Raw genomic sequence first — 224,514 nt, 5'->3', positions numbered from 1 at the left:
CGGGCCATGAAGGGGATGGCGGCGAGGGTCAGCGGCACGGTGGCCGCCCCGGTGCCGATGGAGGAGCCGGCGATGGTCCGGGTCAGCGGGATGATCGCCACCATCAGGATGATGAACGGCGTCGAACGGGCGGCATTGACCAGCAGGCCGGCCGCCCGGTTGAATACCGGCGCCGCCAGGATGTGGCCGGGCCGGGTCACCAGCAGCAATACGCCCAGCGGCAGGCCGAGCAGGACGGCCAGGCTGGCCGAGAGCCCGACCATGGCCAGGGTTTCGCCCAGGGCTTCAAGCAACAGCTCGATCAGTCTCTGCGACACGGCCGAGAATCTCCGCTTTGAGGTTATGGTGACGCAGGAAGTCCAGCGCCGCCTGCAGGCCGCTTTCCGGCCCGGTGGCGTCCACGGTCAGCGTGCCGTAGGGGGCGTCCTGGATATAGTCGATGTGCCCGTGCAGGATGTTGAACGACACCCCGAAGCGGCGGACCATCTCGGACATGATGGGGGCGTGGGCGGCGGCACCGGTGAAGGTGATGCGCACCACCAGATGCGACGCGGTGAGAGGGGAGAAGCGCAGCCTTGAAGCCAGGGATTCCGGCAGCTCCAGATTCAGCACCTCGCGCACCAGGGCCCGTGTGGTGGGGTGGGCCGGACTGGTGAAGACGTCGAACACCCGGCCCTGTTCCACGACGCGGCCATCGTCAAGCACGGCGACCCGGTCGGCGATCTCCTTGATCACCTGCATCTCGTGGGTGATCAGTACGATGGTCAGGCCGAGCGAGCGGCTGATCTCCTTCAGCAGGGCCAGCACCGACTTGGTGGTTTCGGGGTCCAGCGCCGAGGTGGCCTCGTCGCAGAGCAGCACCGAGGGGCGCGACGCCAAAGCGCGGGCGATGCCCACCCGCTGCTTCTGCCCGCCCGACAGTTGCGCCGGATAGGATTCCGCCTGATCGGAGAGTCCCACCAGTTCCAGCAACTCACTCACCCGCCGTCGTTTGGCGGCGCGGGGCACCTTGGTCAGCTCCAGCGGCAGAGCGACATTGTCGCGCACATTGCGCGACGACAGCAGGTTGAAGTGCTGGAACACCATGCCGATCTCGCGACGCGCGGCGCGCAAGGCGGGATCGTTCAGGGCCGACAGGGCGCGGCCTCCCACGGTGACGCTGCCCCGGCTCGGACGTTCCAGCAGGTTGATGCAGCGGACCAGGGTGCTCTTGCCCGCCCCGGAGCGGCCGATGATGCCGAAGATCTCGCCCTTGGCGACGTCGAGCGATACGCCCCGCAGAACCGGTACCGGCCCGTCGGCGCCGGGGAATTCCTTGTGAAGGTCGTTGATGACGATCACGGCTCGCTCCAATATCCATCAATCTAGTAGAAAAAAGACTAGACTGGAATTTCAGAGGCTGTCAACGTTATATCTCTACGTAATTGGTAGATTTAAGGAGATGGGCATGGCCTGCGATGCCGACCTGCTGAGTCAGATCGGAAATACCCCGCTGATCGAGCTGACCAACCTCGATACGGCGCCCTGCCGTTTGTTCGTGAAGCTGGAGAGCCGCAATCCTTCGGGTTCCATCAAGGACCGCGCCGCCCTGTCCATGGTGCGCGCCGCCGAGCGGGAGGGGCTGCTGCGGCCGGGCGGCCATCTGGTGGAGGCCACCGCCGGCAATACCGGGCTGGCCCTGGCGCTGCTGGCCGCCCATCGCGGCTATCGCCTGACCCTGGTGATCCCCGACAGGGCGGGCCTCGACAAGGTCGCCCATCTGCGTGCCATGGGGGCCGACGTGGTGCTGGCCCGTTCCGATGTTCCCCGCCGCCATCCCGAGCATTACCGGAACGTGGCGGCCCGCGTGGCGACCGAGACCGGCGCCCACTTCATCGACCAGTTCAACAACCCGGCCAACCCCGCGGCGCACGAGGACGGCACCGGTCCGGAATTGTGGGAGCAACTGGGCGGGCAGGTGGACGCGGTGGTGGCCGGGGCCGGTTCGGGTGGCACCATCACCGGGCTCGCCCGTTTCTTCGCCCGCCGTTCGCCGGCCACCGAGATGGTGCTGGCCGATCCGCGCGGCTCGGTGCTGGCCGATTACGTCCGCACCGGACGGGTGGGGGAGGTGGGGTCGTGGCTGGTGGAGGGCATCGGCGGCGATTGCGTCCCGCTGATCAGCGACTTTTCCCGTGTCACCCAGGCCTATTCCATCTCCGACCGGGAAAGCTTCGCCACGGCGCGTCTGGTGCTGAGGACCGAAGGGCTGCTGGTCGGCTCGTCGTCGGGCACCCTGCTGGCCGCCGCCTTGCGCTATTGCCGCGAGCAGACCGAGCCCAAGCGGGTGGCCACCTTGGTCTGCGATTCCGGTAACCGTCATCTGTCGCGCCTGCACGACGAAACCTGGCTGGCCGACCAGGGGCTGTTGCAGCGCAACGAGTACGGCGACCTGCGTGACCTGATCTCGCGGCGCCATGACGAAGGGGCGGCGATCACCGTGCGGCCGGACGATACCCTGTCCACCGCCTACAATCGCATGCGGGTTCACGACGTGTCCCAGGTGCCGGTGGTGGTGGGCGAGGGCTGCATCGGCCTGCTGGACGAATCCGACGTGCTGATCGCCCTGAACGAGGGGAAATTCGGTTTCGACATGCCGGTCCGGGACGCCATGACCCGCAAGATCGAGACCGTGCCGCTGGAAACCGCGCCCGAACGGCTGCTGCCGCTGTTCGATCGCGGCTGGGTGGCCATCGTGGTGGATGGCGAGCGATTCCTGGGGTTGGTCACCCGCATGGATCTGCTCAACCACCTGCGGCGCAAATTGGCGGCTTGACCGGGGCGGAAAGCTGGTCTTTCCTGCCAGTCTATTGATTGGGTGGGGTTATGCTCTCAAGCAAAGCGAAATACGGCCTGAAGGCCATGGTATATCTGGCCCGGCACGAGGGGCAGGGTCCCTGCCTGATCGCCGGGGTGGCCGAGGCCGAGCGTATTCCCAAGAAGTTCCTCGACGCCATCCTGCTGGAGATGAAGAACCAGGGATTGCTGTCGTCCAAGAAGGGCAAGGGCGGCGGCTATGTGCTGGCGCGGCCGGCCGAGCGCATCATGGTCGGCGACATCGTGCGCATCCTGGACGGCCCGCTGGCCCCCATCCCTTGCGTGTCGCGCACCGCCTACCGTCCGTGCGAGGACTGCATCGACGAGACGGCGTGCACGGTGCGCGCCGTCATGCAGGATGTGCGCGACGCCATCGCCGCCATTCTCGACAACACCTCGCTGGCCGACATGCGGATCAGCAAGGTCCGCGCCGAAGCGGTGCTGATGTACGACATCTGAGGCGGATCATGTGGCCCCTATGGCAGGAACAGGCGGCCGGTATCCACCGGAGTCTTGATCAGGCCCCACCTGTACGCCCCCGCCATCCAGCGGGCGGTGACGGCCCGCAGTTCCGCAGTAACGCCCAGGTGCTGCTGGTGGGGGGATGCGATCAGCGGATTTTCGGCCGACACCCGCCTGATCGTGGCGGCATCGACCCGCAGCTTTTCGCCGAACCATTCGGCGGCCTGTTCCGGGCGCGCGCGGATAAATGCCACCGAATCCGCCAGGGCGCCGATCAGTAACCTGATGGCGTCGGAGTGCCTTTCCAGATAGGCGGCGCGGGCCAGGACCACGTAGACATGGGGCCAGCTCCTGATCAGCCGGGCGCCCAAGGCCTGCTGCAGCCGTGGAATCTGGGGCTGGCGGATGACGATGGCGTCGGCATGGCCCTTTTCCAGGGCCACCGGCAATTCGGCGGGCTGGATGTTCAGCAACTCGACCGCGGCCGCCGGGTCTATCCCGGCCTCGGCCAGCGACGCCAGCAGGTCGAGATGGCTGTCGGAACCGAAGGAGACGGCGATCCGCTTGCCCTTGAGATCGGCCAGCCCGGTGACGGGGCTGTCGGGCTTGACCAGAAGACCGTAGCTGGAATGGCCGAGCCCCGAGATGATCACCGCCTGGCCCGGCAGGCGGGCGGCGAAAGTGGCCAATGGCATCAGGCTGGTCACCGCGACGTCCAGCTGTCCGGCGGCGAAAGCCTCCATCATGGGCGGGCCGTTCTGGAAGAAGGTGTACTCCACGTCCAGGCCCCGCACGGAGGCGAGATTGCCTTTTTCCAAAATGGTGACGATCTGGCCGTTCATGCCGGCGGGATAGCCCAGCCGCAGCTTTTCCTGGGCCAGCGCCGGCATGGTGAGAAGCAGCGTGACCGCCAGGGCCAGCAATCGGGTCATGTCATTTCTCCTGCCAGGGGACGAGAAGGCGGCTTTCCGCCAGGGTGAAGGCCCAGGTCATCAGGGCGCCCAGCGTCCCGATGGTGGTCATGCCCACCAGCACATGGGCGGTCTGTAGCGTCAGACGGTTGGACTGGATCATGTAGCCCAGCCCGGATTGGGCTGCGATCAGCTCGGCGGTGACCACCGCCATCCAGCTCTGCCCCAGGCCGATACGCAATCCGGTGACCACCATGGGCAGGGCGGCGGGCAGCCTGACTTCCAGCAACAGCGCCCGATGGCTGGCTCCCAGGCAGCGGGCGGCATCCAGATGGCGGCGGCTCACCGCCAGGCCGCCGGCGAAGGCGTTGAGGAAGATGGGAAAGAAGGCGGCGATGGCGGTGATGAAGAAGCTGGGCGCGTCTCCCAGGCCGAACCACAGGATGGCCAGGGGAATCCAGGCGATGGGCGGGATGGGCCGCAACAGGCTGACCACCGGCAGCAGCGAGCGGCGCAACGGACCCCAGGCCGCCATGGCGAGCGCCAGTGGAACCGCCGCCACCGATGCCAGGGCATAGCCGCCCAGGACCCGCCGCAGGGATGCCCCCAGATCGCGGATGAAGGCGGGGGAGAACGCCACTTCACCCGCGACGCCGGCCACTTCCCATGGGCTGGGCAGCAGGACCGGATTGCCCAGTCCCGCCGCCGCCGCCGCCCACAGGCCGACCAGCAGCCCCAGGCCGCCCAGCGCGGCGCCCAGGTCGCTAGAGAACCGGGCGGCTCGACGTATAGCGGCGCTTGACACCGAACGTCTCCTTCCAGTGTCGCCAGGCGCGGAAACCCTGGACCAGTTCCTCGTGGGGGGTGGCGATGGGGAAGGGGGGCGGCGCCGGATGCTCCGACCATACCCCGGCGCGGCGGCGCGCCTCGCGCTGGTCCACCAGCCAGTCGTTGTAGCTTTCATAAACGATGTGGCCGTCCTCGCTGTCCAGGGTGGCGGCACGGATGCGGGCGTCGTAGTCCCGCCAGCGGCGAATTTCGGCCTCGGTGGGCTGCAACGGCTCGACATCCACCTCGTAGCCGGCCTCGGTCAGCTCCTTGCCGGCCACATGGGCGAAGATGCGCTGGTCGCGGAGCGACAGCAGGGTCTTGTGGATGCCGATATAGCGGTCGCTGACCGGGTGGCCCAGCGGCGCATGGTCGCGCTGGGCGCCGCGCGCCTGGGCGATGGCGGTGGTGTGGAACTCCAGGAAGGCCGGGCTGTACTCGACACCCAGGAAGGCGGCGATGCGCTCCAACTCGGCCTCGGGCTGGCGTACCAGGGTTTCGTAGCGCACATCGAACCACTGGGTGGCGGAGACCCTGGTGCGGGCCGCCGCGATGGTCCGCTGATTGAGCGCCCATATTTCGGCCGCTGCCAGGATATTGGTGGGGCCGAACGAGGATTCCAGGTAATCGGCGCTGGCGTCGCGGCCATCACGGGTGATGACCACGAACTGGGCGTTGGGGAAGTCCTCGAGGATCTGGTCCACGAAGAACAGGTTGTATGGGGTCTTCTCGCCCCAGCGCGGCTTGCCCAGATATTCGGCATAGCGCCCCAGAATGGCGGCGTAGGCCCCGGCGAAGCTGCGCTCGGGCGCGGCTTGTACCAGTTCATCGACGATGACGCGCGGATTGACCGGCAGGTCCCACAGCGGCGTCTTCAGGCCGAAGATCATCTCTTCCACCAGGGTGCGGAAGTTGGCCTTTACGGACAGATCGCCGTAGGTGTGGGCATAGGGCCGGAAGCGGGGATAGAACCACGCCACCTCGGGCACGGCGATATGGGGATGATTGCCGAGCATGGCCATCACCAGGGTGGTGCCCGACCGCTCGGGGCCGATGACGAAGATGGGGGGCTGAGGCAGGGTGACGGACATGATCTTTCTCTCGGTTAACCGGCGAAGCGGCGCAGGCGCTCTTCGTCGCGGATGAGGATTCGGCTGGGGGTGACGTCCACCATGCCCTGTTCGCGGAAGCGTTCCAGGGTGGTGGTGACCCATTGCCGGGTGGAGCCGACCATCTTGGCCAGATCCTCCTGGGTCAGGGTGCGGCTGATGGCGATGCCTTCGGGTACCCTTCGGCCGTCCAGATTGGCCATCAGCAACAGCAACTGGGCGAGGCGTTCGGCGGCCGAGCGGGTGCCCAGCATGTGGATCAGGGCGGAATAGGCCTTGCCCTTGTGGACCAGGGCCTCGACCAGGGCCAGGGTGAGGCGGGGCAGCCGGTCCAGCAACTGGCGCAGCTCACGGCCCCGTACATGCAGGACCTGGGTCGGGCGGATGGCCTGGCCCGACCACATGTGCGGACTGCCGCCGAAGATTTCCGGACCGCCGACGAAATTGCCCGGTGACCAGTAGGCCAGGGTGATCTCGCGTCCCGACGGGCCGGTGTAGTAGCTGCGCACCTGACCGGCCAGGATGATGAAGATGCCGTCGTGGTGGTCGCCCTGGTGGAACACCGTGGCTCCCGCCGCGTGGTGCTGGACCGAGGACACCGCCAGGACCTGGGCGTATTCCTCGTCGGTTAGCCCGGCCAGCAGGTTGGGGCTGAGAGCCGCGCCGTCCTCCTCGTGCAGGTGCAGCGACGGCGCGGGCAAGGCGCGGGCGCCTGGGGCATTGGTGGCCATGGGGTCCTCCTCAGATTCCGGCGCCATCGATGAAATCGAAGGCTCGGCGGCTTTCCTGTCTGATCAGTTTCAGGCATTGGCGCTTGTAGTCGGCGAATTGGGGGGAGGCGAAGACGTCTTCCGGCCGGGGCCGGGGCAGGTCGAGGCGCAGGTCGAGCAGAACCCGCCCCGGCGCGGCGCTCATCACCACCACCCGGTCGGCCAGGAACAGCGCTTCGTCGATATCGTGGGTAACGAACAGCACGGTGTTGCCGGTTTGGCCCCACAGGCGCAGCAGGCTTTCCTGCATGATGGCCCGCGTCTGGGCATCCAGGGCTCCGAACGGCTCGTCCATCAGCAGCACGCTGGGATGGTTGACCAGGGCGCGGGCGATGCCGACCCGCTGCTGCATGCCTCCCGAGAGTGTGGCGGGATAGCGGCCGGCGGACCCGCCCAGACCGACCAGGTCCAGGTATTCCTTGGCCAGTTCCCGGGCCTCGGCGCGGGTCCTGCCCTGCATGCGCGGCCCGAAGGCGACGTTTTCCAGCACGGTCTTCCAGGGAAACAGCGAATGCTGCTGGAACACCATGCCGCGTTCAGGCCCCGGTCTGTCGACCTGGTCGCCGTCCACCGCCACCCGGCCGTGCACCGGCCTCAGGAAGCCCGCCACCGCATTGAGCACCGTCGATTTGCCGCAGCCTGACGGCCCCAGCAGGCAGACGAACTCGCCCGGTTCGATCTCGATGGAGAAATCCTCCACGGCGGGGTGGTCGCCGAAGCTGACCGACAGACGCTGGACGTCCACCCGGCCACGTGTGACGGTCAGGCTGCGGCGGTTGGGCAGGGCGTTCATGCTTGTGCGTCTCCACGGTTGGCGCGGACCTGCAGGACCACTCCGGCGCCCAGCAGGACCAGCCCGGCAATGGTGATCGGGGGGCCGTAGGATTCCACGGCCATGGCGGTGGGAGCCCACAGGCCGAGCATGGCGAGGATCACCACCCAGGAGGGGGTGGAGCAGCATACCGTCCACCCCAGGGTCGCCGAGGTCAGGGCCGAGGCCACGGAACCGGCACCGCTGAGGGCCGCCGCGCCCAAACGGCAGGAGCGGCGGGCCAGATGCCAGTGGATCGCCAGCAGCGTCGCGACGGCGGCGATGGCCGCCAGTTTGTCGGGGACGATGGTCAGGCTCCATTCGGCGATGGTGTAATCCGGCAGGGTGCGGCCGGTCTCGAACAGCGGCTCGTCCAGGGCGATGAGCAGGGCGTCGCGCCACGATGGCGTGCCGGTCAGGATGCCGCGGATGTTCTCGGCCCAGGGATAGAACCGGGCGTAATCGGGCAAGGCCTCGAAGCGCAGCACGGCGCCCGCCAGCAACAGGCCGTAATAGGCCAGGATCAGCAACAGCGCATGGCGAAGGATGCGGGCGGCCATCTCAGCGACCTCCCGCCTGCCATGTCAGCAGCGGGGCGGTCGCCCGGCGGACCAGCCAGGTGGATAATGTTCCCAGCCCGCCGATGGCCAGCATGCCGACGATGATGCGGGGGTACTGGACCAGGCTGTAGGACACCCAGGTGAAGTAGCCGATACCGTACTGGCCGCTGATGATTTCGCCGGCCAGCAGCGAGAACCACGACACCCCCATGCCGATGGCCAAGCCGGTGGCGATGGAGGGCAGGGCGCCGGGCAGCACCACATGGCGGAAGATGTCCACTTCCCGCGCTCCCAGTGATCGGGCGGCCCGGACCAGGATGGCCTGGGTCTGCTCGACGCCGTGGATGGTGTTGAGCACGATGGGAAACAGCGCGCCCAGGAAGGTGATGAACAAGATGCTGGATTCCTCGGTCGGCCACATCAGGATCGCCAGTGGAATCCAGGCCACCGCCGGAATGGGGCGGAGGATCTCGATATAGGGGATCAGGATGTCGCGGGCGATCCGGTAGCGTCCCATGACCAGCCCGGCGGCGATACCAAGGATGGCGGCCAGGACGAAACTGAGGGCCACGCGCTGGACGCTGATCAGCAGGTGGGACCAGATATCCCGGCCGGCAGCCAGATCGACGATTTCGGCGGCGACCCGGACCGGCGAGGGAACATTCTCGAAGGAGAGGCCGAAGGACAGATGGTTGACCGAGCCCAGGTGCCATAACCCGATAGCGGCAAGAATGGCAAGGATGCGGATCGTGGTGCGGCCGGGAGCCACGATGGGCGGGAATTTCGGCATCGTGGCCTCGCTGTCCGTCACGGCTTCGGAGCGGCGGCGGCCAGGGCGTCGGCGTAGGCCAGCACGGTGCCGCCCCGCTGCCTGGCCGCCTGCTCGGCGTCGGCCTTGCGCAGGAAGCTGCCGACGGCGCCGTCCTTGCCCTGGACGTAGAAGGCGACCTTGCCCAGCAGCTTCAGCCCCGTCACCTCGTCATAGACATAGGTGGCGTTGACCTTCTGGCCCGAAGCGGCGAACTCGGCGGCGCTCTTCAGCAGATCGGCGTTGCTGATGAACGATTTGAGGCCGTCGCGGGGGTGCCACAACTCGGGCAGCAACTGGTGCTTGCGACTGGCCGGATCGACCAGGGCCGCCGCCTGGCGGTCGTAGTCCAGGTCCAATTCCTTGAACGCCTGCCGGATGAAGCCGTCATTGATCCAGGCCGTGAAATCCAGGGGCGGAATCTGGCGCTCCTTGGCCAGGATGCCGTGATCGTATTTCAGCGTCTCGACCCACTTGGCCTTGATGGTCGGGTCAAGCGTCAGGTGGCCGCCGCGCGAGAAATACAGGTACTGCACCTCCTTCTCGATGCCGGTCCACTTTTCCAGGGATTCGGCGGCGCGCACCGGGTCCTCCTCGACCCACTTGCCGGCCTCGATCACCGCCTTGAGGAAGGCGACCACCACTTCCGGATATTTCTCGGAGAAATCCTTGCGGACCACCACGCCGTGGAGATAGGGGATGCCGGCCTCGCTGCCGTCGTAGATCTTACGGCCGGTGCCGCGATATTCCATCAGCTCGGACCACGGGCAGAAATCGGCATGGGCGTCGATCTTCTTCTGGGCGATGTTGGCGGCGCCCACCGGCGGGCTCTGGTCCTTCAGCGTGATCTCGTCCGGCTTGATGCCGTTGTCCTGCAACGCCTTCAGCAGGGTTCCCCAGGCGGCGCTGCCCACCGGGGTCGAGATGCTGCGGCCCTTCAACTGCTCGAAGCTGTAGATATCGGATTCCACCGGCACCACGACCGAATTGCCGCTGCCCTTCAGATTGTAACCGGTGCCGGCGATATAGAGGCTGCGCAGGGATTCGGTCTGCTGGAACTTGGCGCCGTTGACGATCAGCGGATAGTCGCCCATCACGCCGAAATCCAGCTTGTTGGCCAGCATCATGTTGGTGATCGGCGGTCCCGACGTGTAGTCGTTCCATGCCAGTTCGTACTGGGCGTCCTTGTACTTGCCGTCCTTGGGCAGGTGCTTTTCCAGCAGCTTCAGTTCCTTGACGATGATGCCGGCCGAATAGGTGTCGGTGCACATGCTCTGGTGCCCGACCCCGATGCGGATGGCTTCCGCCTGGGCCTGATTGGTCAGGGCCAGGATGGCGGTGCCGGTGAGGAGGGCGGTGCGAAGGCTCATATCCCCTGTCTCCTGCGGGAGGAATTGCGTTCCCCCGACGTTGCTCGAAGCTCGGGTGATGAGTCAATCTAAAATCTACAAGATTAATATTCTATGCCAGTAGTTGTCCATCCGCACGATGTGGAATTCCTGGGCAATTAGTTGCTCAACGCCGGCCGGACGCTCGGGCAAGGTGAGGTCAAGACCCGCCCCATTCGAGGAGTGCTCCATGCCACAGACTGAGATCCAGACCCGCCAGATGGAGACCGATATCCTGGTGATCGGCGGCGGCACCGCCGGGCCGCTGGCCGCCATCAAGGCCAAGGAAAAGAACCCGGCGCTTCGGGTGCTGCTGCTGGACAAGGCCAACGTCAAGCGGGCCGGAGCCATCGCCGAAGGCATGGACAGCGTCAATAACGCCGTCATCGAGGGCCACGCCACCCCCGAGCAATACGTCAAGGAAATCACCATCGCCAATGACGGCATCGTCAACCAGAAGACCATCTGGGCCTATGCCACCCGCTCCGAGGCGATGATCCGCGAGCTGGATTCCTGGGGCGTCAAGTTCGAGAAGGACGAGACCGGCGATTACGCGGTCAAGAAGGTGCACCACATGGGCTCCTACGTTCTGCCCATGCCCGAGGGCTATGCCATCAAGAAGGTGATCTTCAAGCAGATCAAGAAGCTGGGCATCGAGGTCAGCAACCGCCTGATCACCACCCGGCTGCTGACCGCGCCCGATGGCCGTATCGCCGGCGCCATGGCGCTGGATTCCCGCTCGGGCGAGTTCGTGGTGATCCGCGCGCGTGCCGTGGTGCTGTGCACCGGGGCGGCGGGGCGGCTGGGCTTGCCGTCCTCGGGCTATCTGTTCGGCACCTATGAGAATCCGTGCAATGCCGGCGACGGCTATTCCATGGCCTATCACGCCGGTGCCGAGTTGTCGGGGCTGGAGTGCTTCCAGATCAATCCGCTGATCAAGGATTACAACGGCCCGGCCTGCGCCTACGTCACCGGCCCGTTCGGCGGCTTCACCGTCAATGCCAAGGGCGAGCGTTTCATCAAGAGCGACTACTGGTCGGGCCAGATGATGCTGGAATTCTGGCGCGAATTGGAAAGCGGCAACGGGCCGGTCTTTCTCAAGCTCGACCATCTGGCCGACGAGACGGTCAGGAAGATCGAAAACGTGCTCCACATCACCGAGCGCCCGACACGCGGTCTGTTCCATCAGGGCCGCCACACCGATTACCGCCGCGATCTGGTGGAGATGCATATCTCGGAGATCGGGCTGTGCGGCGGTCATTCGGCATCCGGCGTCTGGGTGGACGAGAATGCGCGGACCACGGTGCCCGGCCTCTACGCCGCCGGTGATCTGTGCAACGTGGCCCATAACTACATGCTGGGCGCCATGGTGTTCGGCATGATCGCCGGCCAGGACGCGGCGGATTACGTGGTGGGTCTGGAACTGCCGGCTCTGGACGAGGCGCAGGTGGAGACCGAGCGCGAAAGGGTCTTCGCACCGCTGCTGCGCGCCGACGGGCTGGAGCCCGCCCAGGTGGAGTACAAGCTGCGCCGCATGGTCAACGACTACCTGCAGCCGCCCAAGGTGACGCGCAAGATGGAGATCGGCCTTGCCCGCTTCGCCGAGATCCGCGAAGACCTCAAGCGCCTCAAGGCCAACAATCCCCACGAACTGATGCGGGCGCTCGAGATCTACGCCATCGTCGATTGCGCCGAGCTGGCCGCCCACGCCTCGCTCTATCGCACCGAGAGCCGCTGGGGCCTCTATCACTACCGCACCGACCATGAATTCCGGAACGATGCCGAGTGGTTCTGCTTCGTGGAGGTCAGGAAGGGCGCCGACGGCAAGCCGGAGCTCTTCAAGCGCCCCGTCGATCCCTACATCGTGCCGGTCGGCGACGACGAGCGCGACGCCTACAACCAGCTGCGCATCGATACGGCAGCGGAGTGACAGCCATGACCCATCTTACCCAACCCTCCGTCACCATCGACCACGACAAATGCATCGCCGCCAAGGGATGCCGCACCTGCATCGACGTCTGCCCCACCGACATCCTGGCCATCGGCCCGGACGGCAAGGTGCGCATGGCCTATGACGAGTGCTGGTACTGCCTGCCCTGCCAGCACGATTGCCCGACCAAGGCGATCACCGTAGCCATTCCCTACCTGCTGCGCTGAGGCGGTCATGCCCGATAGCGAGATCATCGCCCTGATCGCCGCCCTGGATCAGCCCGATCCGGATATCCGCCGTATCGCGGTGATGCAGGCGGTGGATTGGGTTCATGACCATTCCCACCTGTTCGCCCGCGCGAGCCGCGACGAGGATGCCGGCGTGCGGCTGGAGGCGGTCAAGGCCCTGGAGGGAGATGCGTCCGGCGATGGCGTCAACGCCCTGGTGGACCGCTTGGGGGACGAGGATGCCGAAATCCGGGCGGCGGCGGCGGAATCCCTGGTGGAGATTCTCGATCCCGCCGCCGGGCCGGTGCTCCTGGTCCGCCTCGAGGGAGCGCAGGGGCAGGCGAGGGCGGCCGTCCTTGCCGGTTTGCGCAAGCTGCGGCAGGACGGCGCGCTGGAGCCGGCGCTGGATTGCCTCGGTGATCCCCTGGCCTCGGTACGGCTGGAGGCGGTGCGTGTGCTGGGCTATCTGCGTCATTCCGGCGCCGTGGCGGGTTTGACCGAACGCATCGCCGTGGATGGTGATGCCGAGGTGCGCCGCGCCGCAGTCGGCGCGCTGGGCTTCGCCGATCCGGAAGCGGCGGCTCCCGCCTTGTTGCTGGGGTTGCGTGACGCCGACTGGCAGACGCGGGAAGAGGCGGCGGTAACCCTGGGCAAGCTGCTGCCCGGCATGGCGGTGGGCGGCCTGATCATCGCCCTCGACGACCAGTACTGGCAGGTGCGCCTCAAGGCGGCGGTGGCGCTGGGCAAGCTGAAGGCTCCGGCGGCGGTGCCCGCCCTGATCGGCCAATTGTCCCACGCCATCGGCAATCTGCGGCGCGAGGCGGTCAACGCCCTGGCCGCCATCGGTGATCGCTCGGCGGTGCCCGCCCTGACCGAGGCCCTGAGCGATACCGACGTCGAGGTGCGCAAGTCGGCCCGGCGAGCCCTGGACGCGCTTGCATGAAGGCGGTCGGCGATTTTCTCCACCGTCGCCAGGATGTGGTCCGCCGCCTTCAGTGGAGCATGGCGCTGGTGTATTTCGCCCTGTTGCTGGGGCCTGTCCTGGCACCGGCCAGCGGCCTGGGCCGGGTGGCCGAGGCGGTGTTCTGGGGCGTCTGGTGGCCGGCGGTGATCCTGTCGGTGATGGTGTTCGGCCAGTTCTGGTGCGGCGTGCTGTGCCCGGACGGCACCGTCACCGAATGCGCCAGCCGCCACGGCCATGGCGCCAAGCCCACCGAAGCCCTGCGCTGGGGCTGGTGGCCGCTGCTGGCCTTCGCCATGGTGACCCTGTTCAGCGATGCCCTGGACGCCCATCGCTCGGCCTGGGGCACCCTGGCGGCGGTGGGCACCATGTCGGCTCTGGCCCTGGCTACCGGTCTGTGGTTCGGCAAGGGGCGCCGCGTGTGGTGCCGCTATCTCTGCCCGGCTGGAGCCGTGTTCTCGCTGCTGGCGCGGGCCTCGGCGCTGCATTTCAAGGTGGACCGCGCGGCATGGGATGCGGCGCCCCGCCCGGCCCCCAAGCCGGTGGACTGCCCCTTGCTGCTGGACGTGCGCCGGCTGACCAGCAACGAGAAATGCAATATGTGCGGCCGCTGCTCGGGCCATCGCGGCGCGGTTGAGCTGTCGTGGCGGCCCCCGGGCTCGGAAATCATCACGCTCCGGGACGACGAGGCGCGGCCCTGGGACGCGGTGGGCATCTGCTTTGTGCTGGTGGGTCTGTGCTTCGCCGGCTTTCACTGGACCGGCGAGCCGGCGGCCATCCTGGGGGTGGCGCTGGCGCTGGGATGCGCCGTCGCCGCGTCGCTGGTGCTGGCGGCGGGCCGGGCGGGGTGGAAGCGTTTGGCCTATGCCCTGATCCCCCTGGCCGGGTTCGGGCTGTTCCTGGGGGCGGTCGAGCATTCCCTGGCCCTGCTGGAACGCCTTGATCTGCTGCCCTGGCTGCGTTGGCCGTTTGTGGGGCTGGGCGTGGTCTGGAGCGGACGGCTGGGCTGGAGCCTCGTCGCCGATATCCGCGCCAGGATTGTCTTCGCCATCCTGTCGGTGGGGCTGGCCGCCCTCTATCTGCTTGTCTGACAAAGGAGACGGGCCATGGCCCTGCTGATCACCGACCAGTGCATCAATTGCGACGTCTGCGAACAGGAATGCCCCAACCAGGCCATCACCCAGGGCGACGAGATTTTCGTGATCGATCCCGACCGCTGCACCGAATGCGTCGGCCATTACGACCGGCCTCAATGCATCGAGCACTGCCCGGTGGATTGCATCATCGTCAATCCCGAGCGTGTGGAGGGACCGGATGCGCTATTGGCCAAGTATCGAGGCCTGATGGGACGGCTGTAAGGCTACAAAAGATCAGGGCCGCGATGGAATCCCGCACGAGGCGGGGAGGTGATGTTCCTCCCGCCTTCAAGCGTTCGAACGCGTCCTTGCCGTGGGGGCCAAGGGATACCTGCCAGCGAAGGATGGTGTGTGAAAACGCTGACGACGGAGGTGGGCGTCACATTGCAGTGTTGCGATTGATTATCACTCGCGATAGCATAGCCCGATTACAGCAGGATAGGAGCCGGGCATGAATGTGACCGTGATCTTTGGTTCGGATGCCGGAGCCACCAAGGAGGTGGCTTCCAGGATCGCCAAGAGGATAGGGGCGCGCCTTCTTGACGTTCAAGAGGCGCGGACGGCCGACTACGAGGGCTGCGACCTGCTGATTCTCGGCGGTCCCACCTATGGCATGGGTGAATTGCAGACCGATTGGGACCTTTACATCAATCAGTTGAAAGGCGCCGACCTTCTGTCCCGCAAGGTAGCTTTGTTCGGTACCGGCGACCAGATGACCTATCCGGACAGCTTCGTCGATGCCATGGGCATCCTGTACGACAAGGTGGTGGCCCGAGGGGCCGAGGTGATCGGCTTCACCGATACCGCGGGGTATGATTTTTCGTGCTCCACGGCGTTGAGGGACGGCCGGTTCGTCGGCCTTGCCCTGGATGAGGACACGCAGTCCAACCTGACCAATGGCCGTATCGACGCATGGCTGGAGCAGTTGCGATGAAATCGGCGACCATGGGCGATCTCGTCCACAGGCTCTATGAGTACCGCAAGGGTGTCCGCCAGTTGTTCATGATGACCATGACCGCCCAGGAGGCGACAGAGGTCGCTACGCGGCTGCGGACCGAATCCATCGAACACCACGCCCAGCCGGTCAGCCCGAAGAAGGTCAACGTCTTCTTCGGGCGGAAGGCCTGTGTCCAACTGGTCCGCCACATGGTCACCAAGCCGTTGTGCCGCCTGACGCCCGAGGAGGATTTCATCCTGGGCACGCTTCTGGGCTATGACCGCGAGCAGCAGTGCCTGCGGTTTCTGTCCATGACAAAGGCGGGACGGGGAATGGCCGGCGGACAGGCCGCCAGGGCCTGATCCGGGACGGTGGGAAATCAGCCTTTGACGGTCTGTCTCGCGCCGCGCCGCCGCAGCGCGTTGAGCAGGATGCCGATGGTGGTGCCGTTGTGCAGCACCGAGGTGGCGATGGGCGACAGCAATCCCAGGGCCGCCGCGCCCAGGATGGCGGTGTTGAGGCCGACCGTCGCCCGGTAGTTGGTCTTGATCAGGCCCATCACCGCGTTGGCGGCCTCCTTGGCGTCGGCCACCCGCTCGACCTCGTCCTCCAGCAGGGCGATGTCGGCGGTGAGGCGTGCGATGTCGGCGCCCTTCTGCATGGCGATGCCCACATGGGCTCCCGCCAGGGCGGGGGCGTCATTGATGCCGTCGCCGATGAAGGCGATGCGGGCACCCTGGGCGTTCATCTCCGCGATGATGCGGGCCTTGTCCTCGGGCATCAGTTCGGCGTGGAAGCCGTCGAGACCGAGTGCGGTGGCCAGTTCCTCCGCCCGCTCGCGATGGTCGCCGGTCAGCATCAGGATGCGCCTCGCCCCCAATTCGCGCAGCCGGCGGACCGTGGCGGCGCTGGTCGGACGGATACTGTCCTTGAGGGCGAGCAGACCGAGAAGCTGTCCGCCATAGCCGATGAACAGCAAGGTCTTGCCGTCGCGGTAGAGGTGGTCGATCTCTTCCTTGTGCCCCGAGGTGTCGATGGCCTCGTCTTCCTCGATGAAATGGCGCGACCCCACCACGATCCGCTTGCCGTCCACCACGCTGGCCACGCCGTGGGCGACGATGAACTGCACTTCCTGATGGTCGAAGTGGCGGTTGTGGGTGGCCCGCGCCGCGCTGACCACGGCCATGGCCAGCGGGTGGAAGTAATGTTCCTCCACCGAGGCCGCCAGGCAGATCAGGTCATCGGGGCTGTACTGAGCGTCGAAGGTGACGGCGTCGGTGACCGCCAGCACGCCGGAGGTCAGCGTGCCGGTCTTGTCGAAGATGAAGGTGTCGGCGCTGGCCAGACGCTCCAGCGCCGTGGCGCCCTTGACCAGGATTCCCGCCTTGCCCGCCCCGAACATGGCCGATTTGAAAGCTACCGGCGTGGCCAGCTTCAGGGCGCAGGAATAGTCGGCCTGCAGCACCGAGGCGGCGCGGCGCCAGTCGCCCGACAGCAGGAAGGACCCGCCGGCCAGCTTCAGTACCGTGGGCACCAGCCGGTCGGCCAGCCGCGAGGCCTCCAGTTGCGCCTCGCTCTTGGCGACCAGGGATTGCTCGACGTAATCGGCGATGCGCGCGGCGGCCGTGCTGCTTCCCACCTGCTCGGCGTAGACGGCCAGCCGGCCCTCCTCGACCAGGGTGCCGGACAGCACGGACGAGCCCCGGGTCTTGACCACCGAGATGCTTTCGCCGGTCATGGCCGCCTCGTTGACGGTGGCTTCGCCGCTCAGCACCGTACCGTCCACCGGAATGACCGAACCGGTGGCGATGATCACCGTGTCGCCCACCACCACGGTGGCGGCGGGCTCCAAAATCTCGACTCCATCGCGCAGGACCCAGATCTCGTCACTGGCCGGACGCAGCAGATGCTTCAGCAATTCGTCGGAACGCCGGGCGATGGAATCCTCCATGTACTCGCCGAGCGCCAGCATGAAGGTGGTGGTGTTGGCGGCGGTGTAATCGGACCGGCCAAGCGAAATGGCCACCGCCATGCCTTCCAGCACGTGCGAGGTCACGCCGCTTTCGCGGTAATCGGTCGCCGCGTGGCGCAGCAGCGGCAGCGCACCGGCCAGCGAGACCGGCAGCCGCAGGGGCGGCGGCAGCAGGCCGGTTCCCAGCAGGGTGGCCAGGGCGGCGGCCACCGGCCCGCGGTCACATGGCCGTGACGGCTTGATCCCGGACGGCGGCGCCAGTACGGATACCCCTTCGCGCAGGGTCTCGGCATCGGTGACGTCGGGATCGAAGGTTACGGTCAGCGAACGGGCATGGGCGTTGGCCCGTACCGACGTGACGCCGCAGAGGCTGGTGGTCAGGCGCTCCAATCCGGCGACATCGGCCACCACTCCGCGCGGGAAGCGATAACGCAGCCGAACCCGTCCGGACAGGCGGTGAACGATCTCCACCGCCGCCAGCCAGGGCGTCGCCAGCCGGGGCTCGGCCATCAGCCTTGCTCGGCCGCCAGTTCCGCCTGGATATCGGCGGCCTGTTCCTTCATCTCGGCCAAGCCTCCCGCCAGTTCGGAATAGAGCTTGAGGCCCGAGCGGATCAGCTTGCCGCGCAACGCCTCGTCGGCCAGGACATAGGTGGCGGCGGCGCCGATCAGGGCGCCCACCAGGAACTGCTCGGACGGCTGGCCGGGCAGCAGGCGGGTCAGGCCCCCCAGCATACCCCCCTGGCCCTGCGGGGCCTGGGCGGCGTTCCAGGTGCCGTCATGCTTGCCGTTCTTCGCCTTCTTACGCTTCTTCTTGGCCAAGGGGATTCTCCTGGGTGTGGGGGATCTGCAATGCGGTCTCGGCCGCCACGATGACGGTGGCGCCGGCGATCACGGCCGCCGTGCCGGTGCGGTAGTCGCGGCGTCCGATGGCCTCGGCCGCCTTGGTGCCGGCCGCCAGGGCCGCGCCGCCCTGGAGGCCGTGGCGGAGGATCCTCCGCCAGGGCGGCGAGGCACTTCCGGCGGCACGGTCCTGCAGGGCCGACAGCAGCGCCGTGGCGATGAAGCCGCGCACGAAGACCTCGGTGGTGGAAGCGGCGGCCGCCTTGCCGTCGCGCCGTTTGCGCTTCACGGGGTGGTTCCGCCATCGGCCGCCGGGGCGGCCTTGACCTTGCGGACCGGAGCCTTGCGGGCACGGGCGGGTTTGGCCGCCTTCGCCGCCTTGACGGGTTCGGCGGCGGCGGGGGTCAGCTTGGCCCGCAGACTGGCCGAGGACTTCTCGATGGCGGAGAGGCCTGACACGGTCGCGTCGCGCAGGCTGCTCTGGGCCTGGGCCAGACCCTGGCGAGCCTTGCCGCCAATGTCGTCCAACTGGGCGGCAGCCGGGGGCGTGGCCTTCTTCAGCAGTTTGACGCCGACGATGCCGGCAACCAGTCCCGAGGCGAAGGTAAGCAGAGGATGCATGGCGTTGCCTTTCAATTGGAGGATCAGGTGCGGGCCAGGGACCGCAGCAACCGTTCCGCATGGGGGGATCGCGTTCCGTCGACGATATCCTGCCAGGCGGAGGGGGCGATGAGGGTGGTGTCGTACTCCACCACGCAGGAACGGGCCAAGAGGTTGACGTTGACCGAGCGGATTCCCGAAACCTCGGAGGCGGCATCGATGAAGCGCCGCACCTCGGCCACGGCGTCGCCGGCCTTGCCCTCCAGCTTGAGACGGACCCTGCCGGGAATATGATGGGCAATCCGCGTCTTTCGGGCGAAACGCCAAAGGTCTTCGATGGTGTTCAATGCAAGGTCCCCACTCGCCGACAAGGCGTAATGTTACTGTAATATCTTCTTGCGGTGGTTGGCGAGGTGAACCAGCAGGAAGGCGACATGCAGGGCGCCGAACACCGCATGCAGCTTCTTGCCCACCGACAGGGCAACCAGCGTTCCCCCCAGGGCGGTCAGCATACCGATCTTGGCCGGGCGATTGAGGCTCCACAGGGACAGCCCCCCTTCGGGAAAGGGGGAGGGCGGAAGGTGGGCTTCCTCAACGGCTTGGCCGACGGCGAACAGGGCGGCGACCGTCGCTTCGATCTCGGCGGGTGAGATCCGGGCGGGGTCGTAGCGCAGCACGATGCTGCCGCAGGCCGGCTTGCCCTCGGTCGCCGTCACGCCGTCCCAGCCGGCCAGCAGTGCCGCCACCTCGGCGTTGCGGCCCGGCGGGCGCAAATCGGGATGGCGTACCCTCAGGCGTCCCGGCACATGCGAGACAATGCCCGTTCCGCTCATGCCGGTGTTCTCCTCGTCTGATTGGGTCGCAGGCGTTATTGATGATGCGAATTATTCTCAGTAATCGCGTATTTCATAGGCTACTTGAGTAGGGGCGTCAAGGCCCTCCCGCTGATCATTCCTCCAGCAGGTTGCGCAGCATCCATGCGGTCTTTTCGTGAACTTCCAGACGCCGGGTCAGCAGGTCGGCGGTCGGCTGGTCATTGGCCTTGTTCACGCCAAGGCCGATGTCTTCGACTACATCGAGCGCTTCTATAACCGCCAGACGGCGGCATTCCATCCTGGGGTATCTCGTCCCATGGAGTACGAAATGAAGGCGTCATAAGCTAAACATTCTATCCACCGAACCGGCAGCAGGCCACTTTGGCTCGGCCCGCGATGGGCTTGGGGCGTGTCCGGAGGTAATCCGTATCAGATGGAGTGCAGTGTGGAGTGTGTCTAGCCTAATCAATTTCCAGACAATTCTCGATGTTGTGCTGATGTGCTGACGAATGTTATCGTTACTTGCATAACAGTCTCGCATTCCATGTGATGCATGTTGATGTTTTTCATTCCGATGAGTGGGGCCATGAATAGAAAGCAACGGAGAGCTGGTGCCGCGGGGGCGGTCGGAAGCGTCAGCAATAGCGTCCAGCTCCGCCAAAAATTATTAGAATACACATCTATTCTAACTGATAATAACCTCAATAGAGAGGCTGAGGTTATATGTCGTGGATTATTGCATGCTTCTTCGGATGATTTTGAGGCTACATATAACCTTGCCGTTGCATTGCAGCTTCAGGGGCGGCTTGCGGATGCTGTGCCAATCTATACGGATCTGCTGCGCAGGCATCCCAAACACACGCAATCCTGGGCAAATCTCGGCGCGGCGCAATTGGATTTGGGGCAGCCCGAATCGGGTGCCGAAGCGTGCAGGAAGGCCCTTGCGCTCGATCCCAACTTCGCGATGGCCCACATCAATCTCTCCTGCATCATGACAAGGTTGATGCGAGCGGCGGAGGGCGAATTCCACGGACGGCAGGCCGTGAAGCTGGCTCCCGACAATCCCAACAGTTACTTCTGTCTCGGCGGAAGCCTCAACCTGTTGCACCGGTACGACGAGGCGATCGAGGCGTGCCGTAAGGGAATCGCCCTTAATGCCAACAACGCCAACGCTCATTACACTCTGGGCTACGCATTGCGTGAACTGGGCCGGTTGGAAGAGGCCAAGGAAATGTTTCGCCGGTCCATCGCCATTAGTCCCAATCTGGCATTTGCTCATTATGCCCTTGGACAGACATATCTTTTGGCTGGCCAACTGGCGGAGGGATGGGAAGAGTATGAATGGCGGTGGCAGATTGACGAATACTCGTGGCTGAAAAACGCTCATGGGGAATTTTCCCAGCCGCGGTGGCTGGGCGAGGCCATTGCTGGCCGCACCATCATGGTCTATGCCGAGCAAGGGTTCGGCGATACGATCCAATTCATCCGCTATATCCCGCTGCTCCAGCGGTTGGGGGCAAGGGTGATCTTGGCGGTCCAGCCGGCCCTCAAGTATGTTTGCCGCCTCCTGAAGGACGTCACGGTCATTGGCCTGGATGAGAAATTCCCGCCATTCGACGTTCATTCCCCATTGCTCAGCCTGCCCCGGGTGTTCGGAACCAACCTGGCGAACGTACCGGCCCCCACGCCATATCTGGAGGCCGAGCCGGAATTGGTGGAGCACTGGCGGAATCGATTGGGGCAACATGGCCTTCGCGTCGGGATCATATGGCAGGGGCGTCCTGGAACCGCGACGGATCTGGGACGCTCGCCGCCGCTATCGGCTTTCGAGCCGCTGGCCAACATTGAAGGCGTTCGCCTTATCAGCCTGCAGATCAACCACGGCCAGGAGCAATTGGCCACGCTGCCGGCGGGAATGGTGGTCGAAACCTTGGGGCCTGACTTCGATGCTGGTCCCCAGGCGTTCCGCGATACCTTGGGCGTAATGGCGAATTTGGATCTCGTTATCTCGTCCGATACCGCCATCGCTCATCTCGCCGGGACATTTGGGAAGCCAGTCTGGATGCCGACCAAGCGGATTCCAGATTGGCGCTGGCTGCTCAGTGGCGATCGGTCGCATTGGTATCCCACCATGCGCCTTTATCGCCAGCCGCAGATAGGCGACTGGGGAAGCGTGTTCGCGCGTATCGCTTCGGATCTGGCCAGCCTGGCCGCCCAGAGAGGAGTGGGGCAAGGGATGCCCACGCAGTTGTCGGGGACGGGAGCCGGTGCGGCCGTGGGTCCGTTGGCGAACCTGAGAGGGTGAAGCCATGACCTCTTTCCTCGCTTTTGATTGGGGTGTCTCGCCCTCGTTCGGCTGGGGCGTTTATGGCCTCAATTTGATGCTGCACTGGCCGAAGGTAGCCGGTGGCCCCGCCTCGTGCGCCGGCCAGCTGGATTTGGACGGAATTATGGGGCTCGGGCCGCTTCATTATAGGGCATTGGCAGAAAGCTTGGCCGGTTCGGTTCGTCTCAAGGCGCGGCGTGATGCGAGGCCCAATCAGGATTTCCTGGTGGACGGCATCGCGTTGCATGGGCTGGGCAACCAGTTGGCGGGGCCACCCCAGGGACAGCGGATTGTCGGGCGTCTGACATGCGGCGTCGCCTTTGTCGAGAATACAGATCTGCCGGACGCGACAGACAAGGTGGCCCCTTATGATCTGTGTATCGTCGGCTCCACCTGGAATGGGAAATTGCTGCGCGAGCGGGGTATCTCCAGGGTCGCCACTGTGATTCAAGGTATCGATCCGGCCATTTTTCATCCGGCGCCCCGGGCAGGTTTCCTGGAGGGGCGGTTCGCGGTCTTCAGCGGTGGCAAGTTGGAGCATCGCAAGGGGCAGGACTTAGTCCTTCTGGCGTTCAAGGCCTTTGCCCAGCGCCGCCCGGACGCCATTCTTGTCACCGCCTGGCATTCACCCTGGCCGCAATTGGTCCAGACGTTCAACTGCAATCCGAAGACCGCCCCCGTGCCGCTGGACGGCCAGGGCAAGGTGAACGTCACTCAATGGGCAGTGGATAACGGCCTATCGGCCGACCAGATCATCGACCTGGGCAGCATACCGAACCACCAGATGGCGACGACATTACGTGAAATGGATGTCGGTGTGTTTCCCAGCCGATGCGAGGGCGGCACCAATCTGGTGGCCATGGAATGCCTGGCCTGTGGCATTCCCTCCATCGTATCGGCCAATACCGGGCATCTGGATCTGATCGAAACCGGTGCGCCATTGGCGTTGACCCGTCAAGGTCAAGTCGCTCCGAGCTATTGCGGCACCCAGGATTGGGGCGAAAGCGATGTCGAGGAAATCGTTGAGATGCTCGATCGCGTCTATACCGACCGTTCCGAGGCGCTCTACCGGGGGCGGTTGGCTGCGGAAGCTATGGCGGCATGGAGCTGGCACAAGCAGATTGGTGTTCTTCGCGACGTGTTAGCTCGATAATTCGGAGAATTTGATGATCGCGCAATTGTTTGCCGATTACCTTCGCAAGGCCGCCAAAGGTGGTCTCAGCGTGCCCGACGCGATGACCGCCGCAGCCGAACTGGCTGACGCGGGCGAGCATCATCTGGCGGCGCAGCTCTATCGTACTTGGATCGAGGCCTGCCCGGGTGATCCGTTACTGTTCGCTATCTGTTTTAACCTCGGCATTATCCTGATGCAGGTCAACGATCATCAGGGTGCCCAGGCCGCCTTTCAGCGGGCGATCGAGGCCAATCCCGGCTTCTACCCGTCCTACATCAGCCTTGGCAACAGCTGTGAGGCTGCGGGAGCCAAGAATTTGGCTGTCGAGCACTGGCTGCGGCTATCCGGCGAACTGTCGGTCATAACGCGAGATAATATCGGCCATAAGCTTTCCGCTCTGAAGCAGGTCGGCCGCGTACTGGAAGAGGCCCAGTCCGATGAGGCTGCCGAAACAGTCATGCGGCAAAGCCTGGACGTCGATGCCAACCAGCACGAGATCATCCAGCACTGGGTACACCTGCGTCAGCGCCAGTGTAAATGGCCGTCAGTCGTCGAATTGCCCGGCCTTCCGGTCTCGCGCGTCATGGCCAATATGGCCCCGCTGGCGGCGTGCGGTCATGGTGACGACCCGCTCCTGCAATTGGCGGTCGCCCAGACCTACACATCCACTCTGTTCGGAGCCTCGCCAGTCCTTGGCCCTCCCCCTGAAACCTTGGCTCGTGAAGACGGGGCGCGGTTGAAGATCGGCTACGTTTCTTCGGACATGCGCAACCATGCCGTCGGGTACCTGATGGTCGATCTGCTGGAGCGCCACGATCCGAACAAGGTTGAGGTGTTTATCTATTATTGCGGCATCAATGTCCCCGATGCCACGCAGGCTCGGATAAAGGCGGCGTCCGAGCATTGGCGCGACATAACCCACGTGAATGACCGAGTCGCCTACGATCTGATCCGCCAGGACGGAATTCAGATACTGGTGGATCTCAACGGTCACACCCAGAATAGTCGGACAGCGCTGTTCGCCGCTCGCCCGGCGCCGCTCCAGGTCAACTGGCTGGGCTATCCGGGAACCATGGGCAGCTGGTTCCATGACTACATTATCGGTGACGAGTTCATCATTCCCAAGGGCTTCGAGCGGTTCTATTCCGAGCGGGTCGCCCGTTTGCCCTGCTATCAGCCGAATGACCGTCATCGTCTGGTCAGCCCCGTGGTGCCGACCCGTGCCGAGGAAGGGCTGCCCGAACAAGGTATGGTTTTTTGCTGCTTCAATGGGCAGCATAAATTCAGTGCTGCGGTCTTCGCCCGATGGATGGCGATTCTGTCCCAGGTGAGCGGCAGCGTCCTGTGGCTTCTGAGCGCTCCTGAAAGCGCCATGGGGCGACTCCGGCAAATGGCGGCTGAAAATTTCGGCATCGATCCAAGCCGCCTGATTTTCGGTGGGCGCCGCGACAATGTCTCGCATCTCGCGCGTTACCCGCTGGCCGACCTGTTTCTCGATACGGTGCCCTACGGTGCCCATACCACTACCTCGGACGCACTATGGATGGGGGTTCCTGTTCTGACCTTGCCGGGAAAAGCCTTTGCGGCCCGTGTTTGCGCCAGTCTGGTGACGGCGGCCGGCATGCCGGACATGGTATGCGCCTCGGGCGACGAATATTTTCGCCGGGCCGTGGAAATCGGCAACAATCCGGGACTGGTCGCCGAGCTTAAGGCCCGCGTGCAGGCCAATCGTAACACCTGCACGCTGTTTGACACCGACAACACGGTAATGCGGCTGGAAGAGCTGTTTGATGAGATGTGGAGGGATTATCGATCCAGCGGCCGCCCGCGCCCCAACCTCATCAACGTCGACCCGGTATTCCAGGTGGCGGCGACGGCGACTCCGGAGATGCTTGATGGTATGGGCTTCGAGGCCTATCGGGACTGGTACCGTGAGCAACTGGTCCTGCGTGGTCACTCTGCCGCCTTTCTTGACGAGGGGTGACGCGCGGTCGTGGCGACGTCGGGTGCCTGGAGGGAGTCCCGCCCAACAGGCGTCGTTCGGACGGTAATATTTCAGTTGGGCGGAAACCGGTCGGGGAAATTGGCATGCAGGACTATCGTCGCCTTGACGACTTCTTGGCTCAACTGGCTTCGGACGTCTATCCCGAACCACCGTCGGAGCCGCATCTGTCGATAACCAAGAGTATGGTCGATCGCTTGGCGGAGATCGGCGTGCTGCGGCCCCAGTCACGGGTACTCGATGTCGGCTGCGGCCAGGGCCTCGCCCTTAGGGCAATGGCCGCTCATGGCGTACGCGCCCTTGGCATCACCTTGGGGCCGGACGTAGAGATTTGCCGGGCCAACGGGTTGGACGTCCAGGCCATGGACCAGTCCTTTCTGGAATTCCCCGACGCCAGTTTTGATGTGCTTTGGTGCCGACATGTCCTGGAACACAGCATTTTTCCCCTCTACACCCTACATGAATGGCGCCGGGTGTTGAGGCCGGGGGGATATCTGTACTGCGAGGTCCCCGCACCTGAGACCGCCGCCCAGCATCATACCAACAAAAACCACTACAGCGTTTTCAGCGACACCGTGTGGACCGAGTTATTCACCCGCTCCAAATTGATGGTTGTTTGGAAAGAGAAGGTGAACTTCAGCATACCCTCTGGAACCGATACCTATTTGTTGTATCTTCTCGCTGCAACCGCATGAGTGTCCCCTCCTGGGGTGATCCTTTGCTTGTACGCCTTATGCATCAGCTCGGCGCCGGGGGAGGGGGGGGGCTGCGGTGTTCGGTTCAGATCATCGCGGCTTGGTATAACGGGCTGGCTGACCATATTCTGGTGACGGAAGATGAATAGGAAAAACAGGCGAATTGCTTTAAAGAGTGCGTCAAAAAACGCCGGTGACCATATGAATCTTCTTCAGATGGTCGCTGTAAATTTTAAGGATGGCCGCATTAAGGATGCACTTGAATTATGTCGCCGCGGTGCAACTGAATTCTCAGAAAATTATAGTGTATTATATGACCTGTCATCATTAATAATTCATTTTGGATATTATGCCGAGTCTGTTCCGCTGTTGCGACGCGTTGTCGCCACCAACTCTGACAACGTCGATGCACTGACCAATCTTGCCACGGCACTCAGGGTGTCCGGCCATGTCGGCGAGTCTATCGAGGTACTTCGCCGGAAGATCGCTCTTTCCCCTTCTTCCGTGTCGCAGGTCAACCTGTCGGCCATGCTTTTCGACACCGGCGATATTTGGGGGGCGGTGCAGGCCGCCCAGGTCGGATGCGAGCTGGACCCCGGGAACCACAACGCCTTTTACAACTTGGGCAATGCACTGGTGGAGCTTGGGCGGTTTCAGGAGGCTTTTAACGCCTTTATCAAGGCCATCGAGATCAAGCCGGATTTTGCCGATTCCTATTTCCGGGTGGGCCAACTGCAGTTGCTCAACGGAATCTTCCCCGACGGGTGGCGAAATTATGAGTGGAGGTGGAGACTCAAGGAGTACGAGTGGGGGAAGATATTTGCCGCAAGGCGGTGGGCGGGCGAGAGCCTGTTGGGAAAATCCCTGCTTGTCTTTGCCGAACAGGGGCTTGGAGATACGATTCAATTCTCCCGATTCCTACGGGGAGAACGCTTCCAGGGCTGTAATGTTATTTTCTCCGTTCAAGAGAGAATTCTGCGCTTGATAAGCAGCGTCTGGCCCAATGTCATTCCCATTACGGCTCCGCAACCAGCCTGTGACTATTGCGTCCCCCTGTTGAGTATTCCTGGGATTGTGTGTTCATCGTTCGACGACATCCCTCGGGAGGGGCGCTATATATTTCCAGAGCCTCAATTGATCGAAAAGTGGAAGCAAGTACTTTGCCGGAAGCCGGGATTGCGTGTCGGTATATCCTGGCAGGGGCGGCCCGGTACCGAAATTGACCGTGGCCGGTCGGTGCCTCTCGCGATGTTTTCGGCTCTGAGAGATGTTTCCGGCGTGAGGTTTATCAGCCTGCAGAAATTTGCCGGGGCCGAACAGTTGTGCTCCAACGATGCCTGCGGGTTTATCGAGAAAATCGAGGAAGATTTCGACGTCGGTGCCGATGCATTCATCGATACCGCCGCGATCATGGCCAACCTCGATCTCGTCATTACCACAGATACGGCTATTGCCCATCTGGCCGGCGCGGTTGGGTGCCCCACCTGGATTTTGCTCAAACATATCCCCGATTGGCGGTGGCAACTGGGGAGCAGAGAGACGCTCTGGTATCCGGGCGCCCGGCTTTTCCGACAATCCGCCATGGGGAACTGGGAGGGGGTATTCTCCGATGTTCGCGATCAGATCGGCCGTTTTGTGGCGGAAAAGACGGGAAGCTAGAGTCTGTCTGATGCTGGGAATGAATACCGATATTGAATGTCTGTTTATGCTGTTGCGATAGAAGTGGGTTTGTGTCGATTGAGCGTCGGGCGTTACACCGCATCCCTGCACAACAGGCAAAGAAAATCCGCTGGTGCGGTTGGTCTTTGTTTGTCTGTATTTGTGGTGAGGGTTGAACTTTATTTAGAAGAAATGGTGGGCGATGCAAGGATTGAACTTGCGACCCCTCCCGTGTGAAGGGAGTGCTCTCCCGCTGAGCTAATCGCCCATCTCTTCAGCCGGAAGTTCATCCGGCGGAGCGGTGGTTTCTATCTGATCCGGCCATCGGACGCAAGTCCGAAACGTGCGGGAACCGTGTAGAAACACAAAACAAAAACCTAACCACATCAAGGCACTTGGGACGGATGGCTTTCCCGTGTGAAGGAAGTGCCCTCCCGCTGAGCCAACCGCCCATTTCCATCGCGGCGGAGGCCTTGGATGCGCCCCCGAGGAGGGCCGCTTTATATGGCGCCCGGCCGGACCTGTCAAGCGGGCTTTCGTACCGGCGCGTCGGTTGCCTCCGCAAGTTTGGCCGCTATCACGCGGTCTCGCGGTCGATGACGCGAATGGTCTCCGGCGGCTGGTAGCTCTCCAGCATGGCCAGCAGGGTGGCGGGGTCATGGTGCACCGCCGCCATTTCGCGGTGGCGGGCCTTGACGAAGCCTTCGCCGGCCATGTGGTCGAGAAAGGCGTGCAGCCGCTCGAAATAGCCCGCCACGTCGAGGAAGGCCAGCGGCTTGGTGTGCAGGCCCAACTGGCCCCAGGTCCACACCTCGAACAATTCCTCCAGCGTGCCGACACCGCCGGGCAGGGCGATGAAGGCGTCGGCCAGTTCGGCCATGGTCGCCTTGCGCTCGTGCATGCTGGTCACCACCCTGAGTTCGGTGAGGTTAGGGTGGCCCACCTCCCACTTCAGCATGGATTCGGGAATCACGCCGATCACCTGTCCGCCGGCTTCCAGGGCGGCGTCGGCCACCACGCCCATCAGGCCCACGTTGCCGCCGCCATAGACCAGGGTCAGGCCGCGCTCGGCCAGCAGGCGGCCGAGCTGGGTCGCCGCCTGGGCATAGGCCGGGTTGGCGCCGGAATTGGAACCGCAGAAGACGCAGACCCGCTTCACCTCAGCCTCCCGCCGCCAGGATGCGGCTGAATTCCCGCACCGCCGCCTCGGGGCCCTCGGGATGGCTCCACACGCCGGCCGACACCGCCAGGAAATCAGTGCCCGCCGCCACCAGGGGGCGGCAGTTGTCGACCGTGATACCGCCGATGGCGACGCAGGGAACAGTGAACAGGCCGTGCCACCATTCCAGGATTTCCAGGTCGGCGCGGGTGGGGGCGTCCTTGGTTTCGGTGGGGAAGAAGGCGCCGAACGCCACGTAATCGGCCCCGGCCTCGCCGGCTTCCATGGCGAGGTGGCGGGAATCGTGGCAGGTGACCCCGACGATGCCCTCGGGTCCCACCGCCTGGCGGGCCGCCTTGTAGGAGGCGTCGGTCTGTCCCACGTGCACGCCGTCGCAGCCGGTCTCGAAGGCCAGATCGGGCCGGTCGTTGAGCAGCACCGCCACGCCGCGCCGCTGGGCGGGCGGGCGCAGCACGTCCACCGCGCGGGCCAGGGCGTCGTCGTCCAGGCCCTTGAGGCGGATCTGCAGGCAGGCGACGTCGCCGGCATCCAGGGCGGCTTCCAGGGTCTTGACCCATTCGAAGGGCTTTTCGATGACCGGCGGGGTGATCAGGTAGAGACGGCAGGAATCGGCGGAAATGGCGGGCCTCGCTGGCAAAAGAGGGTTCGTCCGTGAGATTGCACCATGGCATCGCGGCGATTATGGCGCAACTGCCCTGATCTGCCCTGAAAGAATCACAATTGCTCCATTATTCCGCCACGGGATGGGCCGACATTATCCCTACCGAACGCGCCATGACGGCCTTCGGAACGAGATAAAGAAAAGGAAGCCTTCCATGCGCGCCACCCATTTCCTCGCCACCGCCCTGGTTGCCGCCTCGCTGCTCCCCGTGGCTGCTCTGGCCCAGGGCAGCCCCTCCGCCACCACCGCGCCCGCCACCGTTACCGCTCCCGCCGCGACCGGTGCCACCACCCAGGCGACCGGGGCGGCTGCCGCCAAGGTGGAAAAGGGCAAGAGCGACGCCGCCCACGCCAAGAAGGACGCCAAGGATCACGGCAAGAAGGCCGAGCACGCCGTGACCCCCGCCACCCCGGCGAGCCCGGCCGCCAAGTAACGGCCCCCTCATGACGACGGCCCCCTTCCCGTACCGGGAAGGAGGCCGTTGGCGTTTCCGCCGTCAGGACAGGGCGGAGAGCAGACTGTTGGACGTGCCGGCCAATCCGCTCGAGGACGAGGACGCGCTGCTGGGGTTCAGGTAGTTCAGCAGACTGTCCGAGCCGCCGGAGGAACCGGTTCCGCCGCCCAGATAGTCGAGCAGGCTGCCGCCCCGGCCCAGCAGCGATCCCAGCACCGTCACCTGCGAGGAAATGGCGCCCTTGGTGCCCAGATAGGGGCGGATGGCGTCATCCATGCCCTTGGCCGCCTGGGCGACCAGCGACTGCACCGAGGCCGGGTCCTTGGACAAGGCCTGGGCCAGCACCGACTGGTCAATGCTGAGCGTACCGTCCTTCTGAACATCGATGCCGATATCGGCCAGGGTCGAGAGATCGCCGCTGGTGGGATACTTGGCCATGGCGGCGTCGCCGATGCGCTTGAACATGCCGGCGGCCAGATTGGCGTTGGCCGCCAGTTCGCCCTTGTCGCCGGTCATTTTGACGATGGCGCCCTGCAGGCTGTTGAACGACTTCATCATCTTCTGGACGGTGTCGGTCACGGTGGAGCGCGGCACGCTCTGCGGGCCGGTTGCCGTGAAGCCGGTGGTCGTGCCGAAGGCCACCGGCACGTCGGTGTTGGAGGGCCAGGTGAAATCGGAGCCGTCCACGCTGTAAAGGGCGTCGGCGGCCTCGCTGGTCTGGGTCAGCGGCGAGGTGTCGGGCTGGGACGGATCGAAAGCCAGTTCACCGAGACCGGACAGGGAGAAGGCCTTGCCGCTGCCGGTGTCCTTGCCGCTGATCTCCAGCTCGAAGCCGCCGCCCGACTCGACCACCTTGGCGGTCAGTCCCACGCCGGCGTCGTTGATGGACTTGGCGATGTCGTTGAGCGAACCGCCGGCGATGGTGATCTCGGCCGGGTCGCCGGCCGGGGTGAAGGCGCCGGTCTCGGCATCCACCGCCCCCATCTGCACGCTGAGGGTGCCGGTGCCCAGCGATACCGAATCCGGATCGCCGAACAGGGAGGTCACCACGCTTTGGGCCTGGGCGAGCTGGTTGACCTGCACGTCCACCGATCCGGCGCTGCCGGGAGTGGCCGCCTGGGTCGTCGCCGCCTGCAGACCGCTGTCCACCTGGGCGCCCAGGGTGGCGAGCCGGGTATAGCCGAGCATGGCCGATCCGCTTTGCGCCGAGCCCAGGGACAGGGAATAGGCATCGTCGCGGCCCAGGCTGAGTGGGCTGGCCGCCGCGCTGGCGGTGCCGGTGGTGGTGCCGTCGGCCTTCGGGCTGGGTGCGGCGTACTGCTTCAACAGGCCGGCGAGGGCGGTCGGCAGGGCGGAAACAGCGTTGGTGCTCATGGCTCGATGCTCCGGGGCGCTGCGGCGCCCGCTGAAGAGGGAATCCTCGCCAAACACCAAGCAATGGCTATGCCATTTTGCATCTTATTGATATTGCACTGTTTTGTTGTCGAGGCTATGGCCGTACCCGGCAAACTCTGCCGGTCAGGCCGGTGCCGTCAGGTGCCGCCAATGCCTCAACAGCATATCCAGCTTGGCCAGCACCAGCTTGGCCTCGGCGATTTCCAGGTCGAGGAAGGCGTCCACCGAACGCCCGGCCAGCATGGCCCGACGGGCGCCGGAGACCAGCCGGGCACCGGCCGCCAGCCGCAGGCCGCTCAACGACTCGCCCACCATCACCGGCTGGCCGATGTGGCAGGCCAGGGCGGCGAGGCGGCGGTCGCGCTCGCGGGCCTTGGGGGGCAGCAGCGGGGAGACGTCGCGGTTGAGCCAGACGTGGAGGCGCCGCAGGTCGTCCATGCCCAGCGGTGTCCTGGCCTTGGGCGGGGCGGCGGCGAAGGTCAGGATGGTGGCCAGTCCGTCCCACGATCCGGGAACGCCGCGCTCGGGGAGCGGGCAGGGGAGCAGGCTCAGGCGGGGCGAGGCCTGGATGGCGGCGCCGATGGCCGACAGAAAGCGCTCCAGGATGCGCCGGGCCTCGGCCGGGGGCACGGCGTGGAAGGCGGCCATCTCCCACAGCGCCGCCCACCAGCGCATCAGCAGGCCGATATTGGGCCGGCCGCCCATGGGCCGGCACCAGTTTTCCCAGGACTCGGGCCAGCAATGGCGTTCGGTATAGGCGTTGTAACCCTCGGGCAGGGCGGCGAGGCCCAACTGGACCCGTCCGCCGATGGACGGCGGCACCAGCAGCGCACCGGCGAAGGGCGGACCGGTAAAGAACTTCGAGCCGGTGACGATGACCATGAAGCCATGGTCCAGGTAGCGGGCAACGCTTTCCTTGGACAGGCGCAGTTGCGAGGCGTCCACCACCACGTCCAGATGGCCGGCGAAACGCCGGGCCAGGGCGAAGGTGAATTCGACGCCGGGCGCCACCAGTCCGGTCTTGGAGGTGTCGAGCAGATGGAGCAGTACCCGGCGGCCCCTTGCCACCTCGCGCTCCACCAGGGCTTCGGCCGCCCGGTCGATATCTCGCGCCGGCAGGGGATTGCCCGCCCGGTCGCGGAGTTCGAGGACGGCCAGTTCCACCCGGGCGGCGGTGGCGGCATCCACCGGCTGGTCCACCGTGACATGGTGGCCCATGGCGGTGGTGGCGTTGTAATGGCGGCCCGAGGCGGCCGGCAGGACGTTGCTGGCGGTTTCCCTGGGCGCGATGACGATGCCGGTCAGCGGCCGCCGGTCGGCGGCCAGGGCCAGATGCAGGGCATAGAACTCGGCATCGGTGCCCGATGGCGTCAGGATGGCCTCGGTCCCCGCCACCATGCCGCATTGGTGGGGAATCTCTCCCCTTACCTCTTCCATGGCGGCGGCGTATTCGTCGTCCAGCCTGCCGGCCCGTTCGGCCTCGGCCAGGCGGCGGCGCAATGCCTCCACATGGGCGAAGGCGCCGTCCGACACCGAGGTGGCGGTGGTAGAGGCGAAGGTGATGGCCCAGGGACGGGGGCGGGGAGAACAGCCATAGCGGTTGAGGCCGCTGTCCGGGTCGACGAGCAGGCGCTCGTCGCCGCCGGTGGCCAGCAGAATCTCGGTGGGCTGCGCCAGATCCATCAGGCGGCTTTGGCCTGCTTGATCCGCCGCAGCATGTCCTGGAAGGCATGGAAGATGCGGTGCATCTGCGGCGCCTTGTAGGGGAAGATGTCGGGCGGGTCCATGGCGTGGACGATCATGGCGGTGTCGGCCTCGAACACCAGCAATTGTCCGTCCGGAGTCTCGGCGCAATCCATGGCGAAATAGTCGAGGCCGATACGCTCGGTCATGGCGGCGAAGGCGCCGGCGTGGCGGGCGGCGAAGTCCTGGTCGAAGGTGGCGAAGGCATGAGCCTCTTCGGCGCGCTTCTCGGCGCTTTCCCGCATGTCGGCGTTGAGGTAGTGGATCATCCAGTGGCTGGATACCGCCATGTGGCAGACGAAGGGCTTTCCATCGATCATGGCGATGCGGTACTTGCGGAACATGCCGCCGTCGCCGCGATAATCCACGAAGCTGGACAGGTAATAGCCCTCGGCCGGCTGGGCGGCCAGATAGAGGGCGATGGTCGAGGGATCGTCCAATTTGGCCAGCCCCTTGCCGGCATGGGAATCCAGCGGTCGGACGATGATGGGGAAACTGCCGCCGGCGAGCAGGTCGGTCAGCACCACCTCGCCCCGTCCCAGGCGGGCCAGCGTCTCGGGGTCGACGCGGGTGGTGGCCGGGATGCACACTCCCTTCGCCCCGGCCAGCAGGGCGCTGACGCCGTCGCGGGATAATTGCAGCACCTTGCGTGGGTCGTTGAGGACCGGCGGGCACGGCCACAGATCGGCGAAGGCGGCGATCCGCTCGAGAATATCGCGGTTGGGCTCGGATTCCCCGGCGATGACCATGGCCATGTCGTGGCCCGGCACCCGTTCGGGCAGGTCCATGCCCGGCACGATGTAGAGCACGTCCAGGTGGACGTCGGAGCCTTCGATCAGGAACTGGATGGGCACGTTGGACATCAGATTGCCCGGAGCGGCGAAGGCCAGCAGCCTCACCCCGCCCTCGCCCGCCGTGCCGGAGCGGTCACGGTAGACCTGATCCTGGGCCAGGGCGCGCTCCTGGTAGGCCATTCCGGCCTCTTCGTGACCCAACAGGAAATGAATGGTCGACAGGTCGAGCAGGGCGGCGGAATCACTTCCATCGGCCTCGACCCGCTTCAGCAGTTCAATGGCGTGGGGCACCATGTTTTCGCCATGGAAGGCCATGGTCGTCAGCCGGGCCATCCCCATGGATTCGGGGGGCCAAGGCCTGTCCTGTCCTGATGTCACGGCGTTTCCTTGAGCTATGGGAAGTCTCAGACTAGCCCGAAATGGTTAATCATTGCTTCGCTAACACGCTCAGCACCGCGTCAACCATGCGGTCGACGTCAACTTCCCTGGTGCGGTGGTTGACGATGGCGGCACGGATCGCCAGCGTGCCGCCGATCATTGTGGTGGACGGCGCGGCGATTCCCGCCTCGTGCAGGTCGGCGACGATGGATGCGGAATCCGCGCCGGGGTGGTGGAAGCAGACGATATTGAGCGCCACCGGCACCAGCAGTTCCAGGGACGGTTCCGCCTCGACGCGGGCGGCCAGATGGCGGGCCACCCGGCAGCAGCGGGCCATGGCGGCGCCCAGGGCGTCCATGCCGTGGGCCTTCAGCGTCATCCAGGTTTTCAGGGCGCGGAAACCCCGCGATAAATCGGGGCCGTAATCGCAGGGCCAGAGCGAACCGGCGGCCAGCCCTCGGGCTTCTCGCCGCAGATAGGCGGCGGGAGAGGCGAAGGCGGCCCGATGGGTCTCGCCGTCCCGGACCAGAAAATATCCTGCGTCATAAGGCACTTGGCCCCATTTGTGGAAGTCGAAGGCGAGGGAATTCGAGCGCTCGATACCGGACAATTTGGGCGACAACTCGGTTGACATCATGCCCAATGCCCCGAAAGCGCCGTCCACATGGAACCACAGCCCTTCGGCCTCGGCGAGGTCGGCCAGGGCATCCAGGTCGTCGATGGCGCCGACATCAACGGTGCCGGCGCTGCCGATCAGCATGAAGGGGTGTCGGCCGGCGGCACGGTCGGCGCGGATGGCCTCCTTCAGCGCCTCCAGGTCGATCCGGTGGCAGGAATCGGTGGGCAGCAGGCGAAGCGCGTCCGAACCCAGCCCGCTCATCTCGAAGGCCTGGGGAATGCAGCCGTGGGCGGCCCGCGAGGCATAGGCGACCAGCCCTTCGCCGCCACTCAGCCCGGTGCGGCGGGTCTCGCCGCCCAGGGCCCGGGTGCGGGCCACCAGCACCGCCAGGAAATTGGCCATGGAGGTGCCGGTGACGAACAGGCCGCTGGCTTCCTTGGGGTAATGGAACAGATCGCGCATCCAGCGCAGGATCTGGCGCTCCACCTCCATGGGAGCGTGGTCGCGGCCGCCCAGATTGGCATTGAGCCCGCCGGCCAGCATCTCGGCCAGCATGCCCTCCACCGTGCCGCCGCCATGGACCCAGCCCATGAAGCCGGGATGGAGGTTGCCGGGGCCGAACGGTTCGACGAGCTTGCGGAACTCGGCATCGATGGCGGCCAGTGCCTGTCCTGTCCGGGGGGGAGCGGCGTCGAAGGCCGCCCGCACGTCGGCGGGCATGGGGCGCCACACCGGGCGGCCGCGCACGGCACGGATGAAGTCCAGGCTCTCGTCCAGCATACGATGGGCCTGGGCGCGCAGGGCCTCCCAGTCGCCGGTATCCAGGCTGGGATCGAGGGCGTCAACCAGGGCTGTCAGGGTGGCTTCGGGGTGCTCGGCCATCATCATGTGACCGGCGCGCTCCAGCACGATGGCCCGACCCCGCTTCAGGCGCCCGGCCAGGGCGCGGCCGGTTTCGGGCGGCGACATGCGGTCCTGGCCGCCGACGATCACCGCCGCCGGGCAGGCGGTCCGGTCGGCCGCCGCCTCGCCGCCGCCATAGGCGTTGCAGGCGGACAGATCGGTATGCAGGATTCCGGGGGCCGAGGCCGACAGGTTGTCGATGGTTTCGGCGAGCAGGGCGGGGGAGGGCGGTGGCTCCTTGGCGAACCCCCACTTGGCGATCAGGGCGGCGGCGGCGGCGGCGGCGGGGTCGGCCAAGGCCATGTCCAGCAGTGCCTGATTGACCGGCATGGCCGAGGCGGCGCCCAGCAGGACCAGGGCATCCACCCTGGCGGGATGGCGGGCGGCGCAATCCAGCGCCGCCAGGGCGCCCATGGAATGACCGGCCAGGGCGGCCCGCTTCACACCGGCGGCATTCAGGAAATCAGCCAGCCAGTCGGCCAGGGCGCCGATGCTGTCCAGGGCCGGCCCCTCGGAGGTTCCGTGGCCGGGCAGGTCGGGGACCAGCACGCAAAAGCCGTGCGCCGCCATGCCTTCGCCCAGGCCGCTCCATGTCCGATGACTGCCGCCGGCGCCGTGCACCAGCACCAGGGCCGGGTCGCCGTCCTTGCCGAAGGTGGCGGCGAAGACCTGCCTGCCCTGTACCTCGATGTTCATCCGCGATTCCTCCCGACGGTCGAGTCACTTTAGGAAGGCTGGCGAAAGGCGGCAAGGCCGCTATAGTTTGCAGCCAGACCCCAGCGGGAGAAGCCACGTGCGCGCCAGCGACAGCCTGATCGACCATATCTTCGAGACCATGCGGACCATCGCCGTCGTGGGATTCAGCAACAATCCCTCGCGTCCCAGCCATTACGTCGCCGCCTATCTGCAGGGGCACGGCTATCGCATCGTGCCGGTCAATCCGGGGCTGGAGGGGCAGGAAATTCTGGGCGAGACGGTCTACAAGGACCTGGCCTCCATCCCCTTTCCGGTGGACATGGTGGATATCTTCCGGACGTCCGAGGCGGCCGGTGCCGTCACCGACGAAGCCATCGCCATCGGCGCCAAGGTGGTGTGGATGCAGCAGGGCGTCATCAATGAGGAGGCCGCCCGGCGGGCCGAGGCGGCGGGGCTGTCGGTGGTGATGGATCGCTGCTCCAAGATGGAACTGGGCCGGCGGCGGTAGGAGTCAGATATCCGCCGCCGCACTATCCTGGTTGACGATGCGCGACGAGGGGAAGGTGACGGTCACCGTGGTGCCCCGGCCCGGTTCGCTGTCCAGATGCAGCGTGCCGCGGTGGGCGCCGACCAGGGCCTTGGTCAGCGGCAGGCCGAGGCCACTGCCTTCGTATTTGCGCGACAGTCTGGTGTCGGCCTGGACGAAGGGCTCCATCACCCGCTGCAGTTCTTCCGCCGTCATGCCGATGCCGGTGTCGCTCACCGTGATGACGAAGCCGGCCTCGGTCACCCGGGCGCCGATGATCACCGCGCCACCCTCGTCGGTGAATTTCACGGCGTTGGAGCCCAGGTTGAGGATGATCTGGCGTAGCCGCCGCTCGTCGGCCAGCAGCAGCGGCAGGGTGGGGGGCAGGTCCTCGCTCAGGCTGATTCCGGCGTTTTCCGCCCGGCGGGCCAGCAGCCGGATGGCGACGCGGACCAGATCGGGGACATGCACCGCCGTCTCCATCAGGTCGGTCATGCCGGCCTCGGCCTTGGACATATCCAGGATGTCGTTGATGAGTTCCAGCAGATGCTGGCCGCTTTCGTGGATGTCGTCCACATAGGTGCGATAGCTGGCCGGCTCCAGCGGACCGAAGATCTCGTGCTTCATCATCTCGGAAAAGCCGATGATGGCGTTGAGCGGCGTGCGCAGTTCGTGGCTGATATTGGCCAGGAAGGTGTTCTTGGCGCGGTTGCCCCGCTCGGCCTCGTCCTTGGCCTCGCGCAGCGTCTGCTCCACCCGCTTGCGGTCGGTGACGTCGGTGAACGACAGGATCAGCCCGCCGCCCGGCATGGACGAGGAGCGCACCTCCATGATGATGCCGCTGGGGGCGAAATGTTCGAACACCATTTCCGGCCGCTCGCGGATGTTTTCCGCCAGATCGGCGGTCAATTGCGCGCTTTGATAGCCGTGAGGCGTGTCGTTGGCGGCCAGCAGCGCCATGAACAGCGAGATGTCGATGGTTCCCGGCGTGATTTCCGCGTGGGGCAGGCCCAGCATGCGGATGGCCGATTCGTTCAGCGCGATCAGGGCGTCGTCGGCGGCGAACACCGCCACGCCCTGGGGCATGTTGTCGATGATCCCCTGCAATCGGTCGGCCTGATCGCGCAAGCGGTTCTTGCTGTCCAGCAGCGCCAGCTCGTTCTTTTTGCGGTCGCTGATATCGCGGATCACGCCGATGAAGGTGAGCATGTCGCCCTGCTGCATCTCGGCGATGGCCAATTCCATGGGAAAGCTGGTGCCGTCGCGGCGCAAGCCTTCGACTTCGCGGCCGGAGGAGCCGATCTTGCGCATTCCCGTCCGCAGATAGGTCCGGATATAGTCGTCGTGGGCCGATTGATGGGGATCGGGCATCAGCATCTTGACGTTGCGCCCGACCACCTGGTCGGCGGCCCAGCCGAACAGCCGCTCGGCCGCCGGGTTGATGCTCAGCACCGTTCCGGTCTCGTCGATGGTGACGATGCCGTCCACCACCGTGTCCATCACCCCCTTCAGCCACGACACGGTGCCTTCCAGGGAGATCTGCGCCTGCTTGCGCGGCGTGATGTCGCGCAGGATGCGCAACTGCCCGCCGTCCTGGGTGGCATAGGCGCTGACGGTGATCCACTGGCCGTCGCGGAACTTGTCCTCGCTGGCGGTGGCGTCGGTGAGGCCGCCGCCCGACATCTTGCGGACCAGCCATCCCTCGTCCCGGTTCTCGATGCGGGCCAGCTCGGCCATCAGGTCGTCGAAACGGGCCCCCGGCGAGATAGACCCCTTGATGGGGGAGAGCAGTTGGCGATAGCGCTCGTTGCAGGTGATCAGCCGGTTGGCGGAATCGAAAAGGGCGACGCCGTCGCGGCTGTTGCCCAGGGCCTCGACCAGTTGGCGCTGGGCGTCGAGGGTCCCTTCCGTGCTGGCCGCAAGCGGCGGAGAGCGGCGCCGGCCCATGGCGAGCAGCGTTACCGCCGCTCCCACGGCCATACCGGCCAAGGCCGCCTCAACCCCCGCGAACGGCATGTCGTTTCCTACTCGTCGTAGGAGGCGAGGCAGGTGAAGGGGACGTCCAGTTGCTTGAGACGCTGCTTGCCGGGCAAGAAGGCCAGATCGATGATCGTGCCGGCGCCGGTGACGTGGGCGCCGATCTTGCGCAGCAATTCGACCCCCGCCGCCATGGTGCCGCCGGTAGCCAGCAGGTCGTCGAGAATGACCACGCGCTGTCCTTCGGCGATGGCGTCTTCCTGGATTTCGATGGTGTCGGTGCCGTATTCCAACTCGTAATCGTGGCGGATGGTCTTGCCCGGCAGCTTGCCCTTCTTGCGCAGCATGACGAAGCCGCAGCCCAGCTTCAGCGCCAGCGGCGCCGCCACCAGGAAGCCGCGCGACTCGATGCCGGCCAGCACGTCGGGCTGGAATTTGATGATCTCGCGGGCCATGCGGCCCATGGCCACCTGCCAGGCGTCGGGATGGGCCAGCAGGGTGGAGATGTCGTAAAACAGGATGCCCGGCTTGGGGAAGTCGGGAACGCCGCGGATATGGTCCTTGATATTCATGACGGAACTCGATGTTGCGATAGCGCTGATATGGTAGCCCCAGCCTCGGGCCGGGTCAAAGCAACAACTGGGAAAGGGCCTTTTCAACCGCCTCGCGCGGAATGGCCTCCATGGCCTCGCCGCCGAAATCCTGGGCGCGGAGGATCGCGGCCCGGCGGGTCAGCGGTGCGAACTTGTTGGCCGGCGTCGGGCCGAACAGCGAGACCAGCGGAATATCGGCGGCGCCCAGCATGTGGCCGGTGCCGCTGTCGTTGGTCACCGCCGCCGCCAGCCGGCGGCCCAGGGCGATGGTCAGCATGGGAGTAAGCTGTGAGGCCTGCTGCAGCGGCAACAGGGCGTGGGGCAGGGCGGCACGGATGGTGGCGGCCCAGTCCTCGGCCTCGGCCGGACCCAGCAGGAACACCGGCACGGCGTCCCGCAGTCCGGCGGCCAGGGCGATGTAGCGCTCCAGCGGCCAGCACTTCCAGCGGCCACCGGCGCCGGGCGCCAGGCCCACATAGCGCGGGCCGGCGGGCAGCAGGCGCTCGGCCTCCGCCTCGATGGCCGGGTCGCGGGGCAGGGGGAAGTTGGCCTCCACCGGGCACCCCGCCGCCGCCTCGGCCAGTTGCATCAACTGCCCGATCATGGAGGCCGGGCGGGTCCGCTCGCGGGGGCGGATATCGGAGAACAGGTAGCCGGCGGTGGCGGAGATGAAGCGCCGGTGGCGGATGCGCCTGAGGATCAAGGTGGTCAGCCCGCGCCGCTGGGTATCGATGATCAGGTCGAACGAGCGGCCGGAAAGCGGCCTGCTCAGTAATTCCATGGGATGTGAGCCGATATCCGCCTCGTCGATCACTTCATCGAGCAATCCTCGCACCAGGGGACCCAGGGTGTCGGCGAATACCGTGTGACCCTTGCCGGCCACCCAGGTGATACGGGCCTTGGGGAAGGCGGAGCGCAGGGCGCGCACGAAGGGCAGCTTGATCAGCCCGTCGCCGACCGCGTCCAGGCCGACATAGACCAGGATGGACGCCGGGACATGGAGCGGATCAGGCATCGCGGATGAGCGCGCGGTTGCCCTCGACCTCCACACGGCCCTCGGCCAGCAGGCGGAGCGCCTCCGGGTACGCCTTGTGCTCCTGCTCCAGCACGCGGGCGGCAAGGGTGTCCTCGTCGTCTGAGGCCAGAACCGGGACCGCCTTCTGCACCAGGATGGGGCCGTCATCCAGTTCCGGCGTCACCAGATGGACGGTGCAGCCGTGCAGCTTGACCCCGGCCTCGATGGCGCGGCGGTGGGTGTACAGCCCCTTGAACGAGGGCAGCAGGGCGGGATGGATGTTGATCATGCGGCCCCGCCAGCCTTCGGCGAAGGCGGTGGACAGCAGGCGCATGAAGCCGGCCAGACAGACGATCTCGATGCCGGCGGCGCGCAGCGCCTTGTCCATCTCGGCATCAAAGGCCTCGCGCGAGGCGAAGCCCTTGTGCGGAATGGTCAGGGTCGGCACCCCGGCCTTCTCGGCGCGCTCCAGGGCGTAGACCCCTGGCACGTTGGAGATGACCAGACTGATCTCGGCCGGGAAGGAGGGATCGGCGCAGGCATCGAGCAGGGCCTGGAGATTGCTGCCCCGGCCCGAGACCAGGACGCCGACCTTCTTGCGCATGCTCAGACCCACTCGCCCTGGTTCAGCACCTGGGACTGGGCCTCGTCGCCCTTGCGGGCGCGGATGCGGCCGATGCGCACCACGGTCTCGCCGTGCTGCCCTAAGATACGGGCGGCTTCGTCGGCCTTGGCGGCGGCGACCACCACCACCATGCCGATGCCGCAATTGAAGGTGCGCGCCATCTCGTGGGCGGCCACGCCGCCCTCTCTGGCCAGCCACTTGAACACGGGCGGCAGGACCCAGGCGGAGCCGTCGATCTCGGCGACCACGCCCTCGGGCAGGACGCGCGGCACGTTCTCGATCAGGCCGCCGCCGGTGATGTGGGCCAGGGCCTTGATGGTGCCGGCCTTGATGGCGGCGAGGCAGCTCTTGACGTAGATGCGGGTGGGCTCCAGCAGGGCCTCGCCCAGCTTGCGGCCCGGCGCGAAGGGGGCGTCCGAATCATAGGACAGCCCGCCCTTTTCCACGATGCGGCGTACCAGGGAATAGCCGTTGGAATGCACCCCAGAGGAGGCGAGGCCCAGCAGCACGTCGCCCTCGGCCACGTCCTCGACGGGCAGCAGGCGGTCGCGCTCGGCGGCGCCCACCGAGAAGCCGGCCAGATCGTAATCGCCCTCGGAATACATGCCGGGCATCTCGGCGGTCTCGCCGCCCACCAGGGCGCAGCCGGCCTGACGGCAGCCTTCGGCGATGCCGGATACGATGGCGGTGCCCTCGGCCACCTTCAGCTTGCCGGTGGCGAAATAGTCGAGGAAGAACAGCGGCTCGGCGCCCTGGACTACCAGATCGTTGACGCACATGGCCACCAGATCGATGCCCACGGTGTCGTGCTTGCCCGCCTCGATGGCGACGCGCAGCTTGGTGCCGACGCCATCGGTGGAGGAGACCAGGATCGGGTCCTTGAACCCGGCGGCCTTGAGGTCGAACAGCGCGCCGAAACCGCCCAGACCGGCGGCGCCGCCCGAACGGGCGGTGGACTTGGCGAGCGGCTTGATGGCCTCGACCAATGCTTCGCCGGCGTCGATATCGACGCCGGCATCGCGGTAGGTCAGGCCTTGGCTTTTGTCTTGCGCGGGAATGGGCTTCCTCGTGGGCATGGGTGTGGTATGGTCTCGGGCAGAATTGAGTGGGCCAAAATACTTCATCCCGGACGGTTTGCAATGTCTTCTCGCGGTCTCCGGCTTGCCGGGCTGGTCCTCGCCCTTCTGCTGACGTTTTCCGGCGCCGCGCGGGCCGCCGATGCCTTCGCCGTGCATGGCATCGAGGTCGATATCACCGCCCAGGCCGTGGCGGCGGCCAAGGAGCAGGCTATCGCCGAGGCCCAGCGGGTCGGTTTCCGGCGCCTGCTCGAACGCCTGACCATGCCGGCCGATCACGGCCGTCTGCCCCATGCCGAAGCGTTGCAATACGTCCGCGACGTGGCGATCGAGTACGAGCGGTCGTCGGCGGTGCGCTACATCGCCTCGCTGACCGTCCGCTACAATCAGGCGGCGGTGAAGAAGCTGCTGCGCGACGCCAATATCAAGTATGCCGAGCCCCGTCCCCGTCCGGTGGTCATCGTGCCGGTGTTCCGCCCGGTCGGAGCCGGCCGCGCCCTGCTGTGGGATGACCCCAATCCATGGCGGGCGGCATGGCTGGGCCAGGGCAGCGGCGGTCTGGTGCCGCTGGTGGTGCCCACCGGCGATCTGGTCGATGTCCAATCCGTGCCGGTGGAAAAGGCCCTGGCCGGCGATGCCGATGCCCTGGCCGGGCTGGGCTCCCGCTTCCGTACCCCCGACGTGCTGGTGATGACCGCCATGGTCAACGGCGCCGCCAATACGCTCGAGGTGACCGCCACCGGCATGCCCGGCGTGATGAAGCCCTTCGACACCCGCTCTTATCCCATCGGCGAGGCCGGCCTGGACGCCGTGCTGCGCCATGCCGCCGCCGAGGCGGCCCAGACCCTGGACGGCGCCTACAAGCAGCAGAACCTGCTGTCCTTCGACCGGGCGGCGTCCATGGCGGTGATGGTGCAACTGCGCGGGCTGGACGATTGGGTGGCGGTGCGCGAGCGCCTGGGCCGCGTCACCCTGGTGCGCCGCTGGGAGATCGTTTCGCTGTCGCGTGAAGAGGCGGCGCTGATGCTGTACACGGTGGGCGAGCCCGAGCAGGTCAAGTCCACCCTGGCGGCCGCCGGCCTGTCGATGGATTGGAACGACGGATTCTGGGCCATGCGTCTCAAGGGGGTGCCATGAGCATGAGTTCGGGTCAGCGGCTGCGCTTCTGGCTGATCGGCGGCGCGGTCTTCCTGGTACTGCTCTATATGCTGCGCAGCGTGATGCTGCCCTTCGTGGCCGGCATGGCGGTGGCCTATTTCCTCGATCCCCTGGCCGACCGCATGGAGCGGGCCGGGCTGTCGCGCACCCTGGCGACGGCGGTGATCTGCCTGGTGTTCTTCGGCCTGATGGGCCTGGGGCTGACCCTGTTGGCCCCCATGATCCAGGGTCAGGTGGTGACCTTCGTCCACAAGGTGCCCACCTATGCCGAATCCCTGCAACTGCGTGCCACGCCGCTGCTGGAGGAGGTCTACCGCCACCTGTCGCCCGACGATCTGGCCAGACTGCGCTCGTCGGCCGGGGCCTATGCCGGCACGGCGGTGGAATGGGGGCTGGGGGTCGTCAAGGGGGTGCTGTCGGGCGGCATCGCCATGATGAGCATTCTGTCGCTGCTGTTCATCACTCCGGTGGTGACCTTCTATCTGCTGCGCGACTGGGACCACATGGTCGCCAAGGTGGACAACTGGCTGCCCCGCCACCATGCCGAGACCATCCGTTTCGAGTTGAAGGAAATCGACCGCACCATCGCCGGCTTCGTGCGCGGCCAGGCCACGGTGTGCATGGTACTGGCCGTGTTCTACGGCGTCGGGCTGACGCTCACCGGTCTCGACCTCGGCCTGATGATCGGGCTGGGCACCGGGTTGGGGGCCTTCGTCCCCTACGTGGGCATGCTGATCGGCCTGATCGCCAGCATCGGCCTTGCCCTGGCCCAGGGCGGCGAATGGCACCTGCTGGGTGGCGTCGGCGTCGTGTTCCTGGTCGGCAACGTGCTGGAGGGCAATTTCCTGACGCCCAAGCTGGTGGGCGACCGGGTCGGCCTGCATCCGGTGTGGATCATCTTCTCGCTGCTGGCCGGCGGTGCCCTGTTCGGCTTCGTCGGCATCCTGCTGGCGGTGCCCGCCGCTTCGGTGATCGGCGTACTGACCCGCTTCGCCCTGCAGAACTACATGAAAAGTTCCCTGTACGACGGCGTCGGGGACGATTACAGCAAGTCATGAGCGACGCCCAGCTTCCCCTGGCGTTCGGGCACGTGCCCTCGCTGGCCGCTGACGATTTCCTGGTGGCGCCTTGCAACGAGGCGGCCCATGCCTGGGTGTCCGCGCCCGGGCGCTGGCCCGGCCCGGCCAGCATCCTCGTCGGCCCGGCGGGCAGCGGCAAGACCCATTTGGCCCATCTGTTCGCCCATGCCGGCGGTGGCATGCTGATTTCCGCCGCCGAGGTCAGCCCCGAATCCTCGCGTCCCCTGCTGGAATCGGTGCCGGTGCTGGTGGTGGAGGATTGCGACCGGCCGGGAGCCCTGGACGAGGTGGCGCTGTTCCATCTGATCAACCAGGGCCGCGAGCTGGGCCGTATCCTGCTGCTGACCGCCCGCACTCCGCCGGTTGCCTGGGCGGTACGGCTGCCTGACCTGCGCTCGCGGCTGCTGGCCATGCCGGTGGCGTCCATCGGCACTCCCGACGACGCCCTTCTGGCCGCCCTGCTGGTCAAGCTGTTCGATGATCGCCAGTTACGCATCGGCGAGGATGTGGTTCACTTCCTGGTGGGCCGCATGGAGCGCAGCTTCGCCGCCTGCGCCGGTCTGGTGGAGCGTCTGGACCGTGCCGCCCTGGCCGGCCGCCGCTCCGTCACCGTGCCGCTGGCCCGGCGCATTCTGGAGGATGACGACAATGGATCTGGGACTGAAGGGCCGTAGCGCCATCGTCTGCGGCGCCTCCCGGGGCTTGGGCCGCGCCTGTGCCGAATCCCTGGCCCGCGAGGGCGTCAACGTGGTGATGGCGGCGCGCCGCCCCGAGGTGCTGGAGCAGGCCGCCAAGGAAATCCGCGCCAGGACCGGCGCCGCCATCAAGACGGTTCCGGTGGACGTCACCACCCCGGCGGGGCGGGGCGTGCTGCTGTCCATCCTTTCCGATCCCGACATCCTGGTGACCAATGCCGGCGGCCCGCCGCCCGGCGATTTCCGCGACTGGGACCGCGCCCAATGGATCAAGGCGCTGGACGCCAACATGCTGACCCCCATCGAGCTGATCAAGGCCACGGTGGATCAGATGATCGCGCGGAAATTCGGGCGCATCGTCAACATCACCTCGGCGGCGGTGAAGGCCCCCATCGACACCCTGGGCCTGTCCAACGGGGCGCGGGCGGGACTTACCGGCTTTGTCGCCGGGCTGGCGCGCCAGACGGTGCGCCACAACGTCACCATCAACAACCTGCTGCCCGGTCCGTTCGATACCGACCGCCTGCGTGTCACCATGGAGGGACAGGCCAAGGCTCAAGGCATTGGGGTGGACGAGGTGCTGGACAGGCGGCGCCAAGCCAATCCCGCCGGCCGCTTCGGCGATCCGGCCGAGTTCGGCGACGCCTGCGCCTATCTGTGCTCGGCCCAGGCCGGCTTCATCACCGGCCAGAACCTGTTGATCGACGGCGGCGCGTTTCCGGGAACGCTGTAGTCAGTCTTCCTCTGAGCCAAGATCTTTCGGGCGGACAAAGGCCGCCAGCCGGCCGCGCCCCGCCTCCACCTCGCCCCAATGGCCGATGTCCAGATCGATGGCCGCCAGGGCGCCGGTGGGGAACTTGTCCGCCAGGGCGGCCAGTTGGGCCGGGTCGCCGTGATGGTCGACCAGCACTTCGGCCAGGCGGCCGATACCGGGATTGTGGCCGATCATCAGCACCGACTCGATGTGATCGTCCAATCCACGCAGCCGGGTCAGCAGCCGCGCCTTGCTTGCTTCGTACAATTCGGCCTCGATGGTCACCGGCACGCCCTCGAGATGGGGTTCGAGCAATTCCCAGGTGGCCAGGGTGCGCGCCGCCGCCGACACCAGGGCGATGCCCGGCCGGATGCCCTGTTCCTCCATGTATCGCCCCATATGCTTGGCGTCCTTGCGGCCGCGTCCGTTCAGGGGACGGTCGAAATCCTCGGTCGCCGGGCTATCCCAGCTGGATTTGGCGTGACGGAGCAGGAACAGTTTTCTCATTTCGGTAATCGCCTCGGCCATGACAGGGCTTCGCTCAGGATATATAAATGAGAGGGGGCGCACCACGCCTCGTCCAGTGGAGAAACACAGTGACCCATGCGCAGGCCGCCGACCTTCCCGTTATCGATATCGAATCCAAGGATCGCTTCATCAATCGGGAATTGTCGTGGCTGGCCTTCAATGGCCGGGTGATCGAGGAGGCGTTCAATCCGCACCACCCGCTTTTGGAGCGGCTGCGCTTCCTGTCCATTTCGGCGGCCAACCTGGACGAGTTCTACATGGTGCGCGTCGCCGGCCTGAAGGGGCAGGTGGATGCGGGCGTCATGACCACCAGCCAGGACGGGCTGACCCCCGCCCAGCAATTGGCCGCCATCAACTCCGAGGCGGCCCGGCTGCTGGAGGCCCAGAAGAAGTGCTGGCGCGAGCTGAAGGTCGATCTGCGTCAGGCGGGCATCGCGGTCATCGACCGCTCCGAGCTGTCCAAGGCCGACATGAAGTGGCTGGAAGGCCGGTTCATGGAGCATGTCTTCCCGGTGCTGACGCCGCTGGCCATCGACCCGGCCCATCCGTTCCCCTTCCTGCCCAACGGCAGTTCGGCCCTGGTGCTGCACCTCAACAAGCTGGATGACGGCGAGGTGCTGCGCGCCCTGCTGCCGCTGCCCAGCCAGATCGAGCGCTTCACCCGCCTGCCCGGCGACGGCATCCGCTTCCTGCCGCTGGAAGAATTCGTGCTGCTGTTCCTCGACCAGCTTTTCCCCGGCTTCCGCATGGAATCCTTCGGCCATTTCCGGGTGATCCGCGACACCGAGATGGATATCGACGAAGAGGCCGAGGATCTGGTCCGCGTGTTCGAATCGGCGTTGAAGCGCCGCCGTCGCGGCCATGTCATCCGGCTGACCTTCAACATGGGCATCCCCGAGGACCTCAAGACTCTGGCCATCGCCGAGATGCACGCCGACCAGGAGGACGTGTTCGAGATCGACGGCCTGCTGGGTCTGGTGGACACCAAGCGCCTGATCGTCGACGAGCGCCCCGACCTGCTGTTCCCGCCCTACCACGCCCGCTTCCCCGAGCGTATCCGCGATTTCGGCGGCGATTGTTTCGCCGCCATCCGCAAGAAGGACATCGTCGTCCACCACCCGTTCGAAAGCTTCGACGTGGTGGTGCAGTTCATCCGTCAGGCGGCGGCCGATCCGGCGGTGGTGGCCATCAAGCAGACGCTGTACCGCACCAGCGCCGATTCCCCCATCGTCAAGGCGCTGGTCGAGGCGGCCGAGGCCGGCAAGTCGGTCACCGCCATGGTGGAACTGAAGGCCCGCTTCGACGAGGAGGCCAACATTCGCTGGGCCCGCGATCTGGAACGGGCCGGGGCTCAGGTGGTGTTCGGCTTCCTGGAGCTGAAGACCCACGCCAAGATTTCCCTGGTGGTGCGCCGCGAGGGCGGCACCCTGGTGTCCTATGTCCATTTCGGCACCGGCAACTACCACCCCATCACCGCCAAGATCTATACCGACCTGTCGTTCTTCACCTGTGATCCGGCGCTTTGCCGCGACGCGGCCAAGACCTTTAACTTCATGACCGGCTACGCCAAGCCCGACGGCATGGAGAGCCTGGCCATCGCCCCCATCTACCTGCGCAAGAAGGTGCTCTCCCTCATCGACGACGAGATCGCCAATGTGAAGGACGGCAAGCCGGGCGCCATCTGGGCCAAGATGAACTCGCTGGTCTGCCCGCAGTTGATCGACGCGCTGTACCGCGCCTCGCAGGCCGGGGTGAAGATCGATCTGGTGATCCGCGGCATCTGCTGCCTGCGGCCCGGCGTGCCCGGCCTGTCCGACAACATCCGGGTGAAAAGCATCGTCGGGCGCTTCCTCGAGCATTCCCGCGTGATCTGCTTCGGCAATGGTCACCGCCTGCCGTCCCGTCATGCCAAGCTGTTCATCTCCTCGGCCGACTGGATGCCGCGCAACATGGACTGGCGGGTGGAATCCTTCGTACCCATCGAAAATCCCACTGTGCACCGCCAGATTCTCGATCAGATCATGGTGGCCAACCTCAAGGATCAGGCCCAGACCTGGATTTTGCGCCCCGACGGCGTCTATGAGCGCTTCCAGGCCGAGGAGGGGGCGTTCAACGCGCACACCTACTTTATGACCAATCCGTCCCTGTCGGGTCGGGGCAGCGCGGGCGAACGCGGGCGCAAGTCGAAGCACCTGCAACTTGCTTAGCCGGCCATGAAGATCAAGCTGCGCCAGGACCCCATCGGCATCGTCGATATCGGGTCCAATTCCATTCGCCTGTGCGTCTACGATATGGCTCAGCGTGTTCCCGTGCCGCTGTTCAATGAAAAGGCGGTGTGCGGCCTGGGCCAAGGAGTGGGCGGTACCGGACGGCTCAGCCCGGAAGGGGTGGAGGCCGCGCTGGTGGCGGTGGGGCGCTTCGTGACCCTGTGCCGGGCCATGGAGGTGGAACGCCTGGACGTGCTGGCCACGGCGGCGGTGCGCGATGCTGTCGACGGCCCCGATTTCGTGCATGAGATCGAGCGGCGCTTCGACGTGCAGGTCAAGGTGCTGACCGGCGGGCAGGAGGCCAAGATGGCCGCCATGGGCGTGCTGTGCGGCACTCCCGACGCCAACGGCATCGTCGCCGATCTGGGCGGCGGCTCGCTGGAACTAGTCACCGTGCAGGACCAGAATTTCGGCTTGCACGTCACCATGCCGCTGGGCCTGCTGCGCCTGTCCGAGGCCTCGGCCGACGACCGGGCCAAGGCGGCCGACATCGTCGACGGCCACCTGAGGGGCATTGCCTGGCTGGGCGAGGGGAAGGGGCGCAATCTCTACGCGGTCGGCGGGGCGTGGCGGTCCATCGCCCGCATCTGCATCGCCCAGACCCAGCATCCGCTGACCGTGCTGGACAATTTCTCGCTGGATGCCCGCGAGGCATTGTCCATCCTGGAACTGGTGTCGACCCAAAGCCGCAAGTCGCTGGAGAAGGTTCCCGGCATCTCCAAGAAGCGCACCGGCGGCCTGCCCATGGCGGCGCTGATCCTATCCCGGGTGATCCGCGCCATCGGCCCGTCGCGATTGGTATTCTCCATCTACGGCATGCGCGAGGGGCAATTCCTCAAGCGCCTGCCCGACAGGCTGAAGCAGGAAGACCCGCTGCTGTCGGTGTGCCGCCACATGGCGTTGCTGAACTCCCGCTTTCCCGAACACGGCGACGAACTGCTGGCCTGGATGGCGCCGCTGTTTCCGTCGGAGAGCACGCGGGAAAGCCAGTTGCGCCACGCCGCCTGTCTGGTGTCCGATATCTTCTGGAACGAGCACCCCGATTACCGCGCCGAACAGGCCTTCCTGCGCATCCTGCGCCTGCCGTTCATGGGCGTCGGCCACCGCCACCGCGCCGCCATCGCCTTCGCGGTGTTCTGCCGCTATCAGGGCAACGAGGACTCGCCCGAGGTGGCCCGCTTCATCCAACTGCTGGACGAAGGCGCATTCCGCCGCGCCCGGGTGGTGGGCCTCGCCCTGCGTCTCGCCCATACCCTGTCGGGGGGCGCCCCCAATCTGCTGCGCCAGACCCGGCTGTTCGTCGAGGACAGGTATCTGATCCTCGAGGTGCCGGCCGACAATCCGGCCTTCACCCTCGATGGTGACCGCTCCTTCGACCGCCTCGCCAAGATCCTTGAGTGCGAAGCCCTGATTTTCCGGCGGGTGAAGTGACCAAAATTTACATCGATGGCGACGCCTGTCCGGTCAAGGACGAGGTGTTCAAGGTGGCGGGGCGCTATGGCCTGGCCGTCACCGTGGTGGGCAATGCCTGGCTCCGGCTGCCCCAGGACCCGCTGATCACCATGATCGTGGTGCCCGAGGGGCCCGACGCCGCCGACGACCGTATCGCCGAACTGATCGAGGCGGGAGACATCTGCGTCACCAACGACATTCCCTTGGGCTCCCGCTGTCTCGCCAAGCGGGCGCTGGCGCTGCGTCCCAACGGCAAGCCCTTTACCGAGAATTCCATCGGCGACGCCCTGGCGACGCGGGAACTGATGAACACGCTGCGCGAGATCGGCACCATGACCGGCGGCCCGGCGCCTTTCGCCAAGCAGGATCGCTCCCGCTTCCTGTCGGCGCTGGACACCATGGTGCATCAGGCGAAACGGGTTATCCCCTAAGCAGTTCGTTTACCGCCAGGGCCAGATTCATCGCCTCTGTAGAGCGATTGTCCTTCAGCAATGCCTCGGCCAGTCCGGTCTGGGCGTGGGCCCAGATTCCCTGCTGGGCGGCCAGAACGGGGGTGCGCACCGCCTCGCCCTCGAAGGAGCGGCGGCAGGTGCCGGCATCGGCGGAATTGTGGGCGCGGCAGGGCAGGGGGCGGGCGGCGTGGATGCCGCACAGGCCGTCATCCTCCAGCAGCGGGCAGCGGATGCGGGCCGCCCACCATTGCCGCTGGTCCAGGCCGGTACCCTTGGCCGCCGCCTCGCGGGCGCGGGTGGCGATGGCGGCGCGGGCCTCGGACGGCTTGGCGGCGACGGCTTCGGCCACCAGGTCAAGCTCGGCGGCGGTGATGGCGACGATCTGGTGGCAGCACCACGAGCAGCCGGCGGCGCAGGCCTGCTGCTTCAACTGGGCATCCAGGTTCAGCGCCTGACGGGCCTTGTCGAAAAAGGTATCGGTGGCGGCAATGGCGGCGCGAGCGGCGTCGGCCGGGCTCTGTCCCCGGGACAGGGCTTCGGCGGCTGCCGAGGCCGATTGTCGCCGGGCGTCGGAATAGCCGAGCCCGGCCAAATCAGTCGGCCGCCACCGGCTCGGCGGAACAGGCCTCGACCGGCTCGATGGGCACGGTGCGCAACCGGCGGCCATCGGTGCAAAAGCCCAGGCCGAGATGGCCGTGCTTCAGCTTCAGGGCGTCGGCGCCGAACAGTTCGCGCCGCCAGCCGTGCAGGGCCGGGACGTCGGCATCGTCGTCGGCGGCGATGGCGTCGATGTCGGCGGAATTGGCGATCAGCTTGCCGGCCACGCCGTGCTCGTCGCACTTCATCTTGAGCAGCACCTTGAGCAGCTCGACCACGGGGCCAAGGCCCTTGGGCACTTCGACCCGGTCGCTGGGCTTGGGGCAGTCGGCTTCGGGCAGGGCCATGCCGCGCTTGACCGCTTCCAGGACGGCCTGACCCATCTTGCCCTCGACCAGGCCCTTGCCGATACCCCGCGTGCGGCCCAGCTCGTGGGTGTCGACGGGGTGGTGGGCGGCGATCTCGGTCAGGGTCTCGTCCCTGAGGATGCGCTGGCGCGGCAGGTCGCGCTCCTGGGCCTCGCGCTCGCGCCAGGCGGCCAGTTCCTTGAGCACGCCCAGGAAGCGCGGCGAGGTGGAGCGGGGCTTCAACCGGCGCCAGGCGTTCTCGGGGTCGACCCGGTAGGTGCCGGGCTCGGTCAGCAGGGCCATTTCCTCGGCCAGCCATTCGATGCGGCCGTTCTTCTCCAGCTTGCGCACCAGCTTCTCATAGGCGACGCGCAGATGGGTGACGTCGGCCAGGGCGTACTGGACCTGCTTTTCCGACAGCGGCCGCATGGACCAGTCGGTGAAGCGCATTGATTTGTCGATGCGGGCCTTGGCCAGTTGCGAGGCCAGGGTCTCGTAACCCACCGCGTCGCCGAAGCCGCAGACCATGGCGGCGATCTGGGTGTCGAAGATGGGGGTGGGGATGGCGTCGGCCAGATGCAGGAAGATTTCCACGTCCTGGCGGGCGGCGTGGAACACCTTCAGCACGCTGGTATCGGCCATCAGCTCGAACAGCGGGGCCAAGTCCATGCCCGGCGCCAGCGGATCGATGGCGCGCGCTTCGTCGGGTCCGGCCACCTGGACCAGACAGAGCTGGGGCCAGTACGTCTTCTCCCGCATGAATTCGGTGTCGACGGTGACGAACGGGGCGGATTTCAGTCGGCGGCAGAAAGCCGCAAGCGACTCGGTATCAGAGATCATCGGCATGGCTGCCACAGATACACCCTGGCGGCGGTTCCGGCAAGCGCGGGGCTGCCTCAAACCGCCCGCGACGCCGTCCGCTTCCGGTCGAGCGCTTCCCAGGTCATCTGGATCAGGTCGCGCAACTGGTCTCGGCTCATGCCGGAAAGCGTGGTCTCGCGCAGCGGATTGGGGACGGCGATGCGAGCGGCCGGCGACGAATCCGGCCGTCCACGGATGCGGCGGTCGGGGCCGACATAGGACTCGCTCACCACGAAGCAGCGGCGCTTGCGGGTGAGGGCGGTTATCCGCTCGGCCACCTTCACCGGATCGACGGGTTTCTCCAAGATGGCGTCGGCGCCGCAATCCAGCAGGTGGGAAAGGTGCTCGGTCTGGGCCAGCGAGGTCATCAGGACCGTGATGGCGAAGGCGTTCTCGGCCCGGATGCCCCGGCGCATGTCGCGCACCAGGGCGCAGGCCGCCTCCACGTCGCCGTCGGTGTCGACCACCAGCAGGTCGACCGTGCCGGAACGCAGGTGGTCTTCCGCGCCGTCCCCTTCGTCGAGGCACAACAGGTCGCGGCACCCCAGCACCCCAAGGGTGCGGGCGACCACGTCGCGGCTTCTGGAATCGAGATTGCGCAAGAGAGCGCGCATACCTTGGGCGCTATGGGGGGCGTCGTGCGTCATGGCTCACCATCCTGGCAAGATCGGACGGACCTTCTGGCCGCCGGCATCCGATCACGCTCCGATCGGGCTGCCAGGAACGAGTTTGCTCCGGACTCGTAAATATTGGGTTATCCCGCCTTGACAAAATATGGCCCGGGATGCCTTCTTCCCGCTTCGAATTGGCAAGAGCCGCGTTACGAGGGTTTCATGCACGTCTATCGGTCACACACCTGCGGTCAGTTGAAGGCGGCGGATGCCGGCATCCAGGCGCGGCTGTCGGGTTGGGTTCATCGCAAGCGCGATCACGGCAATCTGCTGTTCGTCGACCTGCGCGACCATTACGGTCTGACCCAGTGCGTCATCGACGTGTCCAGCCCGGTGTTCGCCACCCTGGAAAAGGCGCGGCCCGAAAGCGTCATCACCGTCACCGGCAAGGTGGTCAAGCGCTCGGCCGAGACCATCAATCCCCGCCTGCCCACCGGCGAGATCGAGCTTCAGGTCGCCGAGGTGCAGATCCAGTCCATCGCCGACGTTCTGCCCCTGCAGGTGGCCGGCGATCAGGAATATCCCGAGGACATGCGCCTCAAGTACCGCTTCCTCGATCTGCGCCGGGAAGACGTGCACGCCAATATGATGCTGCGCTCGCGCGTCATCGCCCATCTGCGTCAGGCCATGATCAGCCAGGGCTTCACCGAGTTCCAGACGCCGATCCTGACCGCCAGCAGCCCCGAGGGCGCCCGCGACTATCTGGTGCCGTCGCGCCTGCATCCCGGCAAGTTCTACGCCCTGCCCCAGGCGCCGCAGCAGTTCAAGCAGCTCCTCATGGTGGCCGGCTTCGACAAGTACTTCCAGATCGCCCCCTGCTTCCGCGACGAAGCGGGCCGTGCCGACCGCAGCCCGGGCGAGTTCTACCAGCTCGACTTCGAGATGAGCTACGTGACGCAGGACGACGTCTTCGCCGCCATCGAGCCGGTGCTGGAAGGCGTGTTCAAGGAATTCGGCAAGGGCCGCGCCGTCACCCCGGCGCCCTTTCCCCGCATCACCTATGCCGACGCCATGCTGAAATACGGCTCGGACAAGCCGGACCTGCGCAACCCCGTCATCATCGCCGACGTCACCGAGCCGTTCCGCGGCTCCGGCTTCGGCCTGTTCGCCAAGCTGGTGGACAAGGGCAACGTGGTGCGCGCCATCCCGGCGCCCGGCGCCGCCGGCCAGCCGCGTTCGTGGTTCGACAAGCTCAACGAGTGGGCGCGCGAGAACGGTGCCGGTGGCCTGGGCTACATCCAGTTCGCCGCCGACGGTCCCAAGGGCCCCATCGCCAAGAACCTGGAGCCCGCCCGGGTCGAGGCCATCAAGGCCGCCGCCAATCTCAAGGATGGCGACGCGGTGTTCTTCTCCTGCGACAAGGAGTTGCCCGCCGCCAAGTTCGCCGGAGCCGTCCGCACCAAGATCGGCAACGAGCTGGACCTGCTGGAAAAGGACGTCTTCAAGTTCTGCTGGACCGTGGACTTCCCCATGTACGAGCTGAACGAGGAGACCGGTCTGGTCGAGTTCTCGCACAATCCGTTCTCCATGCCCCAGGGCGAGATGGACGCGCTGCTGAATCAGGACCCGCTGACCATCAAGGCCTTCCAGTACGACATCATCTGCAACGGCGTCGAACTGTCGTCGGGCGCCATCCGTAACCATCGCCCCGACATCATGTACAAGGCCTTCGAGATCGCCGGCTATTCCGCCGCCCACGTGGAAGAGCATTTCGGCGGCATGCTCAACGCCTTCAAGTTCGGCGCGCCGCCCCACGGCGGCTCGGCGCCGGGCGTCGACCGCATCGTCATGCTGCTCGCCGACCAGCCCAACATCCGCGAGATCATCCTGTTCCCCATGAACCAGCAGGCCCAGGACCTGCTCATGCAGGCGCCTGCCGAGGTCACCATGGAGCGTCTGCGCGAGTTGCACCTCAAGGTCGACCTGCCCAAGCCGAAGAAGGACGTGAAGGAGGGCTGAGGCCTTCTCTTCGCCGAAAATGGGAAAGGGGGATTCGGCCCCCTTTTTTCATGGATTGCGAAAGGAGGCGGAGCCGCCGCCTCAGGCGCTCAGCTTCACCGGCGTCTGGGACTGCCAGCTGAGTTTGGCCAGGGCGTTTTCGGCGGTGCGGACCTGATCGGCGTCGGGGTTGTACTTGCGCTCGAACTCGACGCGCTGTTCCCAGTGGCCGAGCATGTCCTTGGGCTGATCGGGCTTGGCTTTTTCACCGGTCAGGGCGCCGATGGTTTCGTTGTAGCGGGGGCTGAGCTCGCTGGGGAAGCCGATCATCTGGAACTCGTCCCAGTTCAGCGTGCCTTCCATATAAAGCTCGTGAGTGATGTCAGCGAACTCGCGGGGCGAGACGTTGCGCAGGTCGTAGCGCGGTTCCTCGGGGCGCGGGGGCGGCAGGGCGATCAGGGGTTCCGCGGCCTTTTCCGTCTTGGCGGCCTGATTGTCGACCGCATTGCTCAGGCGTGGTTCCAGGCGCTGCGTCTCGGGGGACGGGCGGTCGGAAAACAGGCGGAGAAGGGTCGATCCGATATTCATGGCGTCTTGATGCAGGGCTGCAAGGTGGTTTCGAGATAGGGTTCCAGTTCGGGGGCGGCCAGCAGCGAGCGGAACTGCTCGGCGGACAGGGTTCCCTCGGCGAACAGTTCGCCCACCAGGGCGGCCACTTCGCCGGCGTCGGGATGGGCCGGCGGATTGGTGGCCGGCATCATCGGCGACAAGCCCAGGCTGGCGGGCGAATAGGAAGAAGGCCGCAACAGGGTCTCCATCCAATCGGGAGCGAATTCGAATGTCATCCGCCAACACCTCCAAAATTCGAACCACGAACCCGATATTAAGGATGCAGGCTTCGTGCCAGGACCGAATGGCGGAAATCCGTCGTCTTGGTGCGGTCCGCTCCGTCCGGTGGGGAAAATGTTGCCGATTGGCCGGGAAATATCTGCCGGGCTCCGTCTGCTCTGGTGGGCGGGCGCCGGCGGTGTATATAATAGGTACGGGGATTCCCGTCGGAGGATTTGATGAAGCGCAGAATTGGGGTGGTGTCGGGGTGCCTCGCCGCCAGTCTGGCGATGTTCGGGGCGGAGGTGGTTCATGCCGCCGATCTCGCCTCCCATCGCGCCACCTACCGTATGGGATTGTCGGCGTCCCGCTCCGGCAGCGGCATGGCCAATGCCAACGGCGCCTGGACCTACGAGTTCATCGATGCCTGTGATGGCTGGATCACCGAATTCCGCCTGGTCATCACCTATGCCTATTCCGAGGGCGGACAGGTGGCGACCACCACCGATTTCCTGGGCTGGGAGTCCAAGGACGGCCTCAACTACCGCTTCCGGGTGCGCCAGTCCCGCGAGGGCCAGGTGACCGAGGAAGTCGAGGGCTCGGCCAAGCTCCGGGGGGCGGGGCAGGGCGGCGTAGCGCACTATACCCGTCCGGAGCCGCGCTCCATCAAGCTGCCCAAGGGGACGCTGTTTCCCACCGCCCACACCATCCGGCTGATCGAGACCGCCAACAAGGGCGGCCGCATCCTGGCGCGGCCGCTGTTCGACGGGCAGGGCGAGGAAGGAGCGCTGGAGACCAGCGCCCAGATCGGCCGCGCCACGATGTCCCAGCCCGCCGCGGTGTCGAGCCCGCTGCTCAACTCGCCGGCCTGGCCCATGCGCATGGCGTTCTTCCCCATCGGCAGCACTGATCCCTTGCCGGAATTCGAGATGTCTCTCAACTATCACGCTAATGGCGTCGCCGAGGACATCGAGCAAATCTTCAAGACCTTCAGCCTGAAGGGCCGACTGGAATCCATCGAGATGCTGCCTCGAACGAAGTGTTAACCATGGCCGCCTAAACTGTCGCGCGAGCGTAACGCGCTCGGGTGTGTCCGGGCCCAGAAGGGGCCTCGCGAAAGGAGAATCCGCTTGACCACGTCCCAGCCCGCCGATTCCGGCGAGGAAATCGTGCGCCTTGGCGCCCTTGCCGCGGATTTTCGCCGGCGCCTGGAATTCGATCCCGGCATCGTCTATCCCGCCCATGCCGAATGCCTTTGGCAGTTGGGCAATCTGCAGATCGCCCAGGGCGATACCGAGGCCGGGCTGCTGGCCATATCGGAATCCGTCGGACTGTATCGGGCCATGGCTCAGGTTCAGCCAGAGGCCTATGCGGTGCAACTGGCATCGCTGCTCAATTCCCAATCCAACCTGCTGGCCGAGGCGTCCTGCCTGGAAGAGGCGAGGGCGGTCGGTGTCGACGCGGTCGAGCATGCGCGCCAGGCCATGGCCTCTCACCCGGACAAGGCCCGTTTCGTCCTGGTCTCATCGCTGATCAATCTGGCCGGGCTCAAGATGCGGGGCGGCGATACCGCCGGCACCGTCGAGGAACTGGCCCAGGCCGTGGAGGTTTTTCGCGATGGCGGCCCGGCGGGGCAGCCGTTCCTCGGCTCCATGGTCGAGGCGCTGCATCGTGCCGCCATGGCCTTCACCGAGGTCGGGTTATGGCCCGAGGCCATCGATACCCGCCGGCTGCTGATCGGCCTGTTCGGCGATGCGCCGCCGGCCGCCGTGGTGCAATTGCTGATTCTGACCCTGCAGCAGGCTTCCGTGGCCCTGGCCGGCGCCGGTCAGGTGGAGACCGCCCTGGCCCATGCCTCCGAGGCCGCCGATCTTGCCCGCATGCTGTTCAAGGCCGATGGCACCGCCCATCGCCTGACCCTGGCCCAGGCCGTCGGGAATCTGGCGGGGCGCAGTCACGATGCCGGCCGCCTCAAGGAAGGGCTGGACCTGTCGCTGGAGGCGGTGGATCTGTTCCACGATGCGGTCAACACCGACCCGGTCCACGCCGTGCCGTCGCTGATCGTCGCCCTGGACAGCATGGCTGCCATCCTGGAAGCGCTCGGCCTGCCCGATCAGGCGGCCACCGTCCGCGAGCAGCGGACGCAACTGCAGGAAACCCTGGATATCATCGCCCCGCGCGGCGAAGCCCGGTAAAGCGGGTCTTCTCCGTCCGCACGCCGCCGTCAACCACGAGCGGCTGCCACGGGATGGGCAATACTGAAGTCGTGGCGTGCTATCGCGCGCTATAGGTCCCGGAAATCCGGCGCGACGTCTGGGTAATGGTTTCGATATCCGAAAAAGCGACGTTGCCGGGCGTCGCTTTCAATCTGCGGCACATTTCCAGCAAGCCGTCGATGGTCTCGGTGGTGTGGCCCAGTTGCTTGGTGACCCGGATCGAGAGTTCGGCCGTTACCTGCTCCAGCTTGGCCATGCTGCGATAGGTGCTTTCGGCGGTCATCTTGCCGTCGCGGGCGCTGACCGTCAGCGCGTTGCACTCCCAGTCCATGGTGGCGGCCAGCCGCTTGATGCGCTCGATGCCGATGGCGACGATGGAATCCTGCTTCAGGCGGTCGTAACGGTCGCGCGGCAGGTTGGTGCCGCGGGCCCGCACCGGATTGGGAACCTGGAACTGGGTGGCCGAGGTGGCGCCGGGACGCGGCGCGGCGCGGCGGTCGGGGCCGATATAATCGTGGGTCACCACGAACGGCTTGCGCCGCTCGACCAGAACCTTGAGGCGGTTCATCAACTGATCGGGAGCAAAGGGGATCAGCAGCAGGTCGTCGGGGCCGCAATCGATCACCGAGCGCACCTTGGGCTCCTCGCGCGACGACAGCAGCATCACCGTCAGGATGAACGGGTCGCGGCCCAGGACCCCCGAGCGCAGCTCGCGCATGATGAAGGTGGAATCGTTGGTCTCGATCTCCTGATTGAGCACCAGGAAATCGTGGTCGCCCTCCTTGCATGCCTGATGGGCGGCGAGAAAGGTCGAGGCTTCGGTGATATCGCGGATGCCGACATTGTTCAGAGCCAGACGAATGCCCTGCCGGATGGGCAGGCTGGGCTCGCAGACCAGCGCCTTGACCTTTGACAGGTCGACGGCGGCCGGAACGGGGGCCAGGGGCATTGCGGGTTCAGCTCGTGACATCTGGCCAAACGGTCTCTGCGAGGATGCTGCGGAAGCGAGAATGTTTTTAATGCAAGGCTTCGTCAAAAAGCAATACGAAGGATAGGTGTTGTGACACAACCTTAGCGATGGTTAGTTCTGTTAACAATCCATTTGCCGTCTGTTGCCAAAGCTTTCACCGGAATGTCTGATTCCGGCTCTGTGTCTTTTCCTCATAAAGAGCATCCAGGGCCTGCCCGTATGTCTCCCTGATTTGGTGGCGGCGAATCTTGAGGGTTGGAGTCAGCATGCCATTGTCTACTTCAAATGGATTGGGAGCGACCATGAACCGCCGAATCTTCTCGACTGGAGAGAGTTGGCGATTCACCCGGTCGATTACCAGGGTCAGCGCCTTGCGCAATTCATCACTGTTCATGATGTTGGTCAAGGATGCCGTCTGGCCGGTGGCCTCGGCCCAGGATTGCACCCATTCCCGATCGGGAACGATCAGGGCGACCAGATGGGGGCGGCGATCGCCATGGACCATGGCCTGGGCGATTTCCGGTTCCAGGGTCAGGAAGCTTTCGATGCGCTGGGGCGCCACGTTGTCACCGCCGGAATTGACGATGATATCCTTCTTGCGGTCGGTGATGCGCAGGCAGCCGTCCGGATCGATCTCGCCGATGTCGCCGGTATGCAACCAGCCGTCGCCGTCGACGGCCTGGGCCGAGGTGTCGGGATCGCGCCAGTAACCCCGCATCACCAGTTCGCCCCGGACCAGGATTTCGCCGTCCCCGGCGATCTTGAGCTCGACGCCCCGCATGGGCGGTCCGACCGTTTCGAGACGGTTGTGGTCGGGACGATTGACGGCGATCACCGGCGCCGCCTCGGTCTGGCCGTAGCCCTGCAGGATGCGTACGCCGAGAGCCATGAAGAACAGGCCCACCTCGTAGGGCAGGGGGGCGCCGCCCGAGACGAAGGCCTTGAGCCGGCCGCCGAAGCGGGCGCGGACCTTGTCGCGCACCAGCCGCTCCAGCACACGGTCGGCGAGGCGGTCGAACGGGCCGAGGCGCTCGCCCTTGATGCGCCGGGTCCCCAGGTCCAGGGCCGCCGCGAACAGGCGCCGCCGCAAGGGACTGACCCGGGTCAGACCCTTGAGGATGCGGGTCCGCATGGTCTCGTAGAGACGGGGAACCGCCGTCATGATGGTGGGCGATACCTCGGCCATGTTGGCGGCCAGATGCTCGATGCCCTCGGCGTAGCGGATCTCGGCGCCGATGGAGATGGGGAAATGAAGGCCGGCCGTATGCTCGTAGGCATGCGACAGCGGCAGGAAGGACAGGAAGACCTCTTGTGCCAGCCCCAGTTCACGCAGCACGTCGGTGGCGCCCATGCAATTGCACAGGATGGCGCCGTGGGACAGCATAACCCCCTTGGGCACGCCGCCGGTGCCCGAGGTGTAGATCAGGCAGGCGGTGTCCTGACGCTTCAGGCCGGCCGCCAGGGCGCGGATTTCAGCCTCGTGCCCTCGCCCCGATTCCAGCACCGCGTCCCATGCGTGGATGTCCACGCCGGGCGATTGGGCCAGGGCCAGGGCCTCCATGGCGATGATGGCGGGAGCATGGTCCGAGCGGGCGGCGGCGGGCAGGACGCGCTCGGCCAACGCCTTGGTGGAGACGATGATCAGCCGGGCGCCGGAATTCTCCAGGATGTGCAGGTGATCGGCCACGGTGTTGGTGGTGTAGGCGGGCACGCAGATGCCGCCGGCCGCCATGATGGCCAGATCGGCCATGGCCCATTCGGGGCGGTTCTCGGCCACCAGCATGACCCGGTCGCCGCTTTCCAGCCCCAGGGCACGCAATCCGGCGGCCAGGGCCAGCACGCGCTCCGCCGTTTCGCTCCACGACAGCGCATGCCAGGAATCCCCGGCCTTGAAGCCCAGGAACGGGCGGGCGTCCAGGCGCTCGGCCTGGGCGAGGAACATGGCCGGCAGGCTGGTCTGCGCGGCGAACTCAACCTCCATGCGTCGAAACTCCCTGTTCGCGCCGTGGCGCCGTCCTTATATTGTGTCGCAACAAGGAGACAGCGCATGACCTTTGTAGCATCGGCCAACGATCTCGGCACCCTCCCAGAGTGGGACCTTTCCGATCTTTATCCCGCGCCGGATTCGCCGGAGCTGGAGGCCGACCTGCGGGCGGCCGATTCGGCGTCCCAGGCCTTCGAGGCCGCCTATGCCGGTAAGCTGGCCGGGCTGGCGGGCGCGGAATTGGGGGCGGCCATCGCCGAGTACGAGCGTATCGGCCAGATCCTCTACCGCGTCATGTCCTTTGCCCAGCTGCTCTATTCGGGCGACGTCTCCGATTCCGAACGCGGCCGCTTTTACCAGGGCATGCAGGAACGGGTCACCGATATTTCCACCCATACCCTGTTCTTCACCCTGGAGATCAACCGGCTGGACGACGCGGTGCTGGCCGAGAAGCTGAAGGCGCCCGAGGCGGCCCATTACGGTCCCTGGCTGCGCGACCTGCGGGTTTTCCGCCCGCACCAGCTTTCCGATGAGGCCGAGAAGATGCTGCACGAGCTGCACGTGGTCGGCACGGCGGCCTGGAACCGGCTGTTCGACGAGACCATGGCCCGTCTGCGCTTTCCCCTGGGCGGCCAGGAGGTGACTTCGGCCGAGGTGCTGAACTGCCTCAGCGACAAGGACGGCGCCAGGCGCAAGGAGGCCGCCAAATCGCTCGGCAAGGTGCTGGGCGACAACGTGCCGCTGTTCGCGCTGATCACCAACACCCTGGCCAAGGAAAAGGAGATCGAGGACAAGTGGCGCGCCTATGCCCGCCCGCAATCCTATCGCAACCTGTCCAATCAGGTGGAGGACGGGGTGGTCGACGCCCTGGTGGCGGCGGTGAAGGGCTGCTTCCCCCAATTGTCGCACCGCTACTACGCGCTGAAGGCCAAGTGGTTCGGCGTCGACAAGATGGATTACTGGGATCGCAACGCCCCGCTGCCCGACGACGACGACCGCAAGTACACCTGGGAACAGGCCCGCGACACGGTGCTGGGCGCCTATGGGGCGTTCTCGCCCGACATGGCGGCGGTGGGCAAGCGCTTCTTCGACAACAACTGGATCGACGCCCCCGTCCGTCCGGGAAAGTCGCCCGGCGCCTTCGCCCATCCGACCGTGCCGTCGGTGCACCCCTATCTGCTGGTCAACTACCTGGGCAAGTCCAGGGACGTGATGACGCTGGCCCACGAACTGGGGCACGGCGTGCATCAGGTGCTGGCCGGCGTGCAGGGCCCCCTGATGTCCGACACGCCGCTGACGCTCGCCGAGACCGCCTCGGTGTTCGGCGAGATGCTGACCTTCCGCGCCATGCTCGAGCGCGAGACCTCGCCCAAGAGCCGCCGCATCATGCTGGCCTCCAAGGTGGAGGACATGATCAACACCGTGGTGCGCCAGGTGGCGTTCTACGAGTTCGAATCCCTGCTGCATGACGAGCGCCGCCGGGGCGAACTGTCGCCCGAGCGCATCGGCGAGTTGTGGATGAGCGTGCAGGCCGACAGCCTGGGCCCGGCCTTCCGCTTCCACGACGAGTACCGGCATTTCTGGACCTACATCCCGCACTTCGTCCATTCGCCGTTCTATGTCTATGCCTATGCCTTCGGCGATTGCCTGGTGAACTCGCTGTATTCGGTCTATGCCAAGGGCGGCATTCCCGATTTCCCGGCCAAGTACCTGGACATGCTGCGGGCCGGCGGCACGCTGCGTCACCAGGACCTGCTGGCCCCCTTCGGCCTGGACGCCGGCGACCCGCAATTCTGGCGCCAGGGCCTGGATGTGGTCATCGGTTTCATCGACGAGCTGGAAGCGATGTAGGACGAGGTGATGGAGACCGGAAACGTCGAGATCGGCCTGTTCCGGAACGTAATAGGCGGGTAGGGGGTGGTCTGCCCCTCCCATGACATATGTCAATAACCAATGGCTTCGCCATGGTTGCATTTCGTATAATGGGCTTTGCTCAAATGGTGTAGGTATACTTCGAGCCTCTCAGTGGAACGGTGATATTTCCATACGGGGGGGGATCGAATGGGTGCGTCTCGTCGCGGGGTCATGGCCGCCGGAATCGGGACGGCGGTGGGGGCGATACTGTTCTCCGCCGCCCAGGCGGGTGGGCCGATCCCCAATTCCGCCGCCGGTAAATTGCGTCTGATCACCTATTCCGTGCCCGGCCGGGTGCCTCGGGTCGGGGTGGTCAAGGGATCGGGCCGGGTGGTCGATCTGGGAACCGCCGCCCGCCGTTGCGGCCTGCGTCTGTTGTTCGATCCGGGCAGCATGGTGTCGCTGATCGCCGCCGGGGAGCGCGGCCTCGCCCAGGCCCGCCGACTGATGCTCGAGGGACCGGATGACGGCCCCATGGTGTCCGAGGTCTGGCTGCAGTCACCCATTTCGGCACCGACCCGTAACATCTACGCGGTGGGGTTCAACTATATCGACCATTATAAGGAAGGTCAGGCCATGCGCGGCTCGTCCGCCGAGGCGCCCGACCGTCCGGTGTTCTTCACCAAGGGGGTGGGGACGGTCAACGGTCCCTACGATCCCATTCCCTACGACGCCTCGGTCTCCACCGCCATCGACTGGGAATGCGAACTGGCGGTGATCATCGGCCGGCGCGGCAAGGCCATCGCCGAGGCGGACGCCATGGCGCACGTCTACGGCTACACGGTGATCAACGACACCTCGGCCCGCGACATCATGCACAAGAAGTCCGGCGGGCAATGGTTCATGGGCAAGAGCCTGGACGGCCACGGCCCCATGGGACCGTGGCTGGTTCCGGCCTCGGACCTGGACTGGCGGGGGCTGCATCTGGAGACCCGGGTCAACGGCGTGGTCAAGCAATCGGCCAGCACCGATCAGATGCGCTTTTCCGTGCCGCGCCTGATCGCCGACCTCTCCCGCGTCCTGACGCTGGAGCCCGGCGACATCATCGCCACCGGCACGCCGTCGGGCATCGGTGGGGCGCGCAATCCGCCGGAATTCCTCAAGCCCGGCGACGTGATGGAAACCGAGGTGGCCGAGATCGGCCTGCTCAGGAACGTGATCGGCGCTTAAGGGGCGGGGATTACCCCGCCATCCGGGCCTCTTCCATCGCGGCCAGTTCGGTGGCCAGGGTTTCAAGCATGGAAACCACGGACACCGAGGCCTTGTTCATGTCGTCGATGGCGGCGAAGGCGGCGTCCAGGTCGCCCGCGGCGGCATGGGTCAGCGCCCGCTTGGCTGCCGCATGGACCTCCTGGTGCGGGGTCACCAGATTGGAATAGGCCGGCTTGCCCGAGATGCTGTGGTCGGTGATGGCGTCGTACCACTTGCCCAGGCGGCAGTTGTGGTGGTCCGGCACGCCGTCGGCCTTCAGTTCGGTGCGGCCCAGCACACCGTCGAGAACCCGGCGCTTGAAGGCGATGTGGTCGTTCTTGGCGATCTCCACCAGCAGGGCGCCCGAGCCCAGCTTGGCATAATTGCCCACCTGGGCGTCCAGATGCTGGCTCATGCGGCCCATGGCCTCCAAGACGTCGCCCAGCAGGTGGTTGTTGGCCTCGGTCAGGCTGACCACCTGGGTGGTGCCGTCGGCCAATCGGCCGGCGGTATGGGATTGCCCCTCCAGCACGTGGGAAATGGTGGTCATGCTGGTCTGCACCGAGCCCACCTGATCGGCGATGCCGTGCAGGCGTTCGCCCAGGGCGCCGACCAGGGAGCGCCCCTCGGTGACGGCTCCGGTGCTCTCGCCGATGGCTCCGACGATGGAGCCCATCTCGTCCTGCAGCCCGACGATGCGCGCCCGGATGTCGATGGTGGCCTTGGCGGTCTGGTTGGCGAGATTCTTGACCTCGCCCGCCACCACGGCGAAGCCCTTGCCGGCCTCGCCGGCGCGGGCCGCCTCGATGGTGGCGTTCAGGGCGAGAAGGTTGGTCTGGCCGGCCACCGTCTCGATGGCGGTGACGATCTCGCCGATCTGGGCCGAGGCCTCGGCCAGGCCCTGGACCTTCCGGCCGGCGGCGTTGACGGCGGCGACGATGCGCTCGAAGGCCGACAGCGCCTCCTGGCTGGCGTTGAGGCCGGTCACCGCCGCCTCGCCGGCCTGACCGGCGCCCTGGGCGGCCTGGGAGGAATCGGCGTTGATGGCCTGGATGGAGGCGCGCATCTCCTCCACCGCCTGGGCCATGCGGCCGACCTCGGTGGTGGACATGTCGATCTCGCGCTTCATGCGCGACAGGGTGATCATCGCCTCGTTGCCCAGCATGGCCGCCTGGACCAGCGAGCGCAGCATGTCGCGCTGCATGAGGAAGCGCTCGTGCTCGGCCTTGCGCTGCGCACCCTGGCGCTCGTGCTCGGCGGCGTCGAGACGCTGGCGGGTTTCGGCCATTTCCCGCAGCACCTCGGCTACCTGACGGAACTCATCGCGGCGATCGGGGCTGAGCCGCATGGCTCCGCCCGATTCTCCGGCCTGCAATCTGTCGACGTCGTGGTGCAGCGCCTGGAAGCCCGACGAGACGCTGCCGGTGATCAGCAGGCCGAGGCCGCCCACCACCGCCAGGATGGCGGCCAGCAGGATGCCGCGCTCCGCCAGTTCGGCCTTGAAGGCGCTGTCGATGTCGTCGATGTAGACGCCCGAGCCGATCAGCCAGCCCCAGGGGGGGAACCCCTTGACGAAGGAAAGCTTTTCGTAGGTTTCAGCCGTGCTGCCGCCGCCTTCCTTTGGCTTGGGCCAATCATAGGTGACATAGCCCTGTCCCGCCCGTTCGACCACGGTGACGAAGGCCCCGAACAGGTTGGCGCCATGCAGGGGTTCGGCTACCTTGCGCGAGGTGCCGGGGCTTATGGTGGTGGCCTTGTTGAACTTGGGATCGTCCAGCACCTTGCCGTCCAACTGCGGCGAGACGGGGTGCATCACCACCTTGGGGACCGGCTTGCCCATGTCGTTGATCCACAGATACTCGGCCTTGTCGTAGCGCATGGCTTTGATCGTGGCCTTGGCGGCGGCCTTGGCGTCATCCTCGCTCATGCGGCCCTGGCGGGCCTCCTCGGCGTAATGCTCCAGCACGCCCGAGGCGGTTTCCACCACGTGGCGCAGCTTGATCTCGCGCGCCGCCACCATCTGGTCCTTGATCTGCACGGAATCGGCGATGAACACCACGGCCAGCCCGGCCAGCGGCAGGCCGCCCAGCAGCCACAGACGGGTGGTGATCCGCAGCCCCGAAAGGGCATCGAGCATTCCCATGACCATTGCCTCCCATGGTGCATCCGGTTCTGGCCGGCGCATCCGTTCGGTGATTTCCATCAGCCTAATATGCGAGAACGGTGGGATACAAGGATTCCGATATCGGTCGGATCAGGGGTCGCCGGCCGCCAGCAGCGGGGCGCAGTGCTCGGCCGCCACTCGGCAGGGCTCGACGGCATTGATCACCGTGGCGGCGGCGAAACTGTCGGTGTAGATGCGCAGCGGCAGCAGGGTCTCCGGGTCGATATGCACGGTGTATTCGGCGCCGGCCCACATCTTTTGGAAGCGCGGCTTGAACCCGGCCACCGGCCGCAGGACCATGGCAAGCTCGATGGCCTCGAATTCCCGGCCGTGGATATCGATCCGTCCGGTGCCCTTGACCGTCACGTCGAAATCATAGGCCCGGCGGCCGTCATAGCCCGCCACGCGGAAACTGGCCGGTCCGCCGGCGCTGACGGCCTGGCGCGCCTTGCGGCCCACCACCGCCACGTTGGTCAGCGGGTCGCGCACGCCCCGCCGGGCCTCTGGCGGCACTGCGGGGGCGGGCTCGTCGTCCTCGGGGGGCGGCGAGAATACCGCCAGCACCTCGTCCAGCACGGTGACCGCCTCGCCGCCGCCATAGAGGACGCGTAGCATCTGCTCCTGATGGCGATTGCGGAAGTGGGTCTGATAATGCTCGGAGCCCAGTTCGCCGGCCCCGGCCTCCTGGCCGCCGCCCTCGGCGGAGAAGCGCAGACGCAGGATCTTGTCGAACAGCCCCACGGTGCGGATGGTCATGCCGGTGCGTACCGACGGACCGCGCTGCTCGCGGGTGACGGCCATGTCGCCGGCATGGAAGCCGCCCCACATGATCTCGTAGCGCCAGCCCGCCGGTTCGGCGCGGGCCGGGGCCGCCGCCAGCCACAGGCCGGCTCCCGCCATCGCCGCCAACGCCCATATGGTCCTGGCCATCATCCCTCCTGTCCCGCCCGGAGAGTGTGGTGGAGCGGGGCCGTATTCTCCTTGATGAAGGTCATGTTGCGGCCCCACCCCAAGGGGTGGCGGTGCCTCCCACCGACCCGCCACCCGGAGGCCATAGGTACCTTTTTCCACCTCGTCCATGGCAGCCAGGTGGTGTAGGTGACAAAGCCATGTTGCGGTGCGGCATGATGGGGCGGGCCTCCGGTGGGCGGTAATCGGATGGAATTCCTTCAAACGACTGATTTTCAAACCAGATCGGGCTTGGCAAACCGCTGGCCAGAGGGCATTGTTTTCCCAAAAATGTAAGGCAAACGCAGTAACAGCGAACAAGGAGAAGCCATGTCTCTGACCATTGGTGTTCCAAGGGAAACGTTCCCCAACGAAAAGCGGGTGGCAACGGTTCCCGATGTCGTCGAGAAGCTGATCAAGCTCGGCTTCTCCGTGGTGGTCGAGACGGGGGCCGGTGCCCTGGCCAATTTCGATGACGAGTCCTATGTGGCGGCTGGGGCGAGCATCGCCAAGAGTGCGGCCGAACTTTGGACCGCCGCCGATATGGTCTTCAAGGTGCGTGCTCCCTCCATGGACGAGGTGGCGCTGATCAAGGAAGGCACCACCCTGATCGGCTTCATCTGGCCCGCCCAGAACCCCGAGCTGATGCAGGCCCTGGCCGCCCGCAAGATCACCGTTCTGGCCATGGACTGCGTGCCGCGCCAGCTCAGCCGCGCCCAGAAGATGGACGCCCTGTCCTCCATGGCCAATATCGCCGGCTACCGCGCCGTGGTCGAGGCCGCCAATCAGTTCGGCCGCTTCTTTACCGGCCAGATCACCGCCGCCGGCAAGGTTCCGCCGGCCAAGGTCTTTGTCGCCGGCGCCGGCGTGGCCGGTCTGGCCGCGCTGGGCACCGCCGTCAGCCTGGGTGCCATCGTGCGCGCCAACGACACCCGCGCCGAGGTGGCCGATCAGGTCAAGTCCATGGGCGCCGAGTTCGTCAAGGTGGATTACGAGGAAGAGGGCTCGGGCGGCGGCGGCTACGCCAAGGTCATGAGCGAGGGCTTCCAGGCCGCCCAGCGCGAGATGTACGCCCAGCAGGCGCGTGAGGTGGACATCATCATCACCACCGCCCTGATTCCGGGCAAGCCGGCTCCCCGGCTGATCACCGCCGAGATGGTGAGTAGCATGCGCGCCGGCAGCGTCATCGTCGACATGGCCGCCGAGCAGGGCGGCAATTGCGAGCTGACCGTGCCGGGCGAGGTCGTGGTGCGCCATGGCGTGACCATCATTGGCTACGCCGACCTGCCGAGCCGCCTGTCCAAGCAGGCCTCGACGCTTTACGCCACCAATCTGCTGCGCCTCACCGAGGAGCTGTGCAAGACCAAGGACGGCGTCATCGATGTCAATATGGGTGACGATGCCATCCGCGGCCTGACCGTCATCAAGGAGGGCGAGATCACCTGGCCGCCGCCGCCTCTGGTGCTGCCGGCGCCGCCCGCCCCCAAGGCCGCCTCCGCCGCCCCCGTGGCGGCCAAGAAGTCCGGCCACGGTCACGGTGCCGGCGAGCCCATGTCCCCGAAGTCCCTGACCATCACCTTCGGCATCGGCGCCCTGGCCTTCTGGTTCGTGGGTGCCAATGCCCCCGAGGCCTTCCTGGGCCACTTCACCGTGTTCGTGCTGGCCTGTTTCGTGGGCTACATGGTGGTCTGGAACGTTACCCCCGCGCTGCATACCCCGCTGATGAGCGTCACCAACGCCATCTCGTCGATCATCGTCATCGGCGCCCTGGTCCAGATTTCCCCGCCGCTGGGCGAGGGAATCTCGCGCCCCGGGTTCTGGATCGGCCTGCTGGCGGTGATCAGCATCATTCTCACTTCGATCAACATGTTCGGTGGCTTCGCGGTCACCAAGCGCATGTTGGCGATGTTCCGCAAGTAAGGGGGGCACCATGTCCGCAAGTCTCGCCACCGTTTCCTATATCGGTGCCACCATCCTGTTCATCCTCAGCCTGGGCGGTCTGTCCAATCCCGAGACCTCGCGTCGCGGCAACGTGCTGGGCATGATCGGCATGGCCTTGGCGGTGATCGCCACCGTGTTCGGTCCCCAGGTCACCTGGGCCGGCGTGCCGTGGATCGTCATCGCCATGGCCATCGGCGGCTCGGTCGGCCTTTACGCCGCCCGCACCGTGCAGATGACCCAGATGCCCGAACTGGTCGCCCTGATGCACTCGCTGGTCGGCCTGGCCGCCTGCCTGGTGGGCTTCGCCAGCTATATCGACACCGCCCACACCTTTGTGGGCGCGGAAAAGACCATCCACGACGTGGAGATCTATATCGGCATCCTGATCGGTGCCGTGACCTTCTCGGGCTCGCTGATCGCCTTCGGCAAGCTGTCGGGCAAGATCGGCGGCAAGCCGCTGCTGCTGCCCGGCCGTCACCTCCTCAATCTGGCCGGCCTGCTGGTGGTGATCTGGGTCGGCAAGGGCTTCCTCAACGCCGAAAGCGTCGGCGGCGGCTTCTTCGCCCTGATCATCATGACCCTGATCGCGCTCGCCTTCGGTGTCCACATGGTGATGGCCATCGGCGGCGCCGACATGCCCGTCGTGGTTTCCATGCTGAACAGCTATTCGGGCTGGGCGGCGGCGGCCACCGGCTTCATGCTGAACAACGACCTGCTGATCGTCACCGGCGCCCTGGTGGGCTCGTCGGGTGCCATCCTGTCGTACATCATGTGCCGGGCCATGAACCGCAACTTCATCAGCGTCATCGCCGGCGGCTTCGGTACCGGCGGCGGCACGGTGGCGGCGGCGTCCGACGGCCAGCCGGCCGGCGAGGTCATCCCGGTCAGCGCCACCGAGACCGCCGAGCTGCTGAAGGAGGCCAAGAGCGTGATCATCGTTCCCGGCTACGGCATGGCGGTGGCCCAGGCCCAGCACACGGTCTACGAAATCACCAAGCACCTGCGCGAGAAGGGCATCAACATCCGCTTCGGCATCCATCCGGTGGCGGGCCGCATGCCCGGCCACATGAACGTGCTGCTGGCCGAGGCCAAGGTGCCCTACGACATCGTCATGGAGATGGACGAGATCAACGACGACTTCCCCGAGACGGATGTCGCCATGGTCATCGGCGCCAACGACATCGTCAATCCGGCGGCGCAGGAGGACCCCAACAGCCCCATCGCCGGCATGCCGGTGCTGGAGGTGTGGAAGGCCAAGACCTCCATCGTCATGAAGCGTTCCATGGCGTCGGGCTATGCCGGCGTCGACAATCCGCTGTTCTACAAGGAGAACAACCGGATGCTGTTCGGCGACGCCAAGAAGATGCTGGACGAGGTGCTGACCGCGCTGAAGGCGTAGGCACCTTCCGTTCCGCGATCAAGGCGGCGGCCTTCCGAGAGGGGGGCCGCCGTTTTGCTTTGGGCATAGGTCTATGGTTTTGAGTTAGAAGAATTCTAAATACATCTTCCATACCCACAGAAAAGTTGTGAGTATGGCTGGGTGTTCGTGCCTCGGGCTCCGCCGGATGGAGAGAGCGGGCAGGAGCGGGGGGAAGTCCCCCGAGGGGCGGCCACGTTCTGACAATCCACATCAGGGGAACCATGCCATGATCAGACGCATGACGCTTTCGCTCGCCCTTTTTCTGGGGGTGCAGGCGCTGCCGGCCCTGGCGGCATCCGAGCCGATCCAGCCCATTCCACCCGCCAAGGTCAAGGATGCCGGGTTGGCCGAACTGGGCAAGAAGCTCTATTTCGACACCCGCCTGTCCAAGTCGGGTTTCATCTCCTGCAATTCCTGCCACAACCTGTCGCTGGGCGGCACCGACAATCTGAAGACCTCCATCGGCCATAACTGGCAGAAGGGGCCGATCAACGCCCCCACCGTGCTGAATTCCAGCATGAACGTCGCCCAGTTCTGGGACGGCCGGGCCAAGGACCTGAAGGCTCAGGCGGGTGGCCCCATCGCCAATCCCGGCGAGATGGCCTTCACCCATGAACTGGCGGTCGAGGTGCTGCAGTCCATTCCCGGCTACGTGGCGGAATTCAAGACGGTGTTCGGCAATGACAAGGTGACCATCGACGAGGTCACCAAGGCCATCGCCGCCTTCGAGGAGACCCTGGTCACTCCCAATTCCCGCTTCGACAAGTGGCTGAAGGGCGACAAGAAGGCGCTTTCCGCGGCCGAACTGGCCGGCTATGCCCTGTTCAAGGATTCCGGCTGCACCGCTTGCCATAACGGCGCGGCGGTGGGCGGCAATTCGTTCCAGAAGATGGGTGTGGTCGAGGCCTATAAGGCCAACAGCCCGGCCGAGGGCCGCGTGGCGGTGACCAAGGACGAGACCGACCGCTTCAACTTCAAGGTTCCGACGCTGCGCAATGTCGAACTGACCTATCCTTACTTCCACGACGGCGAGGCCGCCACCTTGAAGCAGGCCGTGGACACCATGGGCCGCATCCAGCTGGGCCGTCAGTTCACCGACGACGAGAACGGCAAGATCGTCGCCTTCCTCAAGACCCTGACCGGCGATCAGCCCAGCTTCAAGCTGCCGATCCTGCCGCCGTCCTCGGACGCCACGCCCCGTCCGGTACCCTTCGACAAGTAGGCGGAAGGGATCGCGTTGCGAGCGGGCTGCCGCCCGCCTCCGCACGGAAGCGCAGCTTCCGCACCTTCAGTGCTTTATAGCGTGATGCCCAAAATGTGCATCACGCTATAGGTCCCTCGCCGGGCGGGCGCATCCGCGCCCTTGGCCGCGCCCTCAACGGGCGCTGGAGCGGCCCGCCTCATATTTGAGGCGCGCCGCTCTAATCTCATAAAAGCGGGAGGGATGGGGAGGCTGTGCCTCCCCATCGGGGTTTGGGGCGGAAGCACCACAAGGAGGCAACGCGTCTACGCCCTCTCCACGCCCGCCAGGAAGCGCTGGACCGAGGTGTTGAGGCTGTCCGACTGGCGCCCCAGGGCCTGGACGGCGCCCAGCACGTCGGTGGCGGTCTTGCCGGTTTCCCCCGCCTCGCTGGTGACGTCGGTGACGTGGCGCGAGACCTCGCGGGTACCCTCCGCCGCCTCGGAGACGTTGCGGGCGATGTCGCGGGTGGTGGCGTCTTGTTGCTCCACCGCCGTGGCGATGGCCGACGAGACCTGGTTGATGCGCTCGATGATGGCGCCGATACCCTGGATGGCCGAGACCGCCTGATCGGTGGCCGACTGGACGGCGCCCACCTGTTCGGTGATCTGGCTGGTGGCCCTGGCGGTCTGGGTGGCGAGGTTCTTGACCTCGTTGGCGACCACGGCGAAGCCCTTGCCGGCTTCACCGGCACGCGCCGCCTCGATGGTGGCGTTCAAGGCCAGCAGATTGGTCTGGCCGGCGATGTCGCCGATCATGGTGACCACCTCGCCGATATTGCGGGCGGCATCGGCCAGACCGTGCACCAGGGCGTTGGTGCGTTCGGCCTCGGCCACCGCTTCGTGCGACACCTGGGCCGAGGTGGCGACCTGACGGCTGATCTCGTTGATGGAGGCGGCCAGTTCCTCGGCGGCGCCGGCCACCGTTTCCACGTTGATGCTGGCCTCTTCGGCCGCCGCCGCGACGGCCGCCGCGTGGCCTTCCATGCTCTGGGCAGAGGAACCGAGCGAATTGGCGGAATTGTCCAGCAGGCGGGTGGCGTCGCCCACCGCGGCCAGGGCGCCCGACACCTCCTGGCGGAAGGCGGCGGTCAGTTGCTCGATGGCCTGACGGCGCCGCTCCTTGGCCTCCTGCTCGGTGGCCTGTTCGGCGGCCAGTTTCTCGGCGGCGAGATGATTGTTGCGGAACACCTCGACGGCGCGGGCCATCTCGCCTTCCTCGGTCGGCAAGGTCAGCCCCTCGACGGTGATGGAGGTGTCGCCGGTGGCCAGCCGGCTCATGGAACTGGTGATGTGGGCGATGGGGCCGGTGATGCCTTTGGCCAGCACGCCGGCGGCGGCGAAGGTGACGCCCAGCCCGCCGATCACCGCGATGATCTGCGCCCACAGGAACAGTTGGGCGTCCGAACTGGTCTTGGTGGCCCAGGTCACCAGATCGGCGGCGATACGGTCCTCGACCACCTTCATCAGGTCGATGCGCTTGGTGGTCGCCTCGAACCATTTGGGGGCGGGGACGCCTTCGCCGCCGGACAGCGCCTTGGCATGGGCGGCTTCCCGCATGGTATTGACCTCGGCGATCACCGGGTCGCCCATCTTCTCGCGGAAGAAGGCCACCAGCTCGGGCGAGGCGGTGCGGATGAAATGGGCGAACAGCATTTCCTGGTCGGCGATCAGCGACACCAGACGGCGATAGATCAGCGGGTCGAAGGTGCCGGCGAAGCCGGCCGAACCGGTGGCGCGCTCCTGTCCGGCCCGTTCCTTGGCCTCCATGAAGGCGAGATAGGCGCCCACCGCCTCGGCGGCCTTCTTGTCGGGAGTCAGGCGGGCCATCTGGCCCACCATGTCCAACTGCACCTTGATCAGGGCGGTGTAGGCCTGGAACAGGCCGTTGCGGTCCACGGCTCCCGACTCGATGTCGGCCCGCAGCTTGGCGCGTCCGGCCAGGGCGTCGCGGGCCTTGACCAGCGAGGCGGCGAAATCCGGACCCAGGACGGCGGCGTCGCCGCTCTGCTCCTCGAACCGCCTGGCGGCCTCGTCCGACAGCTTGCGCTGGGCCTCCACCCGGTCGCCGAACTGCTTTCGGCCGCTGGCCACATAGAGCGACGAGGAGCCGCGCTCCTTCTGCAGTTCGTGAACGACGGCGCTGACGCCGTTGGCCATGGTGGCCATGCGGATCAGGCCGCTGGTGTCGTTGACCACCAGCCAGCGCAGCACGATGACATAGCCCGAGAAGGCGACGAGGCCGAAGACCGGAAGAAGGAAGGCTAGAAGAATTCGTCGCCCAATCCTAAGATTACGCAGCAATTCCATAGCCCAATTCCCCCTTCTACAGCCCAATCCCATACTTACGGTACTGGCATAGTGCGTCGGGGGCAAGCTGCCATTAGGCAATAGACAAAGACGGAAAAGCGCCACAGCACAAGACCGTGGCGCCAGCGATGGCGACGCTTGAATTTCCAGTCCGGCCGCCCCTGTTCCGGTGCGGCCGAAAGCGAGTCTTTAGAAGCCCTCGCGCTCCAGGCGCTTGCGCTCCAGCTTGCGGGCACGGCGCACGGCTTCGGCCTTTTCACGGGCGCGACGCTCGGACGGCTTTTCGTAGTTCCTGCGAAGCTTCATCTCGCGGAAAACCCCCTCGCGCTGCATCTTCTTCTTGAGCGCCTTCAGGGCCTGATCGACATTGTTGTCACGAACGAGAACTTGCACGTTTCGCCACCGCTCCTCTACGCTTGGAAAACCCTCCCTACGCACGACATTCCTGCCGTCCGGGGAGGAGGGTTGATAGCACAGTGCCGCCCCCTTGTGAAGGGGTTAGGCGAGGTTCTATAACCGGAAAATACATTTGTCCGCCGCCGAGGAGAATTGGAAATGGAATCGCGTCCGCTCAAGGATGCCCTGGTGACCGCCATGCTGCCTCATGCCGCCTTCGACGGCTGGTCGCAGAGCACCCTGGCGGCGGCGGCCGACGACCTGGGGCTGGAGCGGGCGCTGCTGCCCCGCCTGTTCCCCAGGGGCGCCATCGACGCCGTGGCCCATCTGGTGGATCACGCCAACCGGGTCATGGAGGCCGATCTGGCCGAAGCCGGTCTGGACGGCCGTGGCGTGGGGGAGAGGGTGTTCCTGGCGGTGAAGCTGCGGCTGGATCGCTGGAGCGAGCACCGCGAGGCCATTCGCCGGGCCACCTCGCTGCTGGCCCTGCCGCGGAACCTGCCCCTGGCGGCGCGCCTGACCTGGGGCACCGCCGATGCCGTCTGGCTGGCGGTGGGCGACCGGTCTCATGATTTCTCGTGGTATTCCAAGCGCGCCACCCTGGCGGCGGTCTATTCCGCCACCTTGCTGTATTGGCTGGACGACGAGTCGGAAAATTCCGCCGACACCTGGGGCTTCCTGCGGCGCCGTCTGGCCGACGTGCGTTCGCTGCCGCAATTGCGCCAGAAGCTCGAGGGGCTGGTGGGCGGCCGCAAGGCCGCCCTGATGCACCGTTTCAAGGTGCCCCTGCCGCGCGCCTGATCAGGCGACCGTGTCGATCAGGCCGCCCGACAGCAGCTTGTTCAGATAGGACGCCGTGTCCTTGGAATCGGAATCGCCCTCGGTCAGCGACTTGAGGATCTTCTGCAGCTTGTCGGCGCTGGAGCCGCCTTCCGCCTGGCCATAGGACACCGAGGTGGAACTGGAACCGTCGCCATACTTGGTGACGGTGGTCTTGGTGCCGTCGGCCGAGGTGGTGGTGGTGACCGAAACCACTTCGTCGGACGAGCCGCTGGAACTGCCGCCGGCCGCCCCGCCACCGCCGCCACCGCCCGCCGGAGGGGCGCCCGAGGCGCCGCCGCCGCCCGAGGGCGGTCCGGCGTTCTGCAGGCCGGTGGTGAACTGGGTCTGGCTGAGGCCGGAACTGCCGTCGCCGCCGCTGTTCTCGGCGATCTTGTCGTAGAACTTTCCGGCATCTTCCTCGCTGACGTCGTCCGGGCGCCCGGAGACGAATTCGTCACGGGTGACCTTGCCGTCGCCGTCGCTGTCGAGCTTGGAGAACAGTTCCGCCGCGTCGGGGCCCTTTTGGCTGCCACCGGCGCTCTGGCTGCCGCTGGGGCCGCCCGATTGCTGAATCTGGCTCTCGAATTCGTCGAGGGCCTTGACCACGGCATCGGCCTGCTCCTGGGTCAGCGAGCCGGAGGAGACATCCTCCTTCAGCTTGGCCTCGATGGCGGCGCGCACGTCGGTGGGGGAGGGGGGCGTGCCCGACGACGAGGACTGCGACTGGAAGACGGAATCGATTTCCGATCCCACCTGGGACGCCACCTCGGACGACAGGCCGTTCTTTTTCAGGTCGGTCAGCAGCATCGATTGTATGGATGACTGGTTCCCGACGGATGCGATGGACATGGCCGATCTCCTTCTGAGATTAGGGTTCTGTCGGGTTCAACGCGGGGGCGTCGCCGTTCCCTGCGAAAAAAAGTACCCCCATGCCGAAAGGGGTAACCGGCATGGGGGGCGATATCCAATCCGGTGGCGGTTGTCGGTCACGCCGCCAGACTGGTGTTGCCGACGCTGAGCAGGTTGGCCTTCTGGTAGGAACCGATGGCCTTGAGCAGTTCCTGCAGCAGCTGGTCGTTGCTGGAGGACTGGGACGACGAGGTCGTCTGGCTGGCCGCCGTCTGCTCGGCGCCGTCGGGTGGCCCGGCCTTCTTCATGCCCTCGGCCAACTGGTCCTGGCTGAGCCCGGAGGAGGAATCCGCTCCGGCCGCCGAGGCGATCTTGTCGTAGAACGAACCGGCCTGATCCTCGCTGACGTCGTCGGGGCGTCCCGACACGAATTCCGAACGGGTCACCGTCCCGTCGCCGTCGCTGTCCAGGTTCTCGAACATCTTGGACGGGTCGGTGGCGTTGCCGGAACTCGAGGTGGAGGAGGTCTGCGACTGCAGCATGGCGAGCAACTGCTCGAGCAGCTTGTCGTCGGTGGAGGTGCTGTCGGAGGACGAATCCGAGCTTGAGCCGGAGTCCGGCGGCGGCGGCCCCATGGCCTGCAGGCCGCTGGCCAACTGGTCCTGGCTGAGCCCGGAGGAGGAATCCGCCCCGGCCGCCGAGGCGATCTTGTCGTAGAAGGCGCCGGCCTGATCCTCGCTGACGTCGTCGGGGCGTCCCGACACGAACTCGTCGCGGGTGACGGTGCCGTCGGAATCGGTGTCCAGATCCTTGAACATCTGTTCGGAGTCGGGCGGTCCGCCGTGGCCGCCGCCTTGGTTGCCGTTCTGGTCGACCTCCTGCGACTGCAGCAGCACGGATTGCATGCTGGACGCCATCTGCTGGAAGGCGGAGGTAAGGTCGCTTTGGCTCAGTGATCCGCTGCCCGACGAGTCCAGCTTGTCGAACAGGGCGCCGGCTTGATCCTCGCTGACATCGTCGGGCTTTCCGGCGATGAACTCGGTGCGGTTGACCGAGTTGTCGGAGTTGGTGCCAAGCTTCTTGAATATAGAACTTAGATTTTGTGCGGATGATGAGGCGGATGTGCCTAGTCCGTGTAACATAGCGACTCTCCATCAGTCATAAACTGAGCGGATGTAATTCCGGTCGAGTCGTTCCACGCTGCGGGATATACTTTCCATGCGCGGAAAAATGAAAAATTATTTCTTATGTTTTTCTTGAAAATGCATAACGCGCCACAGTATTCCTGTGTGGCGTCGTGATGTCTGTTCAATTTGTGCCGCTGCAAGCCGGGGGCCAAGACGCCGTATCGGTATAACTCGTTGATTTGGTGTGAAATGTCTGCGGCTTCCCTTCCCTCGTTTTCGGCTATCCCGGCAGTTTCTGCCGGGCCGGTCGGCAGTTTCTGCCGGGTGGGCGCATGATTTTCCGCATGGATCGTCCGCCCCGGTCCGTACAATCTTGCGAAGACGGTTGTCGCGGAGGTGGTTTGGATCGGGGTGGGCGGCCGTATCCCGAGGTGGATACGGCCAGTGACGATGATCTGCTGCGAGCCATCGCTCAAGGAGACCGCCGGAGCTTCCAGCGGCTGATGGAGCGCCATGTCCGCGCCATGCTGGCCCTGTCCACCCGGGTTCTCCGCAATCCCGACGACGCCGACGAGGTGGTGCAGGAGGCGTTCTTGAAGGTATGGACCATGGCGGAGCGCTGGCAGTCTGATCGCGAGGCCAAGTTTTCCACCTGGCTCTACCGCGTGGTGTTGAACGCCAGCCTCGACCGCCTGCGCCGGGTGCGGTTCGTGGCGGTGGAGGAGGCGGGAGACCCGGCCGACCCCGCGCCGGGCGGTCTGGACCGGGCCATGGCCCGCCAGAGGGAAAGGCTGGTTTCGACGGCCATGGCCGAGATGCCCGCCAGACAACGCCAGGCGTTGTCGCTATACTATTTCAGCGATCTGACCGCCCCCGAGGCCGCGCGGGTGCTGGAGCTGTCGCTGACCGCCATGGAAGCTCTGCTGGTGCGGGGCAAGCGCAGTCTGAGGACCGCCCTGGCCCGTCTGGGGATCAGGGGCATTGGAGACGTGACATGAGTGCCGATGATCTGGACGAATTGATGCGCAGGCTGGTGCCGCCGGTGGAGGTGGCGCCCGACCGTGCCGCCCGCGTCATGGACCGGGTAATGTCCCGCCTGGACGAGCAGCGGAGTCCGGTGGCCGTTTCCTCGCGGGGATTCGGGGAATGGCTGGCCGCCTGTCTGCTGCCGGTGTCGCGCTTCGCCCTGCCCATGGCCGCCGCCGCCCTGCTGGGCATCGTGGTCGGCCAGGATCTGCGCCCGACCACCGAGGTGGTCGTTTTGGATCAGATGCTCTCCACAACCTATTACACGGGGCTGGATTATTGATGGGGCGCGCATTTCTGTCCCGTTGGGCCTTGCCGGTGTCTCTGGCTCTCAACGTCTTCCTGGGGACCGTCCTGGTCATGCGCGAGCCGGGGCCGCCGCCGCGCGGCCCCGGCGGCGGTCCGCCCAGCCCGCTGCATCTGGTCGAGCGGATGGCGGCCGATTTGCCGCCCGCCGATGCCGCCATCCTGCGGACCGCCGCCCGGCGGCGGGCCCAGGAGGTGGAGTATCAGCACAGCATCTGGATCGGCGTGCCGCAACGGGTCGGCACGGCGCTGGCCGCGCCCGATTTCGACCCCGAGGCCCTGCGCGCCGTGCTGGCCGAGGGGCGTCGGGCCCATCGTGCCGAGGATGACGCCATCGCCGAGGTGATCATCGAAGCCGCCTCCGCCATGTCGGCGGAAGGCCGCCATGCCATCGCCCGCTGGCGTCCGCCGCATCCCTCCCGGGGCGGACCGCCGCCGCAAGGCGACGGACCTCCGCCGCCGCGCTAATCTCTCGGGTCGCCAGAATCTCTCAGGTTGCCAGTCCGGGCGGACTTCCTTACAAAGGGCGCCTCCACATTACCCGAGGGGAACAGCCATGCGGGCCGAGATCGAGGCGCTCGCCCAGGATATCCGGCGGTCGGCCGCCCTGTTGAAGCGTCATCTCAATTGGGACGAGGCGCTGATGCGGCTCGACGAGCTGAACGCCTCGGCCGAGAATCCCGACCTGTGGAACGATGCCGCCAGCGCGCAGAAGATCATGCGCGAGCGCAACGAACTGGACAGCGCCATTCAAGGTTGCCGCGCCCTGGAGCGCGAACTGGCCGAGCTGCTCGAGCTGATCGAGCTGGGCGAGATGGAAGGCGACCAGAGCGTGGTCGACGACGCGGAGGAGCAGGTCCGCGTCCTCAAGGAACGTGCAGGCAAGATGGAGCTGGAGACCCTGCTCTCGGGCGAGGCCGACCACAACGACTGCTATATGGAAATCAATGCCGGCGCCGGCGGCACCGAGTCCCAGGACTGGGCCGAGATGCTGCTGCGCATGTACACCCGCTGGGCCGAGAAGCACGGCTATAAGGTGGAATGGCTGGAAGAGAGCGCCGGTGAACAGGCGGGCATCAAGTCGGCCACGGTGCGCATCCTCGGCCACAACGCCTATGGCTGGCTGAAGACCGAAAGCGGCGTGCACCGGCTGGTGCGCATTTCGCCCTATGACAGCGCGGCGCGGCGCCACACCAGCTTCTCCTCCGCCTGGGTCTATCCGGTAATCGACGACACCATCGACATCCAGATCAACGAGAGCGAGTGCCGCATCGACACCTACCGCGCTTCCGGCGCCGGTGGCCAGCACATCAACAAGACCGATTCGGCGGTGCGCATCACCCACATTCCCACCGGTATCGCGGTGGCATGCCAGATGGAGCGCTCGCAGCACCAGAACCGGGCGCGGGCCTGGGACATGCTGCGCGCCCGCCTGTACGAGGCCGAGCTGCAGAAGCGCGAGGCCGCCGCCCAGGCGCTGGAGGACCAGAAGACCGACATCGGCTGGGGCCACCAGATCCGCTCCTACGTGCTGCAGCCCTACCAGATGGTCAAGGATCTGCGCACCAATGTGGAGACCTCGGACACCCAGGGGGTGCTCGACGGTGACCTGGACCAGTTCATGGCCGCCTCCCTGGCGGCCCGTGTCCAGGGCGAGGCCGATCAGGGTTAAATTTTCGTAGCCGATTTGCTTTCCGCTCGGGCCGCCCTATAACATGGGAGTGATTCCTTGGGAGGAATAAGATGAGGCATGTGGTGATTTCGGCCGTGGTGGCCCTGGTGCTGGCTCTGGCCGGCGCGGGTGACGCCCTGGCCAAGGCGGGCAGCACTTCCAAGTCCAGCGGCGGCAGCTTCGGCTCGCGCGGCTCGCGGACCTACGACGCGCCCATGGAGCGCACGCTGGCGCCGCCCCCGGCGCAGACCCGGCCGGCCGGCCCGCCGCCGCCGCCCCAGGCGGCGCCGCGTCCCGGCGCGGTGGATGCGGCCCCGCTGGCTCCGGCCGGTGCCGGCGCCTCGGCCCTGCGCCCGACCGCCCCCATGGGGGCTCCCATGGGCCAGCCCGGCTTCTTCCAGCGCAATCCCTTCATGGCCGGTCTGGCCGGCGGTCTGGTCGGCGCCGGCATCGGCTCCATGCTGTTCGGTCACTCGCCGGCCCTGGCCGCCGCCTCCGACGTGGCGCCCGGTGCCAGCTTCCTGGGGCTGCTGCTCCAGTTGGCGATCATCGGCGGGCTGGCCTGGCTGGCGTTCCGCCTGTTCCGCAGCCGCACGCCCTCCGCCGTCGGCCCCGCCCAGGGCAATCCCTATATGCGCGCCACCCACGGCGAGCATGTGGAGCCGATGATCGCCGCCGCGCCGGCCCAGCCGCGCATCGAGCGGGAATTCGCCCCCTCGGGTGGTGATCAGGAAGCCTTCACCGAAATCCTGCTGGGCGTGCAGAAGGCGTGGAGCGACGGCAATCTGATGCAGTTGAAGCGCTTCGCCACCCCCGAGGTGGTGTCGTTCCTGTCCGAGGATATGAGCCGCAACGCCAGCGAGGGCGTGGCCAACAAGGTGGAGAACGTCGCCCTGCTGAAGGGGGACGTCAGCGAGTCGTGGAGCGAGGGCGGCTTCGACTACCTGACCGCCATCCTGACCTTCTCGTGCAACGACTACATGGTGCGCCTCGATACCGGCGCCGTGGCCGATGGCAATCCGAGCGCCACGGTGACGCATACCGAGGCCTGGACCTTCGTGCGCAGCTCCAACGGCGGCCGCTGGCTGCTGTCGGCGGTGCAGCAGGTTCAGTAACAGGCGCACAGGCATGAAAAAGCCCCCGACCGCGAGGCCGGGGGCTTTTTTTGTGGTTCGCTCAGTACCCGTAGCCGGCGCGGCCGCAGCGGAAGGCCGCCACCTCCGGCGTCACGAAGCCGCATTTCAACGGTGCCCAGCTTTGGCCCATCAGGCCGCGCACTTCCATGCCGGCGCGGCGGCACTGGCGTTCGGCGATGGCGCGGACCTCGTCGGGCTCGGACAGCCAGGTGCTGTAGCAGACATAGCTGGCGGGACCCTCGGGCGTATCGGGAACCAGCGGCATGGGCGTGCTGGAACAGGCCCCCAGGGCCAGGGTTACGGTAACGGCCAGAACTGCCTTGCGCATGCTCGAAATCCCCCTCTGGATTGCCACCGACTGGTAGCGTCCCTGGGGGCGGCTGGCAAGCGCTTTCGCTTACTTGGCCGGGGCGAAGCGTCGGTAACTGTCGGCGATGCCCGTCAGGTAGGTCCGCACCAGTTCGGTGAACACCGGCGTCAGGTCGGCGGGCGTCTGGGCGTGGTAGACCCAGCGGCGTACTCCCACATAGGCGATGGCGCCGTGCAGCCCCGCCGCCATCTCGATCTCCTCGAGGTTGATCGGGGCGCCGCTGTCCAGGCCGAGTTCGGCCCGTAATTCCCGACACAGCGGTACGAACAGTTGGTCGCGCACATGCAGCATGTAGCGGCTGGCGATGGAACCATCCTTGAGACCGGCGAACATGAACAGCCTGACCCGCTCGTAGCTGAAATTAGCCCGCGTATAGGCTAGGTAGAAATCGATCAGCCGGTCGGCCAGGGGGCGGGAGCGGTCCTGAATGGTCTCCAGCCAGGTGGGTTCCCAGCCATTGAGGAAGACTTCGCGGTAGACCCGTTCGATCAGGGCCTCCTTGTCGGGGAAATAGCGGTAGAGCAGGGGCTGGGTGACGCCCAGCCGGTCGGCCAGCGCCCTGGTCTGTCCCTCGAAACCCACCTCGGCGAAAAAACGGATGGCTTCGTTGACGATCAGCTTTTCCCGCTCCTTGCGGGGCAGGCGGCGGCGGACCTTGTCACTGGTCGGCAAGGTCGCGGGGCGAGGGTGTTCCTGGGTGAAAGCCGGGCCAAGGCCTGCGTCGCTGCTATCCATCATTCCCCCCTACGCCAAGTAATGACGTAATGTAACAGAATGTAATACGTAGCGATCCCTATTCCGAACCGCAATCGGGTTGCGACCCGAGTTTGGTATTCAGCCGCGAAAAAAACTCGTTGGCGGTTTTTACGGCAAATCCATGCAGCAGGCGGCCGCCCACCGAGGCCAGCCGTCCTCCGATCTCGCCCGCCGCCTTCCAACGCAGCACGGTGGCCTCGCCATCGTCCTCCAGGGCGACGAGGGCCGAACCGGCGACGAAACCGGCGACGCCGCCCTGTCCCTGGCCCTTCAGGGTATAGGATCGGGCCTCGACCACATCGGTCAGGGTCAGAATCCCGGAAAAGCGGGCGGCCAAGGCGCCGACCCGGAGGGCCACGGTGGCGGTGTAGGTTCCCGATCCGGTGGGGTCGAGCTTTTCACAGCCCGGGATGCAGGCGGTCAGCAAGGCGGGATCGTTGAGGGCCTGCCAGACCCGGAGGCGGGGGGCGTCGATGCGGTGCTCGCCGTCGAAATCCATGGCTCATGCCTGCTCTGTTGCGGAAAGGATGGATCATGCCATGGCCGGCATGGCAAAGTCTGCGCCCGGAGAATTGGTAGGACCAGATTATGCGTGCCGTTGTCCTGCTGGCCCTGCTGGTGATGGTGTGGGGCGGAAACTGGCCGATCATGAAGATCGGGCTGACTCACATCCAGCCGCTGTGGTTCTGTACCTTCCGTCTGGCCCTGGGCCTGGTCAGCATGGTGCTGATCCTGGTGCCCATGGGGAAGCTGCGGTTACCGCCGCGCGGGGATTGGCCGGTCCTGGCCTCGCTGGGATTGCTCAACATGGCCGTGTTCATGGTGCTGACCAATCTGGCGCTGCTGGTGGTGCCGGCCGGGCGGTCGGCCATCCTGGCCTACTCCACCCCGCTGTGGGTGGCGCCGGGGGCGGCGCTGTTCCTGGGGGAAAAGCTGACGCGCGGCCGTCTGGCCGGGCTGTTGCTGGGCCTGGGCGGCATCGTGGTGCTGTTCAACCCGCTGACCTTCGACTGGGGCAACCGCCCCGCGGTGATCGGCAACCTGATGCTGCTGGCGGCGGCCTTGGTCTGGGCGGCGGTGATCCTGCACATCCGTGGGCACCGCTGGAACGCCTCGCCCCTGGAACTGGTGCCGTGGCAGATGCTGATCGGCCTGGTGCCGGTAGCCCTGGCCGCCGCCGTGATCGAAGGGCGGCCGGCGCCCGACGGCAGTTTCGAACTGGCCTGGACCCTGGTCTACAACGGGACCCTGGCCACCGCCTTCGCCTATTGGGCGGCAGTGACCGTCAACCGGTTGCTGCCGGCCTTGACGGTGTCGCTCAGCTTTTTGTCGGTGCCTGCCTTCGGGCTGATGATTTCGGCGCTGCTGCTGGGGGAGAGGCTGTCGTTCACCAATCTCGGCGGGCTGGCCCTGATCGCCGGAGGCGTCGGCGTGGTCGCCCTGGTCGGGGCGCGGGAGGCCAGGACCAGAACCGCCTCCTCCTGAAAAGCACAACCCCGCCCCGGCAGGGAGAGCGGGGCGGGGTCGGTATACTCCCGCCAACCGGAGGGGGAGGGCGGGAGCCTTGCTTCTTCGTTCGTCCGGGGGCGGGAGGGGGAGGCCTCATCGCCGAGGGAGGATTACATCATGACTCAATTTTCGCCCGGCGGATTCGCCGGTTCGGAATGGCGGCCATGCAAGCGGTGAAGGCTGCCACAATCACGCCATGATCGGCTGTTTAGCTGTGTGGCGAGCAGAGGTGGAGCGTTTCGCCACCCCTTGATTTCGGCTCGGTCTTGCCGCCATAATGGACATGGTGGAATCGGCCGGTGCCCATGATGGGGCCGAACCGGACCGCCGGATCGGGGTGCTGTCGCGAAGATGGGCTCCGGGTCATGTTGCTCAACGGGAGGATATGACGATGCGTATTTCGATTCAGGGCTTCGACTAGCGGTCTTTTCCGGTTTTCGAACGGTTTCCCGGCGTGTTGGGCGCCAGGAAAGCAGCAACTGGAGGGATCAGATCATGTCGGTAGCCAAATTTCCGGTCGTCGCAGGTGATGACGGCCTTGCCAAGTATCTCAGGGACATCAAGGAATTCCCCGTCCTCGCCCCCGAGGAGGAATTCATGCTGGCCAAGCGTCTGGTGGATTACGGCGATACGGACGCCGCCCATCGGCTGGTGACCAGCCATCTGCGTCTGGTCGCCAAGATCGCGCTGGGCTATCGCCATTACGGCCTGCCGGTCGCCGACCTCATCAGCGAGGGCAATATCGGCCTGATGCGGGCCGTGAAGAAATTCGAGCCGGACCGCGGCTTCCGTTTGGCCACCTATGCCATGTGGTGGATCAAGGCGTCGCTCAACGAGTTCGTGCTGAACTCGTGGTCCATGGTCAAGATCGGTACCCTGGCGGCCCAGAAGAAGCTGTTCTTCAACCTGCGGCGCATCAAGTCGCGGCTGCGGCTGCTGGAGGCCGGCGATCTGGCCCCCGAGCATGTCGCCACCATCGCCCGTGAACTGGACGTGGACGAGCGCGACGTGGTCGCCATGAACCGCCGCATGGCGGGGCGCGATTCCTCGCTCAACATTCCGGTGGGTGAGGGTGGTACCGAGATTCAGGACCTGATGGCCGACGAGGCCGACAATCAGGAAACCATCTACGGCAAGCACGAGGAAATGTCCAAGGGCCGCGTCCTGATCGCCCATGCGCTGGACACGCTCACCGAGCGCGAGCGCGAGGTGTTCATCGAACGTCGCCTGCGCGACGAGCCGGTGACCCTGGAGGAACTGGGCGGGCGCTACGGCGTCTCGCGCGAGCGTATCCGCCAGATCGAGGTCAAGGCCTTCGAGAAGGTGCGCGATCTGGTGCAGGCTGGCTTCCTGCCGGCGCCGGCGCGGGCATGAATTTCGGGGCCTTCGCGGCCCCGAGCTTCAGCGCAGCTTGCCGGCCATGGAGCGGACGTTCTCCACCAGGATGCCCAGCAGCTTGGTCACGAAGGGATCGACGCCCTTCAGCTTGGCGTCGACCACCGAGCGCGGGATGACGATCAGGGTGGTCTCGGTCTTGGCCCGCGCCGAGGCCATGCGCGGCGCGCCGTCGATCAGGGCCATCTCGCCGAAGATGGTATTGGCGCTCAACTCGGCGAAGACCATCTCACCCCGCAGCAGCTCCACCGTTCCCGCCTGGATGATGAAGGCCTGGTCGCCGGTATCGCCTTCCTTGAAGACGAAGCCGCCCTTGTGAACCACACGGCGATCGAGGAAATCCATCATGGCGGGGGCTCCTGAACGGGATTAGAGCGGCGTGCCCTAAATCTGGCGCATGCCGCTCCAGCCGCCATTGAGGCGGCGGCCAAGCTCGCGGAGGCGAGTGCCCGGCGAGGGGGCAAACATCAAACATAAAGCTAGACCAGCGTGCGTCATATTTGACGTTCGATGGTCTAGCGCCAGCCTGACATGCTTAAGGCCACGAAGGCCAGGGCGGAGAGGACGACGGCCGCCGCCGCGATCAGCAGGCGCCGGCGGGCATCGGGGTGGATATTGTCGTTGGCGGGGCGCGGAATCCTTTGGGGCGACGCCTCGCGGCGCCGCCCCTCGGAATGCTTCGGCCCTATCTTAGCCACGCTTGTGCAGAGGGATGAAATCCCGCTGCGGCGAGCCGATATAGAGCTGGCGCGGACGGCCGATCTTCTGGTCCGGATCGGTCAGCATCTCGTTCCACTGGGCGATCCAGCCCACGGTGCGGGCCAGGGCGAACAGGCAGGTGAAGACCTGGGTGGGGATGCCCATGGCGCGGAAGATGATGCCCGAATAGAAGTCGACGTTCGGGAACAGCTTGCGGCTGACGAAGTAATCGTCCTCGAGAGCGATGCGCTCCAGCTCCATGGCCAGCTTCAGCAGCGGCTCGTCATGGACGCCCAGCTCGCTCAGCACTTCGTGGCAGGTCTTCTGCATGATCTTGGCGCGCGGGTCGTAGTTCTTGTAGACCCGGTGGCCGAAGCCCATCAGACGGAACGGATCGTCCTTGTCCTTGGCCTTCTTGATGTACTCGGGGATGCGGTCCACCGAGCCGATCTGGTGCAGCATCTCCAGCACGGCTTCATTGGCGCCGCCATGGGCGGGGCCCCACAGCGAGGCGATGCCGGCGGCGATACAGGCGAAGGGGTTGGCGCCCGACGAACCGGCCAGACGGACGGTGGAGGTCGAGGCGTTCTGCTCGTGGTCGGCGTGCAGGATCAGGATGCGGTCCATGGCGCGGGCCAGGACCGGGCTGACCTTGTACTCCTCGCAGGGCGTCGCGTACATCATGTGCAGGAAGTTCTCGGCATAGGAGAGCTTGTTCTGCGGGTACATGAAGGGCTGGCCCTGGGCGTACTTGTAGGCCCAGGCGACGATGGTCGGCATCTTGGCCACCAGACGATAGCTGGCCACCATGCGGTGGTGCGGATCGTTGATGTCGATGGAGTCGTGGTAGAAGGCGGCCATGGCGCCGACCACGCCGCACAGCACGGCCATGGGGTGCGAGTCGCGGCGGAAGCCACGGAAGAAGAAGTTGATCTGCTCGTGCACCATGGAATGGTGGGCGATGTCGAACTCGAACTTGGTCTTCTGCTCGGCGTTGGGCAGCTCACCCTTGAGGATCAGGTAGGCCACTTCCAGGAACGAGCAGTTCTCGGCCAGATCGGCGATGGCGAAGCCGCGATGCAGCAGCACGCCGGCATCGCCGTCGATGTAGGTGATGGCCGACTTGCACGAGCCGGTCGACATGTAGCCGGGGTCGTAGGTGAAGATATCCTGGCTGGCGTACAGGGAGCGGATGTCCGCCACCTTGGGGCCGATGGAGCCGGACAGCAGCGGGAATTCCGTGGTCTTGCCGGTGCTGTTGTTGATCAGCGTGACGGATTCCTTGGGAGCCTTGTTCTCGTTCGTCATGTCTTCATACCCCGTGGTCTACTTCACTATTTAAACTTGCGGGCGGCTTCGGACCGCCGTTAGTTTCGCCGGCTGGCCTCAGGCCGCCGATGATTCCGTTGGCCGGGAGCCGCCGAGGGCGTCCTCGATGCGGCCCAGCGATTCCTCGCGGCCCAGCACCTCCATCACCTCGAAGATGGGAGGCGAGACCGAGGAGCCGGCGAGCGCCGCCCGCAGGGGCTGGGCGATCTTGCCGAGCTTCTGCCCGCGCGCCTCGGCCAGACGGCGCGCCGCATCCTCGAGAGTGTCGCGCGTCCAGGCGTCCAATCCTTTGACTTCGGCCATGTAGGCGGCAAGATCGGCGGCGGCGACGGGATCGGCCATGGTCTTGGCCGCCTTCTCGTCCAGGGTCAGCGGCCGCTCGGCCACGTAGAACAGCGCCGAATCGGCCAGTTCCAGCATGGTCTTGGCCCGTTCCTTCAGCCCGGTCATGCCGGTGCGCAGGCGGGCGACGCCCTCGCCGTGCAGCGTCTTGCCGGTCTTGGCTTCCAGCATGGGGACCAGCAGCTCGGTCAGGCGGCCGTCATCGGCCTGACGCATGTAATGGCCGTTGAGGTTGGTCAGCTTGACGAAGTCGAAGCGCGACGGCGAACGGCCCACCGAATCCAGGTTGAACCAAAGGATGGCCTGCTCGGTGGCGATGATCTCGTCGTCGCCGTGGCTCCAGCCCAGGCGCAGCAGGTAGTTGCGCATGGCCTCGGGCAGGAAGCCCATGTCGCGGTAGGCGTCCACGCCCAGCGCGCCGTGGCGTTTGGACAGCTTGGCGCCGTCGGGGCCGTGGATCAGCGGGATGTGGGCGAAGGTGGGAACCTCCCAGCCGCAGGCCTTGTAAAGCTGGTACTGGCGGAAGGCGTTGGTCAGGTGGTCGTCGCCGCGGATGACGTGGGTGATGCCCATGTCGTGGTCGTCGACCACCACCGACAGCATGTAGGTCGGGGTGCCGTCGGCGCGCAGCAGCACCATGTCGTCCAACTGGTCGTTGGCGACGCGCACGTCGCCCTGGACCAGATCGGCGATGATGGTCTCGCCCTCGGCCGGGGCCTTGAGGCGCACCACGAAGGGCATGCCGGCCGGAGCCTCGGATTCGGCGCGGTCGCGCCAGATGCCGGGATAGCGCATGGGCAGGCCCTTGGCGCGCTGGTCCTCGCGGATGGCGGTCAGTTCGTCCTGGGTGCAGTAGCAGCGATAGGCCTTGCCCTCGGTCAGCAATTGCCGCGCCACCTCGGCGTGGCGGCCGGCGCGGGCGAACTGCATCACCGCCTCGCCGTCCCAATCCAGGCCCAGCCACTTGATGCCGTCGAAAATGGCTTCCACCGCCGCGTCGGTCGAGCGGGCGCGGTCGGTGTCCTCGATGCGCAGCAGGAACTTGCCGCCATGGTGACGGGCGAACAGCCAGTTGAACAGGGCGGTACGCCCTCCACCAATGTGGAGGAAACCGGTGGGCGAGGGGGCGAAGCGGGTTACGACGGTCATGACTGTACTTTCGGCGTCCTTTATGCCGAGGGGGACAAGGCTGCCTTGTGTAGCATATCTTTATGCCCCTGACAGCCCGGTGTTGGGGGTGGATGGCAAAAAACCCGCCCGATTGGATAGGGGTTTCCCCGACCGCACGCTCCGGATCGGACGCGGCGGAGAATGTCCTGCTCGCAATAGGAGAGAGCCTGCTGGCGGAGCGCGGGCGCTGGCCTCTATGGCTGCCTGTCTTCCTGGGTTTCGGCATCGGACTCTACTTCGCGCTGCCCACTGAACCCTCGGTGCTTTGGGGAGCCGGCGGCGTGCTGGCGGCGGCGGCGGGGTGGCTGTGGAGCCGGCGGCGGTCGCTGCCGCTGTTGCTGGCGGCATCGTGCCTGCTGGCGGTGGCGGTGGGCTTCGCCGTCACCCAGGCACGCAGCCTGCGTCTGGCCGCTCCGGTGATCGAACGGAATTCAGGTGCCCTGATGCTGGAGGGCGTGGTGGTCGAGGTAGAGGCCCTGCCCGACGGCGGCAGCCGTCTGACTCTCGACCGGGTGGCCCATGACCGCGACGACGTGATCGTGCCGCTCAAGGCCCGGATCAAGGCCAAGCCCGGCCGCTCCTCGGCTCCCGGCCTTCCCCCTGTCAATGTGGGTGATCGGGTGCGGGTGCGCGCCATGCTGATGCCGCCGCCCCAGCCGGCCATGCCCGGCGCCTTCGACTTCGCCCGCTTCGCCTGGTTCCGCCAGTTCGGCGCCATCGGCTCGGCCCTTGGTCCGGTGACGGTGATCGAGCCTGGAGCGGCATCGGGATGGCGGGCCGATCTCACGGTCACCGTCAACGAGATCCGCCATGCCATTACGACCCGCATCCTGGCGGTGCTGCCCGGAGACCGGGGGGCGGTGACGGCGGCACTGACCACCGGCGACCAGATGCCCATCTCGGCGCCCATGATGCAGGCCTACCGGGATTCCGGCCTGGCCCACATCCTGTCCATCTCGGGCCTGCACATCACCATGGCGGCCGGGCTGGTATTCGTGGGCCTGCGCACCCTGCTGGCGCTGTTTCCCGCCATCGCCTTGCGTTACCCCATCAAGAAATGGGCGGCGGCCCTGGCCATCGCCTTCGCCGGTTTCTACACCCTGCTGGCCGGCTCGCCGGTTCCGGCCCAGCGTTCGTTCTTCATGACTGGTCTGGTGCTGCTGGCGGTGCTGCTGGACCGCATGGCGCTGTCCATGCGGCTGGTGGCCTGGGCGGCGGTGGCGATCCTGCTGTGGCAGCCCGACGAGATGATCGGCCCCAGTTTCCAGATGTCCTTCGCCGCCGTGGTGGCCATGATCGCCGCCTACGAGACCCTGACGCCCAGGCAGGGAGCGTGGCGGGCCGCCCATCCCGGCCTTCTTCCGGCCATCGGCCTTTACATCTTCGGCGTGGTGGTCAGTACCCTGATCGCCGGTTTCGCCACGGCGGTCTATGGCATCTTCCACTTCAACCGCTTCGCCGTGTGGTCGGTGGCCGCCAACATGATCGCCGTGCCGCTGACCGGCTTCTGGGTGATGCCCTGGGCGCTGGTGATGTTCCTGCTGCTGCCCTTCGGGCTGGAGGCGCTGGCCCTGGTGCCCATGGGCTGGGGCGTCGAAGGCGTCAATCTGGTGGCGGTGTGGGTGGCGTCGTGGCCCAATTCGGCGGTGACCCTGCCCATCCTGCCGCTGTGGGCCATGGTGGTGTTCACTCTGGGCGGCTGCTGGCTGTGCCTGTGGCGGCGGCGCTGGCGCTGGTGGGGGGCGGTGCCCATGGCCGCCGCCCTGGCCTCCATGGCCTTCGCCCGGCCGCCCGACCTGCTGGTGGACGGGCGCGGCGACGGCATGGCGGTCCGCACCAGCGAGGGCGCGCTGCTGCTCAACGGCAAGGGCGGACGGATTCTCAAGGATACCTGGAACCGCCGGGCCGGCCCCGAGGCGCCGGAACGCTGGCCGAGGAAAAGCTCGTCGCGGGACGGGCGCCTGCGTTGCGACGAGACCGGCTGCCTGTGGCGGGTGGACGGTCGGGTGGTGGCCCTGGTCAAGGACGAGGACAACCCCGAGAAGGCCTGCGCCGGGGCGGATATCGTGCTGAGCAGCGTGCCGTTGCGCGGCACCTGCCGGGGCGCCCGGGTGCTGGTCGACCGCTTCGACCTGTGGCGGCGGGGGCCGCATGCCTTGTGGCTGGGGCCGGACGGCGTGCGCATGGAGAGCGTGGCGGGCTGGCAGGGCGACCGTCCCTGGGCATGGCACCCCCATCCCCGCAAGAAGGCCAGGCCGTCGCCCGCCGCGCCCCCGCGCGAGCCGGAGGAGCGCAAGGACGAGGAGGAGGACTGAGGCGGCGGAGCGCGGCCCGAAAGGATCAATCGCCGCTGGCGTCGCGGGCGGTGAAGAAGAAGGTGGAGCCTTCACCCGGCTTGGACTCGACCCAGATACGGCCGCCCAGGCGGGTGACGATACGCTGGCAGAGCGCCAGGCCGATACCGGTGCCCTCGTAGGCGGAATCCGTGTGCAGCCGCTGGAAGATGACGAAGATGCGCTCGAAATGCTCGGGCTCGATGCCGATGCCGTTATCCCTGACCGCGAAGCGCCAGATGGTGCTGGACAGCCTGACCGCCTCGATGCTGACCATCGGCTTGCGGTCGGGATGGCCGTATTTCATCGCATTGCCCAGCAGGTTCTGGAACAGGCTGGACAACTGGCTCTCGTCGGCCAGGATGGTGGGCAGGGGGCCGACCGAGATGGTGGCGCCGCATTCCTCGATCACCGCCTTCAGATTGCTGACGGCGATATCGGCGGCGCGTGCCGCCGAAACCGGCTGCAGCGGCTTGGCCTGGCTGTTGATGCGCGAATAGTGCAGCAGATCGGTGATCAGCCGATACATGCGCTTGGTGCCGGCGGTAAGGAAGGCGATGTACTCGTTGGCCTCGTCGTCCAGTTTGTCGCGGTAGCGGCGGTCGAGCATCTGGGCATAGCCGGTGATGACGCGCAGCGGCGTTTTCAGGTCGTGGGACGCCACGTAGGCGAAACGTTCCAGATCGGCGTTGGAGCGCTCCAGCATTTCGGCGGTGGCCCGGCTGGCCTGCTCGGACTCGGTCAGGCGTTGGTTGCGCCGGTCCATCACCATCACCAGGACCGCAAAGCCCAGGGCGGTCAGGCTGAACAGGCCGCCTTCGATCATCTCGGAATGCCGGGTGGCTTCCAGCCCGGCGGCGATATCGGCGTCGGCGAAGCCGACCACCACCACCAGGGGATAGTCGGCCAGCCGCTTGTAGAGGAACGTGCGCTCGACGCCGTCCAACAGCGAGCGCTTGTGAAACTTGCCTTCGGCATTGGCTTTGGCCGCCGCCCAGACCTGCAGCGACCCCAGCGGCGCCGCGTCGGCCACCGGCGGCGGCTGGCGGGCGATCAGCTTGTGGTCCAGGCTGAAGATGGCCGCCGACGAGTTGGGTCCCAGGGTCATGTCGCGGTAAAAGGCGGCAATCTGGCTGGAATGGATGTCCAGCATGACGATGCCGGCCAGATCCTTGCCGTTCAGCAGGGGGCGGGCCACGTGGAAATATTGCTGGTCGGGCACCGTGCTGTCGTTGGCGGTGCCGATCAGGATGCTGTCCCGGGGAGCCTCCCTGAAGTGGAGGAAGACCGGCTGGTCCGACAGATCGGCGCCGCGCGGCAGGGCCGAATCGGTGCTGAACGTCACCCGTCCACGCCGGTCGAGGACGGTCAGGGTGCTGGAATAGAGATCCGAGCGGGGCGGCGCCAGGCGGTCGAGAAAGCGGGCGAGATGCTCGGTCCCCTCCTGCTCGGCGAAATGGCGGGCCGCGCGCAGGTAGATGTCCGCCAGGTCGAACAGCCGGACGGTGTGGGTTTCGAAGGACAGCAGAATCTTGCGCGCCTGCAGTTCGGCGAAGTCGTGGCGCTCGCGCTCCAGCTCGGCGATATTGCCCAGGATCACGCCGATGTAGAGGCCGACCAGAATCAAGGTGGCGACGATGATCCCCAGGCTGCGGAATCGCATGCCGCGAGGCTTTATGCCCCCGGCCGGCGCCGCCTCGTGATTGCCGCGGAAAATCTGGAACAACGGTATACAGCCTGTGGCGATGGCGGAGGCCTGAGCTTATCGCGGAATTATTCCCCTGTCACGGGCGAGCCCGAACCGGATGCGGCGAGCCCTGGTGCGGCACGTAGCGGCGCAGCATCACGTCGCTTTGCACCATGTGGTGCGAGACCCAATCCCTGATCAGGGCGGCCAGGTCGCGGAGCAGGGCGCCGTGGTCGACCTTGTGCGGCATGGCCTGATAGAGGTTCTGGATGTCGGCCAGCCGCCCCAGCAAGGCGGCATGCTCGCGGTGATGCGCGTCCTGGAAGGGGAAGGCGCATTCCCGCTGGACCTTTTCCTCGCGGCCGAAATTGATGGAGACCTGCTCGTAGAGCCCGGCGAGGAAGATGCCGATGGCGGCATCGGCGCCCGCGCCGCGGAGCGTGGTCTCGAACTCGTTGATATGGGCGATGAACTGTTTCTGAGCCTTGTCGACCTCCGGATGCCCGGTACTCATCGCCTCACGCCACACCAGCATAATGCCCTCCGAGCGTGACCGTCACGCCCATGCCCTTTATCACAAATAGGATGCGAAGCGTTCGACGCCCAGTCCATCCATACCGATGTCGGGCCGCAGACCAGACACAAGGTCGGCAACGACCCGGCCCGAGCCGCAGGACATGGTCCAGCCCAGGGTTCCATGACCGGTGTTCAGCCACAGATTGCGGAGCGGCGTGGCGCCCAGCAGCGGTACGCTGTCGGGAGTGACCGGGCGCAAGCCGGCCCAGGGCTCGGCGCGCTCGAAATCGCCGCCGTCGGGGAACAGCCGCCGGGCGTTCTCCAGGATCAGGCGGGCGCGGACCGGATTGAGGGAACGGTCATGGCCGGCCATCTCGGCGGTTCCGGCGGCGCGCAGCCGGTCGCCCAGGCGGGAATAGACCATCTTGTGCTCGTCGTCGGTGATGGAGACGAAGGGCGCGCCGGCATGGTTCGCCACCGGCACGGTGACCGAATAGCCCTTGGCCGGGACGATGGGCAGCCGCAGTCCGAGCGGCCGGGCCAGCAGCGGACTGTCGCAGCCGGCGGCCAGGACGTAGGCGTCGGCGGTGACGGTTCCCCCTTCGGTGGCCAGACCGGCCACCCGGTCGCCGTCGCGGACCAGCCCTTGAATCGGGACCGACCAGCGGAACTCCACCCCCCGGGCCGCCGCCATGACCGCCAGTTGGCGGGTGAACTTGTGGGCGTCGCCGCTCTCGTCGTCGGGAGTATAGATGCCGCCGGCCAGTTCCCCCTGCACCGCCGCCAGGGCGGGCTCGATGGCGACGCATTCGGCGGGGGTCCTGGGCTGGCGGCGCAGGCCGTGGCGGATCATCACCTGGGCGGCGCGGCAGGCGTGCTCGAACTCGGCGCCGTCACGGTAGACGTGGAGGATGCCCCGAATCTGCTGGTCGTAAAGGATGCCGGTTTCCGCCCGCAACTGGCCCAGGCAGATGCGGGAATACAGCGCGACGCGCAACGTGCGCTCGGTGTTGATCTCGGCCCGCGAGCGGGGGCAATTGGCCAGGAAACGCAATCCCCAGGCCCACAGGGCCGGGTCCCAGCGGTTCCAGCGGAACAGCAGGGGCGCATCCTCGCGGCCCAGCCATTTCAGCACCTTGGGCAGAACGGACGGGTTGGCCCACGGCTCGGCGTGGCAGGGGGAGATCTGGCCGCCATTGGCGAAGCTGGTCTCCAGTCCGGCACCCTCGCGCCGATCCACCACGGTCACCTCGTGACCGGCCTTGGCGAGATACCAGGCGCAGGCGGTGCCGACCACCCCGGCCCCGATGACGACGACCTTCACTTCAGTCCTCCGTGCGAGCCCGAAACATCTAATCCAGCCGCCCCGCGTTGGCAAATGGGCAGTTGGGGGTTACCCTTGTGTCATGACCAACGAAATTCTCAGCGTCGAGCAGATGTACCGGGCCGATCGCCTCGCCATGGCGGGGGGAATCGCCGGCGAGCGGCTGATGGAGGCCGCCGGCTGGGCGGTGGCCCGCGCGGCGCGGCGTCTGCTGCCCAAGGGGCGGATCGCCATCCTGTGCGGCCCCGGCAACAACGGCGGCGACGGCTTCGTGGCGGCGCGGCTGCTGGCCCGCGACGGCTGGGCGGTGCGCCTCGGCCTGCTGGGCGAGGTGGGACGGCTCAAGGGCGACGCCGCCATCATGGCCGGTCGCTGGACGGGCCGGGTCGAGCCCATGGATACCTCCATCCTGGAAGGCTGCGTCGGGGTGATCGATGCCCTGTTCGGCGCCGGGCTGGCGCGGGACCTGGAGGGCGAGGCCAAGGCGGTGATCGGGGAAATCGGCCGCCGAAAGCTGCCGGTCATCGCCGTCGATGTGCCCTCGGGGGTTCACGGCGACAGCGGCGCGGTGCTGGGCATCGCCCCCGATTGCCTTGCCACCGTCACCTTCTTCCGTCCCAAGCCCGGCCATTGCCTGCTGCCGGGGCGGCTCAAATGCGGCGAACTGGTGGTGGCCGATATCGGCATTCCGGATACGGTGCTGGGCGACATCAAGCCGACGCTTCACCGCAACGGGCCGGGCGCCTGGGCGCTGCCCGCCACGGCACCCGACGGGCACAAGTATTCCAGGGGCCACGCCCTGATTCTGGGCGGGACCCAGATGACCGGTGCCGCCCGGCTGGCGGCGCGCGCCGCCCGGCGGGTGGGGGCCGGGCTGGTCACCGTGGCCGCGCCGTCCGAGGCGCTGGATATCTATCATGCCGGTGATCCCGGCCTGCTGGTGGCTCCGGCCGAGCCCTTCGACGCCCTGCTGGCCGACCGGCGGCGCAATGCGCTGCTGCTGGGACCCGGCGGCGGAGTGGGGGAGGCAATGATCGTTCGGGTGGAGGCTGCGCTGGCGACCGGACGCCCCTGCGTGCTGGACGCCGATGCGCTGTCCAGCTTCGAGGGGCGGGGCGCCGAACTGTTCCGGCCCCTGTCCGACCGGGTGGTGCTTACTCCCCATGACGGCGAGTTCCGGCGCCTGTTCGGCGAGGTGGCGGGCAGCCGCCTCGAGCGGGCGCGGCAGGGGGCGCGGGTCTCGGGGGCGGTGGTGCTGCTCAAGGGGCCCGACACCGTGGTCGCCCATCCCGACGGGCGGGCGACCGTCACCACCGATGCGCCGCCTTTTCTCGCGACAGCCGGGTCCGGCGACGTGCTGGCCGGCTTGATCGTCGGGCTGCTGGCCCAGGGCATGGAGCCCTTCGCCGCCGCCTCGGCCGCCGCCTGGCTGCACGGGCGGGCGGCGGCGGCGTTCGGCCCCGGCCTGATCGCCGAGGATCTGCCCGATATCCTTCCCGCAATCCTGGCCGATAAGGGGAGATTGGCCCATGAATGAGGTTCAGACCACCGCCGCCACCCTTCTGTCCCGCCTGAAGGGCCTGTGGCGCGACATCGCCGGATCGGACGGGGCGGGCAAGGTGCCGGCCTTGGCTCCGGCCCTGCCGGGAAGCGATCTCGAGCGCTTGCGCGCCCAGATGGAGGCCTGCCTGTCCGCCAAGGGCGGCGAGGTCTCGGCCCGCGCCAGGGCGGCGGCCCTGGGCCGCGCCTACCTGTCCCTGTCGGCCGAGGGGCGGGTGCGCTTCCTTCAACTGCTGGCCACCGGCTTCGGCCCGGATCGCGCCAAGGTGGACGCGGCGGTGGCGGCCCTGGCTTCGGCGGAGGACGATACCGCCCGCACCCGCGCCGAGATGGAACTGCGCGTGGCACTGGAGCCGCCGCGTCTCAGGCTGCTGACCCAGTTCAACGCCCTGCCCGAGGGCGTCAAGTTCCTGGTGGACCTGCGGGCCGAACTGATGGGCCTCGGCCGCGAGCATCCCGATCTGATTCCGCTGGAGGGCGACCTGCGGGGGCTGCTGGCCTCGTGGTTCGACGTGGGCTTCCTGGTGCTGGAGCGCATCACCTGGCGTTCGCCGGCCGCCGTGCTGGAAAAGATCATGGAATACGAGGCGGTGCACGCCATCCAGGGCTGGACCGACCTTAAGAACCGCCTGGATTCCGACCGGCGGCTCTACGCCTTCTTCCATCCGCGCATGCCCGACGAGCCGCTGATCTTCGTCGAGGTGGCCCTGGTGCGGGATATGGCCGGCAATGTCCAGGACCTGCTGGACCCCACCGCGCCGCTGGGCGACGTGGACAAGGCCGATACCGCCATCTTCTATTCCATCAACAACGCCCAGCGCGGTCTGGCCGGCATCAGCTTCGGCAATTTCCTGATCAAGCGGGTGGTGGATGATCTGTCGCGCGAGTTCAAGCAGATCAAGACCTTCGCCACCCTGTCGCCCATCCCCGGCTTTCGCCGCTGGCTGGAGGGGCGCCTGACCAAGGGCGAGCCCGGCCTGCTGACCGCCGCCGAGCACAAGGCCCTGACCCGGGTAAGCGGCATGGCCGCCAAGGGCAGTCTCAAGGCGCTGCTGGCCGAGCCCGACTGGACGGCGGAGCCGCTGCTGGCCGAGGCGCTGGAAGGGCCGTTGACCCGCCTTGCCGCCCGCTATCTTACCCGCGAAAAGCGGGCGGACGGCGTGGCGGCCCTCGATCCGGTGGCTCATTTCCACCTGTCCAACGGGGCGCGCATCGAGCGGATCAACTGGATGGCCGATATGTCGGCCAACGGGCTCAATCAGTCGGCCGGGCTGATGGTCAACTACCTCTATGACCTGGGCGACATCGACGCCAACCACGAGGCCTATTCGGCCAGCGGCAAGGTGGCGGTGTCGGGGCGGGTCAAGGCGTTGGCGAAGGGGTAGGGGGAAAAGGGGAGCGGTGTTCCGCTCCCCTTCCTTGAACCGGCTCAGCCGGCGCGGATCTGCGATACGAAACGGTCCACCTGGGTTTCCAGTTGGGCGGAATCGCGCGACAGGGTGGAGGCGGCGCCCAGGACCTGACGGGCGGCGTCGCCGGTCTGGGCGGCGGCGGTGTTGACCCGGGTGATGGTCTCGGTGACCTCCGAGGTGCCCTGGGCGGCCTGCTGGACATTGCGGGCGATTTCGCCGGTGGCGGCGCCCTGTTCCTCCACCGCCGCGGCGATGGAGCCCGAGATGTGGTTGATCTGGCCGATGGTGGTGGCGATGCCGCCGATGGCGCTCACCGCGTCGCGGGTGGCCGATTGCACCGCCGAAATCTGGGAGGCGATCTCCTCGGTGGCCTTGCCGGTCTGGTTGGCGAGGTTCTTGACCTCGTTGGCCACCACGGCGAAGCCCTTGCCGGCGTCGCCGGCCCTGGCCGCCTCGATGGTGGCGTTCAAGGCCAGCAGGTTGGTCTGCGACGCGATGTCGTTGATCAGCTTGACCACCTGGCCGATCTTGCTGGCCGCCTCGGCCAGACTTTGCACCATCTGGTTGGTGCGGTCGGCCTCGACCATGGCGTTGGCGGCGATCTGGGCCGATTGGGCCACCTGTCGGCTGATCTCGGTGATGGAAGACGACAGTTCCTCGGCCGCCGCGGCCACGGTCTGGATGTTGACCGTGGCTTCTTCGGCCGCCGCCGCCACGGTGGTGGACTGGCGCGAGGTTTCCTCGGCGGTGGCGGTCATGGTCTTGGCGGTGCTCTCCATCTGGCCGGCCGAGGAGGCCACCGAAGCCACCAGGCCCTTGACCTCGCGCTCGAACATCTCGGCCTTGGCCCCCAGTTCGCGGGCGATGATGGCGGCGGTGTTGGTCTCGATATAGACCGAGGTGGCCAGATCCATGTCGAGGAAGGCCGCCTTGTTGATGGCGTTCAGAACCTGGGTCAGGCGGCGCGGGTCCTTGCGGTAGTGCTCGACCGCCACGCCGGTCACCATGTTCAGCACGAAGCAATAGCCGGCGGTATACCACTTGGGTTCCAGGCCGATGCGCTGGTGGACCTTGCCGATCTCGGTGACCTGGGCGAAGTAGCGGTCGTCGAACTGGCCGAGGAATACGCTTTCCATCCAATGCTTCTTCTGCATGGATCGCGCATGGGCCATGCGCTCGGGGGTGGCGAACATTTTCGCCGTCGCCGGATTGCCGCTCACATGGCGGTAAAAGGTGTCGAGAACTCCGTCGATGCGGCGCGCCAGGACATCGCGGAATTCCCGCAACGTGCGCTTGGTTTCTTCGTCGATCTGCAGAAAGGCTATGCTTGAGGTGCGATCGAGGTCCATTTTTCCACCTTATCCCCAACGGTATGTGGGGGCCGAGTATGGGCCAGCACCCCAGGTGTTTCAAATCCAATTCGGCTGTTTCCCAGTGATTCACTATACCTTTCATGCCTGTGAAACCGGGGGGTGAGGGTGGTTGGACGGTCGTGCGGCTTTTCCCTGTTTCCCTGGAAACGAACATGCTATAGACAGGACCCTCCCGACGGGGCGGCCCCAGGGCGCGCATGCTTGCGCGCGCGGGTTCGATGGCGTGCACGGTCGATTGCGGGCGTGGTGGAATTGGTAGACACACTGGATTTAGGTTCCAGCGGCGCAAGCCATGGGGGTTCAAGTCCCTTCGCCCGCACCACCATTCACCGCTGCCGGCCCTGGACCCTGGCGCATGCCGACCGGCGGGAACAGCGATTTCAACTCACTCGATTCGATTGGCGATAGACTGATGCAGGTAACCGAGATCAATGCCGAAGGCCTGAAGCGCGAATTCAAGGTCGTCGTTCCCGCCCAGCAGCTGGAAACCCGGATGCAGGACAAGCTGGCGGAGATCGCCCGCAACGTGGCCATGCCCGGCTTCCGTCCCGGCAAGGTCCCCATGAACATCGTGCGCAAGAAGTACGGTGGCTCGGTGATGGGCGAGATTCTGGAGAACGCCGTGAACGATGGCGCCGGCAAGGCCATCACCGACGGCAGCCTGCGCCCGGCCATGCAGCCCAAGATCGAGATCACCAAGTACGAGCAGGGCTCGGACCTGGAGTTCACCGTGGCGGTGGAAGTGCTGCCCGAGATCAAGACCATGGATTTCGGCACCATCAATCTGGTGCGCGACAAGGCCGTGGTGCCGGATGCCGAGGTTGACGACGCCCTGGCCAAGATCGCCGAGCGCAACGAGACCTCCGAGCCGGTCAAGCGCGCCGCCAAGTCGGGCGACGTGGTGGTCATCGACTTCGTGGGCAAGACCGACGGCGTGGCCTTCCCCGGCGGCACCGCCGAGGGCTACTCGCTGAAGCTGGGCTCCAACACCTTCATTCCGGGCTTCGAGGACCAGCTGGTCGGCAAGAAGGCCGACGCCGACGTCGAGGTCAACGTGACCTTCCCCGAGGGCTACGGCAACGAAGCCCTGGCCGGCAAGCCGGCCCTGTTCGAGGTCAAGGTCAAGGAAGTGCGTGCCCCCAAGGCCGCCGCCGTCGACGACGAGCTGGCCAAGTCGGTCGGCCTGGAAAGCCTCGATGCCCTGAAGACCGCCATCCGCGACGAAATCGCCCGCGAGCTGGACGGCGTGTCGCGCATGAAGCTGAAGCGCGCCCTGCTGGACGCCCTGTCGGCCGGTCACGACTTCCCGGTTCCCCCGGGCATGCTGGACGGCGAGTTCGAGGCCATCTGGAAGCAGGTGGAAGCCGACAAGGAAGCCGGTCGCCAGGATGCCGCCGATGCCGGCAAGTCCGAGGACGAACTGAAGGCCGAGTACCGCACCCTGGCCGAGCGCCGCGTGCGGCTGGGCCTGCTGCTGGCCGAGGTCGGCCGGGTCAACGAGATCAACGTGACCCAGGAAGACCTGAACCGCGGCATCATGATGGAAGCCCGCCGCTACCCCGGCCAGGAGCATCTGGTGCTGCAGTACTACCAGAAGAACCAGGAAGCCCTGGAATCGCTGCGCGCTCCCCTCTACGAGGAGAAGGTGGTCGATTTCATCCTGGAGCTGGCCAAGATCACCGACAACGAAGTGTCGGTCGAGGCCCTGCGCAAGGACCCCGACGAGGCGACCGACGGCGACGCCGAGTCCCCCAAGCCGAAGAAGAAGGCCGCCGCCAAGAAGAAGGCCGCCGAATAGGTTCTGGTTTGCGTGCAAAGCCCGCGACGTTCACCATATGAATGTCGCGGGCAGCCAATTCCTTCGGCGCCCGCCCCCGCCGATGTCAAATCCATAAGGATGGAAAATGCGCGAAAGAGACCCGATCGACCTCTACATGAACACCCTGGTTCCCATGGTGGTCGAGCAGACCAACCGGGGTGAGCGGTCCTACGACATCTATTCGCGCCTGCTGAAGGAGCGGATCGTCTTCCTCACCGGCCAGGTCTTCGACGAGGTCGCCAGCCTGATCTGCGCCCAGCTGTTGTTCCTGGAATCCGAGAATCCCAGCAAGGACATCGCCTTCTACATCAACTCGCCGGGTGGCGTGGTGACGTCGGGCCTGGCCATCTACGACACCATGCAATACATCCGTCCCGCCGTCTCCACCGTGTGCGTCGGCCAGGCGGCGTCCATGGGGTCGTTGCTGATGACCGCCGGCGAGAAGGGCAAGCGTTTCTCGCTGCCCAATTCCCGCATCATGGTGCACCAGCCGTCGGGCGGCGCCCAGGGCCAGGCCACGGATATCGAAATCCAGGCCCGCGAGATCCTTGCGCTCAGGGCCCGGCTCAACAACATCTATGTCGAGCACACCGGCCAGCCGCTGGAAGTGATCGAGAAGGTGATGGAGCGCGACAAGTTCATGACCGCCGAGGAAGCCAAGGAATTCGGGCTGATCGACGAGGTGGTGAACAAGCGCCCCGCCGCCGAGGGCGATTCTGCGTCCTGAGTTTGTTCAAGCCGCAGCGGCCGGGCCGGTTCCTGACGGGGACTTGCCCGGCCGTTTGCTTATGCGCCCATGATAGAATTGTCGTTGTCTGGCGTGGCGGGCTGTGTCTAACATGATTTCGCGGGTGCGATGCGGCCGCCTTGATCCAATGGAGTTTCGATGACCAAGTCCACTAGCGGCGATTCCAAGAATACTCTGTACTGCTCGTTCTGTGGAAAGAGCCAGCACGAGGTGAGGAAGCTTATCGCCGGGCCGACCGTATTCATCTGCGATGAATGCGTCGAGCTGTGCATGGACATCATTCGCGAAGAGCACAAGACCCATCTGGTGCGCTCGCGTGATGGCGTGCCGACCCCCAAGGACATCTGTGCCGTGCTCGATGACTATGTCATCGGCCAGGGCCATGCCAAGAAGGTGCTGTCGGTTGCCGTCCACAACCACTACAAGCGGCTGCAGCACGGCGGCAAGAACAACGAAGTCGAGCTGGCCAAGTCCAACATCCTGCTGATCGGCCCCACCGGCTGCGGCAAGACGCTGCTGGCCCAGACGCTGGCCCGTATTCTCGACGTGCCGTTCACCATGGCCGACGCCACCACGCTGACCGAGGCCGGCTACGTGGGCGAGGACGTGGAGAACATCATCCTCAAGCTGCTGCAGGCCGCCGAATACAACGTCGAGCGGGCCCAGCGCGGCATCGTCTATATCGACGAAGTGGATAAGATCAGCCGCAAGTCCGACAACCCGTCCATCACCCGCGACGTGTCGGGCGAGGGCGTGCAGCAGGCCCTGCTGAAGATCATGGAAGGCACCGTCGCCTCGGTGCCGCCCCAGGGCGGGCGCAAGCATCCCCAGCAGGAATTCCTGCAGGTGGACACCACCAACATCTTGTTCATCTGCGGCGGCGCCTTCGCCGGTCTGGAAAAGATCATCGGTTCGCGCGGCCGGGGCACCTCCATCGGCTTCGGTGCCGACGTGCGCGGCCCGGACGAGCGCCGCACCGGCGAGATTCTGCGCGAGGTCGAGCCCGAGGATCTGCTGAAGTTCGGCCTGATCCCCGAATTCGTCGGCCGCCTGCCGGTTCTGGCGACGCTGGAGGATTTGGACGTCGACGCCCTGATCGACATCCTGTCCAAGCCGAAGAACGCCCTGGTGAAGCAGTATCAGCGTCTGTTCGAGATGGAGGACGTGCGCTTGTCCTTCTCCGAGGACGCCTTGAAGGCCATCTCCGAGAAGGCCATCGCCCGCAAGACCGGCGCGCGCGGCCTGCGTTCCATCATGGAATCCATCCTGCTCGATACCATGTTCGATCTGCCCGGCCTCGATGCCGTGGACGAGGTGGTGATCAACAAGGAAGTGGTGGAGGGCCGCGCCAAGCCGCTCTACATCTACGCCGAACGGCGTGAGGACGTGGGCTCCAGCGCCTAGGCGTTTTCGGCCGAGGAAAAACCGGGCGGGTCTCCTTCCAAGGGGTCCGCCCGTGCTTTTTTCCACAATTCCTGGTGTTCCGCTCCGGACTTTAGCCAAAATCTACATTGCGGATACCCCCGACAAGACACTAGAATCATCGGACATGGCTTGACGAAGGGGGGACTCCGCCCCAGCTAGAGCCTGTTACGGTTACAGTACAAAGACGGGCCGACCCAGTCGGGCGTCCCGCCGGCGTGAATGAGGCAGCATGGTCGATACCCCTCCTGGCGATGTTTTTCCCGTCCTTCCGCTCCGGGACATCGTCGTCTTCCCCCACATGATCGTCCCGCTGTTCGTCGGCCGGGAGAAGTCGGTGCGCGCCCTGGAAGACGTGATGCGGGAAGACAAGCAGATTCTGCTGGTCGCCCAGAAGAACGCCGCCCAGGACGATCCCACCACCGAGGACATCTACTCGGTGGGCACGGTCTCCACCGTGCTGCAGCTCCTCAAGCTGCCCGACGGCACCGTCAAGGTGCTGGTCGAGGGCGGCAAGCGCGCCAAGATCACCGGCTTCACCGAGAACGAGGCGTTCTTCCAGGCCACCGCCGAGGTGGTGGACGAACGGGAAGGCGACCAGCAGGAGCTGGAGGCGCTGTCCCGCTCGGTGGTCAGCCAGTTCGAGCAGTACATCAAGCTCAACAAGAAGATTCCGCCCGAGGTGCTGGTCTCGGTCAACCAGATCGAGGATTCGGCCAAGCTGGCCGACACCGTGGCGTCCCATCTGGCCCTCAAGATCGCCGAGAAGCAGGAGCTCCTCGAGATCGAGGTGGTCTCCGAGCGCCTGGAGCGGGTCTATTCCTACATGGAGGGCGAGATCGGCGTCCTGCAGGTAGAAAAGAAGATTCGCAACCGCGTCAAGCGGCAGATGGAGAAGACCCAGCGCGAGTACTATCTGAACGAGCAGCTGAAGGCCATTCAGAAGGAACTGGGCGAGGGTGACGACGGCAAGGACGAGACCGCCGAGCTGGAAGAGCGCATCGCCAAGACCAAGCTGACCGTCGAAGCGCGCGAGAAGGCCCTGGCTGAGCTGAAGAAGCTGAAGTCCATGAGCCCCATGTCGGCCGAGGCCACCGTGGTGCGCAATTATCTCGACTGGCTGCTGACCATTCCGTGGAAGAAGCGCACCAAGGTCAAGAAGGACGTGGTCCTGGCCCAGAAGGTGCTCAATTCCGACCATTACGGCCTGGAGAAGGTCAAGGAACGCATCCTTGAGTATCTCGCCGTGCAGATTCGTACCGACAAGGTCCGTGGTCCCATCCTGTGCCTGGTCGGCCCGCCCGGCGTCGGCAAGACCTCGCTGGGCAAGTCCATCGCCGCGGCCACCGGGCGCAATTTCGTGCGCATGAGCCTGGGCGGCGTCCGGGACGAGGCCGAGGTGCGCGGTCACCGCCGCACCTATATCGGTTCCATGCCCGGCAAGATCGTCCAGGGCATGAAGAAGGCCAAGAGCTCCAATCCGCTGTTCCTGCTGGACGAGATCGACAAGCTGGGCGCCGACTGGCGCGGCGATCCCGCCTCGGCCCTGCTGGAGGTTCTTGACCCCGAGCAGAACGCCACCTTCAACGACCATTACCTGGAGGTGGATTACGACCTCTCCGACGTGATGTTCGTGACCACCGCCAACACCATGCGCATGCCGCAGCCGCTGCTGGACCGCATGGAGATCATCCGCCTGTCCGGCTACACCGAGGACGAGAAGGTGGAAATCTCCAAGCGCCACCTGCTGCCCAAGGTGATCAAGGCGGCCGGCCTGAAGAAGGGCGAATGGTCCATCAGCGACGAAGCCCTGCGCCACATCGTGCGCTACTACACCCGCGAGGCGGGCGTGCGCAGCATGGAACGCGAACTGGCCAATCTGGCCCGCAAGGCGGTCAAGGAGATCGTTTCCACCCGCAAGACCAAGGTCGCCGTCACGCCGCGCAACCTGGAAAAGTACGCGGGCGTCCATCGCTATCGCTTCGGCGAGGTGGAGGAGCAGGATCTGGTCGGCGTGGTCACCGGTCTGGCCTGGACCGAGGTGGGCGGCGAACTGCTGACCATCGAGGCGGTCAGCATGCCCGGCAAGGGCACCTTCAGCCACACCGGCAAGCTGGGCGACGTCATGCAGGAATCGGTGCAGGCGGCCCGTTCCTACGTGCGCTCGCGCTCGGTCAGCCTGGGCATCAAGCCGACGGTCTTCGAGAAGCGCGACATCCACGTCCACGTGCCCGAGGGCGCCACGCCCAAGGACGGCCCGTCGGCCGGTGTCGCCATGTGCACCACCATCGTCTCGGTGCTGACCGGCATTCCGGTGCGCCGCGACGTGGCCATGACCGGCGAGATCACCCTGCGCGGCCGCGTGCTGCCCATCGGCGGCCTCAAGGAAAAGCTGCTGGCGGCCCTGCGCGGCGGCATCAAGACCGTTCTCATCCCCAAGGAGAACGAGAAGGATCTGGCCGAGATTCCGGACAACGTCAAGAAGGGCCTGGACATCATTCCGGTCTCCACCGCCGACGAAGTGCTGCAGCGCGCCCTGGTGCGCATGCCGGTCCCCATCGAGTGGGAAGAGTCCGAGGTGGTGGTGGAAAACAAGCCGGCCGCCGACGGCGAAGCGGCGGCGGGCGGTCTGGTCACTCACTGATCCGCCGTTTCTGTGTTTTCTTTGTTGAAGTCGGCGATTCCCGGTGGGGATCGCCGATTTTGTATCTGCGGGGCGGTGGAGGAGGGGCGTGGATGCCAGCAAATCCGCCATTTCTTGCCGATTGCGCATTGACGCTGTCCGACAGGCTGAATTAGACTGCCTCTGTCTAATTCGATAGGCGGTAAGGCCGGCTATCTTTGTCGGTATAACGAAGGGGGTCCTCAGGTGAACAAGAACGATCTCGTGACGGCCGTGGCTGGCGCCGCTGGCCTGTCCAAGGCTGATGCGGCCAAGGCCGTGGATGGTGTTTTCGAAGCCATTACCTCCGCGCTGAAGGGCGGTGATGAGGTTCGTCTGGTCGGTTTCGGCACTTTTGCCGTCGCGTCGCGCGCGGCGTCCGAGGGCCGCAATCCCCGCACCGGCGAAAAGATCAAGATTCCGGCGTCCAAGCAGCCGAAGTTCAAGGCCGGCAAGGGCCTGAAGGACGGCATCCAGTAAGGATGCCTCTCCGAAAGTACGGTGTGCCGGCCGCCTTTGGGCGGCCGGTTTTGTTTTGGGGGCTTGCCCAAAGCGACGGCTTTGCCTAGAACCTGCTTTACCAAGTCCCGATGAGTATCGAAGCCGGTCGGCGTCGATTGGCATGAAGGGCGGTTAGCTCAGTTGGTAGAGCGCCTGCTTTACACGCAGGATGTCGGCGGTTCGAACCCGTCACCGCCCACCAAGCCTTTAAGGCCTTGATTTCACTGTGGTCCGAAGTGTGGTGGTGTACTCCGTTAGCACACCTTCACGTCACACCTGATAATCCCTCTCCCGACCGAAATCAACCCGCCCGCAGGACGGGGCCAGCCATAGCCGCCAGGGCCGTTTTCCGGGGCATGGAGCGGGCAAAGCTATTCCGTCGCCATTCGGGTGTCCGGCAGGGCCAAGGGCTGTCAGCGGCGCTCTGGGGCGACTGCCCGTTGTGCAGCGCGCAATCTTAAGAACGTCCGCCTGAATGCTATCAGCTATTGGTGGTTTGTGGGTCTCTCGCTACTATGCGGTGTCTCCATCCGTATTGGGTGCAGTTTAGCGCGAGGGCTATTATGAGCGACAACCTGAAGATTACTCACCCGCAGGATGCCAAGCGCATCAACATGAACCAGCCCCATGAGGTTCAACACTGGTGCGCCAAGTTCCGCGTCACCAGGGAAACCCTGGAGGCGGCGATCCGTGCAGCGAAGAGCGATTATGCGGATGCCGTTGAGAGGGTGTTGAACAACAAGCGCCCATAGCGTGAAGGCATGTGCCATGCCGACACTGCGCATTTGCCGCCTCAGCAAGCCTCTGATAGGGTGCGAGGTGGCGTGTCGAAGCGCCGAAAAACCGAAGAAGGCCCCCATGTCGGGTGGCCTGTGAATACAACACCCGGCTTTCGCCAAAGGGTGCGCATTCGCGCGTGCCCTCATGGGAAATAAGCAGGGCGTGATTTCTTCGGTTACACGCTTCGACCCACCCGGCGCCAGCCGGGGTGTGGGTCTTGGTGTGTCTTTTTCCTGGCAACCGAAGAGAATTCAATCATGCAACAATGGGATGAGCAGCAATCGGCAAAGATTGATGAAATTCTGAGATCAACAAATCGCCTTTCGTTTTCCATAACTGAGCGTCAGCATCTAATTCACTTTCTTAATAAGGAAGCGGATAATGGGCTTGTTGTCAGATTTCATCCAACAATGACTAAGGAAGATGTAGCTTCAGCGTTGGAGCAAGGCATTGTATTGCTTCAATGTCCTCAAATTGAAAGCGACATATTGTTCCTCAAGCTCAATGATGGGCGTGGCTTTCTCGGCGGGCAGAAAAGCAGGGTCGCCAACTATATCAGCGTTCAAATGGCGAACGCTTTCACAGCAGGCGGATCGCATGCGCTGCTTATCGGTGGGCTTACCGGCATCAACAACATCTTCCGGCATCGCGGCTTGCTGTCGGGAATGGCCCTTTAGCTCAGTGTGTTTCCATAGGGTATACCGCAGCAAGACAGTTACGCGAGACGTTTGCGCTGTCTTAATAGGGTTGCTTTTGGCGTAATAAGACGCTACAGCTTCAATGTCTAGAGTTAAACGAGACATTGCGGGGGCGCCATGCTGTACGGATACGCCAGGGTTTCGACCACGGATCAAGGCCTGACACTTCAGGAGGAAGCCCTGAAGGCGGCGGGGTGTGATCTGGTGGTGTCGGAGAAGGTCACGGGCACCAGCCGCGAAGGGCGGCAAGAGTTGGAGCGCTTGCTTCAGTTCATCCGGGAGGGCGACACTCTGGTTGTTACCCGTATCGACCGGCTTGCACGCTCCATTGGCGATCTCCAGGACATAGTGCGGGGATTGAAGGCCAAGGGTGTGAACCTCCGGGCTACGCTGCAATCCGTCGATACCAGTACGGCGGCAGGTAAGGCCTTCCTGGACATGTTGGGAGTTTTTGCGGAGTTCGAGACGAACTTGCGGAAGGAGCGGCAGGCGGAAGGCATTGCCAAGGCCAAGGCCGCAGGCGTCTATAAAGGGCGCAAGCAGAGTATCGACGTGCTGGAAGTGCGCAAGCTGAAGGAACAGGGGCTTGGTGCTACCGAGATAGCTTCAAGGCTTAAGATTGGGCGTGCATCAGTTTATAGGGTGCTTGATGCTATAGCTGCTGATCCTTTGTCGTCTGGTCTAGATCAGGATGATTTACTGTCAATCCAAGGCTGAAAACGCTCTCCGGGCACCCATGGCGGGCAAGAGGGTGGAGGGTGCGGCCATGGTAGCCGCCCATCGCCCTTCGGGCGTCCTGGATGCTCTGGCGGGCCGCTAGGGCGAAATCAGGTGGGATGTATCGTGCCCGGTAGGCAAAACAGATAGATAACTCAACCAAATCATTAACATGCAGTTTATCTAATAAATGCAAAAGCCCCCCTACCCCCCTGTATATAACCTGTATAGCTACTGGTTAAATGATCACGTTCCTAATCTCGTTCCTCGATTAGTCACCTCGCTTCGCTACGTGATCGAATATCATGTAGTTAATACGGGTATAATCCTAGTTCATAACCATGTTCGTTATCTGGTATTCACCTGTGGTCTGATGCTCCGCTTGGGCTTCGCATCATCCCAATAATGCTGGGGTATGCTGGCTCAACACTATCTCCGCTTCGATCTCCGATCTCCGCTGCGATAGGCGCGTTTTCTTGTCCATTAGGAAGGGACCAAAGATTTCGGGCCTTTTCCTTGGCAAGCCTATGAAACTAAACAGATATCATCCGGAAACCGCATCATTCCGGTTATGGCCTGCCCAGTTCGATCCGGCCACATTCTGCCCAGGCCGCAATCTTCAGCGCCCCGGCATCTCCGCAGCACCAAGAGAGGGCCACGGGGACACTGTGGCGGAAGTCTCATTAACCTACTGCCTCGCAAAAATTCGTCGGAATTTGGTCGTCAACTCCTGGCCTCTGGGATGTTGAACGGTAGGCGCTCAAGTGCAGCAGATTTTTGCGGCAGACTGTAGCCCATCTTGAAATAGTTGTTCTGGGTCACTCCATCCCGTGCATGTCCGACAAGGGCTTGCACGATGGACTGTTCAACGCCTTCCCGCAGCAGGTGGGTTACGACCGTGTGGCGAAGGCAGTGGAACACCAGTTCCTTGCTCTTCATGTCCAACTTGACCAGGAAGGTTTCGTTGAACCAGCGGCCCAAGGCACGGCCCCAGCCGTTCTTGTTGTCATAGGTGAACTCGGGGAACAGCTTGGTTTCGCCCTTCTTGCGTAGGGTCTGCACATATTCAAGCAAACCCAACTCTATCAGCTTGGAATGGACTGGCACCGTGCGGCGGGAAGAAGCGTTCTTCAGCCGCTTGTTGCCGTCATCCTCGTTCAGGTCGAAGAACCACACGTTTTCATCCTGGCGGATGTCGTCCAAGTGCATCTGGGCAATCTCGTTCAAGCGTGCCCCGGTGAACAGGCCGATCAACGGTCCCCAACGCTGGTAGTCCTTGCGGATCAGGCCAGACGTGTTGTTGAGGATTTCATCCAGCATGTGGTGAACCTGCTCGGTGGTGAAGGCTACCCGCTTTTCGTCCGACTGGTTTCGATCTTGCTGAATGCGCATGTTGGCGAAGGGATTGGCGTCCACATAGCCATGATCCTTTGCCCAGGCGAACAGCCCGATATAGCTTTGTAAGTAGTTATTCTGGGTCTTGGTGCCGATGGTGGGGGCGCCCACGGTTAGGGCATCGGCAAGGGACAGGCCCGCAGTTGCCGGTGACTTGTTACGGTTCTTCGGGTAGTGCCTGATAGTGGTTTTGACCGGTCGGGCCATATCAAAATTAATTGCCCGGATGTCGATGTCCTCGCCCACGATCTCATACAGCAGGGCGAAATGCTCGCGCTTCTCCAACTCGGTCTTGGGTGCCCACCGCTTTGCCTGCATGTTCTCGTCAATGTACTCGTCGGCGACCTGTCGCAATGATGGTCCGGGTTCGGCAGGGGCGGGCGGGGCGCTGGCCTGTACCACTGGCGCGGGCGGTTCCAAGTCGAACGTCTCAAGCGACTGGTCATAGGCCAGCGCGGATTGGCAATAAGCGTGGAAGGCCCGCATGAAGTCGGTGCGGAAGGTGGCATAGGCTGCCGTACCGGGGGGAATGGCAATGCCGTACTTGTCACAGAAGCGGCCCAGCACTTCGCTGTCGCCTTCCGTGGTCGGGTCCAGCGGTTCGCCTGTCTCGACGGCTTGGGCGGCAAACCCAAGGCTGTTGTTCAGGGCTGCGATATCCCGGTGATCCAAGCGGCCATGTTCCGCGATGCGGGCCTTGTGCTGTGCCAGCTTGTCGGAGAAGTGCTTGGTCAGCACGGCGCGGATTTCATCATAGCGCATACCGGAGGCGATCCCTTGGGCGGTCAGTGTCTCGCCCAAGTATCCCAGGCTGCGCGAAAGGCGCAACGCTTCCCTGCGTTCGCGGGTGCGCAGGGAGACTCTTATATATAGGTGTCGTCCATGGGGGTGGAGCGAGTGGGGCAGGGGCCAGCGGAAATAGTAGACGCGGTGTCGTGAGAGCGTCAGATAGGCGGTGGTCTGCATGGCAATTGTCGCACCTGATTGCCACACCTGGAGCCTTATGATACCAACGCCTTGAATTATCAGGGCGGGGTGGTCGGCCCGTCACCGCCCACCACGCCTTCAAGGCCTTGAGCCCGTGGACCAAGGGGGGAGCGACATGAAGATTGTTCGCGATGATCTCCGCAAGGCTGCCGCGGCCGGACTGGTCTCTTCCGAGCAGGCCGATGCGCTGTGGCGCTTTCTCGAACAATTGTCGGCCGATGAAGGCCGCGCCCGCTTCGGTGCCGAGCAACTGCTGTGGTATGCCGGCGCCCTGCTGATCATGGGGGCCATGGGCCTTTTCACCACCCTGGGCTTTTCCTCCTGGGGATACGGTTTCCTGCTCACCACGGCGCTGGCCTACGGCGTGCTGCTGGGCGGTGCCGGCCATGTGCTGTGGAATCGCCCCGGCCTGCGGCCGGCCGGCGGAGTGCTGCTCGCCTCCGCCGTGGCCATGACGCCGCTGGCCGTCTTCGCGGTTCAAAGCATGCTCGGCTGGTGGGGGAAGGGTGACCCCGGCTCCTATAATGGCTTCTATGTCTGGATCAAGGGCGGCTGGGTATTCATGGAAGTGACGACCATCGTGGTCGGCTCGGCGGTGCTGTGGCGCTATCGCTTCTCCTTCATGCTGTTGCCCGTAGCCATGATGCTGTGGTTTCTGTCCATGGATCTGGCGCCTTGGGTGATGGGGAGCAAGGCCCTGACCTTCGAGACCCGCCAGTCGGTGTCCATCTGGTTCGGCCTCGCCACCATGGCGGCGGCCTGGCTGGTGGACGTGCGGTCGCGGAGCGATCTGAGCTTCTGGCTGCATCTGGCCGGATTGATGGCCTTCTGGGGCGGGCTGACCTCGTCGCACAGCGACAGCGAATTGGCCAAGCTGGTCTATTGTCTGATCAATGTGGTGCTGGTGGGAGGTGGTCTGTTCCTCGATCGCCGGGCGTATGTGGTGTTCGGCGGCATGGGCATCGTCCTCTATCTCGGCCATCTGGCGGAAAAGGTGTTCAAGGACTCGATCCTGTTTCCCTTCGCCCTGTCGGGGCTGGGCATCGCCATCATTGTCGGCGGGCTGGCCCTGCGGCGTCACCGCGCGGCATTGGATTCGTGGGTGACCCGCGTCATGCCGGCTCCCCTGGCCGCTCTGCGGCCCTTGCGGCTGCGCCGGCCGGCGGGATGAGGGGCGGGGATTCGGCCTCGGCCGGAATGCCTGATTCCGGCCAGGGCGCAAGGGGCAAATTTCGCTGCGGTGCGGCCTTGTTTGCTTGACAGCCCATGGGGGGTGGATTACACCACGCCTACCCACGCGGGTGGCTGCGGATTGGGGGTGTAGCTCAGTTGGTTAGAGCGCCGGCCTGTCACGCCGGAGGTCGCGGGTTCGAGCCCCGTCACTCCCGCCATCCCGCCTGATCACGATCGCCGAGCGAGGGGCTGGCGCGGTCGCGGGCGGGATTGTCTGCAGTCGTTTGGTATGTTGCAGGAGGGGGTACCCGTTCGGCGCGTTCGCCAAAGTCGCTTATCCGTCCGATCCCATTAGGTCGATCTCTTCGCTTAGCAGCTCAGACACCGGCCGGTGACGGACGTGCGACGACACGAAACGCCGGGGCTTCCTCCGATCGGACACCTCTTGGTAGGGCAGGGACGATGGAAGCTTGGCTGCTCGAATATCTGCCGATCCTGATTTTCCTCGGCATCGCCATCGTGATTTCGGCGATCTGCGTGGGGGCCTCGTGGATCGTGGCGCGCCAGAAACCCGACACCGAAAAGGCCACGGCCTATGAATGCGGCTTCGACGCCTTCGGCGACGCCCGTTCCAAGTTCGAGGTCCGGTTCTACCTCGTCGCCATCCTGTTCATCATCTTCGACCTGGAAGTAGCCTTCCTGTTCCCGTGGGCGATCACCCTGGGCAAGATCGGCATGTTCGGCTTCTGGTCCATGATGGTGTTCCTGGGGGTGCTGACCATCGGCTTCATCTATGAATGGCGAAAGGGAGCCCTGGAATGGGAGTGAACCCGTCTGCCGGCGGCATTCTGTCGCCCGACCACGCGGCAGCGCTGCCTCCTGGCCCGGCCCAGGACGCGCTGCTCAAGGCCGTTACCACCGAGATTTCCGATAAGGGCTTCGTACTGGCCAGCGTCGATGCCGTGGTCAACTGGGCCCGCACCGGTTCGCTGTGGCCAATGACCTTCGGTCTGGCCTGTTGCGCCGTGGAAATGATGCATGCCGGCTGTTCGCGCTACGACATGGACCGCTTCGGCGTGGTCTTCCGTCCCAGCCCGCGCCAAAGCGACCTGATGATCGTCGCCGGCACGCTGACCAACAAGATGGCCCCGGCGCTGCGCCGCGTTTACGACCAGATGGCCGAGCCGCGCTGGGTCATCTCCATGGGCTCGTGCGCCAACGGCGGCGGCTACTATCACTATTCCTACTCGGTGGTGCGCGGTTGCGACCGCATCGTGCCGGTGGACATCTATGTGCCGGGCTGCCCGCCCTCGGCGGAAGCGCTGATGTACGGCATCCTGCAGTTGCAGAAGAAGATCCGCCGCACCGGCTCCATCCTCCGATAGCGCCGAAGAGGGACCCCCTAAGATGACGCAAGCGCTGAAGGATCTGGGCGAGTACATCGCCCAAGCCCTGTCCCAGGATGTGCTGGGAACCGAGGTCAACCGCGTGGGCGAGCTGTCGCTCACCGTCAAGGCCGCCTCCATCGTCAAGGTGCTGAGCTTCCTGAAGGACGATTCCGGCTGTCTGTTCAAGCAGTTGGTGGATGTATGCGGCGTGGACTGGCCGGGGCGCGAGCAGCGCTTCGACGTGGTCTACCACCTGCTGTCCATGAAGCATAACCAGCGGGTCCGCGTGAAGGTGGCCGCCGACGAGGAGACCGCCGTTCCCTCCGTCACCGGCGTGTTCAGCTCGGCCGGCTGGTTCGAGCGTGAAGTGTGGGACATGTACGGCGTGCTGTTCTCGGACCACCCGGACCTGCGCCGCATTCTCACCGATTACGGTTTCGAGGGGCATCCGCTCAGGAAGGACTTCCCGCTGACCGGCTATGTGGAGATGCGCTACGACGACGAGACCAAGCGCGTGGTCTACGAGCCGGTGAAGCTGACCCAGGACTTCCGCAGTTTCGATTTCCTGTCGCCCTGGGAAGGGCCGGGGATGCTGCCCGGCGATGAGAAGGCGAACTGACATGGCCGAATCCCAGATCCAGAGCTACACCATCAACTTCGGCCCACAGCATCCGGCGGCGCACGGCGTGCTGCGCCTGATCCTCGAGATGTCGGGCGAGGTCGTCGACCGCGCCGACCCCCATGTGGGCCTGCTGCATCGCGGCACCGAGAAGCTGATCGAGCACAAGACCTACCTCCAGGCGACGCCCTATTTCGATCGCCTCGACTACGTGGGCACCATGAACCAGGAGCATGCCTTCGTGCTGGCCACGGAGAAGTTGCTGGGCATCGACATTCCGATCCGCGCCAAGTTCATCCGGACGCTCTACGATGAGATCGGCCGCATCCTGAACCATCTGCTCAACGTCACCGCGTTCATCTTCGACGTGGGCGGCATGACTCCGCTGCTCTACGGCTTCGAAGAGCGCGAGAAGCTGATGGAATTCTACGAGCGCGTCTGCGGCGCCCGTCTGCATGCCAATTACTATCGTCCGGGCGGCGTTGCCGCCGATCTGCCGGCCGGTCTGTTGGAAGATATCGCGGCGTGGTGCGAGACCTTCCCCAAGGTCCTCGACGATATCGAGACCCTGGCCACCGATAACCGCATCTTCAAGCAGCGCGTCGTCGATATCGGCGTGGTCAGCCCGGAGCAGGCCCTGGATTGGGGCTTCACCGGTCCCAATCTGCGCGCCTCGGGCATCGCCTGGGATCTGCGCAAGGCCCAGCCCTACGACGTCTATGACCAGATGGACTTCGACATTCCGGTGGGCAAGAACGGCGACGGCTATGACCGCTATCTGGTCCGCGTGCTGGAAATGCGCGAATCGGTGAAGATCATGAAGCAGTGCATCGCCAAGATGCCCGGCGGCCCGGTCAAGGTCGAGGACAACAAGATCACCCCGCCCAAGCGGTCGGAGATGAAGACCTCGATGGAATCGCTGATCCATCACTTCAAGCTGTTCACCGAGGGCTTCCGGGTCCCGGCCGGCGAAGTGTACGCGGCCATCGAGGCGCCCAAGGGCGAGTTCGCCGTCTACCTGATCGCCGACGGCACCGGCAAGCCCTACCGCTGCAAGATCCGTCCGCCGGGATACGTTCACCTGCAGGCGCTGGACATGATGTCCAAGGGACACATGCTGGCCGACGTGGTGGCCAATATCGGCTCCATCGACATCGTTTTCGGCGAGATCGACCGATGAGCAATCATTCCTACGAACCGGAAAGCTTCGCTTTCACCCCCGAGTACCTGGAGAAGGCCAAGGCCTTCATCGCCAAGTACCCGACCGGCCGTCAGCAGAGCGCGGTGATGCCGCTGCTCGATCTGGCCCAGCGCCAGGAGGGCTGGCTCAGCCGCGCCGCCATGGAAGTCATCGCCGAGATGCTTGACATGGCGCCCATCCGGGTGGAGGAGGTGGCGACCTTCTACACCATGTACAACCGCAAGCCCGTGGGTAAGTTCCACGTGCAGGTCTGTACCAATCTGCCCTGCATGCTGCGCGGCTCCGACGACGTGGTGGCCGCCGCCAAGGCGGCGCTGGGCGTCGATTTCGGCGACATGACCGATGACGGCAAGTTCACGCTGTCCGAGGTGGAGTGCCTGGGCGCCTGCGTCAACGCACCGATGATGCAGATCAACGACGATTACTACGAGGACCTTACGCCAGAGACCACCAAGGCGGTGCTGGAGGCCTTCAAGCGCGGCGAGACGCCGAAGCCCGGTCCCCAAAACGGTCGTCAGTTCTCGTGCCCGGCCGGCGGTGCCACCAGCCTGACCGAATTGAAGTTCGAGGGGGGGAAGGCCTGATGCTGCGCGACTCCGATAGGATCTTCACCAACCTCTACGGTTTTCACGACTGGCGCCTGAAGGGCGCCATGGCCCGTGGCGACTGGAACGGCACCAAGGATATTCTGGCCAAGGGCCGCGACTGGATCATCGAAGAGATGAAGAATTCCGGTCTCAGGGGCCGCGGCGGCGCCGGTTTCCCCACCGGCGTCAAGTGGTCGTTCATGCCCAAGACCGAGGGGCCGCGCCCCCATTATCTGGTCATCAACGCCGACGAAGGCGAGCCCGGTACCTGCAAGGACCGGGAAATGATGCGTTTCGATCCGCACAAGCTGATCGAGGGCGCGCTGATCGCCAGCTTCGCCATCGGTGCCCATGCCGCCTACATTTACATTCGCGGTGAGTTCGTCCGCGAGGCCGAGCACCTCAACATCGCCATCGACGAGGCGCGGGCCGCCGGCCTGCTGGGTCCCAACGCCTGTGGATCGGGCTGGGATTGCGAGGTCTACGTCCATCGCGGTGCCGGCGCCTACATCTGCGGCGAGGAATCGGCGCTGATCGAAAGCCTGGAAGGCAAGAAGGGCCAGCCCCGCCTGAAGCCGCCGTTCCCGGCCGGTGTCGGCCTGTACGGCTGCCCGACCACGGTGAACAATGTGGAATCCATCGCGGTGGCGCCCACCATCCTGCGCCGTGGCGCCTCGTGGTTCGCCGGTCTGGGCAAGCCCAACAACACCGGCACCAAGGTGTTCTGCATCTCCGGTCACGTGAACACGCCGTGCAACGTGGAAGAAGAGATGGGCATCCCGCTGAAGGAGCTCATCGAGAAGCATGCCGGCGGCGTGCGGGGCGGCTGGGACAACCTGCTGGCCATCATCCCCGGCGGTTCGTCGGTCCCCATGCTGACCAAGCAGCAGTGCGAGGAAGTCACCATGGACTTCGACGCGCTCCGCGCCATGCGCTCGGGCCTGGGCACGGCGGCCGTGATGGTCATGGACAAGTCCACCGATCTGGTGCGCGCCATTCATCGCCTGTCGCGCTTCTACTGGCACGAGAGCTGCGGCCAGTGCACGCCGTGCCGCGAAGGCACCGGCTGGATGAGCCGCATGATGGGCCGCATGGTCACCGGCGACGCCGAATTGTCGGAAATCGATCTGCTGGAAGAGATTTCGCGCCAGATCGAAGGCCACACCATCTGCGCCCTGGGCGATGCGGCCGCCTGGCCGATCCAGGGCCTGATCCGTGCCTTCCGTCCCGAGATGGAGCGGCGGATTCTGGAACGCCAAGCCAAGACCAACGCGGCCTGAGAAGAGAGAAGACCCAATGCCCAAGCTGACCATTGACGGCAGGGAAATCGAAGTCGAGGCCGGGACGACCATCATCCAGGCCGCCGACCTGCTCGGTATCGAGATTCCCCGTTTCTGCTACCACGAGCGCCTGGCCATCGCCGGCAATTGCCGCATGTGCCTGGTGGAAGTGGAAAAGATGCCCAAGCCGGCGGCGTCGTGCGCCATGCCGGTGGGCGAAGGCATGGTGGTGAAGACCAACACCCCTGCGGTGCGCAAGGCGCGCCAGGGCGTGATGGAGTTCCTGCTGCTCAACCACCCGCTGGATTGCCCCATCTGCGACCAGGGCGGCGAGTGCGATCTGCAGGATCAGGCCATGGCCTACGGTTCCGACAAGAACCGCTGCAAGGAAGGCAAGCGCGCCGTACCCGACAAGGATTACGGCCCGCTGGTCCAGACCATGATGACCCGGTGCATTCAGTGCACCCGCTGCGTCCGCTTCATCTCGGAGATCGCCGGCACCCCGGTGCTGGGCGGCCTGGGCCGTGGCGAGCATCTGGAGATCGGCCGCTACGTGGGCGCGGCGGTGTCCTCCGAACTGTCGGGCAATCTGATCGATCTGTGCCCGGTGGGCGCGCTGACCAACAAGCCGGCCAGCTACACCTACCGTTCCTGGGAACTGAAGAAGACCGAGAGCATCGACGCCATGGACGCGCTGGGCTCGGCCATCCGGGTCGACACCCGTGGCAACGAGGTCATCCGCATCCTGCCGCGCGTCGCCGAGGACGTGAACGAGGAATGGCTGTCGGACCGCTCGCGCTTCGCCTGCGACGGCCTGAAGCGCCAGCGCCTCGACAAGCCCTATATCAAGAAGGACGGCAAGCTGGTCCCCGCCACCTGGAACGAGGCCTTCGCGGCCATCGCCGCCAAGGTGAAGGCCGCCGGCACCAAGATCGCCGCCATCGCCGGTGATCAGGCCGACGCCGAGACCATGATCGCCTACAAGGACCTGCTGGCCTCGCTGGGGTCGCAGGCCATCGACTGTCGCCAGGACGGCGCCAAGCTGGACGCCTCGGTGCGCGCCTCGTACCTGTTCAACAGCACGGCGGCCGGTATCGAAGAGGCCGACGCCCTGCTGATCATCGGGTCCAATCCGCGCAAGGAAAACCCGGTACTGAACGCCCGCATCCGCAAGCGCTGGCAGAAGGGCGGCTTCAAGGTGGCCCGTATCGGCCACAAGGGCGACCTGACCTACAAGTACGAGCACCTGGGTGACGACGCCTCCATCCTCAAGGCCGTCGCCGAGGGCAGCCACCCCTTCTTCGAGGTGTTGAAGAACGCCAAGAAGCCTGCCCTGATCATCGGCCAGGGGGCTCTCGCCCGCGCCGACGGCGCCGTGCTGCTGGGCCTGGCCCGCAAGCTGGCCGATGCCGCCGGCCTGGTGAAGGACGGCTGGAACGGCTTCAACGTGCTGCACACCGCCGCCGCCCGCGTCGGCGGCCTGGATCTCGGCTTCGTGCCCGGCCAGGGCTGGCGCGACGTGGACCACATCGCCGACGGCGCCCACAAGGGTGACGTCCAGGTGCTATTCCTGATCGGCGCCGACGAGGTGGACATGAAGGCCCTGGGCGATGCCTTCGTGGTGTATCAGGGCTCGCACGGCGATGCCGGCGCTCACCGCGCCGACGTCATCCTGCCGGGTGCCGCCTACACCGAAAAGAGCGCCACCTTCGTCAATCTGGAAGGCCGCGCCCAGCAGACCCGCCTCGCGGTGTTCCCGCCGGGCGAGGCCAAGGAAGACTGGCGCATCGTGCGCGCCCTGTCCGAGGTGCTGGGCAAGGCTCTGCCCTATGACAGCCTGAAGGCGGTGCGTGAGCGTCTGGCCAAGACCAGCCCGGTGTTCGCCGCCATCGGTTCCGTCACTCCCGCCGCCTGGGGCGCCGCTTTCGGCGCCGAGGGCAGCCTGGGCGACGGTGCCCTGGTCAGCAACATCGACAATTTCTATCAAACCGACCCGATCAGCCGCGCCTCCAAGACCATGGCGGAATGCACGGCAGCCTTCGGCGGTGGTTGCAACCACAAGCACAAGAAGACGGGGACCCATGGTTGACCTTCTGACCGGGCTGCTGCCCCCCTTCGTGTGGCGTCTGCTGATCATCGTTCTGCAGATCGTCGCCATCGTCCTGCCGCTGCTGATCGCGGTGGCTTATCTCACCTATGCCGAGCGCAAGGTGATCGGCGCCATGCAGATGCGCAAGGGACCCAACGTGGTCGGTCCCTTCGGCCTGCTGCAGCCCATGGCCGACGGCCTGAAGCTGTTCGTCAAGGAGACGGTGCTGCCGACGTCCGCCAACCGCGTGGTGTTCGTCGGCGCGCCCATGCTCACCTTCTTCCTGGCCCTGGTGGCCTGGGCGGTGATCCCCTTCGACAAGGGCTGGGTGCTGGCCGACATCAATGTCGGCGTGCTGTATCTGTTCGCCATCTCGTCGCTCGGCGTCTACGGCATCATCATGGCGGGCTGGGCGTCCAACTCGAAGTACGCCTTCCTGGGTGGCCTGCGCTCGGCGGCGCAGATGGTGTCGTATGAGGTCTCCATCGGTTTCATCCTGATCTCGGTGCTGCTGACCGTCGGCTCGCTGAACCTGTCGGACGTGGTGACGGCCCAGACCAAGCTCTGGTTCATCGTGCCGCACTTCCCGATGTTCATCCTGTTCATCATCTCCGGTCTGGCCGAGACCAACCGCGCCCCCTTCGACCTTCCGGAAGCGGAAGCCGAGCTGGTGGCCGGCTACAACGTCGAATACTCGGCCATGACCTTCGCCCTGTTCTTCCTGGGCGAGTACGCCAACATGCTGATGATGGGGGCGATGACCTCCATTCTGTTCCTGGGCGGCTGGATGGCTCCTCCGTTCCTGGGCTGGCTGCCCATCCCCGGCGTGATCTGGTTCGTGCTGAAGATCTGCCTGGTGATGTTCGTCTTCCTGTGGGTGCGTGCCACCTTCCCGCGCTATCGCTACGACCAGCTGATGCGTCTGGGTTGGAAGGTGTTCCTGCCGTTCTCGCTGTTCTGGCTGGTGCTGACCGCAAGCGTGCTGACCGCTTTCGGCTGGCTGCCGAACCAGGGTTAAGGAGAGAAAAGCGATGTCGTTCCTCGACCGCACCGCGCGCGCCTTTCTGCTGACCGAGCTCGTCCAGGGCTTGGCGCTGACGCTGCGCTACATGTTCAAGCCCAAGGTGACCATCAACTACCCCTATGAAAAGGGGCCGCTGTCGGTCCGCTTCCGGGGCGAGCACGCTCTGCGCCGTTATCCCAACGGTGAAGAACGCTGCATCGCCTGCAAGCTGTGCGAGGCCATTTGCCCCGCCCAGGCGATCACCATCGAACCGGAACCCCGCGACGACGGTTCCCGTCGCGCCCGGCGCTACGACCTCGACATGACCAAGTGCATCTATTGCGGCCTGTGCCAGGAGGCCTGCCCGGTGGATGCCATCGTCGAGGGACCGAACTTCGAGTACGCCACCGAGACCCGGGCGGAACTCATGTACAACAAGTCCAAGTTGCTCGCCAACGGCGACCGTTGGGAGGCCGAGCTGGCCTTCCGCATCGCCGCCGACGCGCCTTACCGGTGACGGGAGACCATCCATGTTCACGGCTCTGATCTTCTACATGTTCGCCGCCATCGCGGTGGCGAGCGGCGTGATGGTGATCTCATCGCGCAATCCGGTGCATTCGGTGCTCTGGCTGATCCTGGCGTTCTTCAACGCGGCGGGCCTGTTCCTGCTGCTGGGCGCCGAATTCCTCGCCATGGTGCTGGTCGTCGTCTATGTGGGCGCCGTCGCGGTGCTGTTCCTGTTCGTCGTGATGATGCTCGACATCAACACGGTGGAGCTCAAGGAAGGCTTCCTGCAGTACCTGCCCACCGGCGCCCTGATCGGCGTGGTGCTGCTGGTCGAGCTGCTGGCCATGTTCGGCGGCTGGGCCTTCGCCCCCGACGTCGAGGCCATGATCAAGGCGCCGGCGCCGACGCTGGACCAGGCGTCCAACACGGTGGCGCTGGGCAAGCTGATCTACACCAACTACGTCTACCTGTTCCAGGCGTCGGGTCTGGTGCTGCTGGTCGCCATGATCGGCACCATCTTGCTGACCCACCGCAAGCGGACCGGGGTGCGCAAGCAGGTCATCGCCGAGCAGGTCGGCCGCTCGCGCGATTCGGTCGAGATGCGCAAGGTCCAGTCGGGGAGGGGCATCTGATGTTCGAGATCGGTCTGTCCCACTATCTGGCGGTGGCCGCCATCCTGTTCACGCTGGGCGTGATGGGCATCTTCCTGAACCGCAAGAACGTCATCATCATCATGATGTCGATCGAGCTTATCCTGCTGTCCGTCAACATCAACTTCGTGGCGTTCTCGTCCTATCTGAACGATCTGGTCGGTCAGGTGTTCGCCATGTTCGTCCTGACCGTAGCCGCGGCGGAAGCCGCCATCGGCCTGGCCATCGTCGTTGTCTTCTTCCGTAACCGCGGCACCATCGCGGTGGAAGAAATCAGCCAGCTCAAGGGGTAAGCGGATGATCACTGCAACCGTATTCCTGCCGCTCCTTGGCGCCGTCGTCGCCGGCCTGTTCGGCCGCTTCATCGGTGATCGCGGCGCGCAGATCGTCACCTGCACCCTGCTGGTGGCCTCCGCCGTGATGGCCGGGCTGATCTTCCAGAAGGTCGCCCTGGGCGGCGAGGCCCAGACCGTAGTGATCGCCGAGTGGATCCGTTCGGGCACCATGACCGTCAACTGGTCGCTGAAGGTCGATACGCTGACCGCCGTGATGCTGATCGTCGTCACCTGGGTGTCGGCGGCCGTGCACGTCTACTCGGTCGGCTACATGAGCCACGACCCGTCCATCTGGCGGTTCCAGAGCTACCTGTCGCTGTTCACCTTCGCCATGCTGATGCTGGTGACCTCGGACAATCTGGTGCAGATGTTCTTCGGCTGGGAGGGCGTCGGTGTCGCCTCCTACCTGCTGATCGGCTTCTGGTACGAGAAGCCCTCGGCCTCGGCCGCCGCCATCAAGGCCTTCGTGGTCAACCGTGTCGGTGACTTCGGCTTCGCGCTGGGCATCTTCGGCGTCTACTTCCTGTTCGGCTCGGTCGGCTTCGACGCCATCTTCGCCGCCGCCCCGGACAAGGCCGCCGCCACCGTGAATTTCTTCGGCGTCCAGTGGCACGCCATCACCATCTGCTGCCTGCTGCTGTTCGTCGGCGCCATGGGCAAGTCGGCCCAGCTGGGTCTGCACACCTGGCTGCCCGACGCCATGGAGGGCCCGACCCCGGTCTCGGCCCTGATCCATGCCGCCACCATGGTCACCGCCGGCGTCTTCATGGTCGCCCGCATGAGCCCGCTGTTCGAATTCTCGGACACCGCGCTGACCGTGGTGACCGTGATCGGCGCCGCCACCGCCATCTTCGCGGCGACGGTGGGCTGCGTGCAGAACGACATCAAGCGCGTGATCGCGTACTCCACCTGCTCGCAGCTGGGCTACATGTTCTTCGCCATCGGCGTGTCGGCCTATCAGGCCGCCATCTTCCACCTGATGACCCATGCCTTCTTCAAGGCCCTGCTGTTCCTGGGCGCCGGTTCGGTGATCCACGCCATGAGCGACGAGCAGGATATCCGCCGCATGGGCGGCATCTGGAAGCACGTCAAGGTCACCTGGGTGCTGATGTGGATCGGCTCCCTGGCGCTGGCCGGCATTCCGTTCTTCGCCGGCTACTACTCCAAGGACACCATCCTGGAAGCCGCCTGGGCGTCGCACACCATCGCCGGCCAGGGCGCCTATTGGCTGGGCTGTTTCGCGGCCTTCCTGACCGCCTTCTACTCCTGGCGCCTGCTGCTGCTGACCTTCCACGGCCGGCCGCGCGCCGACGAGCATGTGATGGCGCACGTCCACGAGAGCCCGGCGGTGATGCTGATCCCGCTGCTGTTCCTGGCCGCCGGCGCCCTGTTCGCCGGCTGGGCGGGCTACGAGATGTTCGTCGGCCATGCCAGCCACGACTTCTGGCGCTCCGCCATCCTGGTCACCGAGGCTCACCCCTCGCTGGAGAATGCCCACCACGTCCCGTCCTGGGTGGCCCTGCTGCCCACCGTGGTGGCGGTGTCGGGCATCGCCCTGGCCTACCTCTTCTATGTGTTCGCTCCGGGTCTCCCGGTGGCACTGGCCGGCGCTTTCCAGGGCGTCTACCGGTTCCTGCTGAACAAGTGGTATTTCGACGAGCTGTACGACCTGCTCTTCGTGAAGCCCGCCTTCAAAATCGGCCGCGGTCTGTGGCTGGGTGGTGACGGCGCGCTGATCGACGGCGTGGGACCGGACGGCGTGGCTGCGGCGACCCGTGCGGTCGCCCAGAAGGTGGCTCGCGCCCAGAGCGGCTACCTTTACCACTACGCCTACGCCATGCTGATCGGCGTGGCGGCGTTCGTCACCTGGTACATTTTCAACGCGCGCTGAGGACGAGGAAGACGCCCCATGAACGACTGGCCCCTTCTCTCGCTAACCACGTTCCTGCCCTTGTTGGGAGCGCTGTTCATCCTCACCATCCGCGGGGAAACCGAGGTGGTGGCGCGCAACGCCCGGAACGTGGCGTTGCTCACCTCCATCGCGACCTTCGTGGTGTCGCTGTTCATCCTGACGAAGTTCAACGGCGCCTCGCCGGACTTCCAGCTCAAGGAGACCGCGCTGTGGTTCCCGGGAACCACCATCGCCTATTCCATGGGCGTTGACGGCATCTCGGTGTGGTTCGTGCTGCTGTCCACCTTCCTGTGCCCCATCTGCATCCTCGCCGCCTTCGGCAGCGTGGAAAAGCGGGTCAAGGAGTACATGGTGGCCTTCATGATCCTCGAGACCATGATGATCGGCATGTTCTGCGCGCTGGATCTGGTGCTGTTCTACATCTTCTTCGAGGCCGTCCTGATCCCGATGTTCATCATCATCGGCGTGTGGGGCGGACAGCGCCGGGTGTACGCGGCGTTCAAGTTCTTCCTGTACACCCTGCTGGGATCGGTGCTGATGCTGGTCGCCATGCTGGCCATGTACTTCGACGCCCACACCACCGACATCCCGTCGCTGATGGCCCATTCGTTCCCCTTCAAGATGCAGCTCTGGCTGTGGCTGGCCTTCTTCGCCTCGTTCGCGGTGAAGGTCCCCATGTGGCCGGTGCATACCTGGCTGCCCGACGCCCACGTGGAAGCGCCCACCGGCGGTTCGGTGATCCTGGCCGGCGTGCTGCTGAAGATGGGGGCCTACGGTTTCATCCGCTTCTCCATCCCCATGCTGCCCGAAGCGTCGGTGTACTTCACCCCCCTGATCTACACGCTGTCCATCGTCGCGGTGATCTACACCTCGCTGGTGGCGCTGGTGCAGGAGGACATAAAGAAGCTGATCGCCTATTCGTCGGTGGCGCATATGGGCTACGTGACCATCGGCATCTTCGCCATGACCACCCAGGGGGTCGAGGGCGCGCTGTTCCAGATGCTGTCCCACGGCATCGTGGCCAGCGCCCTGTTCCTTTGCGTCGGCGTGATCTACGACCGCATGCACACCCGTGAGATCGCCCGTTACGGCGGCCTCGCCACCCGCATGCCCATCTATGCCGTGGTGTTCATGCTGTTCACCATGGCTTCGGTGGGCCTGCCGGGCACCGCCGGCTTCGTCGGCGAGTTCCTGGTGCTGATGGGTGTGTTCCAGGTCAATACCTGGGTGGCGTTCTTCGCCGCGACCGGCCTGATCCTGGGCTGCACCTACATGCTGTACCTCTATCGCCGGGTGGTGTTCGGCCGCCTGACCCGCGAGGACCTGAAGGGCATTCTCGACATGACCCCGCGCGAAATCGCGGTGTTCGCGCCGCTGATCGTCATGACCATCTGGATGGGTGTCGCTCCCGGCACCTTCCTCGAGCCGATGCATGCATCGGTGACCAAGCTGATTTCAAATTACGAGCTTGCTCGGGCCGCCCATGACGGCCTGACGCTGGCAGCCCGCTGAGGGGGACCCTGACGTGATCAAGACTCTCGACCTCGTCCCGGTGCTGCCGGAGATCTTCCTGGCAGTGGCCGGTCTGGCCCTGCTGATGCTCGGCGTGTTCCGCAAGGAGGACAGCACCAAGTCGGTGTCGGTCCTGGTGATCCTGGCTCTGGGCGCCGCCATGGTGCTGGTGTCGTCCTTAGGAGGAGAGCGGCTGACCGCCTTCAACGGTCTGTTCGTCGCCGACCGCTTCGCCGGCTTCGCCAAGGGGTTGGTGCTGGTGGCCTCGGCCATCGCCACCGCCATGTCGCTGCCCTACCTGGAGCGCGAGAAGATCGGCCGCTTCGAATACCCGGTGCTGGTGCTGTTCGCCACGCTCGGCATGATGATGATGATTTCGGCCAATGATTTCATCGCCCTCTATCTGGGCCTCGAACTGCAGAGTCTGGCGCTCTACGTGCTGGCCGCCTACAACCGCGACAACGCGCGGGCCACCGAGGCGGGCCTCAAGTACTTCGTGCTGGGCTCCCTGGCCTCGGGCCTGCTGCTTTACGGCATCTCGCTGCTGTATGGCTTCGCCGGCTCCACCTCGTTCGAGACCCTGGCCAACCTGTTCTCCGGCGGCCACGAGCACCCGGTGAAGCCCAACATGGGCGTCATCGCCGGTCTGGTCTTCGTGCTGGCCGGTCTGTGCTTCAAGGTTTCGGCGGTGCCGTTCCACATGTGGGCTCCCGACGTGTACGAGGGGGCGCCCACTCCGGTGACCTCGTTCTTCGCCGTGGCCCCCAAGATCGCCGCGCTCTGCCTGATGGTCCGCGTCATGACCGGCCCGTTCGCCGATCTGGTGGAGCAGTGGCGTCAGGTGGTGACCTTCATCGCCATCGGCTCGATGTTCGTCGGCGCCTTCGCCGCCGTGGTCCAGACCAACATCAAGCGTCTGATGGCTTATTCGTCCATCGGCCATGTGGGCTTCGTGCTGGTCGGCATCGCCGCCGGTTCGACGCTGGGCATCCAGGGCGTGCTGATCTATCTGGCCATCTATCTGTTCATGAACGTGGGCACCTTCGCGGTGATCCTGTCCATGCGCCAGAAGGGCCGCATGGTCGAGGGCATCGACGATCTGGCCGGCCTGTCCAAGACCCATCCCATGATGGCCTTCGTCATGGCGGTGCTGATGTTCTCCATGGCCGGCGTGCCGCCGCTGGCCGGGTTCTGGGGCAAGTTCTACGTGTTCATGGCCGCCGTCGAGGCCGGCCAGTTCACTCTGGCCATCGTCGGCCTGCTGTCCTCGGTGGTGAGCGCCTACTACTACCTGCGCATCATCAAGGTCATGTACTTCGATGAGCCGGTGGAAGCTTTCGACAAGCCGGTGGGCACCTCCATGTCCCTGGTGATGGCGGTTTCCACCATCGTCATCCTGGCCTTCACCCTGATCCCGGCGCCACTGGTCACCAGCGCCAAGGCGGCGGCCCAGGTGCTGTTCCCGGCGGCGGGATGACCACCTTCGAACTGTCGGCGCCGTTCAGCCATGTGGGGCTGGACAGCGTCGGCAGCACCAACGACGAGGCGCGGCGGCGGGTCGAGGACGGCTCCGCCGCCGATCTTTTGGTGGTGACGGCGCGCCGCCAGACCGCCGGCCGCGGCCGGCGCGGCCGGGTGTGGGAGAGCCCCGAGGGCAACCTGCACGCCTCTTTCGCCATCCGTATCCAGCGGCCGCTGGCCGAGGCGGCTCAGATCGGCTTCGTGATGGCCCTGGCCCTGGCCGAGGCCCTTGACGAACTGGTTCCCGGTCACGATGTGCGCTGCAAGTGGCCCAACGACGTGCTGATCGACGGGCGCAAGGTGGCGGGCATGCTGCTGGAGAGCGCCGGAGACGGCTGGCTGGTCCTGGGCATCGGCGTCGACGTGGAAAACCGGCCGGCGCCGGCCGAGGCCCTGTATGCGGCCATTGCGCTGGTGGAAGCGGGCTATGGCGGCGATACTGCCGGTGTGCTGGGCGGATTGTGCCGGCATTTCGGCCCCTGGCTGGAGCGCTGGCGGGCCGAGGGGTTCGCGCCCGTCCGCACCGCCTGGCTGGGCCGGGCGCGGGGATTGGGCGAGGCGGCGCTGGTCCGCCTCGAGGCCGAAACGCTGTCGGGCGTGTTCAAAGGCCTCGACGAGGAAGGTGGTATGCTGCTCGACCAGGGGGCGGCCGGTATTCGCCGGGTGCTGGCCGGCGACGTGTTCTTTCCGGGATTGTGACGGAGCTTACCCATGCTGTTGGCCATCGATTCGGGCAACACCAATATCGTCTTCGCGGTCTATGACGGCGACACCCTGCGCGGCGAGTGGCGCGCTTCAACCGATTCCGAGCGCACCGCCGACGAGTTGGGGGTGTGGCTCACCCAATTGCTGACCATCGAGGGGCTGAACCGCCTCGACATTTCGTCAGCGATCATCGCCAGCGTGGTGCCGGCCATGGTGTTCGGGCTGAAGACGCTGTGCCGCCGCTACTTCAAGTGCGAGCCGCTGGTGGTGGGCGACGAGGGCGTCGATCTCGGCCTGTCCATCCTGCTGGACCGCCCCGAGGAAGTGGGCGCCGACCGTCTGGTCAACGCCGTGGCGGCGCACAAGTACTACAAGGGGCCGCTGATCGTCATCGATTTCGGTACCGCCACCACCTTCGACGTGGTGGATGCGGACGGCAATTACTGTGGCGGCGCCATTTCACCCGGCATCAACCTGTCGCTGGAGGCGCTGCACATGGCCGCCGCCAAACTGCCGCGCGTCGCCATCGGGCGGCCGCGTCAGGTGATCGGCCGGGCCACGGTGCCGGCCATGCAATCGGGTATCTTCTGGGGCTATGTCGGCCTGATCGAGGGATTGGTGAAGCGTATCAAGGAAGAGTTCGGCTCGGAGATGCTGGTGGTCGCCACCGGCGGTCTGGCGCCGCTGTTCGCCGAGGCCACCAAGGTGATCAACGCGCTTGACGCCGATCTGACGCTCCGCGGCCTTTTGGAGATCAACCGCCGTAATTCCGCCCCGGTGCGGGGATGAGCCAGGGCGAACTCCTCTTCCTGCCGCTGGGTGGTGTCGGCGAGATCGGCATGAATCTGGCGCTGTACGGCTATGGCGGCAAGTGGCTGATGGTCGATTGCGGCGTGTCGTTCGGCGACGAGACCATGCCCATGGTCGACGTGGTGATGGCCGATCCCGCCTGGATCGAGGAGCGCCGCGACAAGCTGCTGGGCATCGTGCTGACCCACGGTCACGAGGATCACCTGGGGGCCATCCAGTACCTGTGGGACCGTCTGCGCTGCCCGGTGTGGGCGACGCCGTTCTCGGCCTCCATCCTGCGCGCCAAGCTGCACGAGACCGGCCTGCACACCCAGGTGCCTCTCAATGTAGTTGAACTGGGCTCGCGCTTCGCGGTGGGACCGTTCGAGATCGAAATGATCTCCATCACTCATTCCATTCCCGAGCCGAATCTGCTGGCCATCCGCACGCCCTTGGGCACCATCGTCCATACCGGCGACTGGAAGTTCGATCCCGATCCGCTGCTGGGCCTGCCCACCGATACCGAGGCGCTGCGCCGGGTGGGCAAGGAGGGGCTGCTGGCCCTGATCGGCGATTCCACCAACGTGTTCACCAAGGGCCATTCCGGCTCGGAATCCCAGGTGCGCGGCAGCCTGATCGAGCTGCTGGGCCGTTTCTCGGGGCGCATCGCCGTATCGTGCTTCGCCACCAACGTGGCGCGGGTGGAAAGCATCGCCGTGGCGGCCATGGCCAACGACCGCAGCGTCGCCCTGGTGGGCCGCTCGCTGTGGCGTATCGACAAGGCGGCGCGCGAGAACGGCTATCTCGCCGACCTGCCGCCCTTCCTGACCGAGCACGACGCCGCCTACCTGCCCAAGGACAAGGTGGTCTACATCTGCACCGGCAGCCAGGGCGAGCCGCGCGCCGCCCTGGCCCGCATCGCGTCTGGCGACCATCCGCACGTCAACCTGGGCAAGGGCGACGTCTGCATCTTCTCGTCGCGGATCATTCCCGGCAACGAGAAGGACATCTTCAGGCTGCAGAACGATCTGGTCCGCCTGGGGGTCGAGGTGGTGACCGAGAAGGACGAGTTCGTCCACGTCTCCGGCCATCCCGCCCGCGAGGAGATGGAGGAGATGTACCGCCTGCTGCGGCCGCGCATCGCCGTTCCGGTGCATGGCGAGGCCCGCCACCTGCAGGAGCACGCCCGGCTGGCGCGGGCCTGCGGGGTGGAGGAGGCCATCGAGACCTCCAACGGCAGCATGCTGCGCCTCGCCCCCGGTCCGGTGGAGGTGGTGGACCACGTGCCCACCGGCAAGCTGTGCGTGGACGGCCCGCGTATCGTGCGGCTGGATTCCGAGATTCTGCGCAATCGCCGCCGCATGGTGTTCAACGGCTCCGCCGTGGTCACCGTGGTGCTGGACAAGGTGGGCAAGCTGCTGGGCGACCCGCAGCTCACCGCCCTTGGCCTGCTCGACGCCGGTCACGAGGCGGAGGAGCACGACGCCGTGGTCGAAGCGGTCAGGGACGCCATCGAGGAGTTGCCGCCGAAGGTGCGGCGCGACGACGGCGTGGTCCGCGAGGCCGCCCGGCTGGCGGTCCGCCGCTCGCTGCGCGACACCCACGGCAAGAAGCCCATCACCGACGTCCATCTCGTTCGGGTGTGATCCCGGGGGAGTTCCTGCTCGGGGCGGGAGCGGACGGTGCTTCAAAGGTGAATGACTGAGTCATCAAACCGTCATCGTGCTGACACGGAAGAGTCCCGCTTGGTCCCTATGATCCCGTCCGGGGGAAGGGGGATCATCGAGCCTGAAGGACATGACCGTGAAGCAGGATGCCGTAACCGCCGATTCTTTCGGCCTTCGCCCCATTTCGTGGACCTGGGTGCGCGACGGGCTGCGGGTGGGCGAGGTGCCGCTGCTGGCCGACCTGCCCATCCGCGGCCGCTTCATCGTTCTGGTCGTTCTGGCGCTGGTCGCCTCGGTGGTGTTCGGCACCGTGTATCTGGCGGCCGGCCAGCGTATCGAGGCCATGCTGCAATCCCAGGATTCCTATCGTCGCCTCAACGATCTGGCCGGCGACGTGCGCGCCCGCTCGGCGGCGGCGCAGAACCTGATGGAGATGTTCGCCCGCGAGCACGATGCCGGTGTGGCCGAGGACCTGAAACGCGACCTGCAGCAGATCCGTGAACGGCTGGATGCGGTGGCCGAACTGTCGGCGGGTGGCCCCATGGCCCAGGCGGTGGGCGAGGCCCAGGTGGGCGTCGAGGCCATCGCCGAGTCCTTCGACCGGCTGGAGGGCGAGATGACGCGCCTCGGCCTGTCGCCGCAAGCCGGCCTGCGGGCCCGTCTCAACGAATCCACGCGGGCGGTGGAACGGGAACTGGCCATGTGGCCGAGCTCGGCGCCGCTGTCGCTGGCCATGGTCAAGATGCGTCTGGCCGAGCGCGATTTCATGCTGGACGGGCAGGGGGATGCCCTGGGGCGGCATCGGGCCGCCGCCGGGCAGTTGGACCTGGCGCTCGATTCCTCGGCGCTGCCCAATTCCACCCGCGACGACCTGCGGCGGCTGACCGCCGTCTATGGCGATGATCTCCAGGCTTTCGCCGCCGGCGCCCAGGCGGTCAAGGCCGAGTTGGGCGAGGTGCGGACGGGCTTTCAGGCCCTGCAGCCGGTCATGCAGCGTGTGCTGGCCTTTGCCCGCGAGGGCATGGCCGAGGCCATCGCCGCCCAGGAGTCCGAGCGCCGCGCCACCGGCCGGCAGGTCGCTCTGGTGGGTATGCTGGCCGGGCTGTCCTTCCTGGCCGCCTGCCTGATCATCGCCCGCTCCATCACCCGGCCGGTACGGCTGATCCAGGACGCCATGGAACGGCTGTCCCACGGCGACCATGCGGTGGCGGTACCCGGCACCCGGCGCAAGGATGAAATCGGCGACATGGCCCGCGCCGTGGGCGTGTTCAAGGAAAACGCCATCGCCATGGTGCGGCTGCAGGAGGAACAGCACTCCATCCGCTCCAAGGCCGATGCCGCCAACCGCACCCACCTGCTGGCCCTGGCCGAAGGCTTCGAGCAGGCGGTGAAGAGCACCGCCGATCTGGTGGCCTCCAATGCGGTCGGTATCCAAGATACCGCCGAACGCATGACCTCGGGCTCGGACAGCGGCAAGAGCAGCGCCATGGCGGTGGCCGAGGCGGCCCGCCAGTGCCGGAATACGGTGCGCGCCGTGGCCGAGGCCACCACCGAGTTGGGTGGTTCGGTGCGGGAAATCTCGGCCGGTGCCGAGGGGGCGGCGGCCATCGCCCAGGACGCGGTGACCCGGCTGTCCTCGACCACCGAGCGGATTCAGAGCCTGTCCCAGGTGGCCGGGCGCATCGGCCGGGTGGTGACCATGATCGAGGCGATCGCCCAGCGCACCAACATGCTGGCGCTCAACGCCACCATCGAGGCCCAGCGGGCCGGCGAGGCCGGCAAGGGCTTCGCCGTGGTGGCAGGTGAGGTGAAGCACCTGGCCCACCAGACCGCCCGCTCGACCCGTGAGATCGCCGACCAGGTGGCCGAGATCCAGGGGGCCACCGCCGACACGGCCTCGGCCATCGAGGGTATCGGCGAGGCCATCTTGCGCATGGACCGCATCGCCGCCGAAGTGGCGGACGCCGTGGCCCGCCAGCGCGAGGTCACCGGCCGTATCGAGCAATGCGTCGAGGAGATGGACGGCGATGCCGCCGTGGTGGGCGACGGCGTCGCCTCGGTGACCCAGGCGGCGGTGCGCTATTGCGCCGCCGCCATCCGGGTGATCTGGGCGGCCAAGAATCTGGCGCGCCCGGCCACCGCCCTGAACCACGAGGTCGACACCTTCCTGCTGACCGTCCGGAGATAGGCTCTTGCCCATGGCGGCCGGTTTGATACCCTGGCCGCCATGAAAGTCTTCGGAATCGCCGGCTGGAGCGGCAGCGGCAAGACCACCCTGCTCACCCGGCTGATCCCCGCCCTGGTCGGGGCGGGGATCAGGGTCGCCACGGTCAAGCACACCCATCACGATCCGGCCGTCGGCGACGAGGAATGCCGGGCGCTGGCCCGTGCCGGCGCGGTGGAGTGCGTGATGGCCTCGCCCCGCCGCTTCGCCCTGGTCCACGAAATCCATCTGGACGAAACCGAGCCGTCCCTCGACTGGCTGATGGGCCGCTTCGCCGGCATCGATCTGCTGCTCATCGAGGGATACAAATGGGCATCCCATCCCAAGCTGGAAGTTTGGGACCCGTCACTGGGCAAGTCCATGCTGGCGCCCGGGGAAGCAAGCATTGTCGCCCTGGCCTCGGATGAACCGGTGAGCGCCGTTGCGTTGCCACGATTTCATCGTGATGACATCACTGGCATCGCCGCCTATATTTGCCAGTATTGCCAAATTTGAGTTGTGATTATTTGTATCGGTTAAAGGCCTAACCGTTAGAATAATAAATTCAACCAAAGAAACTGCCAGAAAAAATGCGGGGGCGTGCTGCGGACGTCGGGTGTCCACCTGATGAAGGCCGTCTATGCATTCCGACAGATTCAACTTATGCTGATAAATGTGATTCATATCCAGGAGTGATATTTTATATTGGCGAATATCTGTCATGCTCTTGCATATCCGGCGTTGCTCCCTGGACCAAAGCATGATTAAAGTATTACGGGTTCTGGGGTTTGCCGGTTGGCCGGGCCCGCCATGGGGGCGGCGCGGTGGGCCGGAGGGAAGATGTGGTTCGCGTCGACTGTGTGACGCGGCTCCCGTGCGGTCCGGTCGAGGGGTTCGATCAGACCGGGCGGCTGAACTTATTGGGGATTTTGCGCAATGAAGGTTCTTCTTGCCGACGATCATGCGTTGTTCCGTGAAGGAGTACGCATGGTTCTGGAAAGCCTATCCAACGAGCCTCTCGACATCGTCGAGGCCAGTGACTTTACCCAGGTGCTTAATCTGGTGCGTGGCGGCGGTGATTTCGACGTGGCGCTGTTGGACCTTTCCATGCCGGGAATGGATGGTTTTTCCGCCATCGGTGCCGTACGGCGCGCGGCTCCCGACGTCTATCTGGTGGTGGTCTCCGCTTCCGAGGAGCCGCAGACGGTGCGCAAGGCGCTGGACGCGGGTGCCCATGGCTATATCTGCAAATCGGCCGGCAGCGCCTCCATGATGGCCGGTATCCGCTCGGTGCTGGAGGGCGACACCTTCGTCAGCCCCCATATCATCGTTCCCGATTCTCCTGTTCCGGCGGCGGGCGACATCAACGGCGAGCAGTTGCATTCCCTGCTGACGCCCCGCCAGCGCGATGTTCTGGCCATGCTGCGCCAGGGCAAGTCCAACAAGGAAATCGCCCGCGACCTCAGCCTGGCCGAGATCACGGTCAAGCTGCACGTCACCGCCATCCTGCGCGCGCTCGGCTGCGAGAATCGCACCCAGGCCGCCATTCTCGCCGCCAAGATGGGGGTCTGACCTCCGCTCAGTCGACGATCCGCCCGTCCACCAGATGGATGCGGCGGTCGGCGGTCTGCGCCAGTTCCGCATCGTGGGTAACCACCACCACGGTGCGGTTCTGCCGGTGGGCGAGGTCGCGGAACAGCTCGAACACCAGATGGGCGGTCCGGGTATCCAGATTGCCGGTGGGCTCGTCGGCCAGGACCAGCGGCGGATCGTTGGCCAGGGCTCGCGCGATGGCCACCCTCTGACGCTGTCCGCCCGACAACTGGTCGGGATACTTGCGCCGGTGGTCGGCCAGTTCCAGCGAGTCCAGCAATTCCGTCGCCCGCTTGCGCGCCTGGGAATCGCTCAGATTGCCCAGGCGGCGGATGGGAATTTCCACATTGGCCTGGCAGGTGAATTCCGGCAGCAGGAAGTGGAACTGGAAGACGAAGCCGATGCAGGCCAGACGCAACTCGGCCATGGCGTCGGGGGAAAGCCCGCCGGTATCCCTGCTCTGCAGCCATACCGATCCGGCGGTCGGCACGTCGAGCAACCCCAGCAGGTAGAGCAGCGACGACTTGCCCGAACCCGACGGCCCGGTCACCGCCACGAATTCCCCCCGCCCGATGGTCAGGTCGATATCGCGCACCAGGGTGACCGGCACCGGGCCGGGCAGGTCGCGGGTGACGCCGCGCGCCTGGATGGCCTCCTCCATCACCCCGCCCCCCTGACGATGTCCACCGGATTGAGGCGCGAGGCCCGCCGGGCGGGCACCCAGGCGGCCAGGGTGGCCGAGGCGATGGCCATGGCGGCGCTGATGGCGTAGTGCCTGGGGGTGCGGTAGAGCACGAAGCCCTGGGCCTTGATGAAGCCTTCCATCTGGAAGTCCAGCGAGGCCATGAATTCGATCAGGCCCCAGCCCATCAGCCAGCCGATCACCGTGCCGATCATGCCGACGATCAGTCCCTCCATGACGAAGATGCGGCGGATGTCGCGATCGCGAAAGCCCATGGACTTCAGGATGCCGATATCCCTGGTCTTCTCGAACACCACGGTGGAGATGACGTTGAAGATGCCGAAGCAGGCGACGATCAGGATGGCGCTGACCGTGGAATACATGATGGCGTTCTGAATGACGAAGATGCCCAGTACGTTGCGCGATTGCTCCTGCCAGGGCTCGGAGCGGTAGCCGAACCGCCGCTCGATGTCGGCGGCCAGGGTGCCGGCCTGCTCCACGTCCTCGAGCCGCAGGTTGAGGCGGTTGATGACGTTGGCGCGGTTCTGGAGGATCTGCGCCTTCTTCAGCAGGGTATAGGTCTCGAAATTGTCCATCAGGGTGATGTTGCTGCGGAAGATTCCGACAACCTTCATCTTCAGCACCACCCCCACCGGCGAGACGGCGGAGATCAGGTCGTCCTTGCGGATGCCGGCCTTGGTGGCGATGCCCTCGCCGATGATGATGGCGTTGGACGTGGTGTAAAGCGCGTCCAGCGAGCCCGACAGCAGGTCCTTTTCCAGATGGGTGACGTGGCGCTCGCGTTCAGGGACGATACCGGTGACGTTGACCGAGACATCCTTGCCGCCGAAGCGCAGCAGCAGGTTGCCCGACAGCGCCGGGGCGACGCGGACACCCGGCATCTCCTCCAGCGTGGCCAGCATGTTGCGGGCGCCCCGGATGCCGCGCACCTCCTCCCGTGGCTTGAGGCCGCGCAGGGCGACGGCGCCAAGGGGATAGGCGCGCTCCACCGCCTGCCGGGGGGCGGCGCGCACTTCGTCCTTGACGATGATGTGAGGCTGCACGTCGATGATCCGCGCGATGAAGTCGCGCTGGAAGCCCTGCATCATGGCCGAGATGCCGATGAAGAAGGCGACGCCCAGCGATACCCCCAGCAGCGAGACCAGGGTCTGGCGCCGCCGATGGCTCAGGTGCTGGAGCGCGATGGAAAGACCGAGCGGCAGCACCTTGCGTCCTCCCTATTTCACCCGGACGCGATCACCGGCCCTCAGTCCGGCGGGCGGCGAGGCGAGGATGGGGCGTTCGGGGCCGAGGCCCTGCGTCACCTCGACCATGGTGCGGCCGCGGATGCCGGTCTGTGGCTCCAGGGCGAAGGTGCGGCCGTTCTCCACCACCAGCACCTTGCCGTCCTTCAGCGCGGTGACGGGGATCAGCAGTGCGTCGGCGTGCTCGGCGGTGATGATGTTGATCTCGGTGGTCATGCCCACCAGCAGCGGCGTGTCGTCGGGCAGCACCACCCGGACGCGGAAGGTCTTGTTGACCGGGTCGCCCTTGGGGGTGATGCGATCCACCTTGGCCTCCAGCACCCTGTCGGCGAAGGCGTCGGCCTTGATCAGCACCTTCTGGCCGATCTTGACCCGGGCGATGTCCTCCTCGTCCACCTCGGCGGTGATGCGCAGCGGGCGCGGCGCTCCCACCCAGAACAGGGCGTCCTTGAGCTCGGCCAGCTCGCCGATCTCGCCGTCGCGACGCAACACCATGCCGTCCATGGGCGAGGTGACCAGAAGGTCGGTGCGCTTTTGTCGCGCCGCATTGATGGCGGCGTTGACCTGATTGTATTCGCTGCGGGCCTTTTGGGTCGCCTCGGTGGAGCGGTAGCCGCGCTCGGTCAGCGCGGTCGAGCGGTTCATCTCTTCTCGCCAATAGGCGGCCTTGGCCTCCAGCTCGGCGATCCTGGCGCGGGCCTCGCGGTCGTCCAGGCGGGCCAGGGGTTGCCCCTCCTTCACCGTATCGCCTTCGTAGGCGAGAATTTCGGCGATGCGTCCCGGCACCACCGGGGCGATGCGCGCCCATTTCTCGGCCTCTACCGTGCCGGTGGCATAGATGGCCTCCACCGCCGGGCCGCGCTTGGGCAGGACAAGCTCCACCTCGGGCGCCGCCATGCGCCACCACCACCAGCCGCCCGCGGCGGCGAGGCCCAGGACGATCAGCAGCAGCGGGGCTTGGCGGAGCAGGCGCTTGAACATGAGGACGGCATCATACGTTATTTGGCCAATTGGCGAAGAACCTCGTCCACCCCATCCCAGGCGCGGTGCAGTTCGGCATCGGTGATGCAGTAGGGCGGCAGCAGATAGAGCACGTTGCCCAGCGGGCGCAGCAACAGGCCGCGCTCCAGGAAGGCGGTCTTGAGGCGCGGGCCGATGGTCGCCTCATAGCCCTTGCCGCCGCCGATGACGTCCAGGGCCGCCACGGTGCCGGTCAGCCGGGTGTGGGCAACGTTGGCGAGGGATTTCAACCCGTCCAGCCGCTGGCGGTGGATGGCGCCGATCTCCTTGATGCGCTGCTGGCAGGCCGGGCCTTCCAGCAGGTCGATGGAGGCCAGGCCGGCGGCGCAGCCCAGCGGATTGGCGGTGTAGGAGTGGCCATGCAGGAAGGCGCGCGACAGGTCCTGACCCAGGAAGGCCTCGAAGATGCCGTCGCGGGCCACGGTCATGGACAGCGGCAGGAAACCGCCGGTCAACCCCTTGGACAGGCAGATCAGGTCGGGGGTGATGTCCGACTTGACGCAGGCGAAGATATCGCCGGTCCGGCCGAACCCGGTCATCACCTCGTCGAGGATCAGCAGCGAGCCATGCTCGCGCACCTTGGCCTCCAGCTTGCGCAGGAAGTCGGGGCGGCACATGCGCATGCCGCTGGCGCCCTGGATCAGCGGCTCGATGATGAGAGCCGAGACGTGGTCGGGATTGGCGGCGAACACCAGATCGATGGCATCCAGCGCCGCCAGCTCCTTGGCCTCCACCTGATCGTCACCGTCCCAGGTGGCGGGGAAGGGGACCGTCTCCACCGGGAACAGCATTTCCTTCCAGGCACTGAAGTAGCCCGAGGAATGGCCGGCCGACATGGCCCCGGCGGTATCGCCGTGATAGCCGCCCTCGAAGGCGATGTAGGTATTACGGTGCTGGCCGTGGTTGCGCCAGTACTGGTGCGCCAGCTTCAACGCTACCTCGACGGCGGTGGAGCCGTCATCGGAATAGAATACCCGGTTGAGGTCGCCGGGCAGCCGCTTGCACACCCGGTGGGCCAGCCGGGCGGCGGGCTCGTGGGTGAAATCGGCGAAGATCACCTGTTCCAGCCGTCCGGCCTGATCGGCCACCGCCTGGGCAATGGCCGGGTTGGCGTGGCCGTGCAGGTTGACCCACCACGACGACACCATGTCCAGATACTCGCGCCCGTCGGCGGCGAAGATGGTCGCGCCCTTGGCGCCGAGCGCCAGGATGGCCGGCTTGGCGGTGCCGGCCTGGGTGAAGGGATGCCAGACATGGCGGGCGTCCAGCGCCCGAAGATCGTCATAGGACAAGGTCATGATTCACCCGGACAGCTGAAGGTGGGCGGCGGCAAGCCGGCGACGGTGGCGGCGGTGACGGCGGGCAGCGGCTGAATCTCGGCCAGTACCCGCACGCCGCCGAAATGCTCGATGGCCTGACGGTTGGCGGGGTTGAGCTGGCCGTTCATCACCACGCCCAGCAGCGGCACGCGGCGGCGGCGCAGCATCTCCAGCGTCATCAGGGTGTGGTTGATGGTGCCCAGGCCGGAGCGCGCCACCACTACCGCCGGCAGGGCGAGGCGCTCCATCAGGTCGATCATCAGCGCCACCTCGTTGATGGGCACCATGATGCCGCCGGCACCTTCCACCACCAGGGGGCGATGGGTGACGGGCGGCACCAGGGCCGAGAGGTCGATGCGGGTCTTCTCGCGCCGCGCCGCCTCGTGGGGCGACAGCGGGGCGGGCAGCACCACCGCCGAGGGATGGATGCGGGCGGCGGGAGCGAGGCGGGCGACGGAGTCGAAATCGGTGCCCTGGGTCGAACCGGTCTGGATGGGCTTCCAGTAATCGGCCTGCCAGTGCTGGGCGAGCCAGGCGGCGACCATGGTCTTGCCCACGTCGGTGTCGGTGCCGGTGACGAAGACGCCCCTCATATGCGGTAGTCCAGCAGCAGGATGTCCCAGGTGATGGCGCAGGGGCTTCCCATGGCCTTGATGATACGCCGGACCTGACCCGGCGAGAGCGGGCGATGTCCGGGCTTGGGCGTCTGGGCGCCCAGCGCCTGCAAGGACAGCAGGAAGGTCCTGGCATCCTTGTAGCTGAGGGTAAGCGGCAGCGATTCCACTCTGGCACCGGGCAGCATGGCGGCCAGGGTCGGCGCGTCGGGATAGTCGGGGACGCCGGATTCCACCCCCAGGGCCCGGTGGGCATCCTTCCATTGGGCGAAGGTGCCGGCGCCCAATGTGGTGAGCAGCAGCCGCCCGCCGGGGGCCAGCAGCCCCGCCAGCCGGGCCAGGGTGGCGGGCAGGTCGGCGAACCACTGCGCCGCCAGGGACGAGGCGATCAGGTCGAACGGCCCGGTCACATGCGGCGCCTCGGCGTCCATCACCGCGAAGGTAACGCTTGGCAGGCCGGCGCCGGCCGCCTGGACCATGACGGGGCTGAGATCGGTGGCGAGAATTTGCGATCCGGCGGGCAGGGTGGCGGCCAGACGGCGGGTCAGCAAACCGGTGCCGCAGCCCAATTCCAGTACCCGCAGGGGAGTGGCGGTGGGGCCCAGCCGCTCCACCAGGGAATCGGCGGCCCGCACCTGGGCGCGGGCGGCGGTCTCATAGGTGGCGGCGGCGGCCGAAAAGGCGCCGGCGATGGTCTTCTTGCGGCTCATGCCTCCAGCCTCGCGGCGAACAGGCGAACCTGCGACGCCACCCAGTCGGGATGGGTCAGCGGCAACAGATGACCGGCACCCTCGGCCAGCACCAGGGTCTCGGGGGCGAAGCTTGCCAGGCTCATGCCCTGGGGCACGATGGGGTCGTTGGTCCCCGCCAGGGCGAGGACCGGACAGGGCAGCATCTTCAAGGTGGTGCGCTCGTCGCACTGGGCCAGCCAGGAAAGGGTTTCCTTCAGCGGCTCGGGCGCGATGGCCGAGGTGTCGGGGTCCTGCAGCCCGCAGCGGGTCAGGAAGTCGGCGGTCACCTGCTGGGGGGCCTCGTCGAAGCGGGCCAGCATGCGCTCGATCAGGCGGGGCGGCACGCCGTCCACGAACTGGGGCGAGCGGGTGAAACGGGGAAAGGCGTTGACCGCCAGGACTCCGGCCCAGGGCCGGGGGATATTGGCCAGCGCCCAGGCCAGCCCCATGGAATGGGCGAGGATCAGCGGGCGCGGCACCTTGGGGCGCTTCGGCGTGCCGTAGAAGCCCATGTCGATGCAGTCGCCGCGGAAATCGGGCAGGCGCTCGAGCACCGGCATCCAGAATCCGGCATCAAAGCCCCAGCCGTGCACGGCGAGCAGCGGCGCCGTCACTTGGTGGCCTCCACGCTCTCCAGGATGGCGGCCAGCAGCCGGTCGATGTCGGCATCGGTGTGGACCGCCGACAGGGCGAAGCGGATGCGGCTGGTGCCGGGCGGTACGGTGGGAGGGCGGATGGCGATGCCCAGCAGGCCACGGTCCTCCAGCGCCTTGGCGACATCCAGGGTACGCCGCTCGTCGCCGAGAATCAGCGGTACGATCTGGCTGGCCGAGGGGCCGGTATCCAGCCCGGCCGACCGCAAGCCCTCGCGCAGGCGCCGCGCCATCATCTGCAACCGGGCGCGCTCGCCCTCCAGGCGCGGCACCAGATCCATGGCGGCGTCGATGGCGCCCAAGACGGCCGGCGGCAGTCCGGTGGCGTAGATCAGGCCCGAGGCGCGGTTGATCAGGTAATGACGCAATTGGGCCGAGCAGGCCACATAGGCGCCGAAGCCGCCCATGCCCTTGGAGAAGGTGCCCATGGCGATATCGGCGCCCAGGCCGGGCGACAGGCCGAAACCCTGCGGCCCCAGCACCCCGGTGGCATGGGCCTCGTCCACGTAGAGGAAGGCGTTCCAGCGCCGGGCCAGGGCGGCCAGGGCATTCATATCGCTGACGTCGCCGTCCATGGAGAACACCGTCTCGGTGACGATGAAGCGCGGCCCTGGGAAGCGCGGCCCCTTCTTGCCGGAATGGGCCTCGAGCAGGCTTTCCAGATGGCCGAGATCGTCGTGGCGGTAGCGATGGCGCCGCACCCCCGACAGTTCCAGCCCGGCATGCAGGCTGGCATGGATCAGCTTGTCGGCGAACACCACCGGCTCGGCGCCCCACAGCGTCTTGTCCAGCAGGGCGGGCAGCACCGAGGCGTTGCACTGCCAGCCGCTGGCCAGGATCAGGGCGGCCTCGGTATGCTTGGCCCGCGCGATCTTGGCCTCCAGCGCCTCGATGGCGGCAAGGTGGCCGGTGACCAGACGCGAGGCGCCCGACCCGGCGCCGTACTCGTTCAGCCAGCGCCGCGAGCGGTCCACCACTTCCGGGTGGCGGGACAGGCCCAGATAGTCATTGGAGGAGAAATTGACCAGCTCACGTCCGCCGACCCGCACCCGCCCGGCCGGCAGGGGCTCGACCGGGCGCAGCACCCGGCGTCGTCCGGCCTGGTCCAGGCCGTCGAGGAAGCGTCCGATGCTGTCGTCCAAGCCCATCATCACCGGGCCTTGATAGAGGGTTTTCCCTGGGGTCTCAATTCCAATTTGCCGGGGAATGGCAGGCATGACCCATAGCAATTTCGATCAGGCGGCCCGGTCCGCCACCGGATAACATGGCGCCGTGTGACGGGAGGACGGCTTTGGAGAGCGTGGTGGGACGAGGTGTCTGGCTGCAACGGGTGCTCCGCCATATTGACGGGCATCTCGACGACGACCTTGATGTCGAGACCCTGAGCCGTGTCGCCGCCTTGTCCAAGTACCATTTCCACCGCTGCTTCCGGGCGGCCACGGGGATGGGCGTGTCCCGCTATGTGCAGTTGCTCCGCATGCGGCGGGCGGCGTGGCGGCTGGCCTTCCGTGACCGGCATTCCATCACCGACATCGCCCTGGACAGCGGCTACGAGGCGCCCGAGGCGTTCTCGCGCGCTTTCCGGCGGGTGGTGGGTCAGAGCCCCAGCCAGTTCCGGCGGCGGCCGGAATGGCAAGGCTGGCATGCCGCCCTGCGGCCGCTGGCCGAGACGAGGAGACGAACCATGACGACGCAGGATGGCTACGATCCCCAGGTGACCATCGTCGACTTTCCGCCGACCCCGGTGGCGGTGCTGGCCCATCGCGGCGACCCGGCGTTGATTGGCGACAGCATCCGTCGCTTCATCGCCTGGCGCAAGGCGGCGGGGTTGCCGCCCAGCCGCTCGGCCACCTTCAATATCCTCTACGGCGATCCCGCCGAAACTCCGCCCGAGCGGTTCCGCCTCGATCTGTGCGCCGCCACCGGGCGGGCGGTGGAGCCCAACCATGCCGGCGTCGTCGCCGGGCTGATACCCGGTGGGCGCCGTGCCCGGCTGCGCCATGTGGGGTCTGACGAGGGCCTGGGGCGGGCCTTCGCCTATCTGTACGGAAACTGGCTGCCCGCCAGCGGCGAGGCGGTAGGCGAGGCGCCCCTGTTCCTGCAGCGGGTCCGCTTCTTTCCCGACGTTCCCGAGCACGAGGCGGTGGTGGATATCTTCCTGCCCCTGGCCTGACTTGCAAATGTTGCAAAGGCCGCCTGCGGGGGACTACATTGCGGCCCCCGCGACGCATCATAAGAGGACACGGCGGTGACGGCTCAGGCAGCAGTGGAAATGGCGGCGAATGACGACGGGCTCCGGCACGACTGGAGCACCGAAGAGATCGAGGCGCTGTTCGCGCTTCCCTTCAACGACCTGATGTTCGAGGCGCAGAAGGTCCACCGGGCTCATTTCGATGCCAACCGCGTCCAGGTATCGCGGCTGATCTCCATCAAGACCGGCGCCTGCCCCGAGGATTGTTCCTACTGCCCCCAGAGCGCCCATTACGCCACCGGCCTGGAGAAGGAAAAGCTCCTCGCCGTGGAGGAGGTGGTCGAATCCGCCCGTCAGGCCAAGGAAGAGGGGGCGTCCCGCTTCTGCATGGGGGCCGCCTGGCGCGGTCCCAAGGGCGATGATTTCGAAGTGGCGGTGGCCATGATCGAGGGCGTCAAGGCGCTGGGCATGGAAACCTGCGCCACCTTCGGCCTGCTGGACAAGTGGCAGGCCCAGCGCCTGAAGGAAGCCGGCCTGGACTACTACAACCACAACATCGACACCAGCCCGGAGCATTATTCCGAGGTGATCACCACCCGGACCTTCCAGGATCGCCTGGACACTCTGGATGTGGTCAGGGACGCCGGGCTGCATGTCTGCTCGGGCGGCATCGTCGGCCTGGGCGAGACGCGGACCGACCGCGCCCGCATGATCCTGACCCTGGCCAACATGCCGAAGCACCCCGACAGCGTGCCGATCAATCTGCTGATCCCCATCCAGGGTACCCCCCTGGCCGATGCCGAGCGCCCCGATTCCTTCGACTTCATCCGCACCATCGCGGTGGCCCGCATCACCATGCCCAAGTCCTTCGTCCGCCTGTCGGCGGGGCGGGAAGGCATGACCGAGGAAATGCAGTCGCTGTGCTTCCTGGCCGGGGCCAATTCGGTGTTCTGCGGCCAGAAGCTGCTGACCGCCAAGAACGCCGCGCCGGGCAAGGACAAGAGCCTGTTCGGCAAGCTGGGCCTTACCCCGATGTAAGCTGGGGCCCCCACCCCGACCCTCCCCCATCTTCGACNGGGGAGGGGGAGTGAGGTTCGTGCTAAACTCCCTCCCCCGGCTCTGCTGGGGGAGGGCCGGGGTGGGGGCCGGAGCAACGATGGCCAAGGTGAGACGCTCCCTGACCCGCCGCGCCCGCGCCCTGCGCTCCGACCCCACCGAAGCGGAGAGGCGTCTCTGGCGGCTGTTGCGGCGCGAGCCCTTGGCCGGCTGGCGTTTTCGCCGCCAGCATCCCGTCGACCCCTATATCCTGGATTTTGCCTGCATCGCGGCCCGGCTGGCTATCGAGGCCGATGGCGGCCAGCATGACGGCAGTACTCGCGACGTTGATCGGACGGCGTATCTCGAGGCGGCCGGCTGGCGAGTGCTGCGGTTCTGGAACAACGAGATACTGGGGAACGGCGAGGGCGTTCTCTTACGGATTCTGGAGGCGCTGCGGGAGAGGGGCCCCCACCCCGACCCTCCCCCAACCGAGTTGGGGGAGGGGGAGTAAGGCGGTGTTAGGCCTTCGGGCGCTTGTCGATCACCCGCCGGGCCTTGCCCATGGAGCGCTCGATGGAATTGGGCGCCAGGACGTTCACCTTGGTGCTGATGCCGATATAGGACTTGATGTGGTGCTGCAGGTCCTTGGCGGCGGCGGCCAGCGCGCTGTCGTCGAAGGGCTGGTCGGCGCGCATCTCCACGTTGACCGCCACCGAGTCCAGGTGGCCGTCGCGGGTGACTTCCAACTGGTAGTGGGGGGCGAGGCGGTAATCCTTGAGGATCAGTTCTTCGACCTGGGTCGGGAAGACGTTGACGCCGCGGATGATTAGCATGTCGTCCGACCGGCCGGTGATCTTGCCCATGCGCCGCATGGACCGCGCGGTGCCCGGCAGCAACTGGGTAAGGTCGCGGGTGCGGTAGCGGATGATGGGCAGCGCCTCCTTGGTCAGGCTGGTGAACACCAGCTCGCCCATGGAGCCGTCGGGCAGCACCTCGCCGGTATGCGGGTCGATGATCTCCGGGTAGAAGTGGTCTTCCCACAGGTGCAGGCCGTCCTTGGTCTCGACGCATTCGCAGGCGACGCCGGGGCCGATCACTTCCGACAGGCCGTAGATGTCCACCGCCTCGATGCCCATACGGGCCTCAATCTCTTCGCGCATGGCGCCGGTCCACGGCTCGGCGCCGAAGATGCCGACCTGCAGCGGGCAGGTCTTGGTGTCGATGCCCATGCGGTCCATCTCGTCGGCGATGGCCAGCATGTAGCTGGGGGTCACCATGATGATCTCGGGCTTGAAGTCCATGATCAGCTGGATCTGCTTTTCCGTCTGGCCGCCCGACATGGGGATGACGGTGCAGCCCAGGCGCTCGGCGCCGTAATGGGCGCCCAGGCCGCCGGTGAACAGGCCGTAGCCGTAGGAGATGTGGCACTTGTCCTGGCGGCGTCCGCCGGCGGCGCGGATGGACCGCGCCATGACATTGGCCCACATGTTGATGTCGTTCTGGGTGTAGCCGACCACGGTGGGCTTGCCGGTGGTGCCCGAGCTGGCGTGGACGCGCACCACCTCGTCCATGGGCACGGCGAACATGCCGAAGGGGTAGGTGTCGCGCAGGTCGGACTTGGTGGTGAAGGGGAACTTGGCCAAGTCCTTCAGGTCCTTGAAGTCGTCGGGATGGACACCCTTCTCCTGGCACTTCTTCCGGTAGTGCTCGACGTTGTTGTAGGCATGGGTCAGCGACCACTTCATGCGCTCGGTCTGCAGAGCGGTGATCTGGTCGCGGCTGGCGAATTCGATGGGATCGAGCAGTTCCTTGGGCGTGGGAACGCGACGATGAGCGGACTTGGACATAGGTACCCTCCCGAAGCGGCGAGGCCCTCTACCGGGGCCTTCGCCAGGACAGTTGCAGGTTAAACTCTCTCGACGACCATGGCGATGCCCTGGCCGACGCCGATACACATGGAGGCCAGCGCCCGGCGGCCGCCGGTCTGGGCCAATTGCAGCGCGGCGGTGCCGACGATGCGCGCTCCGGTCATGCCGAGCGGATGGCCGAGCGCGATGGCGCCGCCATTGGGATTGACGCGCTGGTCGTCGTCGGCCAGACCCAGTTGGCGGGTGCAGGCCAGGGCCTGGGCGGCGAAGGCCTCGTTGAACTCGATGACGTCCATGTCGGCCAGGGTCAGGCCCAGGCGGGCCAGCAGCTTTTGGGTGGCCGGCACCGGGCCGATGCCCATGATGCGCGGCTCCACCCCGGCGGTGGCCATGCCCAGGATGCGGGCGATGGGGGTGAGGCCATGGGCCTTGGCGGCGGCCGGCGAGGCGATCAGCAGGGCGGCGGCGCCGTCATTGACGCCGCTGGCATTGCCGGCGGTGATGGAGCCGCCGGCCCGGAACGGCGCCTTCAGCTTGGCCAGGGACTCGATGGTGGTTTCGCGCGGGTGCTCGTCCTGGCTGACCACCACCGGATCGCCCTTGCGGGCGGGCAGGGTGACGGGGGAAATCTCCTGGCCCAGACGGCCGTTCTTCTGCGCCGCCGAGGCCTTGGCCTGGGAGCGGGCCGCGAAGGCATCCTGGTCGGCGCGGTCGATCTTGAACTGCTCGGCCACGTTCTCGGCGGTTTCCGGCATGGAATCGATGCCGTACTGCTTTTCCATCAGGGCATTGACGAAGCGCCAGCCGATGGTGGTGTCGTAGATGCGGGCGTCGCGGGAAAAGGCGCTGTCGGCCTTGTTCATGACGAAGGGCGCCCGGCTCATGCTTTCCACGCCGCCGGCGATCATCAGCTCGGCCTCGCCGGTCATGATGGCGCGCGCCGCATAGCCCAGGGCGTCCATGCCCGAGCCGCACAGACGGTTGAGGGTGGTGCCGCCGACGCTGTAGGGCAGGCCGGCCAGCAGGGCCGCCATGCGGGCGACGTTGCGGTTGTCCTCGCCCGCCTGGTTGGCGCAGCCATAGGCCACCTCGTCCACCCGGCTCCAGTCCAGCCCGGCATGGCGGGCCATCAGCGCCCTGATGGGGTGGGCGGCCAGATCGTCGGTCCGCACGCCGGCCAGGACGCCGCCGTAGCGGCCGACGGGGGTGCGGGTGTAGTCGCAGATCAGCGCTTCGGTCATCTATGGGTTTCCTTCGACGATATGGCCTTCGAGGATACGGCATTGGCCGCGGAACAGGGCGATCACCTCGCCGCTCTGGGTGGTGACGGTGCAGTCGTAGGTGCCGTTGCGGCCCTTGCGGTGAATTTCGCGGCATTCGGCGATAAGACGGTCGCCCTGGCGGCCGGCGGCCGGGTAGGTGACGGTGCAAGACAGCGCTACCGCCACCCGGTTATAGGAATTGCAGGCATAGGCGAAGGCGGTGTCGGCCAGGGTGTAGGTGAGGCCGCCGTGGCAGATGCCGACGCCGTTCAGCATGTCGCCGGTCACCGTCATGGACAGGCGGGCGAAGCCGGGACGAATTTCGTCCAGCTCGATTCCCAGGAGGCGGGACGCGCTGTCGCGTTCGCTGAAAGCCGCGCCCACTCGCTCGGCCAGCGCCTGACGCTGGGTCTCTTCGGTCGCCCTGTGGGGCATCGTGTTTCACTCCGGCGGGCCTGTCGCCCAATTTGGTATCGTAATACCGAATTAACCCGGGGCACGTCAATCGACAGATGAGAGGTGGGCATCAAACGAAAGCATGGTTCCATGCCCACCCGAGAGGTACCCCAAGGTGGTAGTTTTCCTTGCAACGATTCCAGTCCCGCATTACCGTCAGCCCAGGTCCGCAGAGGGCATAAGGAAGCAGCGACGTGCTTGTTTTGAAAGCCGTTATAAAGAAGGTCCTCGCCATCGTTTTCTCCGGAATGACGATGTCGGAAATCTTCGACCTGTTCCTGCCGACCCGTCAGTCGGCCTTTGTCCAACGTCGGCGTTCGCTGCTGATCCTGTCGCGCGTTCGTCTGGTGGCGGCGACCTTCGCCGTGCTGACGCCGCTGTGGATTCCCGTCGACCTGATCATCTTCGAGACGACGCTGGCCATGTATCTGGCGGCGCTGCGCGTCATGGCCTCCATCGCCTTCGTGCTGCTGGCGCTCTCCTATCGCGGCTCCGACAGCGTGGCGGTGGCCCGCTGGGGGCTGGTGTGGCTCTTGACCATTCCCACGGTATTCTTCCTGATCAGCCATCCGCTGCTGGCCCAGTTCGCCATCAACGATCCGGCGCAGCAGGTGATCGCCGCCGGTTACGCCTTCCTGCCCTTCGTCATGGTGGCGGGGCTGTCGGTGTTTCCCATCACCGCCCTGGAAGGCGCCCTGCTGGGGCTGCCGCTGGTGGGGGCCTATTTTCTGACCGGGGTGCTGGGCTACCAACTGCTGCCCTTCGCCTCCCACCTGGGCGCCCAGTGGCTGCTGCTGCTGCTGGCCATGGTGGCGACCCTGTCGGGCATGAGCCAACTGCACTTCATGAGCCAACTGGTCGACCAGTCGTCCCATGACGGCCTGACGCGGGCCTATAACCGCCGGGTGGGCGAGGAAATGCTGGTCCAGCAATTCGTCACCGCCATACGGTCCAAGATTCCGCTGTCCCTGGCCTTCGTCGATCTGGACAACTTCAAGTCCATCAATGACAAGTACGGCCACGAGGAGGGCGACAACGCCCTGCGCACCGCCTCGGCCTCCCTGCGCAAGGTCCTGCGCCGCGGCGATATCCTGATCCGCTGGGGTGGCGAGGAATTCCTGGCGGTGATGCCCAATACCGATCCGGCCGGTGCCGCCATCGCCGTCGCCCGCCTGCGCTCGGCGGGGCTCGGCATGCGTCCCGACGGGCGGCCGCTGACCGCCTCCATCGGAGTGGCCGAGCGGCTTGCCGACGGCACCGAGAACTGGAACGAACTGGTGGAGCGTGCCGATCACCGCATGTACGCCGCCAAGCAATCCGGCAAGGACCGGGTGATCGGCTGCGGCGACGTGGTGCTGGCGGAGACCGCCACTTCGGCGGTCGCCTGACCGGGCGGTTCAGCTCAGCTCGAATATTCCCTCGATCTCCACCGCCGCATCCAGCGGCAGGGACGGCGCGCCCACGGCGACACGGGCGTGGCGGCCGGCTTCGCCCAGGACTTCGACCATCAGGTCCGAGGCGCCGTTGATCACCTTGGGCTGATCGGTGAAGGCGGGGGCGCTGGCCACGAAGGCGGTCAGCCTGACCAGCCGGCGGATGCGTTCGAGATCACCCCCGGCGGCGGCCCGGACCTGGGCCAGCAGATTGATGGCGCACAGGCGGGCGGCCCGGACCCCGTCCTCGAGGGCGACGCCGTCGCCCAGCTTGCCGGTGACGGCCAGCTTGCCGTTCTCCAGCGGCAACTGGCCGGAGACGAACAGCAGATTGCCGGTCATCACGAAGGGAACGTAATTGGCCACGGCGGCCGGCGGGGTAGGCAGTTCGATGCCCAACTGCTTCAGGCGTTGGCTGATGGGTCCGCTCATGGTCCGCTCCTGGCTGGTGGTGGAGGCACAGCCTATCGCCTGCCGGCCCGGCTGTCATCCACCCCCGCGTCCTGGACATGGGCCCATGCAATCCCGGCGATTGTTGCGACGCACCAAAGCTCCATATGTTTGTTGGTGTTATTCAAGAAATGGAAGTTCGCCATGTCGCTTTCCCCCACCGTCCGTCCCTGCGCTCCCCACTCGTCCGCCGAGGGCCATGGCCGCACCCTTCTGGGCCTGGCCGCCGATTTCCTGGACAGCCGGATCGTCGCTCCCCTGGCCCTGCATTTCGAGCGCGCCCGTCTGCGCGACGAGCTGGTCGGGCTGGATCATCGCGAGCTGAAGGATATCGGCATCAGCGACGTCGACACTTTCGTCGCCGGCTGGCGTCGCAAGAACTGATCAGCGCGCGTGGGCCAGCCAGGACTCGATATCCTGGCGGCTGACGGTTCCGGTGCGGGCGTCACGCTCGCCGGAGGCCGAGACCAGCATGGTCATGGGCAATTCGCCCCGCCATGTGCGGTCGATCTCGAAGCGGAGCTTCTCGACGAAGGAATCCGCGAAGCTCCAGCTTTCCGTCTTGTCCAGACCGGCCCGCTTCAAGGTGCGTTCCACCTTGGCGTTGTCCTCGGGCGGATCGGTCGAGACCAGGACGAAGTCCATGCCGCCGCCTTTGACGGTGTCGCGCCATTGCGGCAGTTCGGCGAGGCAGGGGGCGCAGGTCAGCGACCAGAAGTGCACGACCAGCGGCCGGCCGGCATGGGCCTGGAGCAGGCTCTGCCACGATCCGCGCATGAAGGGGCGGGGATCGGCCGAAGCGGATGGTGCCTGGGCCAGCAGAATCAGCAGCGCCGCGACAATCCGTTTCACCATGGCCTCTTCGTTTCCTTGCGCTCGGTCCGGCGGACCTTAGTGTCGCTCCATTGACAGGACGTTGACAACGGTCAAGGAAGTGACGTTTCGTCACTGTTGATCACGTTGGAGCGGCGTGCTTCAATTCGGGCGCGCTATTGGGGAGTGACGTTTATGTGGTTGGGATCGGTAAGAGGCGGCATCGTCGCGGCGAGCCTGTTATGCCTGGTGAGCGTGCCGGGACTGGCCCGCGACCTGGTGGTCGGGGTCGAGGCCATCGACTACTCCCCGGTCTACGGCATGCGCGACGGGCAGTTCCGCGGCGCGGCGCGGGATATCCTGGACGCCTTCGCCGCGGCCCAGGGCCATCGGCTGACCTTCCAGGCCCTGCCGATCAAACGGCTTTATGCCGAGCTGAATCACGGCGGCATCGATCTGAAATTCCCGGATTCGCCCGATTGGCAGCCGGCCTTGCGCCAGGGGCGGGCCACCGCCTTTTCCAAGCCGGTGATCAACTATATCGACGGAACCATCGTCCGCCGCGAGGCCATGCCGGAAGGGCCGGAAGCGGTCCACAGCCTGGGTACCATCGCCGGCTTCACTCCTTTCGCCTGGGGGGAGCGTCTGCGAACCGGGTCGGTGGAGCTCAAGGAGAACTCCTCCTTCGAGCCCTTGCTGCGGCAGGTGCAGACCAAGCGCATCGACGGCGCCTACGGCAACGTGGCGGTCGCCCTGAACACCGCCGATTCCATTCCCGGCCTGGCGGGAACCCTGGCCTTCGCCCCCAATCTGCCCCATGTGGCCGACAGCTACCGTCTGTCCTCGGTCAAGGCGCCCGAGCTGATCGCCGAATTCGACGAATGGCTGGGCAAGAACGGCAAGCTGGTGGCCGATATCATCGCCCGCACCGGTGCCGAAAAGGGCGTGCGGTAGCCCTCTCTCAGCCGGTGAGGGGACCCAGACGATCCTCCAGGGCGCTTTGCAGACGCCGGCGGTCGACCGCCAGGTCGGGGACGTTGATCTGCGTTTCCTTTTCCGCCGTCCCATCGGCATAGAGCACGGCGTAGGCGCTGACGGAGCCGTCCGACGAAGCCACCCGCTTGCCGCTCAGCTTGCGGATATCCGGCCAGGGAATGGTCCGTCCGACGTTTCGGAGATACAGGCCGTCATCGTCGATTCTCAGAGCGTCTCCGGTCCGAAATGCCCGGCGGAGGAAAGACAGGCTGGCGATTGCCGGCAGCAAGGTGGTGATCACCAGGACCACCAGGAACCCTCCGTTGTGCGGATTGCCCATGGCCCCCAGCTTCGAGCCGATCAGCGCCACCGCCAGGAATACCAGGACCGGCATGACGCAAAGCATGACGAGAAACGCCCTGATCTGGCGCCAGCGGTTGAAGCCGGCACGGAGCGATATCCGCCCGCTCATCTCGATTTCCCCATCATGACGGCCAGAGCTCCAGATGTAATGATGTGTGATGTTAATCTACTCACGGGATAGGGGGCTCCGGGCGCAAGACCACATCCCGTGCATTTTATCCGCCGGGCTGCACGGAGTAACAGACTTTCATCATAAAAGATGGAAATTCGATACGAGATGTGGGGCGGCCCTGCCACGGCCCGGTGCTAGGATGGCCGGGTGGAAGAGTGACGGGGAGGGGGACCATGACATTTCGGTGGGGTGACGTCCGCGCCTTGCTGGCTCATCTGGACGCCGAGGCCAACGACGAGACCGTTGACCGCGACCTGGCCAGGGAGGAGGCGCAACGGCTGATTGCACTCTATCCGGGAATGGTCGGTATCCTGGCTCCCATCGCCGAACGGCACTCTCGCCAAGCCGCCTGAGACCGGCGGGGACTCTCCTCCCTCCTGGACCCCAACCCACCTGGGCTGGGGTCTTTTCTTATTGTCGGCCGGATACAAGAAAATGGGCCGACCCCCGGGGGAGGGTCGGCCCTTCTGTGCGCGGACCGAGGAGATTAAGTTCGGATCCGCGCCGCTGTAAGACACACCAAAAGCCGTTGACGCCTTCAGCGAAATCCGGCCCGGGCGAATCAAATGGTGGAGACAGAATGCACTAAAGACGGGCCATCGTCCAGCTAGATATTGTGCCAAAACAAAAATAACGCACCACATATCCGTGCGGTGCGCCGAGGGGAGGGTCTGCGAAAGGTGGGCGTCTATTCGGGCGCGATACCGCTGAAAAAGTTATAGGCGGTTTCCGGTACGTCGCTGCGCAGCCTCTCACGCCCATCGACGGTCACGAAGAAGCAGTGATCGACAGGGGAATAGGCGATTTCCTTTACCGCGCCGGAGTTGGATTTACATGCGGCAATGGCTATATGCTCGCGGCGTCCGCCGTGGTCGACGGCGGCGGCAATGCTCTCATGATCGATCATGACGGCACCCCTTCCTTGGTGAAATCGGCGTTGCAAGGAGTACGCGTTCCGGTGGGACCGGGGGGTGAGAAATCTGTGACTTTTCGGAGACCGAGCCTGTCGCCCAGGGCTGGCGGCTTCCTGCTCACTTCGCGATCAGATCGTTCTGTACGCTTTTCACACCCTCCACATCGGCAACGACGGCTCCCGCATGGGCAATCATTTGCTGGCTATCGACAAAGCCGCTCATCTGAACCCTGCCCTTGAAGGTGGCCACGCGAATCTGCAGAACCTTCAGCGCCGGGTCGGCTATGATGGCGTTCTTGACCTTGATCGTGATCACCGAGTCATCGAGAAATTCGCCGGTGCTTTCGCTGGTGTCTGTCGGAGCGCACGCGACGATCGGCACGATCATGGCCAACATGGCGAGCGTCCTGATGGTCTTGCTCATGGACTTCCTCCTGTCGCGCAACCGATCCGAGGATGATCCGGGAGAGCCCGCCGGTCGTCTCGCGGGCTCTCATCCGGAACCGGGATTGCCGTCGAATTCTCCCGATGACCGCTAGCGCCTTGGCGAACCGTCTCGCGGCCGTCCGTTGTCGGGGATCAGGGCACCGATGAGTGCCCCGCCGCCGCCGCCGATCAGCGCGCCGAGGCCGGCACTGCCGCCGGTCAGGGCGGCGACAGCCGCGCCACCCGCTGCGCCCATGGCGCCACCCGACAAGGACCGCTGCTGCTGGTTGGTCATGTTGGCGCAGGCCGACAGGGCCAGGGTCAGAACCACGGCCAGGGCGGCCGGGGCTTTGGCGAGCGTTCTCATGACGATCTTCCTTGCAGTTCTGGGACGGACCCATCGGTAAGAACGTACACCCCTTGGAAGGAGCGGCGGGTGAGAAGGCTGTGACGACACGGTGACCATATATCCGGTGGGCGGAGGGACTGCATGAAGCCAGACCATCGTGGCTTATTCGATGCACCATGGTCTAATCCGCCCGTATCGCTTGTGGTATGGTCAGGTTGACTCCTTGGCCGTCTGACCCACCTCATCGGGGTGATCATTTCCCGGAGAGTCCGGAATGCCGATCGAACAGGAACGATACCGACCACCGTCAGGCCGGCCGGAAGGCGGCTTTCTGGCCCGTGTCATCCACGTGGAGATGGACGATGCCCATGCGGTCGGTCTCGACCAGCTTGGGGCGACGCAACGGGCCGTCCAGGTGGTGATGGCCGTCCGGCCGGATTTGTCCGCATCCGAGGCCTTGAAGCTGGTCGAGTGGGTGAGCCAGTAGGCATGCCGGCTGAAGCCGGGGCTAGAACGCCTCTTCCCAGGTCCGGGACAGCCGCATGGCGCAGTTGATCAGGCCGACCATGGAATAGGTCTGGGGAAAGTTCCCCCACAATTCGCCGCTCGACGGGTCGATGTCCTCGGACAGCAGTCCCAGGGCGTTGCGCCGTGCCAGGACGTTTTCGAACAGCTCCCGCGCCTCGTCGCGCCGCCCCAAGGCGGCCAGGGCATCGATATACCAGAAGACGCAGATGATGAAGGCGGTGGCCGGCCGTCCGAAATCATCCTCGCCGACATAGCGAAAAAGGAAATCGCCGGTCCGCAGGTTGTCGGCGACGGCGTTTACGGTCGCGGCGAAGCGCGGGTCGCCGGCGTTGAGGAAATCGACCTCGTGGAGCAGCAGCAGGGTTGCGTCCATGGCATCTCCCCCGAAGGTCGAGACGAAACTGCCCAGGTCCGGGTTCCAGGCGCGTTCACAGATGATGGTATGCAGCCGGTCGGCCTCCCGGCGCCAATAGGTCGCGCGATCACTCAGGCCGATATGGCGGGCGATCTTGGCCAGACGATCGCAGGCGGCCCAGCACATCACGGCGGAAAAGGTATGGACCGAGGCGATGGTCCGCAACTCCCACGGCCCGGCATCCGGCTTGTCGAACACGGCGACCGCCCGATGTCCCAGGCGCTCCAGTTGCTCGAACTGGGGGGCGTTGCCGGGCTGGGTGAGCCGCCGGTCGAAGAAGGCGTGGGTCGACGCCAGGACGACGCTGCCATAGACGTCGTTCTGCACTTGGAGGTGGGCCTGGTTGCCGACGCGGACCGGCCCGAATCCCCGGTAGCCCGCAAGGTGGGGGATGAGGGTCTCGTCGATGGACGAATCCCGGGTGATGCCATAGACCGGGCGTAATTCCCCCCCGGTGGCGTCCTCGACGGCATCGTTGATGAAGCGCAGATAGTCTTCCATGGTCCGGGTGACGCCCAGGCGATTGAGGGCATGAATGACGAAATAGGCGTCGCGCAGCCAGCAGAGGCGGTAGTCCCAGTTGCGCTGGCTGTCCGGCGCCTCGGGAATGGAGGTGGTCAGGGCGGCGACGATGGCCCCGGTTTCCTCGAAGTTGCACAGCTTGAGGGTGATGGCGGCGCGAATCACCGCGTCCTGCCATTCGAACGGGATCGACAGCGACCGGACCCAGCTGCGCCAATGATCCAGGGTTCGTTCGAATAGGTCGCGAGCGGTGGTTTCCACCCCGGCCTGAAGGCTTTCGTCGCTGCCCAGCAGCATGTCCATGGGGCGGTCGAGGGCGAACGGGCGCTCCTCGATGACATAGGACACCGGTGCGTTGGTGGTCAGGCGGAGCGTCTGGGCCGGCGAGACATAGCGAAGGTGGTTGCTGCCCCGGGTGATCTGCGGCGCGAGACCGCCGCTCTCGAAGCCGGGGCGCAGCCGCACCAGCATCCGCGGGCGGCCCTGCACCGGCCTGATCCGCCGCACGATCATCGGCGGGCGATACATCCGTTCGTAAAGCGCGAAGCGTGGCGCGAAGTCCATGACCTCGGCCGTCCCGCCATGGTGGTCGTGCAAGGTGGTGCAAAGAATCGCCGAGTTGGGCAGGTAGGCCTGTTCCGAATGGAATTGGTCGACCAGTTCGATGGAAAACGCCCCGTCACCGGGGGGCGCCGGGCTTGGGGGCCGGCTGCCGTTCAGCAGGCCATGAAAGACCGCGTCGCCGTCCAACCGGGGAAAGCACCCCCAGACGATGGTGGCCCGAGAATCCACCAGGGCGGCGATATTGCAATTGCCGATGACGCCAAGATCAAGGGAGTTCATGGTCGGATACACCTCCCGGCGCCTGATCCAGGCGAGCAAGCCACCGGCGCAATGACACGGGCGTGGACAGTCGGAAATGCGCCCTGGTCACCAGGCTCCGCCCCACATGCAGCGAGAGGCCGTCCAGGCGGTTGACGGCGGCAAAGCCGCTTTCGTCGGTAATGTCGTCTCCCGCGAAGACCGGGCGGCGTCCGGCGTAGGGTGGAACGCGCATGAAGCGGTCGATGGCCATTCCCTTGTCTGCTTCGGGGGAGGCGATCTCGATCACCGCTTTTCCCTCCAGCAGGCGGAGCTCCGTCCCGGCGTTGCGAATGGCGGCTTCGGCCAGGGCTTTGACCGCCGGTTCGCGCTCCGGCGCATCCCGATAATGCAGCGCCACGGACCGGGGCTTGCGCTCCACCAGGATTCCCGGCAGCAGACCGGCGGCGGTCACGACCATCGTCGCCACCTCGTCGGGCCAGGGATCGGCCAGAACCGTGGTCGTTCCGGCAAGGCGCCATTCGGCGCCATGGCTGCCCGCCGCGTCATGGCCTCCCGGAAAGAGCTGATCGACACCGGACAGGGCGCGGCCGCTGACCAATGCCAAGGCTCCGCCAAACCGCCGCCTCAGGGTCTCCAGCCGTGGGCGCAGGGTGCGGGGCACCACCACCTCGCCGGGCTTTGGCGCCAGATCAAGCAAGGTGCCATCGACGTCGAGGAACAATGCCCAGTCCATCGGGGCCTCGGATGGCGGCATGATATCCGGCATCACCCGTTCACCACCCGCTTGCGCCCCCACTCGTCGGTGGATACCTCGTCGGCCTGGGCCTGCTGTTCGATGTTGCGGCGCTTGCGCATGCGAGCGGCGTCGAGCAGCATGCGGCCCGCCCAGAAGTAGATATTGTTCTCCCCCACCATCTCGCGCATCAGCCTCATCCGCTCGCGCCGCTGCTCGGCCGGCATGGAGAGGGCGGCGTGGATGGCTTCACCCATGGCGCGAATATCGTAGGGATTGACGATCAGGGCTTCCCGCAACTCGCGGGAGGCGCCGGCGAAGGTGGACAGGACCAGCACGCCGTCCTCGTCGTCGCGGGCGGCGACAAACTCCTTGGCCACCAGATTCATGCCGTCGTGCAGACTGGAGACCATGCACAGATCGGCGGCGCGGAACAGGGTGAACACCGCGTCCGGCTCGTGATGCCTGGCCACCAGGACGATCGGCGCCCAGCCGTTTCGGCCGAAGCGGGCATTGACGGCCTGGGCCACGGCTTCCGCCTCGGCCTGGGCGTCGCGATAGGCGGCAAGGCGGGTGCGGGTCGGAGCGGCAATCTGGAGCAGGGTGACGCGGCCGATCCATTCGGGATGGGTATCGAGCAGGCTTTCCATCGCATGGAAGCGGTCGGCGATGCCCTTGGTGTAGTCGAAGCGCTCGACCCCCACCGCCAGCAAGACGTCGGGGGCAATGCCGAACGTCTTGTGTACGCTTTCGCGGCACGCCTTCACCGGCGCCTGGTGGCTCAGGGCCGCCGGCGGCCATTCGATGGAGATGGGATAGGGGCGCACCAGCGTGGAGACCTCTCCGGCTCGGATGGTGCTGTGCTCGCGGTCGATCTGGCATTCCAGGAAACGGTCGGCCGATTCCAGGAAATTGAGGCAGTGGAATTGGGTGTGGAAGCCGAGGATCGAACTGCCCAACAGACCCGACAGGATGTCCTCCTTCCACGGGCAGATGCCGAAGACCTCGGGATTGGGCCAGGGAATGTGCCAGAAGGTAATGATGGTCGCCTCGGGCAGCCGCTCGCGCACCATCCTGGGCAGCAGGGCGAAGTGGTAGTCCTGGACCAGGATGACCGGATCGGCGGTGCGTGCCTCGGCGATCACGGCGTCGGCGAATTTGCGGTTGACCGCGACGTACTGTTCCCAGTCCGAGGCGCGAAAGGTCGGGCGGATGAAGACGATATGGCATAGCGGCCACATCCCTTCATTGGCGAAGCCGTAGTAGTAGCCGTCCTGTTCCTCCTCGGACAGCCAGATGCGGCGCAGGGTGTAGGTCGGCGCGCCCGGCGGCACCGGCAGATGGCCTTCGGCATCGACCACGGCCTGGTCCGCCGAGCCGCTGGCGTGGGCGATCCAGATGCCGCCGCATGCCCGCATGACCGGCTCCAGCGCTGTCACCAGCCCACTGGCCGGGCGCTGTAAAGTTATATGCCCGTCCTCCAGATTATGGATGTAGGGCTCGCGGTTGGACACCACCAGCACTTCGGCTCCTGGCAGTTCCTTATCCAGGACGCTGCGCAGGCTGTCGGGACTCCAGTTGACGCGGATGGCCTTGCCCGGGAGGCGCGGCATGTGGAGGCTGCGCAGCATCGACTGGACCCTGCGGATCAACGGTTTGGCTTGCGGGGCCATCTCCGCGCCATCGTTTCCATCGCTCTTCATTGGTCGATCTCCGTACATGGCGTGAATCCAGTACCTTCGCATCAGGCGGGTGACGATGATGGCGGCTACGGCCGCCCCCATTCCGAGAAGGGCCAGGACGGCCGCAAGGTTGTCGCCGGCAAACTCGATGGTTTCGGCGAACAGCGCCAAAGTGGCGGCGATCAGGGCAGGGCGGGCAACCAGGGGCGCCGCTTCGCGTCCAATGTCGACCAGCCTGACCTGCGGGAGGAGAAGGAACCGAATTGCCATTTGCATGGGCACCGCCTTCCTTTTGAGGAAGGATGACTCCGATCCATGTGATCGGAGGGTGAGGATGCTGTGACAACGGTGTTATAGGGGCCTTGGCGGCACCGAGCCGGCCTAAGGATTAAGGATCGGAGGGGCAAACGGTTCAGCCCGCCGTACCCAGGGGTACGACGGGCTGTTGCTTCGTTTGATGCCGCGCACCGGCCAAACTATGGTGCGCGGCATAACGGCTATCGCTTACGAGCAGCCGGTGGTGCCGCCGCAGGTGTCGCACTTCAGGCAGGTGCCGTTGCGCACCAGGGTGAAGTTGCCGCATTCGGGGCAGGCGTCGCCTTCATAGCCCTTCATGCGCGCCGTGCGGATCTGTTCGGCGCGGGCGTCGAACTCCTGGATCAGGGCCTCGGCGTTCACCGCGACGCTGACCGCGCTCTGGGCCGCCGCCGCCAACTGCATGGCACCGCCCGAGATGTCCGCCGACATGGAGGTCGGACCATTGGCCCGCGTCATGAACAGCAGGTTGGACGAGCGCACATAGCCGCGCGACGCCACCTTTTCGACCACCGCCAACTGCTGGGCGGCGGCGGCGGCAACGGCCGCTTCCGGCAGCCCTTCCTGGGCGCCGCGGCCCACCGTGTCGGGGGTGAGGTCGGCGGGCTCCACATGGGCCAGGTCGTTGCGGCCCAGGTAGGAGATGGCCAGCTCGCGGAAGATGTAGTCCAGGATGGACGACGACATCTTGATGGTGTCGTTGCCTTCCACCATGCCCGACGGCTCGAAGCGGGTGAAGGTGAAGGCCTCGACGAATTCCTCCAGCGGCACGCCGTACTGCAGGCCCACCGAGATGGCGATGGCGAAGTTGTTCATCATGGCCCGGAAGGCGGCGCCTTCCTTGTGCATGTCGATGAAGATCTCGCCCAGCTTGCCGTCTTCGTATTCGCCGGTGTGCAGATAGACCTTGTGGCCGCCGACGATGGCCTTCTGGATGTAGCCCTTGCGGCGGTCGGGCAGCTTGCGCCGCGCCTGGGCCTGCTGGAACACCCGCTCGACCATGCGCTCGGCGACGATCTCGGTGCGGCTCGCCATGGAGGCGTCGGCCAGCTCGTCGGCCAGTTCGCCGGCATCATCGAGCAGGGAGGCCTGCAGCGGCTGGCTGAGCTTGGAGCCGTCGCGGTACAGCGCATTGGCCTTGATGCCCAGACGCCAGGACAGCATGTAGGCGTTCTTGCAATCCTCGACCGTGGCGTTATTGGCCATGTTGATGGTCTTGGAGATGGCGCCCGAGATGAAGGGCTGGGCGGCGGCCATCATGCGGATGTGGCTGTCCACCGACAGGAAACGCTTGCCGACGCGGCCGCAAGGCGAGGCGCAGTCGAATATCGGCAGGTGCTCTTCCTTGAGGAAGGGCGCGCCTTCCAGCGTCATGGCGCCGGTGACGTAGGTGTTGGCCAGATCGATCTGCTCGCGCGTGAAGCCCAGCCAGGCCAGCATGTCGAAGGTGTAGTCGTCCAGCTTGTCCTTGGGGATTCCCAGGGTCTCGGTGCAGAACTGCTCGCCCAGGCCGTACTTGTTGAAGACGAACTTGATGTCGAAGGCGCTTTCCAGCTGGCCTTCGATCTTCTCCAGCATGGCGTCGTCGAACCCCTTGGCCTTCAGGCTGTCGTGGTTGACGTGGGGAGCGCCGCGCAAGGAGGCATGGCCGACCGCATAGCGGATGATCTCGGCGATGTCGGCCGCGTTGTAGCCCAGCGTGCGCAGGGCCTCGGGGACCATGCGGTTGATGATCTTGAAGTAGCCGCCGCCGGCCAGCTTCTTGAACTTCACCAGGGCGAAGTCGGGCTCGATGCCGGTGGTGTCGCAATCCATCACCAGGCCGATGGTGCCGGTGGGGGCGACCACGGTGGACTGGGCATTGCGGAAGCCGTGCTTCTCGCCCTTGGCCAGAGCCTCGTCCCACGCCTGACGGGCTGCGGCCAGCAGGGGGGCGTCGGGGCAATTGGCGGCGTCCAGCGGCACCGGAGTGACCGACAGACCCTCGTAGCCGGTGCCCATGCCGTGGGCGGCGCGGCGGTGGTTGCGGATCACCCGCATCATGGCCGGGCGGTTCTTCTCGAAGCCCTCGAAGGCGCCCAGCTCCTCGGCCATGTCGGCCGAGGTGGCATAGGCTTCGCCGGTCATCAGGGCGGTGATGGCCCCGGTCAGGGCGCGGCCCTTGTCGCTGTCGTAGGGAATGCCCGACGCCATCAGCAGACCGCCCACATTGGCGTAGCCCAGACCCAGGGTGCGGAACTCATAGGACAGTTCGGCGATCTTGGGCGAGGGGAACTGGGCCATCAGCACCGAGATTTCCAGCACCATGGTCCACAGGCGGCAGGCGTGGCGGAAGCCCTCCACGTCGAACGAGCCGTCCTCATTGCGGAAGCACAGCAGGTTCAAGGACGCCAGATTGCAGGCGGTATCGTCCAGGAACATATACTCGGAGCAGGGATTGGACGCATTGATGCGCCCCGATTCCGGGCAGGTGTGCCACTCGTTGATGGTGGTGTCGAACTGGATGCCCGGATCGGCGCAGGCCCAGGCGGCCTCGCCGATCTGCTCCCACAGGTCGCGGGCCTTGAGGGTCTTGGCGGCCTTGGCGGAGTTGCGGTGCTTCAGCGCCCAGTCGCCGTCCTGCAGCACGGAGTTGAGGAAGGCGTTGTCGACGCGCACCGAGTTGTTGGAATTCTGACCCGAGACGGTCAGGTAGGCCTCGGAATCCCAGTCGGTGTCCAGCACCGGGAAGTCGATCTGGGTGTAGCCCTGGCGCGCGAACTGGATGACGCGCTGGATGTAGTTCTCCGGAATCTCCGACTTGCGGCCGGCGATGATCGCCTTCTTCAGGCGGGCGTTGGCCTTGGGGTCGAAGCGGGCCTCGCCGTCCTCGCCGTCCCACTCGCGGCAGGCGGCCATCACTTCGGTCAGGTGGCGGGCGGCGAGGCGCGAGCCGGCCACCAGGGCGGCGACCTTCTGCTCTTCGCGCACCTTCCAGGAAATGAACTTCTCGATGTCGGGGTGGTCCACGTCCACCACCACCATCTTGGCGGCGCGGCGCGTGGTGCCGCCCGACTTGATCGCTCCGGCCGCGCGGTCGCCGATCTTGAGGAAGCTCATCAGGCCCGACGAACGGCCGCCGCCCGACAGCTTCTCGCCCTCGCCACGCAGGCGGGAGAAGTTGGTGCCGGTGCCCGAGCCGTACTTGAACAGGCGGGCTTCGCGCACCCACAGGTCCATGATGCCGCCTTCATTGACCAGATCGTCCTCGATGGACTGGATGAAGCAGGCGTGGGGCTGGGGATGCTCGTAGGCGGACTTGGAGCGGACCAGCTTGCCGGTCTTGAAGTCCACATAGGAATGGCCCTGGCCGGGGCCGTCGATGCCATAGGCCCAGTGCAGGCCGGTGTTGAACCATTGCGGCGAGTTGGGGGCGCCCATCTGGCGGGCCAGCATGCAGGCCATCTCGTCGCGGAAGGCGCGGGCATCGTCCTCGGCGTTGAAATAGCCGCCCTTCCAGCCCCAATAGGTCCAGGTGCCGGCCAGACGGTCGAATACCTGCCGGGCGCTCTGCTCGCCGACCACGCGCTCCTTCTCGGGCAGCTTGGCCAGGGCCTCGGAATCGGGCTCGTGGCGGCACAGCCAGTCGGGCACGCCCTTCTCGGCGACGCGCTTCAGCTTGGCGGGAACGCCGGCCTTGCGGAAATACTTCTGGGCCAGGACGTCGCAGGCCACCTGCGACCAGTCGGCGGGGACCTCGATATCGGTGGCGGAGAACACCACCGATCCGTCGGGGTTGCGGATCTCGCTGGACGCCTTGCGGAACTGGATTCCGTCATAGGCGGTTTCGCCGGACTTGGTGTAGTGACGCTGGACGCGCATTGTAGCCCCTCTGCTCCGCTGGTCGATCCTGCCGGGGTGGACACAAGGATGGCGGCAGGCGTCCCCGTCCGGGCGCGTCTTTCCCCCAATTCCCGTGTCGTCCACAATATCTTGTGGTGTTCCCTCGACAGAGACGCAGCCTATGTCACGGCCCTCTGTCGCGTCAACGATTCTTTACGAAGCATTCACATCATATTGTGTTTGATTTCGACGAAACCTAGCACCGCTAGTGGTGCCCATGGCCCGTTTTCGCCACTTTTGTCGGGACGGGCGGGAAACGTGCAACCCCTCTGGACGGGGAGGGTGCCTTTTGCCTATAGTCCGCCCGACATTTGTTTCGCGAGGATCGAGATGGCGACGCTGGGCACCCTGCTTTACACCTGGGCCAAGGGCAAGCTGGTTGGAACCGATGCCGAGGGCAACCGCTATTATACCGAGCGCGCCGAGGCCAAAGGCCGGCGCACCAAGCGTTGGGTCGTCTATAACGGCAAGGTCGACGCGTCGCGCGTCGCCCCCGAATGGCATGCCTGGCTGCACTATACCAGCGACAAGCCGCTGACCGATGTGGCCCGCCAGCCCTGGCAGCAGCCGCACCGCTCCAACAAGACCGGCTCGGCCGAAGCTTATCTGCCGCCCGGACACGATCTGGCCGGCGGCCGGCGTGACCGCGCCACCGGCGATTACGAGGCGTGGCAGCCCTGATCATTCTGACGGGGGGATGGGGGCATGATCAGCCGCGTTGATCGCGATACCGTGACAGGCGGCACCGTGGTGCTGGTCGGTGCCCTGCTGCTGATGCTCGCCTTCGCCGTGGGGGGCAAGAGCACCGACAATGGCGACGGCTATGTCCTCAAAGCTCGCTTCAACCGTGCCGACGGCATCAATGTGGGCAGTGCCGTTCGCCTGTCGGGCACCGTGGTCGGCCGGGTGATCGACCAGGGGCTGGACGACCGCTACCGCGCCCTGTTGACGCTCAGGCTGCGCAAGGACGTCCAGTTGACCAGCGATACGGCGGCGGTGATCTACACCGACGGCCTGCTGGGTGCCAAGTTCATCGAACTCAAGCCGGGCGGCGACGAGCAGATGCTCAAGCCCGGCACCGAAATTCAATATACCCAGGATGCGGTGGTCATCGAGGATCTGCTGGACATGATCATCCAGCAGGGCCGCGCCAAGCGCGGCTATCTCGACAAGCCTCTGCCGTCCACCACCAATTGAGCAGGTAGGCCATGGGACGGAATCTGATCGAAACCATCATGGGTGCCGTGGTCCTGGCTGTGGCGGGCTTCTTCCTGGTGTTCGCCTATACCCACGCCAACTTCAAGAAGATCGAGGGCTACGAGGTTTCCGCCACCTTCGCCAGCGTCGGGGGGCTGGATACCGGCGCCGACGTCAAGATCAACGGTATCAAGGTGGGCACCGTGGCGTCCCAGTCGCTCGACCCGCAGACCTATGACGCGGTGGTCAGGCTCTCCATCGCCCACGGCATCAAGCTGCCCGCCGATACGGTGGCCAGCGTGTCGTCCGAGGGGCTGCTGGGCGGCAAGTTCATCAAGCTGGCTCCGGGCAAGTCGCCGACCATGATCGCCGCCGGCGGCGCCCTGGGACCCTCCAAGAACTTCAAGTCCATCGAGGAGATGGTCGGCCAGCTGATCTTCCTGGCCACCACCGACAACCAGCCGCCGGCCCCGGCCGCCAAGGAATAGGGGCGGCTCCATGGTAACGCCGCGCACCTGGGGGTTGACGGCGGTTACCATGATGGCCTTCGCGGCCAATTCCCTGCTGTGCCGCGAGGCGCTCCGCCACACCGCCATCGATCCCGCCAGCTTCACCCTGGTCCGCATCGCCTCGGGCGCTCTCGTCCTGGCCCTGCTGCTCCGGCTGCGGCCGGGAAGCCGGCGGGGGGGCAATTGGGGCTCGGCCCTGGCCCTGGTCGGCTATGCCGTGGCCTTTTCCTTCGCCTATCTGTCGCTGTCGGCGGGAACCGGCGCCCTGCTGCTGTTCGGCGCGGTGCAGATGACCATGATCGGTCGCGGCCTGATGGCCGGGGAACGGCTGCGGCCGCTCCAGACCGGGGGGCTGGCGCTGGCGCTGGGCGGGTTGGTGGCGCTGCTGCTGCCGGGGGTCACCGCCCCGGAGCCGGTGGGGGCGGTCCTGATGATCGTGGCGGGGGCGGCCTGGGGGATCTATTCCCTGCGCGGGCGGAGGGAGAGCGACGCCCTGGCCGCCAATGCCGGCAACTTCCTGCGCGGGGTACCCTTGGCGACGGCGGCATGTCTGGCCGTCGCCCTGATCGGCGAGCCGCGGATCGACGGAATGGGCCTCGCCTATGCCATGGCCTCGGGCGGCGTGGCCTCGGGCATGGGCTACGCCTTGTGGTACGTGGCGGTGCGCGGCCTGCCCGCCACCCATGCCGCCACGGTGCAGCTCAGCGTGCCGGTGATCACCGCCCTGGCCGGGGCGGTGCTGCTGGGCGAGAGTCTCAGCCTGCGCCTGGCGCTGGCCTCGACGGCGGTGCTGGGGGGCATCGCCCTGGTGGTGGTGCGGCGCTGAGCGCCGCTTTCCCCCGGGAAAAGGCGGTCCAAAGAGCGGCCCGCGTCAGACTACGACCCTAGACCGCCTTCACGTCGGCGAGGAACGTTCCCACCTGTTTGCCCAGGTTGGCACCGGATTCATCCAGGCTTTCCGCGACCTTGAACATGGCCGAGGCCATTTCGCCGGTGGTATCGGCGGCGACGGAGACCTGCGAGATGTTGCGGGTGACCTCGTGATTGCCGTCGGCGGCTTCCTGGACGTTGCGGACGATTTCCTGGGTGGCGGCGTTCTGCTCCTCCACGGCGGCGGCGATGGATGACACCACCTCGTCCACTCGGGAAATGGCGGTCCCCACCGTCTTGATGGCGTCGACCGCATCGCGGGTCGAGGTTTGGATGCCGCCGATCTGCTCGGCGATCTCGCTGGTGGCCTTGGCGGTCTGGGTGGCGAGATTCTTGACCTCGTTGGCCACCACCGCGAAGCCCTTGCCGGCCTCACCCGCCCGCGCCGCCTCGATAGTGGCGTTCAAGGCCAGTAGGTTGGTCTGTGCCGCGATATCGTTGATCAGGCTGACGATCTCGCCGATTTTGATGGCGGCGCTGGACAATCCCTCGACCGTGGCGTCGGCGCTGTGGATGCCCGCCACCGCCTCCTGGGTGATCAGAGTCGAGTCCTGGACCCGGCGGCTGATTTCCAGGGTCGATGCCCCCAGCTCCTCGGCGGCGCTGGCCACCGTCTGGATGTTGCTTGACGCCTCCTCGGCGGCGGCGGCCACGGCGGCGCTCTGACGGCTGGTTTCCTCGGCGGCGGCCTGCAGGCTGCTGGACGTGGTGTGGACGCTGCGAACCGTCTCGTTGACGTTATCGATGATGTGGCGGATGGCCACGTCAAAATCGCCGGTGAGCCGTTCACGTGTCCGGGAGCGGGCCAGTTCACGTTCCTGGTCCGCCCGCGCCTCGGCTTCCAACTGCTCGGCGCGGATCATGCTTTCCTTGAAAATCCGCATGGCCTTGGCCATGTCGCCGATCTCGTCCTCGGCATCGTGGGTCGGAATGGGAACCTGCTTGTTGCCGTTGGCCATCTCCTGCATGGCGGCGGTCATGTCCACGATGGGTGTGGCGATGGAGCGGGCCAGTATCAGGCCGGTCACCGCGATCAGCACCGCGCCGACTCCCCCCAGGATGCCGAGCAGCCACTGGATGTACCTGACGGCTTCCATGGCCTCGGCGTCGTCGATCTCGGCGATCAGCGCCCAGTTGGTGTCGCCGACCTTCAGCGGAGCATAGGCCGACAGCACGGAATTGTTGTTGTAATCGACGATGATGGCCGATCCCGTCCGGCCGGCCAGGGCCTCGCGGGTGGCCTGGGTATCCACCTTGCCCTTGGCCGGATTGGCGAACGAGGCCAGGACCGTGTGGTTGGTCTTGTCCAGGAAGGAATCCGAGCGCATCAGCATGTCGGCGCCGACCAGATAGGTCTCTCCGGTCTGGCCCATGCCGTCGCGCTGCTGCATCACCCCGTTGATGGAGTCCAGCGAAAGCTGCAGGGCCACCACCATGACCACCTTTCCGTCCTTCATCAGCGGCTGGGCGATGAAGGAGGCCGGCTCACCCTTTGATGCCGCATAGGGAGCGAAGTCGGCAATGGCGTACTGGCCGGTCTGCATCACCTTGCGCACCAGGGCGCCGAGATTGCTGCTCTTGTAGGGGCCGTCGAGCAGATTGGTGCGGTAGTCGGGCTCCTTGGCATCGGTGAAGAAGGCGTAGCCCTTGGCGTCGATCAGGAAGAGGTCGTAATAGCCGTATCCCTTGATGAATTTCTTGAAAAATCCGCCATGGGTCTGGTCCACGGTTTCCGGGTCGATGGACATCTGCTGAACCATTTCGGTCAGGATGCCCATGTCGTCGTGGCGATCCTGGAGGTACTGTTCGATTTGCTTTTTCTTGATGCCGCGGACCGCTTCCAGTTCGGCGAAGGCCTGATGCTCCAGGGCGGTTTTGGCCTTATAGAGCGAGATGCCGCCGATGGTAGCGAAGGGGACGAGGCCGACCAGAAGGAATGCAAGAATGAGACGGGGCTTGAGGCGGAGTGACATGATGCATTCCTTTTGCCTATTTAGAACGGCTATAAGTGTATTTCCTTAGTTGGCGTCTGTCTACCCGTTCGCCAAGGTGCCCGGTGCGCGCGAGGGCGAAAGCCCTCTTGGCGGAAGCGGCGGCAACAGGCATGGTGTGTCCGATCCGGGACCAATGGTGGCCGGGCCTGAAATTTAGGAGAGCGGCATGCGTCGGGTGTTGGCGTTGGGGGCGATTCTGATGGCGGCTTCGGCCCAGGCGCAGAATGCGGCTCCCGCAGACGCGCCGGTCGTACCCGCCGCGCCGCCTCAGATGAGCGGCACCGACCTTTCCTTCGATACGGCGGTGTTGCAGGGGCTCGACAAGGTCACCGCCCGGGTGGTGACGGTGGAGGCGCCGGTGGGCGCGCCGGTGCATGTGGGGGCGCTGGAGATCATCGTGCGGGCCTGCAAGAAGCGCCGTCCCGAGGATCAGCCGGAAAGCGCCGCCTTCCTCGATATCTGGGAGTTGCGCAAGGACCAGCCGGCGGCGGCCCTGTTCCGCGGCTGGATGTTCGCGTCCAGCCCGGCGCTGTCGGCCATGGAACACCCGGTCTACGACATCTGGGTCCTCGACTGTCGCGGCAAGGCACGCTAACCCAGGGCCAGTTCCCACGGAATGCTGCCGTCGCGGTCGAACCGGGCCTGCTCGTCCAGGGCGTCGGCCAGGCGCTCCTGATACTCGGCGCGGGGGATTTCCCGGGCGCCGAACTGTTTCAGGTGATCGGTGACGAACTGGGTGTCCAGCAGACGGAAGCCGCCATGGCGCAGCCGCGCCACCAGATGGACCAGCGCCACTTTCGATGCGTCGGTGCGGCGCGAGAACATGCTTTCGCCAAAGAAGGCGCCGCCCAGCGCCAGGCCGTAGAGCCCTCCCACCAGTTCACCGTCCCGCCACGTCTCCACCGAGTGGGCGAGGCCCAGTTCGAACAGTTCCACGAACAGCCGGACGATCTGGTCGTTGATCCAGGTCTCGGGGCGGTCGGCGGTGGCTTCGCCACAGGCGCGCATCACCGTCTCGAAGGCGGTATCGCAGCGGATTTCGAACCGTCCGCCGCGCAGGGGCTTGCGCAGACTCTTGGGGATATGGAAAGCGTCCAGCGGCAGGATGCCGCGCCGTTCCGGATCGATCCAGTACAGGCGGTTCTCGTCGCGTGAGCGCGCCATGGGAAAGATGCCCGAGGCATAGGCGCGCAACAGAAGATCCGAGGTGAGCGGGCGCATGTGCCCAGCCTATCCCAATCGTGGGCGGGACGGCAATTCACGCGGCCGGGGACTGGCCTATTTGGGCAGGTAGAAGCGGCCGGTGATGCCGACCCGGCGAAGCTGGTACGAACGGTCCAGTTCGTCGAACATCTCGTCGGCGAAATTGATGAAGCGGGGCGGCATGGACTGGGCGCCCTTCGGCTCATCGGCCGGGTGGGCGCGGCGGCTGGTGATCTGCACCACGGCGACCTCGTGGCGGGCCAGCAGGCCGGTCATGGCGTCGGCGGGCAGGCGGCCGTTGGTGATGGCCTGGGTGCCGCCATAGGGATCGATCCACATGGGCTTGCCGGCCCGCAGGCACAGCAGCAGCGATTCGCAGATGGCCGGGCCGGGGACGGTCTTCAGCCAGGCGATATCCTCGAGGAACAGCGCCTCGCGCTCCTTGAGATCGCCGGCCATGTCCACGGCGAACCGCCCCAGGGCGATGGGCATGTGGAACAGCAAGCCGGCATGCACCAGCAGCGCCAGGGCGGCGCAGGCCCTTGGTCCTCCGCCGGGATGGGCGCGAAGCCAGGCGGCGGCCGGGCCGGCGCCCATGGCGCAGGCGATCATGGCGTCGAAGAAGATATTGGTGTCGACGCCGGCGCCGCCGGAAAAGCCCAGGGCCAGGGTCAGGCTCAGGGCCAGATAGGCTCCGATCTTGGCGGTGACGCCGCTGTCGCGGCCCAGCAGGACATAGAGGCCGATCACGGCGATGGGGGCCTGCAGCAGATCCAGCATCTCGGTGCTGAGGATGATGCCGCGCGCCGGGTCGTACTGGCGCGACGCCAGCAGATTGCGGAAGAAATCGGCGCCGAACCTCGCGTCGATGATCGCCAGGGCCAGGGCGGCAAGGCCCAATCCGGTGCCGAGATAAAGGGCGCGCTCGCGGTGGCTGCTCCGCCAGACCAGATGAACGGTGGTCACCAGCGGCAGGGCCAGGACGTTGTGCTTGCACAGCAATCCCGCCGCGAACAGCAGAGCGACCAGGGGGAGGCGGGCCGTTCCACCCCGGTGGTTCACATAGACGGCGAAGCCAGCGCACAGGAAGCCCTGGGCCAGCAATTGCGGGTCGTTGACCCCCACGTAATCGGCGGCGAAGCCCGACAGCATGCCCAGCGCCGCTGAACCGGACAGTACCGCGTCCAACCGCCGGGCTCCGGCGGCGCGGGCCACCCAGGCGGCGGACAGGGCGATGACCGCCACCGCCGCCAGCGACAGCAGCCGGCCGGCCAGGACCATGTCGCCGATCAGCGTCCCCAGCATTCCCACCAGATAGAAGGAGAGCGGCGGGTAGTTGTTGACGAACATGGGAGTATCGGCCGAGTACAGCGACAGGCCGGCCATGGCCCGCATCTGCTGATAGGCGTTCCAGCCCTCGTTGTAGTCGATCTCCAGGGCGGTGCCGATGCGCAGGACCGGATAGGCGAACAGACAGAGCGCCAGGAGGGCGAGCCCGGTGACGGTCAGTTTGTAGGCATCGGTTCTGTTCACGGTCCCTCTCGGATATCACTCTGGCCAGGCAGGGGTTTAGCAATAATTTCGCTCGCGATCATTCGCTAATTCTCAAGAGAGGGGCGTGACGCTCAAGGTTTATATGCCTTTTGGCGTATGGGCTAGAAGGGGTGATTTCCCGATGCCGCCAATACTGTAAAACCATCGGGTCGAATGTTATGGAGCGAAACATGGGTTTGGCCCAGCCGACCGCCAGGACCCGGTCGGAGGATGCGGAGGCTTTCGGGTTTCGACGCCTGCGTCGTTGGCTGGTCGCCGGATTTGTTTCCGCCAATCTGTTCCTGATTGCCGCCTATCTGGTGATGGTCTGGCTGGGGCCGCGGTCCACCATTGAGGAGACGGGGCGCTCCATGCGCACCCTTGCCCTGGCCTTGTCAGAGCAGGTGGAGGCCACCATCCGGTCCGAGGCCGCCATCCTGACCTCGTTGCAGCGGGAGATCCGGGCACGCGGCGGGGTGAGCGCCTTCAGCGAAACCGCCTGGTACGAGATGTTCATGGCGCATCTCAACCTGTTCAGCGACGATCCGGCCGACAAGCCGCTGCACGCCTTGTTCTTCGTGAATGCCGACGGGATCGCCTCGGCCAGTTCGGTCGGCAATCCGACCCGGCAGGCCGACGCCTCCATGCGCCCCTATTTCGTCTTCCACCGCGACAATCCCGGCGAGGAACTGTTCATCAGCGAGGTCTCGCAGTCCAAGATCACCGGGCTGTGGGTGTTCTTCCTGACCCAGCGCATCAGCGGCGAGGACGGTTCGTTCCAGGGAGTGATCGGCATCTCGCTGCGCATCGGGCGGTTCGAGGACCTGTTCGACCGGCTGGGCCTGCCCGCCGACGGAACCATCGCCATTCACCGTATGGACGGGGCTCCGCTCTACCGCCATCCCTTCACCGAGGCCTTCGCCACGGCGGCGCCCGCCGCCTTTCCCGGCGTGGCGGCCATGATCGAGAAGCGATCCGGATACGACCAGCAGGTCAGCCCCTTCGACGGTAAGCCCCGCGTCGTCGGCTATAATCTGGGACGGCGTTATCCCATCCTGGCGGTGGCGACGGTCAGCCGCGAGGGGGCGCTGGCCGCGTGGTCCCGCACCATGTCGTGGTTCGCCGGGTTGGGGCTGGCCGCCCTGGGGATGGGAGGGATGCTGTTCCTCTTTTCGCTCAGGCATCTGGGCAGCCTGGAGCGGGAGGCCCGCATGCGGCGCCTGTCCCAGACCGTCGATCAGAACCCCCACATGATCATCACCACCGATCCGGACGGAGTGATCGATTATGCCAATCCCAGCTTCTGCCGCTTCACCGGCTTTTCGCCCGAGGAGGTGATCGGCCGCACGCCGCGCATTCTCAAATCGGCCGAAACTCCCCCCGAGGTCTTCACCGATTTGTGGCGCACCATCCGGGGCGGGCACGAATGGCGCGGCGAGATGCTCAACCGGCGCAAGGACGGCAGCCCCTATTGGGCCTCCATCGTCATCTCGCCGGTCATGGACGAGGGCAGCGGGCTATGCGGCTTCGTCGGCATGCAGGAGGACATCAGCGAGCGCAAGCGCATCGAGGGAAGGGTGGCCGAACTGGTGGCCGAGTTGAAGGAATCCAACGAGGAACTGGAGCACTTCGCCTATGTGGCCTCCCATGATCTGCGCCAGCCGCTGCGCATGATCACCTCGTATCTCGGCCTGCTGCGCAAGAAGCTGGGGGCCGTCTTCGACGAGGAGGCCTCGGAATACTTCGCCTTTGCCACCAGCGGTGCCAAGCGGCTGGACCGCATGATCGTCGATCTGCTGGAATTCTCGCGCATCGGCAAGCAATCGGCCATGGAGAGCGTCGACCTCAACATGGCGCTGGCCGACGGGCTGCAGAATCTCCGCGTCGCCATCCGGGATTCCGGGGCGGTGGTCAATGTGGCCGAGAACCTGCCCACGGTAGAGGGCGATCGTTCCGAACTGACCCGCCTGTTCCAGAACCTGATCGGCAACGCCCTGAAATATTGCCAGGAGGGCCGGATTCCGGTGGTGGACGTATCGTGCCGCGATGCCGGGGCGGACTGGATCATCTCGGTCCAGGACAACGGCATCGGCATCGATGCCGACTGCCTGGACAAGGTGTTCGGCATCTTCCAGCGCATGGTCAGCCGCGACAAGTACGAGGGGACCGGTATCGGCCTCGCGGTGTGCCGCAAGATCGCCGAGCATCATGGCGGCCGCATCTGGGCCGAGTCGGAGGTGGAGCGGGGCTCCACCTTCCTGGTCAGTCTGCCGAAGGCGTGATCACACGCATTTGCGGATATAGGGCCGGTTGATCTCCCACAATTCGTCCAGCAGCTTGACGGCGGCGTCCGAGGAATTGACCACCGGATCGGCCAGCAGGGCCTGCAGCGCCAGTTCCTTGGAGGCGTGAACGGCGGCCTCCACCGACAATTGCTGCACGCCGGCCTGGACCAGGGCCAGCTTCTGCACCGGTTCGGGCAGCGGTCCCAGGGAGACCGGATGCACGCCGGCCGCATCGACGATGGCCGGGACCTCCACCGCCAGGTCGGGCGGCAGGTTGGGGATGGTGCCGTTGTTCATCAGCACCGCCGATTCCAGGTAGTGGTGGCGGTTGTTGATGATGCCGTCCACCACCACGTTGGTGCGCTCGCCCACCGAGTGCTTCCACTCGTCGGGCAGCGGGCCGCCGGCCAGGACGCCCTCGATATCCTGCTGAAGCTGGACCCGCTCGCGCGCGTCGCCGTCGTAATCGTGGCCGTGCTCGCCGCCTTCCCAGCCGAAGGCCAGATACTCGCCCATATGGTCGTCGCTGCAACTGGGCCACAGGCCGTAAATGTTGAACATCTTGCGGCTGAACGGCTGGAAGCCGGGGTCGAAGGTGGGCTCCTTCTCGCGCAGCAGGGGATAGAGGTCCTGGCCGGTCCAGCGGTTGCGGAACTGCAGCATCCATTGGAAATGATTGAGGCCGATCCCCCAACACTCGGTGTCATGCCAGGACTGGCCGGTGATGTGGCACAGCGCGCCCCTGGCCATGAAAATGCCGTGGCACAGTCCCATGGATTTGATGGGGCTGTACTTGCCCAGCGCCAGGACGATGCGGCTTTCCGGGTTGGAGAAGTTGAGGAACAGGGCGTTGGGGCACATCTCCTCCATGTCTCGCGTGATGTCGAAGATCAGCGGCAGGGTGCGCATGGTGAAGAACAGTCCGCCCGGTCCGCCGTTCTCGCCCAGGGTCTGGCGGATGCCGTACTTCTTGGGGATTTCGAAGTCGTGCTTCCACAGCCGCATGCGGTCGATGGCCACCGAGTTGATCACCACGCTCGCCCCGTCGAAGGCGGCGCGGCGGTCGGTGGTGCTTTCGATGATCATGCCGGCCTTGCCGTCGGCGTTCATGCGCTCGGCCAGGGCCTTCATGCGGGCCAGGGCTTCCGGATTGTGGTCGACCAGGACCAGGGTGGAACCGGCCAGGGTGTCCGACGAGAACATGTCGCGGAAGGTGGAAAGGCCGAACGACATGCTGCCGGCGCCGAGAAAGGCGATCTTGGTGATGTTTTTCATGGCTTGACCCTCCCAGGTCCTTCTTTGAGTCTTCTAGAGGGCGGTGATGCCGCCCCGATCCAGCAGGATTTCCGCCTCGTCCCGGTAATCCTCGGCCAATGCCAGTCCGGCCGCCGCCGCCTCGTCCAGCACCACCACCGCATCGGGGTGGAGTTGCAGGGCGGAGGCGGGGACCAGGGCCGAGACCGGCCCCTCGATCATCTTGACCACGGCGTCGGCCTTGGCCGGTCCGGTGGCCAGCAAGATGATGCGCCGGGCGCCCAGGATGGTGCCGATTCCGGTGGTCAGCGCCGCGTCGGGCACCTCGGCGGGCGCGAAGATGGGCGCGTTGGTCCGGCGCGTGCTGCGGCGCAGCCCCACCAGCCGGGTCCGGCCGGCCAGACCGCAGCCGGGCTCGTTGAAGCCGATATGGCCGTTGACCCCCAGGCCGAGAATCTGCAGATCCAGCCCGCCCACCGCTGTGATGCGGTCCTCGTAGGCGGCGCAATAGGCGGACAGGTCGCCCTGGGCCGTACCGTCCAGCAGATGAATCCGCGACGGCGGTATCCCGGCCCTGTCGATGAAATGGGCGCGCAGCGTCCGGGCGCAACTGGCGGGGTGTTCGGCGCCGAGGCCCAGATACTCGTCCAGGCCGAAGATGGTGGTGCGCGAGAAGTCCAGGGACCGCCGCTGGTCGGTCAGCTCGGCGTACATGGCGAGGGGTGTCGCCCCCGCCGCCAGACCCATGACGCAATCGGGTCGGGCGCGGACCAGGCTTTCCACCAGTGATGCCGCCCGTGTCGCGACGGATTGCGCATCGGGTTCGATCAATACCCGCACCGGCTCGTCTCCCGATCACTCCTTCATTGTCACCAGTGTACGAGGCCTGACGGGAAATGCATCTGTTATCGCGAGCTTCCCCTTGCACGGGAGCGGCCTTTGCCGCCAAGATCGTACCCGAGTTGGGGGCTTGTATGAGCAACAAGGCAGGCTGGATCGATTACTGGGATGGCGATGTCTCGGTTTATACCGGAGCACGCCACCTTGAAGCCCATTACAGGGAATTGTTTGCGGGAATCGAGCCGCTGCTTCCCGCCGCTCCCTTCACCCTGCTGGATTTCGGTTGCGGCGAGGCGCTGATGGCGCCCGACATCGTCGCCAGGGGCGGGCGGGTCTTCCTCTATGACGCGGCCGGCGGCCGGCGGCCCAGGCTGCGCCAGCGCTACTCCCACCTGGACGGCATCATGGTGCCCGACGATCTGTCGGTGCTGGACGGGGTGTGCGACGTGGCGCTGCTCATCTCGGTGATCCAGTATATCCCGCGCGAAGGACTGCCGGCCTTGCTGGGGCAATTGCACCGGGTGCTCAAGCCGGGTGGCAAGCTGATCATCGGCGACATCCTCAGCCCGGCCAACAGTGTCGTCGGCGATGTCGCCGCCCTGCTGCGCTTCGCCTGGCGCGAGGCTTTTCTGCTCGAGGCGGCGAGGGGGCTGCTGCGTACCCTCAATTCCAACTATCACCAGCGGCGCAAGACCCTCGGACTGTCCTCCTACGGCGTCGAGGAAATCGGGGCCTGCCTGGATGCGGCGGGGTTCGACATGACTCCCCTGGCCGCGAATGTCGGTCACGCCCGGCACCGGCGCTCGGTATTGGCCCGCCGGCGGGGGTGATATGCGCTCTCTTTCCTTGACCATATTTTTCTAATGGTCTATGCCTGAGAATGAAGATGCGATGCGGTTGCATCTGCTGTCGCGAGGCAAAGGCCATGGACGTTTCGCTGCAAGACATGAAGCCCGGTGACTCGGCCCGTGTGGTCGGCTTCACCAAGGGCGAGCGGGACTACCGCCAGCGGCTGCTCGCCATGGGGCTGACCCCCGGCGCGGTGTTCTCGGTGACCCGCGTGGCGCCCATGGGCGATCCGGTGGAGATCACCGTGCGTAACTTCACCCTGACGCTGCGTAAGCACGAAGCCGCCATCCTGAAGGCGGTCAGGGCCTGATCATGGCTCATGTGGTCGCCGTCGTCGGCAATCCCAATTGCGGCAAGACGACGCTGTTCAACGCCCTGACCGGCTCCACCCAGCAGGTGGGCAACTGGCCGGGCGTCACCGTCGAGAAGAAGGTCGGCACCTATCACCGCGACGGCCAGGAATACGATCTGGTCGACCTGCCCGGCATCTACATGATCGGCGGCATCTCCAAGGGGTCCGAGGACGAGCGGGTGTCGCGCGACTACATCCTGTCCGGCGAGCCGGAGGTGGTGGTCAATATCGTCGACGCCTACAATCTCGAGCGTAACCTCTACCTGACCGCCCAGTTGCTGGAGATGCGGGTTCCGCTGGTGGTGGCCGTCAACATGATGGATCTGGCGGAAAAGAGCGGCATCCACATCGACGTCGAGGCCCTGTCCCGCGCCCTGGACTGTCCGGTGGTGCCGGTCATCGCCAGCCGGCGCCGCGGGTTGGACGGCCTGAAGGCGGCCATCGCCGATGCCTGCCGCGCTCGCCATGTGCCTGCCGTCCAGCCTCCCCACGCCGAGGCGGTGGCAGCGGCACGCGGCGCGCTGGCGCCCCACTTGGCCGAGGCGGCCGCCCGCGCCAAGGTGGACGCGGCCTGGGCGGCGCTGAAACTGATCGAAGGCGACAGCTTCGCCGAAGCCATGGCCGAAGGCCGGCTGGATGCCGAAATCGAGGCGCATCGCGCCGAGATCGAGACCCGCTGCGGCGAAGAGGCCGACATCATCATCGCCGACGGGCGCTACACCTTCATCGGCGGGGTGATGCGGTCCTGCGTGCAGCAGTCGCGCAAGGTGTCGCTGGCCCTGACCCGGCGTATCGACAAGGTGGTGCTCAACCGCTTCCTCGGCGTGCCGGTGTTCCTGGCCGCCATGTATCTGATGTTCCTGTTCACCATCAAGGTGGGTGGCGCCTTCATCGACTTCTTCGGTCAGGCGACCGAGGCCCTGGTCATCGACGGCAGCGCCGTGGCCCTGGGGATGATCGGCGCCCCGGAATGGCTGGTGGCGGTGGTGTCGGGCGGTATCGGCAGCGGCATCAAGACGGTGGCCACCTTCATTCCCATTATCGGTTCGCTGTTCCTGTTCCTGTCGTTCCTGGAGGATTCGGGCTACATGGCCCGCGCCGCCTTCGTCATGGACCGCGCCATGCGGGCCATCGGCCTGCCGGGCAAGTCCTTCGTGCCGCTGATCGTCGGCTTCGGCTGCAACGTGCCGGCCATCATGGCCACCCGTACCCTGGAAAGTCGCCGCGACCGGGTACTGACCATCATGATGGCGCCGTTCATGTCGTGCGGCGCCCGGCTGCCGGTCTATGCCCTGTTCGCCGCCGCCTTTTTCGCCGAGAGCGGCCAGAACATCGTCTTCTCCCTCTATCTGGTGGGCATCGTCTTCGCGGTGGGCACCGGCCTGATCCTCAAGGGCACTCTGCTCCGGGGCGAGGCCTCGCCCTTCGTCCTGGAACTGCCGCCCTACCACCTGCCCACCGCCCGCACCGTGGTGATGCAGGCCTGGCAGCGGCTGTCCGAGTTCATCTTCCGCGCCGGGCAATTCATCGTGCCGCTGGTGACGGTGCTGAGCGTGCTCAACGCCGTGGGCACCGATTTCAGCTTCGGCAAGGAGAACAGCCGGGATTCGGTGCTGGCCGCCGTCAGCCGGGCCATCACCCCGATCTTCCACCCCATCGGCCTGTCCGACGACAACTGGCCGGCGGCGGTGGGGCTGTTCACCGGCGTTTTCGCCAAGGAAGCGGTGGTGGGAACCCTCAACGCCCTCTACACCCAGGTGGGAGCCGAGGATAGCGGCGCCCGCGCGGAGGAGGAGGCCAAGGGCGGTATCGGCGACAAGCTCATGGCGGCGGCGGCGACCGTGCCCGTCAAGCTTTCCAAGCTGGCCGAATCGCTGGGCGATCCCTTGGGCATCGATCTGTCCTTCACCGGGTCCTCGGCCGAGGCCGCCGCCGAACTGAAGGTCAAGGACGGCGTATTCGGCGCCATGGTCGCCCGCTTCGACGGTGCGGCGGGAGCCCTGGCCTACATGGTGCTGATTCTGCTTTATACCCCCTGCGTGGCGTCCCTGGGCGCCATCCGCCAGGAGGCGGGCGCGGGGTGGACGGCCTTTGCCGTCGGCTGGACGTCGCTGCTGGGCTATTCCGCCTCGGTGGCCTGCTATCAGGCCGCCACCTTCGCGCGCCACCCGGCCGGCTCGGCTGTGTGGCTGGCCGCCTGCGTCCTGGCACCCCTGTCGGCGGTGGGCTTGATGTGGCTGGTGGCGCGGGGCCGCGACCGCCGTCTCGCCGCCGTTTCTCCCGCCCAATAGGAGCCGCCATGACCCTGGTCGAGGTGAAAGCCTATCTGATGGAGCGTCATCGCGCCGGCCTGGGCGAGATCGCCACCCACTTCGATACCTCGCCCGATACCATCCGGCAGATGCTGGGGCAGTGGATCGCCAAGGGCCGGGTCAGGAAGGTGGACAACGGTTCCTGCGCCGCCGGATGCCATTGCGCCATCCGCCACGACGAGATCTACGAATGGGTCCGGCCCGGCCTGTGACCTGAGCGGGCCGTGACCCCGATCAGGGAAACAGCACTCCTGAGCTTCAGGAGTGCTGCGCCACGAACTTCTCCAGCCAGTGGATATCGTAATCGCCATTGACGAAATCGGCGTCCTGGACCAGCCGGTTGTGCAGCGGCAGGGTGGTCTTGACGCCTTCGATCACGTACTCGCCCAGTGCCCGCTTTAGCCGCATCAGCGCCTCGTTGCGGGTGTTGCCGTAGACGATCAGCTTGGCGATCATCGAGTCGTAATGGGGCGGAATGCGATAGCCGGCATAGAGCCCCGAATCCACCCGCACGCCGAGACCGCCGGGGGCATGGTAGCCCTCGATGCGTCCGGGGCAGGGGACGAAGGTCACCGGGTCCTCGGCATTGACGCGGCACTCCAGGGCGTGGCCGGCAAAGCGCACATCGGCCTGGGTGTAGCCCAGCGGCGCGCCGGCGGCGATGCGGATCTGCTCCCTGACCAGATCGATGCCGGTGATGGCCTCGGTGACGGGATGCTCCACCTGCAGGCGGGTGTTCATCTCGATGAAGTAGAACTCGCCGTTCTCGTAGAGGAATTCGATGGTGCCGGCGTTGCGATAGCCCAGCTTGGCGATGGCGTCGCAGGCGATCTTGCCGATACGGGCCCGCTGATCGGCGTTCAGCGCCGGCGAGGGGGCCTCCTCGAGAACCTTCTGGTGCTTGCGCTGCAGCGAGCAGTCGCGCTCGCCCAGATGCACCACGGCGCCGTAATTGTCGGCCAGGATCTGCATCTCGATGTGCCGGGGATGGCCGAGATACTTCTCCATGTAGACGTCGGCGTTGCCGAAGGCGGCCTTGGCCTCGTTGCGGGCCAGCTTCCACGATTCGACCAGTTCTTCCGCGTTGCGGGCCACCTTCATGCCCTTGCCGCCGCCACCGGCGGTGGCCTTGATCAGCACGGGATAGCCGATGCCGGCCGCCACTTCGAGGGCCGTCTCCTCGGTGTCGACCGAGCCGTCCGAGCCGGGAACCACCGGAATGCCTGCGTCCTTGACGGCCTGCTTGGCGGTGATCTTGTCGCCCATCATGCGGATGTGGTCGGGCGTCGGACCGATGAACACGAAGCCGTGCTCCTCGACCATCTGGGCGAAGTCGGCGTTCTCGGACAAAAAGCCGTAGCCGGGATGAATGGCGTCGGCCCCGGTGATGGAGGCCGCCGACAGGATCGCCGCCTTGTTCAGGTAGGAATCGCGGGCGGCGGGCGGCCCGATGCAGACGGCCTCGTCGGCGAGGCGCACATGCATGGCGTCGTTGTCGGCGGTGGAATGCACCGCCACGGTGCGGATGCCCATCTCGCGGCAGGCGCGATGGATCCTGAGTGCGATCTCGCCCCGGTTGGCGATGAGGACCTTCTCGAACATCATGCTATTCGATGATCAGCAGGGGCTCGCCGAATTCCACCGGCTGGCCGTCGGTCACCAGGATGCGGGTCAGCTTGCCGCCGCGCGGCGCCCGGATGGGATTGAAGGTCTTCATGGCCTCGATCAGCATGATGGTCTGGCCCTCGGAGACCATGTCGCCGGGATTGACGAACTTGGCCGCGCCGGGTTCGGGCGCCAGATAGGCGACACCCACCATGGGCGAGGTCACCGCGCCGGGATGATCGGCGTCCGACGCCGCCGCCTGGGCCGGCATGGCCGAGGCATGGCCCACGGCCGCCGGGGCGGCGTGGTGCACGGCCACCGGAGCCGCCTGGCGGGCGACGCGGATACGCATCTCGCCGACGCCGTATTCGATCTCGGTGAGATTGGTTTCATCCAGCAGTGCGGCCAGGGTGCGCACCAGTTCGCTGTCGATGGGAGTCTTGTTGCCCATTATGCCTCTGTATTTCCCTTGATCAGGCGGGCCAGCGCGTCGAGCGCCAGGATGTATCCGTGGCTTCCCAGCCCGCAGATCATCCCCTTGGCCGCCTTGGCCACGTAAGAGTGATGGCGGAACGAATCCCGCTGGTGAATGTTGGACAGGTGAACCTCGATGGCCGGGACCTCGGCCGCCAGCAGGGCGTCCAGGATCGCGATCGAGGTGTGGGTATAGGCCCCGGCATTGATGACGATGCCGGCGGCGCGCCTCTGGCATTGCTGAATGCGGGTAACCAGCTCGCCTTCGATGTTGGTCTGGGAGAACTCCACCACCAGGCCCAGCGTCGCGGCATGGGTCCGGCAGGCGGCCTCGATATCGGCCAGGGTCTCCTTCCCGTACAGCTCCGGCTGCCGGGTGCCCAACATATTGAGGTTGGGACCGTTCAGAATGCTGATTATGGGATCGGGCCTGTTTTTCACCATGGCTGGGTTTATAACACGGGTCCGCCGCTGTGCAAGGTACAGAAGCGATCCACCCCCATCGTTGGTCCAGGATGGGCTCTAGCCCCTTGCCTAAGTCCAGCACTCTTGGCAAATAAGGATAGGGGGCATGCATTCATACGGGATAACCATTATGGCCACGAAACGGATACGGGCCGTGTTGACTCTGGCGGTGTGCCTGCTGGCCCTGCCGGCCGCGGCGGAGACCGTACGGGCCGCCGGTACCGGCATGGGGCTGGCGCTGGTCCGTCTCCTGGCCGAGCAATACCGGCGGGAACATCCGGACGCCGGGGTTCTGGTCCCGCAAAGCGTCGGTACCGCCGGGGCGGTCCGGGGGCTGGCCTCGGGCAAGGTGGACGTGGGCATCATGGCCCGCTCCCTCAGGGCCGGCGAGGTGGAGGGCGGCGTCTCGATCCCCATCTGCCGCACTCCGCTGGTCTTCTTCATCAATGCCGGCCGCAAGGACGTGGCGTTGAGCCACCGCGACCTGCCGGCCCTGTTCGGCAATTCCCTGCCGTCCTTCACCGGCGGCGAGGTCAGGGCGCTGCTGCGTCCCGCCAGCGACGCCGGATTCATCCGCCTGCTGGAGATCTATCCCGATCTCGCCCCCATGGTGACGGCGGCGCGAGACGCCAGGGGCGCCAATCTGGCCCTGACCGATCAGGATGCCATGGATGCCGTCGAGGCCAGTCATTCGCTGGTGGCCTTCGGCGCCTTCGCGCCCCTGCTGGCCGAGAAGCGCAAGCTGGTGGCCGTGCCCCTGGACGGCGTCGAGCCGAATGTCGAGGCGTTGGAGAGCGGGCGCTATTCCCATGACGTGCCGGTGGTCCTCGCCCTGGCGGCCCGGCCCTCCGCCGAGGCGCGGGCCTTTGTCGAGTATGCGCGCTCGCCCGCCGCCGCCGCCCTGCTGCGCGCCAATGGTTGCCTGCCTGCGGCCGGCCGGTGATGCGGACCGTCGAGAGCGGCAAGGCGGTCATCCATTCCGTCGCCCGCGTCCGGCGAATGTTCTCCCTGGGGCTGGCGGCGGTGGGATTCCTGTGGCTGTTCGTCATTCCCGCCTTCGAGGTGTGGCAGCGCTACAGCCAAGCCCGTCTGGAGGCCGAAATCCGCCTCGGTCTGGTGGCGGATCGCATGTCGTCGTTCATCTCCGCCAATCTGGATATCTGGGAATTCGAGGGCGTTCGGCTTCCCTCGGTGGTGAGCGGCGTGCTGCGCGGCGGCACCAATCCCCCCTCGCGGCTGGCCTTTATCGATCAGGCCGGAAGCGTCAACGAATTTCCCGTGTCGGGCGAGGCGGGATACTTCAACCTGCGGATCGAGGATATCGTCACCGACGGCCGGCTGCCGGTGGGCCGGGTGGTGATGGAGGTCCCGCTGGATGACGTGCTGCTGCCTGCCCTGTTGTCGGGGACTATCGGGCTGGGGTCCGTGGGGTTGCTGCTGCTGCTCGCCCGCATGGTCGGCCGTAAGGCCTTGGACCGCTCGCTGGCCGTGATCGAGGAGACGACCGCCAGCCTGTCGCGGCGGATCGGGGAACTGGAAGAGGCCAAGCGGCAACTGGCCGCCCACTCGGCCCATCTCAACATGGCGACCCAGGACATCACCCATGTGGCCATGCTGACGACCCACCACCTGCGCGAGCCGCTGCGGACCATCCTGTCCTATTCCCAGCTTCTGATCCGCTGGCACGAGAGCGGCGCCGAGGGGGACGAGGCCGAGGGCTACGTGGACTTCCTCAAGACCGGCATCACCCGCATGCAGGCCCAGTTGAAAGCCCTGTCCACCTATCTCGGGCTGCGCGAGCGCCCGCTGGCATCGGTTCCCGTGGCCCTGGATGATGCGTTCAAGGTGGCGGCGCGACGGCTCGACAATGCGGTGGCGGTGCGGTTGGACGACTTGCCCGTCGTTACCACCGATGCCGAGATGCTGGCCGATCTGCTCGCCAATCTGCTGGCCCACGTGGCTCTATGCCGCCGCCCGGACGTCGGGCCGGCCGTTCATGTCCAGGTCCGGACTCGGGAAGGGAATTGGGAAATCCGTCTGGCCGACAACGGCCGGCCGCTGGCCGAGCGCGATCCGGACCGCATGTTCCATCTGCTGGTCCACGCCGAGGGCGGGGCCATGAGCGCCGGCCTCGCCGCGGCCCGCCTGATGGCCTTCCTGCTGGGCGGCGCCCTGTGGGCCGAGGATGGCGAGGGAGGCCAGGGGGTGGTTCTGTGCTTCACCCTGCCGCGACGGGATCGGGAGGTTCCGGCGGGCGAGGGGGCCGCCGCCAGGATCGAAGCGCTCTCCTCCGCCGGCGGCTGAGAGATGAACGCGTCTCGTTGCGGAAGACCAGGTCGGGCGGAGATGAAGATGCGCCATCGCCGGGGGATTGCCTCGCGGGCGGCTCGGTGCCATGTTTCAGGCTCGAACTTCGAGGGGGCCGTCGCGGCCCTTGGGACACAACCGGACATCCGGGGACATCATTCATGAAGCTGGTGATCAATGGCGAGGAGCGGAGCTTTTCCGCCTCCATGACCGTCGAGGCCCTGTTGGGCGAATTGGGCGTCGATTCCCGCAAGGTGGCGGTAGAGCGCAATCTGGAGATCGTTCCCAAATCCTCCTACGCCCAGGTGGCGGTGAATGACGGCGACAAGCTGGAAATCGTCGCGTTCATCGGTGGCGGCTCTTCGGCCGCGGGTATCGGTAGCGGCCCTTCGGCCGCGGGTATCGGTAGCGGCCCTTCGGCCGCGGGCGACACCTTCACCGTGGCGGGCAAGACCTTTACCTCGCGGCTGCTGGTCGGTACCGGCAAGTACAAGGATTTCGAGGAGACCGCCGTCGCCATCGAGGCATCGGGCGCCGAGATCGTCACCGTGGCGGTGCGCCGGGTCAACCTGTCCGATCCCACCAAGCCCATGCTGGTGGATTACGTCAGCCCCAAGAAGTACACCTTCCTGCCCAACACCGCCGGCTGCTACACCGCCGACGAGTCGGTGCGCACGCTCCGCCTGGCGCGCGAGGCCGGCGGCTGGAACCTGGTGAAGCTGGAGGTGCTGGGCGACCAGACCACCTTGTATCCCAACATGCCCGAGACGCTGAAGGCCGCCGAGGCGCTGATCAAGGACGGTTTCGAGGTGATGGTCTACTGTTCCGACGATCCCATCCAGGCCAAGATGCTCGAAGACATGGGCTGCGTCGCCATCATGCCGCTGGGCTCGCTGATCGGCTCGGGCCTGGGCATTCTCAATCCCACCACCATCCGCATCATCAAGGAGACCGTGAAGGTCCCCGTGCTGGTCGATGCCGGTGTCGGTACCGCCTCCGACGCGGCGGTGGCCATGGAACTGGGCTGCGACGGCGTGCTGATGAACACCGCCATCGCCCATGCCCGCGATCCGGTACGCATGGCGCGCGCCATGAAGCTGGCCATCGAGGCCGGGCGCCTGTCCTATCTGGCCGGGCGCATGGCGAAGAAGAGCTATGCCGATCCGTCTTCCCCCACCTCCGGCCTGATCTGAGGAGTCCGACATCGTGAACATGGATGCCTTCCTCGATAACGTAATGGTCTATGGTTTCTGGATCGGATTGGGCTTTGGCGTGTCGTGGCTGATCCGCAAGCTCGCCGGATGAGCCGCACCCTGGTCCTGCTGCCCGGCCTGCTCAACGACCGCCGCCTGTGGTCGCGGCAGGCCGAGGCCCTGGCCGGGCGGGTCGAGGTGATGGTCGGCGACCTGAGCCAGGACGATTGCCTGGGAGCCATGGCCGAGCGGGTACTGGCCGCCGCGCCGGAGCGCTTCGCCCTGGCCGGGCTGTCCATGGGGGGCTATGCGGCCATGGAGATCATGCGCCGGGCCCCTGGGCGGGTGGAGCGCCTTGCCCTGCTCGACACCACGGCGCGGCCCGATCTGCCGGAGCAGACCCAGCGGCGCAAGGATGCCATCGCCCTGGCCCGATCCGGCGGTTTCGACAAGATCATGCCGACCATGCTGGCGCTCTTGCTGCACCCCGACCACCTGAAGGACGGGGGCATTACCGGGTTGGCCCGGGATATGGCCCGGGCGGTGGGAGCCGAGTCCTTCGCCCGCCAGCAGGCCGCCATCATGGCGCGGCCCGATTCGCGGGACTCGCTGCCCCGTGTGGCCTGTCCCACCCTGGTGCTGTGCGGTGCCGAGGATACCCTGACGCCTTCCGACCACCATGACGAGATGGCGGCGCTGATCAAGGGCGCGTGGCGGGTGACCATTCCCCATTGCGGCCACCTGTCGCCCATCGAGCAGCCCGAGGCGGTCAGCGCCGAATTGCTGCGTTGGCTGTCAGCGTAGATCGACCGTTCCCGGACAATTGTCCGACTTCACCTCGGCCATGGGGCAGGGCAGGGGCGACAGCGCCTTGTCCAGGCAGATATGGACCTCGGTCAGTTTCCGGCCCTTGCACTGAACGCTGATGGATTGGGGCGGGACCGGCCAGTGGCGCTTCAGGTCGGTGATTCTGATCCGCCCGCCACCGCCGCCCGGCACATCGGGGGCGAGGCCGAGGGCCGACACCGCCCGGTTGATCCTGTCGAAATACTCGTCCTGGCGGCTGGTGACGCACGCGCCGTGCTTGTCCCATTCATGCTGAAGCAATTTGGCGCCGATCATCACCCGCGACACCTGATCGATGGCGGGCGAGGGCTTGAGCCGCGGTACCGGCTGACAGCATTGCGGCCATTGGCCGTCGGCGTATTGCGGCCACAATCCGTGCACCACGAAGCCGTAGGAGGCCTGGGGGCCGCATTGCCGGGTGTTGGCCCGTCCCGCCGGCGTGGCGCAGAAGCCGGGTGCCCAGGACAGGCTCAGCAGGTAGTAATCGTAGTCGCCCACCGTGCCCCGCGCCGGACCGCATTGCCCGGCCCCGGCCGTGGTGGCGGTGATCAGTATTCCCAGGAAGGCGGCGCATGCCAGGGCCTTGTTCACCCGGTATCCTCCCTTTCCGTCTATCGCCCGTTTATTACGGTTACCACTTCTGGAAAGCAATCCCGGCGCGAATTACATTCTTAAGAAATGGATGATAGCATCCATGAATAACCAACTGCCGAGGTGAGTGATGACGGGCCGAGGGCCGGAGCATCTGCGCAAGACGACCAACGGCGTGCTGGACGCCCTGGTCCGGGCGGCCGAGCAGGCGTTGCACGGCCACGCCATCGACATGCGCACCCTCGAGTCCCTGGTGGCCGAGCTGAAGGATTCCACCGCCTTCGACGATTTCTATCGCCGGTCCTACCGCGAATTGATGGAAGTGGTGGAAGGTGAAAGCATCGAGCAGCGGCGCACCAACGCTTTCGGGCGGCTGATGCTGCATCCGCTGTCCGGGCTGTTCTCCGAGGACAGGCTCGACCGGGGGCTGGTGCCCAACATCTTCTCGTTCCTGCACATGGTGCTGGGCGACGACGAGGACGAGTACGCCGAACGCTGCGGCGCCATCGTCAAGACCCTGAAGGACGATCTGGGCGACCATTTCACCTGGGACGCCTTCTACGGCGACCCCGAGGCCAAGCTCATCCTGTGGCGGGTGCTGGTGCGGATCGCCGCCTCGTTCAAGCGCTATGACCTGCGCAAGGACTGGTTCATCAAGCTGATGCAGTACCGGCCCACCACGGTCAGTCTGGCCTCCAACGCCTTCGTCACCAAGGAACACTCTCCCTACGAGGACCCCATCCAGTTCGGCGAGCGCGAGTTCTGCATGTTCTTCCATGCCATGTTCGATCCGTTGCAGGACCTGGACCGCAAGGACGAGGTCGCCTTCCAGAAGGAATTCGGCAGCGATCCCCATCACCTGATCGGCGGCTTCCTGGTCAATCTGGCGACTTGCGCGGTGTAATACCCACACGCCGCCCGGTGTTGCCAATCACCGGCCGCTGGGAGTAGGGTTCCAGCCGAATTTTCCGGGATACCCAACGATGCGCCCCGATCTTGCGGCCAAGTACGACCTTCGCGTTCCCCGTTACACCTCCTATCCCACCGCGCCGCATTTCCACCCCGGCGTGACGGCCGAGACCTATCGCGGCTGGCTGGGGGGCATCGATCCCAAGCTGGAACTGTCGCTCTATCTCCACATCGCCTTTTGCGCCGAGATGTGCTGGTTCTGCGGCTGCCACACCAAGATCACCAAGCGCTACGCGCCCGTCGCCGCCTACATGGACGCCCTGTGGCGCGAGGTGGACCTGGTGGCCGAGGCGCTGCCCACCCGCATGACGGCGCGCCACGTCCATTTCGGCGGCGGCTCCCCGACCATCCTGTCGTCCGAGGACTTCGTCCGCACCATCGACCTGCTGAAGAGCCGCTTCATCCTCAAGCCCGACGCCGAGGTGGCGGTGGAACTGGACCCGCGCACCGCCGACGAGGCCTATGTCAAGGCCATGGCCGGGGCGGGGGTGACGCGCGCCTCCATCGGCGTGCAGGATCTGGACGACAAGGTGCAGCGGGCCATCAACCGCATCCAGCCCTACGAGGTCACCGAGCGGGTGGTGGAATGGCTGGGCAAGTACGGCGTGCCCGAGGTCAATATCGACCTGATCTACGGCCTGCCGTATCAGACCCTGGACGGGCTTCTGGACACCATCGAGACGGCGGTCAAGGGCTTCAGGCCCCGCCGGGTGGCGCTGTTCGGCTATGCCCACGTGCCGTGGATGAAGAAGCATCAGCGCCTGATCCCGGAAGAGAGCCTGCCCGATACCGAGACCCGCTGGCAGCAGTACGAGCAGGGCTGTAAGCTGCTGACCGAGACCCTGGGCTATGTCCAGATCGGCCTCGACCATTTCGCCGCCCCCGACGACGCCATGGCCGTCGCCTTGAAGGAAAAGCGGCTGCACCGCAACTTCCAGGGCTACACCACCGATTCCGCCACCACCCTGATCGGCTTCGGGGCGTCGGGCATCGGCTCGCTGCCCCAGGGCTATGTGGTCAATGACGGCGAGGTCCACGCCTACCAGCGCGCTATCGCCGAGGGGCGTCTGACCACCTCGCGCGGCGTGGCCATCACCCCGGACGACATCCTGCGGCGCGAGATCATCGAGCGCCTGATGTGCGATCTGGAGATCGACCTGGACGTGGTCGCCGGCCGCCACGGTTCCGACGGCTCGCAATTCGCGGCGGAACTGGCCTCGCTGGCCCCGCTGCAGGCCGACGGGCTTGTCGAGGTCGAGGGGCACCGCATCCACGTCACCGAGGACGGCCGCACCCTGGTACGCGCCGTCTGCGCCGCCTTCGACCGCTATCTCAAGGCGGGCGAGCAGCGGCATTCCAAGGCGGTCTGAGCACCATGACCATGGCCTGGTACGACTACTTCATGGGCTTCGCCAGGCATGCCGCCAGCAAGTCCAAGGACCCCAGCACCCAGGTGGGAGCGGTGGCGGTGGGACCCGACGGTGAAATCCGCGCCACCGGCTATAACGGCCTGCCGCGCGGCGTCGAGGACCGGCCCGAGCGCATGGAGCGTCCCGCCAAGTACCTGTGGACCTCCCACGCCGAGGAAAATCTGGTGGCCCATGCCGCCCGTGTGGGGGTCAGCCTCAAGGGCTGCACCGTCTACGTCACCCACTACCCCTGTTCGCGCTGCGCCCGCTCGCTGATCCAGGCCGGGGTGGCGCGGATTCACGTGGGCGACGGCACCACCTCCATGCCGGCCGAGGAATTCGACACCGCCCGGGTGATGTTCGAGGAATCCGGCGTCGAGGTGGGGTGAGCCCACTCCCCCCACTCTCGGCGGGTGGCCGCTCCCCACCCAAGTAATTTCCCATACTCCCCCTCCGGGTGTTCCGGCGGCTGGCGGCGACGGGCAAAGTACCGTCACCGATCAAGGGCCGCGCAAGAAAAGCCCGCACCATCAGGGGAGACGCCAAGGCCATGGACCAGTCCAAACGCTACGTCAATCTGGGGCTTCGCGAGGCCGAACTGATCAAGGGCGGCCGTCACGTGCTGTGCGCCTATCGCATGAGGCCCAAGGCCGGGCACGGTTACGTGGAGACCGCCGCCCATTTCGCCGCCGAATCCTCCACCGGCACCAATGTGGAGGTCTGCACCACCGACGACTTCACCCGCGGCGTCGACGCCCTGGTCTATGAGGTGGACGAGGCGGAAGGGCTGATGAAGATCGCCTATCCGGTGGACCTGTTCGACCGCAACATCATCGACGGCAAGGCGATGATCGCCTCGTTCCTGACGCTGACCGTGGGCAACAACCAGGGCATGAGCGACGTGGAAAACGCCAAGATGGAGGATTTCTTCGTCCCGCCGGATTTCCTGAAGCTGTTCGACGGCCCGGCCCGCAACATCGCCCATATGTGGGGCGTGCTGGGCCGGCCCGAAGTGGACGGCGGCATGGTGGTGGGCACCATCATCAAGCCCAAGCTGGGGCTGCGGCCCAAGCCCTTCGCCGACGCCTGCCACCAGTTCTGGCTGGGCGGCGACTTCATCAAGAACGACGAGCCCCAGGGCAATCAGGTGTTCGCGCCCTTCAAGGAGACCATGCGGCTGGTGGCCGATGCCATGCGCCGCGCCCAGGACGAGACGGGGCAGGCCAAGCTGTTCTCGGCCAACATCACCGCCGACGATCCGGCCGAGATGGTGGCGCGCGGCAATTACATCCTGGAGACCTTCGGCGAGAACGCCCCGCACGTGGCCTTCCTGGTGGACGGCTTCGTGGCGGGGCCGACGGCGGTGACCACCTGCCGGCGCAATTTCCCCGGAACCTTCCTGCACTATCACCGGGCCGGGCACGGGGCCATCACGTCCCGCCAGTCCAAGCGCGGCTACAGCGTGCTGGTCCACATGAAGATGGCCCGGCTGATCGGGGCCAGCGGCATCCATACTGGCACCATGGGCTACGGCAAGATGGAGGGTACTCCCGAGGAGAAGATGGTGGCCTACATGCTGGAGCGCCAGATGGCCGAGGGGCCGCATTATCGCCAGGATTGGGGCGGCATGCTGGCCTGTACCCCCATCATCTCGGGTGGCATGAATGCGCTGCGGCTGCCGGGCTTCTTCGACAATCTCGGCCATTCCAACGTGATCCAGACCTCGGGCGGCGGCGCCTTCGGCCACAAGGACGGCCCCGTCGCGGGAGCGCTGTCGCTTCGGCAGGCTCACGAGGCGTGGTTGCGTGGAATCGATCTGGTGGACTACGCCCAGGGCCACCCCGAACTCAAGGGTGCCTTCGAATCCTTTGCGTCCGACGCCGATCGGCTGTATCCCGGCTGGCGCGATCGCCTGCGCATCGCGGCCTGAGGAGATAGCCAGTGTCGAGGAAACATCCGGTCATCGCCGTCACCGGTTCGTCGGGGGCGGGGACCAGCACGGTCAAGGAAGCCTTCGAGCATATGTTCCGCCGCGAAGGCATCAAGCCGGCGGTCATCGAGGGCGACAGCTTCCATCGCTATAACCGCGCCGACATGAAGAAGGCCATGGGCGAGGCGGAGAAGGGCGGGCGCCGCACCTTCAGCCATTTCGGTCCCGAGGCCAATCTGTTCCCCCAGTTGGAGGAGCTGTTCTCCTCCTACGGCGATACCGGACGGGGCCGGCGGCGGCTCTATGTCCATAACGACGAGGAAGCGGCGCTGTTCGCTCATCTGGGGGTCGGTTCCGGCGAGTTCACTCCGTGGGAGGATTTGCCCGAGGATACCGACTGCCTGTTCTACGAGGGGCTGCACGGTTGCGTGGCGACCCGCGACAACAATGTCGCCCAGCACGTGGACCTCAAGATCGGCGTGGTGCCGGTGATCAATCTGGAGTGGATTCAGAAGATCCACCGCGACACGTCGGAACGCGGCTATTCGGAAGAGGCGGTGATGGACACCATCCTGCGCCGCATGCACGACTACGTGCACTACGTGGTGCCGCAGTTCAAGCTGACCGACATCAACTTCCAGCGGGTGCCCATCGTCGACACCTCGGACCCCATCATCGCGCGTGACATTCCCACCGCCGACGAGAGCCTGGTGGTGATCCGCTTCAGGAAGCCCGACCGTTTCCGCGTCGACTTCCCGTTCCTTTTGCAGATGCTGAAGGATTCGTGGATGAGCCGCCGCAACACCATCGTGGTGCCGGGCGGCAAGATGGGGCTGGCCATGGAACTGATCCTCACCCCCATTCTGCGCCGCATCATGGAGGATCGCCGCGCCCTGCTGGGGTGATTTCTTAGCTCACCTCCGCAGCCACGCCTCGACCAGGGCGCGGGCGATGGAATCCCTGCGCGGCAGGAAGCGGCCACCTTCGCCGGGGCGGTCGGCCTCGCCGAAGCCGCGCACCTCGTCGCGGCTGAACCACCGGACCTCCTCGATCTCGTGCGGATCGGGGACCGGCTCGCCGTCCTCGGCAACGGCGTTGAAGCCGATCATGATGGAGGAGGGGAACGGCCAGGGCTGGCTGGCGAAATAGCGGGCCTCGCGCACCCTTATGCCGGCTTCCTCCCACACTTCGCGGGCCACGGCGTCCTCCAGGGATTCGCCGGGCTCGACGAAGCCGGCCAGGCAGGAATACATGCCGGGAGCCCATACCGGCTGGCGGCCCAGCAGGGCGCGGTCCCGGCCGTCGGTGACCAGCATGATGATGGCCGGGTCGGTGCGCGGGAAGTGCAGCGCGCCGCAGGCTTCCTCCGAGCACTTGGCCGAATGGCCGGAATCCTGGATCAGCAGGCCGCCGCCGCAGGTGGCGCAGAACCGGGTCTTCTCCCGCCAGACCAGAACGCCGCGGGCATAGGCCAGCAGGGCGGCGTCCTGGGCGGGCAGCAGGCCGCCCACCGAGCGCAGCATGACCCAGTTGCCGCCCATCTCGGGGCCTTGTTCTCCGCCGTCCAGGGCGGAGACGTCGAGCGCCAGCAGCGGGCCGGACGGGTCTTCGCCCAGCAGCAGGCAATTGCCGCCGGTAGCCTCGGCCAGCCGCAGGCCGTAGGTCCGGTCGAGCCAGCGGACGGCGGGCGGCGTGCCGCCCACCAACTGGCGTCCGCGCCAATAAACGGTGAAACGGGCACCCGGACGGCGCATCAGTTCGACGACGTCACCGTTCCGGCGAATGGGGTGGGCCCGGTCGAGACCGAGGCCGGAATAAAGGATCGTAGAGGTCATGGCGGCAGCTTGGCATGGGTTCGAAATGGTCGCGAGAAGAAGATTGCGAATCCGATGGCAATTTGGAAGATTGTCCCGCACGGTGACGCATGAATGACATCCAAGCCCTTCTGAACGGTCTTCTCGACTCGATCCGCGACGCGGTGATCATCGCCGATGGCGAGGGAAATCCCCTGCGTTCGAACCCGGCGTTCGAGACGCTGATGGGCTTTACCGCAGCCGGCGGCGCCGAGGTTTCACGCCTTGCGGCCGGCATGATCCACCGGGCCATGACGCCGGGAGCCGGGGGGCGCTGGCAGGGCATGATCACCTGTCCGGACGGCAAGGAGCGGCCCTTCGAGGTCACCGCCGCCGCCATCAATTCCGGCACCGACTTTCCCGACCGCTATCTTTGCGTGGTGCGGCCCGCCGTGGCCGAGGATGCCAATGGCGACGGCGGCACCTTCGGCTATGATTCCCTGACCGGACTGCCCAACCGCGATCTGTTCGGCGACCGTATCGGCCAGGCGGTGCTGCAGGCCAACCGCACCGGCGGTTCGGTGGCGCTGATGATGATGGGGCTGGACCGCTTCACCCTGGTCAACGACGCCCTGGGCCACGGGGCCGGCGACCGCCTGCTGATCGAGGTGGCGCGCCGTCTCAAGATGTGCGTGCGCGAGACCGATACGGCGGTGCGGCTCGACGGCGACAAGTTCGCCCTGGTGATGGCCATCGCCGACACCGACGACAGCGTCATCGTCGCCGAGAAGGCGCTCAACGCCGTCAAGGAGCCGTTCGCCCTGGATGGGCAGGAGGTGGTGATCACCTTCTCCATCGGTATCAGTGTCTATCCGCTGGACGCCGATTCCAGCATCCAGCTGGTCAAGCATGCCGAGAACGCCCTGCATTACGCCAAGATTTCCGGCCGCAACCAGTACCAGTTCTTTTCCAAGGACATGAACCGCAAGGCCAAGTCCCGCCTGGAACTGGAGGGGCGCCTGCGCCGGGCGCTGACCAACGAGGAATTCGTGGTCTTCTACCAGCCCAAGGTTTCCGCCGACCGCGATACCATCGTGGGCGCCGAGGCGCTGATCCGCTGGATGGACCCCGAGCGCGGCATGATCTCGCCCGGCGAGTTCATTCCGGTGGCCGAGGAAAGCGGCCAGATCGAGGCGATCGGCACCTGGATTCTCCGCCAGTCCTGCCGGCAGAACCGCAAGTGGCAGGATGCCGGCCATGCCCCGCTCAAGGTGTCGGTCAACGTCTCGGCCCGCCAGTTCCGCTCGCGGACCCTGCTCGACACGGTGACCGCGGCGCTGGACGACACCGGCCTCGATCCCAAGTGGCTGGAGCTGGAGATCACCGAGAGCATGCTGATGAACGACGTGGACACGGCGGTGCGCAAGATGAAGGCGCTGCGTGACCTGGGCATCGGCCTGTCCATCGACGATTTCGGCACCGGCTATTCGTCGCTCAGCTATCTCGGACGCTTTCCCATCACCACTCTCAAGATCGATCGCGCCTTCATCGCCGACGTGGACACCAACCCCAAGACCGCCGAGATCGCGCGGGCCATCATCGGCCTGTCGCGCGGTCTCAACCTGGAGGTGGTGGCGGAGGGTGCCGAAATCGCCGAGCACATTATGTTTCTGCGCAACAATGGATGCGACACCGTGCAAGGCTTCTATTATTCCCGGCCCGTTCCGGCCGAGGAGTTCGAGCGCATGCTGGGCCAGCCGGTCATGGTTCACGCATAATCTCGTGTTACGGTAAGTTTTAGCCATACTTCGTTAACGTCTTTTGACCAACGTCAAAGCGTCTTGATCGATACGGTGACATCTTCCCGTCATCAGGCATCATCCCGGGGGAGGGGGAGCCTGCCGAGGGAGGAATTTCCGATGTCTGGGCTATTGTCCCGGCGGACGTTGTTGACGAGAAGGCCCCAGAGCCGGGCGCCGTCGGGGCCGCGTCCGCCCTGGAGCATCGAGACCTTTGCCGCCACCTGCGATGGTTGCGGCGCCTGCCTGACCTCCTGTCCCGAACATATTCTCGCCAAGGGTGCCGACGGTCGGCCGGTGGTGGATTTCAACCGTGGCGGCTGCACCTTCTGCGGCGATTGCGACACGGCCTGCGTCCCGCGTGACGGCCGCCCGGCGGCCATCGACCGCACCGCTTTCGACGGCGCCGACCGCCTGCCGGTCCTGGCGCACCTGGGAGGGGCGTGCATTTCCCTGCAAGGCGTGACCTGCCGCCTGTGCGGCGATCCCTGTGATCCCCGCGCCATCAAGTTCCGGCCTTTACCGGGCGGCCGCGTGCTGCCCGAGATCGCCGACGAGTCCTGTAATGGTTGTGGAGTCTGCGTCTCGGCCTGTCCGGTCGGGGCGTTGTCCATGGCACCTTTGGTTCGAGCCTGAGAGGTTAGGGAATGAGACTCGCGACCTTCGTTGCCACCGAACAATCCAAGCCCAGGGAGCAGGTGGAGAACATCTGCGGCGTGTTGATTCACGTCAAACCGGAGCGCCGACACGAAGTTCATGATGCCCTCACCCGGATTCCCGGCGTCGAGGTCCACACCATGACCGACGATGGCAGAATGGTGGTTACCGTCGAGGATGCCGAAGGCAACTGGGCGGGCGCCACGATAACCAGTCTGACCGACATCCAGGGCATTTTGAATGTCGCCCTGGTCTATCATCACTTTGATTCCGATCTTGATCTGGAAGGGGAGACCGTTTCATGAGCCTCACCAGGCGCGACTTCATTAAGGCGAACGCCGTCGCGGCCACTGCTGCCGCTGCGGGGATCGCCACGCCGGCCGTCGCCCAGCCGGCAAAAGCCAATATCCGCTGGGACAAGGGTGTCTGCCGATTCTGCGGCACCGGATGCTCGGTTCTGGTGGGGGTGCAGGACGGTCGCGTCGTCGCGACCCAGGGCGACCCGGACTCGCCGGTCAACCGTGGCCTGAACTGCATCAAGGGCTACTTCCTGTCCAAGATCATGTACGGCGAGGACCGGCTGACCAAGCCCCTGCTGCGCATGAAGAACGGCAAGTTCGACAAGAACGGCGAATTCACGCCGATCTCGTGGGACCAGGCCTTCGACATCATGGCCGAGAAGTGGAAGGAACAGCTGAAGAAGCCCGACGGCGTGACCCGCGTCGGCATGTTCGGCTCGGGCCAGTGGACCATCTGGGAGGGCTATGCCGCTTCCAAGCTCTACAAGGCCGGCTTCCGCTCCAACAACCTCGATCCCAACGCGCGCCACTGCATGGCCTCGGCCGTGACCGGCTTCATGCGCACCTTCGGCATCGACGAGCCCATGGGCTGCTACGACGACATCGAGCAGACCGACGCCTTCGTGCTGTGGGGCTCGAACATGGCGGAAATGCACCCGATCCTGTGGTCGCGTGTCACCGACCGCCGCCTGACCCACGAGGGCTGCAAGGTCGCCGTACTGTCGACCTTCGAGCACCGCTCGTTCGAGCTGGCCGATATTCCGATGGTGTTCACGCCCCAGACCGATCTGGCGATCCTGAACTACATCTGCCACTACATCATCTCGAAGAACGCCTATGACAAGGAGTTCATCGAGAAGCACGTCAACTTCAAGAAGGGGGCCACGGATATCGGCTACGGCCTGCGTCCGACCCACGCGCTGGAGAAGGATCAGGCCAACGCGGCGACGCCGGACAAGGCCGACCCGATGACCTTCGACGAGTTCAAGGCCTTCGTCTCCGAGTACACCGTGGAGAAGGTCTCCAAGCTGTCCGGCGTGCCCGCCGAGAAGCTGGAGGCCCTGGCCAAGCTGTATGCCGATCCCAAGGTCAAGGTTGTGTCCTTCTGGACCATGGGCTTCAACCAGCATACGCGCGGCACGTGGGTCAATAACATGATCTACAACGTGCACTTGCTGATGGGCAAGATCTCCGAGCCGGGCAACAGCCCGTTCTCGCTGACCGGCCAGCCCTCGGCCTGCGGCACGGCGCGCGAGGTCGGCACCTTCGCCCATCGTCTGCCCGCCGACATGGTGGTCATGAACGACAAGCATCGCGAGATCGCCGAGGGCCTGTGGAAGCTGCCCGCCGGCACTCTCAACCCCAAGATCGGCTATCACGCCGTGCTGCAGCATCGCATGCTGAAGGACGGCAAGCTGAACGCCTATTGGGTGATGTGCACCAACAACATGCAGACCGCGCCCAACATGAACGAGGAGGGGTATCCGGGCTACCGCAACCCCGCCAACTTCGTGGTGGTGTCCGATCCCTATCCGACCGTGACCGCGCTGTCGGCCGACCTGATCCTGCCCACCGCCATGTGGATGGAGAAGGAAGGCGCCTACGGCAACGCCGAGCGCCGGACCCAGTTCTGGCGCCAGCAGGTCAAGGCTCCGGGCGAGGCCAAGTCGGATCTGTGGCAGTTGATGGAGTTCTCCAAGCGCTTCAAGGTCGAGGAAGTGTGGCCGGAGGAGCTGATCGCCAAGAAGCCGGAAGTGCGCGGCAAGACCCTGTTCGACGTGCTCTTCAAGAACGGTCAGGTGGACAAATTCCCGCTGATCGAACTGCAGGCCGATCACGAGAACGACGAGTCCAAGGCGTTCGGCTTCTATGCCCAGAAGGGCCTGTTCGAGGAATACGCCGCCTTCGGTCGCGGCCATGCCCACGATCTGGCGCCGTTCGAGGCTTATCACAAGGCTCGCGGCCTGCGCTGGCCGGTGGTCGACGGCAAGGAGACCCTGTGGCGCTTCCGCGAAGGGTACGACCCCTACGTGAAGGCGGGCGAGGGGGTGAAGTTCTACGGCAAGCCCGACGGCAAGGCCTGGATCTTCGCGCTGCCCTACCAGCCGGCCGCCGAGTCGCCGGACAAGGAGTTTGACCTGTGGCTGTCCACCGGCCGTGTCCTCGAGCACTGGCACTCGGGCTCCATGACCCGGCGCGTTCCGGAACTGCACAAGTCGGTGCCCAACGCCGTGCTCTACATGCACCCCAACGACGCCGCCAAGCGCTCCCTGCGCAACGGTGACGTGGTCAAGGTGGCGAGCCGGCGCGGCGAAGTGACCACCCGTATCGATACCCGTGGTCGCAACAAGCCGCCGGAGGGACTGGTGTTCATGCCGTTCTTCGACGAAAGCCAGTTGGTCAACAAGCTCACTCTCGACGCCACTTGCCCGATCTCCAAGGAGACGGACTTCAAGAAGTGCGCCGTCAAGGTGAGCAAGGCCTAGGAAAGAGGGTAGGGGACCGCCCGCGCCGCCCAACGGGGCGGGCGGTCCCAACCATCGGAGAAGCCAATCATGGCCAGGCACCACAAGACAGGTGGGGATGCTGTGGACCACAACCGGCGAGCCGTGCTGGCCGGAACGGTCAAGGGCGCCTGTACGGTCGGCCTGCTTGGAGCCCTGTTGGCCATTCCCGCCCGGCGCCGTGCCGAGGCGGTGGCGCTCAGGCCGCCCGGAGCGGTGGCCGAGACGGATTTCCTCGCCGCCTGCGTCCGCTGCGGGCTGTGCGTCAAGGATTGCCCCTACGATACCCTGAAGCTGTCCGATCTGGGCGACGGCCCGACCGTCGGCACTCCGTTCTTCAACGCCCGCAAGGTTCCTTGCGAGATGTGCGAGAACATCCCCTGTGTCGCCGCCTGCCCGACGGGGGCGCTGGACAAGGGGCTGAAGGACATCAAGAACGCCAAGATGGGCGTCGCGGTCCTGGTGGGCCAGGAAAGCTGCCTGAACTTCCTGGGGCTGCGTTGCGACGTCTGCTACCGGGTGTGCCCGCGGATCGGCGAGGCCATCACCCTGGAGCTTTCCCACAACACCCGTACCGCCAAGCACGCCTTCTTCATTCCCACCGTGCATTCGGCCAAGTGCACCGGCTGCGGCAAGTGCGAGCGGGCCTGCGTGCTGGACGAGGCGGCCATCAAGGTCCTGCCCCACGCCCTGGCCACCGGCCAGTTGGGCAAGCACTACCGCCTGGGTTGGGAAGAGAAGAAGAAGGCCGGCGGTTCGCTGGTCGAGCCCAGCCCCGAGGTGCAGGTGCGCGGCATGGAGGGCGTCGAGATGACCCCCGGCGGCACCTACAAGCTTGAGAAGCGCCCCGATGGCGGCTTCAAGGAGTTCAAGCCATGAGCGCCGTCAAGACCGCTCATTCCGGATTGGACAATCCCGGCGCCTCGGCGGTGGCCGCCAAGGGCTGGCTGGCCGCCAACAAATGGCTGCTGGCCCGGCGTCTGTCCCAAATTCTGGTGGTCGCCGTGTTCCTGACCGGCCCGCTGTGGGGCGTGTGGATCGCCAAGGGCAATCTGGCGTCGAGCCTGACGCTCGGCGTATTGCCGCTCACCGATCCGCTGATGGTGCTGCAGGCCCTGCTGGCCGGGCATGTGATGACCGGCTCGGCCCTGATCGGTGCCGCCATCGTTCTGGGTGTCTACACCCTGGTCGGCGGCCGCATGTATTGCTCGTGGGTCTGCCCGGTCAATGCCGTCACCGATCTGGCCTATTGGCTGCGTACCCGGCTGGGGATCGAAAAGGGGCTGCCGCTCAACCGCAACACCCGCCTGTGGGTGCTGGGCGGCGTGCTGGCCGCCTCGGCCGCCACCGGCACCATCGCCTGGGAACTGGTCAATCCGGTGACCATGCTGCATCGCGGGCTGGTCACCGGGGCGATCCTGACTCTCGGCTCGGCGACGCTGATCACGCTGGCGGTGTTCCTGTTCGATCTGGGTGTCGCCCAACGGGGCTGGTGCACCCATCTTTGCCCGGTGGGAGCCTTCTACGGCCTGCTGGGCCGGGCGGCGGTGCTGCGCGTCAGCGCCACCAACCGCGCCGCCTGCGACGATTGCATGGATTGCTTTTCCGTCTGCCCCGAACGCCACGTCATCGCGCCCGCCCTGCGCGGCGCGGCCAAGGGCGTGGGTCCCGTCATCATGTCGCACGACTGCACCAATTGCGGCCGTTGCATCGATGTGTGTTCCAAGGCCGTGTTCCGCTTCGACACACGGTTTAACAACGTGCCCTCCGACACGTCGTCGGCCGGGGTCGCCTGATGATTTTATCGAGAGTTCTGGAAGGGGAGTGACCGCAGTGAAGACTAAGATCAAGGCAATCGCCCTCGCGCTGGCCCTGGCGCTGGGTATGGGGGTGACCGCTCTGGGGGTCGCGGCCGGCGAGGTGCAGGCGTTGCGCCACAGCAATGCCAACGAACCCGATGCGCCGCCTCCCATCTACAAGGTGATGGAAGGCACGAAGCACGAGCGTGCCTATCGCCAGCAGCCGCCGCTGGTGCCGCACACCACCGACAAGTACGAGATCGACCTCAAGGTCAATCAGTGCCTGCGTTGCCACGAATGGCCGTACAGCGACCAGGAAAAGGCGCCGAAGATTTCGGACCTGCACTACATCGACCGTAACGGCGTGCGCCAGGACGTGGTCAACGGCAACCGCTATTTCTGCAAGCAGTGCCATGTGCCGCAGAATGACGCCAAGTCGCTGGTCGACAACAAGTTCCAGGCCGCCACGACCAACACCAACATCCGCTAGGCCAAGGGAAGGATCGGGCCATGAGCACTGAGAATCCGGCCAAGCAAGGTCTGTTGCGTGAATGGTGGAATGCGTTGCGCAGCCCCAGCAGCCGCTGGTCCCTGGGCACGTTGATCGTGGTGGGGTTTGTCGGCGGCGTCATCTTCTGGGGCGGCTTCAACACCGTCCTGGAACTGACCAATACCGAGGCCTTCTGCCTTAGCTGCCACGAGATGGAACAGAACGTTTATCGCGAATATCGTGGCACCATCCACGATTCCAACCGTTCCGGCGTGCGGGCCACCTGCCCGGACTGCCACGTGCCGCGTCCGTGGATCTACAAGATCCAGCGCAAGATCCAGGCCTCCAACGAGGTGCTGCACAAGATCCTGGGCACCATCGACACGCGCGAGAAGTTCGAGGCCAAGCGCATCGAACTGGCCAAGCACGAGTGGAGCCGCATGAAGTCCACCGATTCCCGCGAGTGCCGTAACTGCCACAACTTCGGGGCCTTCGACCTGACCCGGCAGCAGGCGCGCGCGCGCAACCGTCACTCCGAGGCGGAGCAGCAGGGCAAGACCTGCATCGACTGCCACAAGGGTATCGCCCACCAGCTTCCCGCCGGCGCCTTCAAGGCCGAGCGCGAGCTGAACGAAAGCGTGGGTGGGGCGGTCAAGCCGTAGGGACCACCGCTTGACCCCAATAATATGGGCCTCCCGAGACTCCCCGGGAGGCCCTTTTTTTGCCTATCTTCGCGCCATTTCCTCGTACCAGTCGCGGGGAAAGGCCGCTTGGGCGCGGCCTTCATGGTTGAAGGGCGGCTTCAGCCCGGCCGGGTAGTGCCGGGCCATGTACTGGAGATAGGCGGCCCTGGGATCGAGGCCGCGCCTTTCGGCCACGAAGGTGAACCAGCGCACCCCCGCCGCCACGTGGCGGATTTCGTCGTGGTAGATGACGTCCAGGGCCGGGGGAGTCAGGGCGTCGCCGTTTTTTGCCAGCTTGTCCATGGTGGGCGGCGTGGTGTCGACGCCGCGTGCCTCCAGGGTCATGGGCACGACCACCAGGCGGGCCAGGATGTCGTCGGCGGTCTTCTCGGCCGCCTGCCACAACCCGTCATGGGCGGGAAGGTCGCCGTAGGCGGCGCCCAGGCTAGCCAGCAGGCGCTCCAGCATCTCGAAATGCTCTACCTCGTCGAGCGCCACCCACACCCAGTCGGAGGCGAAGTCGCGGGGCAGGCTCTCGTGGGTGAAGCGGGCGATGATATCCCAGCCGAGATCGATGGCGTTGAGCTCGATATGGGCCAGGGCATGGATCAGGCCGATGCGCCCCCGGTCGCCGCCATAGGAGCGGCGCGGCATCTCCTTGGGCGGCAGCAGTTGCGGCCGGAGGGGGCGTGCCGGGCGGGCCGGCGGCAGGGTGTCGCCCACCTCGGTGATGCGCCCCTCGCGCCAGTCGGCGGCGAAGATTCGGGTCAGGCGGCACTTCTCCGCCGGTTCGGCGGCGGACAGGACGGCGCAGGCGGCTTGGGAGAGGGTGGTCACAGCCCCTTGGCCGCCTTCAGCACCGCCTCGGCGTGGCCGGTGACCTTGACCTTGCGCCATTCGGCACGCAGCACGCCGTCTCTGTCGATCAGGAAGGTGGAGCGCTCGATACCCATGTATTCGCGGCCATACATGCTCTTCTTCTTCCACACGCCATAGGTCTCGCACACCGCGCCGTCGGGATCGGAGCCCAGGCGGAAGGGCAACTCGTGCTTGGCGCGGAACTTGGCGTGGCTGGCGACCGAGTCCTTGGACACGCCGAGCACTTCGACCCCCGCCGCCTGATACTCGGCATGGAGGTCGCGGAAGGCCTTGGCCTCGGAGGTGCAGCCCGAGGTGTCGTCCTTGGGATAGAAGTACAGTATCAGGACCTTGCCCCGGTAATCGGCCAGGGCGACCTTGCCGTCGTCGCATTCCATGGCGAAGGCGGGGGCGGGTGTGCCGACGCTGGTGGTGCCGGGGGCGGTGGTCATTGTGCTGTCTCCTGTTCCTTCATTTCGGCGGCGGGTCGGTCGATCAGGCGGCGGAACACCTCGTGGGCGCTCGCGGCACAGTCTTCCATGCGGTCGGTGAGGCTCTTGAAATCGGTCATTCCGGCGGCCCGCACCAGCACGTCCTTGAGGCCGCGCGGCGCTGTATGCTCGTCGAAGCCGCCGGCGATGGTCTGGCGCAGCACGGTCTGCACCGCCGACCACAGCCGCAGGGCCTCGGTCAGGGTGGTGCAGTCGGCCCGCTCCAGCACTCCGGCTCCGGCGGCCTTGTCCAAGGCCTGGGCGGTATTGCTGTCGAGCATCTCCGGATGGTCGGGGCCATGGGCCAGTTGCAGGTACTGGGCGGTGAACTCGATGTCCACCAGCCCGCCGCGCAGGTGCTTTACTTCCCACAGGCTGCCGGCCTTGTGCTCCTTGGCCATGCGCTCGCGCATGTCGGCCACGTCGAGCAGCAGCTTGGCCCGGTCGCGGGGCCTGGTCAGGGTCCGGCGGATGATGGCGTTCACCCGTTCGGCCAGGGCCGGGTCGCCGGCCACCACGCGGGCGCGGGTCAGGGCCATGTGCTCCCAGGTCCAGGCCGCTTCCTCCTGATAGCGGCGGAAGGCTTCCAAACTGGACGCGATGGGCCCGGAATTGCCCGAGGGCCGCAGGCGCATGTCCACCTCGTACAGCGTGCCCTCGCCGGTCTTGGCGGTCAGCGCGTTGACCATGCGCTGGGTAAGGCGGGAGAACCACACGGCGGGAGCCAGCGGCCGCGAGCCGTCGGATTCCTCCGTATCCTCCGGGCAGTCGTAGACCAGGATCAGGTCCAGGTCCGAGGTGGCCGACATCTCGCGCCCCCCGGCCTTGCCCATGGCGAGGATCACCCAGGCCCCGCCCGGCACATGGCCGTGGGCGCGGGCGAATTCCTCCTCCACCTTGGCTCCCAACTGGCGGAGGATGGCCCCGGCCACGTCGGAAAGCGCGCCGGCCGCCTCACCGGCCTCGACCACGTTGCGGAGCGTCAGCACGCCCACCTGGAACTTGCGGTCGTTGGCCCAGCGTCGTGTCACGTCGAGGACCAGTTGGAAGTCGTCGGCCTCGGACAGCGCCTTGGCCAGTTCGGCCTCGAGAACGTCCTGGGGCGGCAGGGGCTCGAAGAAATTGGCCTGCAGCACGGAATCGAGCGTGGTGGTGTGCCGCGCCAGATGCTCGGCCAGCAGGGGCGCGTCGCCCATGATCTCCGCCACCAGTTCCAGCAGGGAGGGGTTGGCGTAGAACAGCGAGAACAGCGGCACCCCGGCCGGCAGGCGGGTCAGGAACTCGTCGAAGCGCATGAAGGCGTCGTCGGGCGCCGTGGTGGTGGCCAGGGCCGACAGCAGGGCCGGCGTCAACTCGGTAAGCAACTCGCGCGCCCGGGTCGAGCGGGTGGCCCGCACCCGTCCGTGATGCCAGCCGCGAATGGTCGAGCACACCGCGTCGGCGTTGGCAAAGCCCATCTCGGTGATGGTGTGCACCGTCTCGGGGTCGTTCTCGCCGCCGGTGAAGACCAGATTGCCGCCGGCGCCCAGCGGCGGCGCGTCCTCGAACAGGCCGGCATAGTGGTGCTCGACGGTCTGCAGGTGGCGGGTCAGGTCGGCCGAGAAGGCGTCCATGTCCGCCGCTCCCATGAAGGCGGCGATCTCGGCCAGTATTTGCGGGTTGGTGGGCAGGGTCTGGGTCTGCTTGTCGTCGACCATCTGCAGGCGGTGTTCGAGGGTGCGCAGATAGCGGTAGGCGGCGGCCATGTCCGCGACCACCTCGGGGGTGACGTGGCCGGCGGCGGCCAGGGCGTCCAGCGCCGCCATGGTCCCCGACACCCGCATCTCCGGCTGGCGGCCGCCCCAGATCAACTGCTGGGTCTGGGCGAAGAATTCGATCTCGCGAATGCCGCCGCGCCCCAGCTTGACGTTGTGCCCGGCCACGGCGATGGAGCGCCCGCCCTTGTGGGCGTTGATCTGGCGCTTGATGGAATGGATGTCCTGGATGGCGGCGAAGTCCAGGGACTTGCGCCAGATGAAGGGACGCAGGAAGCGGATGAAGGCGGCCCCCGTCTCCTCGTCGCCGGCCACCAGCCGGGCCTTGATCATGGCGGCGCGTTCCCAGTTCTGGCCGAAGCCCTCGTAATAGGCCTCGGCCGCCACCAGGGCCACGGCGGGCGGCGTCGAGCCGGGGTCGGGGCGCAGCCGCAGATCGGTGCGGAAGACGTAGCCGTCGGCGGTGCGCTCGTCGAGGACGCGCACCAGTTCCTTGGTAAGCGCGATGATGCATTCCTGGATGGAGCGCTTGCCGGTATAGACCAGCTTTTCGTGGTCGTAGAAGACGATCAGGTCGATATCGCTGGAATAATTCAGCTCGCGGGCGCCCAGCTTGCCCATGCCCAGCACGATGACGCCGCAGCCTTTTTCCGGCTCCTCGGGGTGGGGCAAAAGCAGATTGCCGCGCTCGGCCTCGCGGCGCAGCAGGAAGGCGAGGCCCAGACGGATGGCAGTTTCCGCCATCAGGGCCAGGGAGCCGGTGACCTTCTCCAGCGGCCATGCGCCGCCCAGATCGGCCAGGGCGGCCAGCAGCGAACAGCGGCGCTTGGCGACGCGCAGGTTCCGCATCAGGCGGTTGAAGTCTGTTTCGGTGCCCAGATCGGCCTTCAGATCGGCGATCAGCGCGTCCAGCGCCGCATCCGGTCCCACCTCCAGCGCATGGCGCAGGAAGGCGGGCTCCTTTTCCAGGCACAGGGTCAGGAAGGGCGAATTGGCGAAGACGCCGCGCAACAGGCCGCCGATCCCGTCCTGGCCCGGCAGGGTCCGCATGAAGGCCGCCAGTTCGGTGTCGTCCTGGGCATCGGCGGCTTCCCGCCAGCGGGCCAATCCGACCTCGACGCGGGACGGATCGGCAACACCGGGGAAGAAACGTTGATCGAGGGGAAAACTCACCTTGTGCGACCCCAAATGTTGTGGTTGCTTCACACTGCGGAATACGGGATCAAGGGTCAAGCGGGCATGGAGATGACGGCGAGTGGTTCACGGCACCGTTAGGAGTCTGTTCCAGCTTCTTGGGGCCGTTCTGGTGGGGCTGTTGCTTGTTGTGCCCCTGGCGGCGTGGCGACTGTCCCACGGCCCGATTTCGCTCGAATTCCTGACCCCCTACATCGAAGATGCGCTGACCGCGCGGGACGGATCGCTGTTCGTCCGGCTCGACGCCACGCTGCTGCAGCGCGGCGATGACGATCGCATGCTGGAAATCCATGTGCGCAACGTGCGGGCCTATCTGGCCGGAAACGACGTTCCGGTGGTGGCGGTGCCCGACATGGCCTTGTCGCTGAGTGGACGGGCGCTGTTGCGCGGTGTCGTCGCTCCCAATTCCATCCGCCTGAACGGCCCCCGTCTCGCCCTGGTCCGCGATGCGTCGGGGCACTTCCAGTTCGGCATGCCCGAAGGCGGCGGCGACGATGCCGGACTGGTGATCGCCCGCATCAAGGACGCTCTGCTGGGCGATCCGGATCCGTCCAAGCCGGGGCGGTCGCTGCAATCCTTCAGCATCCGGGGCGCCGACCTCATGGTCGACGACCGGGCGCTGGGCACAAGCTGGCATGCCCCGGGGGCCGACCTGACCATCCGCCGTGTTCCCTCCGGCCTTCAGGCCAAGGGGCGCATTCCCCTGGATCTGGCCGGCGAGGTGGGCGAGGTGTCGGTGGAGGCCGCCTATGCCAAGGCCGATGGCGCCGCCGACGCCGAGTTTCGCCTGGAGGGAATTCGTCCGGCGGTGCTGGCCCGTTTCGGCGGCCCGGCCATTCATCTGGGGGTGATCGACATGCCCCTGGCCGGCAGCGTGCGGGCGCGCCTGAACGGCGGCGGCGGGCTGGAGACGTTGACCTTCGACCTGTCGGGCGGTGCCGGGCGCCTCGATCTGCCGGCGCCGTTCAATACCGTGCATCAGGTGGCCTCGGCGACGCTGCGCGGTGAACTGGGCCAGGGCATGACCCGCCTGAACCTGTCCGAGGTTCGCCTCGATCTGGGTGGCCCCACCTTCGTGCTGGCGGCGGTGGTGGACGGGCTGGGCGGCGAAACCTCCATCAAGGCCGAGGGCGGTCTGCGCGATGTGCCCGTGGATCAGGTTCACGACCTGTGGCCCAACGGCCTCGCCCAGAACGCCCGCGATTGGGTAATTCCCAATCTGTCCAAGGGTGTGGTGCGCGAGGCGACCATCACGCTTTCGGCCCGCTCGCCCTCGGGCCGCTTCGACGACGTGGTCATCGACCACCTGGGCGGCGAGATCCGTCCCGAGGGCGTTACCGTGGACTATCTCCACCCCATGCCCCAGGCCCGCAACACGGTGGGGGTGTGCACCTTCGACGCCTCGTCGTTTCGCATCGCCCTGACGGGGGGCGAGGTCTACGGCCTGCGTCTCAAGGAAGGCACCATCGTCTTCACGGGGTTGGATAAGGAGGACCAGTTCGCCGACATCGAACTGGTGATCGCCGGTCCCGCCACCGACGCCCTGAAGCTGATCGACAATCCGCCGCTGCGCTATGCCCAGGCGCTGGGTATCGAGCCCGGCAAGGTGGGCGGCGACGCCGTCGCCAAGGTGCGCCTCAAATTTCCGCTGCTGAAGACGCTGCGCCTGGACGACGTGGGCATCAAGGCCAACGCCACCGTCAAGAAGGTGGTCATTCCCAAGGTGATGATGGGTCTCGACCTGTCGGACGGCACGCTGGAACTGGACGTGGACGCCAAGGGGCTGGACGCCACCGGGCCGGTGGTGCTGGCCGGCATTCCCGGCCATCTGGCCTGGCGCGAGAATTTTTCCAAGGGCCAGCCCTTCCGCTCGCGCTATTTCCTCAAGGCGCCCGAGGTCACCGAGGAGCAGCGCAAGCTGCTGGGCCTCGACGGCGTGCCCTTCGTGGCGCCTTTCACCGCCGGCCCGGTGGGGGCGGAGGTCACCGCCACCTTCTCCGACGGCGGCAAGGCCGAGATCGATGCCAAGGTGGACCTGACCACCGCCCAAATGGCCCTTCCCGGCCTGGGGTGGAGCAAGCCCGAGGGCAAGCCCGGCAGCGCCGATGTGCTGGTCAAGCTGGATCGCAAGCTCGTCGCCTCGGTACCGCGCTTCGCCGTCAAGGCCGGCGACCTGGACGCGGCCGGTTCGGTGGCCTTCGGCCCCGACGGGGCGGCGCGCAAGGTCGATTTCTCCAAAGTGCGCTACCTGCGCACCGACGGTGAGGGCTCCATCGCCATCCGGCCCGGCAAGGCGGGGCTGGACGTCGTCTTCAAAGGTGCCGCCTTCGACGCCGAACCGGTGCTGGCCCGTGACGAGGACGCCAAGGCGGGCAAGAAGAAGGACGATGCCGACAAGCCGCCGCCCATGACCGTCTCCGCCACCGCCAAATCCATATGGATGTCGGGCCAGGGGGCGTTGAGCAATGCCACCGCCACCCTGACCCGTGATGCCCAGGAGTGGCAGAGCGTTCACGTCAAGGGCGGCCTGGGAGGCGGCAAGAGCTTTACCGCCATGGTCCAGCCCGGCGGTGCCAGGCAGCGTAATTTCACCATCGGCTCCGATGACGCCGGTGCGACCATGCGGGTCTTCGATATCTATGGCGATCTGATGGGCGGCAACCTGTCCATCGACGGCCATATCGACGATTCCCGCCCGGAACAGCCCTATAGCGGCGTCATCAAGGTGACCGACTATCATGTCCGCAACGCTCCGGTGCTGGCCCGCCTGCTGACCGTGGCGGCGCTGGCCGGCATTCTCGACGTGCTGCAGGGCGAGGGCGTCAGCTTCTCGTCCCTGGAGGCGCCGTTCACCATGACGGAAGGGCTGGTCGAGGTGCGCGACGTGCGGGCCTGGGGGCCGGCGCTGGGCATCACCGCCAAGGGCCAGATCGACCTGGACAAGTCCCGCATGGCCATGGAGGGCACCGTGGTGCCGGCCTATGCGCTGAATTCGGTGCTGGGCAATATCCCGGTCCTGGGCTGGCTGATCACCGGCGGCGAGAAGGGCGGCGGCATCATCGCCTTCAACTACTCCATGAAGGGGCCGACCGACGACCCGTCGGTGGTGGTCAATCCGCTGTCGGCGCTGACCCCCGGATTCCTGCGCAATCTGTTCAACATCTTCGACGATGGCAGCGAGACCAACGCCAGGAAGCCGGCCGCCAAGGATTCCAAATAGCAAAACGCCCGCCGGTGAGGGCGGGCGTTTCGTGTTCTTCCCTGCGGGGAGGACTCAATCCTCGGCCGGGCCGTCATCGTGGCGGGCCGGCTCGTCGTCGTGGATGACGGGGCGCGAACGCCCGGACAGCACCACCACCTTCTCCAGTTCGGCCTCGGTGCACATGCCCAGGGTGACCGGGTTGCGCGGCTTGATGTTGGCGGCGTTCCAGTGGGTCTTGTCGCGCACCGACTGGATGGTCGGCTTGGTGGTGCCGACCAGCTTGGAGATGGCGGCATCCGACAGTTCCGGATGGTGCTTGATGATCCAGGCGATGGCGTCGGGACGGTCCTGACGCTTGGAGACGGGGGTGTAGCGGGCGCCCTTGGGCTTGGCGCGCGGCTGGGGAATGTCGGTGATGGTCAGCTTCAGGCTGCCGTCGGGATTGGCCTCGCAGCGCTCGAGCTCGGCGCGGGTCAGCTGGCCGTTGGCGACGGGATCAAGACCGACGATGCCGGCGGCCACTTCGCCATCGGCGATGGCCTGGACTTCGAGCGGATGCAGGCCGCAGAAATCGGCGATCTGCTCGAAGGAGAGAGCGGTGTTCTCGACCAGCCAAACGGCGGTCGCCTTGGGCATGAGCGGCAGAGCCATTAAACCTCCTGACGCGGCGTTGTCCCCCTCCGTCCGCCTGGGACGGGGCGGGTCCAACCCCCGCAACGCTTTTCACGAATTACCCGCGAGACCGCATGGGGTCAGATCGCGGATGGCGACACTCCGGCGAGTACGCAGAGGTAGTTATAGGTGCGAATGTGGCTTTGGTCAAACCTGCAGCACGATCTTGCCCATATGGCTGTTGCTTTCCATCAGGGCGTGGGCCTTGGCGGCCTCGGCCAGGGGGAAAACGGCGTGAATCAAGGGCGCGATCCGGCCCTGGTCGAGCAGCGGCCACACGGTTTCCGCCAGACCGGCGGCCATGCGCGCCTTGGCGTCGTTGGATTGCGGGCGGAGCGTCGAGCCGGTGAGGGTCAGGCGCTTCAGCATCACCGGCATCAGGTTGATCTCGGCGCTGCTGCCACGCAGGAAGGCGATGGAGACCAGACGCCCGTCGGCGGCCAGACTCTTGATGTTGCGGGCGATGTAGTCGCCGCCCACCATGTCGAGGATGACGTCGATGCCCTTGCCCTTGGTCTCGGCCTTGATCACCTCGACGAAGTCGGCGGCGGAATAGTCGATGGCCACGTCGGCGCCCAGGTCGCGGCAGGCCTTGCACTTCGCCTCGCCGTTGGCGGTGGCGAACACGGTAGCGCCCAGCGCCTTGGCCAGCTGGATGGCGGTGGTGCCGATGCCGCCGGCTCCGCCATGGACCAGGAAGCGTTCGCCGGCCTTCAGCGCTCCGCGCTCCACCACGTTGTGCCAGACGGTGAAGAAGGTCTCGGGCAGGGCGGCGGCGCGGATCATGTCGTAGCCCTTGGGCAGGGCCAGGCAGTGGCGCGCATCCACCGTGCAGTATTCGGCATAGCCGCCGCCGGGGGCCAGGGCGCAGACCTGGGTGCCGAGGGCGGGCGAGGTGACCCCGTCGCCCAGGGCGGCGACAATTCCCGCCACTTCCAGGCCGGGCAGGTCCGAGGCGCCGGGCGGGGCGGGATAGGCCCCCTGGCGCTGCAGCACGTCGGGGCGGTTGATGCCCGCCGCCGCCACCTTGATCAGGACTTCACCGGCCTTGGGAACCGGCACCGGCCGGGTGGCGGGCTTCAGCACCTCGGGCGCGCCGGGGGTGGAAATCTCGATGCAGGTCATGGTCTCGGGCAGCATCCGTCGGGCCTCTCTTCTGTCGGTGGGCGGCCCAATCTGGTACGTTCCATTAGATGTGGCAAGAGAGGATCTCCCCATGGACGCCGACGATTTGGAACCGCGCAAGAAGCCCCAGACGCAGAGGAACCTCGATCCCATGTCCATCGAGGAACTGAAGGACTACATCCTTGAACTGCAGGGCGAGATCGCCCGTACCCAGGAGGCCATCACCCGCAAGCAGGCGGTAAAGATGGGAGCCGAGGCGTTTTTCAAACGGTAAATCGGTACTTGTTTACCGCTTTGCGGCTTGGTAAGACCATAGGGAGCGGAGGAATCGGCATGTTGAACGGCAAGCGAGCCCTGGTCACAGGGTCCACCAGCGGTATCGGCCTCGGCATCGCCCGCGCCCTGGCGGCGCAAGGTGTCTCGGTCATGCTCAACGGCTTCGGCGACGCGGCAGAAATCGAGGCGTTGCGCGCCGGTCTCGCCAGGGAATTCGGTGTTACCGTGCTCTATAACGGCGCCGATCTGTCCAAGTCCGATGGGGCGGGCGAACTGGTGCGCGATACGGAAGGCCGCCTGGGCGGCCTCGACATCCTGGTCAACAATGCCGGCATCCAGCATGTGGCGCCGGTGGAGGAGTTTCCGCTGGAGCGCTGGGATGCGGTGATCGCCATCAATCTAACGGCGGTGTTCCAGGGCATCCGTGCCGCCCTGCCGGGTATGAAGGCGCGCGGCTGGGGCCGGATCGTCAACGTCGCCTCGGTGCATGGGGTGGTGGCTTCGGTCAACAAGGCTGCCTATATCGCCGCCAAGCACGGCGTGGTCGGCCTGACCAAGGTGGTCGGGCTGGAAACCGCCGAGATCGACGTCACCTGCAACGCCATCTGTCCCGGCTGGGTGCTGACGCCCCTGGTGCAAAAGCAGATCGACGCCCGTGCCGAGGCCCAGGGCGTGGCCGTCGAGCAGGCGGGCCGCGATCTGCTGACCGAGAAGCAGCCGTCGAAGAAATTCACCACGCCGGAACAGATCGGCGAATTGGCGGTGTTCCTGTGTTCGCCCGCCGCCGCCAATATGACCGGCATCGCCCTGCCCATGGACGGGGGCTGGACGGCGCAATGAGTCACAAGAGGGAAATTTCGCGGCAGGCCGATTATCCCTTTCGTGTCGAGATTCAGACCCGGTGGTCGGACAACGATATGTTCGGCCACCTCAATAACGTGGTTTATCAACGTTTTTTCGAGCACATCGTGGTCAAGTTCCTGACCGGGCCTTGTGGGCTCGATCTGATGAGCGCGCCGGTGATCACCTTCGCCGCCGAGTCGTCCTGCCGCTTCTTGAAGCCGCTTTCCTATCCCACGCCGGTGGTGGCGGGTATCCGCATCGACCACATGGGCCGCACCAGCGCCCGCTATGGCCTGGCGCTGTTCGAGGACGGCTGCGACGAGGCCGCCGCCGAGGGCCATTGGATCCATGTCTTCGTCGACCGGGCCAGCCAGCGCCCGGTTCCCATTCCCGACGCGGTGCGTGCCGTGTTCGAAGCCCATCGGAGGATGCCATGACCGGCCTTTGCTACGCGTTCGAGGGAATGGTGCCGGTGGTTGACCCCACCGCTTACGTCCATCCCACCGCCGTGCTGATCGGCGACGTCCGCATCGGCCCCGGCTGCTTCATCGGGCCGGGTGCGAGCCTGCGTGCCGATTTCTCCAGCGTGATCATCGGGGCCGGCGTCAACATCCAGGACAATTGCATCCTGCACGGCACGCCCGGCTTCCACACGGTGATCGAGGATTACGGCCATATCGGCCACGCCGCCGTGGTGCACGGCTGCCGTATCCGCCGCAACGCCCTGGTGGGCATGGCGTCGTCCATCTATGACGGCGCCGAAGTGGGGGAGGAGGCGATCATCGCCGCCATGGCCTTCGTGCCGGCCGGCTTCAAGATTCCGCCCCGCACCCTGGTGGCCGGTCTGCCCGCCAAGGTGCTGCGCGAACTGTCCGACGAGGAAGTGGCGCGCAAGACCCGCGGCACCGAGGCCTACCAGCAACTGGCCGCCCGCGCGCTGAAGTCCATGGTGCCGTGCGAGCCCTTGAGCGCGCCGGAGCCGGGCCGGGCCGAGCTTAATCCCAGCGCTCTGTGGCCGGACGATCTGACCCGGCACAAGCCCAAGGGCTGAGGGTCCAGTCCGTCCCGTTACTCCGCCGCCTTCGGCTCGCCCTTTTCCGCTTCCTCGACCCAGACGGCGTGGTGGGTGCGCGCCCATTCGCGGTCCACATAGCCGGTGGTCACGGCGGTGGAGGCGCCTTCCATGCCGACGGTGCCGATATAGATGTGCCCCAGGATGAACAGCACCATCACCACCGCCAGGGCGGCGTGGATCAGCTGCATCACCTGCATGGCGTGGATGTCGCCCATGGTGAAGGGGAACAGCAGGTTGAGCCCCGTCGACGACACCAGGGCGCCCACCAGGATGACCATCCAGAACTGGGTCTTCTGGCCGAAATTGAACTTGGCGGCGGGGGGGTGAACGCCTTTCTTCAACAGGCCGCCGCCGCCCTTGATCCAGCCCCAGTCATAGCGGTCCCACAGATTGTCCCGCGCCCACAGGAAGAAGATCATCACCAGCCCGACGATGAAGACGAAGCCGGCGATGTTGTGCAGCCACTTGCCCGCCCAGGTTATCCAGGAGAACAGGGTCTTGCCCAGCCAGGGCTCGATGATCCAGCGGCCGAACAGGATGTTCAGGCCCGTCACCGCCAGCACCATGAACGAGCCGGCGGTCAGCCAGTGGCCGATGCGTTCCATCTTGGTGAAGCGCAGGATGAAGGTTCCCGAGGGACCACCCTCCATCATGATCTTGCCGCGGATGAAGTAGAAGGCGGCGATGGCCGCGCTGACGCCGATCAGCAGCCAGCCGGCATAGACCGCCAGCTTGCCGTTGCGGAAGTTGCGCCAGATTTCGCCCTCGGACTGGATCAGCACGCCGCGCGCCACGGGCTGCCCGCCGATATAACCGGCCTCGCCCTGACGGATGGCGCGCCAGGAATCGGGCGAGGTGATACGGTCGGACTGGGCGGCGGTGGGGATGTCGCCGTCGTAGCTGGCGGCCCGGACGGGTCCGATTTTTCCGAAACCGGCCATGCCGAGACCGAGAACCAGCAGCAGAACGGCGAGGATGGTTCGGCTCATGCGATGCCTCCCCTTCAGAATTTTTGCCCGGTGATGCGGCCCGAAGGGGTCGCTTCACCTGTGGGAATGACGCCATTGGTGGTCAGCCGCGCGATGCCGTCATTCTGGCTGGCGATCCGCTGTTGCAGCGCCTGCCGGGTGGACGGGTCGATCTCGCCGTCGCGGAGACCGGTATAGGTCCCCTTGTCCAGCTTGATCTGGCGGCCCATTTCCTCGCCCTTGCAGCCGGCAAGGGCGAGGAGGGCCATCAGGGCGGCGGCCATGGCGTGCGGGCGCATGGCTATTTGTCCTTGGCCGGAGCACCGGCGCCTTCGCGGGCCCGCTCGCGCCGCTGCTCGCCATAGGCCTGGCCCCAGCCCGCCGCGCCCGAGCCGAAGCCCCGCGCCATGACGCGCTCGCGGTAGATGGTGGAGACCATGTCGCCGTCGCCGGCCAGCAGGGCCTTGGTGGCGCACATCTCGGCGCAGAGCGGCAGCTTGCCCTCGGCGATGCGGTTGCGGCCGTACTTCTCCAGCTCCGCCTTGGAATGGTCGGCCTCGGGGCCGCCGGCGCAGAAGGTGCACTTGTCCATCTTGCCGCGCCCGCCGAAATTGCCGGTGGAGGGGTATTGCGGCGCACCGAACGGACAGGCGTAGAAGCAATAGCCGCAGCCGATGCACAGATCCTTGTTGTGCAGCACGATGCCGTCATTGGTCTGGTAGAAGCAATCCACTGGGCAGACCGCCATGCACGGCGCGTCGGAACAGTGCATGCAGGCCACCGACAGGGATTTCTGCCCCGGTTTGCCGTCGTTGAGCGTCACGACGCGGCGGCGGTTGATGCCCCAGGGCACCTCGTGCTCGTTCTTGCAGGCGGTGACGCAGCCGCTGCAGTGGATGCAGCGTTCGCCGTCGCAGAGGAATTTCATGCGGGCCATGATCGTTCTCCTCCTTACGCCTGGAACTTCTCGATGCGGCACAGGGTGACTTTCGTCTCCTGCATGGCCGTCACCGAGTCATAGCCGTAGGTCTGCGCGGTATTGGTGCTTTCGCCCAGGACGATGGGCGATGCCCCTTCGGGGTATTTGCTTCTAAGGTCCTTACCCTGGAACCAGCCGCCGAAGTGGAAGGGCATGAAGGCCACGCCGCGTCCCACCCGTTCGGTGATGCGGGCCTTGACCTTGACCTTGCCGCCCTCGGGGCCGAACACCCAGACGTAGTCGCCGGCCCGTACGCCCGCATTGTTGGCGTCGAAGGGATTGACCTCTACGAACATGTCGGGCTGCAGCTCGGCCAGCCAGGGATTGGAACGGGTCTCGTCGCCGCCGCCCTCGTACTCGACCAGCCGGCCGGAGGTGAGGATGATGGGGAACTCCTTGGACACGTCCTTGTCCTGGATGGACTTATAGAGGAAGGGCAGGCGCATCATCTTCTTGTCGGCGTGGGTGGGATACTTTTCCACCAGATCGCGCCGGGGCGTGTAGAGCGGCTCGCGGTGCAGCGGCACCGGATCGGGGAAGTTCCACACCACGGCGCGGGCCTTGCCGTTGCCGAAGGGAGCGGCGCCGTGCAGCACGGCGACGCGCTGGATGCCGCCCGACATGTCGATGGTCCAGGCCACGTCGTCGGCCTTCTCGCCGCCGATCTTCTGGATGGTGGCCAGTTCCTCGGCCGACAGGTCCTTGTCCCAGCCCAGCTTCTTCAGCATGCCGTAGGTGAAGCCGGGATGGCCGGCCGGCAGCTCCGAGCCCTCGGGCCAGGAATCCACCGCCAGCAGGCTCTCGCCCTTGTATTCCGGGAACAGGGCGCGGAAGTTGAGACCGCCATCCTTCACCGGCTTGGAGGTGTCGTAGAGGTTGGGGGTGCCGGGATGCTTCAAGGTGGCGGCATTGCCCCAGCACGGCCAGGGCAGGCCGTAATAATCGCCGTCGCACGGGCCGCCCACGGCGCGCAGCGTGGTCTTGTCGAAGGTCTGCTGGTTGGCCATGTGGGCCTTGAGCCGTTCCGGCGACTGGCCGGTATAGCCGATGGTCCAGGCGCCCCGGTTGATCTCGCGCAGGATATCCTCGATCAGCGGAACGGTGCCGTCGACCTTGATGTTCTTGCACAGCTCGGCGCCGAAGCCGAACTTCTGGGCCAGCAGATACATGATCTCGTGATCGCCCTTGCATTCGAACATGGGCTTGATGACCTGCTCGCTCCATTGCAGCGAGCGGTTGGACGCGGTGCGCGAGCCGTCCACCTCGAACTGGGTGGCGGCGGGCAGCAGGTACACGCCATCGGTACGGTCGTGCAGCACGGCGGACACCGTCGGATAGGGATCGATGATCACCAGGGTGTCCAGCTTCTCCATGGCCTTCTTCAGCTCGGGCTGACGGGTCTGGGAATTGGGGGCGTGGCCCCAATAGACCATGGCCTTGATGGGCTCGGGCTGGGCGATGTTCTCCTTGGCCTCGTTGACGCCGTCATACCAGCGCGACACCGGGATGCCGGGAGCTTCCATCAGTTCGGGGGTCTTGAAGCGGCCCTTGATGTAGTCGTAATCCAGCCCCCACACCCGCGCCCAGTGCTTCCAGGCCGGGGCGGCAAGGCCGTAATAGGCCGGCAGGGTGGTGACGTCGAGCCCCATGTCGGTGGCGCCCTGGACGTTGTCGTGGCCGCGGAAGATGTTGGTGCCGCCGCCCGAGACGCCCAGGTTGCCGAGCGCCAGTTGCAAGATGCAATAGGCCCGGACGTTGGCGTTGCCCACGGTGTGCTGGGTGCCGCCCATGCACCACACCACGGTGCCCGGCCGGTGGGTGGCCAGCGTCTGGGCGACGCGCTTCAGCTGGGCGCCGGGCACGCCGGTGACCCGCTCGGTCTCCTCCGGGGTCCACTTGGCGACCTCGGCGCGGACCTGCTCCATGCCCCAGACGCGCTTTCGGATGAATTCCTTGTCGTCCCAGCCGTTCTCGAAGATGTGCCACAGGATGCCCCAGATCAGCGGCACGTCGGTGCCGGGGCGCATGCGCACGTACTCGTCGGCATGGGCGGCGGTGCGGGTGAAGCGGGGGTCGCAGACGATCAGCGGCGCCTTGTTCTGCTCCTTGGCCTTGAGGATGTGCATCATCGCCACCGGATGGGCCTCGGCCGCATTGGAGCCGATGAAGAACATCGCCTTGGAATTGTGGATATCGTTGTAGGAATTGGTCATGGCGCCGTAGCCCCAGGTCTGGGCGACGCCGGCGACGGTGGTGGAATGGCAGATACGGGCCTGATGGTCGACGTTGTTGGTGCCCCACAGCGCCGCGAACTTGCGCATCAGGTAGGACTGCTCGTTGGAGAACTTGGCCGATCCCAGCCAGTAGACCGAATCGGGACCCGCCGTGTCGCGGATCTTGAGCAGGCGGTCGCCGACCTCGTTGATGGCCTGTTCCCAACTGATGCGCTTGTACTTCCCGCCTTCCAGCTTCATGGGATACTTCAGGCGGCGGTCGCCGTGGGCGTGCTCGCGCACCGCCGCGCCCTTGGCGCAGTGGCTGCCCAGGTTGATGGGGGAATCAAAGGCCGGCTCCTGGCCGATCCACACGCCGTTGGAGACCTCGGCATTGACGGTGCAGCCCACCGAACAGTGGGTGCAGATGGCCTTCTTGACCTCGGCCTTGGGATCGGGGGCGGCGGGCACGGCTTCCGCCTTGCGCACCGTGCCGGCGCCGATGCCCCCCAACAGGGCGGCGCCGCCGGCGGTCAGGCCCGAGCGGCGCAGGAAGGCGCGGCGGTCCATGGCGCCGCCGGCCACCGAGGCCAGGGTTTCCGACAGGGCGGATTTGCGGGCTTCGCCGTCACGCTTCTTGATCAGCATGGTTTCCTCCCGTCAGCTCAGAAGCCGGCCGCTTCGTAGGCGCGCCGCACGTGTTCGGTTTCCTGGTAGCCGGCCCCCGTGCGGGTCTGGTCGGCCGAGGCCGCGTCGGCCTTGGTGGCGGTGACGCCGACGGCGGCGGCCCCGGCGGCTCCGGCGGACAGCGCGGCGCCGCGCAACAGGTCGCGCCGGCTGACGGTCTTGGATTCGGGGGTGTTGGTCATCGCACTCTCCATCAGTCCACCATGGCGAAAGCCTGGACTTCGATCTCCAGGAACACCCGGCCGATCTCCGCCACCGCGCGGTAGAAGCGGGCGGAGGGGGCCTTGTCGAGATCGGCCAGGAAACGGGGCATCCAGCTCCCCAAATGGGTCTGGAAGAACGTCTTCTGCGCGGGCAGGTCCAGGGGCTCGCCGAACAGGCCGGAGATCAGTCCCTGCATCATCTCGCACAGCGAGGCGGCGTGATCCTCGGGCTCGGACACGCCGGGCGAGCGCTCGATGCCTAAGCGGGCCATGTCGTCGCGCAGTTCGGCCAGCGGCTTTTCGTGCAGGAAGCCGGTCAGGTACCACGAGCCGTAGGGCAGAATCTCGCCGCCGGTCACACCCACGAACAGGGAGGCGAATTCATCGGCGACCTGATCGGCATCGGCGACGGCGGCGGCTTGGGCCAGATGGCCCAGGGCGGTGCCGAGCGGTGTCGCATCGGTACCCATGGCGGCCAGACGGCGCAGCAATTCCTCCGTCGGCGGGGCGACCAGCAGGGTCGCCAGGAGGCCGTAGAAGCGTGCGCGCAGGAAGTCGTCCTCGGCCGTGCCTTGGAGTGCCGTCACCGCCCTCATCTCTCCTCCCGTGGCTTCGATCTTAATGCCGAAACCTTAGTCGCCTCCTGTGGCGACCAGTCAATCATCCGTAAACTGGTGTGACCAGTCAAGGAGATCGGGAGTAGAATCTCGCAATTCCATAGGGGTGATGGAGATTTTGTTTGCTGCATCACAGCAATTTCTTGCTGTGGTTATTTAGGTATTTTGTTGCTGTATTATTTTGCGTGAAAATTACGAGTGCTATGTAAAAAACACAGAGTGATCAGGAGTCCTGGTCAGGAGGCGTAATCTTAGCCTTCTCCTCGGCTTCGGCCGCCAGTTCGGCGGCGTCCAGCGCGCCCTTGCCAAGCCGCCATGCAGTCTTGACCACCTCGCCGACCGGAGACGTGTAGTCGCCCATGTGCAGGTCCATGATTTCCGGCGCCATCAGGGCCGGATCGGCTTCCCACAGTTTTTGCAGCGCCGCCTGCTTCAGTTCCCGCGGTACGCCCGCCTTCAGGAAGACGGAATAGTCGGAGTCTTTGCCCAGGGACTCCACGGGGGGAAGGTCGGGGGGAGGCGGCTCGGGAACCGGTTCCGGCCTCTTGGCTTCCTCGGCCGGTGGAGGCGCCGGCTCGGCCTTGGCGTCGAGCTTGCGCCGCGACCAGCGCGACAGGAAGGGTTCGCCGCTCATGATCGTCCCTTGGCCCCGAAGACCTTGTCGGAATCCAGCTTGTCGCGCTTTCTCTTCTTCATGGGCTCGTCCGGCGGGTGACAGGCGCAAAACGCCATGGCCCAATCGAACAGCGGACGGGGCAGGGGGACGCCGTCCACCATGTCCTCGCCGCTTTCGCTCATGGCCTGGGCTTCGTCGGGGGCGATGGTGGCCATCACCACCCTGACCGGTGCCTCGGTCTCGCCGGTCTGGCGCAGCACCACGTAAAGCCGGGGTTCCAGCCCGCCGAGATTGTAGCGGTAGGAGGTGAGGTCCGAGCGGTGCAGCACCACCTTCACGCCGGTCGCCAGATAATGCTCGAAACCCTCGCCCCGGCTGAGCAGCGTCCAGGGGGCGGCGCCCGGCGTATCGGCCAGGGCCTCCAGCGGCCGCCAGGATTCCTTGATCCACTGGGTGGTGCCGTCGCGGCGCTCGATCAGCATGGCGATGCCGGTTTCGGCCTGCAGCGGCGGCTCGGCGGGCAGGCTGCCGTCGAGGATCATGCCGAGGCGCACCACGTCCTCGGGCGTGTTGACGTTGAAGAACGGATCGTGGGGCCGGGTCGGCCACTCCACGTGGACCACCTTGTAGCGCTCGGTCCAGGCATCGATCTTGCGCATGTCCTCGTCGACCACGGCGCGGCGCAGATCGCCGGCCAGGCGCAGCGGCCACAGGGCGAAGACCGGATGGGCCTGATCGCCGGTCTTGGCCACGGCGATGTCGGCGCCCCGCTCGGTGACGGCGCGGAACAGGCGCTCCACCAGATCGGCCGGGAACAGCGGCGTATCGGCGGCGCAGCTCACCATCCACTCGACGCCGATGGTGTGGTCCCTAAGCCATTCCAGGCCGGTCAGCACGCCGACCAGCGGTCCGCCATAGCCGTCGATCACGTCGGGCACCACCGGTAAGGTGGTGTCGGCGAAGCGGGCGGGGTCGCCGTTGGCGTTGAGCACCATGGGGCCCACCTGGGGCGACAGGCGCTCGATCACCCGCTCCAGCAGGCTCTGGCCGCCCACGGTGATCAGCGGCTTGTCGCCGCCGCCCATGCGCCGCGACAAGCCGCCGGCCAGGATCAGCCCGGCGATGTTGGAGGAGGGGGGCGGAACCATCTCAGTCATCGTCGCGGCTTCCCTTGCGTGACAGATGGCCGGGCTCTTCCGTCGCCTGGGACGGATCGGCGTCGAAGACGATGCGTTCGGTACCGGCCAGGGCGGTGAAGCGCCTGCCCTTGGCGCGGCCGATCAGGGTCAGGCCCGCCTTGCGCGCCAGTTCGACGCCCCAGGCGGTGAAGCCCGAGCGCGACAGCAGCACCGGAATGCCCATCTGCACCGTCTTGATCACCATCTCGCTGGTCAACCGGCCGGTGGTGTAGAGGCTCTTGCCCTGGGTGGACAGACCGTGGCGGAACATATAGCCGGCGATCTTGTCCATGGCGTTGTGGCGGCCGACGTCTTCCATATAGATCAGCGGCCGGTCCTCCTCGCACAGCACGCAGCCGTGGATGGCGCCTGTCTTGAGGTAGAGGCTGGGCATGGTGTTGATGGACTTCTGAAGGCCGTAGAGCCAGGAGGTGTGAAAGCGCTCGTCGGTGGGCAGGCTGACCGTCTCGAACTTCTCCATGACGTCGCCGAACACCGTGCCCATGGCGCAGCCCGAGGTCTGGATCTTCTTCTTCAGCTTTTCCTCGTAATCGGTCTGCCGCGTGGTGCGCACCACCACGGTCTCGATCTCCTCGTCGTAATCGACGGCTTTGACCTCGTCGTCGGCGCGCAGCATGTTCTGGTTCAGCAGATAGCCCAGCGCCAGATATTCCGGGTAGTCGCCGATGGTCATGGCGGTGACGATTTCGCGGCCGTTGAGGAAGATGGTCAGCGGCCGCTCGTTGATGATGTCGGCGGGAACACTGGCTCCGGTCTGATCGATTCCGGTGACGGTCTGGTAAAGGCGCCGGTCGTCGGGATCGGGACGCACCAGCATGTCTTTGTCGTTCATTCTTGGCCTCCTGGTCTTTACAGTATGCGGCCCCGGCCCGACCTACAATGGGGCGGCAACGAAAAGAGGGACGAGGCGTATGAAGGTCGGCGGCAAGCGGGTGATGGTGTGTTCGTGCGAGGGAACCATGCCCCTCGACGTCAAGGCCCTGGCCAAGGCGCTGGGAACCGAGCCGCCGGAACAGGTGTATTTCCAGCTCTGCCGCTCTCAGGCCGATGCCTTCCGCCAGGCCGTCGCCTCGGGCGAGGACCTGCTGGTGGCTTGCGGCCAGGAGGCGCCGCTGTTCGCCGAACTGGCCCGGCTGGCCGAGGCGCCCGAGCCCACTTGCGTCGATATCCGCGACCGTGCCGGCTGGTCGGCAGAGGCCGCCCGCGCCACGCCCAAGATCGCCGCCCTGATCAACGAGGCGGCGCTGGAGCCTGAGCCCACCCCCAGCGTGACGCTGACCAGCGAAGGCTCGGTGCTGATCCTGGGGCTGGGCCAGGAGGTGCTGGACGCCGCCCGGCGTCTTGGGGCCGAGCGCGCCGTGACCTGTCTGCTGCTGCCCGGCCACGAATCCGATCTGGTGCCGCCCGCCGTGCGGGCGCTGGGCCTGTTCCGGGGCAAGCCGTTGCGCGCCACGGGCCATCTCGGCGCCTTCAAGATCAGTGTCGCCGATCTGGCCGGGGCCTCGCCGTCGTCGCGCGGCGCCCTGGCCTTCGAGGCGGCGGTGGGCGGCCGCGACCTTTCCGCCGACCTGGTCCTTGATCTCACCGGCCAGCCCGCGCTGCTGGCGCCGCGTGACGGCTGGTTCAGGGTCGATCCCCGCGACAAGGTGGCGCTGGAACGCGCCCTGGCCGAGATCGGCGGGCTGGTGGGCGAGTTCGAAAAGCCCCGCTGGATCAGGATCGAGGCCGCCATCTGTGCCCATTCGCGCAACGGGCAGGTGGCCTGCACCCGCTGTCTCGACGCCTGTCCCTCGGGGGCGCTCAGCCCCCTGGGCGATGCCGCTTCGGTGGATGCCCATGTGTGCGGCGGGCACGGCTCCTGCGCGGCGGTCTGTCCGACCGGCGCCATCCGCTTCGACGTGCCGGCCGGCAACGGCCTGTACAACCGGCTGGGGGCATTGCTGGAGACCCATCGGGCGGCGGGGGGCGGCTCGCCCGTCTTGCTGGTTCATGAGGAGGCGGGGGGCGAGGCGCTGTCCGCCCTGTCCCGCTTCGGCGATGGCCTGCCGGCCGACGTGATTCCCATGCAGGTGGCGGCGGTGGCGGCGCTGGGGCCGGATTTCCTGCTGTCCGCCTTGTCCAAGGGGGCGGGCGAAGTGGTGGTGCTGGCCGATCCGGCCAGGCGCAACGATCTGGATGGCGTCCGTTCCGCCGTGGCGCTGGCCAACCGGGTGGCCGAGGGGCTGGGCTGGCCCTGCCGGACCCGGCTGGAGACCGAGGCCGATCCCGCCGCCATCGCACCGCTGATCGCCGCCCGGGCGCCCAAGGCGGTGGACCCCGCCGCCGAGTTCCTGGTGTTGGGCGGCAAGCGTCAGACGCTGGGGCTGGCGCTCACCCATCTGCACCGCCATGCCCCCAATCCGGTGGATGTGCTGGCGCTGGAGCCCGGCGATCCCTTCGGTACCATCGTCGTGGATCAGGCCAAGTGCACGCTGTGCATGGCCTGCGTCTCCGCCTGTCCGCCCCATGCGCTGTCGGGCCATCCCGACAAGCCGTCGCTGGGCATTCAGGAGGTCAATTGCGTCCAGTGCGGCCTGTGCCGCGTCACTTGCCCGGAAAAGGCGGTGACCCTGGTGCCGCGCCTGGCCTTCGGTCCCGATACCAGGGTGCGTGCCGTACTGAAGGAGGAGGAGCCCTATCAGTGTATCCGCTGCGGCAAGCCCTTCGCCTCCAAGTCGGTGATCGAGCGCATGACCGAGCGCATGAGCGGCCACGCCATGTTCAAGGGCACCGGCAAGCTGGACCTCATCAAGATGTGCGAGGATTGCCGCGTGGTGGCCCAATATGAGTTGGAGGTGGGCAACCGCCCCCTGGCCGGTGCCGCGCCGCCGGTTACCCGTACCACCGAGGATTACCTGAAGGAGCGGGACGGCAAGAGCTAATAGGGCGTGCCGTCCTTGTGCAGGAAGCGCCACTTGCCGTCGGGCGTCTGCTCGGCGGCGATGTCGTCGTCGGGATAGATGGCGGCGTCGCCCGGCGTGCGGTCGCCGATCTCCAGGTAGACCACCTGGGTATCGCCGTTGTTGACCAGATGGTGGCCATCGCCGGTGCCGGCCTTGAAACCGGCGCACATGCCGGGGGCGAGGGGCGTTTCGCCGGCATCGGTGACCAGGGTCGGCGTGCCGTCCAGGATATAGATGAACTCGTCCTGGCGGGCATGGGCATGGCGGAGCGCCGAGACCGCTCCCGGCGCCAGCCGGGTGAGGTTGACGCCGAAATTGGCCAGCCCGAACAGATCGCCCAGCGGGTGCTTGACCCGCCCCTCCATCATGGAGGCGAAGGGCTCGGGGTAGATGGACGGGCGGAGTCTGGGGTCGGCGGCGGCCGCCTCGATGGCGATGGGGAACCTGTCCTTGGTCATTTCGCCTCCTTTGCCTCGGGCAACTCGCACAGTACCCGGATGCCGATATTGTAGCTCCACACGGCAGCATCGTTCTTGGCCCGCGCCGAGGCCCGCGACATGGCGGAGAAGTAATACCACGAGCCGCCCTTGACCACCTTGTCGCGGCAGGCGTTGTCGCCGGTGGCGGCGGGACTGGAATGGTCGGGGGTCCAGCAATCGGCCGTCCATTCCCAGACGTTGCCGTTCATCTCGTAGAGCCCCCAGGGGTTGGGCGGAAAGCTTCTGGCCGGGCGTGAACCATAGGGCGGTTCCTTGCCCAGGCAGTCGCGGCAGTTGAGCCGGTCGTTGCCCGCCTCCTCGCCCCACCAGTAGCCGGTGGAGGTGCCGGCCCGCGCGGCGTATTCCCATTCGGCCTCGCTGGGCAGGCGGCAGGTCAGCCCGCTGGATTTTCCCACCCAGGCGGCATAGGCCCGCGCATCATCCCAGGTGATGTTGATCACCGGCCGCTTGCCCCTGCCCCAGGTGTGGTCGTCCTGGCCGCCCTTGCAGGCCTTGGCGGCCACGCATTTCTGCCACTCGTCGAAGGTCACCTCGGTGGCCGACAGGGCGAAGGGACGGGAAATGGTCACCGGCACCGCCGGCTTCTCGTTGGCGAAGTTGGAGCCGTCGTCGCCCATCATGGCGGTGCCGGCCGGAATGCCGACCATGGGAGGGCATTGCGGGCAGGGCCGCCATTCCCCGGCGGTGGCCGGGAGGGCGAGCGGCAGCAGCAGGACGAGGGCGGCGGCCTGTTTCCTCATGGCCCCTTGTTGACGCCCCAGCCGAAGCCGCATCCGGCGGCGGGCTCCTCGCCCGGCTCCTGGAAATAGGGGCCGACGGCCGCCCAGGCGGTGGTCGAGGCGCTGGCGTGGTCGGGGAACTGGCCCATGGGCGAATGGATGGAGTGGGAGAGGTAGGGACCGACCTCCTCGACCTCGCCGACCACGAACACCACCTGGCCCTTGGGCAGGTCGATGCGGCGGCGCGAGCCCGGCTCGACGCCGGCCAGATTCTCGGTCTCCGGTCCGGGCAGCAGCATGAAGTTCATGAACCACGGGGTCACCAGGATGCCGGCCAGCCAGCCCTGCCACCGGCGAAAGCCCACCGCCTCCACCTGAAGTTCGGGATTGTAGAGGCCCAAATCCTTCATGCGCTCCTCGCCGATACGCGCGAAAACGCTCACCAGCTCGCGGATGCGAGGCTGATCGGCGGGGGACAGGGGATCGGCCATGGAGGTACTCCTGAGTGACGGGGAAGGGATCGTAGCCTACCCGGTGGAAGGGGAGAAGCCCCCACCTTCGCATTGCATTTTCATGGCGGTATCGGCTAATACCAAGTCCCGATGAGCGGTTCTCATCAGGACTTGGTCAGGCCCAAGGGGCCGCGCGGATTATGCCGCGGAAGCCAAGGGTTTCGGAGAAACCCGCCCGGCGCCTGAGGGGCTTGCCAGCAAAGTTCTTTGCCATCCAACGACGGGGAAACCCCGCCCAGTGAGAGAGAGGGTAGACATGCCGTACAAGAGGATCACGCTGACCCACTTCCTGTTGCAGGAGCAGCGCCGCCTGGGCGGGTCGGGTTCGTTCACCGCGCTGATGACCGACATCATCTTCGCCTGCAAGATGATCTCGCACGAGGTCAACCGCGGCGCGCTGGCCGGCAATCTCGGCGTGGCGGGGTCCGAGAACGTCCAGGGCGAGGAGCAGAAGAAGCTCGACGTGCTGGCCAACGATATCTTCCTGCACATGAACGCCCTGGGCGGTTCGTATGCCGGCATGGCCTCGGAAGAGCTGGAGGACGTGCACGCCGTCAAGGGGGCGGCCGAGGGCAAGTACCTGCTGCTGTTCGATCCGCTGGACGGGTCGAGCAACATCGACGTCAACATCTCGGTGGGGTCGATCTTCTCGATCCTCAAGCTGCCCGAGGGCGTCAATACCATCGAGGAGGCCGCCTTCCTGCAGAAGGGCGTGACCCAGGTGGCGGCCGGCTATGCCCTCTACGGCTCGTCGACCATGCTGGTGCTGACCACCGGCAACGGGGTCAACGGCTTCACCCTGGACCAGAATGTCGGCATGTTCCTGCTGACCCATCCCAACATGACCATTCCGGCCGACACCAAGGAATTCGCCATCAATTCCTCGCGCGAGCGGTTCTGGGAACCGCCGGTGAAGCGCTATATCGACGAGTGCCGCCAGGGCAAGGAAGGCCCCAGGGGCAAGGATTTCAACATGCGCTGGGTGGCCTCCATGGTGGCCGAGGTGCATCGCATCCTCTGTCGCGGCGGCGTCTTCCTCTATCCGGCGGATTCCGAGAACATCAAGAAGGGCGGCAAGCTGCGGCTGATGTACGAAGCCAATCCCATGGCCTTCATCATCGAGCAGGCGGGCGGGGCCGCCACCACCGGCCGGGGCCGCATGATGGAGGTCCAACCGACCGCCCTGCACCAGCGGGTGCCGGTGATCCTGGGCTCCAAGAACGAAGTGGAGCGCATCGGCGCCTACCACGCCGAATACGACGCCAAGAAATAATCCGACGGGCTTGTCATCCCGGGGCCGTCATGGCGGCCTCGGGATGACGGCCGTTCGGCCTGATTTCCGCTGAGGCGGCCGAAGGGCGGAGCCAACGCCGGTTTCAGCCGTTCATGGACACGGATAGACGCGGATGCCGCTTTGCGGCCACGGATGATGGTGTGGACGGCCCCTGCTCACCGGCATCGAAGTGCCCTAACGTGGTCGTTTCTGAGACGCCACAAAGAGGGGGCCGCCCATGAGCGAGATTATCAGGATTGCGATCGACCTGTCGAAGGGCGCGTTTGCGCTGCACGGGGTGAATGCGGATGAAGAAGCGATTTTGTGCCGTCAGTTGAAGCGCGGCCAGGTTCTCGGCCAACGCCCTGTGGACCCGGTCCAAGTCCGAGATCACGCCCGAGCAGTACAAGGAATTCTACCACCACGTGGCCCACGCCTTCGACGAGCCGTGGAGCACGCTGCACTACCCGGCCTATGTGAAGCCGTACGTCAAGCGCGGCCGCAAGAACGACGCCAATGACGCCGCTGCCATTTGCGAAGCGATGGCGCGGCGCTCTGTCCCCCGGGTGCCGGTCAAGACGCCCGAGCAGCAGGCGGTGCGGTCGCAGGTGGCCGACAGGGCCACGGTGGCCAGACCGGCCTGAATCTCCGTCGCCGCCGTCAGCAGGCAGCGCACGCCGGTGGCGCAGGCCTGTGACACGGCGGGGCCGCCGGCCTGGG

Annotated in this window: 215 protein-coding genes, 4 tRNA genes and 2 pseudogenes (1 of these 221 only partly in view); 118 read left to right on the top strand and 103 right to left on the bottom strand. The window is 66.0% G+C overall.

Annotated elements, in window-relative coordinates; translation table 11 throughout:
• A protein-coding gene (locus CP958_RS10610; protein ID WP_096701931.1) for a methionine ABC transporter permease crosses the window boundary here: on the bottom strand, positions 1–317 show its 5' end (the start). Its footprint begins 361 nt before the window's first position; 317 of the gene's 678 nt are visible here — the first part of the coding sequence; the start codon lies at positions 315–317; its stop codon lies off the left edge, out of view.
• Positions 286–1,341 carry a methionine ABC transporter ATP-binding protein gene (locus CP958_RS10605; RefSeq protein ID WP_096701930.1) on the bottom strand — a complete coding sequence of 352 codons (1,056 nt, stop codon included), beginning with the start codon at positions 1,339–1,341 and terminating at the stop codon, positions 286–288. Before CP958_RS10605 ends, CP958_RS10610 begins: the two co-directional genes overlap by 32 nt.
• Before the next feature lie 106 nt (positions 1,342–1,447).
• On the opposite strand from CP958_RS10605, the gene CP958_RS10600 reads away from it, so the two are divergent.
• Together CP958_RS10600 and CP958_RS10595 are read left to right on the top strand one after the other, a co-directional pair.
• Positions 1,448–2,815, top strand: a complete 1,368-nt coding sequence (locus tag CP958_RS10600; RefSeq protein ID WP_096702048.1) for a pyridoxal-phosphate dependent enzyme — start codon at positions 1,448–1,450, stop codon at positions 2,813–2,815.
• Positions 2,816–2,865: 50 nt separating this feature from the next.
• Positions 2,866–3,315 carry an Rrf2 family transcriptional regulator gene (locus tag CP958_RS10595; protein WP_096701929.1) on the top strand — a complete coding sequence of 150 codons (450 nt, stop codon included), beginning with the start codon at positions 2,866–2,868 and terminating at the stop codon, positions 3,313–3,315.
• Positions 3,316–3,332: 17 nt separating this feature from the next.
• Here the strand turns inward: CP958_RS10595 and CP958_RS10590 are convergent, their stop codons facing one another.
• The 8 genes from CP958_RS10590 to CP958_RS10555 are packed head-to-tail and all read right to left on the bottom strand — an operon-like array spanning position 3,333 to position 10,485.
• Positions 3,333–4,250, bottom strand: coding sequence for an NrtA/SsuA/CpmA family ABC transporter substrate-binding protein (locus CP958_RS10590; RefSeq protein ID WP_096701928.1), 918 nt, complete (start codon positions 4,248–4,250; stop codon positions 3,333–3,335).
• A 1-nt stretch (position 4,251) separates the two neighbouring features.
• Positions 4,252–5,034, bottom strand: coding sequence for an ABC transporter permease (locus tag CP958_RS10585; RefSeq protein ID WP_096701927.1), 783 nt, complete (start codon positions 5,032–5,034; stop codon positions 4,252–4,254).
• Positions 4,994–6,148 carry a sulfotransferase gene (locus CP958_RS10580; RefSeq protein WP_096701926.1) on the bottom strand — a complete coding sequence of 385 codons (1,155 nt, stop codon included), beginning with the start codon at positions 6,146–6,148 and terminating at the stop codon, positions 4,994–4,996. Before CP958_RS10580 ends, CP958_RS10585 begins: the two co-directional genes overlap by 41 nt.
• A gap of 14 nt (positions 6,149–6,162) precedes the next feature.
• Positions 6,163–6,897, bottom strand: coding sequence for a Crp/Fnr family transcriptional regulator (locus tag CP958_RS10575; protein ID WP_096701925.1), 735 nt, complete (start codon positions 6,895–6,897; stop codon positions 6,163–6,165).
• A 10-nt stretch (positions 6,898–6,907) separates the two neighbouring features.
• On the bottom strand, positions 6,908–7,729 hold the full coding sequence (locus CP958_RS10570) for an ABC transporter ATP-binding protein (protein ID WP_096701924.1): 822 nt from the start codon (positions 7,727–7,729) through the stop codon (positions 6,908–6,910).
• A complete protein-coding gene (locus tag CP958_RS10565) occupies positions 7,726–8,307 on the bottom strand; it encodes a hypothetical protein (protein ID WP_096701923.1) in 582 nt (193 codons plus the stop codon). Before CP958_RS10565 ends, CP958_RS10570 begins: the two co-directional genes overlap by 4 nt.
• Before the next feature lies 1 nt (position 8,308).
• Entirely contained in the window at positions 8,309–9,097 is a 789-nt protein-coding gene (locus CP958_RS10560) for an ABC transporter permease (protein WP_096702047.1), read from the bottom strand.
• Positions 9,098–9,114: 17 nt separating this feature from the next.
• Positions 9,115–10,485 carry an ABC transporter substrate-binding protein gene (locus CP958_RS10555; RefSeq protein ID WP_096701922.1) on the bottom strand — a complete coding sequence of 457 codons (1,371 nt, stop codon included), beginning with the start codon at positions 10,483–10,485 and terminating at the stop codon, positions 9,115–9,117.
• Between the two features lie 208 nt (positions 10,486–10,693).
• On the opposite strand from CP958_RS10555, the gene CP958_RS10550 reads away from it, so the two are divergent.
• The 7 genes from CP958_RS10550 (at position 10,694) to CP958_RS10520 (ending at position 16,056) form a co-directional block, all read left to right on the top strand.
• Positions 10,694–12,433 (top strand): fumarate reductase/succinate dehydrogenase flavoprotein subunit, encoded by a 1,740-nt coding sequence (locus CP958_RS10550; protein ID WP_197706387.1) that lies wholly within the window; start codon positions 10,694–10,696, stop codon positions 12,431–12,433.
• Positions 12,434–12,438: 5 nt separating this feature from the next.
• Positions 12,439–12,660: a 4Fe-4S dicluster domain-containing protein gene (locus CP958_RS10545; RefSeq protein ID WP_096701921.1), complete on the top strand. Its 222-nt coding sequence runs from the start codon at positions 12,439–12,441 to the stop codon at positions 12,658–12,660.
• A 7-nt stretch (positions 12,661–12,667) separates the two neighbouring features.
• Positions 12,668–13,603 (top strand): HEAT repeat domain-containing protein, encoded by a 936-nt coding sequence (locus CP958_RS10540; RefSeq protein WP_096701920.1) that lies wholly within the window; start codon positions 12,668–12,670, stop codon positions 13,601–13,603.
• Positions 13,600–14,712 carry a 4Fe-4S binding protein gene (locus tag CP958_RS10535; RefSeq protein WP_096701919.1) on the top strand — a complete coding sequence of 371 codons (1,113 nt, stop codon included), beginning with the start codon at positions 13,600–13,602 and terminating at the stop codon, positions 14,710–14,712. The genes CP958_RS10540 and CP958_RS10535 overlap by 4 nt, the downstream gene beginning before the upstream one ends.
• A 15-nt stretch (positions 14,713–14,727) precedes the next feature.
• On the top strand, positions 14,728–14,979 hold the full coding sequence (locus CP958_RS10530) for a YfhL family 4Fe-4S dicluster ferredoxin (protein ID WP_096701918.1): 252 nt from the start codon (positions 14,728–14,730) through the stop codon (positions 14,977–14,979).
• A gap of 229 nt (positions 14,980–15,208) precedes the next feature.
• The gene (gene fldA, locus CP958_RS10525) at positions 15,209–15,691 is read left to right on the top strand and encodes a flavodoxin FldA (RefSeq protein WP_096701917.1); all 483 of its coding nucleotides are present in this window, start codon (positions 15,209–15,211) and stop codon (positions 15,689–15,691) included.
• Positions 15,688–16,056 carry a DUF2023 family protein gene (locus CP958_RS10520; protein ID WP_242442838.1) on the top strand — a complete coding sequence of 123 codons (369 nt, stop codon included), beginning with the start codon at positions 15,688–15,690 and terminating at the stop codon, positions 16,054–16,056. Before fldA ends, CP958_RS10520 begins: the two co-directional genes overlap by 4 nt.
• A gap of 17 nt (positions 16,057–16,073) precedes the next feature.
• Here CP958_RS10520 and CP958_RS10515 read toward each other — a convergent pair whose 3' ends face one another.
• From CP958_RS10515 to CP958_RS10485, 7 genes and pseudogenes are all read right to left on the bottom strand, one after another.
• Positions 16,074–18,176 carry a heavy metal translocating P-type ATPase gene (locus tag CP958_RS10515; protein ID WP_096701916.1) on the bottom strand — a complete coding sequence of 701 codons (2,103 nt, stop codon included), beginning with the start codon at positions 18,174–18,176 and terminating at the stop codon, positions 16,074–16,076.
• Complete coding sequence (locus tag CP958_RS10510) at positions 18,176–18,487, bottom strand: YtxH domain-containing protein (protein ID WP_096701915.1); 312 nt, start codon at positions 18,485–18,487, stop codon at positions 18,176–18,178. Before CP958_RS10510 ends, CP958_RS10515 begins: the two co-directional genes overlap by 1 nt.
• Complete coding sequence (locus CP958_RS10505; RefSeq protein ID WP_096701914.1) at positions 18,468–18,797, bottom strand: hypothetical protein; 330 nt, start codon at positions 18,795–18,797, stop codon at positions 18,468–18,470. Before CP958_RS10505 ends, CP958_RS10510 begins: the two co-directional genes overlap by 20 nt.
• Positions 18,794–19,129: a hypothetical protein gene (locus tag CP958_RS10500; RefSeq protein ID WP_096701913.1), complete on the bottom strand. Its 336-nt coding sequence runs from the start codon at positions 19,127–19,129 to the stop codon at positions 18,794–18,796. The genes CP958_RS10505 and CP958_RS10500 overlap by 4 nt, the downstream gene beginning before the upstream one ends.
• Positions 19,130–19,152: 23 nt before the next feature.
• Complete coding sequence (locus CP958_RS10495) at positions 19,153–19,455, bottom strand: HMA2 domain-containing protein (RefSeq protein WP_096701912.1); 303 nt, start codon at positions 19,453–19,455, stop codon at positions 19,153–19,155.
• A gap of 33 nt (positions 19,456–19,488) precedes the next feature.
• Positions 19,489–19,941 (bottom strand): hypothetical protein, encoded by a 453-nt coding sequence (locus tag CP958_RS10490; RefSeq protein WP_141400484.1) that lies wholly within the window; start codon positions 19,939–19,941, stop codon positions 19,489–19,491.
• A 115-nt stretch (positions 19,942–20,056) separates the two neighbouring features.
• Positions 20,057–20,158 (bottom strand): annotated as a pseudogene (locus CP958_RS10485) (DNA starvation/stationary phase protection protein); the annotation flags it as partial.
• Between the two features lie 351 nt (positions 20,159–20,509).
• Here CP958_RS10485 and CP958_RS10480 point away from each other — a divergent pair.
• The 5 genes from CP958_RS10480 (at position 20,510) to CP958_RS10460 (ending at position 27,779) form a co-directional block, all read left to right on the top strand.
• The gene (locus tag CP958_RS10480; protein WP_170958919.1) at positions 20,510–22,228 is read left to right on the top strand and encodes a tetratricopeptide repeat-containing glycosyltransferase family protein; all 1,719 of its coding nucleotides are present in this window, start codon (positions 20,510–20,512) and stop codon (positions 22,226–22,228) included.
• A gap of 4 nt (positions 22,229–22,232) precedes the next feature.
• Entirely contained in the window at positions 22,233–23,402 is a 1,170-nt protein-coding gene (locus CP958_RS10475) for a glycosyltransferase family 4 protein (RefSeq protein ID WP_096701909.1), read from the top strand.
• A 13-nt stretch (positions 23,403–23,415) separates the two neighbouring features.
• Positions 23,416–25,407 carry a tetratricopeptide repeat protein gene (locus CP958_RS10470; protein ID WP_096701908.1) on the top strand — a complete coding sequence of 664 codons (1,992 nt, stop codon included), beginning with the start codon at positions 23,416–23,418 and terminating at the stop codon, positions 25,405–25,407.
• A gap of 104 nt (positions 25,408–25,511) precedes the next feature.
• Positions 25,512–26,120, top strand: a complete 609-nt coding sequence (locus tag CP958_RS10465; protein ID WP_096701907.1) for a class I SAM-dependent methyltransferase — start codon at positions 25,512–25,514, stop codon at positions 26,118–26,120.
• Positions 26,121–26,261: 141 nt separating this feature from the next.
• Entirely contained in the window at positions 26,262–27,779 is a 1,518-nt protein-coding gene (locus tag CP958_RS10460) for a tetratricopeptide repeat protein (RefSeq protein ID WP_096701906.1), read from the top strand.
• 193 nt (positions 27,780–27,972) lie between these two features.
• Here the strand turns inward: CP958_RS10460 and CP958_RS10455 are convergent.
• From CP958_RS10455 to thiE, 3 genes are all read right to left on the bottom strand, one after another.
• Positions 27,973–28,047: transfer RNA gene (locus CP958_RS10455), tRNA-Val, on the bottom strand.
• A gap of 309 nt (positions 28,048–28,356) precedes the next feature.
• Positions 28,357–28,938: a TIGR00730 family Rossman fold protein gene (locus CP958_RS10450; protein ID WP_096701905.1), complete on the bottom strand. Its 582-nt coding sequence runs from the start codon at positions 28,936–28,938 to the stop codon at positions 28,357–28,359.
• 1 nt (position 28,939) lies between these two features.
• On the bottom strand, positions 28,940–29,596 hold the full coding sequence (gene thiE / locus CP958_RS10445) for a thiamine phosphate synthase (RefSeq protein ID WP_096701904.1): 657 nt from the start codon (positions 29,594–29,596) through the stop codon (positions 28,940–28,942).
• A 178-nt stretch (positions 29,597–29,774) separates the two neighbouring features.
• On the opposite strand from thiE, the gene CP958_RS26325 reads away from it, so the two are divergent.
• Entirely contained in the window at positions 29,775–30,053 is a 279-nt protein-coding gene (locus tag CP958_RS26325; RefSeq protein ID WP_096701903.1) for a hypothetical protein, read from the top strand.
• Between the two features lie 63 nt (positions 30,054–30,116).
• Here CP958_RS26325 and fliD read toward each other — a convergent pair whose 3' ends face one another.
• The 4 genes from fliD to CP958_RS10420 form a co-directional block, all read right to left on the bottom strand.
• A complete protein-coding gene (fliD, locus tag CP958_RS10435) occupies positions 30,117–31,448 on the bottom strand; it encodes a flagellar filament capping protein FliD (protein ID WP_242442837.1) in 1,332 nt (443 codons plus the stop codon).
• 144 nt (positions 31,449–31,592) lie between these two features.
• Complete coding sequence (locus CP958_RS10430) at positions 31,593–33,152, bottom strand: hypothetical protein (RefSeq protein WP_096701902.1); 1,560 nt, start codon at positions 33,150–33,152, stop codon at positions 31,593–31,595.
• On the bottom strand, positions 33,152–34,339 hold the full coding sequence (locus tag CP958_RS10425) for a hypothetical protein (protein WP_242442836.1): 1,188 nt from the start codon (positions 34,337–34,339) through the stop codon (positions 33,152–33,154). The genes CP958_RS10430 and CP958_RS10425 overlap by 1 nt, the downstream gene beginning before the upstream one ends.
• Positions 34,340–34,433: 94 nt before the next feature.
• A complete protein-coding gene (locus CP958_RS10420) occupies positions 34,434–36,602 on the bottom strand; it encodes an alpha/beta fold hydrolase (RefSeq protein ID WP_096701900.1) in 2,169 nt (722 codons plus the stop codon).
• A gap of 97 nt (positions 36,603–36,699) precedes the next feature.
• Between CP958_RS10420 and CP958_RS10415 the strand changes: the two genes are divergently transcribed.
• On the top strand, positions 36,700–37,110 hold the full coding sequence (locus tag CP958_RS10415; RefSeq protein WP_242442835.1) for a CoA-binding protein: 411 nt from the start codon (positions 36,700–36,702) through the stop codon (positions 37,108–37,110).
• A 3-nt stretch (positions 37,111–37,113) separates the two neighbouring features.
• Here the strand turns inward: CP958_RS10415 and CP958_RS10410 are convergent, their stop codons facing one another.
• The 5 genes from CP958_RS10410 to purM are packed head-to-tail and all read right to left on the bottom strand — an operon-like array spanning position 37,114 to position 42,414.
• Positions 37,114–39,144, bottom strand: coding sequence for a PAS-domain containing protein (locus CP958_RS10410; protein WP_096701899.1), 2,031 nt, complete (start codon positions 39,142–39,144; stop codon positions 37,114–37,116).
• A gap of 8 nt (positions 39,145–39,152) precedes the next feature.
• Positions 39,153–39,677, bottom strand: coding sequence for an adenine phosphoribosyltransferase (locus tag CP958_RS10405; protein WP_096701898.1), 525 nt, complete (start codon positions 39,675–39,677; stop codon positions 39,153–39,155).
• Between the two features lie 55 nt (positions 39,678–39,732).
• Positions 39,733–40,713 carry a glycosyltransferase family 9 protein gene (locus CP958_RS10400; RefSeq protein WP_096701897.1) on the bottom strand — a complete coding sequence of 327 codons (981 nt, stop codon included), beginning with the start codon at positions 40,711–40,713 and terminating at the stop codon, positions 39,733–39,735.
• Positions 40,706–41,317, bottom strand: coding sequence for a phosphoribosylglycinamide formyltransferase (gene purN, locus CP958_RS10395; RefSeq protein ID WP_096701896.1), 612 nt, complete (start codon positions 41,315–41,317; stop codon positions 40,706–40,708). Before purN ends, CP958_RS10400 begins: the two co-directional genes overlap by 8 nt.
• Positions 41,318–41,319: 2 nt before the next feature.
• Positions 41,320–42,414, bottom strand: a complete 1,095-nt coding sequence (purM, locus tag CP958_RS10390) for a phosphoribosylformylglycinamidine cyclo-ligase (protein ID WP_096701895.1) — start codon at positions 42,412–42,414, stop codon at positions 41,320–41,322.
• Between the two features lie 63 nt (positions 42,415–42,477).
• On the opposite strand from purM, the gene CP958_RS10385 reads away from it, so the two are divergent.
• From CP958_RS10385 to CP958_RS10370, 4 genes are read left to right on the top strand one after another with little or no spacing between them, the layout of a single operon-like run.
• A complete protein-coding gene (locus tag CP958_RS10385) occupies positions 42,478–43,551 on the top strand; it encodes a DUF2066 domain-containing protein (RefSeq protein WP_096701894.1) in 1,074 nt (357 codons plus the stop codon).
• Positions 43,548–44,630, top strand: a complete 1,083-nt coding sequence (locus CP958_RS10380; RefSeq protein ID WP_096701893.1) for an AI-2E family transporter — start codon at positions 43,548–43,550, stop codon at positions 44,628–44,630. The genes CP958_RS10385 and CP958_RS10380 overlap by 4 nt, the downstream gene beginning before the upstream one ends.
• On the top strand, positions 44,627–45,325 hold the full coding sequence (locus CP958_RS10375) for a DNA replication protein (protein ID WP_096701892.1): 699 nt from the start codon (positions 44,627–44,629) through the stop codon (positions 45,323–45,325). The genes CP958_RS10380 and CP958_RS10375 overlap by 4 nt, the downstream gene beginning before the upstream one ends.
• Entirely contained in the window at positions 45,300–46,079 is a 780-nt protein-coding gene (locus CP958_RS10370) for an SDR family oxidoreductase (protein WP_096701891.1), read from the top strand. Before CP958_RS10375 ends, CP958_RS10370 begins: the two co-directional genes overlap by 26 nt.
• Here CP958_RS10370 and CP958_RS10365 read toward each other — a convergent pair whose 3' ends face one another.
• Positions 46,080–46,607 carry a histidine phosphatase family protein gene (locus tag CP958_RS10365; protein ID WP_242442834.1) on the bottom strand — a complete coding sequence of 176 codons (528 nt, stop codon included), beginning with the start codon at positions 46,605–46,607 and terminating at the stop codon, positions 46,080–46,082.
• An 89-nt stretch (positions 46,608–46,696) separates the two neighbouring features.
• Here CP958_RS10365 and CP958_RS10360 point away from each other — a divergent pair, with 89 nt between their 5' ends.
• Genes CP958_RS10360 through CP958_RS10350 form a run of 3 tightly spaced genes read left to right on the top strand, consistent with a single transcriptional unit; the run spans position 46,697 to position 50,778 of the window.
• The gene (locus tag CP958_RS10360) at positions 46,697–48,835 is read left to right on the top strand and encodes an RNA degradosome polyphosphate kinase (RefSeq protein WP_096701889.1); all 2,139 of its coding nucleotides are present in this window, start codon (positions 46,697–46,699) and stop codon (positions 48,833–48,835) included.
• A gap of 6 nt (positions 48,836–48,841) precedes the next feature.
• Positions 48,842–50,326 (top strand): Ppx/GppA family phosphatase, encoded by a 1,485-nt coding sequence (locus CP958_RS10355; RefSeq protein WP_096701888.1) that lies wholly within the window; start codon positions 48,842–48,844, stop codon positions 50,324–50,326.
• Positions 50,323–50,778, top strand: a complete 456-nt coding sequence (locus CP958_RS10350; RefSeq protein WP_096701887.1) for a YaiI/YqxD family protein — start codon at positions 50,323–50,325, stop codon at positions 50,776–50,778. Before CP958_RS10355 ends, CP958_RS10350 begins: the two co-directional genes overlap by 4 nt.
• On the opposite strand, the gene CP958_RS27325 is transcribed toward CP958_RS10350, so the two are convergent.
• The 3 genes from CP958_RS27325 to CP958_RS10335 are packed head-to-tail and all read right to left on the bottom strand — an operon-like array spanning position 50,768 to position 53,251.
• Entirely contained in the window at positions 50,768–51,391 is a 624-nt protein-coding gene (locus tag CP958_RS27325; protein WP_170958918.1) for a YkgJ family cysteine cluster protein, read from the bottom strand. The two genes, CP958_RS10350 and CP958_RS27325, sit on opposite strands and share 11 nt — an antisense overlap.
• A gap of 1 nt (position 51,392) precedes the next feature.
• A complete protein-coding gene (rnd, locus tag CP958_RS10340) occupies positions 51,393–52,589 on the bottom strand; it encodes a ribonuclease D (RefSeq protein ID WP_096701885.1) in 1,197 nt (398 codons plus the stop codon).
• A 50-nt stretch (positions 52,590–52,639) separates the two neighbouring features.
• Positions 52,640–53,251 (bottom strand): response regulator, encoded by a 612-nt coding sequence (locus CP958_RS10335; protein WP_141400482.1) that lies wholly within the window; start codon positions 53,249–53,251, stop codon positions 52,640–52,642.
• A 186-nt stretch (positions 53,252–53,437) separates the two neighbouring features.
• Between CP958_RS10335 and aspS the strand changes: the two genes are divergently transcribed.
• Positions 53,438–55,234, top strand: coding sequence for an aspartate--tRNA ligase (aspS, locus tag CP958_RS10330; RefSeq protein ID WP_096701883.1), 1,797 nt, complete (start codon positions 53,438–53,440; stop codon positions 55,232–55,234).
• An 81-nt stretch (positions 55,235–55,315) separates the two neighbouring features.
• Here the strand turns inward: aspS and CP958_RS10325 are convergent, their stop codons facing one another.
• Together CP958_RS10325 and CP958_RS10320 are read right to left on the bottom strand one after the other, a co-directional pair.
• A complete protein-coding gene (locus CP958_RS10325) occupies positions 55,316–55,801 on the bottom strand; it encodes a hypothetical protein (protein WP_096701882.1) in 486 nt (161 codons plus the stop codon).
• Positions 55,798–56,058: a hypothetical protein gene (locus tag CP958_RS10320; protein ID WP_096701881.1), complete on the bottom strand. Its 261-nt coding sequence runs from the start codon at positions 56,056–56,058 to the stop codon at positions 55,798–55,800. Before CP958_RS10320 ends, CP958_RS10325 begins: the two co-directional genes overlap by 4 nt.
• Positions 56,059–56,280: 222 nt before the next feature.
• On the opposite strand from CP958_RS10320, the gene CP958_RS10315 reads away from it, so the two are divergent.
• Together CP958_RS10315 and CP958_RS10310 are read left to right on the top strand one after the other, a co-directional pair.
• On the top strand, positions 56,281–57,087 hold the full coding sequence (locus CP958_RS10315; protein WP_096701880.1) for a cell envelope integrity EipB family protein: 807 nt from the start codon (positions 56,281–56,283) through the stop codon (positions 57,085–57,087).
• A gap of 84 nt (positions 57,088–57,171) precedes the next feature.
• Positions 57,172–58,236, top strand: coding sequence for a hypothetical protein (locus tag CP958_RS10310; protein WP_096701879.1), 1,065 nt, complete (start codon positions 57,172–57,174; stop codon positions 58,234–58,236).
• Between the two features lie 79 nt (positions 58,237–58,315).
• Here CP958_RS10310 and CP958_RS10305 read toward each other — a convergent pair whose 3' ends face one another.
• Together CP958_RS10305 and CP958_RS10300 are read right to left on the bottom strand one after the other, a co-directional pair.
• A complete protein-coding gene (locus CP958_RS10305; RefSeq protein ID WP_242442833.1) occupies positions 58,316–59,206 on the bottom strand; it encodes a response regulator in 891 nt (296 codons plus the stop codon).
• A gap of 175 nt (positions 59,207–59,381) precedes the next feature.
• On the bottom strand, positions 59,382–61,208 hold the full coding sequence (locus CP958_RS10300; RefSeq protein ID WP_096701877.1) for a long-chain fatty acid--CoA ligase: 1,827 nt from the start codon (positions 61,206–61,208) through the stop codon (positions 59,382–59,384).
• Between the two features lie 66 nt (positions 61,209–61,274).
• Here CP958_RS10300 and CP958_RS10295 point away from each other — a divergent pair, with 66 nt between their 5' ends.
• A complete protein-coding gene (locus CP958_RS10295) occupies positions 61,275–63,062 on the top strand; it encodes a M3 family oligoendopeptidase (protein WP_096701876.1) in 1,788 nt (595 codons plus the stop codon).
• Positions 63,063–63,272: 210 nt separating this feature from the next.
• Positions 63,273–64,295, top strand: coding sequence for a fumarylacetoacetate hydrolase family protein (locus CP958_RS10290; protein WP_096701875.1), 1,023 nt, complete (start codon positions 63,273–63,275; stop codon positions 64,293–64,295).
• Between the two features lie 10 nt (positions 64,296–64,305).
• On the opposite strand, the gene CP958_RS10285 is transcribed toward CP958_RS10290, so the two are convergent.
• Positions 64,306–66,459, bottom strand: a complete 2,154-nt coding sequence (locus tag CP958_RS10285) for a methyl-accepting chemotaxis protein (protein ID WP_096702042.1) — start codon at positions 66,457–66,459, stop codon at positions 64,306–64,308.
• Positions 66,460–66,570: 111 nt separating this feature from the next.
• Positions 66,571–67,413: a DUF3108 domain-containing protein gene (locus tag CP958_RS10280; protein WP_096701874.1), complete on the bottom strand. Its 843-nt coding sequence runs from the start codon at positions 67,411–67,413 to the stop codon at positions 66,571–66,573.
• A 345-nt stretch (positions 67,414–67,758) separates the two neighbouring features.
• On the opposite strand from CP958_RS10280, the gene CP958_RS10275 reads away from it, so the two are divergent.
• From CP958_RS10275 to CP958_RS10265, 3 genes are all read left to right on the top strand, one after another.
• Positions 67,759–69,348 carry a Re/Si-specific NAD(P)(+) transhydrogenase subunit alpha gene (locus CP958_RS10275; RefSeq protein ID WP_096701873.1) on the top strand — a complete coding sequence of 530 codons (1,590 nt, stop codon included), beginning with the start codon at positions 67,759–67,761 and terminating at the stop codon, positions 69,346–69,348.
• 10 nt (positions 69,349–69,358) lie between these two features.
• Positions 69,359–70,768 (top strand): Re/Si-specific NAD(P)(+) transhydrogenase subunit beta, encoded by a 1,410-nt coding sequence (gene pntB, locus CP958_RS10270; protein ID WP_096701872.1) that lies wholly within the window; start codon positions 69,359–69,361, stop codon positions 70,766–70,768.
• Positions 70,769–71,015: 247 nt separating this feature from the next.
• Complete coding sequence (locus tag CP958_RS10265; RefSeq protein WP_197706385.1) at positions 71,016–72,011, top strand: cytochrome-c peroxidase; 996 nt, start codon at positions 71,016–71,018, stop codon at positions 72,009–72,011.
• 284 nt (positions 72,012–72,295) lie between these two features.
• Here CP958_RS10265 and CP958_RS10260 read toward each other — a convergent pair whose 3' ends face one another.
• Together CP958_RS10260 and rpsU are read right to left on the bottom strand one after the other, a co-directional pair.
• Positions 72,296–74,338: a nitrate- and nitrite sensing domain-containing protein gene (locus CP958_RS10260; RefSeq protein ID WP_096701870.1), complete on the bottom strand. Its 2,043-nt coding sequence runs from the start codon at positions 74,336–74,338 to the stop codon at positions 72,296–72,298.
• A gap of 189 nt (positions 74,339–74,527) precedes the next feature.
• On the bottom strand, positions 74,528–74,731 hold the full coding sequence (gene rpsU / locus CP958_RS10255; protein ID WP_002726599.1) for a 30S ribosomal protein S21: 204 nt from the start codon (positions 74,729–74,731) through the stop codon (positions 74,528–74,530).
• A 162-nt stretch (positions 74,732–74,893) separates the two neighbouring features.
• Here rpsU and CP958_RS10250 point away from each other — a divergent pair, with 162 nt between their 5' ends.
• Positions 74,894–75,535: a COQ9 family protein gene (locus CP958_RS10250; protein ID WP_096701869.1), complete on the top strand. Its 642-nt coding sequence runs from the start codon at positions 74,894–74,896 to the stop codon at positions 75,533–75,535.
• Here the strand turns inward: CP958_RS10250 and CP958_RS10245 are convergent, their stop codons facing one another.
• Positions 75,536–76,405 (bottom strand): suppressor protein, encoded by an 870-nt coding sequence (locus CP958_RS10245; protein ID WP_096701868.1) that lies wholly within the window; start codon positions 76,403–76,405, stop codon positions 75,536–75,538.
• A 137-nt stretch (positions 76,406–76,542) separates the two neighbouring features.
• The gene (locus tag CP958_RS10240) at positions 76,543–77,547 is read right to left on the bottom strand and encodes an EF-hand domain-containing protein (protein ID WP_096701867.1); all 1,005 of its coding nucleotides are present in this window, start codon (positions 77,545–77,547) and stop codon (positions 76,543–76,545) included.
• 386 nt (positions 77,548–77,933) lie between these two features.
• Between CP958_RS10240 and CP958_RS10235 the strand changes: the two genes are divergently transcribed.
• The 5 genes from CP958_RS10235 to CP958_RS10215 all read left to right on the top strand — a co-directional run bounded on the left by CP958_RS10235 (position 77,934) and on the right by CP958_RS10215 (position 81,651).
• Complete coding sequence (locus CP958_RS10235) at positions 77,934–78,530, top strand: RNA polymerase sigma factor (RefSeq protein ID WP_242442832.1); 597 nt, start codon at positions 77,934–77,936, stop codon at positions 78,528–78,530.
• On the top strand, positions 78,527–78,841 hold the full coding sequence (locus CP958_RS10230; protein WP_096701865.1) for a hypothetical protein: 315 nt from the start codon (positions 78,527–78,529) through the stop codon (positions 78,839–78,841). The genes CP958_RS10235 and CP958_RS10230 overlap by 4 nt, the downstream gene beginning before the upstream one ends.
• Entirely contained in the window at positions 78,841–79,332 is a 492-nt protein-coding gene (locus CP958_RS10225) for a periplasmic heavy metal sensor (protein WP_096701864.1), read from the top strand. The genes CP958_RS10230 and CP958_RS10225 overlap by 1 nt, the downstream gene beginning before the upstream one ends.
• A gap of 88 nt (positions 79,333–79,420) precedes the next feature.
• Positions 79,421–80,536, top strand: coding sequence for a peptide chain release factor 2 (prfB, locus tag CP958_RS10220; RefSeq protein WP_096701863.1), 1,116 nt, complete (start codon positions 79,421–79,423; stop codon positions 80,534–80,536).
• 71 nt (positions 80,537–80,607) lie between these two features.
• Positions 80,608–81,651, top strand: a complete 1,044-nt coding sequence (locus tag CP958_RS10215) for a TIM44-like domain-containing protein (RefSeq protein ID WP_096701862.1) — start codon at positions 80,608–80,610, stop codon at positions 81,649–81,651.
• Between the two features lie 61 nt (positions 81,652–81,712).
• Here CP958_RS10215 and CP958_RS10210 read toward each other — a convergent pair whose 3' ends face one another.
• The 3 genes from CP958_RS10210 to CP958_RS10200 all read right to left on the bottom strand — a co-directional run bounded on the left by CP958_RS10210 (position 81,713) and on the right by CP958_RS10200 (position 83,297).
• A complete protein-coding gene (locus CP958_RS10210; RefSeq protein ID WP_096701861.1) occupies positions 81,713–82,000 on the bottom strand; it encodes a hypothetical protein in 288 nt (95 codons plus the stop codon).
• Positions 82,001–82,069: 69 nt separating this feature from the next.
• The gene (locus CP958_RS10205) at positions 82,070–82,780 is read right to left on the bottom strand and encodes a TetR/AcrR family transcriptional regulator (protein ID WP_096701860.1); all 711 of its coding nucleotides are present in this window, start codon (positions 82,778–82,780) and stop codon (positions 82,070–82,072) included.
• A gap of 55 nt (positions 82,781–82,835) precedes the next feature.
• Positions 82,836–83,297, bottom strand: coding sequence for a carbon monoxide dehydrogenase subunit G (locus CP958_RS10200; RefSeq protein WP_096701859.1), 462 nt, complete (start codon positions 83,295–83,297; stop codon positions 82,836–82,838).
• 89 nt (positions 83,298–83,386) lie between these two features.
• On the opposite strand from CP958_RS10200, the gene CP958_RS10195 reads away from it, so the two are divergent.
• Both CP958_RS10195 and rpoH read left to right on the top strand, forming a co-directional pair.
• Positions 83,387–84,283 carry a DMT family transporter gene (locus CP958_RS10195; RefSeq protein ID WP_096701858.1) on the top strand — a complete coding sequence of 299 codons (897 nt, stop codon included), beginning with the start codon at positions 83,387–83,389 and terminating at the stop codon, positions 84,281–84,283.
• A 519-nt stretch (positions 84,284–84,802) separates the two neighbouring features.
• Positions 84,803–85,681, top strand: a complete 879-nt coding sequence (rpoH, locus tag CP958_RS10190; RefSeq protein WP_096701857.1) for an RNA polymerase sigma factor RpoH — start codon at positions 84,803–84,805, stop codon at positions 85,679–85,681.
• Positions 85,682–85,708: 27 nt separating this feature from the next.
• Here the strand turns inward: rpoH and CP958_RS10185 are convergent, their stop codons facing one another.
• The 4 genes from CP958_RS10185 to gltX all read right to left on the bottom strand — a co-directional run bounded on the left by CP958_RS10185 (position 85,709) and on the right by gltX (position 89,221).
• Positions 85,709–86,050: a cyclic nucleotide-binding domain-containing protein gene (locus tag CP958_RS10185; RefSeq protein WP_096701856.1), complete on the bottom strand. Its 342-nt coding sequence runs from the start codon at positions 86,048–86,050 to the stop codon at positions 85,709–85,711.
• A gap of 167 nt (positions 86,051–86,217) precedes the next feature.
• On the bottom strand, positions 86,218–86,400 hold the full coding sequence (locus CP958_RS10180) for a hypothetical protein (protein WP_096701855.1): 183 nt from the start codon (positions 86,398–86,400) through the stop codon (positions 86,218–86,220).
• A complete protein-coding gene (gene gltA, locus CP958_RS10175; protein ID WP_096701854.1) occupies positions 86,393–87,709 on the bottom strand; it encodes a citrate synthase in 1,317 nt (438 codons plus the stop codon). The genes CP958_RS10180 and gltA overlap by 8 nt, the downstream gene beginning before the upstream one ends.
• Positions 87,710–87,787: 78 nt before the next feature.
• On the bottom strand, positions 87,788–89,221 hold the full coding sequence (gltX, locus tag CP958_RS10170; protein WP_096701853.1) for a glutamate--tRNA ligase: 1,434 nt from the start codon (positions 89,219–89,221) through the stop codon (positions 87,788–87,790).
• Between the two features lie 281 nt (positions 89,222–89,502).
• On the opposite strand from gltX, the gene CP958_RS10165 reads away from it, so the two are divergent.
• The gene (locus CP958_RS10165; RefSeq protein ID WP_242442831.1) at positions 89,503–91,557 is read left to right on the top strand and encodes a ComEC/Rec2 family competence protein; all 2,055 of its coding nucleotides are present in this window, start codon (positions 89,503–89,505) and stop codon (positions 91,555–91,557) included.
• A gap of 25 nt (positions 91,558–91,582) precedes the next feature.
• Here the strand turns inward: CP958_RS10165 and CP958_RS10160 are convergent, their stop codons facing one another.
• The 3 genes from CP958_RS10160 to CP958_RS10150 all read right to left on the bottom strand — a co-directional run bounded on the left by CP958_RS10160 (position 91,583) and on the right by CP958_RS10150 (position 95,102).
• Positions 91,583–93,238 carry a sensor histidine kinase gene (locus CP958_RS10160; protein ID WP_242442830.1) on the bottom strand — a complete coding sequence of 552 codons (1,656 nt, stop codon included), beginning with the start codon at positions 93,236–93,238 and terminating at the stop codon, positions 91,583–91,585.
• A gap of 121 nt (positions 93,239–93,359) precedes the next feature.
• Positions 93,360–93,797 (bottom strand): hemerythrin domain-containing protein, encoded by a 438-nt coding sequence (locus tag CP958_RS10155; protein ID WP_096701850.1) that lies wholly within the window; start codon positions 93,795–93,797, stop codon positions 93,360–93,362.
• Positions 93,798–93,836: 39 nt separating this feature from the next.
• Positions 93,837–95,102, bottom strand: coding sequence for a D-amino acid dehydrogenase (locus CP958_RS10150; protein WP_096701849.1), 1,266 nt, complete (start codon positions 95,100–95,102; stop codon positions 93,837–93,839).
• A gap of 82 nt (positions 95,103–95,184) precedes the next feature.
• Here CP958_RS10150 and CP958_RS10145 point away from each other — a divergent pair, with 82 nt between their 5' ends.
• Both CP958_RS10145 and CP958_RS10140 read left to right on the top strand, forming a co-directional pair.
• A complete protein-coding gene (locus CP958_RS10145; protein WP_096701848.1) occupies positions 95,185–96,639 on the top strand; it encodes an NAD(P)H-hydrate dehydratase in 1,455 nt (484 codons plus the stop codon).
• Entirely contained in the window at positions 96,632–98,047 is a 1,416-nt protein-coding gene (locus tag CP958_RS10140; protein WP_096701847.1) for a malonyl-CoA decarboxylase, read from the top strand. The genes CP958_RS10145 and CP958_RS10140 overlap by 8 nt, the downstream gene beginning before the upstream one ends.
• A gap of 44 nt (positions 98,048–98,091) precedes the next feature.
• Here the strand turns inward: CP958_RS10140 and CP958_RS10135 are convergent, their stop codons facing one another.
• Entirely contained in the window at positions 98,092–99,423 is a 1,332-nt protein-coding gene (locus tag CP958_RS10135) for a globin-coupled sensor protein (RefSeq protein ID WP_096701846.1), read from the bottom strand.
• A 261-nt stretch (positions 99,424–99,684) separates the two neighbouring features.
• On the opposite strand from CP958_RS10135, the gene CP958_RS10130 reads away from it, so the two are divergent.
• From CP958_RS10130 to CP958_RS10085, 10 genes are all read left to right on the top strand, one after another.
• Positions 99,685–99,769, top strand: a tRNA-Leu gene (locus tag CP958_RS10130).
• A 90-nt stretch (positions 99,770–99,859) separates the two neighbouring features.
• Positions 99,860–101,245 carry a trigger factor gene (gene tig / locus CP958_RS10125; RefSeq protein ID WP_096701845.1) on the top strand — a complete coding sequence of 462 codons (1,386 nt, stop codon included), beginning with the start codon at positions 99,860–99,862 and terminating at the stop codon, positions 101,243–101,245.
• A 106-nt stretch (positions 101,246–101,351) separates the two neighbouring features.
• A complete protein-coding gene (gene clpP, locus CP958_RS10120; RefSeq protein WP_096701844.1) occupies positions 101,352–101,993 on the top strand; it encodes an ATP-dependent Clp endopeptidase proteolytic subunit ClpP in 642 nt (213 codons plus the stop codon).
• Positions 101,994–102,152: 159 nt separating this feature from the next.
• Positions 102,153–103,418, top strand: coding sequence for an ATP-dependent Clp protease ATP-binding subunit ClpX (clpX, locus tag CP958_RS10115; protein WP_096701843.1), 1,266 nt, complete (start codon positions 102,153–102,155; stop codon positions 103,416–103,418).
• 250 nt (positions 103,419–103,668) lie between these two features.
• Entirely contained in the window at positions 103,669–106,080 is a 2,412-nt protein-coding gene (lon, locus tag CP958_RS10110) for an endopeptidase La (protein ID WP_096701842.1), read from the top strand.
• Positions 106,081–106,305: 225 nt separating this feature from the next.
• A complete protein-coding gene (locus CP958_RS10105) occupies positions 106,306–106,578 on the top strand; it encodes an HU family DNA-binding protein (RefSeq protein WP_008617506.1) in 273 nt (90 codons plus the stop codon).
• 147 nt (positions 106,579–106,725) lie between these two features.
• A tRNA-Val gene (locus tag CP958_RS10100) sits at positions 106,726–106,801 on the top strand.
• Between the two features lie 361 nt (positions 106,802–107,162).
• A complete protein-coding gene (locus CP958_RS10095) occupies positions 107,163–107,351 on the top strand; it encodes a DUF3606 domain-containing protein (RefSeq protein ID WP_096702041.1) in 189 nt (62 codons plus the stop codon).
• A 285-nt stretch (positions 107,352–107,636) separates the two neighbouring features.
• A complete protein-coding gene (locus tag CP958_RS25875; protein ID WP_141400481.1) occupies positions 107,637–108,056 on the top strand; it encodes a hypothetical protein in 420 nt (139 codons plus the stop codon).
• Between the two features lie 138 nt (positions 108,057–108,194).
• Positions 108,195–108,794, top strand: a complete 600-nt coding sequence (locus CP958_RS10085) for a recombinase family protein (RefSeq protein ID WP_096701840.1) — start codon at positions 108,195–108,197, stop codon at positions 108,792–108,794.
• Positions 108,795–109,517: 723 nt separating this feature from the next.
• On the opposite strand, the gene CP958_RS10080 is transcribed toward CP958_RS10085, so the two are convergent.
• Positions 109,518–111,155 (bottom strand): site-specific integrase, encoded by a 1,638-nt coding sequence (locus CP958_RS10080; RefSeq protein ID WP_096701839.1) that lies wholly within the window; start codon positions 111,153–111,155, stop codon positions 109,518–109,520.
• A 136-nt stretch (positions 111,156–111,291) separates the two neighbouring features.
• Here CP958_RS10080 and CP958_RS10075 point away from each other — a divergent pair, with 136 nt between their 5' ends.
• The 22 genes from CP958_RS10075 (at position 111,292) to CP958_RS09970 (ending at position 133,889) form a co-directional block, all read left to right on the top strand.
• On the top strand, positions 111,292–112,347 hold the full coding sequence (locus CP958_RS10075) for a hypothetical protein (protein WP_096701838.1): 1,056 nt from the start codon (positions 111,292–111,294) through the stop codon (positions 112,345–112,347).
• A gap of 143 nt (positions 112,348–112,490) precedes the next feature.
• A tRNA-Asp gene (locus CP958_RS10070) sits at positions 112,491–112,567 on the top strand.
• A gap of 244 nt (positions 112,568–112,811) precedes the next feature.
• Entirely contained in the window at positions 112,812–113,177 is a 366-nt protein-coding gene (locus tag CP958_RS10065; protein ID WP_096701837.1) for an NADH-quinone oxidoreductase subunit A, read from the top strand.
• Positions 113,168–113,734, top strand: coding sequence for an NADH-quinone oxidoreductase subunit B (locus CP958_RS10060; RefSeq protein ID WP_043744587.1), 567 nt, complete (start codon positions 113,168–113,170; stop codon positions 113,732–113,734). Before CP958_RS10065 ends, CP958_RS10060 begins: the two co-directional genes overlap by 10 nt.
• Before the next feature lie 22 nt (positions 113,735–113,756).
• Positions 113,757–114,356, top strand: a complete 600-nt coding sequence (locus tag CP958_RS10055; RefSeq protein ID WP_096701836.1) for an NADH-quinone oxidoreductase subunit C — start codon at positions 113,757–113,759, stop codon at positions 114,354–114,356.
• A 1-nt stretch (position 114,357) separates the two neighbouring features.
• Positions 114,358–115,536: an NADH-quinone oxidoreductase subunit D gene (locus tag CP958_RS10050; RefSeq protein ID WP_096701835.1), complete on the top strand. Its 1,179-nt coding sequence runs from the start codon at positions 114,358–114,360 to the stop codon at positions 115,534–115,536.
• Positions 115,533–116,141: an NADH-quinone oxidoreductase subunit NuoE gene (gene nuoE / locus CP958_RS10045; RefSeq protein WP_096701834.1), complete on the top strand. Its 609-nt coding sequence runs from the start codon at positions 115,533–115,535 to the stop codon at positions 116,139–116,141. Before CP958_RS10050 ends, nuoE begins: the two co-directional genes overlap by 4 nt.
• Positions 116,141–117,424: an NADH-quinone oxidoreductase subunit NuoF gene (gene nuoF, locus CP958_RS10040; protein WP_096701833.1), complete on the top strand. Its 1,284-nt coding sequence runs from the start codon at positions 116,141–116,143 to the stop codon at positions 117,422–117,424. The genes nuoE and nuoF overlap by 1 nt, the downstream gene beginning before the upstream one ends.
• A 16-nt stretch (positions 117,425–117,440) precedes the next feature.
• Positions 117,441–119,513 (top strand): NADH-quinone oxidoreductase subunit NuoG, encoded by a 2,073-nt coding sequence (nuoG, locus tag CP958_RS10035; RefSeq protein WP_096701832.1) that lies wholly within the window; start codon positions 117,441–117,443, stop codon positions 119,511–119,513.
• Positions 119,506–120,531 carry an NADH-quinone oxidoreductase subunit NuoH gene (gene nuoH / locus CP958_RS10030; RefSeq protein ID WP_096701831.1) on the top strand — a complete coding sequence of 342 codons (1,026 nt, stop codon included), beginning with the start codon at positions 119,506–119,508 and terminating at the stop codon, positions 120,529–120,531. The genes nuoG and nuoH overlap by 8 nt, the downstream gene beginning before the upstream one ends.
• 13 nt (positions 120,532–120,544) lie before the next feature.
• A complete protein-coding gene (gene nuoI, locus CP958_RS10025) occupies positions 120,545–121,033 on the top strand; it encodes an NADH-quinone oxidoreductase subunit NuoI (protein WP_008617495.1) in 489 nt (162 codons plus the stop codon).
• Between the two features lie 13 nt (positions 121,034–121,046).
• Entirely contained in the window at positions 121,047–121,655 is a 609-nt protein-coding gene (locus CP958_RS10020) for an NADH-quinone oxidoreductase subunit J (protein ID WP_096701830.1), read from the top strand.
• Entirely contained in the window at positions 121,655–121,966 is a 312-nt protein-coding gene (nuoK, locus tag CP958_RS10015; protein ID WP_096701829.1) for an NADH-quinone oxidoreductase subunit NuoK, read from the top strand. Before CP958_RS10020 ends, nuoK begins: the two co-directional genes overlap by 1 nt.
• A gap of 4 nt (positions 121,967–121,970) precedes the next feature.
• A complete protein-coding gene (nuoL, locus tag CP958_RS10010; RefSeq protein WP_096701828.1) occupies positions 121,971–123,899 on the top strand; it encodes an NADH-quinone oxidoreductase subunit L in 1,929 nt (642 codons plus the stop codon).
• Positions 123,900–123,917: 18 nt separating this feature from the next.
• A complete protein-coding gene (locus CP958_RS10005; RefSeq protein WP_096701827.1) occupies positions 123,918–125,432 on the top strand; it encodes an NADH-quinone oxidoreductase subunit M in 1,515 nt (504 codons plus the stop codon).
• Between the two features lie 13 nt (positions 125,433–125,445).
• Positions 125,446–126,909, top strand: a complete 1,464-nt coding sequence (gene nuoN / locus CP958_RS10000) for an NADH-quinone oxidoreductase subunit NuoN (RefSeq protein WP_096701826.1) — start codon at positions 125,446–125,448, stop codon at positions 126,907–126,909.
• Positions 126,906–127,652, top strand: a complete 747-nt coding sequence (locus CP958_RS09995; protein WP_096701825.1) for a biotin--[acetyl-CoA-carboxylase] ligase — start codon at positions 126,906–126,908, stop codon at positions 127,650–127,652. The genes nuoN and CP958_RS09995 overlap by 4 nt, the downstream gene beginning before the upstream one ends.
• A 12-nt stretch (positions 127,653–127,664) precedes the next feature.
• Complete coding sequence (locus tag CP958_RS09990) at positions 127,665–128,447, top strand: type III pantothenate kinase (protein ID WP_096701824.1); 783 nt, start codon at positions 127,665–127,667, stop codon at positions 128,445–128,447.
• Complete coding sequence (locus CP958_RS09985; protein ID WP_096701823.1) at positions 128,444–130,093, top strand: ribonuclease J; 1,650 nt, start codon at positions 128,444–128,446, stop codon at positions 130,091–130,093. The genes CP958_RS09990 and CP958_RS09985 overlap by 4 nt, the downstream gene beginning before the upstream one ends.
• Positions 130,094–130,244: 151 nt before the next feature.
• Positions 130,245–132,302, top strand: coding sequence for a methyl-accepting chemotaxis protein (locus CP958_RS09980; RefSeq protein WP_096701822.1), 2,058 nt, complete (start codon positions 130,245–130,247; stop codon positions 132,300–132,302).
• Between the two features lie 39 nt (positions 132,303–132,341).
• A complete protein-coding gene (gene mobB, locus CP958_RS09975; RefSeq protein ID WP_096701821.1) occupies positions 132,342–132,833 on the top strand; it encodes a molybdopterin-guanine dinucleotide biosynthesis protein B in 492 nt (163 codons plus the stop codon).
• A gap of 420 nt (positions 132,834–133,253) precedes the next feature.
• Positions 133,254–133,889 carry a response regulator transcription factor gene (locus CP958_RS09970; protein ID WP_096701820.1) on the top strand — a complete coding sequence of 212 codons (636 nt, stop codon included), beginning with the start codon at positions 133,254–133,256 and terminating at the stop codon, positions 133,887–133,889.
• Between the two features lie 7 nt (positions 133,890–133,896).
• On the opposite strand, the gene CP958_RS09965 is transcribed toward CP958_RS09970, so the two are convergent.
• From CP958_RS09965 to CP958_RS09930, 8 genes are read right to left on the bottom strand one after another with little or no spacing between them, the layout of a single operon-like run.
• On the bottom strand, positions 133,897–134,571 hold the full coding sequence (locus CP958_RS09965) for an ABC transporter ATP-binding protein (protein ID WP_096701819.1): 675 nt from the start codon (positions 134,569–134,571) through the stop codon (positions 133,897–133,899).
• Complete coding sequence (locus CP958_RS09960; protein ID WP_096701818.1) at positions 134,571–135,818, bottom strand: ABC transporter permease; 1,248 nt, start codon at positions 135,816–135,818, stop codon at positions 134,571–134,573. Before CP958_RS09960 ends, CP958_RS09965 begins: the two co-directional genes overlap by 1 nt.
• A gap of 12 nt (positions 135,819–135,830) precedes the next feature.
• Positions 135,831–136,838 (bottom strand): efflux RND transporter periplasmic adaptor subunit, encoded by a 1,008-nt coding sequence (locus CP958_RS09955; RefSeq protein ID WP_096701817.1) that lies wholly within the window; start codon positions 136,836–136,838, stop codon positions 135,831–135,833.
• Positions 136,839–136,855: 17 nt separating this feature from the next.
• Positions 136,856–138,175, bottom strand: coding sequence for an adenosylmethionine--8-amino-7-oxononanoate transaminase (gene bioA, locus CP958_RS09950; RefSeq protein WP_096701816.1), 1,320 nt, complete (start codon positions 138,173–138,175; stop codon positions 136,856–136,858).
• Entirely contained in the window at positions 138,172–138,789 is a 618-nt protein-coding gene (gene bioD, locus CP958_RS09945; protein WP_096701815.1) for a dethiobiotin synthase, read from the bottom strand. The genes bioA and bioD overlap by 4 nt, the downstream gene beginning before the upstream one ends.
• Entirely contained in the window at positions 138,786–139,520 is a 735-nt protein-coding gene (locus CP958_RS09940; protein WP_096701814.1) for a methyltransferase domain-containing protein, read from the bottom strand. The genes bioD and CP958_RS09940 overlap by 4 nt, the downstream gene beginning before the upstream one ends.
• Entirely contained in the window at positions 139,517–140,155 is a 639-nt protein-coding gene (locus tag CP958_RS09935) for an alpha/beta hydrolase (RefSeq protein WP_096701813.1), read from the bottom strand. Before CP958_RS09935 ends, CP958_RS09940 begins: the two co-directional genes overlap by 4 nt.
• Complete coding sequence (locus CP958_RS09930) at positions 140,152–141,345, bottom strand: 8-amino-7-oxononanoate synthase (protein ID WP_096701812.1); 1,194 nt, start codon at positions 141,343–141,345, stop codon at positions 140,152–140,154. The genes CP958_RS09935 and CP958_RS09930 overlap by 4 nt, the downstream gene beginning before the upstream one ends.
• A 152-nt stretch (positions 141,346–141,497) precedes the next feature.
• Here CP958_RS09930 and CP958_RS09925 point away from each other — a divergent pair, with 152 nt between their 5' ends.
• The 3 genes from CP958_RS09925 to CP958_RS09915 all read left to right on the top strand — a co-directional run bounded on the left by CP958_RS09925 (position 141,498) and on the right by CP958_RS09915 (position 143,934).
• Positions 141,498–142,367 carry an AraC family transcriptional regulator gene (locus CP958_RS09925; protein ID WP_242442829.1) on the top strand — a complete coding sequence of 290 codons (870 nt, stop codon included), beginning with the start codon at positions 141,498–141,500 and terminating at the stop codon, positions 142,365–142,367.
• A 99-nt stretch (positions 142,368–142,466) separates the two neighbouring features.
• The gene (gene bioB, locus CP958_RS09920) at positions 142,467–143,423 is read left to right on the top strand and encodes a biotin synthase BioB (protein ID WP_096702040.1); all 957 of its coding nucleotides are present in this window, start codon (positions 142,467–142,469) and stop codon (positions 143,421–143,423) included.
• 118 nt (positions 143,424–143,541) lie between these two features.
• Entirely contained in the window at positions 143,542–143,934 is a 393-nt protein-coding gene (locus tag CP958_RS09915) for a DUF559 domain-containing protein (RefSeq protein WP_096702039.1), read from the top strand.
• Between the two features lie 7 nt (positions 143,935–143,941).
• Here CP958_RS09915 and paaK read toward each other — a convergent pair whose 3' ends face one another.
• From paaK to paaI, 3 genes are read right to left on the bottom strand one after another with little or no spacing between them, the layout of a single operon-like run.
• Entirely contained in the window at positions 143,942–145,270 is a 1,329-nt protein-coding gene (gene paaK / locus CP958_RS09910; protein WP_096701810.1) for a phenylacetate--CoA ligase PaaK, read from the bottom strand.
• 59 nt (positions 145,271–145,329) lie between these two features.
• Positions 145,330–146,532: a 3-oxoadipyl-CoA thiolase gene (gene pcaF / locus CP958_RS09905; protein ID WP_096701809.1), complete on the bottom strand. Its 1,203-nt coding sequence runs from the start codon at positions 146,530–146,532 to the stop codon at positions 145,330–145,332.
• On the bottom strand, positions 146,533–146,988 hold the full coding sequence (gene paaI, locus CP958_RS09900; protein ID WP_096701808.1) for a hydroxyphenylacetyl-CoA thioesterase PaaI: 456 nt from the start codon (positions 146,986–146,988) through the stop codon (positions 146,533–146,535).
• A 275-nt stretch (positions 146,989–147,263) separates the two neighbouring features.
• On the opposite strand from paaI, the gene CP958_RS09895 reads away from it, so the two are divergent.
• Positions 147,264–148,397: a GGDEF domain-containing protein gene (locus CP958_RS09895; RefSeq protein ID WP_242442828.1), complete on the top strand. Its 1,134-nt coding sequence runs from the start codon at positions 147,264–147,266 to the stop codon at positions 148,395–148,397.
• A gap of 9 nt (positions 148,398–148,406) precedes the next feature.
• Here CP958_RS09895 and CP958_RS09890 read toward each other — a convergent pair whose 3' ends face one another.
• Positions 148,407–148,874: a RidA family protein gene (locus CP958_RS09890; RefSeq protein WP_096701806.1), complete on the bottom strand. Its 468-nt coding sequence runs from the start codon at positions 148,872–148,874 to the stop codon at positions 148,407–148,409.
• A gap of 162 nt (positions 148,875–149,036) precedes the next feature.
• Here CP958_RS09890 and CP958_RS09885 point away from each other — a divergent pair, with 162 nt between their 5' ends.
• On the top strand, positions 149,037–149,276 hold the full coding sequence (locus CP958_RS09885) for a DUF1127 domain-containing protein (protein ID WP_096702038.1): 240 nt from the start codon (positions 149,037–149,039) through the stop codon (positions 149,274–149,276).
• Here CP958_RS09885 and CP958_RS09880 read toward each other — a convergent pair whose 3' ends face one another.
• Positions 149,277–149,747 carry a TlpA disulfide reductase family protein gene (locus tag CP958_RS09880; protein WP_096701805.1) on the bottom strand — a complete coding sequence of 157 codons (471 nt, stop codon included), beginning with the start codon at positions 149,745–149,747 and terminating at the stop codon, positions 149,277–149,279.
• A 153-nt stretch (positions 149,748–149,900) separates the two neighbouring features.
• On the opposite strand from CP958_RS09880, the gene CP958_RS09875 reads away from it, so the two are divergent.
• Positions 149,901–150,659, top strand: a complete 759-nt coding sequence (locus tag CP958_RS09875) for a transporter substrate-binding domain-containing protein (protein WP_096701804.1) — start codon at positions 149,901–149,903, stop codon at positions 150,657–150,659.
• Positions 150,660–150,666: 7 nt separating this feature from the next.
• On the opposite strand, the gene CP958_RS09870 is transcribed toward CP958_RS09875, so the two are convergent.
• Positions 150,667–151,152 carry a hypothetical protein gene (locus CP958_RS09870; protein WP_096701803.1) on the bottom strand — a complete coding sequence of 162 codons (486 nt, stop codon included), beginning with the start codon at positions 151,150–151,152 and terminating at the stop codon, positions 150,667–150,669.
• Between the two features lie 236 nt (positions 151,153–151,388).
• Here CP958_RS09870 and CP958_RS09865 point away from each other — a divergent pair, with 236 nt between their 5' ends.
• Positions 151,389–151,568 (top strand): hypothetical protein, encoded by a 180-nt coding sequence (locus CP958_RS09865; RefSeq protein WP_096701802.1) that lies wholly within the window; start codon positions 151,389–151,391, stop codon positions 151,566–151,568.
• A gap of 335 nt (positions 151,569–151,903) precedes the next feature.
• On the opposite strand, the gene CP958_RS09860 is transcribed toward CP958_RS09865, so the two are convergent.
• From CP958_RS09860 to CP958_RS09850, 3 genes are all read right to left on the bottom strand, one after another.
• The gene (locus CP958_RS09860) at positions 151,904–152,122 is read right to left on the bottom strand and encodes a hypothetical protein (RefSeq protein WP_096701801.1); all 219 of its coding nucleotides are present in this window, start codon (positions 152,120–152,122) and stop codon (positions 151,904–151,906) included.
• Between the two features lie 124 nt (positions 152,123–152,246).
• The gene (locus CP958_RS09855) at positions 152,247–152,552 is read right to left on the bottom strand and encodes a BON domain-containing protein (RefSeq protein ID WP_096701800.1); all 306 of its coding nucleotides are present in this window, start codon (positions 152,550–152,552) and stop codon (positions 152,247–152,249) included.
• A 111-nt stretch (positions 152,553–152,663) separates the two neighbouring features.
• Positions 152,664–152,921 (bottom strand): hypothetical protein, encoded by a 258-nt coding sequence (locus tag CP958_RS09850; protein WP_096701799.1) that lies wholly within the window; start codon positions 152,919–152,921, stop codon positions 152,664–152,666.
• Positions 152,922–153,177: 256 nt separating this feature from the next.
• Between CP958_RS09850 and CP958_RS09845 the strand changes: the two genes are divergently transcribed.
• On the top strand, positions 153,178–153,390 hold the full coding sequence (locus CP958_RS09845) for a hypothetical protein (protein ID WP_096701798.1): 213 nt from the start codon (positions 153,178–153,180) through the stop codon (positions 153,388–153,390).
• A gap of 21 nt (positions 153,391–153,411) precedes the next feature.
• Here the strand turns inward: CP958_RS09845 and CP958_RS09840 are convergent, their stop codons facing one another.
• From CP958_RS09840 to CP958_RS09830, 3 genes are read right to left on the bottom strand one after another with little or no spacing between them, the layout of a single operon-like run.
• On the bottom strand, positions 153,412–155,211 hold the full coding sequence (locus CP958_RS09840) for a glycoside hydrolase family 15 protein (RefSeq protein ID WP_096701797.1): 1,800 nt from the start codon (positions 155,209–155,211) through the stop codon (positions 153,412–153,414).
• Complete coding sequence (gene otsB, locus CP958_RS09835; protein ID WP_096702037.1) at positions 155,198–155,926, bottom strand: trehalose-phosphatase; 729 nt, start codon at positions 155,924–155,926, stop codon at positions 155,198–155,200. Before otsB ends, CP958_RS09840 begins: the two co-directional genes overlap by 14 nt.
• A 32-nt stretch (positions 155,927–155,958) precedes the next feature.
• Entirely contained in the window at positions 155,959–157,539 is a 1,581-nt protein-coding gene (locus CP958_RS09830) for a trehalose-6-phosphate synthase (RefSeq protein WP_242442827.1), read from the bottom strand.
• Here CP958_RS09830 and CP958_RS26925 point away from each other — a divergent pair, their 5' ends adjacent.
• The gene (locus CP958_RS26925) at positions 157,540–157,914 is read left to right on the top strand and encodes a hypothetical protein (protein WP_242442826.1); all 375 of its coding nucleotides are present in this window, start codon (positions 157,540–157,542) and stop codon (positions 157,912–157,914) included.
• A 198-nt stretch (positions 157,915–158,112) separates the two neighbouring features.
• Here CP958_RS26925 and CP958_RS09825 read toward each other — a convergent pair whose 3' ends face one another.
• Positions 158,113–161,784: a vitamin B12-dependent ribonucleotide reductase gene (locus CP958_RS09825; protein WP_096701795.1), complete on the bottom strand. Its 3,672-nt coding sequence runs from the start codon at positions 161,782–161,784 to the stop codon at positions 158,113–158,115.
• 351 nt (positions 161,785–162,135) lie between these two features.
• Here CP958_RS09825 and CP958_RS09820 point away from each other — a divergent pair, with 351 nt between their 5' ends.
• From CP958_RS09820 to CP958_RS09805, 4 genes are read left to right on the top strand one after another with little or no spacing between them, the layout of a single operon-like run.
• Positions 162,136–162,486, top strand: coding sequence for an NADH:ubiquinone oxidoreductase subunit NDUFA12 (locus CP958_RS09820; RefSeq protein ID WP_096701794.1), 351 nt, complete (start codon positions 162,136–162,138; stop codon positions 162,484–162,486).
• Positions 162,487–162,510: 24 nt separating this feature from the next.
• Positions 162,511–163,002, top strand: coding sequence for an outer membrane lipid asymmetry maintenance protein MlaD (locus CP958_RS09815; protein ID WP_096701793.1), 492 nt, complete (start codon positions 162,511–162,513; stop codon positions 163,000–163,002).
• 11 nt (positions 163,003–163,013) lie between these two features.
• Positions 163,014–163,490, top strand: coding sequence for an outer membrane lipid asymmetry maintenance protein MlaD (locus tag CP958_RS09810; protein WP_096701792.1), 477 nt, complete (start codon positions 163,014–163,016; stop codon positions 163,488–163,490).
• Between the two features lie 10 nt (positions 163,491–163,500).
• Positions 163,501–164,337 carry a DMT family transporter gene (locus CP958_RS09805; RefSeq protein WP_096701791.1) on the top strand — a complete coding sequence of 279 codons (837 nt, stop codon included), beginning with the start codon at positions 163,501–163,503 and terminating at the stop codon, positions 164,335–164,337.
• A gap of 58 nt (positions 164,338–164,395) precedes the next feature.
• Here CP958_RS09805 and CP958_RS09800 read toward each other — a convergent pair whose 3' ends face one another.
• Positions 164,396–166,414 carry a methyl-accepting chemotaxis protein gene (locus CP958_RS09800; RefSeq protein ID WP_096701790.1) on the bottom strand — a complete coding sequence of 673 codons (2,019 nt, stop codon included), beginning with the start codon at positions 166,412–166,414 and terminating at the stop codon, positions 164,396–164,398.
• 187 nt (positions 166,415–166,601) lie between these two features.
• Here CP958_RS09800 and CP958_RS09795 point away from each other — a divergent pair, with 187 nt between their 5' ends.
• The gene (locus CP958_RS09795; protein ID WP_096701789.1) at positions 166,602–167,030 is read left to right on the top strand and encodes a DUF2155 domain-containing protein; all 429 of its coding nucleotides are present in this window, start codon (positions 166,602–166,604) and stop codon (positions 167,028–167,030) included.
• Here CP958_RS09795 and aat read toward each other — a convergent pair.
• Complete coding sequence (gene aat / locus CP958_RS09790) at positions 167,027–167,656, bottom strand: leucyl/phenylalanyl-tRNA--protein transferase (RefSeq protein ID WP_096701788.1); 630 nt, start codon at positions 167,654–167,656, stop codon at positions 167,027–167,029. The genes CP958_RS09795 and aat overlap by 4 nt on opposite strands.
• A 57-nt stretch (positions 167,657–167,713) precedes the next feature.
• On the bottom strand, positions 167,714–169,171 hold the full coding sequence (locus tag CP958_RS09785; protein ID WP_096701787.1) for a hypothetical protein: 1,458 nt from the start codon (positions 169,169–169,171) through the stop codon (positions 167,714–167,716).
• A gap of 191 nt (positions 169,172–169,362) precedes the next feature.
• On the opposite strand from CP958_RS09785, the gene CP958_RS09780 reads away from it, so the two are divergent.
• Positions 169,363–171,453 (top strand): ATP-binding protein, encoded by a 2,091-nt coding sequence (locus tag CP958_RS09780; protein ID WP_170958917.1) that lies wholly within the window; start codon positions 169,363–169,365, stop codon positions 171,451–171,453.
• On the opposite strand, the gene CP958_RS09775 is transcribed toward CP958_RS09780, so the two are convergent.
• Together CP958_RS09775 and CP958_RS09770 are read right to left on the bottom strand one after the other, a co-directional pair.
• Positions 171,454–172,731, bottom strand: coding sequence for an alpha-glucosidase/alpha-galactosidase (locus CP958_RS09775; protein WP_096701785.1), 1,278 nt, complete (start codon positions 172,729–172,731; stop codon positions 171,454–171,456).
• 33 nt (positions 172,732–172,764) lie between these two features.
• A complete protein-coding gene (locus CP958_RS09770; protein WP_096701784.1) occupies positions 172,765–173,550 on the bottom strand; it encodes a glucosamine-6-phosphate deaminase in 786 nt (261 codons plus the stop codon).
• 134 nt (positions 173,551–173,684) lie between these two features.
• Here CP958_RS09770 and CP958_RS09765 point away from each other — a divergent pair, with 134 nt between their 5' ends.
• The 4 genes from CP958_RS09765 to CP958_RS09750 all read left to right on the top strand — a co-directional run bounded on the left by CP958_RS09765 (position 173,685) and on the right by CP958_RS09750 (position 177,275).
• Positions 173,685–174,380: a methyltransferase domain-containing protein gene (locus tag CP958_RS09765; RefSeq protein ID WP_096701783.1), complete on the top strand. Its 696-nt coding sequence runs from the start codon at positions 173,685–173,687 to the stop codon at positions 174,378–174,380.
• A gap of 95 nt (positions 174,381–174,475) precedes the next feature.
• Positions 174,476–174,709, top strand: coding sequence for a FeoA family protein (locus tag CP958_RS09760; protein ID WP_096702036.1), 234 nt, complete (start codon positions 174,476–174,478; stop codon positions 174,707–174,709).
• Between the two features lie 2 nt (positions 174,710–174,711).
• Positions 174,712–177,042: a Fe(2+) transporter permease subunit FeoB gene (gene feoB / locus CP958_RS09755; RefSeq protein WP_096701782.1), complete on the top strand. Its 2,331-nt coding sequence runs from the start codon at positions 174,712–174,714 to the stop codon at positions 177,040–177,042.
• An 8-nt stretch (positions 177,043–177,050) separates the two neighbouring features.
• Positions 177,051–177,275, top strand: coding sequence for a FeoC-like transcriptional regulator (locus CP958_RS09750; RefSeq protein ID WP_096701781.1), 225 nt, complete (start codon positions 177,051–177,053; stop codon positions 177,273–177,275).
• A gap of 46 nt (positions 177,276–177,321) precedes the next feature.
• Here CP958_RS09750 and accC read toward each other — a convergent pair whose 3' ends face one another.
• Genes accC through aroQ form a run of 3 tightly spaced genes read right to left on the bottom strand, consistent with a single transcriptional unit; the run spans position 177,322 to position 179,586 of the window.
• Positions 177,322–178,665 carry an acetyl-CoA carboxylase biotin carboxylase subunit gene (gene accC / locus CP958_RS09745; protein WP_096702035.1) on the bottom strand — a complete coding sequence of 448 codons (1,344 nt, stop codon included), beginning with the start codon at positions 178,663–178,665 and terminating at the stop codon, positions 177,322–177,324.
• Positions 178,666–178,669: 4 nt separating this feature from the next.
• Positions 178,670–179,119 carry an acetyl-CoA carboxylase biotin carboxyl carrier protein subunit gene (locus CP958_RS09740; protein ID WP_096701780.1) on the bottom strand — a complete coding sequence of 150 codons (450 nt, stop codon included), beginning with the start codon at positions 179,117–179,119 and terminating at the stop codon, positions 178,670–178,672.
• Positions 179,119–179,586: a type II 3-dehydroquinate dehydratase gene (aroQ, locus tag CP958_RS09735; RefSeq protein WP_096701779.1), complete on the bottom strand. Its 468-nt coding sequence runs from the start codon at positions 179,584–179,586 to the stop codon at positions 179,119–179,121. Before aroQ ends, CP958_RS09740 begins: the two co-directional genes overlap by 1 nt.
• A 175-nt stretch (positions 179,587–179,761) precedes the next feature.
• Here aroQ and CP958_RS09730 point away from each other — a divergent pair, with 175 nt between their 5' ends.
• The 4 genes from CP958_RS09730 to CP958_RS09715 all read left to right on the top strand — a co-directional run bounded on the left by CP958_RS09730 (position 179,762) and on the right by CP958_RS09715 (position 183,911).
• Positions 179,762–180,550: a substrate-binding domain-containing protein gene (locus tag CP958_RS09730; RefSeq protein ID WP_242442825.1), complete on the top strand. Its 789-nt coding sequence runs from the start codon at positions 179,762–179,764 to the stop codon at positions 180,548–180,550.
• Positions 180,550–181,911, top strand: a complete 1,362-nt coding sequence (locus CP958_RS09725) for an ATP-binding protein (protein WP_242442824.1) — start codon at positions 180,550–180,552, stop codon at positions 181,909–181,911. Before CP958_RS09730 ends, CP958_RS09725 begins: the two co-directional genes overlap by 1 nt.
• Positions 181,912–182,075: 164 nt before the next feature.
• Positions 182,076–183,107 carry a sulfur carrier protein ThiS gene (gene thiS / locus CP958_RS09720; RefSeq protein WP_096701778.1) on the top strand — a complete coding sequence of 344 codons (1,032 nt, stop codon included), beginning with the start codon at positions 182,076–182,078 and terminating at the stop codon, positions 183,105–183,107.
• Positions 183,108–183,215: 108 nt separating this feature from the next.
• Complete coding sequence (locus CP958_RS09715) at positions 183,216–183,911, top strand: alpha/beta fold hydrolase (RefSeq protein WP_096701777.1); 696 nt, start codon at positions 183,216–183,218, stop codon at positions 183,909–183,911.
• Here the strand turns inward: CP958_RS09715 and CP958_RS09710 are convergent.
• On the bottom strand, positions 183,903–184,544 hold the full coding sequence (locus tag CP958_RS09710) for a ribonuclease T2 (protein WP_242442823.1): 642 nt from the start codon (positions 184,542–184,544) through the stop codon (positions 183,903–183,905). The two genes, CP958_RS09715 and CP958_RS09710, sit on opposite strands and share 9 nt — an antisense overlap.
• Before the next feature lie 130 nt (positions 184,545–184,674).
• On the opposite strand from CP958_RS09710, the gene CP958_RS09705 reads away from it, so the two are divergent.
• The 5 genes from CP958_RS09705 to CP958_RS09685 all read left to right on the top strand — a co-directional run bounded on the left by CP958_RS09705 (position 184,675) and on the right by CP958_RS09685 (position 189,757).
• Complete coding sequence (locus CP958_RS09705) at positions 184,675–185,448, top strand: hypothetical protein (RefSeq protein ID WP_096701776.1); 774 nt, start codon at positions 184,675–184,677, stop codon at positions 185,446–185,448.
• A gap of 79 nt (positions 185,449–185,527) precedes the next feature.
• Positions 185,528–186,883 carry an oxygen-independent coproporphyrinogen III oxidase gene (gene hemN / locus CP958_RS09700; protein WP_096701775.1) on the top strand — a complete coding sequence of 452 codons (1,356 nt, stop codon included), beginning with the start codon at positions 185,528–185,530 and terminating at the stop codon, positions 186,881–186,883.
• 5 nt (positions 186,884–186,888) lie between these two features.
• Positions 186,889–187,311: a dCMP deaminase family protein gene (locus tag CP958_RS09695; RefSeq protein WP_096701774.1), complete on the top strand. Its 423-nt coding sequence runs from the start codon at positions 186,889–186,891 to the stop codon at positions 187,309–187,311.
• Positions 187,312–187,472: 161 nt separating this feature from the next.
• Positions 187,473–188,852 carry a ribulose-bisphosphate carboxylase gene (locus CP958_RS09690; protein ID WP_096701773.1) on the top strand — a complete coding sequence of 460 codons (1,380 nt, stop codon included), beginning with the start codon at positions 187,473–187,475 and terminating at the stop codon, positions 188,850–188,852.
• An 11-nt stretch (positions 188,853–188,863) separates the two neighbouring features.
• Positions 188,864–189,757, top strand: coding sequence for a phosphoribulokinase (locus tag CP958_RS09685; RefSeq protein WP_096701772.1), 894 nt, complete (start codon positions 188,864–188,866; stop codon positions 189,755–189,757).
• Positions 189,758–189,766: 9 nt separating this feature from the next.
• On the opposite strand, the gene nudC is transcribed toward CP958_RS09685, so the two are convergent.
• Positions 189,767–190,687, bottom strand: coding sequence for an NAD(+) diphosphatase (gene nudC / locus CP958_RS09680; RefSeq protein ID WP_096701771.1), 921 nt, complete (start codon positions 190,685–190,687; stop codon positions 189,767–189,769).
• A gap of 89 nt (positions 190,688–190,776) precedes the next feature.
• Between nudC and CP958_RS09675 the strand changes: the two genes are divergently transcribed.
• The 8 genes from CP958_RS09675 (at position 190,777) to CP958_RS09640 (ending at position 198,855) form a co-directional block, all read left to right on the top strand.
• Complete coding sequence (locus CP958_RS09675) at positions 190,777–192,423, top strand: EAL domain-containing protein (RefSeq protein ID WP_096701770.1); 1,647 nt, start codon at positions 190,777–190,779, stop codon at positions 192,421–192,423.
• A 171-nt stretch (positions 192,424–192,594) separates the two neighbouring features.
• Entirely contained in the window at positions 192,595–193,080 is a 486-nt protein-coding gene (locus CP958_RS09670; RefSeq protein ID WP_242442822.1) for a ferredoxin-type protein NapF, read from the top strand.
• Between the two features lie 11 nt (positions 193,081–193,091).
• Positions 193,092–193,406 carry a chaperone NapD gene (locus CP958_RS09665; RefSeq protein ID WP_096701768.1) on the top strand — a complete coding sequence of 105 codons (315 nt, stop codon included), beginning with the start codon at positions 193,092–193,094 and terminating at the stop codon, positions 193,404–193,406.
• Complete coding sequence (gene napA, locus CP958_RS09660; RefSeq protein WP_096701767.1) at positions 193,403–195,886, top strand: nitrate reductase catalytic subunit NapA; 2,484 nt, start codon at positions 193,403–193,405, stop codon at positions 195,884–195,886. Before CP958_RS09665 ends, napA begins: the two co-directional genes overlap by 4 nt.
• A 69-nt stretch (positions 195,887–195,955) precedes the next feature.
• Positions 195,956–196,783 carry a ferredoxin-type protein NapG gene (gene napG / locus CP958_RS09655; RefSeq protein WP_096701766.1) on the top strand — a complete coding sequence of 276 codons (828 nt, stop codon included), beginning with the start codon at positions 195,956–195,958 and terminating at the stop codon, positions 196,781–196,783.
• Positions 196,780–197,700, top strand: a complete 921-nt coding sequence (gene napH / locus CP958_RS09650; RefSeq protein WP_096701765.1) for a quinol dehydrogenase ferredoxin subunit NapH — start codon at positions 196,780–196,782, stop codon at positions 197,698–197,700. The genes napG and napH overlap by 4 nt, the downstream gene beginning before the upstream one ends.
• 37 nt (positions 197,701–197,737) lie before the next feature.
• Positions 197,738–198,193 carry a nitrate reductase cytochrome c-type subunit gene (locus CP958_RS09645; protein WP_096701764.1) on the top strand — a complete coding sequence of 152 codons (456 nt, stop codon included), beginning with the start codon at positions 197,738–197,740 and terminating at the stop codon, positions 198,191–198,193.
• 20 nt (positions 198,194–198,213) lie between these two features.
• A complete protein-coding gene (locus CP958_RS09640; RefSeq protein WP_096701763.1) occupies positions 198,214–198,855 on the top strand; it encodes a cytochrome c3 family protein in 642 nt (213 codons plus the stop codon).
• Positions 198,856–198,918: 63 nt separating this feature from the next.
• On the opposite strand, the gene CP958_RS09635 is transcribed toward CP958_RS09640, so the two are convergent.
• From CP958_RS09635 to CP958_RS09625, 3 genes are read right to left on the bottom strand one after another with little or no spacing between them, the layout of a single operon-like run.
• Positions 198,919–199,713, bottom strand: coding sequence for a ferritin-like domain-containing protein (locus CP958_RS09635; protein ID WP_242442821.1), 795 nt, complete (start codon positions 199,711–199,713; stop codon positions 198,919–198,921).
• A complete protein-coding gene (locus CP958_RS09630) occupies positions 199,710–200,186 on the bottom strand; it encodes a peroxiredoxin (protein ID WP_096701761.1) in 477 nt (158 codons plus the stop codon). Before CP958_RS09630 ends, CP958_RS09635 begins: the two co-directional genes overlap by 4 nt.
• Complete coding sequence (locus CP958_RS09625; protein ID WP_242442820.1) at positions 200,183–203,152, bottom strand: bifunctional [glutamine synthetase] adenylyltransferase/[glutamine synthetase]-adenylyl-L-tyrosine phosphorylase; 2,970 nt, start codon at positions 203,150–203,152, stop codon at positions 200,183–200,185. The genes CP958_RS09630 and CP958_RS09625 overlap by 4 nt, the downstream gene beginning before the upstream one ends.
• A gap of 133 nt (positions 203,153–203,285) precedes the next feature.
• Between CP958_RS09625 and CP958_RS09620 the strand changes: the two genes are divergently transcribed.
• The gene (locus CP958_RS09620) at positions 203,286–206,393 is read left to right on the top strand and encodes a DUF3971 domain-containing protein (protein ID WP_242442844.1); all 3,108 of its coding nucleotides are present in this window, start codon (positions 203,286–203,288) and stop codon (positions 206,391–206,393) included.
• A 54-nt stretch (positions 206,394–206,447) separates the two neighbouring features.
• On the opposite strand, the gene CP958_RS09615 is transcribed toward CP958_RS09620, so the two are convergent.
• Together CP958_RS09615 and CP958_RS09610 are read right to left on the bottom strand one after the other, a co-directional pair.
• Complete coding sequence (locus tag CP958_RS09615; RefSeq protein ID WP_096701758.1) at positions 206,448–207,026, bottom strand: cell cycle transcriptional regulator TrcR; 579 nt, start codon at positions 207,024–207,026, stop codon at positions 206,448–206,450.
• Positions 207,027–207,194: 168 nt separating this feature from the next.
• Positions 207,195–208,187 (bottom strand): NAD(P)H-quinone oxidoreductase, encoded by a 993-nt coding sequence (locus CP958_RS09610; protein WP_096701757.1) that lies wholly within the window; start codon positions 208,185–208,187, stop codon positions 207,195–207,197.
• A gap of 76 nt (positions 208,188–208,263) precedes the next feature.
• Between CP958_RS09610 and CP958_RS09605 the strand changes: the two genes are divergently transcribed.
• The 4 genes from CP958_RS09605 to CP958_RS09590 are packed head-to-tail and all read left to right on the top strand — an operon-like array spanning position 208,264 to position 210,342.
• Positions 208,264–208,446, top strand: coding sequence for a DUF1192 domain-containing protein (locus CP958_RS09605; protein ID WP_096701756.1), 183 nt, complete (start codon positions 208,264–208,266; stop codon positions 208,444–208,446).
• 59 nt (positions 208,447–208,505) lie between these two features.
• Positions 208,506–209,288, top strand: coding sequence for a 3-hydroxybutyrate dehydrogenase (locus tag CP958_RS09600; RefSeq protein ID WP_096701755.1), 783 nt, complete (start codon positions 208,506–208,508; stop codon positions 209,286–209,288).
• Positions 209,285–209,728: a thioesterase family protein gene (locus CP958_RS09595; RefSeq protein WP_096701754.1), complete on the top strand. Its 444-nt coding sequence runs from the start codon at positions 209,285–209,287 to the stop codon at positions 209,726–209,728. Before CP958_RS09600 ends, CP958_RS09595 begins: the two co-directional genes overlap by 4 nt.
• Positions 209,725–210,342, top strand: a complete 618-nt coding sequence (locus CP958_RS09590) for a transferase hexapeptide repeat family protein (protein WP_096701753.1) — start codon at positions 209,725–209,727, stop codon at positions 210,340–210,342. Before CP958_RS09595 ends, CP958_RS09590 begins: the two co-directional genes overlap by 4 nt.
• A 17-nt stretch (positions 210,343–210,359) precedes the next feature.
• On the opposite strand, the gene CP958_RS09585 is transcribed toward CP958_RS09590, so the two are convergent.
• The 9 genes from CP958_RS09585 to fdhD all read right to left on the bottom strand — a co-directional run bounded on the left by CP958_RS09585 (position 210,360) and on the right by fdhD (position 218,680).
• Complete coding sequence (locus tag CP958_RS09585) at positions 210,360–211,355, bottom strand: formate dehydrogenase subunit gamma (protein WP_096701752.1); 996 nt, start codon at positions 211,353–211,355, stop codon at positions 210,360–210,362.
• A gap of 14 nt (positions 211,356–211,369) precedes the next feature.
• Positions 211,370–211,633: a hypothetical protein gene (locus tag CP958_RS09580; protein ID WP_096701751.1), complete on the bottom strand. Its 264-nt coding sequence runs from the start codon at positions 211,631–211,633 to the stop codon at positions 211,370–211,372.
• Between the two features lie 2 nt (positions 211,634–211,635).
• Complete coding sequence (fdh3B, locus tag CP958_RS09575; RefSeq protein ID WP_096701750.1) at positions 211,636–212,271, bottom strand: formate dehydrogenase FDH3 subunit beta; 636 nt, start codon at positions 212,269–212,271, stop codon at positions 211,636–211,638.
• Between the two features lie 14 nt (positions 212,272–212,285).
• Positions 212,286–215,174, bottom strand: coding sequence for a formate dehydrogenase subunit alpha (locus CP958_RS09570; protein ID WP_096701749.1), 2,889 nt, complete (start codon positions 215,172–215,174; stop codon positions 212,286–212,288).
• A 17-nt stretch (positions 215,175–215,191) separates the two neighbouring features.
• The gene (locus tag CP958_RS09565) at positions 215,192–215,395 is read right to left on the bottom strand and encodes a hypothetical protein (protein ID WP_242442819.1); all 204 of its coding nucleotides are present in this window, start codon (positions 215,393–215,395) and stop codon (positions 215,192–215,194) included.
• Between the two features lie 11 nt (positions 215,396–215,406).
• Positions 215,407–216,012: a molecular chaperone TorD family protein gene (locus tag CP958_RS09560; RefSeq protein ID WP_096701747.1), complete on the bottom strand. Its 606-nt coding sequence runs from the start codon at positions 216,010–216,012 to the stop codon at positions 215,407–215,409.
• 244 nt (positions 216,013–216,256) lie between these two features.
• Positions 216,257–216,667, bottom strand: coding sequence for a DUF3306 domain-containing protein (locus CP958_RS09555; protein WP_096701746.1), 411 nt, complete (start codon positions 216,665–216,667; stop codon positions 216,257–216,259).
• On the bottom strand, positions 216,664–217,806 hold the full coding sequence (gene mobA, locus CP958_RS09550) for a molybdenum cofactor guanylyltransferase MobA (RefSeq protein ID WP_096701745.1): 1,143 nt from the start codon (positions 217,804–217,806) through the stop codon (positions 216,664–216,666). Before mobA ends, CP958_RS09555 begins: the two co-directional genes overlap by 4 nt.
• Positions 217,799–218,680: a formate dehydrogenase accessory sulfurtransferase FdhD gene (gene fdhD / locus CP958_RS09545; protein WP_096701744.1), complete on the bottom strand. Its 882-nt coding sequence runs from the start codon at positions 218,678–218,680 to the stop codon at positions 217,799–217,801. The genes mobA and fdhD overlap by 8 nt, the downstream gene beginning before the upstream one ends.
• A gap of 79 nt (positions 218,681–218,759) precedes the next feature.
• On the opposite strand from fdhD, the gene CP958_RS09540 reads away from it, so the two are divergent.
• Positions 218,760–220,769, top strand: a complete 2,010-nt coding sequence (locus CP958_RS09540) for a 4Fe-4S binding protein (protein ID WP_096701743.1) — start codon at positions 218,760–218,762, stop codon at positions 220,767–220,769.
• Here CP958_RS09540 and CP958_RS09535 read toward each other — a convergent pair.
• The 3 genes from CP958_RS09535 to hybE are packed head-to-tail and all read right to left on the bottom strand — an operon-like array spanning position 220,766 to position 222,500.
• Complete coding sequence (locus CP958_RS09535) at positions 220,766–221,248, bottom strand: cupin domain-containing protein (protein WP_096701742.1); 483 nt, start codon at positions 221,246–221,248, stop codon at positions 220,766–220,768. The genes CP958_RS09540 and CP958_RS09535 overlap by 4 nt on opposite strands.
• Positions 221,245–222,030 (bottom strand): SUMF1/EgtB/PvdO family nonheme iron enzyme, encoded by a 786-nt coding sequence (locus CP958_RS09530; protein WP_096701741.1) that lies wholly within the window; start codon positions 222,028–222,030, stop codon positions 221,245–221,247. The genes CP958_RS09535 and CP958_RS09530 overlap by 4 nt, the downstream gene beginning before the upstream one ends.
• Positions 222,027–222,500: a [NiFe]-hydrogenase assembly chaperone HybE gene (gene hybE, locus CP958_RS09525; protein ID WP_096701740.1), complete on the bottom strand. Its 474-nt coding sequence runs from the start codon at positions 222,498–222,500 to the stop codon at positions 222,027–222,029. The genes CP958_RS09530 and hybE overlap by 4 nt, the downstream gene beginning before the upstream one ends.
• A 277-nt stretch (positions 222,501–222,777) precedes the next feature.
• Between hybE and CP958_RS09520 the strand changes: the two genes are divergently transcribed.
• Together CP958_RS09520 and CP958_RS09515 are read left to right on the top strand one after the other, a co-directional pair.
• Complete coding sequence (locus tag CP958_RS09520) at positions 222,778–223,794, top strand: class 1 fructose-bisphosphatase (protein ID WP_096701739.1); 1,017 nt, start codon at positions 222,778–222,780, stop codon at positions 223,792–223,794.
• Between the two features lie 467 nt (positions 223,795–224,261).
• Positions 224,262–224,390: pseudogene (locus tag CP958_RS09515) on the top strand (IS110 family transposase); the annotation flags it as partial.
• Positions 224,391–224,514: the final 124 nt, after the last annotated feature.

The organism is Magnetospirillum sp. 15-1 (genome assembly GCF_900184795.1).
Taxonomy (GTDB): domain Bacteria; phylum Pseudomonadota; class Alphaproteobacteria; order Rhodospirillales; family Magnetospirillaceae; genus Phaeospirillum.
This window is presented reverse-complemented; position numbering and strand designations above follow the sequence as displayed.

Bases quoted from the DNA above. Each gene is read 5' to 3' on its own strand.
- CP958_RS09560 (WP_096701747.1), bottom strand. From the start codon at position 216,012: ATGAGGGCGGTGACGGCACTCCAAGGCACGGCCGAGGACGACTTCCTG.
- CP958_RS10575 (WP_096701925.1), bottom strand. From the start codon at position 6,897: ATGGCCACCAATGCCCCAGGCGCCCGCGCCTTGCCCGCGCCGTCGCTG.
- CP958_RS09630 (WP_096701761.1), bottom strand. From the start codon at position 200,186: ATGACCACCGCCCCCGGCACCACCAGCGTCGGCACACCCGCCCCCGCC.
- CP958_RS10085 (WP_096701840.1), top strand. From the start codon at position 108,195: ATGCTGTACGGATACGCCAGGGTTTCGACCACGGATCAAGGCCTGACA.
- CP958_RS10545 (WP_096701921.1), top strand. From the start codon at position 12,439: ATGACCCATCTTACCCAACCCTCCGTCACCATCGACCACGACAAATGC.
- CP958_RS09875 (WP_096701804.1), top strand. From the start codon at position 149,901: ATGTGGTTGGGATCGGTAAGAGGCGGCATCGTCGCGGCGAGCCTGTTA.
- aroQ (WP_096701779.1), bottom strand. From the start codon at position 179,586: ATGGTGAAAAACAGGCCCGATCCCATAATCAGCATTCTGAACGGTCCC.
- CP958_RS09865 (WP_096701802.1), top strand. From the start codon at position 151,389: ATGACATTTCGGTGGGGTGACGTCCGCGCCTTGCTGGCTCATCTGGAC.
- rpoH (WP_096701857.1), top strand. From the start codon at position 84,803: ATGTCGGTAGCCAAATTTCCGGTCGTCGCAGGTGATGACGGCCTTGCC.
- purN (WP_096701896.1), bottom strand. From the start codon at position 41,317: ATGCGCAAGAAGGTCGGCGTCCTGGTCTCGGGCCGGGGCAGCAATCTC.
- CP958_RS10060 (WP_043744587.1), top strand. From the start codon at position 113,168: ATGGGAGTGAACCCGTCTGCCGGCGGCATTCTGTCGCCCGACCACGCG.
- CP958_RS09715 (WP_096701777.1), top strand. From the start codon at position 183,216: ATGAGCCGCACCCTGGTCCTGCTGCCCGGCCTGCTCAACGACCGCCGC.
- CP958_RS10355 (WP_096701888.1), top strand. From the start codon at position 48,842: ATGAAGATCAAGCTGCGCCAGGACCCCATCGGCATCGTCGATATCGGG.
- CP958_RS09810 (WP_096701792.1), top strand. From the start codon at position 163,014: ATGGGACGGAATCTGATCGAAACCATCATGGGTGCCGTGGTCCTGGCT.
- nuoI (WP_008617495.1), top strand. From the start codon at position 120,545: ATGTCGTTCCTCGACCGCACCGCGCGCGCCTTTCTGCTGACCGAGCTC.
- thiS (WP_096701778.1), top strand. From the start codon at position 182,076: ATGAAGCTGGTGATCAATGGCGAGGAGCGGAGCTTTTCCGCCTCCATG.
- CP958_RS09555 (WP_096701746.1), bottom strand. From the start codon at position 216,667: ATGAGCGGCGAACCCTTCCTGTCGCGCTGGTCGCGGCGCAAGCTCGAC.
- CP958_RS10535 (WP_096701919.1), top strand. From the start codon at position 13,600: ATGAAGGCGGTCGGCGATTTTCTCCACCGTCGCCAGGATGTGGTCCGC.
- CP958_RS10285 (WP_096702042.1), bottom strand. From the start codon at position 66,459: ATGGGAATGCTCGATGCCCTTTCGGGGCTGCGGATCACCACCCGTCTG.
- CP958_RS10520 (WP_242442838.1), top strand. From the start codon at position 15,688: ATGAAATCGGCGACCATGGGCGATCTCGTCCACAGGCTCTATGAGTAC.
- CP958_RS09665 (WP_096701768.1), top strand. From the start codon at position 193,092: ATGAGACTCGCGACCTTCGTTGCCACCGAACAATCCAAGCCCAGGGAG.
- CP958_RS09985 (WP_096701823.1), top strand. From the start codon at position 128,444: ATGAGCCAGGGCGAACTCCTCTTCCTGCCGCTGGGTGGTGTCGGCGAG.
- paaK (WP_096701810.1), bottom strand. From the start codon at position 145,270: ATGTCCAAGTCCGCTCATCGTCGCGTTCCCACGCCCAAGGAACTGCTC.
- hemN (WP_096701775.1), top strand. From the start codon at position 185,528: ATGCGCCCCGATCTTGCGGCCAAGTACGACCTTCGCGTTCCCCGTTAC.
- CP958_RS10210 (WP_096701861.1), bottom strand. From the start codon at position 82,000: ATGCGCAAGGCAGTTCTGGCCGTTACCGTAACCCTGGCCCTGGGGGCC.
- CP958_RS09825 (WP_096701795.1), bottom strand. From the start codon at position 161,784: ATGCGCGTCCAGCGTCACTACACCAAGTCCGGCGAAACCGCCTATGAC.
- CP958_RS10280 (WP_096701874.1), bottom strand. From the start codon at position 67,413: ATGATGGCCAGGACCATATGGGCGTTGGCGGCGATGGCGGGAGCCGGC.
- CP958_RS10370 (WP_096701891.1), top strand. From the start codon at position 45,300: ATGGATCTGGGACTGAAGGGCCGTAGCGCCATCGTCTGCGGCGCCTCC.
- CP958_RS09855 (WP_096701800.1), bottom strand. From the start codon at position 152,552: ATGAGCAAGACCATCAGGACGCTCGCCATGTTGGCCATGATCGTGCCG.
- CP958_RS10320 (WP_096701881.1), bottom strand. From the start codon at position 56,058: ATGACATTCGAATTCGCTCCCGATTGGATGGAGACCCTGTTGCGGCCT.
- CP958_RS10095 (WP_096702041.1), top strand. From the start codon at position 107,163: ATGAGCGACAACCTGAAGATTACTCACCCGCAGGATGCCAAGCGCATC.
- CP958_RS09885 (WP_096702038.1), top strand. From the start codon at position 149,037: ATGTCGCTTTCCCCCACCGTCCGTCCCTGCGCTCCCCACTCGTCCGCC.
- fdhD (WP_096701744.1), bottom strand. From the start codon at position 218,680: ATGAACGACAAAGACATGCTGGTGCGTCCCGATCCCGACGACCGGCGC.
- feoB (WP_096701782.1), top strand. From the start codon at position 174,712: ATGGCTCATGTGGTCGCCGTCGTCGGCAATCCCAATTGCGGCAAGACG.
- CP958_RS09800 (WP_096701790.1), bottom strand. From the start codon at position 166,414: ATGTCACTCCGCCTCAAGCCCCGTCTCATTCTTGCATTCCTTCTGGTC.
- CP958_RS09805 (WP_096701791.1), top strand. From the start codon at position 163,501: ATGGTAACGCCGCGCACCTGGGGGTTGACGGCGGTTACCATGATGGCC.
- CP958_RS10515 (WP_096701916.1), bottom strand. From the start codon at position 18,176: ATGGCCGAGCCCCGGCTGGCGACGCCCTGGCTGGCGGCGGTGGAGATC.
- CP958_RS10550 (WP_197706387.1), top strand. From the start codon at position 10,694: ATGCCACAGACTGAGATCCAGACCCGCCAGATGGAGACCGATATCCTG.
- nuoE (WP_096701834.1), top strand. From the start codon at position 115,533: ATGAGCAATCATTCCTACGAACCGGAAAGCTTCGCTTTCACCCCCGAG.
- CP958_RS10005 (WP_096701827.1), top strand. From the start codon at position 123,918: ATGAACGACTGGCCCCTTCTCTCGCTAACCACGTTCCTGCCCTTGTTG.
- CP958_RS09840 (WP_096701797.1), bottom strand. From the start codon at position 155,211: ATGAACTCCCTTGATCTTGGCGTCATCGGCAATTGCAATATCGCCGCC.
- CP958_RS10290 (WP_096701875.1), top strand. From the start codon at position 63,273: ATGGGTGCGTCTCGTCGCGGGGTCATGGCCGCCGGAATCGGGACGGCG.
- pntB (WP_096701872.1), top strand. From the start codon at position 69,359: ATGTCCGCAAGTCTCGCCACCGTTTCCTATATCGGTGCCACCATCCTG.
- CP958_RS10140 (WP_096701847.1), top strand. From the start codon at position 96,632: ATGAATGAGGTTCAGACCACCGCCGCCACCCTTCTGTCCCGCCTGAAG.
- CP958_RS10305 (WP_242442833.1), bottom strand. From the start codon at position 59,206: ATGCCCCTGGCCCCCGTTCCGGCCGCCGTCGACCTGTCAAAGGTCAAG.
- CP958_RS10530 (WP_096701918.1), top strand. From the start codon at position 14,728: ATGGCCCTGCTGATCACCGACCAGTGCATCAATTGCGACGTCTGCGAA.
- CP958_RS26325 (WP_096701903.1), top strand. From the start codon at position 29,775: ATGCGCGCCACCCATTTCCTCGCCACCGCCCTGGTTGCCGCCTCGCTG.
- CP958_RS10050 (WP_096701835.1), top strand. From the start codon at position 114,358: ATGGCCGAATCCCAGATCCAGAGCTACACCATCAACTTCGGCCCACAG.
- nuoH (WP_096701831.1), top strand. From the start codon at position 119,506: ATGGTTGACCTTCTGACCGGGCTGCTGCCCCCCTTCGTGTGGCGTCTG.
- CP958_RS09980 (WP_096701822.1), top strand. From the start codon at position 130,245: ATGACCGTGAAGCAGGATGCCGTAACCGCCGATTCTTTCGGCCTTCGC.
- CP958_RS09690 (WP_096701773.1), top strand. From the start codon at position 187,473: ATGGACCAGTCCAAACGCTACGTCAATCTGGGGCTTCGCGAGGCCGAA.
- CP958_RS10570 (WP_096701924.1), bottom strand. From the start codon at position 7,729: ATGAACGCCCTGCCCAACCGCCGCAGCCTGACCGTCACACGTGGCCGG.
- CP958_RS10555 (WP_096701922.1), bottom strand. From the start codon at position 10,485: ATGAGCCTTCGCACCGCCCTCCTCACCGGCACCGCCATCCTGGCCCTG.
- CP958_RS09570 (WP_096701749.1), bottom strand. From the start codon at position 215,174: ATGCTGATCAAGAAGCGTGACGGCGAAGCCCGCAAATCCGCCCTGTCG.
- CP958_RS09870 (WP_096701803.1), bottom strand. From the start codon at position 151,152: ATGAGCGGGCGGATATCGCTCCGTGCCGGCTTCAACCGCTGGCGCCAG.
- CP958_RS09775 (WP_096701785.1), bottom strand. From the start codon at position 172,731: ATGAAAAACATCACCAAGATCGCCTTTCTCGGCGCCGGCAGCATGTCG.
- CP958_RS09740 (WP_096701780.1), bottom strand. From the start codon at position 179,119: ATGGGCAACAAGACTCCCATCGACAGCGAACTGGTGCGCACCCTGGCC.
- CP958_RS10185 (WP_096701856.1), bottom strand. From the start codon at position 86,050: ATGATGGATTTCCTCGATCGCCGTGTGGTTCACAAGGGCGGCTTCGTC.
- CP958_RS09830 (WP_242442827.1), bottom strand. From the start codon at position 157,539: ATGCCGCGCCTCCCGGGCAAGGCCATCCGCGTCAACTGGAGTCCCGAC.
- CP958_RS10480 (WP_170958919.1), top strand. From the start codon at position 20,510: ATGAATAGAAAGCAACGGAGAGCTGGTGCCGCGGGGGCGGTCGGAAGC.
- CP958_RS10260 (WP_096701870.1), bottom strand. From the start codon at position 74,338: ATGGAATTGCTGCGTAATCTTAGGATTGGGCGACGAATTCTTCTAGCC.
- CP958_RS10465 (WP_096701907.1), top strand. From the start codon at position 25,512: ATGCAGGACTATCGTCGCCTTGACGACTTCTTGGCTCAACTGGCTTCG.
- hybE (WP_096701740.1), bottom strand. From the start codon at position 222,500: ATGGCCGATCCCCTGTCCCCCGCCGATCAGCCTCGCATCCGCGAGCTG.
- CP958_RS10075 (WP_096701838.1), top strand. From the start codon at position 111,292: ATGAAGATTGTTCGCGATGATCTCCGCAAGGCTGCCGCGGCCGGACTG.
- CP958_RS09995 (WP_096701825.1), top strand. From the start codon at position 126,906: ATGACCACCTTCGAACTGTCGGCGCCGTTCAGCCATGTGGGGCTGGAC.
- CP958_RS09850 (WP_096701799.1), bottom strand. From the start codon at position 152,921: ATGAGAACGCTCGCCAAAGCCCCGGCCGCCCTGGCCGTGGTTCTGACC.
- CP958_RS09605 (WP_096701756.1), top strand. From the start codon at position 208,264: ATGGACGCCGACGATTTGGAACCGCGCAAGAAGCCCCAGACGCAGAGG.
- bioD (WP_096701815.1), bottom strand. From the start codon at position 138,789: ATGAGGGGCGTCTTCGTCACCGGCACCGACACCGACGTGGGCAAGACC.
- CP958_RS09940 (WP_096701814.1), bottom strand. From the start codon at position 139,520: ATGAGCCGCAAGAAGACCATCGCCGGCGCCTTTTCGGCCGCCGCCGCC.
- CP958_RS10475 (WP_096701909.1), top strand. From the start codon at position 22,233: ATGACCTCTTTCCTCGCTTTTGATTGGGGTGTCTCGCCCTCGTTCGGC.
- paaI (WP_096701808.1), bottom strand. From the start codon at position 146,988: ATGCCCCACAGGGCGACCGAAGAGACCCAGCGTCAGGCGCTGGCCGAG.
- CP958_RS09595 (WP_096701754.1), top strand. From the start codon at position 209,285: ATGAGTCACAAGAGGGAAATTTCGCGGCAGGCCGATTATCCCTTTCGT.
- fliD (WP_242442837.1), bottom strand. From the start codon at position 31,448: ATGAGCACCAACGCTGTTTCCGCCCTGCCGACCGCCCTCGCCGGCCTG.
- CP958_RS09590 (WP_096701753.1), top strand. From the start codon at position 209,725: ATGACCGGCCTTTGCTACGCGTTCGAGGGAATGGTGCCGGTGGTTGAC.
- CP958_RS10540 (WP_096701920.1), top strand. From the start codon at position 12,668: ATGCCCGATAGCGAGATCATCGCCCTGATCGCCGCCCTGGATCAGCCC.
- tig (WP_096701845.1), top strand. From the start codon at position 99,860: ATGCAGGTAACCGAGATCAATGCCGAAGGCCTGAAGCGCGAATTCAAG.
- CP958_RS10400 (WP_096701897.1), bottom strand. From the start codon at position 40,713: ATGCCTGATCCGCTCCATGTCCCGGCGTCCATCCTGGTCTATGTCGGC.
- CP958_RS09880 (WP_096701805.1), bottom strand. From the start codon at position 149,747: ATGGTGAAACGGATTGTCGCGGCGCTGCTGATTCTGCTGGCCCAGGCA.
- CP958_RS10240 (WP_096701867.1), bottom strand. From the start codon at position 77,547: ATGTTACACGGACTAGGCACATCCGCCTCATCATCCGCACAAAATCTA.
- CP958_RS10055 (WP_096701836.1), top strand. From the start codon at position 113,757: ATGACGCAAGCGCTGAAGGATCTGGGCGAGTACATCGCCCAAGCCCTG.
- CP958_RS09750 (WP_096701781.1), top strand. From the start codon at position 177,051: ATGACCCTGGTCGAGGTGAAAGCCTATCTGATGGAGCGTCATCGCGCC.
- CP958_RS09675 (WP_096701770.1), top strand. From the start codon at position 190,777: ATGAATGACATCCAAGCCCTTCTGAACGGTCTTCTCGACTCGATCCGC.
- CP958_RS09535 (WP_096701742.1), bottom strand. From the start codon at position 221,248: ATGACCAAGGACAGGTTCCCCATCGCCATCGAGGCGGCCGCCGCCGAC.
- purM (WP_096701895.1), bottom strand. From the start codon at position 42,414: ATGCCCACGAGGAAGCCCATTCCCGCGCAAGACAAAAGCCAAGGCCTG.
- CP958_RS09585 (WP_096701752.1), bottom strand. From the start codon at position 211,355: ATGAGCCGAACCATCCTCGCCGTTCTGCTGCTGGTTCTCGGTCTCGGC.
- CP958_RS10205 (WP_096701860.1), bottom strand. From the start codon at position 82,780: ATGATGGATAGCAGCGACGCAGGCCTTGGCCCGGCTTTCACCCAGGAA.
- CP958_RS10160 (WP_242442830.1), bottom strand. From the start codon at position 93,238: ATGCGATTCCGCAGCCTGGGGATCATCGTCGCCACCTTGATTCTGGTC.
- CP958_RS10410 (WP_096701899.1), bottom strand. From the start codon at position 39,144: ATGCCGTTCGCGGGGGTTGAGGCGGCCTTGGCCGGTATGGCCGTGGGA.
- CP958_RS10315 (WP_096701880.1), top strand. From the start codon at position 56,281: ATGAAGCGCAGAATTGGGGTGGTGTCGGGGTGCCTCGCCGCCAGTCTG.
- gltX (WP_096701853.1), bottom strand. From the start codon at position 89,221: ATGACCGTCGTAACCCGCTTCGCCCCCTCGCCCACCGGTTTCCTCCAC.
- CP958_RS09695 (WP_096701774.1), top strand. From the start codon at position 186,889: ATGACCATGGCCTGGTACGACTACTTCATGGGCTTCGCCAGGCATGCC.
- CP958_RS09955 (WP_096701817.1), bottom strand. From the start codon at position 136,838: ATGTTCAAGCGCCTGCTCCGCCAAGCCCCGCTGCTGCTGATCGTCCTG.
- CP958_RS09990 (WP_096701824.1), top strand. From the start codon at position 127,665: ATGCTGTTGGCCATCGATTCGGGCAACACCAATATCGTCTTCGCGGTC.
- CP958_RS10460 (WP_096701906.1), top strand. From the start codon at position 26,262: ATGAATAGGAAAAACAGGCGAATTGCTTTAAAGAGTGCGTCAAAAAAC.
- pcaF (WP_096701809.1), bottom strand. From the start codon at position 146,532: ATGACCGAAGCGCTGATCTGCGACTACACCCGCACCCCCGTCGGCCGC.
- CP958_RS10200 (WP_096701859.1), bottom strand. From the start codon at position 83,297: ATGGATTTCGACGGCGAGCACCGCATCGACGCCCCCCGCCTCCGGGTC.
- nudC (WP_096701771.1), bottom strand. From the start codon at position 190,687: ATGACCTCTACGATCCTTTATTCCGGCCTCGGTCTCGACCGGGCCCAC.
- CP958_RS10590 (WP_096701928.1), bottom strand. From the start codon at position 4,250: ATGACCCGATTGCTGGCCCTGGCGGTCACGCTGCTTCTCACCATGCCG.
- fdh3B (WP_096701750.1), bottom strand. From the start codon at position 212,271: ATGGCCCGCATGAAATTCCTCTGCGACGGCGAACGCTGCATCCACTGC.
- CP958_RS10275 (WP_096701873.1), top strand. From the start codon at position 67,759: ATGTCTCTGACCATTGGTGTTCCAAGGGAAACGTTCCCCAACGAAAAG.
- lon (WP_096701842.1), top strand. From the start codon at position 103,669: ATGGTCGATACCCCTCCTGGCGATGTTTTTCCCGTCCTTCCGCTCCGG.
- CP958_RS09780 (WP_170958917.1), top strand. From the start codon at position 169,363: ATGGGTTTGGCCCAGCCGACCGCCAGGACCCGGTCGGAGGATGCGGAG.
- nuoG (WP_096701832.1), top strand. From the start codon at position 117,441: ATGCCCAAGCTGACCATTGACGGCAGGGAAATCGAAGTCGAGGCCGGG.
- CP958_RS10195 (WP_096701858.1), top strand. From the start codon at position 83,387: ATGCGTGCCGTTGTCCTGCTGGCCCTGCTGGTGATGGTGTGGGGCGGA.
- CP958_RS09845 (WP_096701798.1), top strand. From the start codon at position 153,178: ATGCCGATCGAACAGGAACGATACCGACCACCGTCAGGCCGGCCGGAA.
- aat (WP_096701788.1), bottom strand. From the start codon at position 167,656: ATGCGCCCGCTCACCTCGGATCTTCTGTTGCGCGCCTATGCCTCGGGC.
- CP958_RS09965 (WP_096701819.1), bottom strand. From the start codon at position 134,571: ATGGAGGAGGCCATCCAGGCGCGCGGCGTCACCCGCGACCTGCCCGGC.
- CP958_RS10500 (WP_096701913.1), bottom strand. From the start codon at position 19,129: ATGCATCCTCTGCTTACCTTCGCCTCGGGACTGGTTGCCGGCATCGTC.
- CP958_RS10245 (WP_096701868.1), bottom strand. From the start codon at position 76,405: ATGTCCATCGCATCCGTCGGGAACCAGTCATCCATACAATCGATGCTG.
- CP958_RS10325 (WP_096701882.1), bottom strand. From the start codon at position 55,801: ATGAATATCGGATCGACCCTTCTCCGCCTGTTTTCCGACCGCCCGTCC.
- CP958_RS10385 (WP_096701894.1), top strand. From the start codon at position 42,478: ATGTCTTCTCGCGGTCTCCGGCTTGCCGGGCTGGTCCTCGCCCTTCTG.
- CP958_RS10470 (WP_096701908.1), top strand. From the start codon at position 23,416: ATGATCGCGCAATTGTTTGCCGATTACCTTCGCAAGGCCGCCAAAGGT.
- CP958_RS10265 (WP_197706385.1), top strand. From the start codon at position 71,016: ATGATCAGACGCATGACGCTTTCGCTCGCCCTTTTTCTGGGGGTGCAG.
- clpP (WP_096701844.1), top strand. From the start codon at position 101,352: ATGCGCGAAAGAGACCCGATCGACCTCTACATGAACACCCTGGTTCCC.
- prfB (WP_096701863.1), top strand. From the start codon at position 79,421: ATGCGGGCCGAGATCGAGGCGCTCGCCCAGGATATCCGGCGGTCGGCC.
- CP958_RS10230 (WP_096701865.1), top strand. From the start codon at position 78,527: ATGAGTGCCGATGATCTGGACGAATTGATGCGCAGGCTGGTGCCGCCG.
- CP958_RS09725 (WP_242442824.1), top strand. From the start codon at position 180,550: ATGCGGACCGTCGAGAGCGGCAAGGCGGTCATCCATTCCGTCGCCCGC.
- nuoK (WP_096701829.1), top strand. From the start codon at position 121,655: ATGTTCGAGATCGGTCTGTCCCACTATCTGGCGGTGGCCGCCATCCTG.
- accC (WP_096702035.1), bottom strand. From the start codon at position 178,665: ATGTTCGAGAAGGTCCTCATCGCCAACCGGGGCGAGATCGCACTCAGG.
- CP958_RS09795 (WP_096701789.1), top strand. From the start codon at position 166,602: ATGCGTCGGGTGTTGGCGTTGGGGGCGATTCTGATGGCGGCTTCGGCC.
- CP958_RS10295 (WP_096701876.1), top strand. From the start codon at position 61,275: ATGACCTTTGTAGCATCGGCCAACGATCTCGGCACCCTCCCAGAGTGG.
- nuoL (WP_096701828.1), top strand. From the start codon at position 121,971: ATGATCACTGCAACCGTATTCCTGCCGCTCCTTGGCGCCGTCGTCGCC.
- CP958_RS10425 (WP_242442836.1), bottom strand. From the start codon at position 34,339: ATGGCCCGGCTGACGACCATGGCCTTCCATGGCGAAAACATGGTGCCC.
- CP958_RS09915 (WP_096702039.1), top strand. From the start codon at position 143,542: ATGGCCAAGGTGAGACGCTCCCTGACCCGCCGCGCCCGCGCCCTGCGC.
- napG (WP_096701766.1), top strand. From the start codon at position 195,956: ATGGCCAGGCACCACAAGACAGGTGGGGATGCTGTGGACCACAACCGG.
- aspS (WP_096701883.1), top strand. From the start codon at position 53,438: ATGCACGTCTATCGGTCACACACCTGCGGTCAGTTGAAGGCGGCGGAT.
- bioB (WP_096702040.1), top strand. From the start codon at position 142,467: ATGGCGGCGAATGACGACGGGCTCCGGCACGACTGGAGCACCGAAGAG.
- CP958_RS09760 (WP_096702036.1), top strand. From the start codon at position 174,476: ATGGACGTTTCGCTGCAAGACATGAAGCCCGGTGACTCGGCCCGTGTG.
- CP958_RS10080 (WP_096701839.1), bottom strand. From the start codon at position 111,155: ATGCAGACCACCGCCTATCTGACGCTCTCACGACACCGCGTCTACTAT.
- CP958_RS10595 (WP_096701929.1), top strand. From the start codon at position 2,866: ATGCTCTCAAGCAAAGCGAAATACGGCCTGAAGGCCATGGTATATCTG.
- CP958_RS09930 (WP_096701812.1), bottom strand. From the start codon at position 141,345: ATGATGGGCTTGGACGACAGCATCGGACGCTTCCTCGACGGCCTGGAC.
- CP958_RS10215 (WP_096701862.1), top strand. From the start codon at position 80,608: ATGAGGCATGTGGTGATTTCGGCCGTGGTGGCCCTGGTGCTGGCTCTG.
- CP958_RS10490 (WP_141400484.1), bottom strand. From the start codon at position 19,941: ATGAGCGGAACGGGCATTGTCTCGCATGTGCCGGGACGCCTGAGGGTA.
- CP958_RS09765 (WP_096701783.1), top strand. From the start codon at position 173,685: ATGAGCAACAAGGCAGGCTGGATCGATTACTGGGATGGCGATGTCTCG.
- CP958_RS10420 (WP_096701900.1), bottom strand. From the start codon at position 36,602: ATGAACATCGAGGTACAGGGCAGGCAGGTCTTCGCCGCCACCTTCGGC.
- CP958_RS10250 (WP_096701869.1), top strand. From the start codon at position 74,894: ATGGAATCGCGTCCGCTCAAGGATGCCCTGGTGACCGCCATGCTGCCT.
- CP958_RS10300 (WP_096701877.1), bottom strand. From the start codon at position 61,208: ATGGAGGTTGAGTTCGCCGCGCAGACCAGCCTGCCGGCCATGTTCCTC.
- CP958_RS10145 (WP_096701848.1), top strand. From the start codon at position 95,185: ATGACCAACGAAATTCTCAGCGTCGAGCAGATGTACCGGGCCGATCGC.
- fldA (WP_096701917.1), top strand. From the start codon at position 15,209: ATGAATGTGACCGTGATCTTTGGTTCGGATGCCGGAGCCACCAAGGAG.
- CP958_RS09640 (WP_096701763.1), top strand. From the start codon at position 198,214: ATGAGCACTGAGAATCCGGCCAAGCAAGGTCTGTTGCGTGAATGGTGG.
- CP958_RS10375 (WP_096701892.1), top strand. From the start codon at position 44,627: ATGAGCGACGCCCAGCTTCCCCTGGCGTTCGGGCACGTGCCCTCGCTG.
- CP958_RS09705 (WP_096701776.1), top strand. From the start codon at position 184,675: ATGACGGGCCGAGGGCCGGAGCATCTGCGCAAGACGACCAACGGCGTG.
- CP958_RS09615 (WP_096701758.1), bottom strand. From the start codon at position 207,026: ATGGCTCTGCCGCTCATGCCCAAGGCGACCGCCGTTTGGCTGGTCGAG.
- CP958_RS10405 (WP_096701898.1), bottom strand. From the start codon at position 39,677: ATGAATATCAAGGACCATATCCGCGGCGTTCCCGACTTCCCCAAGCCG.
- CP958_RS09970 (WP_096701820.1), top strand. From the start codon at position 133,254: ATGAAGGTTCTTCTTGCCGACGATCATGCGTTGTTCCGTGAAGGAGTA.
- CP958_RS10225 (WP_096701864.1), top strand. From the start codon at position 78,841: ATGGGGCGCGCATTTCTGTCCCGTTGGGCCTTGCCGGTGTCTCTGGCT.
- CP958_RS25875 (WP_141400481.1), top strand. From the start codon at position 107,637: ATGCAACAATGGGATGAGCAGCAATCGGCAAAGATTGATGAAATTCTG.
- CP958_RS10065 (WP_096701837.1), top strand. From the start codon at position 112,812: ATGGAAGCTTGGCTGCTCGAATATCTGCCGATCCTGATTTTCCTCGGC.
- CP958_RS10365 (WP_242442834.1), bottom strand. From the start codon at position 46,607: ATGAGAAAACTGTTCCTGCTCCGTCACGCCAAATCCAGCTGGGATAGC.
- CP958_RS09580 (WP_096701751.1), bottom strand. From the start codon at position 211,633: ATGCGCCCGCACGCCATGGCCGCCGCCCTGATGGCCCTCCTCGCCCTT.
- rnd (WP_096701885.1), bottom strand. From the start codon at position 52,589: ATGCCGATGATCTCTGATACCGAGTCGCTTGCGGCTTTCTGCCGCCGA.
- CP958_RS10565 (WP_096701923.1), bottom strand. From the start codon at position 8,307: ATGGCCGCCCGCATCCTTCGCCATGCGCTGTTGCTGATCCTGGCCTAT.
- CP958_RS09540 (WP_096701743.1), top strand. From the start codon at position 218,760: ATGAAGGTCGGCGGCAAGCGGGTGATGGTGTGTTCGTGCGAGGGAACC.
- CP958_RS09890 (WP_096701806.1), bottom strand. From the start codon at position 148,874: ATGAGCGGACCCATCAGCCAACGCCTGAAGCAGTTGGGCATCGAACTG.
- CP958_RS10430 (WP_096701902.1), bottom strand. From the start codon at position 33,152: ATGGATCTGGCGCAGCCCACCGAGATTCTGCTGGCCACCGGCGGCGAC.
- clpX (WP_096701843.1), top strand. From the start codon at position 102,153: ATGACCAAGTCCACTAGCGGCGATTCCAAGAATACTCTGTACTGCTCG.
- napH (WP_096701765.1), top strand. From the start codon at position 196,780: ATGAGCGCCGTCAAGACCGCTCATTCCGGATTGGACAATCCCGGCGCC.
- CP958_RS09820 (WP_096701794.1), top strand. From the start codon at position 162,136: ATGGCGACGCTGGGCACCCTGCTTTACACCTGGGCCAAGGGCAAGCTG.
- CP958_RS10335 (WP_141400482.1), bottom strand. From the start codon at position 53,251: ATGACGCACGACGCCCCCCATAGCGCCCAAGGTATGCGCGCTCTCTTG.
- otsB (WP_096702037.1), bottom strand. From the start codon at position 155,926: ATGGACTGGGCATTGTTCCTCGACGTCGATGGCACCTTGCTTGATCTG.
- CP958_RS10380 (WP_096701893.1), top strand. From the start codon at position 43,548: ATGAGCATGAGTTCGGGTCAGCGGCTGCGCTTCTGGCTGATCGGCGGC.
- CP958_RS09520 (WP_096701739.1), top strand. From the start codon at position 222,778: ATGCCGTACAAGAGGATCACGCTGACCCACTTCCTGTTGCAGGAGCAG.
- CP958_RS09600 (WP_096701755.1), top strand. From the start codon at position 208,506: ATGTTGAACGGCAAGCGAGCCCTGGTCACAGGGTCCACCAGCGGTATC.
- mobB (WP_096701821.1), top strand. From the start codon at position 132,342: ATGAAAGTCTTCGGAATCGCCGGCTGGAGCGGCAGCGGCAAGACCACC.
- CP958_RS09815 (WP_096701793.1), top strand. From the start codon at position 162,511: ATGATCAGCCGCGTTGATCGCGATACCGTGACAGGCGGCACCGTGGTG.
- CP958_RS09860 (WP_096701801.1), bottom strand. From the start codon at position 152,122: ATGATCGATCATGAGAGCATTGCCGCCGCCGTCGACCACGGCGGACGC.
- CP958_RS09610 (WP_096701757.1), bottom strand. From the start codon at position 208,187: ATGCTGCCCGAGACCATGACCTGCATCGAGATTTCCACCCCCGGCGCG.
- CP958_RS10580 (WP_096701926.1), bottom strand. From the start codon at position 6,148: ATGTCCGTCACCCTGCCTCAGCCCCCCATCTTCGTCATCGGCCCCGAG.
- CP958_RS09565 (WP_242442819.1), bottom strand. From the start codon at position 215,395: ATGACCAACACCCCCGAATCCAAGACCGTCAGCCGGCGCGACCTGTTG.
- CP958_RS10020 (WP_096701830.1), top strand. From the start codon at position 121,047: ATGTTCACGGCTCTGATCTTCTACATGTTCGCCGCCATCGCGGTGGCG.
- CP958_RS09530 (WP_096701741.1), bottom strand. From the start codon at position 222,030: ATGAGGAAACAGGCCGCCGCCCTCGTCCTGCTGCTGCCGCTCGCCCTC.
- CP958_RS10155 (WP_096701850.1), bottom strand. From the start codon at position 93,797: ATGCTGGTGTGGCGTGAGGCGATGAGTACCGGGCATCCGGAGGTCGAC.
- nuoF (WP_096701833.1), top strand. From the start codon at position 116,141: ATGCTGCGCGACTCCGATAGGATCTTCACCAACCTCTACGGTTTTCAC.
- napA (WP_096701767.1), top strand. From the start codon at position 193,403: ATGAGCCTCACCAGGCGCGACTTCATTAAGGCGAACGCCGTCGCGGCC.
- CP958_RS09895 (WP_242442828.1), top strand. From the start codon at position 147,264: ATGTCGGAAATCTTCGACCTGTTCCTGCCGACCCGTCAGTCGGCCTTT.
- mobA (WP_096701745.1), bottom strand. From the start codon at position 217,806: ATGACTGAGATGGTTCCGCCCCCCTCCTCCAACATCGCCGGGCTGATC.
- gltA (WP_096701854.1), bottom strand. From the start codon at position 87,709: ATGACGAACGAGAACAAGGCTCCCAAGGAATCCGTCACGCTGATCAAC.
- CP958_RS10135 (WP_096701846.1), bottom strand. From the start codon at position 99,423: ATGGACCTCGATCGCACCTCAAGCATAGCCTTTCTGCAGATCGACGAA.
- bioA (WP_096701816.1), bottom strand. From the start codon at position 138,175: ATGACCTTGTCCTATGACGATCTTCGGGCGCTGGACGCCCGCCATGTC.
- CP958_RS10560 (WP_096702047.1), bottom strand. From the start codon at position 9,097: ATGCCGAAATTCCCGCCCATCGTGGCTCCCGGCCGCACCACGATCCGC.
- CP958_RS10600 (WP_096702048.1), top strand. From the start codon at position 1,448: ATGGCCTGCGATGCCGACCTGCTGAGTCAGATCGGAAATACCCCGCTG.